The organism is Mesorhizobium sp. M9A.F.Ca.ET.002.03.1.2 (assembly GCF_003952365.1).
Lineage (GTDB): Bacteria > Pseudomonadota > Alphaproteobacteria > Rhizobiales > Rhizobiaceae > Mesorhizobium.
In genome coordinates this window covers 2994691-3225376 of sequence record NZ_CP034443.1, presented here as the reverse complement: position 1 = coordinate 3225376, position 230686 = coordinate 2994691, and the positions used below count along the sequence as shown (strand labels likewise).

Below are 230686 nucleotides of genomic sequence, written 5' to 3'. Positions count from 1 at the left end.
TCAAGGCGACCGTCCTGCAGCCGGCCTATGCGCAGGCGCAGACGGCCGTCGAGCAGGCCAACGACTTCATCAAGAACAACAAGTCTCCGGCCGAGGAAAAGCAGCTGATGGACTGCGTCCTGATCAATGGCGACAATGCCGCCAAGCTGGAAACCTTCGCGCTCACCAACTGAGCCGGCGTGACATCAATCGCAAGGGACGATCTCCGGTTCGTCCCTTGCATCATTTTCTTTGAGTGACTGCTGACCGCCATGCCGAACAAGCCGACATGCTGAACAAGTTGACGTGGCCGATCCCTGCCGTGCCGATCCTTGTCGCGATGGTCGGCATCGGCCTGACCGCCTGCAAGATTCTGCCGACGCCGTCAGCGGAAAATGGCGGCAATGCGCCGGCCTTCAATGCGGACAAGATGGTCGGGGATATCTGGGCTGCGAAGGTCGTGCCCTATCTCCAGCAGAAGGCCGGACCATTTCCCGAGGTTCACGCTCTGGCGAAAGCCGATCCTGCCGCCGCCGGCGCCAAATACGGCAATCCGAAGAAACAGGCGAATTCGCCGTGGACCTTCGCGGTTCGCCTGGAAGGCAAAGTGGTCGCCGCAAACACGCAATCGCGCGCGGCGACGATGGATGTCGATGCCGACGGCGACGGCAAGGCGGATGCGCGGGTGCAGATAGGACCCGCGATGCGTGGCACCGCGCTGCGCGACAGCCTCGATTTCATCCAGTTCAACGATTTCACCAATCAGATCGACTTCGCCCAGTTCGGCAAGGCGTTCAACACCTATGCCGACAAGACAGTGCTTTCCAAGCTGCCGCGCGAAACGCTGGAAGGCCGGAGCGTAAGGGTTGTCGGCGCCTATGCCGTGGGAAGCGGCCAGGATCTGCCGCTGGTGACGCCGGCGGAGGCGGAGATCGGGCCAAAGCCATGACTGCCGCCGCCGATCACGACGTCATCCTGAAGCTGGAAGACGTCTCCAAAGTCTATTCGGGCACCGTCGCGGTCAAGCGCGCGAATTTCGAGGTGCGCAAGGGCGCGGTCAACGTGCTGGTCGGCGAAAACGGCGCCGGCAAATCGACGCTGATGAAGATCATCGCCGGCGTCGAACAGCCGACGCTTGGCCGCATTCTCCTGGAGGGCGAGGAGGTTTCCTTCTCGTCGTCCGGCGACGCCGTGAACCGCGGCATCGGCATGGTGTTCCAGGAACTGAACCTGTTCGGCAATCTCACGGTCGCCGAAAACATCTTCGCCACGCGCGAGATCACCAACCGGTTCCGCAAAATCGACAGCCAAGAACAGGAGCGCCGCGCGGCGGAATTCCTGGAGCGGCTGGAGGCCGGCATCCGGCCCGACATGCTGGTCGAGGATCTGCGTATCGGCCAGCAGCAATTGGTAGAGATCGCCAAGGCGGTTTCGCTCGATGCGCGCATCCTGATCATGGACGAACCGACCTCGGCGCTGAGTGCGGCGGAAGTCGAGATCCTGTTCAAGGTGATCGCCGACCTCAAGGCGCGCGGCGTGGCGATCGTCTACATCTCGCACCGGCTCGAGGAGCTGATCCGCATCGGCGATTACATCACCGTGCTGCGTGACGGGCGGATCACCGGCCAGGAAGAGATGAGACACGTCGACACGCAGTGGATCGTGCGGCAGATGATCGGCTCGGACGCCAAGGACTTCGCCAAGGCCGACGGCCATGTTCCGGGGCAAGAGATCTTCCGCGCCGAGAACATCTGCCTGCCGCGCGTCACCGGCGGCCTTGCGGTCGATCATGTCTCGCTGTCGCTGCGCGCCGGCGAAATCCTCGGCATATACGGCCTGATGGGCGCCGGGCGCAGCGAGCTGTTCGACTGCATCATGGGGCGCCACGGCCAGGCGACAGGAACGATCTTCATCGCCGGCAGACAGGTGAAAGAGCGCGACACGACGCGACGCATACGGCGCGGGCTGGCGCTGATCCCCGAGGACCGCCAGCGCGAGGGGCTGGTGTCGATCCTCTCGGTCGCCAGCAACCTGACGCTGGCCAGCCTGTCGCGGTTTGTCCGCCTGTTCCACATTCGCGGCGCCAAGGAAAACCAGGCGGTGACGCAGATGGTGCGGGAACTGGCGATCAAGGTCGCCGACCCGGCGCAGGAAGTCTCGTCGCTGTCGGGCGGCAACCAGCAGAAGGTGGTGATCGGCAAGGCGCTGCTCACCGGCCCCAAGGTGCTGCTGATGGACGAGCCGAGCCGCGGCATCGATGTCGGCGCCAAGGCCGACGTCTTCCGCACCATGCGCAAGCTGTCCCGCGACGGACTGGGCATTCTTTTCGCCACCTCCGATCTCGACGAGGTGATGGCGCTGTCCGACCGGATCGCGGTGATGAGCAATGGAAAACTGACCGGCATGTTCGATCGCGCCGAGGCGACGGAGGCGGCGCTCGTCGCCGCATCGGCGCTTGGCCACGGACCGGTCCCGCACACGGAGAACACCGCCCATGACTGACATCCCGGCCAAGGCGGCTGGTGCCTCCGCCTCGAGCGGCTCCGTCCTGCTGACGCTGATGAAGGCGAGGACGTTCATCGCGCTGATCGCCGTCCTGATCTTCTTTTCGGTCGCGGCGCCCAATTTCCTGTCGGCCGCCAATTTGATCCTGATGTCGAAGCACGTGGCGCTGAACGCCTTCCTGGCCATGGGCATGACCTTCGTCATCATCACCGGCGGCATCGACCTCTCGGTCGGCTCGATCGTCGGCCTGTGCGGCATGGTGGCCGGCTATCTCGTGCTCAACGGCATCGACCTGCAGATCGGCTACACGATCTATTTCAACGTCCACGAGATCGCACTGATCACGCTGGCGGTCGGCATATTGATCGGCGCAGTCAACGGATTGCTGATCACCAGGCTGAATGTCGCGCCGTTCATCGCCACGCTCGGCGTGCTCTATGTCGCGCGCGGCCTGGCGCTCCTCTCGTCCGACGGCCGCACGTTTCCAAACCTCGTCGGCAAGCCCGATCTGGGCACGACGGGGTTCGGCTTTCTCGGCGCCGGCCGGCTGCTGGGCCTGCCGGTCTCGATATGGATTCTGGTCGTCGTAGCACTTGGGGCGGCCTATCTGGCCAAATACACCCCGCTCGGCCGCCACATCTTCGCCGTCGGCGGCAACGAACGGGCGGCGCGGATTTCAGGCGTCAGGGTCAACATGGTGAAGATGTTCGTCTACATGTTCTCCGGCTTCTGCGCGGCGATCGTCGGCCTGATCATCTCGTCCGAACTGATGGCCTCGCATCCGGCGACCGGCGAAAGCTTCGAGCTCAACGCCATCGCAGCGGCGGTGCTCGGCGGCACCTCGATGTCGGGTGGCCGCGGCACGATCGGCGGCACCATCGTCGGTGCCTTCGTCATCGGCATTCTCTCCGACGGGCTGGTCATGATGGGGGTGAGCTCGTTCTGGCAAATGGTGATCAAGGGCCTCGTCATCATCGTCGCCGTCGTCGTCGACCAGGCGCAACGCCGGCTGCAGAGCCGCGTGACGCTGATGCAGATGGCAAAGGCAGGCTGATGGCGGAACTGTGTGGAGCGCTGATCGGCTGCGGCTTCTTTGCCGTCAACCAGATGCACGCCTGGCGCGACATCGCCGGCGCCTCGATCGTCGCCATCTGCGACCGCGATCCGGAACGGCTCAAGGTCGTCGGCGACCAGTTCGGCATCGCGCGGCGCTATGCCGATGCGGCCGCGCTGTTTGCCGGCGAGAAGCTGGATTTCGTCGATATCGCCACCACCGCGCCGAGCCATCGCTCGCTTGTCGAGATGGCGGCGCGGCATCGCGTTCCGGCAATCTGCCAGAAGCCATTCGCGCCGACCCTTGCCGACGCCAAGGCCATGGTGAAGGCCTGCACCGACGCCGGCGTGCCGTTGATGGTGCATGAGAATTTTCGCTGGCAGTCGCCGATCCAGGCGGTGCGTGCCGTGCTCGACAGCGGCGACATCGGCAGACCCTTCTTCGGACGTATCTCGTTCCGCTCGGCCTATGACGTGTTTTCCGGCCAACCCTATCTGGCGACGGGGAAGCGCTTCATCATCGAAGACCTCGGCATCCATAGTCTCGACATTGCCCGCTTTCTGCTGGGCGACGTTTCGGCTATCACTACACGAACCGCTCGCATCAACCCTGACATCGTCGGCGAGGACGTCGCAACCATGCTGATAGACCACAAGAACGGCACAATTTCCGTGGTCGATTGCAGCTATGCGACCAAGCTTGCCACCGAGCCGTTTCCGGAAACGCTGGTCGAGATCGACGGCAGCGACGGCACGATCCGGCTCGAGCAGGGATATCGTCTTACCGTCACCAGCAAGAGCGGCACGAGGATCAGCGACGTCTCGCCACCGCTGCTGCCCTGGGCATCGCGGCCATGGCACAACATCCAGGAAAGCGTCGTGGCCATTCAAAAGCACTGGGTCGACTGCCTTGCCACGGGCCGGGAGCCGGCAACCTCGGGTGCGGACAATCTCAAGACCTTGGCGCTGGTCGAAGCCGCCTATGCGGGTGCTGCGAGCCGGGAGCCAGTGCAGCTCGAAGCCTTGCTGAGATGACCGCCGACACCTTCCTCCTCTACGGCACACCCGCGGTCGAGGTCGAGCCGGTCAGGCTGCGCGCCGGCGCGCTCGCCGCGGACTTCGTCAACGGCAATCTGCGCAACATCCGCCATGGCGGCATCGAAGTGCTGCGCGCCATCGCCTACATCGTCAGGGATCGCGACTGGGGCACCTACGAGCCGGCGATCACGGACCTGACTGTGGACCAGGATGCCGACACTTTCTCCGTCAGCTATTCGGCAAGTTGCGTCGGACCAGCGGGAAGCCGGCTCGACTTTCGCGCGACGATCAAGGGGTCCGCCGACGGCCAGTTGGCTTTCGACGTGAGCGCCCTGCCCGAAAGCGATTTCGAGACCAATCGCTGCGGTTTCTGTATCCTGCACCCGATTGCCGGCCTCGCCGGCAGCCCGGTCACGGTCGAGCACACCGACGGCCGCGTGATGGAAACGAAGCTTCCGCATCTGATCGACCCCTGGCAACCTTTCAAGGATTTGCGGGCGATCACCCATGAGGTCCGGCCTGGCGTCACCGCCGAATGCCGGATGGAAGGCGACGCGTTCGAAATGGAGGACCAGCGCAACTGGACGGACGCGTCCTACAAGACCTATGTCCGGCCGCTCGCGCTGCCATGGCCCTATGTGCTGCCTGCCGGCGAGACGCTGCGCCAGACGATCAGCTTGCGCATCTCCGGCGACATGAAGGCGCCGGCTGCCGCGGCAGCCGCCGAACCTGTCCGCGTCGAGCTCGGTGAAGCCGGACCGGCGCTGCCGGATATCGGCGTGATCGTCTACCCGGATGAGGTCGATGCCACGCTTGCAAACCTGCCGATGCTGTCCACGCTCGGCCCGCAGCAGCTGATGTTCCACTACGATCCGACGCGCGGCCACGGCCTCGACGCCTTGCAGTCCTATGCCCGGCTCTCCGCTTACCCGGCCGAGACGACCCTCGAATGCGTCGTTTCCGGCACGGGTGATCTCGATGCCGAGCTCTCCGGTGTCGCGGGCATGGTGCGTCAGGCCGGGTTGAAGCTCTCGGCCATCGCCGTTTCGCCCTCGGTCGACCGGCAGTCGACGCCGCCGGGCAGCGCATGGCCGCAATGCCCACCGCTCGAAGACGTTTATGCCGCCGCGCGGCGCGCCTTTCCAAACATCCGCCTCGGCGGCGGCATGTTCAGCTATTTCACCGAACTCAACCGCAAGCGCGTTCCCGCCGGCCTGCTGGATTTCGTCACCCACTGCACCTGCCCGATCGTGCATGCCGCCGACGATCTCAGCGTCATGCAATCGCTGGAAGCGCTGCCCTTCATCACCGCATCGGTACGGGTGATCTTCGGGGCAAAACCCTACCGGGTCGGGCCGTCGACCATCGCCATGCGGCAAAATCCCTATGGCGGTGCGACCAAGGCCAATCCGCACGGCCAGCGCATCGCCATGGCCGATCGGGATCCCCGCCATGCCGGCCTGTTTGCGGCAGCATGGACGATCGGCTATGCCGCGCGCGTCGCGCCGGCAGGGCTGGAGATGCTCACGCTTTCCAGCTTCACAGGACCGTTCGGCGTGCTGGCGACGTCGGGCGAACCGGTCGAAGAAGGTACGCCCCGGCCGATTTTCCATGCCGTGAAGGGGCTTTGCGAACTGGCCGGCCACCGGCATGTGGCGGCGAGCACAACCGACGAAGCGCGATTGGCCGCAGTGGCCGCCCGTTCTCCCTCGGGCAAGACCATCTTGTGGCTGGCGAACCTGACAGCGAGCGATGTGCCGGTTGATATTTCCGGGCTCGACCGACGCCAGCTTGTGATGACGCCTTACGCGATCACCCGGATCGGGTAATCAGTCGCCGGAATTCATCACATAGAGCGCGCGCGAGCGCTCGAGGTGCTTGATCATCGCCTTTTCGGCGCCCTCCGCATCCTTCTGCTCGATGCGCCCGATGATCTCTTCGTGCTCGGTGAGCGTGAACTTTTCCTTGCCGGTCCAGATCAGCATTTCGGTGTGATATTCCTTCAGCCAGCCAAGCATCGCCTCGCTGACCGCAACATAGATCGGGTTGCCGGATATGGCCGCGATCTGGGTATGGAACTTCATGTCGGCGGATATGAAGGCTTCGGAATTTCCGCGAAAGCTCCGCTGTTCGGCAACGGTCGCCCGCAGGCGCTGCACGTCCTCGGCGGTGGCCTTTTCGGCGGCTTCCCTGACCATGCCGCGCTCGAAGAAGATGCGCGCGTTCTTGAGGTGCTCCAGCGTGTCCTTCGACGACGACAGGATGATCTTGGCCGCGCCATCGACCTGTTTGATGATCGACTTGGCGGTCAGTTGCAGCACTTTCGCCCGCTCGCCATGCGAGATCGCGACGAGGCCCATATTGCTCAGTGCCTGCATCGCCTCGCGGATCGCCGGCCTGCCGACCTCGAAGCGCTCCATTAGCTCGCGCTCCGACGGCATGTCGTCGCCCGGCAGCAATTCACCGCTGGTGATCAAGCGCTTCAGTCTCAAAAATACTTCGTCGGAAAGCTTGCGCCGGACGATCGGCTCCGAACGGTTCATCGTCGCGAATCACTCCCTTGACCGATGCCTGTTTAGCATTGTCGCCACGATTCCCAGAATGCCTGCCCGAGCAGGATATCGCTTGCAATACTTATGTACTCATTATACCAGATTTCGAAGATCAGGGAACTTTTTTCGAACGATGATCACCCTCACCTATCGCGTCGAAACCTCCGGCAGCATCGAGGCGCTGGCGGCCAAGATCGCAAGCGACCAGTCGACCGGAACCTTTGTCGCACTGGCCGGCGAGACCGAAGAGCTCAAGGCCAGGGTGGCCGCGCGCGTCCTGGCGATACGGCATTTGCCGGACGCCATTCGGCCATCCCTTCCCGAGGCCGGCGACGGGCCCTTCAAGCGCGCGGATGTCGACATCGCGTTTCCGCTGGATGCCATAGGCACCGACCTTTCGGCGCTGATGACCATCGCCATCGGCGGCACCTTTTCGATCAGGGGCCTGTCCGGCATTCGCATCGTCGATATGAAGCTGCCGAAGGAATACAGGGGCGCGCATCCTGGTCCGCAATTCGGCGTCGCCGGCAGCCGCCGGCTGACCGGCGTCGAGGACCGTCCGATCATCGGCACGATCGTCAAGCCGGCGTTGGGGCTGAGGCCGCACGAGACGGCGGCAATGGTGGGTGAGCTGTTCGACGCCGGCGTCGATTTCATCAAGGACGACGAGAAGCTGATGAGCCCGGCCTATTCACCGCTGGCGGAACGAGTGAAAGCGATCATGCCGCTCGTCCTCGACCATGAGCAGAGGACCGGTAAAAAGGTCATGTATGCCTTCGGCATTTCGCATGCCGACCCCGACGAGATGATGCGCAACCACGACCTGGTGGCCAAGGCCGGCGGCAATTGCGCAGTGGTCAACATCAATTCCGTCGGCTTCGGCGGTATGGCCTTCCTCAGAAAGCGCTCCAGCCTGGTGTTGCACGCCCACCGCAATGGCTGGGACATCCTCACCCGTCACCCCGGCCTCGGCATGGACTTCAAGGTCTGGCAGCAGTTCTGGCGGCTGCTCGGCGTCGATCAATTCCAGATCAACGGCATCGCCTCGAAATATTGGGAGCCGGATTGGTCCTTCGTCGAGTCCTTCAAGGCGGTGACCACGCCGATCTTTTCGCCTGATGATTGCGCATTGCCGGTCGCCGGCTCCGGCCAATGGGGTGGACAGGCCCCCGAAACCTACCGGCGAACCGGCCAGACGGTCGATCTCCTCTATCTCTGCGGCGGCGGTATCGTCAGCCATCCGGACGGACCGGGCGCCGGCGTGCGCGCCGTGCAGCAGGCCTGGCAGGCGGCGGTCGAGGGCATTCCGCTCGAGGAATTCGCCAAGACCCATGTCGAGCTGGCGCGCTCGATCGAGAAGTTCGGCGACGGCAAGGCAGTCTGACGTGGTACAAAACCTGCTGCTCAGCTATTATGGCGACGACCTCACCGGCTCGACCGACGTCATGGAGGCGCTGGAGCTGGGTGGCGTGCCGACCGTGCTGTTCATGCGCCAGCCGGACGAGGTGCAGCTTGCGCGGTTCGCGCGTTGCCGTGCCGTTGGTCTCGCCGGCACCAGCCGCAGCGAGACGCCGCAATGGATGGACACGCATCTCAAGGATGCCTTCGCCTGGCTGAAGACCCTGAACGCCGAGATCTGCCATTACAAGGTCTGCTCGACCTTCGATTCCAGCCCGACGATCGGCAGCATCGGCCGGGCCATCGAGATCGGTCGCTCGGTTTTCGGCCAAGACAGCGTGCCGCTGGTGGTCGGCGCGCCGCAGCTCAAGCGCTACACCGCCTTCGGCCATCTGTTCGCGGCCTACCGCGAAAAATATTACCGTATCGATCGCCATCCCGTGATGAGCCGCCATCCGACCACGCCGATGGATGAATCCGACCTGCTGATCCATCTGTCGCGCCAGACGGATCTCACCTTAGGGCTGATCGACCTGGCGACGCTGCAGTCGGCATCGCGGCCGGAAGCGTTCGATCGCCTGATCGAAAATGACAACGACGTCGTGCTTGTCGATGTCGACAGCCTGGAAACCCAGGCGCTTGCCGGCAAGGAGATATGGCGCGTTCACAAGCCAGGCGGCACGTTCGTCGTCGGCTCGTCGGGGATCGAATATGCGCTGCTGGCCGAATGGGCCTCGAACCATACCGTCAGTGCCGAGCCCAGCTTTTCGCTGCCGGGCGCGGCCGACCGGATCGCGGTGGTGTCAGGGAGCTGTTCGCCGACAACGGAACGACAGATCAGGCATGCCCTGACTGACGGATTCGACGGAGTCGAGGTGGATCCTATCGAAATGATCTCGGCGGAGTCCGACAAGGCGATCGCGCGGGCCGCGGCGGCCGGTCGCGCCAGCCTTGAAGCCGGTCGCAGCGTCATTCTCTACACCGCGCTTGGTCCGACAGCGGATCGTGGCGCCGAAATCGACCGCCAGGAAGGTGCCCGCCACAAGCTTGGCCGTGGCCTCGGCGAACTTCTTCGCGAGTTGACGGTCGAGCAGAAATTGCAGCGCGTGGTCGTCGCCGGCGGCGATACATCCAGCCACGCGCTCGGCCAGATGGGCGTCGATGCGCTGACGGTGCGGATGCCGCTGCCTGCCTCACCAGGTTCGCCGCTCTGCGTCGCCCACTCGCGCGACAAGGCAATCGAAGGACTGGAGGTTGCGCTCAAGGGCGGGCAGGTCGGAACCGACCGCTATTTCTGCGCCATCCGCGATGGGCTCGGTGGTTGACAAGAGGCGCGCTGGATTTGCCTGATCTCACGACTTCTTGAACACGGCGCGGTTACCAATGCGCGGTACTTGTCCCACATAAACCGCCATATGCGTAGCGGCGGGGCAGCGCAAAACGCTCAATCCGGGGCTGGGCACGGCTCCGCGAGCGAACCAGCGAGATGCCGCGATGTCATTCAGACCGTTGCTTGGCGACGGACGAGTTCGGAGCCAGGAGGAGAAGTCAGAGCCCCTGCAAACCGCGTCGTGGGCCAGCTCCTCGATCGTTTTCGATAATCGGCGGTGGGCCTGCCGGGAAGCGGAGCTCCGCTGGACAGCCCCTCACCATCTGGTCGTGCTGACCGACGAAGGCGGAACCTCTCATACATCCATCCGGCACGAGGCAAGATCCCTCTACGACGGAATGGACCGACCCGGAGCTCTCACCTTCGTCCCCGCAGGCGCAGAGCGGCTAGGCTTCTATCGCGGTGTAAACCTCTCCTATTCGGCCTTGTGGATCGATCCCGATATCAAGCTTCCTGGATGCGAACGCCTGAAAGATTTGCCGATCCTGGTGAACAGGAAAGACGCGGTCATCGCCACGCTCCTGAGTTCGCTTCGCGACGAGATGGCGCTTGGTCACAAGCCGGACACTGCCTATGTCGAGCATCTGGTCGCCCTCGTCAGCCTTCGCGTGGCGACCCTGAGCCGGGAGCAACATCCGTCTGTACGGCACGGCTGTCTCAGCCGTCGGGCGCTTGGTCGGGTTCGGGCTTACATCGATGCGCATATGAGTTCCGACATTTCGCTAAGCGAGCTGGCAGGCGTTGCGGATATGGCCGTCGACAGTTTTGCGCGCCGATTCAAGGCGACGACCGGCCTTGCACCCTATGCCTATGTGATCGAGGAGCGCGTGCGGCGAGCGGAGGTGCTGCTGCGCGAAACCGGTTTGTCGATCGGTGCCATTGCCTTTCGGCTCGGCTTTTCAAGTCAGAGCCATTTCACCACGACATTCCGGCGTCGCAGGGGCATGACGCCTCGAGCCTATCAGGTGCATTTTTCTCCGGAATCCTGACATTGCCGCCGGTTTCTTGAAAGAAAGCCGCCGCGCGCATCCCCACCTCCCGTGTCGATGAGTGACAGCATCCGAGGGCTCGCCATCGGGTCAAGTTGCCGTTTTGCGTTCTTGTCATTGCGACCGGGAGACCAAGCATGGCCGAAACAGACAACAGGAACGGGCCGACGCGTCGAACGGTTCTGGAGGGCGGGGTGGCGACCGGCGTGCTTCTGGCTACCGGTATACCGGTTGGCGCCGAGCCGGCCGACACCGTCACGACGGCCGCATCGCCCACGCCGGCGCCGACGATGCCGATGTCCCTGCGGATCAACGCCAAGGATATTGCCGTCGAGCTCGACCCGCGGACGACACTGCTCGACGCCCTGCGCAACCATCTCGGCCTGACCGGCTCGAAGAAAGGCTGCGACCACGGCCAGTGCGGCGCTTGCACGGTGCTCGTCGACGGGCGCCGGATCAATTCCTGCCTGACGCTTGCCGCAATGCATGAAGGCGACGAGATCATCACGGTCGAGGGCCTTGCGGAGGGTGACCGGCTGCATCCGGTGCAGGCCGCCTTCGTCGCCCGCGACGGTTTCCAGTGCGGCTATTGCACGCCGGGCCAGATCTGCTCCGCGGTCGGCATGCTGGGCGAGGCCAGGGCCGGTTGGCCGAGCCACGCGAGCGCCGACGTGGCGGCGGTTTCCGTCGCTCTCACCGACGCCGAGATCCGCGAGCGGATGAGCGGCAACATCTGCCGTTGTGCCGCTTATCCGAACATTGTCGCTGCAATCCGCGACGCGGCAGAGGAGGCGTGAGCAATGCAATCCTTTACTTATGAACGTGCGGCAAGTGCTGAGCAGGCGGCCGCCGCGGTCGCAGCCCGGCCGGACGCCAAGTTCATCAGCGGCGGCACCAACCTTCTCGACCTGATGAAGCTCGAGATCGAGCGCCCGGCGCATCTCGTCGACATCAGTCGGCTGCCGCTCAATCGGATCGAGGAGACGGCGGAAGGCGGGCTTCAAGTCGGCGCCCAGGTCCGCAACAGCGACCTCGCCGCCGATCCGCGGGTAAGGTCACGCTACCCGATGCTCACGCAAGCGCTGCTGGCGGGAGCGTCCGGCCAGATACGCAACAAGGCCTCGACCAGCGGCAATCTCCTGCAGCGCACGCGCTGCCCCTACTCTACGACCGCAACATGCCTTGCAACAAGCGCGAGCCGGGTTCTGGCTGCGCGGCGCTTCAGGGCTTCAATCGCATGCACGCCATACTTGGCGCGAGCGAAGCCTGCATTGCGGTCCATCCCTCCGACATGGCGGTCGCCATGTCCGGGCTCGACGCCAGGATCGAGACCATATCGCCCGGCGGCGAGACCCGCACGATCCCGATCGGCGATTTCCATCGGTTGCCCGAGGCGATGCCCCATATGGAAACCGTGCTCGGCCACGGCGAGATGATCACATCGGTTACCCTGCCGCCCCCGCCACCCGGCCGGCAGGTTTACCGGAAGGTGCGCGACCGTGCTTCCTACGCCTTCGCGCTGGTGTCGGTGGCAGCAATCGTCGAGAAAAGCGGCGATCGTATCCGAAGCGCCCGGATCGCCATGGGCGGCGTGGCAGCGAAGCCCTGGCGCGCGACGGAGGCGGAGCGCACGCTCGCGGGAGCGGCGGCGTCCGACGGCGCCTTTACCGACGCGGCCGAAGCCGCGCTCGCCGCAGCCGTCGGGCATGGGGCCAATGATTTCAAGATCCCGCTGGCGAAACGGACGATGCGGCATACGCTCGCTGCTGCCATCGATAGTGCATGAGGTGATGCGATGACAGAGACGACGACCCCGAACAGCGGTTCCCAGATGCAGGCGCCGAGCAGGAGATCGATATGAAACTCACGCGACGCGCCGTTGCTGCCGCGGGTGGCGGCCTTTTTGTTTCTGCGGCCGCAGCTTGGGGCGCCACATCCGATCCGGGAGCTCGTCACGTGCTCGAGGCCGCCGTCGACGCCTTCTTTGCTGGCTGGGCCTCTGGCGACTGGACGGCATTCCTCGATTGTTGCGATGAGACGATGACCTTCCAATTCCCTGTCGGCGAGCAACGAGGCCGACACGGACCGCCAGAGGGCAAACGGGCACTCGCAGCCTGGACCGCCGCGCATCAAGCGCAGGGAAACAGGATCACGAAATCGACCGTCGATCTCAAGCTCTTCGCCGCCGACTGGGTCATCGTCTGCGATCGCGGGAGCGGGACAATCAGCGGCGCGCCCTACACTGGCCTGCATGCGATCTTCATGCGAGCCGGCCCGACAGGGAGGCTGGTCGAGTTTCGCGAGTATTTCGGCGAGATCGCCGCGTGAGCTCCGGCCGCCACGCGACGAACATGAAGGTGCGAGGACGAGGCGTCGTCGCGCCTCGATGTTTCGAACCCCAAATGAAAGCCTTTAGGTGACTTATGAACGAGACCATACCCGGACTGCCCGGCTCCGCCACCCATTCAAGGGTGAAACCTCATCCCGATACTGGCGTCATCGGGCGCCCGATCGACCGTATCGATGGCCCGCTCAAGGTGACAGGCAATGCCACCTACGCCTACGAAAATGCGCTGGAGGGTACAGCCTATGGCTATATTCTCGGCGCCGCCGTCGCCAAGGGGCGCATCGCCGAGATCGATACGACCGAAGCCGAACGGGCGCCGGCAGTGCTGTTCGTCATGACGCATCGGAACGCGCCGGCCCAGCCGGATTTCGGCCCGGCGGTCACGCCGACGGTCCCGGAGGTTTTCACGCGCCCCCGGCCCGCGCTCAGCAGCGAGCGGGTGCGGTATTACGACGAGCCCGTCGCGCTGGTCGTTGCGGAGACGTTCGAGGCGGCACGCGCCGCGGCGGGCCTCATCAGAGTGCGCTACGACGAAGAGCCGGGCCTCTATGATTTACCGGAGCGTGTGGCCGAGGCCTATGCACCGAAGCGGACCAATGCCGGCTTCGAGACCGACAGCGTGGTCGGCGACTTCGAGAGCGCCTTTGCGGCGGCTCCGGTCAAGATCGATGCCACGTACCGGACACCCTTCGAACATCACAATCCGATGGAGCCCCATGCGACGCTCGCCGCCTGGTCAGGCAACGAGCTGACGATCCATACATCGGCGCAGACACTCGCGAACTTCCGGGCGGGTGTCGCCAGCACGCTTCGCATCCCGCCCGAGCGTGTGCGCATCGTGAGCCCCTTCATCGGCGGAGGCTTCGGCTCCAAGCTGATTGCCCACGTCGATACAATCCTGGCCGCGCTTGCGGCGCAGGTCCTGCAGCGTCCCGTGAAGATCGCGCTGACGCGACAACAGATGTTCGCCAATGCCGGTCATCGCGCGGAGATGATCCAACAGGTACGCCTCGGCACGGACACCGACGGGCGACTCACCGGGATCGCGCACGACGTCTGGTCGGCAACGTCCAGCTTCGAGGAGTACTGCGAACAAACCGCAGTCTTTGCCCGCTCGCTCTATGCGGCGCCGAACCGTGTCACCCGTCATCGCCTGGTTCCGCTGGATATCAACCGCGGCGAATGGATGCGCTCGCCCGGTGAAGCCCCAGGCATGCTGGCCTTCGAATGCGCCATGGATGAGCTTGCCGAGCAGCTCGGCCTGAATCCGATCGAACTCAGGATCCGCAACGAACCGACACAGGATCCCGAGCGCGGCGTGCCGTTCTCCACCCGCAATCTCGTCGCCTGCATGGAGGAAGGCGCCCGCCGTTTCGGTTGGGAGCGGAGAGACCCGACACCGGGCCGAACTCGAGAGGGCCGGAAGCTCATCGGCTACGGCATGGCGGCGGCGATCCGTCCGAACTACATCGGCGCGGCGACGGCGCGGGTTGCGATCGACCGGGACGCCCGGGTGACGGCACGGCTCGACATGACCGATATCGGGACCGGCACTTATACGATCCTGACCCAGATCGCGGCGGAGAGCCTCGGCCTGCCGATCTCGTCCATCAAAGTGGAGCTCGGCGACAGCCGCTTCCCGCGTACCGCCGGCTCCGGCGGTTCCTGGGGCGCCGCGAGCGCAGGTTCGGCGCTGTACAACGCGTGCAATGCCCTCAAGGAACGGATCCTGAAGGCGGCGCAGTCGAGCGAAGCCTCGCCATTGCGCGGCGCGAACGCCTCCGAGGCAAGCTTTGCCGACAGCGAGGTCAGGATCGGCCAGCAGTCGTTAAGCCTGGACGATCTCATCCGAAGGATCGCTCCCGACGGGTTCGAGGCCGAAGGCTCCGTAGCCGCGGGCGCTGCCACGGAGTCTTACAAGGCCTACTCGCAGCATTCCTACGGAGCGCATTTCGCCGAGGTCGCGGTCGATTGCGATACCGGTGAGATCCGCATGCGCCGTATGCTGGCTGTGATGGGCGCGGGCCGTATCCTCAACGCCAAGACCGCGCGCTCGCAAATCATCGGCGGCATGACCTGGGGGATCGGCGCAGCGCTGATGGAGCAGACGGTGCTCGACCCGCGCTACGGCCACTTCGTCAATCACGACCTTGCCGAGTATCATGTCCCGGTCAACGGCGACGTCCCCGAGATGGAGGTCGTGTTCCTCGAGGAACACGACGATAAGGCCAATCCGCTTGGCGCGAAGGGTCTCGGCGAGCTCGGCGTCTGCGGTGCGGGTGCTGCTGTCGCCAACGCCATCTACAACGCCACCGGCGTGCGAGTGCGTGAATTTCCCATCACCTTGGACAAGGTCCTGCCTGCCTTGCCCGTGGTCGCCATTTGACGCTGCAAGTTGCCCGCTCCTTCCTTGCCCTCAAGGATGATCCGGTCGGAACGGATCGCTATTTCCGCGCCATCCGCTACGACCTCGCTGGTTGACAGCGTCGCCCTCCCCTTCCATACAAGCGCGTCAATGTTCTCAGGGCGGGGTGAAAGTCCCCACCGGCGGTAAAGGTCTCGACCCAAGCCCGCGAGCGCTCTCCGGCCCGACCGGAGAGGTCAGCAGATCCGGTGTGATTCCGGAGCCGACGGTCACAGTCCGGATGGAAGAGAACGAACGTAAGACGGTCCGCTTTCGCGGTTCGGATTCCGTATCGTGCGTCCTGATTCTGGTTCGAAACGGAAGGATGGACCCATGAATCAGCATTCCCACAAAGATTATGAAACGATCCGCGTTGCCGTCATTCGCGCACGCTGGCACGCCGACATCGTCGACCAGTGCGTTGAAGCGTTCGAGGCGGAACTGGCGGTTCTGGGGGAGAAACGTTTTGCCGTCGATGTCTTCGACGTGCCGGGCGCCTATGAGATTCCCCTCCATGCAAAGACGCTTGCCGAGACCGGTCGCTATGCAGCGATCCTCGGCGCAGCATTTGTCGTGAATGGCGGTATCTACCGGCATGAATTCGTGGCGGGTGCGGTCATTGACGGCATGATGAACGTGCAGCTGTCCACCGGCGTGCCGGTGCTTTCGGCGGTGCTCACCCCGCACAACTATCATGACGGCGCGGACCATCACCGCTTCTTCTTCGAGCATTTCAAGGTCAAGGGCAAAGAGGCAGCCAATGCCTGCCTGCAGATCCTGGCCGCGCGGGAGCGTGTCGCCGCTGAAATGTCCGTTCCCGGGTAGAAATCCCGGTAACACGCTGTACTATCTGCGGAAATACGGAAATCGGGAGGATGCCGGTGCAGACCAAGAAGATCATCAACGACGGCAACAGCGCCGTCGACGAGATGCTGGAAGGCATTCTCGCAGCGCATCCCCGCCACCTCAAAAGCGCTATGGGAAGTCCGCGCTCGATCATCGCCCGTAACGGGCCGCGCCAAGGCAAGGTCGGTTTCGTCATCGGCGGCGGCTCGGGCCACGAGCCGACCTTCCTCGGCTTTGTCGGCAAGGGCCTGGCCGACGCGGCGGCCATCGGCAACGTCTTCGCCTCGCCGCCGCCGGACCCGATCCTCGAATGCGCCAAGGCGGTCAGCGGCGGCACCGGCGTGCTGTTCATGTATGGCAACTATGCCGGCGACGTGATGAATTTCGATATGGCCGCAGAGATGGCGGCGATGGACGACATCGAGGTGCGCACCGTGCTGACCACCGACGACGTCGCTTCGGCGCCGCGTGACCAGCGGCACAAGCGGCGTGGCGTCGCCGGCAACTTCTTCATCTTCAAAGCCGCTGGTGCCGCCTGTGACCGGATGCTGTCATTCGACGAATGCGAGCGCATCGCCAGGAAGGCCAACGATCACACCTTCACCATGGGGGTGGCGCTGTCGCCCTGTTCGCTGCCGCAGACCCGCCGGCCGAATTTCGAGATCGGGCCGGATGAGATGGAGATCGGCATGGGCATTCATGGCGAGCCGGGCATCGCACGCGGAAAACTGAAAACGGCCGACGAGATCACCGACGAGATGCTGGACAAGATCCTCGACGAGATGGCGCCGGCGCGTGGCGACAAGGTCGCCGTGCTCGTCAATTCGCTCGGCTCGACGCCGCTGATGGAGCTTTACATCATGAACCGGCGGGTCAAGCAAAGGCTCGACGACATCGGCGTTGCCGTCCACGCGACATGGGTCGGCAACTACTGCACCTCGCTCGAAATGGCCGGCGCCTCGGTGACGCTGATGCATCTCGACGGCGAATTGCAGACGATGCTCGACCACCCTTGCGACTGCGCCATGTTCCGCGCCGGCTGAAAGCAGCATCCATGACATCCATCGACGCAGCCGATCTGAAAAGAATGTTCGACGCGATCGCGGCGGCGATCGAAGCCGACAAGGGCAGGCTCTGTCAGCTCGACGGCGTCATCGGCGACGCCGATCATGGCATCGCCATGGCGCTCGGCTTCGATGCGGTGCACGATGCGCTGGTGCCGCTGGACCTCGCGGCGATCGAGCCGACGGCTCTCCTCAACACCGCGGCGAAATCGTTCCTCAACGCCGTCGGTGCCTCGTCAGGCCCGCTTTACGCGACGGCCTTCATGCGCGGTGCGGTCGCCGTCAAGGGCAAGGCGAACTTGGCGGGTGCCGATGTCATCGCCCTGTTCCAGGCGATGGCGCAAGGCATTCAGGATCGCGGCAAGGCCGAGATCGGCGAAAAGACGATGGTCGACGCCTGGTTGCCAGCGGCGCAAGCCGCGGCCGCTGCGCATGCCGCCGGCAAGGGCCTGTCCGAAAGCCTCGGCGCAGCGCTGGCCGCGGCCGAGCGCGGTGCGGAAGCGACCAAGGACATGATCGCCGCCAAGGGCCGCTCGTCGCGCCTCGGCGAGCGGTCGCTCGGACATATGGATCCGGGCGCCGCGTCCGCAGTGACGGTCATAGGCGCCATGTGGAAAAGCCTGGCTTAAAGCGCGTCATGCGACGTGCTTTAAGCTTTTGTTTTTATGCATGTCGTCGTCCCAAAACCGTTGCGCACCCTCGGTTCATGCCTGAGGGCATGCTTTTGGGCGACACGCATCAGCCCAGCTTCGCGGCATCGAGCCTGTCGATGGCCTGGACGTTGCCGGCGGACGGCCCCTTCTCATCGAATTCCGATGCAAGCCAGGTGTCGACGATGGCCTTGGCCAGTTCAGGGCCGATGACGCGGGCGCCCATGGTGATGATCTGCGCGTTGTTGGATTTCGCCGCACGCTCCGCCGAATAGGTGTCATGGGTGAGTGCCGCGCGAATGCCGGGCACCTTGTTGGCCGAGATGGAAACGCCAATGCCGGTGCCGCAAAACAGGATGCCGCGATCGTTCTCGCCGTCGACGATGGTCTGGGCGAGTTTCTGCGACAGATCGGCATAGTAGCCGGCCTGGCTGAGATCGCTGACGGTCAGGCCGGGTTTGGTGGCCAGGTGAGCGGCGATGACGTCGAGCAGCGGCTTGCCGGCACTGTCGGCCCCAATGGCTATTTTCATGGTCGTATCCTTTCCTTGTTCGATTGATTCAGAGCCTGTTCCATCCCGATGGAATCGGGATGGGGCTCTATTTTTTGTTGAGCATGATCTCGACCGAAAACCGGATTCCACTTTTCGGGATCATGCTCTAGATCGCCGCCGAGGCGCGTTGGAGGATGTCGATATAGCCTTCCGCCTGCCAGGCCGAACGACCGATGAACAGCCCGTCGACATGAGGCTGGCCGATCAGTTCGGCGGCATTTTGCGGGTTGACGCTGCCGCCATAGAGCACCGGCGGCACGACCGGCAGGAGGTCGCCGGCGATTTTCTTGATCAGCGCCTGCTGCCGGTCGGCGTAGTCCGAGCTTGCCGGAATGCCCTTGTCGCCGATCGCCCAGACCGGTTCGTAAGCAAACAGGATCGTCGCCGACTTTGCTTCACCTTCGAGGACCTTTAGCGCGCCGTGCACCTGCAAGGCCAGCACCGCATCGGCCTGGCCGCTGTTGCGTTGCGCCAATGTCTCGCCGACGCAGATGAGCGGCACCAGCCCGTGCTTCACCGCCGCTGCGGTCTTGAGGCCGACCGCTTGGTCGGTCTCGCCAAAGTGCTCACGCCGTTCGCTATGGCCGAGTTCGACGAGGTCGAGCCCACAATCCGTCAGCATCACGGGCGAAATTTCCCCGGTCCAGGCTCCGGCATCGGACCAATGCATGTTCTGGGCACCGACCTTGACCCGCGTCGTTGCCAACGCTTTCTTGACCTCGCGGACCGCCGTGAAGGGCGGGATGACGAAGGGCTGGATGCGGTCGTCGAAACCGGGGACGAACCCTGCGAGCGCCTTGGCGAAGTCGATCGCCTCGGCAAGCGTCTTGTTCATTTTCCAACTTGTGCCGACCCAATAAACCACGCGTCCTCCTCAATCCCTCTCGACTATTGTTAGCGAAACACCGGCGCCAGCCAGCGCCTCGCGCATCTGCGGTTCCAGTTCGCGACCAGTGAAGACGGCATCGAACGCCTCGAGATCGGTCAGGAAATGCAAGGCCGTGCGGCCGAACTTGCCGTGATCGACCAGCAGATATTTGCGGGCGGCGGCGGCCATCATCAATCGCTTGGTATGAACCACTTCCTGATCCTGGTGGAAAGCGGAGACGCCGTGGATCGCAGACGACGACAGGAAGGCAACATCGGCGCGCAACGATTTCAGCGTGTCCTCGGCAAGCAGGCCGAAGAACCCGTGGAATTTCTTGCTGTACTGGCCACCGAGCGCGATCAGGGTGATGCCGCCAACACCAGCCAGATCCTGTATGACGGCCAGATTGTTCGAGATCACCGTCAGCGGGCGCAGGTCTGCGAGGTGCCGTGCAATGCCGCCCGCCGTCGAGCCGTCGTCGATGATCACCGTCTGGCCCGGTTCGATCATCGCCACGGCGGCAGCCGCCAGGCGCTGCTTTTCCTCGCCGGCCTGCTTCTGACGGTAGCGGAAATCGCTCTCGAAAAGACCGCTCGGCTGGATCGAGGCGCCGCCGCGCACCTTGCGCAGGAAGCCGCTTTGCTCGAGCTCGTCGAGGTCGCGATGGACGGTCATCTTCGATACACCGAAGCGCGAAGCGAGATCGTCGACACTCGCGGTGCCGGCGTCCATCAGAAAATCCATGATGCCCTGGCGGCGGCCGTCGCTTTTCATCCCGGCGCTTTCTTGCGCAACTCGCTGCGCGTTCAACCACGATAATTTATATAACGCCGAGAAAGCGCGTTTGCACCAAAATTTTTGTGATAATGTGATATTTTCGTGAGATATTCTTTCGTTCGTGATTGCGATCCTGTAACAAGAATTGCTTCGGACGCGCTGTCGACAGGTTGCGGTCCGGCGGAAATCCGGCCAGAAGCATCAACGGGCTGGACGACGCTCGACCAGCCAGCAAACACGGTTCGAAACCAGACACGGGAGACTATTGGGTGGCTCGCATCACACTGAGACAATTGCTCGACCATGCCGCCGAACACGGCTATGGCGTGCCGGCCTTCAACATGAACAACATGGAACAGGGCCTTGCCATCATGGAGGCCGCCGAGGAGACCAAATCGCCGGTCATCCTGCAGGCGAGCCGTGGGGCGCGGGCCTATGCCAACGACGTCGTGCTGGCCAAGCTGATCGACGCGCTGGTCGAAATCCATCCCGATATCCCGGTCTGCATGCATCTCGACCACGGCAACAACGAAGCCACCTGCGTAACCGCGATCCAGTACGGCTTCACCTCGGTGATGATGGACGGGTCGCTGAAGGAGGACGGCAAAACGCCGGCCGACTACGATTATAATTCCGGCATCACGCGCCGCGTCGTCGACATGGCGCATTGGGGCGGCGTATCGGTGGAAGGCGAGATCGGCGTTCTCGGATCGCTGGAGATGGGCGGCGGCGAACAGGAAGACGGCCACGGCGTCGAAGGCGCCGTCGGCCACGACCAGTTGCTGACCGATCCGGAACAGGCGGAACAGTTCGTCCGCGATACGCATGTCGACGCGCTGGCCGTCGCCATGGGCACCAGCCACGGCGCCTACAAGTTCTCGCGCAAGCCGGACGGCGCGGTGCTCGCCATGAACGTGATCGAGGAGATCCATCGCCGCCTGCCGAACATGCACCTGGTCATGCACGGCTCGTCCTCGGTGCCGGAGGAGCTGCAGGAGATCATCAACAAATATGGCGGCCAGATGAAGCCGACATGGGGCGTGCCGGTCGAGGAGATCCAGCGCGGCATCAAGCACGGCGTGCGCAAGATCAACATCGATACCGACAACCGCATGGCGCTGACCGGTGCGATCCGCAAGGTGCTGACCGAGAACCCAAGCGAATTCGACCCGCGTAAGTATCTGACGCCGGCCATGGCCGCGATGAGGAAGCTGTGCAAGGAGCGCTTCGAGCAGTTCGGCACCGCAGGCAACGCTCCCAAGATCAAGCCGCTGCCGGTCTCCGAAATGGCCAAGCGCTACAAGTCGGGCAGTCTCGACCCGAAATTCGGCTAAACGACCGGATCCTGGAGCGGTTCAGCCTTGGATAGAACCGCCGAACCGCTCCAACCCTTTGTTCCTGCGCAATTCCGGACGGAAAACCGTTGTACCCCTTTCCTGGAATGGCTCCAGGCGGATAGGCGTGGCCTACCGGTGGCGGCGCTTGCCTCTCCCAAATCCTGAAAAAGGGCCTGGCGCGAGAGCGGCCCGGTCAAGAATTTGAAGGTCGAAGCTTCAGAGGAAACATCGTCCGGCCTGGTGGAGGAGACCGGCCGAGGCCGCGGAACAGCCCATAGCCGGAACCTTATTAGGCCCGCTGCTCAGAGTGCCAGGGCAATCGGTCACGTCCCCGCGGCTCTGACACGATCGGCAAGCCTCGAGCGTCCCGCGCAGCGAAACCCAATCGTGTCAAACATGCTCGCGCCAGGGCCGCATTGCTGTCGATGACGACCAATCCGTTTATATGGTTCACGCTGCTGCCCACCACCGACAATTCGGTGCAGCCGAGAACGGCTATATCGGCGCCGGCCGATCGCGCGATTTCAAGCGCGCGCTCGGTCTCAGTCGCCGCATCCGCGATCGAACCAGCCTTGACGAGGCTGATCGCGCTATCGACGCGCTCCTGAGATTCCGTGCTCGCGGGCAAGCAGAGCTCATATCCCGCCGCCGACATCCTATCCTGATAGAAGCCGGAGACCAGCGTGCCCTGCGTGGCGAGAATCGCGACCTTGCCCCGGTCCAGGCTACGATGGGTTTCCGCTACCACCGCGTCGCCGATATGGATGATCTCCGCGTGCGAGCTCCCCGTCAGCTGGTCATACCAATGATGGGCGGTGTTGCACGGCATTGCGATACAGGCAACGCCGAGCGCATTGAGCGTCGAGACCGCGGCTTTCAAAGGCGCCAGCGGCCCGTCATGGCCGGCAAGGATCGCCTCGGTCCTGTCAGGCAGCTGTGGCAGGCTGAGGATGACGGCGGGCACATGCTCATTGTCCCGGAACGCCTGGGTCATTCGGGTCAGCTTGAAGTAGAAGTCAGCCGATGCCAGCGGCCCGAGGCCCCCGATGACGCCGAGCTGAGGGCTGATACTGTGGTCGATCATAGGCCGGGCTCGGCTTCAATCTGTTCCGAGACCGCTTCAACAGGCTGCGTTGTCTCCCTATGGCTGGGTGCGATCATCGCCGTACTCGCCGCCACGGTGCAGACGCTGGACAGCGTCATGAACGTGTCCACGGCCGCATCGACCGCGACGAACAGGGCGAACGCCGCCTCGAAGGGAATCTTCAGATAGCCGCACACGATCGACATCTGGGACAGGATGACCAGGCTGCTCATGCCGCCGGTCGTGAGCGCGAGAAGCGCAGAGGTGATGCCGACGAGCAGAAGGTCCGGGATTGACAGCGGACGACCGTAGAGCTGAGCGACGAAAAGAACACCCGACGTGTAGAGCAGTGCCGGGCCTGTCCGCAGCAATGCCGCTTGCAGTGGCACGAGCAGTTCGACGACCACCAGGCTGAACCTCAGACGCTCGCTCAAAAGGTTGATGACCCACGGAAGTGAGGCGACAGTAGAACGCGTGGTGATGGCCACCATGAGAAGGGGCTGGCAGGTCTTGATCGTGGCCCAGTAGCTTCGTCGTGACCGGATGGCGATAACGGCAAATGCGCCGGCGAGGAATGTGAGGCAGGAAAGACCCATCACCAGCAGGTAACTGCCCATCAGCGTGAGCGGCTTGGTTCCGGTCGACGCGGTCTGGTCCGCGATCAGGATGAAGGTCGCAAAGGGCAACCCCCAGATGAACCAGTTGGTCAGGACCGTGCAGGCCCGGTAAACCGCGTTCAGCGCCTGAGACAGGCTCATGGATGAAGGCTGGGGAATCTTGCCCATCGCGAGTCCGAAAAGCAGGCAGAACAGCAGGACCTGAATGGTTTGACCCGAGGCCAGTGCGTTGAAGACGTTGTTCGGCACAAGATCGAGCAGTATCGAATGCCCGCTATCGGCACCCTCATTGGGTGGCGGTTGGTACGGGAATGCTAGATCGGTGGATACGCTGCCCTGCGAATTGATGAACTCGCCAAGCTCAATGCGTGATTGAGGGTTCTCGATCTGGCCCGGCTGAAGGACCAGCGAGTAAGCGCCACTCACCAGCACACTTAGGAATGACACGACCAGCACTGCCATACCCACCCTGCCCAAATAACGGACCGAGTTCGGATCCTGAACCATCGCCGTGATCGAGAAGATGACTGACGAGACCAAGTAGGGCAGGACGACCATCTTGAGGAAATTCAGGTAGAGCTGTGCGACAGGGCTGATCGCATGGGCAAATGCTGGATAGTAAAGACCGCAAAAGATTCCCGCCCCGATCATCGCGATCGTCGTCATGGGCGAGCGCAATATGCGCCTTGCCGCCAGGCGCCAATCGAAAGCCAAGTGTCCAGCTGCCTCCGAGATGGCCATTGTCAGGCTTTGCTCCCCAACCTGTAGCGCGCGATGATCTCGTCAGTGTTGAGAACCTGCTGACCGCGCGCGAGATCGAGATAGAGGTCGACAAAAGCCGCGAGATGCGGATTGTCCGGTCGCACACCAACTGCGATCGTGTCTACCTTGTCCGTCAGCGTGATCGAGCGTGCGGCGACAGTCATCGACGGATCGTCGACCATCAGCTTCTTGATCTCGAAATCGTCGCGATAGGCCATGTCGATCGTCCCATTTCGGATCGCATCGACAACCATGTTCCAGCCTGCAAAACGATGGACTTGTGCATGTGGGAAGGTTTTGGCCGCATAGGTAGCGAATGAAGAGCCCTCGATCACGCCGAGATCGCCCGAGAAATCGCGGATGATCTGCTCGGGTGGCTTGCCTTGCGCGATGCGCGCTAGGTTGAGGCGGTTGGCTATGAGCCCTTGGTGCAGCATGGCGTAGGGCCGGGAATAGAGGATTGACCGACCACGGTGAAGAGTGCGGCTGAGCTTGCCGATGGCTATGTCCGCCTGACCGGAAGTCAGCTGTTTCACCATGTCGTCGAATGTTACGGCGGATCGGTCGAACACCGGCTCAACGCCAAGTTCCGCTGCTATGCCGCGGGCCAGTTCCATGTCTATACCGCTGTCCCCCGATCCATCGGCCGGGAAGAACGGATTGGAAGCAAAGGCCGGCATTGCAATGCGCAGCGTATTGTCGCTGACAACGGAAGCGCTCTCCACCTGCTGTTCTGGATTGTTGGCCGCCCGAGCTTGCGCCATCAGCAATCCGACGCTTCCGGCCGTGAGCAGCGTGCGACGTGTAACCGACATGCGAATTCTCAATTCGTGAGGGAAAGCCGGACAGACAAATCGGACCAATTCGCAGTATGCACGGCGAAGTTAAACAAAAGTGTCTTTTACTTGTGCTTTGGTAACGGATAACGAGTGCAGGTAGAGATATTCGCATCCTCTAATACATATTTGAGGAAGGACGAGTTACTTCCCGCTGGCGGGCCAGTCAGTTGGATCGTCAGAGCGTTTCGAGCCATAGCCTGGGTTCGACTTCGCAACTCCAGTCGCTGCGGTGCTGGCCCAGCGAGTTCGAGCCGAAGACGGCTGCCAGCGCAAGCAGCGCTTCGAGCGGAAGATCAAAGCCGCTGTCCGTCTCGGAGATATCCAAGCGCTATAGATCGGGCAGGAGTGCCTTCAGCTCTGCCCGATCTCTATCCCGCTTTCGGCAGGAGAGCGGCTCTGCCGGTCTCGATGAACGGCGCCCAGTAGTCGACCGACTCGCGGATCATGGCGACGACCTGATGATCGACCGGCTCGCGTTCGCGAAACGACAGTTCGAGGCAGATCTCGTTGTCGACGCCGCCGCCGCGGCGAACCGTCTCCAGGAATTTCTCCGGCGTGATGCGGCCGTCCTTGTTGTAGACGGCAATGAATGGCCAATGGCCGCCCTTGTTCATCGACGATTGCTTGATGTGGATGATCGGCGACAGCTTGGGAAAGGTTTCGGCCCAGGCATAGGGATCGATATCGGCCGGATTGCTCGAGGTCACGTCGCCATGATCGATGTCGACCATCATCTTCATCGGGATGGCCATGCCGGCCGCGTCGATCCCGTTCTGCAGGGCCTGGCAACTCTCGATCGTGTGGCCGAATTCGCGTCCGACCGACATCGGCTCCCAGAACAGGTAGGTCAAACCGGCGGCTTTGGCGTGCTCGGCGACGTCGCGCCAGCATTCCAGCGCGATGTCGAAAAGCCGCGCGCGACGTTCCGGATCGTCAAAATCCCTGTGGGTGAAGATCGCGAACTGGGTGCCCATGCCGCTGGCGCCGAGTTCGGCCGAAATGTCGGCAAAAGTTTTGAACCAGTCGACATAGTAGCGACGCACGTCGGCGTCCGGATGGCCAAAATGGTTGAGCCGGCCGTAGGGGCCGGTCATCCCGGATGTCACGCGCACGCCGGTGCGGTCGAGCGCGGTGCGGAACAGTCGAATGAATTTCGAGATCGTCGCCGCCGGCCAGCCGGGATTGACGAATTCATGCGTGAGCTGCACGTCCCTGATGCCGATGTCGTAGGCGATCGCGTCGATCAGATCGTCCGGTTCGGCGAAACGGTTGACCAGCGGATTGGTGTTGAGGGAAAGCGTAAAAGTCATCAACCTGCCTTTGCCAGTCGGCCCGAGCACCAGTCCTCGAAAGTGGCTCTTTCCGCGGCGGACAGATGCAAACCATGCTTGGTGCGCCGTTCGAGGATATCGGCTGATGTCAGCGCCCATTCGTGCTCGAACAGGTAATTGGCCTCGCGTTCAAAAAAATCCTTGCCGAAGCATCGCCCCAGATCGGCGAGCGACCTGGCCGCACCGACCAGAACGCGCGTCCTTGTGCCGTAGAGACGCCCATAGTGCTTGAGCAGAGGCGCCGGCATCCAGGGATATTCGTGGCCGAGGTCGCCAAGAAACTGTTCGAAGTCGGCGTTGGCGATATCGCCACCCGGCAGATGCCCTTTCGATGTCCATGGCTTGCCCATTTTCGGAAAGAAAGGGGCGATCTGGTCGAGCGCGTGCTCGGCGAGCTTACGAAAGGTGGTGATCTTGCCGCCGAAGACGGAGAGCAGCGGCGCCTGCCCGGCCGATGCGTCGAGTTCGAAAATGTAGTCGCGGGTCACCGCGCTCGGATTGTCGGCGTTGTCGTCATAGAGCGGCCTGACGCCGGAAAACGAGTAGACGACATCGCTGCGGGCCAGTTCGCGCTTGAAGTAGCGGTTGACCACCTTGATCAAATAGTCGATCTCGCTGATATCGGCCGTCACGTCTTCGGGCCGCCCGTCATAGGGAATGTCGGTGGTGCCGATCAGGGCCAGATCGTTCTGGTAAGGGTTGATGAAGATCACGCGCTTGTCGCTGTTCTGGATGAGATAGGCCTGCCGCCCTTCCCAGAATTTCGGCACGACGATGTGGCTGCCCTTGACCAGGCGGACGTTCCGCTTGGAATTCTGGCCCGCCACGCGGTTGATGATGTCGTTGACCCAGGGACCGCCGGCGTTGATCAGGGCGCGAGCCCGAACCGTGGTTCTAATGCCGGTTCGGCCGTCGCGCATCTCGACCGACCACAGGTCGCCTTCGCGGCGGGCGGCAGCGCAGGCGGTCCGGGTGAAGACCACGGCTCCCCGTTCCACGGCATCGAGCGCATTGAGGATGACGAGACGGGCGTCGTCGACCCAGCAGTCGGAATATTCGAAACCGCGCTTGAAGGTGTCCTTGATCGGCGCGCCTTCGGGCGCGGTGCTCAGGTTGAGCGTGCGGGTGGCCGGCAGCCGCTTGCGGCCGCCGAGATGATCGTAGAGGAACAGGCCGAGCCGGACCAGCCAGGCCGGCCGGTCTTCCGGGCTATGCGGCAGCACGAAGCGCATCGGCCAGATGATGTGCGGCGCCGATTCGAGCAGCACTTCGCGCTCGATCAGCGCCTCGCGCACCAGCCGGAACTCGTAATATTCGAGATAGCGCAGGCCGCCATGGACGAGCTTTCCCGATCGCGAGCTGGTGCCTTCGGCCAGATCGTCTTTTTCGCACAGAATGACGGAAAGGCCGCGGCCGGCTGCGTCGCGCGCGATGCCGGCGCCGTTGACGCCACCGCCGATGACGAAGAGATCGACGATTTCGGTGGCGCCACTCATCTCGCCGGGTCCTCAGCGCCTGGATTGTATTTCATGGCTGCCGCGACCTTCAGCATGGGTTGACCGGCGGGAGCCCGGCTATGAAGCGGCGCACCTCATCGGCCGCCTGCTCGGCCGCATAGGTCACCGTGCGCACCGACGCGCCGGCGATATGGGGCGTCAGCGTGACATTCGGAAGCTGCAGCAGCGGCCAATCGGCAGGCACCGGCTCGACCGCGAACGTCTCCAGCATCGCGCTGCCGATATGGCCAGAGACGAGCGCATCGTAAAGCGCGTCGTAGTCGACCAGCGGCCCGCGCGCGGTGTTGACGAGGGTCACTCCCGGCTTCATCCGCGCGATGGTGTCCTTGCCGATCATGCCCCGGGTTTCCTCGGTCACCCGGGGATGCAGCGTGATCACGTCGGAGCGGGACAGAAGCTCGTCCAGCGCGACCAGTTCGACGCCGCCATTGCGATCGTCGGCGCTCAGTTGCACGTAGGGATCGGTGACCAGGATGCGGCACCCGAAGGCGCGCAACAGGCGGACAACCTTGGTGCCGATGTTGCCATAGCCGATGACGCCTACGGTCATTTCATTGAGCTCGCGGCCGGTGCGGTCGGCCCGGTAGAGATCGCCGCGCCATTCCCCCTTGCGCAGGGCTTCGTGCCCGACCCGGATCAGCCGCGTCTCGGCAAGGATGGCGCCGATGGCGAACTCGGCCACGGCGCTCGCATTGCGGCCAGGCACGTTGACCACAGTGATGCCTTGGGTTCTGGCGGCGGCCATGTCGATGTTGATCGGGCCGCCGCGCGACACCGCAACCAGCTTGAGCGCTGGCAGGCGCTGCATCATGGTCTTTGAGAGCGGCGCAAGCTGGGTGACGAAGATCTCGGCGTCGCCGATGAAATCGACGACCTCCTCCGGATCGCCAAAATACTCCTTGACCTTGTCGAGGCCAAGCGCCGCATTGCCGAATTCCATCGGCTCATCGGGCCATGAGGTCTCAAGTGTGCGGATGTCGAGATCGTCGCCGCAGGCCATCTCGATTTTCTCGCGAAACACCTCGGGAAGCATGAAGCGGTCGCCAATGATTGCAATCTTCTTACGCATGCTCGACTTCTCAGTTTGCCTTGGATGCGGCCATCGAACGCCAGACGGGCCGTAGCGCCTCATGCGCCAATGTGTATGACGGAACCATCCGCTCATAGATCGCGGCAAGTTTTCGGTCGCTCGGCTCCGCCGCGCCAAGCAGCGGCGTGACCCATTCGCCGACGCACTCGTCCATCGACTTGTATTGGCCGACGCAGACCGCAGCGATCATGGCGGCACCCGCAGCACCAGCCTCCTCGCGTTCGCTGGTGCGAATGTCTGCACCAACGACAGCACCCAGGATCTTGCGCAGAGCCGGGCTTCTGGCCGCACCGCCGGTCAGGCGGATTTCCCGGGGCAGCGGACCCATCGCCGCGTAACAGTCACGCGCGGCGAAGGCCAGCCCCTCGAAAACGGCGCGGACCATATCGGCATAGCCGTGCCGCGACGAAATGCCAACGAAACCTGCCCTGGCATTGGCATCGACGAATGGGCCCCGCTCGCCGGCCTCCGATACATAGGGCTGATAGAGCAGCGAGGCCGGCTTGGATGATGATATCCACTGATCGACCAGCGCGATCATCTCGCCATTGGTCCGCGTAATGCCTTGCGAGGCGAGAATGCCGGAAGCCAGGCTAAGGACCCAGTCGATGTTGAGCGTCGCCGCCATGTTCGACTGCATCTGAGCAAAGACACCGGGCGCCGGCATCGTCATCGTGTAGCCGGTCGCGGCGTCATTGAGCAGCACCTCGTCCGGCGTCTGCGCGAGCCGCATATGCATGCCGGTGGACCCGATGATGGAGCAGCCGGACTTGCGCTCGCGATCGAGCAGGCCGGCGCCGAGCGCGGTGCAGGCCACGTCGACATAGGCCAGCACCACCGGCGTGCCGGAAAGCAGCCCAGTCGCTTCGGCAGCCGCTGACGACAGGCCGACGCTATGCCTGGTACCGTCGACGATCGGCGGCAGCAGATGCCTGAGATCGGCAACGCCGAGCACCTCAAGCACATCGTCGCAATAGCCACGCGTGCGGAAATCGCCGAAGGTGAAGGTGCCCTCGGACGGGTCGGTGGCGCGTTCGCCGGTCAGCCTGAAGTAGAGCCAGTCCTTGCAGTGGAATGCTGTCGCGGCGCCGGCAAGCATGTCAGGCGCGTAGCGTTTCATGAAGGCAAGCTGCGAGCCCTGCTGGCAGGCGGCCAACCCACTGCCGGTCTTTTCGAAGCGGAGCCGGTCATCGGGCCGCGCGCGGATCTCTTCGACGATCGCGGCAGCGCGCGCGTCGAGCCACAGCCAGCCTTTGGCGACCGGCTCGCCCTCCTTGTCGATCAGCCAGGTCCCGTCCCCCTGCCCGGTCACGGCGATCGCAATGGTCCGGCTGGCGAGGTCCGGCACCTTGTCGGCAAGTTGGCGCAGGGTGGTCGCGGTATCGGCCCAGGTGCGCGCCAGATCCTGCTCGGCGCCGCCGACCGGCAAGGTCTCATACTGGTTCGGCAACGCCGTGGCCGCGATCTGCCGGCCCGCCGTGTCGAAGGCGACGGACTTGATGACAGACGTGCCGGCGTCGATGCCGATCAGCACATCTCGCATCAGGCAAGCTCCATGCCGTGAGAAATGGCCATGCCGCTCGCCTGGTCGAAGACGTGCAGGTTCCGGGGATCAATGCTGATATTGATCGGCGCGCCAAGTTCCAGGCGGGTCCGGTCATGTTCGACCAGGACCAGCGAGCCGCCGGCGAAATCCGCGGCGATATGCGTCTGGTCGCCGAGCCACTGGTTGGCCGAAACCGTGGCCGGCACGCCATCCTTCGAGCGGCGAACCGCATAGGGCCTGATGCCGATGACGACCCGCTCCCGGTTGAGCAATTCGTCGCGAACCGGGCCGCTGAACGCATCCTTGTCGTAGTCGAGCGAAAGCCCGTCGGGCAGTCGCAGATTGACTTTGTCGGCAGCCGTGCCGACATAGGCCTCGAAAACATTCATCGGCGGCTCGCCGACGAAGGTGCCGGTGAACAAGTTGGCCGGCCGCTGCTTGATCATGTCTGATGTATCGAACTGCTGCAGCACGCCGCCTTCCATGACCGCGATCCGGTCGGCGAGCGCGTTGGCCTCGGTCTGGTCGTGGGTGACGAGGATCGCGGTCAGGCCTTGCTCCTTTATGAAGTGCTTGATGCGGCCGCGCAGCACCGCGCGAAGCTGCGGTTCGAGCTGGCCCATCGGTTCGTCCAGCAGATGCAGATCGGCTTTGCGGATCAGCGCACGGCCGAGGCTGGCGCGCTGCTGCTGGCCACCGGAGATAGAGCTCGGATAGCGCTCCAGTATGTCCTCGATCTCGAGCAGCTTGGCGATGCTGGCCACCTTCGCGTCGACCTCGCTCCTCGGGAGCCTGGCCGCCTTGAGGGCGAACGCCATGTTCTCGCGCACGGTCAGCGGCGGATAGAGCGAATAGCCCTCGAACGCCATCGCCACATTGCGCTTGACCGGCGGCAGCGTGTGCACCTTGCGGCCGGCAACCGAGATGGTGCCGCGCGAGACCTCTTCGAAGCCGGCGATCATGCGCAATGTCGAGGTCTTGCCGCAGCCGGAAGACCCAAGAAGGGCGACGATCTCACCCTTGCCGATTTCAATCGTCAGATTCTGGACAGCGTGCACGCCCCGGTCGATCGGGCCGTAGAACTTGTCGACGCCGGAAATGGTGAGTGCGCTCGGGCTCATGCCGCTTCTCCACTGCGCAAATTGACGACGTTCCTGGCGCCTATTCGGTCGCCGCTCGCATGATCGAACAAAAGGGCGCTTTTGCCGTCGACGGCGATGTAGGCCCTGCCCTCGGTTTGACCCGGTGTCCCGGCCGGCCGGGAGACCAGGATTTCGCGGCCGCGCACGGTGCGCACCAGCGTGACGATCTTTTCATTGAGCGGCGTCTCGGCCTCGACGGTCACCGGAATGGCGGCCGGCGTGCCTTCGTCGACGAAGGCCAGCGCTTCGGGCCGCAGACCGATCACGCAGTCGCGGCCGACCGCTGTCTCGTAGCTGCCCGCCAGATGGACCTGGACGTTCGACAGGCCGATATAGATGCCCTTGGCGTCGCGCGACGGCTTGACGTCGAGCAGGTTGATTGTCGGGTCGCCGAACAGGCGAGCGATCTCAATGTTTGCCGGCTCACGATAGATCTGTTCGGGCGTGCCGAGCTGCTTGATGACGCCTTGCGACATCACCGCGATGCGATCGCCAAGCGCCATTGCCTCCTTGTAGTCCTGGGTGACGTAGACGACGGTCGCGCCGCGGTCGGCCAGAAGCCTCGGCAATTCGAGCCGCATCTCGAAGCGCAGTTTGGCATCGACGTTGCGCAGCGGATCGTCGAGCAGCAGCACCGGCGGCGAGCCGACCAGCGCGCGGGCGAGCGCGGTGCGCTGTTTCTGGCCATTGGACAGCGCCCGCGGCTTATGGCTGAGCACATGGCCGATCTTGAGCAGCTTGGCGACGCTCTCGACGCCGGTCTTGATCGCACTTTGCGACGAGCGGCTGGCTTCCAGCGGCGTCGCAATGTTGTCGAAGGCGGTCATATGCGGAAACAGCGCGAAATTCTGGAACGCCATGCCGACGCCGCGGAACTCGGCGTCGAGGTCGGTCATGTCCTCGCCGCCGATGAGGATATTTCCCTCATCGGGGTCGATGACGCCGGCGACGAGACGCAGCAGCACCGTCTTGCCGGCGCCGGACGGTCCGAACAGGACCAGGGTTTCGCCATCGGCGACGGTCAGCGACAGATTGTCGAGGACAGTCTGGCTCTTGTAGCGCTTGACGACATTCTTGAGTTCGAGGCTGGCCATGAGAACTATCCCTTTACCGCGCCGAGCGACAGGCCTTCGACGAGATAGCGCTGCGCATAGAGGGCGAGCGCCAGCGTCGGTGTGATCGAGAGCACGATCGCCGCCGAGATCTGGCCGTACTGGATGCCGGAGGAGGTGATGAAGGCCAGCGCGCCGACCGTCACCGGCTGTTTGTCGGCTGAGGCCAGCACGAGGGCGAAGACGAAATTGTTCCAGGCGAAGATGAAGGCGAGCAGGCCGGCGGCCGCAATGCCCGGGCCGGCAAGCGGCAGCGCGATCTTGCGGAAGGTGGCGAACCAGGAATGGCCGGCGATGCGATAGGCGTATTCGATGTCGGCCGGGATGTCCTCGAAATAGCCGCGCACGATCCACAGGATCAGCGGCAGACAGATAAGCTGATAGACCCAGATCAGCCCGATATAGGTGTTGGCCAATCCAAGCTTCTGGAAATAGAGGGTGAGCGGCAAGAGCACCAGCAGCGCCGGCGCGAACCTGAACGACAAGAGCGTGAAGGCGATGTCCTCCGAGCCGCGGAACTTGTGCCGTGCAAAAGCGTAAGCCGCCGGGACGCCGAGCAGCAGCGCGACGGCGACCGAGGTCACGGACAGAAAGACCGAGTTCCACAGGTTGCGCATGAAGGCGATGTCGAGCGTGCCGGCTGCCGTGGTCAGCTTTCCGGTGATGAGCGCGGTGTAGTTGGCCAGCGTCGGCTTGAAGACAAGCTGCGGCGGAATCCGCAGGATGGTCTCGTTGGTCTGGAACGACATCATGAGGATCCAGACGATCGGGAACATGAAGAAGATCACGACCAGCGTCAGTGCAGCGCCGCGCAGGGTGCGTTCGAGAAGCGAGGTGTGTTCCATCCCGGCCTCCTATGCCAGGCCGCGGGCGCGTTCGCGCAGGCGCAGCCAGTTCTTGATGAAAATGTTGGAGAGGAAATAGGTGATCGCCCACAGGATGATCATCAGCGCCGCCGAGCGGCCGACATTGGTCGACTGGAAGAAGTTGAGGTAGGCCTCGACCTGGAAGACGGTCAGCGTATCGCCCGGACCGCCCTGGGTCATGGCATAGATGATGTCGAACTGCTGGATGGAATCGAGCAGGCGGAACAATGTCGCGGTCAGGATGTAGGGCGTCAGCATCGGTAAGGTGATGCGGAAGAACACGAAGCTCCTCGGCACGCCGTCAAGCGCTGCCGCCTCGAAAGGCTGCGTCGGCAGGCTGCGCAGGCCGGCAAGCAGCAGGATCATGATGAAGGGCGTGTAGACCCAGATGTCGACAAGGACCACGGTGAAAAGTGCGGTCGACGGAGACGAGGCCCAGCGGAAATCCTGCAGCCCGATCAGGCTGGCGAGATAGCTCAGCACGCCGAAGCCGGGATTGGTCATCAGCTTCCACATCAGCGCGGCCAGCGCCGGCGCTGTCATCAGCGGCATCAACAGCATGATCGAGATGAAGTTGTTCAGCGTCGAGCGCTTCTGCAGCAGCAGGGCGATGCCGAGGCCGAGAAGCAGTTCGAGCAGGACGGTGATGCCCGCATAGAGCAGCGATATCTCGAGCGTGTTCCAGAACCTCGTGTCGGTGAAAAAGGAGATGTAGTTGTCGCCCCAGTTGAACTGCCGCGCCCAGGGCTGACTCAGCCGGTAGCGCTGGAACGAATAGACGACCGATGTGAAGAACGGGATCAGGATGCCTATGCAGACGAGCAGGGCCGGCAGGCTGAGCACGTAAGGCAGCACTTTCTTGCTGATCCTGAAGCCGGAAGGCCTGTTTTTTTGCATTGTCGCCGCAGTCATCGCGCTGCTCCGTCATCTCTGTTGCTTCGCCCTGCCGGCCGCCCAGGGAGCAAGGCGGCCGGTCGGGCGAGTGGCGGCACCCGCCAGTGTTTGAGCATCGGATTTTCCCAAAACCGGTTCCCACTTTTGGGTCCGATGCTTCAGGCGCCGCTTCGCACACGTTGAAGGTCTGGCTGGCCGGCAAAGGCGGCCAGCCAGACCTTAGGGCTTAGCCGAGACCGGCTTCCTTGAGCTGCCCGTCTATGCTCGCGGCGAGCTTGTCGAGGCCTTCATCGACCGGCACCTCCTTGGCCACCATCTTCTGCAGCGTCGCCGCCCATTCGGTGGTGAGATCGAAGAACAGCGGCTGCGGGGTGAACTTGATGCTGGCGCCCGGCGCCGAGACGTCGAACATCTCGACATAACCCGGATAGCTCTTGTTGAGCTTCTCGCGGAACATCTCGTCCTTCCAGACCGACTGGCGGACCGGATTGACGAAGTCCATCTTGGTCGCGCCGAACAGCGCATGCTCAGGCCCGGATGCCCACTGCATGAAGTACCAGGTGGCGTCCTTGTCCTTCGAGAAGTTGGACATCGACAGCGACCAGATCCAGATGTTGGGTGTCGGCGCCTTGGCCGCCGGATTGGCCTTGAAGGCGGAAAAGGCGAGCTTGCCGGCCATCTTGTTGTCGCCGCCATTCATGAAGTAACCGAGGATGTCGGCGTCGAATATCATCGCCGAGGCGCCCGCGCCGAGATCGGTGCCGACCTGATACCAGGTGTAGGTCGACCAGTCCTTGGGGCCGCTCTCCTGGATCATCTGCACCCACTGCTTGTGGAAGGCCTTGGACTCGGCGGTGTTCATCGCGGCCGACAATTTGCCGTCGGCCGAGACGTTGAGGTCCTTCTGGTCAAAGTTGGCGTAAGCCGACAGGAAGCCGGGATGGATCGTCGCCCAGGAGCGAGAGCCGCGCACGCCGATGCCGTAGACCCCGCCACCGACATCCTTGGTGAGCTTGGCCGCCGCCGCAACCATCTCGTCCATATTGCCGGGAACGGTGACACCGGCCGTGTCGAACATGCCCTTGTTGTAGGTGATGTTGTTCTGTTCGAAACCCCACGGAATGCACCACTGCTTGGCGTCGTCGGAGCCAAGCACTCCGCCAGGCTGGCCGTTCCAGGCGCAGGACTTCCTGACACCGGGCAGGAAGTCGTCCCAGGCATAGTTCGGGTTGGTCTTGGCCGGATCCTGGATCCACTCGTTGAGGTCGGTGATCCAGCCGGCCGGGCCGTATGTCCAGGTCATGTAGGCGCCGGTCATGAAGGCATCATATTCGGGCGAGCTGGCCGACAGCGCAGCGGTGACCTTGTCGAAATAGACGTCTTCCGGAAACACGTCATAGACGACTTCCATACCCGTCAACTTCTTGAAGTTCTCGAGGTTGGCGATCATCGCATCCGCATAAGGGTGCTTGTTGAGCAGGAGCTTGATGGTCTTGCCCTTGTGCGCCTGCCAGTCGAAATCCGCCGCCAGCGCACGGGTCTGCCCCAGATTGAGCAGCGTGCCGGCCGTGCCGGCGGCCAGGCCCATCGCGCCAAGGCCCTTGATCAGCCCACGACGATCGACTTGTCCGCGCAGGAACGCATCGATCAGGTCTTTTTCTTTCTCATGCATTTGTCTTCTCCTCCACAGGGTAGTTTCAATCGAATGGTTGCCGGCTACCCGACCGGCGTCTGCTCCACGAGTGATCGCGCCGTCCGCTCGTCGGTGACCAAGCCCTTGAGATAGCGGCCCTCCAACACCGATTTGATGGCACGAACTTTCACCTTGCCGCCGGCAACGGCGACAATCCTGCGATTGCTGATGTCTTCGCGCGCCAGCGCGAGCGCCCGGTTGGAAAGGGTCGTCTCGACCGCCTTTCCAGCATTGTCGAAGAAATGGCCGAGCAGTTCGCCGACACCCCCCTTGCGGCGGATTTCCTCCATCTCGCCCTTCTCAATCATACCGGTCGCGACCAGCGACGCCTCGCGCTCGGCGGTGCCGATACCGGCAATGAGCAGGTCGGCGGCCTTGCCGAGATCGAAGACCTCGCTGATGCCCTTCTGCCCGAGCAGCACGGTTCGATCCTCGACCGTGTTGGCGAACATCGGCACTGGCATCACATAGGCTTCCGCGCCGGTCCGTTCGGCCAGGCGGTGAATGACGTCGTGCGGATTGGCCGAGAACTTGCGCGTCAGGCCGCCGAGCAGCGAAACGAAGCGGGTCTTCCCGGCCGATATGCGCGGCAGATATTCCACGCAGGCGGCCAGCGTGCGGCCATGACCGACGCCGATCAGCGTGTCCTCGCCGCGTTCGATCTCACGCTTGAGAAATTGCGCGCCGGCGATGCCGAGCGCCTTTAGCGGCAGGTCTTCCCCGTCGAAGTCGGGAACGACCTCGCAGTAATCGAGGCCGTAGCGGCTAGACAACTCGTCTTCGAGCGCCACGCACTCCGACACTTCGCCATCGATATAGACTTTGACCAGCCCTTCCTGATTGGCCTTGGTGATGAGGCGATGCGCCTTGAGGCTGGTCAGCCCCAGCCGCTTGGCGACCTCCGACTGGGTAAGCCCGCCGGCATAGTGAAGCCAGGCGGCACGTGTCACCATACTGGTTTCATCGTCGCGCAGGAGGCCGTTTCCGAAGCCAACCATTTCCGCCCTTTGATATTTTTATCAGTTCTTGCAAAATTTTTCACAAGGCGCCGCCGGAGTCAAGCGCCGCGCAGTTCAAATCACGCCAGGAGGTCAGCCAAGAACCATCGTGCAGGTCGGTGAGCGCTGATTTAAAACGTTTGCATTTTATGATGAGGCCATTACAAACGTTTCAAACACTTTGTTCAGGAGGAACGGTGCCGGCCCGCGTCACCACGCTCAAGGAACTTGCAGCGCAGCTCGACCTGTCGATCACCACGGTGTCGCGGGCGCTTGCCGGCCATGAACAGATCGCCTTGAAGACGCGCGAACGCGTCGCGCAAGCCGCGCGCCAGGCCGGCTACGTGCCCAACAGGGCGGCCCGCACGTTGGTCTCCGGCCGCAGCGGCTTTGTCGGCATGGTGCTGCCGATCCGCGGCCCCAATCTGGTCGATTCCTTCCTCGGCGAATTCGTCACCGGGCTTGGCGAAGGGCTGGTGTCGCATGGCACCGACCTGATCCTCGCCGCCGTGGCGCAAGGCCAGTCGGAACTTTCCGTGCTTCGCCATGTCGTCGAATCCGGACGCGCCGATGGCGTCGTCGTCACCCGCATCGCCGAGGTCGACGAACGGCTCGCCTATCTGCGCTTACGCAATTTCCCGTTCGTCGCCCATGGCCGGCTGCTCGACACCGACTTTGCCTACAGCTGGCTCGACACCGATGGCGCGCACGCCTTCGGCGAAGCCTTCGACATGCTCTACGATCTCGGGCACCGCCATTTCGGCCTGGTGACGATCGCCGAGCCGATGACGTTTCGGCATCTGCGGCAAGACGGGCTCGCCGCAGCGATCGCCCGCCGAGGTGACCCTTCGGTGCGGCTCGATGTGGCGACAGCGCCACGCTTCGATCGCGGCGCCCGCATCCAGGCCATCAACCGGCTGCTGCATGCTGCCGAGAGGCCGACGGCCATAGTCGCGCTGTTCGACGAGCTGGCACTCAGCGTCATGGAAGAGGCCGCCCGCGCCGGCCTGACCATCCCGCGCGACCTTTCTGTCATCGGCTTCGACAACATCGCCGCCTCGGCCTATGCGCCGCCGGGCCTCACCACATTCGATGCCTCGATCCGCCAGTGCGCGCGCGAGATCGGCGAGATGCTGTTGACCGTCATCGGCGACAGGCCCGCCGCGCCGCTGACGCGGCTGATCCGGCCGACATTGGTTTCGCGGGCAAGCCATGGCCCGGCGCCCGCATGACCGGCACCCACAGGAAAAACTGACGCCGGGGGTGGGGCACAACCAGGGAGGAAGACCACGATGAATGCGTTGAAGACATTGGCAGGCGTCGCACTCGCGCTGTCGATCGCAATCGGCGGCGCGCAGGCCCAGGTGCTGTTCTGGTCGACGCAGGCGCGACCTGTGGAGGAGACACAGAAAATGCGCAGCGAAGTGCTCAAGACGTTTGACGGCCAGGTCGACTACCAAGTCGCCGAGGATGGGCCTTGGCTCACCCGCCTCCAAGCCGAATTGCAGGCCGGCTCCGGCACCATCGGCGTGCTCGGCGGCCTGCACGGAGACTTCTCCACGGTGGGTGCCGACCTTGTCGATCTGTCCGGCGTCGACGTCGGCGGCGTCACGCTCAACGAGGCCTACAAGAAACTCGGCATGCTTGGCACGGGCGAACAGAAATATCTGCCGTGGATGCAGGCCACCTTCCTGATGGCGGCCAACAAGCAGGCGTTGCAATATCTGCCGGCTGGCGTCGATCTCAACAAAATCACCTATGACCAGCTGATCGAATGGGCGAAGAATATAGCCGAGAAGACCGGCTCGCCGAAATTCGGCTTTCCGGCCGGGCCGAAGGGGCTGAAGCACCGTTTCTTCGAAGGTTTTCTCTACCCATCCTACACCGGCTCGATGGTGACCAAGTTCCGCTCGGCGGAGGCCGAGACCGCGTGGAACACGTTCAAGGAATTGTGGCAGTACACCAACCCGAATTCGACCAACTATGCCTTCATGCAGGAACCACTGCTGACCGGCGAGGTGTGGGTGGCGTTCGACCACGTGGCGCGGCTTGCCGATGCGTTCAACCAGAAGCCCGACGAGTTCGTCGCCTTCCCGGCGCCGGCTGGACCCGCCGGCCGCGGCTACATGCCGGTGGTCGCCGGCGTCGCCATCCCTAAGACCTCGCCGGATATGGACAAGGCCAAGGCGCTGATCGCCTATATGCTGAAGCCGGAAACGCAGATCGCGACGCTCAAGGCCACCAACTTCTTCCCCGTGGTCGACGTCAAGCTGCCCGACGACATGCCGGCCTCGGTGAAAGCCTTCGGCCCGGCGATCACCACCATGACCGGTGCGCCGGATGCGCTGCCGGCGCTGCTGCCGATGGGGCTCGGCGATCTCGGCGGCAAGTTCAACCAGGTCTATGTCGACAGTTTTGAGCGCATCGTGCTCGGCGGCCAGGATGTGCATGGCGTGCTCGAGGAACAGGCGGCGGCGCTCAAGGCCCTCATCGACCAGGCCAAGGCGCCCTGCTGGGCACCCGACAAGCCATCAGAAGGCGCCTGCCCGGTCGACTAGAATCCTCCCGAGGGGGCGTCCGGAACCGGTTGTTCTCCGGGCGCCCACCGCACCACGCCAAAGGACATGCCATGCACGGCAAGGCCCTGCCCTATCTGCTGCTGATGCCGGCGACGCTGTTCCTCTGCGTCTTCTTCCTCTACCCGTTCGCGCTGGTCGCCTTCGAGGCTTTCACCCGCGACGGCGGCTTCACGCTGGATAATTTCCGCACCATGACCGGCAACTGGAGGTTCCCGGTCGCCTTCTGGAACACCATCCTGCTCGCCACCATCGTGGTGCCGATCCAACTGGTCATGGCGCTGTTGATGGCCACGGTCGTGTCCAGGCTCGAAGCCGGGCGGGGTGCGGCGCTCTACATCTTTGCCATCCCGCTCGGCATCTCCGATCTCGCCGCCGGGCTGATCTGGCTCGCCATTTTCGACCAGTCCGGCTTCCTCAATACGCTGCTGTCTAATCTCGGCCTCGTCGACAGGCCTGTCATGTTTCTCGGCTACCAGAGCAAATTGACCATCTTCGTCGCCGTGGTGCTGGCCGAGATCTGGCGCGCGACCGCGATCATGATGGTCATCCTGGTCGCCGGCATGGGGCTCATCCCACGAGAGTATCACGAGGCAGCCGAGGTCTTTGGCGCGAGCCCGTGGAAGCGTTTCGTCAAGATCACGCTGCCCTTGCTGCGCCCCAGCCTGCAGACGGCGATCATTCTGCGCGTCATTCTCGCCTTCGAGGTTTTCGCCGTGGTGGCGGCGCTCGGCGGCACCAATTTGCCGGTGCTGATGGGCGAGACCTATAATTGGCAATTCTCGTTGCAGGATCGCAACGTTGCCGCAGCTTTCGCCCTGCTCATCCTCGCCATCTCGGTCGGCCTCACGCTGTTCTTCATGCGGGTGCTGCGCGTGCCGAAGGAAGCGCGCATATGAGTGCCGTCGCAGAGATACCGATCGCCGCACCCGCGGCCCGCAAAGCTGGCAACTGGCTGCTGGTCGCCACCGTCATCCTGCTTTCCGCCTGGGTGCTGCTGCCGATCTATCTCCTGATCGTCAACGCCTTGTCGTCGCCGGAAGAGGTCACTGCCTTTCCCAAGCGCTTCTTCCCTTCCTTCGATTTCGGCAGCCTGTCTTTCTTCATCAATTTCGCCGGCGTCGGCAGGGCGCTGTGGAACTCGGTGCTCGTCGCCACCCTGACGATGATCCTCTCGATTGGCTTTGGCGCGCCCGCCGGCTACGCGCTGTCGCGCTTCGATTTTCCGGGCAAGGGCACGTTCCGCTTCCTGGTGCTGATGACCCGCGCCTTTCCGCTGCCGCTGCTGGCACTGCCCCTTGCGGTGATGTTCATCCGCACCGGCCTCGACGACACTGCGATCGGTCTGGCGCTGGTCCACACCACGCTGGCGCTGCCATTCGCGGTGCTGATCACCTTCTCGCTGTTCTCAGGCATCCCGGTCGAACTGGAGGAAGCGGCGTGGACGCTCGGCTGCACCCGCCTGCAGGCCTTTCGCAAGGTCATCCTGCCGCTGGCGCTGCCTGGCATTGCGGCTTCGGCGGTCTTTGCCTTCACCATTTCCTGGAACGAGGTGTTTGCCGCCGCCGTGCTCACCATAGAGAACCGGACGCTGACCGCCTTCCTGCTGCAGAGCCTCGGCGAGTCACCGCTCTATCTCAAATTCGCCGGTGGGGCGGCACTCGTCATCCCGGCGCTGATCTTCATCTTCGCCGTGCGCAAATACCTGTTCGCCATGTGGGGGATCGCCAACCGATGACGCGCGACAGGGAGAAAGCCGATGGCTGAGATCGCCATAAAACAAGTGGCCAAACGTTTCGGCGGCTTCACCGCGCTGCACCAGGTCGACCTCACCATCGCGGACCAGGAATTCATGGTGCTGCTCGGCGCCTCGGGCTGCGGCAAGACGACATTGCTCAGGATCGTCGCCGGGTTGGAAACGCCGAGCCAGGGTGAAGTCTGGATCGGCGGTCGTCGCGTCGATCATCTGCCGCCGCGCGACCGCGGCATCGCCATGGTGTTCCAGAACTACGCCGTCTTCCCGCATCTGACGGTGTTCGAGAACATCGCTTTCGGCTTGCGCATGAAGAAATTGCCGCAGCAAGAGGTCGAACGTCGCGTCAATCGCACCGCCGAGCTCATGCATATCGAGCAATTGCTGAAGCGCTATTCGGGCCAGCTTTCCGGCGGCCAACGCCAGCGTGTGGCGGTGGCCCGCGCGCTCGCGATGGAGCCCGACGTCATCCTGATGGACGAACCACTGTCCAATCTCGACGCGTTACTGCGGCTCGAAATGCGCGCCGAACTCAAGGGCGTGCTCGCCGCATCCAAGACCACCACCATCTATGTCACTCACGACCAGGTCGAGGCGATGAGCCTCGCCGACCGCATCGCCGTCATGCATCAGGGCCGCATCGTCCAGGCAGCCTCGCCGGTCGAGGTCTATCGCAACCCGGCCGCACGCTTCGTCGGTTCCTTCATCGGCAATCCGCCGATGAATTTCATTCCCGCGACGAAGATTGCAAACGGCAGCTGGACCGTCGCCGGGCTGACGCTGCCCGGACCGAAGTCGGACAAGCAGAAAATAGAATTCGCCATTCGCCCCGAAGACGTTGAAGCCGGTGAGAGCGGGCTCGATGCCACCGTGCGCGTCGTCGAGCCGCTCGGTCCGCACACGCTGGTCACCTGCGATGTCGAGGGTGGGCTGTTTCGCGCCATCCTCGAATCGAACGCCGCGATCGCCGTCGGCGACTATCTGCGACTTGCGCCCAAAGCCGATCGCATCCGCTGGTTCGATCCTGAAACCACCAACGCCTTTTGATCCCGCCCAACGCCCTATGATTGCGAAAGTACGAACGCTTCAATGACCTCTCTTGCCGTCAACGAAACCATCGCCCGTGCCGTCGAGGTGCTCAGGGAAAACGACCACGGCGACTACACCATCCCGACCAAGGGCCTCTATCCGTTCCAATGGAACTGGGATTCCTGCCTGACCGCGCTCGGTCTTGCCTACTACGACGAGGCGCGCGCCTGGACCGAGATCGAGACGCTGTTTGCCCATCAATGGCCGGACGGCATGGTGCCGCATATCGTCTTCCATGTCCTGAACGACAGCTATTTCCCCGGGCCGGAGGTCTGGAGGACCAACCGCCCCACTGCCACCTCCGGCATCACCCAGCCGGCGGTGGCGGGCTTTGCTGTGCGCCGCCTGTTCGAGCGAGCAAGGGACAGGAAACTAGCCGCCGAGCGCGCCCGCGCGCTGCTGCCGAAGATCGATGCCTGGCACCGCTGGTTCTATGAAAACCGTGACCCGAAGGGCGAAGGATTGGTCGCAATCATTCATCCATGGGAGTCCGGCCGCGACAACTCGATCGACTGGGACGACGCCTTCGAGCGCGTGCCGACCGAAGGCGTCGAGCTCTACACGCGCCGCGACACCCTGCATGCCGACCCGGCGCACCGGCCGACCAAGGGGCAATATGACCGGTACCTCTGGCTGCTGCAGCACTTTCGCGCACTGGACTGGGACAATGCAAAGCTCCACGATGCCTCCCCCTTCCGGATCGTCGATCCCGGCTTCAACGCCATCCTGATCCGCTCAGCGGCCGACCTTGCCGATCTTGCCGAGAGGCTCGGCGAGAAGGAAATCGCAGAAGCCAATCGCGCCCGCGCCAAAAAGGGGCTTTCGGCGATGGAACGGCTGTGGAGCGATGCGCACGGTCAGTATCTCTGCCTCGACCGTGTCATCGGAAAGCTCGTCGACAGCGCTTCGGTGGGCGGCATCCTGCCGGTCTTCTCGGCCATCCCGAAAACCCGTACTGCTGCAATCGCTGCCTCCATCGAGCGCATCGCCGGCAAGGCACGCTATATCGTCCCGTCGCACGATCCCAGCGATCCGCACTTCGACGCCAAACGCTACTGGCGCGGGCCGGTCTGGCTGGTGGTCAATTACATGATCGCCGACGGGCTTGCCGCCGCCGACCATGGGCAAGTCGCCCAGCGGATCACGCAATCCAGCCTTGACCTGATCGCCGAGAGCGGTTTTGCCGAATATTACGATCCGCTCAGCGGCGAACCGCTCGGCGGCGACCGTTTCACCTGGACTGCTGCGATGGTGATCGAGTTCCTGAAGGGCAGAGGCTGACGCCCTCTGGGCCGCCAAGGCCTGCTCCCGTCTACGGAACGCATAACTGGTCTGCCGACGCCAAACGCCGGGTTTTTGCTGGAAATGCTCTGCCTGCCGAATGGTGACATCGCTTGCGGATCAGGCGAATTCGGGCACATAAGGACAGGAGCCGAGAAGTATCGTTCTTCCCTTCGCGGGAGCTATAATAATTCTTCACAAACGGCTGTCTATCCTGGCGACAGGCGTTTGGTTCGAGTCACAAGAGGCGCGGCTTGGAATTCGATTTGAAAACCATCGAGGCGCTTGCGCCCGATCAGGCGTCGCTGAGCGCCGCCTCCAAGCTGACCAAGCGATCGAACTGGCCGCGGCTCGAAAAGAATGAGCAGCAGGCGCTCATCTGGGGTGAATGCCAGGGCTCCGGCTCCAATCCCTATCGGGTGGTGGTCGACACTGGCGATCACGGCTACAAATGCACCTGCCCGTCGCGAAAATTCCCGTGCAAGCACACGCTGGCCCTGATGTGGATTGCCGCCACTGCGCCAGCCAGTTTTGCCGCGGCTGAATCCACGCCGGAATGGGTGAATGACTGGCTTGGCCGGCGCAGGAGGACGACGCCACCGCCAGCGCAATCGACACCCGGCGCGGCAGCCAAGAGCATTGATGAGGCCACACGGACGGACGAAAGTGCCGCCGTCGAAGACCTTGCGGCTGTGGAGCGTCGCGAGGCAGCGCAGCGCAAGCGGGCAGAAGACACACGGCAAGCAGTGTCGGCGGCGCTCGACGAGCTCGATCAATGGATCGCCGACCAGTTGCGGCTTGGTCTTTCCGGGTTTGTCGCTGCCAGCAGCGACCGTTGCCGCCGGATTGCCGCGCGGCTGGTCGACATGAAGGCAACCGCGCTTGCCGGTCGCATCGACGAGATCCCATCGCGGCTGATGGCGCTGCGCAGCGAAGAAAGACCGGATGCGGCGATCCGCGAACTCGGCAAGCTTGTGCTGCTGGCCAAGGCGTGGCGGTCGGCGCCCGACGACCCCGAGTTGAAGCGCCTCATATCGACGTCTGAAACCCGCGAACAGGTTCTGGCCAATCCCGATGCAAGACAGGTCGAAAGCTTCTGGGAAGTTCTGGGCGAGAAGATCGAGAGCCGCCGCGACGGTCTCGTCAGTCATTCGACCTGGCTGCTCGATCTGAAGAGCACTACCCCGCAATTTGCCGTGCTGCTCGATTATTTTCCAGCTTCTGCCGGACGCCGGTCGAACGCTTTTGCTCCGGGCGATCGTTTCGATGCCCGGCTGGTCTTCTATCCATCACGCAAGCCGCTGCGCGCGCTGGTGGCGGAGCGCATGGGCGAAGTGATGTCCGGCGCGTGGCCTGATTTCACCTTTGACGCTGCCAAGGACCCACTCGCCACGCATGCTTCCCATCAGGACGCCGCGCCTTGGACTACCGATTGTCCTCTCATGCTGCCGGCCGGTGCAGTCCTGGTCGATGACCGGGGCACAGGCTGGTGGCAGGCTGCGGACGATCCGCAAGGTATCGCCTTGCCGATCGCCGGCGCTGTCAACCAAACATTGCTCGGCCTCGACCTTACGGCCACGGCAGCGCTCTGGGATGGCGCCCGGCTTGACCTTCTGGCCGCTCAAAGCGGGTTCGGGAGGCTTGACCTGTCGTGAACGAGGGCGAGCAAACAGGCCTGGCGACAATGCGCGATTGCTGGATCACCGGCGGAGCCACTTTCGATCTGGCTCCGACTGCCTGGAAGACAATCGCCGGCGGTGCAAGTCCCGACGAGCAGGAGCGCCGGCTCCTGGCAATCGCGGCACAAGCGCTCGACGTCGCCCTTCGGCCTGCGGCGCCGAAGACACTCAAGCGCCGGCCGCTGCTGCCCAAGCTTGCGCTCCCAATGCTGCCGGAGCGATTGCGACCGCTGCTGAGAGCCGCTCTGAAACACGCCATTGACGCGAGGCGCAAAACGCGCGTGGTAACGCTTGTCGCCAGCCGCGGCTTTGTGCTCCATCCCATGGACTGGATGCCCGCCGCGTCGGACCAGAACAGTCCGGACGTCTACGCTCCCTGGATCGACTGGCAAGCAAGCGTGGACGGGGAGAGACGTGCCCCGCAAGAGAGACTGACGGCGGAAAATTGGGATGAGTTCTATCCCGCCGCGCGACGCATCGTGCTGGCAGACATGCGCCACAGTGAACCGGCTTCGGCTCGAATGCTGATCGAGGCCAAGGCATCGGGCGAGCCCGCCGAGGTCAGGCTTGCGCTCGTCGAACTCATGCGCTTCGGCCTGGGCGCCGAGGATGCGCCGTTCCTTAAAAGCCTCTCCGCCGACAGGTCCGGCAAGGTGCGCGAACTGGCCGACCGGCTGCTGGCAAGGCTGGGGGAGTACGGCCGCTCAAACGATGGCGGACCGGATGATCCCGCAGCTGAACTCGCCGCCTTCATCAGCGAAGGCAAATCCGGCTTCATCCGCCGCCGCAACATCTATACGCCCGCGAAATTGAAATCGCCGGCGCAGGAACCCCGTCGCGCCGAACTGTTCGAGATCTGCAACCTGGGCGACCTTGCCGCGCGGTTCGACACCACCGAATCAGAATTCCTAGGAGCCTGGCAATTCGGCGCCGACAACAATGCCGACATCCTGATCGCACGAATGGTCGCCGCTTCAGGGAGCGACGCTGCGGTGACGCATATGGCGGACGCACTTGTCGCCGATGGCGGCAAACCAGCGCTGTTCGCACTGCACCTCACGCCGCGCCTGGACGGCCGCAGAAAACGAACTCTCGTCCGGCTGATCCTCAAGCAGGCAAATTACCTTGGCGCGATCAATCTGGCGGAAGGCCTTGATGCTGGCTGGGTGGCGTGGGACGACCTTTCGAATGGGTCAGCTCTTTCGGCATTGCGTTCCGCCGTTGCGGGAAACGACGAGGCCATGCGCCGGGGCGCCGACGATATCCTGGAAACGATCGGCTTCCTTGCCACCGCGACCACAGCAGTAAAATTGATCGACGAGGTCGTCGCGGCCGGCATGCCGCCCGCGGCCCCATCACTCGGCCTCCTGCGTCTCAATGCAGCGCTGGCCGAACATCAGCCCAGAACCGACACATGATCAATCCGGAGAATACATATGAATGCTGCCATCCGTCTCCCGGTCGAGCAGGCCTATGCCTCTGAATTGCAGGCGCTGGCACGCGGTGACGACAGGCAAAAGCCTGCCGGCTGGAGCCTCTCGCCACAGGCTGTGCTGACCTATCTGCTGGGCGGAAAGGCTGGCGACGGCACGCTGATAACGTCGAAATATGTCGGTCGCCGCCGACTGATGGAGACCGCGGTGGCAACGCTCGCCACCGACCGCGCGCTGTTGCTGCTCGGCGTTCCCGGAACGGCCAAGTCCTGGGTGTCGGAACATCTCGCCGCCGCCATCATGGGCGACTCGACGCTGATCGTGCAGTGCACGGCCGGCACCGACGAGAACCAGATCCGTTATGGCTGGAACTATGCGCAGCTTCTGGCAAAGGGCCCGAGCCAGGAAGCATTGGTGCCGACGCCGCTCTACCGCGCCATGCAGACCGGCAAGCTGTGCCGCCTCGAAGAACTGACGCGCATGGGCTCGGACGTGCAGGATACGCTGATCACCGTGCTGTCCGAAAAGATGATGCCGATCCCGGAATTGAACACATCGATCTATGCCCAGCGCGGCTTCAACATTATCGCCACGGCAAACAACCGGGACAAAGGTGTGAATGAACTTTCCTCGGCGCTCAAGCGTCGCTTCAACGTCGTGGTGCTGCCATTGCCGGAAGACATGGCGGAAGAGGTGGCGATCGTCTCCAAACGGGTCGATGAGATGGCGGGCGGGCTCGACTTGCCGGTGCCGAAAAATGTCGGCGAAGAGATCGCCCGCGTGCTGACCATCTTCCGCGAATTGCGGTCCGGTGCGACTGCCGACGGCAAGGTGACGCTGAAGACGCCTTCGGGCTCGCTGTCGACCGCAGAGGCGATCGCGACGATGGTTGGCGGCCTGAGCCAGGCGGCGTGGTTCGACAGCGGCAAGCTCGGCGCCGAAGGTCTCGCCGCCAGCCTTGTCGGCGCGATCGTGAAAGATCCGGTCCAAGACAAGGCGGTGCTGGAGGAATATCTGGAAACAGTGCTCAAGAAGCGGCCCGACTACGCAGGCTATTACGCGGCCTTGAACGCAGCGATCTGACGCCATGGGGCATAGCGACGTCGCCTATTTCGGCATACGCCATCACGGGCCGGGCTCCGCCGACAGCCTGGTGCAGGCGTTGCAGGATTTGCAACCGGTCGCCGTGCTGATCGAGGGGCCGATCGATGCGTCCGCGCTGCTGCCCTTGCTGGCCCGCTCGGAAATGCAGCCGCCGGTCGCACTGCTTTGCTATCCGGAGGATGATCCGGCTTCGACAAGTTTCTGGCCCTTCGCCGAATTCTCGCCAGAATATCAGGCGGCCCTCTGGGCTGTCGGCAACAAAGCGGCGTTGCGCTTCATCGATCTCCCGTCGTCAGCGCGGTTCATGGCTGCAGACGGCGTCAAAAAGGCTGGCGAAGCGGATGAAGCGAGTGAGAACACCATTGATGCGGCTCCGGATCTGCGTGACCCGATAGGTATACTGGCACAAGCCGCCGGTTATGAGGACGGCGAAAGCTGGTGGTCGGATATCATCGAGCAGAACCCTGAACCCGGCCCCATATTCGTCGCCATCGCCGACGCGATGACGACGCTGCGGGACGGCGAAGGTCCGATTGCGCAGTTCGAAGCCAAACGCGAAGCGCATATGCGGCTTGAGATCGCGGCGGCGCGCAAGGAGTTCGACGGGCCGATCGCTGTCGTCTGCGGTGCATGGCACGTGCCGGCACTGCAGGCAGCCCACACACAAAAAAACGATCAAGCCCTGATCAAGGGAATTGCCCGGCGCAAGAGCACGATGACATGGGCGCCGTGGACGGGACCGCGGCTGGCGCTGGGATACGGCTATGGCGCGGGCGTCGTCGCACCCGGTTGGTGCAAGCATCTCTGGCGCACCCGCGGCCGCAGTGATGCAGCAACCCTGTGGCTTGCGATGATCGCGGCGGTGCTGCGGGCAAAGGGCCACCTGGTCTCGACCGCATCATTGATCGAAGCCGAGCGGCTCGCCCGCACGCTCGCCGCAATTCGCGAGCGGCCGAAGCCCGGGTTCGAGGAATTGCGCGACGCGTCGGTCGCGGCCTTGTTCAATGGCGAAGCGTTGCTCTGGGCGCTGGTAGAGGCCGAGCTACTTCTGGGCGCGGACGTCGGCGAAATTCCCCCCGACACGCCGCTGGCGCCATTGATCGAGGATCTGCAGCGCAACCAGAAGGCGGCGCGGCTGAAGCCTGAGGCGCTGGAGCGGGAACTATCCGTCGATTTGCGAAGCGACAGCGGGCTGTTTCGCTCGACATTGCTGCATCGGCTGAACGTGCTCGGTGTGCACTGGGGCAAGTTGACGGACGCCGGTCGCAGCCGAGGCACCTTCCGCGAGCGATGGACCCTGGCCTGGGAACCGGAATATGCCGTCCGTCTGGTCGAGAACCTGATTTACGGGCCGACCATCGAAAAAGCCGCCAACGGCCGCCTGATCCAGATGATCGAAGCGGCGGCGACCCTCGATACGCTTGCGGCACTGGTCCAGGGCGCCGTCACGGCAGGTCTGTCGGAAGCGTCGACGGCCGGTCTCGCGGCATTGGAGGCGCGGGCGGCGCGCAGCAGCGAATGCCTGGAGATCCTGGCCTCGGTGCCGCCGCTCGCCGACATCATCCGCTACGGCGAGGCCCGCAAAACGGAGACGAACCGGCTGTCCGGCCTCATGGAGCGGCTGATCGTCGAAGGCGCGATCGCGCTTGCCTACGCTGCACGCGACCTGGATGAGCAGGCCGCCACGACGCTGGTTGGTGCGATGCGCAAGGCCGATGAGGCGATCAGGCTGGTCGAGCCCGGCGAGGACGTGCTGAGCGGATGGCGCAACGGATTGGCTGCTGTCCTAGAGGGGCCGAGGTCGACGGCGCTACCGGCGGGATGCGCCGCGCACCTGCTCTACGAGGCCGGCCATCTGTCCGCCGACGCCGCAGCCGGCCTGCTCGGGCGACGTCTGTCACCGGGAACGCCGGTCACCGAAGCGGCAGGGTTTTTCGAGGGCTTCTTCAGCACCGCCGGTCAACGGCTGATCTATGACGAAGGTCTGCGCGGCGCGGTCGATTCGTGGCTCAAATCCCTCGACGAAGACGCTTTCATCGCGCACTTACCGCTGCTGCGTCGTGTCTTCTCCAACCTTGACAGCATGGAGCGCCGGCGGTTGATCGAGGCCGTCCTCGGCCGTGCTGCGCGCTTGCCGGCTGGCCTGACGCCGACGCCGGATGGCGGCGAGGCATGGCGCCGACATCTGCACCTGCTTGGACCGTTGCTCACCGGAGGAGACGGCAATGGATGACGAGGGCGAAATGAACGAGCCCGGCCCGCTCACTGCCGATGGTGGTCGGGAGCGTCGCTGGCGGCTTGCGATCGGTGCCGATGACGAGACCTCTGCGGCACTTTCCAACGACGACAAACGGCTTTCGGCGGCTCTCGATGCACTCTACGGCGACGGCACCAACGCCGCCGCTGCCGATCCGCGCAAGCGGCGCGGCGGACTCGGCCGATCGGCGCCGCGCGTTGCACAATGGATGGGCGATATCAGGTCCTTCTTTCCCGCGCAGGTCGTGCAGATCGTCCAGAAAGACGCATTCGAACGGCTGGACCTGAAGCAGATGCTGATGGAACCGGAATTCCTGAGGGCGATCGAGGCCGACGTCAACCTCGTCGCCGACCTGATTTCGCTGCGCTCGGTCATGCCGGCCAAGACCAAGGACATCGCCCGCACGATCATCGCCGGCATCGTCGCCAAGCTGATGCAAAGACTGGAGCAGAAGACCGCCGAGGCGATACGCGGCGCCCTCGACCGATCGAGGCGTACCAATCGCCCGCGCCAACGCGATATCGACTGGCAGCGCACCATCTCGGCAAACCTTCGCCACTACCAGCCCGAGCACAAGACCATCGTGCCTGAGAAGCTGGTCGGCTTCATGCGCAAACAGCGCCGGCTGGTCGATCTCGACGAAGTGGTTCTCTGCGTCGACCAGTCCGGCTCGATGGCAAGCTCGGTGATCTATGCCTCGATCTTCGCCGCGGTCATGGCCTCGCTGCCGGTCGTGCGCACCAAGCTGGTCTGCTTCGACACGGCCATCGTCGACCTGACCGAGGAACTCAGCGATCCCGTCGAAGTGCTGTTCGGCGTGCAGCTTGGCGGCGGCACCGACATCAACCAGGCCGTCGCCTACTGCGCCGCCCGTATTGAGCGGCCAACCAAGTCGCATCTGGTGCTGATCACCGACCTCTACGAAGGCGGCAATGGCCAGGAGCTGCTGCGGCGACTGGCGGCGCTGGTTCGATCCGGCGTCAATGTAGTGGTGCTGCTGGCGCTGACCGATCAGGGACGGCCCGGCTACGATCCAGCGATGGCAGGTTCGGTCGCAGCGCTTGGCATTCCGGTCTTCGCCTGCACGCCGGATCTGTTCCCGGACATGATGGCGGCGGCGCTGCGGCGGGAGGATATCAGCGCCTGGGCGGCGGGGGCCGACATCAAGCTCATTCGTGGCGACGGAGAGGCGCCCAAGGCGGGCGAGTGAGCATTTGCCTCGGCCCCAGAAATACCGAATCCGCCGTAGATGAGCGCTTCCCATCATGTTTGACAAATGGCAGGCCACGCCTATGGTCGGCCTGTTACAGGAGCTGCACATGGCGAAGACAACCGGCTGCATTTTTGGCGGGTTTTCGGCACGCTTGCTTGGCAGCGAAAATCGGCTCCGACCGCAGCCCTCGCCCATCGCTCTTCCGGCCGCGTCGATGCGTCCGGGCCATTCGTGTCCTTGAATCGCATGTCCCAGAGGATTGCCGAGCTCCTTTCGCTGCTGGAAAAGCGGCTGGACCGGTCCGCGATCGTTTCGGCCGACGAGGCCGGACCACGCTATCAAGAAGACCCCGACGGCAAAGACGGCTCGCCGCCGGCGATCGTCCTGCGTCCGCGCACGACCGGCGAAGTGTCGCACATATTGCGCCTGTGCAACGAGACTGGGCAGAGGCTTGTCGTCCAGGGCGGCCGAACCGGGCTTGCCGGTGCGGCGCGCATCCAGCCGGGCGAGGCGGTGCTGTCGCTGGAGCGTATGACGGCGATCGAGGCGATCGATCGCGAGGCGGCAACGATCATTGCCGAAGCCGGCGCGCCGCTGCAAATGGTGCAGGAGGCGGCAGACACCGCCGGCTTGCTGTTCGGCGTCGACATCGGCGCGCGCGGCACGGCCACTGTCGGCGGCAATGTCGCCACCAATGCCGGCGGCATCCGCGTGCTGCGCTACGGCATGTACCGGGCGCAGGTGCTCGGCCTGGAAGCGGTGCTTGCCGACGGCAGCATCCTGACCTCGCTCAAGGGCTTGCCCAAGGACAATTCCGGCTATGACCTCAACCAGCTCTTCATCGGCAGCGAAGGTACGCTCGGCGTTGTCACGCGCGCCTGCCTGCGGCTGCACCCGAAGCCAGCCACCGAGGTCAACGCCTTCTGCGCGCTTGTTTCGCTCGACGCGGCCATCGCCCTGCTCGGGCTGCTCAAGCAGAAGCTCGGGCCTCTGCTCTCGGCCTACGAGGTGAATTTCGCGCCGCTCTACGGCGCCATGGTCGCCGGCATGGACGCGCCGGTGCCACTGCCCGTCGGCTCGCCCGTCTATGTGCTCGCCGAGATACAGGGCAACGAGCCCGACCGCGACAGCGACCGATTTGCCGCTGTGCTGATGCAGGCGGTCGAAGACGGCGTAATCGACGACGTGGTCGTCTCGCAGTCGCCACGCGAATTCCGCGCGCTGTGGGCGGTGCGGGAGGATGCCAACCGTTTCCTGTTTTCGATAAAAGGCCTGATCGGCGTCGACATCAGCATCCCGCTGGCGAGGATGGGGACTTTCCTGCGGGAAGCGGAGGCCGCCATCCAGGCCGTCGACCCCAGCGCCGACATCTACGTCTTCGGCCATCTCGGCGACGGCAATCTGCACTACCAGGTCCGCACCGTGGATCCGGCGGCCGCCTTTGACATCGTCTATAGGGGCGTGGCTGCGGCTGGCGGCGGCGTCTCTGCCGAACACGGCATCGGCCTCGACAAGAAGCAGTGGCTGCACCTGGCGCGCAGCGGTGCCGAGATCGCCGCCATGCGGCGCTTGAAAGCAGCCTTCGACCCGAACAATATCCTCAATGCCGGTCGCGTCTTTGACCTCGCGCCGGCAGATATCGAAGGCCGGTAGCGCCGGCCGGCAGGTTCTTCTATTTCATGCCCTTCAATCCTGCATACGCCACGGCGATGCGAGCGGCGAGCGCTGCGTTGTTGCGGACCAGCGCGATGTTGGCCTTCAGGCTGCGGCCCTGCGAAAGCTCGTTGATGCGGGCGAGCAGGAAGGGCGTCAGTTCCTTGCGCCCGATGCCGCGTTTTTCGGCTTCCGCCACGGCTGCCGCGATCGTGCCGTCGATGAAGGCCGGATCGAGCGCATCCACTTCCGGAATCGGATTGGCGACGAGAATGCCGGTGCCCGAGCCGATCTGCTCGTGCAGCAGCATGGCCTGCGCAATGTTTTCCGGCGTGTCGAGGCGGTGATCAGCTTTCAGTCCGCTGGAGCGGGTGTAGAAGGCCGGAAAGTCGTCGCTGTGATAGGCAATCACCGGCACGCGTTGTGTCTCCAGGTACTCCAGCGTTTTGGCGATATCGAGGATCGATTTCACGCCGGCGCAGACGACGGTCGTGCCGGTCTGGCCAAGTTCGGTCAGGTCGGCCGAGATATCGAACGTGGCCTCGGCACCGCGATGCACGCCGCCGACGCCGCCCGTCGCGAAAATGCCGATGCCGGCAAGGGCTGCGATCCGCATCGTCGCCGAGACCGTGGTTCCGGCGGAGCCGCCGCGCACCATGATGGCGGCGAGGTCGCGCCCGGACGCCTTGACCACGTCCTTCGCCGCTGCCAGCTTTTCCAGTTCGGTGTCGTCGAGGCCAACCTTGATCTTGCCCGCGACCACCGCGATCGTCGCCGGCACAGCGCCGTTCTCGCGCACCACGGTTTCGACTCCGCGGGCCGTTTCCAGATTGGCCGGATAGGGCATGCCGTGGGTGATGATGGTCGATTCCAGCGCCACCACCGCGCGGCCCTCCCGAAGAGCTGCCGCAACTTCGTCGTTCAGCTGGAGAAGGGAAGGTTTCATCGTCGTCTCGCTTTCAGGGTCGTCCCGCTGTCAGGCGGGAATACGGTACATGCCGGCGGTGAGGAAGCGCGGCGACAGATCGGGATGAACGCTGGATTCGCTCTCGGTGGTCAGCGTGGCGAGCAGCGCGCCGGTGCGCGCCGCGTGCGGCACGGGATCTCCCGAAAGCACCTTGTACATGGTGCCGGCGATCATCGCGTCACCGGCACCGGTGATGTCGACCGCGCGGGCAGGCACGGAACGCATCGCGGCTACGCCGCTCTCGGTCGCCACCGAAAATCCCTGCGCGCCCATGGTCACGATCACTTCGCTGGCGCCGGCCGCGCGCAAAGCAGCGGCAGCGTCTTTCGGCTTCAGCCGCTTGTCGGCATCGGTGATGCCAAGCATCGTGTTGGCCTCGTCGTGATTGGTGAACAAAAGGTCGATGCCCGAGAGGTCCTTCGGCAGCCGAGCCGATTTCGGCGACGACACCGTGTCGACGGCGAGCTTGAAACGCGCCCCCTGCTTGCGTGACATCAGCGCTGCGATCGTCGCTGCCGGCAGGTTGCAGTCGATGAACACCCACGTCGCCGAAGCCAGATGCGGCCAGAAGCGGTCGAGATAGGACGGCGAAAACAGATCGAAGATCTCCATGTCGGCGATGCCGAGCACGAGATCGTTGTTGAGGTCGAGGATGGCCGCATACTCCGCCGTCGGCCGTTCGGTGGTGGTGATGACCTGGCTGACGTCGGCGCCGAGGTCGCGCAGATGCCGCACCAGCGAGCGGCCGGTTTCGTCGTCGCCGACAATCGAGACGAAGCTTACGTCGACGCCGAGGCGGACAAGGTTCTCAGCGACGTTGCGGGCGACCCCGCCGAAGCTGCGATAACCGTCGACCGGGTTCGACGTCTCGAAGATCAGATCCTTCTTGGCGTGATACTTGCGGTCCAGAACGGCGCCGCCGATGCAGATCATGCGCTTGGAGGCCGGCAACACATAGCCACGGCCGAGAATGTAACCCTTGTTAACGAGCTGCACGATATGGGCCGCGACGGTCGAGCGGGCGATGCCGAGCGCGGTGGCTATGTCCTGCTGGCCAGCGAACGGGTTCGCCGCGATGAGATCCAGAACCGCTTGTTCCTGTGCGCCAAGGTCGTCCATCGTCCCCGTCCAATTCGTGGCTGAACATTTTCGATATGGACAACAACAGATGATCTTGTCAACATTCGTTTGTAACTATAACGTTTCGCTCAACCAGCGTTTCTCCCGTCTCTTCAGAGGAGGACAAGGCACAGAGGGGCGCCACTGTTGCTGCCCGAAGCGCTCACGGCGATCGCACTGCTATTCTTCGTCTATGCGGTCGGCATCGGCACCACGACCATGATCGGCATGGTCGCCGGCCATGTGCTGATCACTTTGCCCTTCGTCTTCATCAACGTCTCGGCCTCGCTGGAAAGCTTCGATCCGTCCTGGGATATGGCGGCGCGTTCGCTGGGCGCCGGCAGCCTGACCCGGTTCCGGCGCATCATGCAGCCGCTGATCAAGCCCGGCGTCATCGGCGGAGCGCTGTTCGCCTTCATCATATCCTTCGACACCTTCACCATCTCGTTCATGCTGAAGGGGATCGGGACGTCGACGCTGCCGATCCAGCTCTTCGACTATCTGCGCACCAATTTCACGCCCGAGGCGGCCGCCGTCTCGACCGAATCGATCCTGCTGATGCTGGTGGTGGTGATCGTCTCGGAGAAGAGCCTGGGGTTGCGCATCCACCGCTTCTGACGGGTTACGGCACCAGCACCAATGCACCCGTTGTCCGCCTGGATTCGAGGTCGCGGTGAGCATCGCCGGCATTGGACAGGCTGTAGCGCCTGGGCGGTTCGATCTTGACGACGCCTTGCCGTAGAGCTGCGAAGAAACGCTCGACATGCGGCGAAAGCTTTGCCGGCGTATCGGTATAATGCGCGTAATTGGGACGCGATATGGTGATCGACTTGGATGCAAAGCGGCCGATATCCCAGTTGCCGACCGGTCCGGAGGCCTGGCCGAAGCTGACGAGATGGCCACGAATGCCGAGCGACGCCAGGGACCCGCCGAACGTGTCGTTGCCGACCGCGTCATAGGCGACATCGGCCCCGGCGCCACTGGTCAGGCGCATGACGGCCTCGGCGAAATTCTCGCGCGAATAGACGATGACATGGTGCGCGCCGAGACGTTCGACGATACGCGCCTTGTCGTCGCTCGACACCGTTGCGATGACCATCGCCCCCAAATGGCGGGCCCATCGCACCAGAAGCTGACCGACGCCACCGGCTGCGGCGTGGATGAGAACGACGGAACCCGGCTGCACCGCATGAACGTCGTGCAGCAAGAAGCTCGCGCTGACGCCTTTGAGCAGACTGGCGGCGGCGGTCTCGTCGGGAATGTCATCCGACAGGCGAACCAGCAGGTCGGGCGCCATGTTGCGCCGCTCGCAATAGGCGCCGACCGGCGGACAGGCATAGGCGACGCGGTCGCCGGCTGAAAGGCCAGAAACCTCCGAACCAATGGCTTCAATGACGCCGGCGGCCTCCATGCCGGGCACGCCCGGCGGCCGCAGAAGGTCGAAATAGCCGGTGCGGCAGTAGACGTCGATGAAATTGACGCCGATCACCGTATGACGGATTTGCACCTCGTTGGAGGCGGGCGGCGGCAGAGCGATGTCCTTCAACTGCAGCACCTCCGGCCCGCCATAGCGCTCGACCAGAATCGCTCGGGTTTTCGCTGCCTGGCCGGAAAATATGGTCGAAGCGATCCGCGGCACGGCCGCCGACGGTGTCATAGCGACGACCGGCGATCTGGCCTGGAGAGGCACGGCCGCAGGCCTTTCACGCAGCAGGTTGCGGATGGCTTCGAAGCCGGCCTGATAGATGTCCTCGGTGACAAGCTTGACCAGTTCGTCGCGGCGATGCGCGGGTGGATGGAATTCGGAACGCCATTCCCAGAAGGTGGCGTTGCCGTCGGTCACCGGCTTCAGCCGGATCGATGCGACATAGTTCATCAGCGGCAGCGGTGCCTCGAGCAGGCAATAGCTCAGCCGAAAGTCCTTGTCCGACAGCGCCAGAAGCTGTTCGCGCAATTCGCCGCCGTCAGCCAGCCGGAAATGACGCACCGAACCGACCGCGTCCACCGGTTCGCCGCCATCGATTTCGCTGAACGCAATGGCCGGGTGCCAGCGACCATGGCCGTTGAAATCGCGCAGGATCGACCAGACGTCCTCGATTGGCGCGTCGATGATCGTACTCTGGCGGATCTGGACCATCGCGGAGATGTCAGCGCCCGAAGCGCTGCTTGAGCGCGCTGAACGCCGCCTGGAATACGCCGGTGCCGATCTGATGCGTCAGCGCTGCTTCGCGTTCCGGGGCGCAGTCAAAATCCGCCTGCCATTCGGCCAAGGTGAGATTGCCGTCGGTGATCGGCGTCAGCGACAGTGTGGCGATATAATTCTCCACCGCCATCGGACTTTCCAGGATCGTGTAGCTGCAGGACAGGTCGTAGTCGGACAGCGCCAGCAGTCTTTCGCGAATCCGCCCGCCATCCCTGAGCACGAAATTGCGGATGCAGCCGATCTGGTCAGCTTGCGCATTTTGCTCGATGCGGCTCTCGGTGACGAACGGCGTCCAACCCGGCAGCGCGTTGAAATCGCGGACCACTTTCCAGACTTCCGCCGCCGGCGCGGGGATGACCGAGGAAACATAGATCTTGGTCATGCCCGGCAGCCGGCATGGCACAAGCGGCCAAGATATCTCGATTCACCTGCGCGCCGCATGGACTGCACGATCAGGTCAGCGGTCGCGATCGTCATCGTCGTCCTTGCTGACCTTGCCCTTGCCTTTCTTGTCGCGGGTCAGGCTCGAAATGTCCTTGGCGTCACGCAATACATCCGTCATCCGCCCGAGCGAACCGCCCTCGATGCCGATCTCCTTCATGAGGTTGTCGATCATCGGTGCCTGCACCCGGTAGCGCAGCGCCGAATCGATCACTTCGTCTGTGACGTTGCGGTTGCCGCCGGGGCCGCCATTGATGCCGTCGACATGCAGGATCTTGATGCCTTCGATCTTCTCCATCGGCTTGACGCTTTCGCGGATGATGCCCTCCACATGGTCCAGCAATTTGCCGCGCAGGCGCCCCGAGCGGGCCTCATTGGAAAGCAGGTTGTCGGCCTCGTTGAGCTGGCGATGGCCGGCTGCGTCGACCTCGTAGCGCTGGGCCGCGGCAAGGGCGTGGATCTTTTCGGACTCGGCCGAGGCAACGGCGGCGATCTTCTGGGCTTCGGCAAGGCTCTTCGCCGCCTTCATCTCGGCATCGGCCGCCGCTGTAACGCGCAAGGCCTCGCGCTCGGCCTCGCGCGCCGCACCGATCAGGTCGGTCAGCTTGCGGCGCTCGGCGATCTCGCGCTCGCGGGCGGTGAAGGCCTGTTCCTCGGCCTGGATGGCCTTGGCGCGGACCGCTTCCGACGCTGCGATCGCCGAGGAGCGCTCCTGCGTCTTCTTGGCGATGTCTATGGCCTTCTGGATTTCGGCGATCTCGATCTTCTGGTCGCGGTCGACACCAAGCTGACGCAGGTCGCGGTCCTTGATCAGCCGGGCTTCCTCGATGCCGCGCTCGGTGGTGATGCGGGCGCGCTCGACTTCTTCGCTGGCCGATATCTCGGCCTCCTCGAAAGCCTGGCGCTTGGCGATCTGCAGCGCTTCGAGGTGACGCTCCCTTGCAATCCTCACTTCGTCGATGGCGCGTTCCTGCCCGATACGGGCTGTCTCGGTCGTCTGGTTCTCGACAATTTCGGCGCGGCGCTTTTCCGCCTCGGCCCTGGTGACCTCAAGCGCTTTTTCCGCCAAGGCGATCTGGCGCTCGAGCTCGGCGATTTCGAGCGCCTTCATGCGCTCGATCTCCAGTTGGCTCTGTGTGCCTTCGCGCTCGATTCGGGCCTTCTCCAGCGCAAGCCCGAGCGCGATCTGCTCGCGCTCGGTCAGTTCGCGCATTTTCATTTCCGTCTCGTCGAGGGCGCGGCGCCGGGCAATCTCGCGGCGCTGCGTGTCTTCCTCGCTCTTGATGCGCTCCTCGGTGATGTTGCGCTCCTGATTGAGGCGCGATTTTTCGACCGCTTCGCGCGAAGAAAGCTGCGCCTGTTCCGATTCCTGATCGCGCAGCGCGCGCTCGATGGCGAGTTCGGAACGCTGCGAGGCGCGACGGATCTCGACTTCGCGCTCCTGTTCGAGGCGGGCATATTCGGTGTCGCGGTCGATCTCCAGCACCTTGCGCTGGGTATCGAGGTTCTGGTTGCGGATATCGACCAGCGTGCGCTGCTCGATCTCGTTGCGCATCCTGCGCCGCGTCTCGATCGACTCTGTGAGCTGGGTCAGGCCTTCGGCATCGAAGGCGTTGGACGGGTCGAAATATTCAAGGCTGGTCTGGTCGAGGTCGACGATGGCGACGCTCTCCAGCTCGAGCCCGTTGGCGGCGAGTGATTCCGAGGCAAGCTGGCGGACCTTGGCGGCATAGTCGCCGCGCAGTTCGTGCATCTCCTCGAGCGTCATCTGGGCGGCGACCGTACGCATGGCACCGGCGAACTTGCCTTCCAAGAGTTCGCGGAGACTGTCGGGCTGCAGCGTGCGGCGGCCAAGCGTCTGGGCGGCGGCCGCGACGAGTTCGCGGCTCGCCCCGACACGGACGAAGAACTCGGCGATCAGATCGACGCGCATCCGGTTCTTGGTGATCAGCGCAAAACCGTCTTCGCGGCGCACCTCGATGCGCAAGACATTCATGTTGACCGGCGTGATCTCGTGCAGGACCGGAATGACGAAGGCGCCGCCATTCACCACCACCTTCTCGCCCATGAAGCCGGTGCGCACGAAGGCCGTCTCCTTGGTCGACCGGCGATAAAGCCATCTGAGAATATAGACGGCGATCACCACGACGATCGCGGCAATGATCAGCCACAAAAGGAAAGCGCCAAAGGTCTGCGCGGCCATTCTTTCTACCCTCCCAAACAGGATGCGGTCAGCCAAAGGCGACCGGCATCAATTCGATAAACCCGCCCACTCGAAGCCATCATGCCCGCCTCTGCAGTTTCGGCATGATGGCATGAAATGCGTTGATTACGGCGTCGACGAAAGACGTGTCGTTGATGTTCGATCGAACACGCTCGACATGGCGCAGCGCGGTCTGGCGAACGGTCTTCTCGATCGCCTCGAACAGCGCATTGTCGGCCTCCGGATCATGAAACGGCTGGCCTGGTGCGTCGAGCATCGAGACACCGGCCTCCGGTAGCAGAAACCGTACCGGGCCGTTCATGGCGTTGAGCCGCGCACCGATCCATTCACCGAAGGCGCGGTTTTCGTCGCGCGTGGTCCGCATCAGCGTGACGTTGGGATTGTGGATGACGAATCTGCGGCTTTTGAATTTCTCCGGCACGCTGTCGCGTGGGCCGAAATTGACCATGTCCAGTGCGCCGGTCGAGCCGACATAAGGCAAGCCGGTGCGGATCGCCGCGCCAAAGCGGTCTTCGGTCGCCGGGAACACGCCGCCGACAATCATGTCGGCCACTTCCGTCGTGGTCAGGTCGAGGAAGGCCGAGAGCTGCCGGGAATCGCCGAGGTTTTCCATGGCCCGCCCGCCAATGCCGGTGGCGTGGAAAACGAGACAGTCATAGTCCGCTTCAAGGCGCTTGCTCACCGCCTGCACAGCCGGCGTGGTGACGCCGAACATGGTGATGCCAACGGCCGGACGTGCCAGCTTGCGTTTGGCTTCCCACGCCTCGGCATTGGGAAGCTGTGCGACCATGCCCGCCATCGCATGCGCGGCGTTGGAAAGCACTTGCTCGGTGATCGAGTTCAATCCCTGAACATCGGCGACCGAGTGGAACATCATGATGTCGGCGCCGCCGACATATTTGGCGACGTCGCCGGCGGCAACCGTCGAGACCATCAGCTTGGGGATGCCGACCGGCAGCACGCGCATGCCTGCCGTCGCCAGCGTGGTGCCGCCGGAGCCGCCCGCCGAAATGACGCCGCCGATGCGCGGCTCGCGCTCGATCCAGCGCGCAAAGGCTTCGGCCATGGCGCTCACCGAGCCGCCGCGATCGTTGGTGAAGACGGCCGACGACCCTCGCGGGTGCAGGCCGGCGATCTGCATGGCGGGAACGTCGGCGCTCGACGGCTTTCCCGACGTCGACAGGTCGACGGTGCGCACCGGCACGCCCAGGGCCTTCAGGCGGTCGGCGACGAAGCGCAACTCCTTTGCCTTGGTGTCGAAGGTACCGGCGACCAGAACGGTCCTGCCGATGCGTTCGGCGAAGGGAATGGCGAAGATCTTCTTCAGATCGTCCTGCGGCGCCGCCTTCTCGATCGCCGCCTGCCGCATGGCTGTCACCGGCACATTCCAGCGGTTCGGCAATTCGGTCACCGGACGGTAGACGCCGTCCTGCGGAACAGTGTTCTGCGAAGCACCTCGGTCTATGCGATAGACCTCGGCCAGTTGTTCTTGCGCCTGTGCCGCTGCCGCGGGCGTGACTTTGGATTCGTCGGAATGGCGGCCGACGCCAAGCAACCGCTGCTGCAGTTCGCGGTCGGCGGCAAGCGCCGCGGCATCCATGACCCGGTTGATGCGCCCGTTGACCATGATGGCGACGCGATCGGACACGGCGGTGGCGACGCCGATATTCTGTTCGATGACGAGGATCGCCATCTCGCCTTCCTCGGCCAGCGTCACCAGCATGCGCTCGACCTGCTCGACGATGACTGGGGCGAGCCCCTCCGTCGGCTCGTCCATGACCAGCAGCTTCGGATCGCTCAACAGCGCACGCGAGATCGCCAGCATCTGCTGCTCGCCGCCCGACAGCTGCGAACCGCCATTGGCCCGGCGCTCGGCGAGACGCGGAAAAATCTGGTAGGCGCGCTCGACCGTCCAATTCGCATCACGGCGGTTGCCAGCCGCGAGGCGGAGATGCTCGTCGACCGTCAGGCTTGGCCAGACGCGCCGGCCCTGCGGCACATAGCCGACGCCGAGGCGATGGATCTCGTGCGGTTCGAGTGCAGAAATCTCGCGGCCGCCGACCCGGATCGACCCGGAGCGCGCGCGCTTCAAGCCCGTGATGGTGTTGCAGAGCGTCGTCTTGCCCATGCCATTGCGGCCGACGACCGACAGAACGCCGCTGTCCAGCGTCAGCGACACGCCCTGCAGTGCATGGCTTTCGCCGTAATAGACTTGCAGATCCTCTATTCTGAGGACCGCCTTGCGGGACGGAGATGTTGGGCCGGAAGGAGCTAGGCGCTCAGCCATGCTTGCCTCCGAGATAGATTTCCTGGACCTCCGGGTCGGCCTCGATCTCCTGCGGCGTGCCTTCCTTGAACAGGCGGCCATTGTGCATCATCGAAACATACTCCGAGACACGCAGCGCAACGTCGAGATCATGCTCGATGATAACATAGCCGATGTGCTTGGGCAGCCCGTTGAGGATCGCGACCAGGTCGCGACGTTCGGCCGGCGACAGCCCCGCCGCCGGTTCGTCGAACAGGATGAAACGGGGTGCGCCGGCCAGTGCAAGCGCGATCTCCAACTGCCGCTGCTGGCCATGGCTGAGCGTCGCCACCAGCGCGTCACGCCAGGTTTCCAGATGCACGGCGTTCAGGATCGATTCCGCCTGCACCCTGTTGACGTCGGTGGCTTTTGGACGGAGCAACGAGAATCGCCGGCGCGATACGCCCCGGCATGCCAGGAAGATGGAATCGATGACCGACAGGCCCTTGAACAATTGCGAGATCTGGTAGGTCCGCCTCAGGCCGCGCCGGATGCGTTCATGCGGCGGCAGGTCGGTGATGTCCTCGCCGAAAAAGCGGATACGGCCTGATGTCGGCAGAAAATCGCCGGTCACGGCATTGAACAGCGTGGTCTTGCCGGCCCCGTTGGAGCCGAGGACCGCGCGCCGTTCACCGGCCGCGATCCTCATATTGATGCCCGAGAGCGCCACCAGCGCACCGAAATGACGCGCAACGCCATCGAACTCCAGCGCGTAGGCACCGGAGCTCTGGAGACGGTCTGCTGCGAAGCTTTCAGTCACTGCGGGATACACTCGCAAGTCAGGCGTTACGGGCAGCTCGGGTTGTCGCGATTGACGGCGCCAAGCTTCATGAACTCGTCTTCCGGAATGCCGAGCGTCTGGTTGACCTGTGACACGACCTTGACCAGCTTGTTCAGGAGATTGCCGTCTGCCCCCTCGGTGACTTCGGTCAGGAAGATGTCGGCGATCGCATTGCGGTTCTTGTCGAGCGACACCTTGCCGGTCGGCGTGTCGAAGGACAGTTTCGAGAGTGCGTCGCGCAGCTTGGCGCCGCCGTCGGAGACGTCGCCGCCGACCTGTTCGAAGCCAAGCAGCGCCGCCTTCATGTTGACATAGTAGCCATGGGCGAAGAGCGAGGGCGATGGGAAGGCGCCGGGCTGTTTCTTGTATTGCTCGAGGAACTTCGTCCACGACGGGGAGTCGTTGGTATCGGCAGTCGGGCCGGCGGCCGGCGTGCCAATCAGAACGTCGCGCAATTTGCCCTTCGAGGTCAGCACGGTCTGGTCGACGGTGATGGAGCCGCCAATCAAGGGTGCCGTGCCGCCGGACTGCTGGTATTGCGTCAGGAAATTCACTGCATCGGCGCCGCCGAGCGCGACATAGATGGCGTCGACGTCGTCGGGAATGGCGGCGATGACGGAGGAATAGTCCTTGTTGCCGATCGGCACCCAGGATTTCGACGGCACCTTGCCACCAGCCTTGCAGAATTCGGCCATGAAGCCGAAGACCTGCGTGTAGGGGAAGGAGTAGTCCTCGGCGACTGTGGCGACCTTCTTGTAGCCCTTGTCGTTGAACGCATAGGTGCCGAGGCCGGCCATCCATTGCGCGCCGTCGGTCGAGAAGCGGAAGAAGTTTTCCGCCGGATTGCGCAGCGTCGTATCCTGCGCAGCCGACGTTCCGTTGATGAAGGTCACGGTCGGCTGGGTCTTGGCATAGTCCTTGACGGCCAGACCTTCATCGCCCGAAAGCGGACCGACCAGCACCTTGACGCCGTCCTGCTCGACCAGCTTGCGTGCCGCGCGCACCGCGCTGTCGGGCGACGCGTCGGACGAACCCTTGACGATCTCGATTGTCTTGCCGGCGACCTTGCCGCCGACTTCCTCTACCGCTGTCATCGCGCCGCGCTCGCCGTCTTCGCCGAGCACCGTGAACGGTCCCTCGAAGGTCGCGAGCAGGCCGATCTTGATCGTGTCGTCGGCAGCGAGCGCCAGCGACGGCGCGGTCAGCCCGGTCGCAAGTGCCAGCGCAAGCAGTGTGCGTCGATGTATCCTCATGTTTTCCTCCCTTTGATTGACGTTTTTGCAGTGGTTCATTCCATCCCGGCGGCTAGGGGCCGGAACGCAAGGACTCCTGGGCAAGATGCGGTTTGATCCTCCCCCACAACCCAAGAATTCCATCCGGCGAGACGAAGACGATCACCAGGAACACCAGGCCGATCAGCGTGTTGAAACGCTCGGCCCCGACGATATCGATGGCGAAGGTCTGCATCAGGACAACGACGAGCGCGCCGAGGAAAGGCCCGATCGGATGCCGCAAACCGCCGATCACGGCGATGATCAAGACGTCGATCGCCACGTCCACGCCGATGGTGCCGGGCGAAACGCGACCGTTGAACCAGACCAGGAGCACGCCAGCCAGGCCGGCGATAATGCCGGCGAGAAACCAGGCAAAGACCTTGTGCGCGGTGACGTCATAGCCAAGCGCGCGCATCCGCCGCGGGTTGTCGCGAATCGCCTGCAAGGTCAAGCCGAAGGTGGAGTGGGCGCCGTAGAGTATGGCCGCATAGGACAGGACCGCAAAACCGAGACAGAGGTAATAGAAGGCTTTCGGATCGCGCCAGTTGACGCCCCAGAACGAGGGAGCATGGATGCCGGCGTAGCCGGAATGGCCATTGAAGATCGCGTAGTTCTGCTGGGCGAAATAGTAGGTGGCGGTGGCGATCGCCAGCGTGATCATGATGGTGTAGATGCCTTCGGTACGCACCGAGATCCAGCCGATCAGCGCCGAAGCCACCGCGGCCGCCAGCACGGCGAAGGGTGCCGCGAGCCACCATGGCCAGCCAAAGCCGAGCACGTTCGAATTGTTGTTGCCGAGGATGGCGATGGCATAGGCGGCGATGCCGGCGACGGTGATCTGCGCCAGGCTGACCATGCCGCCATAGCCTGCCAGCATCATCAGCGACAAGGCGAGCATGCCGAAGATCAGCGAATAGCCGCCGATCTGCGTCAGGAAGAAATCCGATGCCACCAGCGGATAGAGGACCAGAGCCACGGCGAGGATGACGTGGCCCGGGCCAAGCTTTTCCAGCCATGTCTGTCGGGGCGCCGTCGCATCCGTGGCGAGGGTCAGGCTCATCGCGCTTTCCCCATGATGCCTTGCGGCCGGACCGCCAGCGCCACCACCATGATGACGAAGGTGAGCACGATGCCGTAGGTCGGGAAATAGACAAGGCCGATCTGCTCGGCGAGGCCGATCAGCAGCGCGCCGATGGCGGCGCCTGATATCGAACCCATGCCGCCGACGATGACAACGACCAGCGAGGCAAGCAGATAGCGGATGTCTTCGCCGGGCGCGACCGAGAGCGCCGAACCGCCGACGACGCCGGCAAAGCCGGCAAGCCCGGCGCCGACGGCAAAAACGATGGCAAAGACCGCATGCACATTGACGCCGGAGGCCGAGAGCATGGCGCGGTCATCGACGCCGGCGCGGATCATCATGCCGACGCGCGTCTTGTTCAGCATCAGCCAGAGGCCGACGCCAATGACGATCGCTGCCGCCAGCACGACAAGGCGGTAGAGTGGATAGGTGAGGAAAACCGATGCGCCGTTCGACCGCACCGCCGTGATCACCGGCAGCGTCAGTGCGCCATCCAGCCATTCCGGCACCGCGATCTGATAGGTGCCGCCTGCCCAGACCGCCAGCATCAGGTCGGCCGCGACGATCGAGATGCCGATGCTGACCAGGGTTTGGCGCAAATCGTCGCCTTCCAGGCGACGGAAGACGAAGATTTGCATGACGACGCCGACCGCCGCCAGAACGATGAAGCCGGCGGCGACGCCCAGCAGCCAATAACCGGTGCGGTTCGCCACTTCGTAGCCGATATAGGCGCCGAGCAAATAGAGCGAGCCATGCGCAAGATTGACGTTGCGCATCAGCCCGAAGATCAGCGTAAAGCCGCTGGCAACCAGGAAATAGAGGCCGGCCAGGGTGATCCCGTTGAGGATCGCACTGACGAACGCCTTCTTCGAGATCAGGACCGCGTTCAGCCAGTCCGGCCAGACGGCGAAGACCAGCCACGCGACGAGCGCGGCGACAAGCAGCCAGAAAACGCCCCATGCCTGCCGGCGCGTCATGCTGCCGCCCGAGAGGTCGGACGAAGATGGCCGGTCGAGGATGCTCATGCGGTCAGCCGGCGGCGTTGCTCATTCATGCGTGGGGCCTTGTGGAACTTGCCGTCCTTCATGATGGCGAGGATGCGGTTCTTGTCCTGCAGGATGCGCACATCCGAAATCGGGTCACCGTCGATCAGCAGGATGTCGGCGAGGTAGCCCTCCTTGATCAGCCCGAGCTGGTCGCCCATGCCCATGATCTGGCCGCCATATTTGGTTCCGGCCTGGATCGCCTCCATCGGCGAGAAGCCGAGCATCTCGACGAAAGTCTGGATATCCTTGGCGTTGGTGCCTTGCGGCGTCCAGGCAAAACCGTAGTCGCCGCCGATGCAGACGCGGATGCCGCGCCGGTGCATCTTCTTCATCGTGTCGATGCACATTTCGAGCTCGCGCTCATATTCAAGCGAGAGCGCGGAACCGGGCTTGATGCCCCATTGCTCGGCATGGCGCGCGGTGTTGATGAGCCAGGCGATGCCGGGTGCCACGAAATGCTTGTCCTTTGCCGCCTCGAGCATGTCTAGCGATTCTTCGTCGGCAAACGAGGCGTGGTAGATGTTCTGGATACCATGGCGGATGCACTGCTTGACCGAGCCGGACGAGCGGGCATGCGCCGACAGCACCTTGTTGCGGCAGCGCGCCTCGGAGGCGGCCATCGCAACCTCTTCCTCCGACATCGGCGTCTCTTCGGCACCCATGCCGGTGATGCTTTCACCGGACAGGTTGAGCTTGATCGAATCGACGCCGTACTTGATCAGCTGGCGCACCGTGCGGCGGATCTCTTCGGGCCCCGAGACGACGATACCGAGGTTGAGACCCTCATGCGGAATGTGCGAGGGCGCGGAATCGCCCAGGCCACCGACCGTGGTGATCTCCGGACCGGCCGCGAGGTAACGCGGCCCCGGGAAACGGCCCTGATTGATGAATTTCTTGGCAACGACGTCGAGGCGCGGCTTGGCGGCCGCGGCTCCCCTGCCCGCTGTGAAGCCGGCATCGAGCACCAGCTTGGCCATCTCCATGGTGACCAGCATGTGCTCTTCAAGCTCCATCATCTGGATCGGGTCGATGCCGGGTGCGTTGTTCCAGGACAAATGCAGATGCGCGTCGATCATGCCCGGCATCAGCGTCGCGCCCATGCCATCGATGGTCGTGACACCTGCGGGCGCGCCAGCATAGGACAACGACGCAGACGAAGAGCCAAAGCGCGACGAGCCCTTGGTGATCTGCTTGATGCGGTTGCCCTGAACCAGCACCTCGCCGGTGTAGGGATATTCCCCGGTCGAATCGAGCACACGCACATTGGTAAAGAGCGTGTTGCCCGAACCGTTTCCGTTCCAGCCGTCGTCTGCCATCAGAAACCTCCCAAACTGTCGAGCGTACTGTTTTTACGCCCGAATTCCGATCCTCACCTATCAACGCGTCTCAAAAAATCGGCGAGCTTCTGGCTGCTTTCGCGGGGGCACTCCACCGTCGCCCAATGCCCGCACCGATCGAGAGACGAGAATATGGCCCCCTTGATCCTGTCGGCAAGCGCCTGGCCGACGCTCATCGGGTTGACCGTGTCGGCGTCACCGGTGACCAGCAAGGTCGGCACTGAGATCCGTCCGCTATCGACGGCGGTCGCCTTGGCCAGGGCTTCGCAGGTGCGGGCGTAGGATTCCGGATCCTGTCTGGTGATGGATTCGCGCACGAAGGCGACGGCTGCGGGCGACGTTTCCCTAGTATGCGCCGACAGCGCATTGGCGACAATCTGGTCGGCGATGTCGGCGATACCGCCGGAGCGCGCAAGCCGTGCCCGGTTGGCAAGGCCTTGCCGCGTCGCTTCCGCCGGCTCGGCCAGTGCGCCGAACAGCGCCAGCGAACGCACCAGAGACGGCTGCGTTGCCGCAATCTGCTGGCAAACGATCGTGCCCATGGAATGGCCGACAAAATGGGCCCGTGTTGCGCCGACGCCCTCCATCGCCCGTATGACGGCGCTGCTCATGATCTCGATCGTCAGCGGTTCGAGCGGCCTTGCCGAGCGGCCGGAACCGGGCAGGTCGAGCCGGATGACACGGTAGGCCGACAGCGCCTCCATCTGCGGCTGAAACATGTTCGATGTTCCGCCGAGGCCGTGGATCATGACGATCGGGTGACCTTCACCGGTGACTTCGGCAACGATCTGGCCGACGGTGACAGTCGTCATTGGACCCGCTCCACGATCCGGTTCTCCAGCGTGCCGATACCGTCGATCTCGACCCGGACAAGGTCGCCGGCCTTGAGATATTTCGGCGGATCGAAGCCGATGCCGACGCCAACCGGCGTGCCGGTAGCGATGATGTCGCCCGGCTTCAGCGTGATGCCTTGCGACAGCGTCGAGATGATCGTTGGAATATCGAAAATCAGCAGCGATATTTTGGAATCCTGGCGCAAGTCCTCGTTGACGAAGCAACGGATGCCGGCATTCTCCAGATCGAATTCGTCCTTGGTCACGGCCCATGGCCCCATCGGACAAAACGTGTCCTGGGACTTGCCGATCAGCCACTGGCTGTATTTTCCCTGCAGGTCGCGGGCGGTGACGTCGTTGACGATCGTATAGCCCCAGACGTGATCGTAAGCGTTCTCTTTCGAAATGCCCCGCCCACCCTTGCCGATGATGACGGCCAACTCCGCCTCATAGTCGATTGCCGTCGACACGGACGGGTCGATCAGCACGCTGGCGTGATTGGCGATGACCGATTCGGGAACCTTCGAAAAAATGATCGGGTGCTTTGGCACGACGCCGGCGCCGGCGCTTGAATCGAAGCCGCTGCGGGCGAATTCGTGCGCATGCTCGTGATAGTTCTTGCCAACGCAAAAAATATTGCGGGCAGGCAGCGGTATTGGCGCCTCAAGCTCGACCTGCGCCAACGGCAGCGGCGAAAGCGTCCGCGGAATCCCAGCCCCGTTCCGCCGCAACAGCGCCAACACTCCCGACAGCGCCTGCTCGACGGGAATATCGAAAGGAGCAACGGACTGACTGTCGAGATCGACAATTCCCACGCGACGTTCGCCGGCGATCGAAAATGTCGCGACCCTCATCCCGTCTCTCCCTGAACCTTTTATGAGCCAATGTCAGCTCTTTTGTTACACGCTACCGCCGATTGGTTTAGGCTGCAAGAGGATTTTGTGAGATAATCCGATGAAAGTCTACAGTTTAACTGCCTGGATCTGTTCAGACGCTAGACCAACTGCGCAGAGACTGATATTATTGGTCCAACATTGGATCAGATAAAGAGCATTACCGAATGCCCAAGCTCGTCGCCAACGACATCGCCGTCATGCTCAAGAAGCGGATTTCCTCCGGGGAATGGCTTGAGGACGGCCGGATGCCGCCCGAGCGCGACCTGGCGGTCGAGTTCGGCGTGGCCCGCAATACGGTGCGTCGTGCCGTGGGTTTCCTGGAGGACGACGGCACGGTAGTGCGGCATGTCGGACGCGGCACCTTTTTGACCACAACCAATCCGGACTCCATCGCCGCGACAGTCGCGCGGATGGAGGGCACCAGCCCTGCCGACATGATGGAGGTCAGGCAGCTGCTGGAACCGGCCGCGGCGGCCTTCGCCGCGACCAATGCCAGCATGGCGGAACTGAATGCGGTCCGTGAAGCCCATCAGACCGCATGCGAGGCCGAGGACATGCCGAACTTCGAGCACTGGGACGCCGAATTCCATCACCGCGTTTTCGCATGCTGCCGCAATGATTTCCTGAAAGAGATTCACAATCTCATGCGCACGATCCGCAACCAGTCGCCCTGGTTCGAAATGAAGAAACGTTCGTTTTCGGAGGAACGCCGGCAAACCTATTGCAGCGAGCATCAGACCATATTGGACGCATTGCTGCATCGTGATCCCGAAAGCGCCAACCAAGCGATGCTTGCCCACCTCAAAACGGTCGAACGCAACCTTCTGGGCCGGTAATCTCTGAAAGCCGCCCTTCTTGGCGCAAGTCCAAATAGCTTTACCACGGCCGAAGTCGACGGGCTGAGCGACGAGGCGCCGACTCCGGCCAGACCAATGCGACGGGCACGGTTCGGTATTTAACAAATCAGAACCGGAATAGCCGACACGAAAGCCAATACCGACCGCTGGCACTGGTCGACGCTTGGCGCGACATCACATTATCTACTGCCGACGGCAAGAACTTTGAAATCTACTGCCGACGGCAAGAACTTTGAAAGCAAGTGGATGAGCGAACAAGGATTGATGTTGGAGCTGGAGCGGTTGGTTTCCGAGGACCGGAACCCGAAGACGATGGATATCGACCTGCTGCCGACCATCGATATCCTGCGCAAGATCAATGACGAGGACAGCGGCGTTCCGGCCGCCATCGAGAAGGTCATCCCGGAAATCGCCGCCGCCGTAGACCGGATTGTTGGCGCTTTCCAGAAAGGTGCGCGGCTTGTCTATATGGGCGCCGGCACGAGCGGCCGGCTGGGGGTTCTCGATGCTACGGAGTGTCCGCCGACCTTCGGCGTGCCTGAGGGAATGGTGATGGGCCTGATCGCGGGCGGTCCCGACGCGCTGGTGCAGGCAGTTGAGGGCGCCGAGGATGATCCCAAGCAGGGCATGAAGGCGCTGCAGGAAATCAAGCTGACAGCGGACGATGTGGTGGTCGGCATCGCGGTCAGCGGACGCACGCCCTATGTCATCGGCGGCTTGACCTATGCAAGGCAGGTGGGAGCAACCACCGTGGCGCTGTCCTGCAATCCCAGATCGGTCATCGCCGGCATGGCCGACATCGCCATCTCTCCGCTTGTCGGCCCCGAGGTTATCACCGGCTCGACCCGGCTGAAGTCGGGAACGGCGCAGAAGCTCGTCCTCAACATGCTGACGACCGCCAGCATGATCCGGATCGGCAAGAGCTATCAGAACCTGATGGTTGACCTTAACCCCAGCAACAGGAAGCTCGTCGCCAGGGCCGTCAGGATCGTGATGCAGACGACCGGTTGCTCGGCACAACAGGCACGACATGCACTGCACCAGACCGGCAATGACGTGAAGCTGGCGATACTGGTGACGATCACCGGCATGGGCGTCGAAGAGGCGCGCAAGGCGCTCGGCAATGCGGGAGGGTTCCTGCGAAAGGCGATCGGCGAAAGGACGGTGTGAAGCCGCATGGATAGCCGGTTGTGCAGCCTGGGAACGACCGGGCATACCGGCTTTACCGGCACCGGGCTGTGGATCGACTTCGATAAAGGCAAGGCATGGACCTTGCTTACCAGCCGGATTCATCCGACACGTCATTTCAACAGCGGGATCGTAGCGCTTCGCCAACCGGTCGGCGGTCTCGTCAACGAGCCTAGAGCGCATGATCCCGAACCGAAGGACCGCGCCAGCGAAAAGTGGAAACCTGCTTTTGCTTCGCTGACCTCCGGTTTGGAGAAGATCATGCTCAAACAAGAGAATCGATCATGGAACCAATCTGGGCCGTAGGTCTGATGACCGGCACCGTCCTCGACGGCAACATCGACGTTGCGCTGATCAAGACCGACGGCGAGCGGATCGAGGATTTCGGCACCTACACGCTGGCGCCTTATCCGCAGTCGATCCGAACCCTGCTTGAGGAGACGCTGCGCCAGGCAAGGATCTGGAATTTTACCGGGCCGGAGCCGGCGATCTTCCGCGAAGCCGAAGAGAGGCTGACGCGCGCCCAGTCGGCAGCCGTCAGGAACCTGGTCGAAGGTTACGGGCTTGCGATGGCCGATATCGGCGTCGTCGGCTTCCATGGCCAGACCGTGCTGCATCGCGCCCCGCAGGCCGGCCGGCTCGGCCAGACCCGCCAGCTCGGCGATGGTGCGTTGATGCACGCCATTCTGGGCACCAAGGTCGCCTATGATTTCCGCTCGGCCGACATGCGCGCCGGCGGGCAAGGCGCGCCGCTGTCCGCCGCCTATCATGCCGCGCTGCTGCGCGAGGCCGATGCCAGCGGCGACACGGCGGTCCTCAATCTCGGCGGAGTCGCCAATATCACCTGGTGGGACGGCAAGGACAATGTCGTCGCCTTCGACACCGGGCCGGCCAACGCGCCGCTGAACGATTTCATCAAGGCGAAGGGGCTAGGCGAAATGGATCGCGACGGCGCGCTCGCGCGGACCGGCACCGTCGACGAAGCCAAGTTGGCCAAGCTCTTGCAGCATCCCTATCTGGCCAAGCCCTATCCAAAATCGCTGGACCGGTTTGATTTCGGCGCGGCCATGGCGGACGGAATGAACGCTGAGGATGGCGCAGCACTGCTGACGGCATTCACCGTCGCCGCCGTCGGCAAGGCACTCGACCTGCTGCCGCGCCGGCCGAAGCGGCTGGTGGTCAGCGGTGGCGGCCGCCACAACCCTACGATCATGGCCATGCTTGCCAGCCGCGCTGGCGTCGAAGCCGTGCCGGCCGAGGCGCTCGGCTGGAAGGGTGACGCGGTGGAGGCGGAGTGCTTCGCCTTCCTTGCGGTTCGCGTGCTGAGAGGTCTGCCAATCAGCTTCCCGACCACCACCGGTGTGCCACAGCCGATGCGCGGCGGACGCCTTGCCGGCTAACTGATGCATATCGCCCAAAAGTGCGCAGCGGTCCCTTTAGACGCGAGGCGCTTTAAGCCAACAATTTCTTCTGCAGGAAGACGCGGCTGCGGCCGACGGGAAAGTCGGGGAGAATGCCGAAGGGCCGATATCCCTGGCGCTCATAAGCCTTGACTGCCCTGGGATTGAACGTGTCGATCAAGGCGCCGTGGCAGCCGCGTGCGACGGCTTCCTGTTCGGCCGCATCCAGCATCCTGCCGGCGTTGTGTTGGCCGCGCAGTCGTTCATCGACCCACAGCCATTGGACATAGAGCCAGCCCCAGGCGGTGTATCCCGAGATGCCGGCGACAACCGCACCGTGTTCATCGCGCACGAACACGGCGAGCGCCTTCCTCCCGGCCGCACCGACGTCGCTGTCGTTGAACGCGCTGAGCCGTTCTCCCAGAAAAGCGATCTCCTTGGGCGAAGGGTCGGCGGTCGTTTCAAGCGTCGTGTTCATCGCATGTCCGGACAGGCTCGCGGCTGGATATCGGTATACAGCGCCGCGCGCCCGTCTGGACGCTGTGGCACTTTCATTTGCATTTATCGAAGGACAAGGACGGGGCGCAAGCTCTCCCGCCGCGTGGCTCAAGACGGCGCTTGCGACAGTCCGCGGCTACACGGACCGCGGCGATTGCCACGCCGCCGCCGAAGCGGCAACCAGCATGAGCAAGGATGCGACCATCGCCGATGCCGCAAAACCAAAGCCGGAATAAAGCGGTCCGAAGGCCGTGGTGCCGATAAACACCGCAAGATAGGTCACCGCGCTGTTCAAGCCCATGATCGTGCCGCGCCGCGCCGGATCGAGCGCCGAGAGGCGCATCACCAGGACGTTCAACCCGAAATGATTGGCAAGCCCCCAGACAGCCACCATCGCCAGGGTCAGATGGAAACTATTGCTTGCCGCGGCAAGCGCGACATAGACGATCGCGACGAGGAGATAGGCGAACGGCATGACGCGTCGCGCGCCCAGGCGATCGATCAGGCCGTCCAGAAGCGCCGCCATGCCGAAGCCCGCGCCATAGGCGAGCGCCGCCAGCCCGTTGGCGCTGACCTGCTGTCCCAAGCCGTTGTGAAGGTGATCGCCAAGATAGCCATAGACGCCGTAGAAGGCGGTCATGAAGGCGCCGCAGGCGACTAGGAGCGGCACTATGCCGGGAACTGCCAAGGCGCCGAACGGCGTTGGCGCCGGGCCGCTTTTCCTGGCGTCGCTCAGCGACGTCAGCGTAAGACCGGTCAACGCGAGCACCGCAAGGACCGCGACAGCCGCGAAAACAGCGCGCCAATGCACCAGATCGGCAAGCACCGCCGACAACGAGACGCCGGCCACCATGCTGAGCGTCCACCCTGTCAGCACGACGCCGATCGTCCCGCTTTCGCGGCCAGGCGGCGCGATCGCAGCGGCGCTGGCGTAGATGGCCGGCATGGCGACGCCGGCGGCGATGCCGGCGAGGAGCTGGGCCGCAACCAGCGCCGTCACCGTCGGCGCGGCGGCGCTGGCGACAAGCGCGACCGCCAGCAGCAGCAACGCGCCTTGCAGCATGCGGCGGGCGCCAAGCCGATCGATATAGCGCGCCAGAAACAAGGCGCTTGCCGATGTGCCAAGCCCGAACGCGGCGGACGCGATCATGACGACCGGCACGCTTGTCGCAAACGATGCGGCCACCGACGGTGCTATCGGACCGAGAACCAGCGAGTTCGAGCCGATCACGGCGATGCATCCGGTCAGGAGATAGGCGAGCGCCGGGATAGGTGCCCTGGGCGCTGCCGTCAATGTTGCGACTTGATCACTGTTCGACATATGGCGATAATGGCCGTATTAAATTCTGCATCAACCAGGAATTTTGATATGGATGAAGAAACAGATGGCATTCCGGAGAACAAGCCTGCAGCTCGCGATGTCGACGCAATCGACCGAAAAATATTAGGCGTTCTGGTCGACGACGCCACGGTCAGCTATGCTGAGCTCGGTGATCGCGTCGGCCTGTCGCCGCCGGCGGCCCATGAACGGGTGAAGCGGCTTCGGCGCAGCGGCGCCATCCGCAACACCGCGGCATTCATCGATCCCAAGGCGGTGCGCAAGCCGCTGCTTGCCTTCGTGCACATCGACACCAAGGGCTGGGGAAAGACCCCCGAACTGATGGCGATTTCCGAGCACCCGGAAGTCGAAGAGATTCATTCGGTGGCCGGCGACACATGCATGCTGATCAAGGTCCGCACCGAGGACACAAGGGCGCTCGAAGGCCTGTTGTCGCGTCTCTACGAAACGCCCGGCGTCACCTCGACGCGAAGCTACGTGGTTCTGTCGACCTATCTCGAGCGGCCGGTACAGCCCGGGATTACGACCGAATGGCCGACGCCCCGGCACATGGCCAAGCCGCTCTATTAGCTGGAGCGCGCGAGTCGGGACGATGTCCGGCATCAACCTCAATGAAATGATGCCGGACAAGGCATAGGCGCCTTACTGAAGCTTCGCCTGCAGGGCGTTGACATCATCCGTCGTCATTTCGCCGTCGGTCGTCACCGTGCCGTCGACGATCTTCCAGAGACGGAACGGGCCGGTGATGTCGCCGTATTTGTCGAAGGCGACCGGGCCGATGACGCCTTCGTAGCGGATCGGCTTGCCATCCTTGATCAGGCCGAGCGCCTTGGCGAACTCGTCCTTGCCGGCATAGATTGGCGTGCCGGCCGGATCGACCGCCTTGTAGATCGCATCCTTGATCTTGGCCGGATCCTCGGAGCCGGCAATGGCGATTGCCAAGCCGACGATGGCGCCGGCATCATAGGAGCGATCGGCCGCCGGGTTCGACGGTTCGATGCCGGAAAATTCCTTGTAATGCTTGGTGAAATACTCGGTCGATGCGGTCGGGCTGGTGCCCGAGGAAGTGCCATAGGCGTCCTTCAGGTAATCGGCGCCGACGGATTCGATGAAGTCCGGACTGTTCATGCCGTCATTGAGCAGGAATTTCTGCACACCGCCCTGCGAAATCCAGGCGCGGGCGATGGTTGCGCCGTCGACAGGCGTGCTGACGAGATAAAGCCCATCCGGCTCGCCTGATATCGCCGCGGTCACTTCCGAGGCATAGCTCGACTGCTTTTCATTGTAGGGCGTGTCGGAGACGATGGTGCCGCCGAGCGCCTTATAGGCGCGCGAGAATTCGGCCACCATGTTGACGCCGAAGTCGTTGTTGACGTGGATGACCGACAGTTTCTTGAAGCCCTTGTCGATGGCGTACTTGGCGGCGGCGACGCCCTGTAGCGCATCCGAGGTGATGGTACGGAAGAAGATGCCGTTGGTCTTGCCGTCGCGCCCGAGCGCCGTCAGCGTCGGCGACGACGAAGCCGGCGACACCTGGACGATCTTGGCCGGCGCGGTGACCGAGGTCAGGATCGGGATCGACACCGAGGAGATGATGCCGCCGATGATCACCGGCACCTTCTTGACCTGCACAAGCTGGGTCGCGGCATCGACCGCAATGTTGCCCTGGCTCTGGCTGTCGCGGGTGTCGGTCGCGAGATCGCAACCGCGCACGCCGCCGGCGTCGTTGATATCGCGGAAGGCCATTTCGACCGACTTGGCACCGGCTTGGCCGTATTCGCCGGCCGGGCCAGTCAGTTCCATGACGAGGCCGACGGTGATCTTGCAATCGGCGGCTTGCGCTGTACCTGCTGCCGTCAGCAGAGCTAGCGCGGTGGTGATCAGAAGTATCGTCTTTGTCATTGTTGTTCCCCTTTCGTCACACGACTCTGGTTCGATTCATGTCTTGAGCCTGTTCAGCCTTCCGACATCTGCAGCCAGGTTTCATGCAGATGTCGCCATTCAACGCCGTTGGGCGCCGATGAACTGGTGGTGAAAACGGCACTAGAGCGACGGCGGCTGCGCTTGCCGGCGCGTTGCTGCGCCTCGACGTAGCAGACGACGATCGTGTCGCCGGCCTGCCAGACGGCCCGGATATCCTCGATGGCGATGGCGAAGTCGCCGTCACAGGTGGCGCGGCTTGCCCTGATATGGTCGAGCACCGCGTTGCGATCGAGGAGTTGGCCGTCCGGCGCGATCATCTCGAAGCCTTCGCCCATGACGCGTTCGAAGCGGCTGAAATCCGTCCTGTCGGCGCGCGTCCTGTCGAACCAGCCGACGAAGAAGCGATGCAGATCGACGATCTCGGCGCTGGCGCGGGAAAACAGAGAGAGCTCGCCGCTCATATCCGGCCTGCGTTCAGATTATAGTGCATGATCGAGCCATGGCGGCCGTGACGGTCGCGTTCCAGCGTGTAGACGTCGCCCACGGGCCCGCGACTTTGCGCGATCACTGCGGCGATCCGCGCCCGGTCATCGGCGTCGAGCGCGACGTCCATGATTTTGGCATTGGCAAGGGCGTGCGCCTGGTTGCGGGCGCCGACGATGACGGCCGCCACTTGCGGCTGCTCCAGCACCCAGGCACTGGCTATGGTGGCGATATCGACGCCATGGCGCTCGCCGACCGCCTTCAATACCCGCAGCAACTCCTGGAAAAGCTCCCAGCAGCCGAAATCGTCGATGATCAGCTTGTATTTGACCAGCGACCGGTTTTCGAGCGGCGTTTGCGGCTCGGTAGCATCAAGCCATCTTTCGCTCAGGAAGCCGCCCGCCACTGAACCGTAGCACAGGAAACTGACGCCGCTCTGGCTGGCGAGTGCCGCAAGGCTGGTGGCCGGCCGCTGGTCGAGCACGGAGTATTGCAGCTGCTGGCTGACCAGCGGCACGCCGGCGGCCAGGATCTCGGCCAAATGCTGTGTGTCGAAATTGGTGGTGCCGATGTTGCGCACCTTGCCTTCCCGGCGAAGGTCATCGAGCCAGCCCATCGCATCGACATAGCCGGGCAGCGCATAATCCCACCAGTGGAACTGCACGAGATCGAGCCGCTCGGTCTTCAGCCGCCGCAGCGACTGGTCGACGATGCCTCTGATATAGTCGCGGCTAATGCTGGAAAGCCTTTCGAGGTCGGGCACCAGCTTGGTGTGCACCTTCATCCTGGCGGCAACGTCGAGGCCGCGCTCGTTGGCCAGCCGCAGCCGCGCCGCGCCGATCAGCTCTTCGACCCCGGTATAGATATCGGCGCAATCATAGCTCCTGATGCCGGCGTCGAAGGTGGCGATCAGGTCGGTTACCGCCTGTTCGCGGTCGATCGCGCCGTGCCCGCCGGCAAGCTGCCAGCCGCCGCGAATGACGCGCGAGATCGTATAGCCGGGGCTGAGCTCGAAAGCCGTGGCGGTCATCTCTGGTCATTCTCCTTCGGCAGCGGCACCGCCGTGGTTTCGGCATGGCTGAACCGCCGTTTGCCGGTCCTGACGACCCTGAGCCGGCTGGCGCAATTGGGATCGGGACAAGCGATCTCGGCGTCCGACGTCATCCAGTCGTTCTTGTGGGTCGGGCGCTGTTTGGCTGCGAGCAGCGGCAAGACGGCCGATATCGAGTAGATCGAAAAACCCTGTCCCGCCGGCATGGACAGCATCTCGCCCTTGAGCTCGAAGTAATCGCCTGGTTTGGCGCCGCAATAGATCGGCTTGCCTTCCGGAATGATCGCCTCGACGCGAAGGTCGAAGAGTTCGAAACTGTCGTCTGGTCCGGCCATTCAGATCTCCACCCGGGTGAAGGTGATGTCGCAAGCACCGTTGCGGCGGATCGCGCCGCAGGCGTCGGCGAACCGGTCGCGTTCCTCGGGGCGCACCTGCGCGACGACGCTTCCGGCCAGCCAGCCGATCGGGAACAAGAGACGCGCGCCCGCTCCATAAAACAGGCCGATGTCGAAAATCGCCTTCGGATTGCCGCCCCACATGCGGGGCGGCACGTAGGACAGCACGATATCGCCCGGCTGCGGCGTCAGCGTTACATTCTCCGCCGGCAAGGGCTTGGCATAGGTTTGGCCCTCGAGATCCGCGGCGGGAATCGGGCAGGAGATTTCCGGCCCCGTCCACATCGCATGGATGCCGGCAACGACGCGCGGCCGCTCGAGATAGGCCAGCAGGAAGGCAGCGTTGTCGGGCGCCTTTTCGGGCAGCAGCAGCGCCGTCACGGAAAGCTTTGAGCGCAGCTCGGTGATCGTGATGGCAGGCGTCGTCATGCCCTCAATCTTTCTTGGCTGTGGATTGGAGCTTGTCACGCAGGAAGGCGAAGGGCCGGCTGATGTCGGCCACCAGCGCCTCGCGCGCTGCTTGCGCATCCTGCCTCGCAAGCGCCGCGACGATGCTGCGATGATAGTGGGCGGTATCGACCTCGCCAGCATCGGAAAATGCGTAGATGGCAACGCGGATGCAGGGCCCGGATTGCAGCCACAGGCTCTCGATCATCGGTATCAGCACGGCGGAACCGCAGCAACGGTAAATCTCGAAGTGGAAGCTCTGGTTGAGCGTCGCCTCGCGGTCGATATCCTTCTTGTGCTTCAGCGCCCGCATCTCGTCCCACTCGCCGAGCATGGCTTCGACCGTAGCGATCTGGCGCGGGTTCATGCGCGTGGCAGCCAGCGCGATCGCTTCGCCCTCGATCAGGGAGCGGGCGCGCAGGAGATCGTCGATACGCTCCAGCGTGATCGGCGGCACGCGCACGGAGCGATTGGGAAGCGCCTCCAGCGCCTTTTCCGTGATCAGCCGCCCGAGCGCCTCGCGCACCGGCATGGTGCTGGTGACCAGCGCGTCGGCGAGGCCACGAATGGTCAGAACCTGGCTCGGCTCGAAAAGGCCGCCGATCAAGGCGCGGCGCAGCTCCGAATAGACGCGATCCTGCACGGTCTCGCGGCCGACCGGCGTAAGCTGGGCCGCGATCGTTTCATTGTTCTTTTCGATAACGGCCTTTTGCATGGCATCCCGGTTTTGGCTGTCTCCAGCCTGTTTTCGGCTTGCGGAAGAAATTAAAGCCGATTAGCGTGATCAAAGCAAGTGTGATCACAAATCAATAACCAGAAGGCGGCGACGATCGCTTTCGGGCCAGAGGGTCCTATGAGTGACACAACCGCACGACAGCGGGCGGAAACCCACATGCCGGTTCTGACGGCCAGGAACGTCGTCAGGCGCTTCGGTGGCCTCGTCGCGGTCGACGATGTCTCGTTTGACGTCCAGCCGGGTGAAATACTCGGCCTTATCGGCCCGAACGGCGCCGGCAAGACGACGATGTTCGACCTGCTGGCCGGCAGCATCCTTCCGACCAGCGGCGAGATCCTTCTCAACGGCACACCGGTATCGGGAGAGCCAGCCCATCGCCGCATCGGCCGCGGCCTTGGCCGCACGTTCCAGATCCCCCGGCCACTGCCCAACCTGACGCTGATCGAAAACGTCATGCTGGCCGCGCAGGGACAAGCCGGAGAAAGACTGCTCGCCAACTTCCTGATACCACGGCGGGTCGCCGCCGAGGAGCTGGCTGCCGAGACGAGAGCCATCGAGCTGCTCGAACTTGTCAAGCTTGCCCACCTCGCGCACGAACCGGCGCGTGTGCTTTCCGGCGGCCAGCGCAAACTGCTCGAACTCGCCCGCGTCATGATGGCCGACCCTGCGATCATCCTGCTCGACGAACCGGCGGCCGGCGTCAACGCGACGCTGCTCGAAGTCATCATCGACCGCATCCGCGACATCAACAGAAGCGGCATCACCTTCCTGCTGATCGAGCACAATATCGACATGGTGACGCGGCTCTGCCACCGCGTGCTGGTCATGGCGAGCGGCCAGCTTCTGTGCGAAGGCACTCCGGACGAGGTGGCACGCGATCCGCGCGTCATCGAGGCCTATCTCGGAGGCGCGGCATGAGCCAGACGGTTCTCGATGTCCGCGATCTCGAAGCCGGCTACGAGCCAGGCGTGCCGATCGTGCGCGGCGCCTCGATCACCGTCGACAAGGACGAGATCGTTGTCGTTCTCGGCCCCAACGGCGCCGGCAAGTCGACCTTGATCAAGGCGATCGCCGGCCTTGTCCCGATCACCGGCGGCACGGTCCTGCTGGACGGCAAGGATATCACCGCCGCACCTGCCCACACCATGGTCCGCCTCGGCCTTGCCTTCGTGCCGCAGACCGAAAACATCTTCCCCTTGATGTCGGTCGAGGACAATCTGAAGGTTGCCTGCGGCATCCTGAAGCCGCGCGAGACCCCTGCCCGCATCGAGGAAATGTATGCGGCCTTTCCCGATCTCGCCCGTCAGCGCAGAACCGCCGCCGGAAATCTCTCGGGCGGACAGCGGCAGATGCTGGCCGTCGCCCGGGCGCTGATCGTCCATCCCAAGGTGCTGGTGCTCGACGAACCGTCGGCAGGCCTGTCGCCGAAATTCGTGGCGATGGTGTTCGAGATGCTGGCCGGTATACGCATATCCGGCGTCACCATTCTGCTGGTCGAACAGAACGCCAAGGCAGCGCTTGCCATCGGCGATCGCGCCTACGTGCTGGTCGAGGGCAAGGACCGGCATGAGGGCGTCGCCTCCGAGCTGTGGAACGATCCGGTCGTCGCCGAGCTCTATCTTGGCCAGCGCCGCCTCGATCCTGAAAGAGACCGGCACTCTCGCAAAGGGGGCGCGGCGTGAGCCTGCAATTTGTCGTCGACGGGCTGCTGGCGGGCTCGATGATCGGCCTCGGCGCCATCGGCGTGACGCTCACCTATTCGATCCTGCGCTTCTCGAACTTCGCGCATGGCGACTTCATGGCCTGGGGCGCCTATGCGACGCTCGCCGTCGTCGGCGCCATCGGCGCAATGTTCGGCAAAATCGCGCCGATCGCTCCCCTCTCCTTCGGCTGGCCGCTGATCGTGGCGGTCGTCGTCGGCATGACGATCACCGGCCTGTTGGCGCTCTCGCTCGACATGGTGCTGTTCGCGCGGCTCAGGGCCAAGGGCCAGGCGATCATCGTGGTGATGGCGAGCTTCGGCGCCTCGATGGCACTGAGGAGCCTGCTCGAATTCATCTTCGGCTCGCGCCCGACCTATTTCAGCCGGGCCATCCAGATCGCCATGCCGGTCGGCTTCGGCATTCGCATCACCCCCGATCAGATCGCCTTGCTGTTGGTCACCGCCGTTCTCGTGCTCGGCGTGCATCTGTTGATCACGCGCACCCAGACCGGCCGTTCGATGCAGGCACTGAGCCAGAACGCGGCATTGGCGCGCATTGTCGGCATCGACGTCGCCAAGGTCGTGCGCGTCACCTGGATCGTCGGCGGGGCGCTGGCCTGCGTCGCCGGCGTCATGATCGGCATTCTCATCCAGATCCGGCCATTCATGGGTTTCGACATGCTGCTGCCGATGTTCGCGGCCGCCATTCTCGGCGGCATCGGCAGCGTGCCGGGCGCCGTTCTCGGCGGATTGATCATCGGTATGGCCGAAGCCGGCGCGGTACAGTTGATCGGCGCCGAATGGCGCGCCGCCGTCTCCTTCATCATCCTGATGACGGTGCTGTTCGTGCGGCCTATCGGCCTTTTCGGAGTGAGAGAACGCTGATGGATCTGCTCGGCTATGGCGCTTTCTTCCTGACGACCGCGCTGATCTTTTCGCTCGTCACGCTCGGGCTCAACCTGCAATGGGGGCTCACCGGCCTTTTCAATGTCGGGCTCGCAGGCTTCATCGCCATCGGCGCCTACACCTCGGCGCTGCTGACCACGCCCGACGATGCCGCACGCCTCGGCGGCTTCGACCTGCCTATCCTTGCCGGGTGGCTCGGCGCCATGCTGGCGGGCGGCATCGCCGCCGCCATCACTGGCATCGCCACGCTGCGGCTGCGATCCGACTATCTGGCGATCACCACCTTCGGCGTCGCCGTCGTCGTGCAGCTGGTGGCGCTCAATGCCCAGAAGCTGACTGGCGGCCCGTTCGGCATCGGCTTCATTCCGCGTCCTTTCGGAGGCCTCGCCGAGACGCCTTTGCTGTTCAACCTGTCGAACCTTGCCGTCGTCTCGGTGGTGACGCTGATCGTCTATCTCGCGCTGGAGCATTTGTCGCGCAGCCCGTGGGGGCGCGTGTTGAAGGCGCTTCGGGAGGATGAGCGGGCCGCGATATCCCTGGGGAAAAGCGCACGCTTCTACCGCGTCCAGGCCTTTGCCGTTGGCGGTGGCATCATGGCACTGGCCGGCGCTCTGCAGGCGCATTTCACCGGCTTTATCGCGCCTGACAATTATCTGCCTATACTGACCTTCCAAGTCTGGGTGATGCTGATCGTCGGCGGCTCGGGCAGCAACAAGGGCGCCGTCGTCGGCAGCATCCTGGTCTGGGCGATATGGGCCGGATCGGGAAGCCTTACCAGTGTGCTGTTCTCGCCCGAACAGCAGGCCCGCGCCGCCTCGCTGCAGATCGTGGCGATCGGCGTGATGCTGTGCGTCATCCTTCTGGTCAGGCCGAACGGCCTGTTTGGCGACAGGCCGCGGCGTCCAAGGTTCGGCAAGCGTGCCAAAGTGGCTACGGGTGAGAGCGGAACAGCGTCATGATCCACGTTGCCGGGTCTCCCGGGCTTTCCCTCTGGCACGCCGTCAGTCGCAATCGCCGCGAACGGCCCGCCCTTGAAGGCGCGCTCGATGTCGATCTGGCAATTGTCGGCGGCGGATTTTCGGGCCTTTCGACCGCGTTGCACGCCGCACAAAAAGGCATCTCGGTCGTCGTCCTCGAAGCGGAAATCACCGCCTGGGGTGCAACCGGCAGGAATGCCGGCTTCGTCGTGCCGAATTTCGCGAAAAGGGATCCCGACGATATCATTGCCCAGCTCGGGCCAGAGCGCGGCGAACGCCTTGTCGATTTCGCGGCCGGCAGCGCCGATCTCGTCTTCGACCTGATCAAGCGGCACGGCATCGACTGCGACGCCGTCCAGAGCGGATGGATACAACCGGCCCATTCACAGGCCGCTTTGGAAAAGACCAGATCGCGCGCCGAGCAGTGGGCAAGGCGCGGGAAACCGGCTGTTGCGCTGGACAGACAGGCGATCAAGGACCTGACGGGTGTTCGCGGTTATCTGGGCGGCTGGATGGACCGTTCGGGCGGCGTCCTCAATCCGGTCGACTATGCACGCGGGCTCACCGATGCGGCGGAAAAGGCCGGAGCCCGCATCTTCGAGCATACGCGCGTTGTATCGATCGATCGCAACGGGAATGGCTGGGTTTTGAAGACGGAATCGGGCTCGGTGCGCGCCGGAAAGGTGCTGATTGCCACCAACGCCTATGGCGGGCCACTGGACCGCACGCTGCAGCGAACCTACTTCCCGCTGAAGATTTTCCAGATCGCGACGGCGCCGCTGCCGCGAGAAATACGCACCCGCCTGCTTCCCGGCGGGCAAGGCGTCGGCGACACCAGGCGCAATCTTTTCACCTTCCGCTTCGACAGCGAAAACAGGCTGATAACCGGCGGCATGCATAGTCTTGGTCCCGGCGCCGACGTCCGCGTGCCGCAGGCGATCTGGCGACGGCTTGCCAGGCATCTCGAGCTTCCCGAACTGCCGCCGCTCGCCTACAGCTGGTCGGGGATAGCTGCCGTCGAGCCCGATTTCCTGCCGCACCTCGTCGATCTCGGGCATGGCCTGATCGCGGGCTTTGCCTGCAACGGGCGTGGCATCGCTATGACCATAGCCATGGGCAAGGTGCTTGCGGATTGGGCTGGTGGAGCGAAGCCTCAGGATTTGCCGCTTCCGTTTGCGCCGCCGTCGCCGATCCCGTTCCACGGCCTGATGCGGCATGCGCCAAACATGCTGCTTCCCCTAAGCATCCTGCGCGATCGGCTGGATGAGGGGCGCTAATGCATGTCGCCTAAAAGTGCGCAGCGGTTTTGGGGCAACGACATGCATAAAACAAAGATTGCGCCTCAACCAAGCTCCAAGGTCGTTATCGCAAAGACTCCGGACTGCGTGAGCTGCGGCGCTTTTCCCTTGTACATTCGAGCGGTCTCGAAGCCCGGTTTAAGGCCTGCGGACGTCAGCCGAGCTGCAAAATCCCCGCTGGTCTCGGGAACGTCGATATGGATGTTTCCGGATTTGCACGTGTCGGCGAGCGCGGCGAAGAGACGGCTTGCCGCGTCGAGGCTGTCGGAGAAAAGCGGACCGATCTTGCAGCCTTCCCGGCATCGGCGCGCGACGCCGTATCCCTCGATCGCGCCATTCCTGACGATCGCCAGCGCCATGTACGGCGGGCGCAGCCAGTGCTCTAGAAATACCCGTCTCGGACCGGGGAAGAACCTACCATCGTAGTCCAGGACATCGGCCAAGAGTTCCGCCCTTATGGCGCGAATATCACTGCCGGCGTCTGCCGGAGCGTTGGGCGATCCGACGAACCGGATCGTCCGATAGGCCGGCGCAAAACCCATGCTGCGGTAGTTGGCCTGCTGTTCGACGACACCATCGAGGCCGATCGTGCGGTTGCCGAGCCGCGCCATGCCGGCGTCCCAGACCGCCTTGCCATGACCCCTTCCCCGCCTGTCTGGACGGCAGATGTAAAGGCCGATGAAACCGAAATCGTCGCTATAGGCCACGGCGGAAATGCCAGCCACCATCTCGCCATCGACAAAGGCGCCGATGAAGCCCCGGGGATCCGTCGCCTGGAACGCCACGGCATCGCCGAGGCCGGGGTTCCAGCCCTCCGCTGCTGCCCAGTCGACAAGGGTTTCCACTTCGTCAAGTGCGAGCGTTCTGATCGTTCGGGGCATTGCGATCACTCGGCGGCAACAGGTCCGGGGGCGAAGGATTTCAATGCGCCACGATAAGGCTTTGCCAGTGGGTTTGCATAGGCGCCACGCTTGGACGTCGACAGGCCAAGCGCGATCAACGCCTCGGCCTGCTTGACCGCCGCGCCGACGCCGTCGATGACAGGAACGCCGAATTCCCGCTGCAGCTCGGCTGCGAGATCGGCCATGCCGGCACAGCCCAGCACGATGGCTTCGGCGCGATCCTCCTCGACGGCGCGCGCGATCTCGCCGCGCAGCTTCAGGACCGCATCCGATGCCGGGTCTTCGAGGGCAAGGACCGGAATGTCCGCGGCGCGCACGCGTGCCCGCCCCGCCATGCCGTAGCGCTGCACCAGCCCTTCGACCGGAACCCGCGAGCGCTCGGTCGTGGTGACGACGGTGAAGCGCTGGGCGATGAACGCGGCCGTGCTGAGCGCAGCCTCGCAGATGCCGATGACCGGAATGTTGGCCATGGCGCGCGCGGCATCGAGGCCGGTGTCGTCGAAACAGGCGATGATCGCGGCCCGCGCGCCCGAGCGCTCGCCGGCAGCGATCTCGACCAGCAGGCCAGGCACGGCAAGCGCCTCGTCGTAATAGCCTTCGATCGAGACCGGCCCCATCGACGAGGTGACGGCGACGATTTCCGTTCCGGCGGCGGCCACAGGTCGCGCCGCCGCCGCGATGGTTTCGGTCATGCTGGCGGTGGTGTTCGGATTGACAACGAGGATTTGCACTGCGGCTCCGCTCATGCGCGCGCCCGGCGGCGCCCGACATAGACGATTGCACCGAGCGTCGCCAAAATCACCAGGAAGGAAAACACGGTGGTCACAGTGCCCAGCGCATAGAGCACCGGCGTCGTCACGTTCGTCGTCATGCCGTAGATTTCAAGCGGCAGCGTGTTGAAGGTGCCCGACGTCATCAGCGTGCGGGCGAACTCGTCATAGGAGAGCGTGAAGCCGAACAGGCCGACACCGATCAGGCTGGGCGCGATCATCGGCAGGACGACATGCGCGAAGGTCTGCCACGAGGTCGCGCCCAGATCCCGCGCGGCCTCCTCATAGGCCGGCGAGAACCGGTTGAAGACCGCGAACATGATCAGCACGCCGAAAGGCAAGGTCCACGTCAGATGCGCGCCGAAGGCGGACGTGTACCAGGCGGGACGAAAGCCGATCTGCTGAAAGACGACGCCGATGCCGAGCGAGATGATGATCGACGGCACGACCAGGCTGGCGACGGCCAGATAGAACAGCGCCGTTGCGCCGCGAAACTTTTGGCGGAAGGCAAGACCGGCGAGCAGCGACACGACAACGGTCACCACCATCACCATCAGGCCAAGAATGAAGGAGCGTTTGAAACTGCCGCCGAAATCGCCGACCGCCTGGCGCTCGAACAGATTGGCGAACCAGTGCAGCGATACGCCGTTCAGCGGAAAGGTCAGCCCGCCATTCTCACCCTGGAAGGAGAGGATCAGGATCGCCGAAAGCGGGCCGTAGAGGAACAGCACGAAAAGGGCGAAGAAGGCCGCCAGCACGTAGAATTCGAGGGTGCGCTTCTCGTGGCTCACGTCACAGCTCCTTGCGGATGTCGACGATGCGCAGAATGCCGGCGACCATCAGCAGCACCAGCACCAGAAGTACGACCGCGTTGGCGGCCGCCGCGGGATATTGCAGCAGCGACATCTGGTTCTTCATCATCAGCGCGACGGAGGCGCTCTGTCCGCCGGACATCACCTGCACCGTCGAAAAGTCAGCCATCACCAATGTGACGACGAAGATGGTTCCGATCGCCATGCCAGGCTTGGCAAGCGGGACGATGACGTTCCACAGGACCTGCCAGCCGGACGCGCCGGCATCACGCGCGGCTTCGATCAGCGACTTGTCGATGCGCATCAGCGTGTTGAAGATCGGCGTCACCATGAACAGCGTGTAGAGATGCACCATGGCAAGCACCACGGCGAATTCGGAATAGAGCAGCCATTCGATCGGCCTTGGGATCAGTCCCATCTGCACCAGCGTCGAATTGACCAGGCCGTTGCGGCCAAGCACCGGAATCCACGAGATCATGCGGATGATGTTGGAGGTCAGGAACGGCACGGTGCAGACCAGGAACAGCACCATCTGCATGGCCGTGGTCCTGATATGGAAGGCGAGGAAATAGGCGATCCAGAAACCGATGAACAGCGTCAGCGCCCAGACGATGGCAGCGTATTTCATCGTGTTCAGATAGGTTTTCCAGGTGACCCAGGAGCCAAGCGTGTCGGCGTAGTTGGTGGTCAGGAGATCCGGATACATCGCCGCGAAATCGTAATCCCAGAAGGAGACCACGGCGATCATCAGGATCGGCAGCAGGAGGAATGCGCAGAGGATCAGGGCCAGAGGTGTCGCCTGGAGGCAGGGAGCGAGGCCGGCCAAGGACGGGCTGCGTCTGGCCGGCTTTGCGGACTTAACATGCGTGGATTGTTCGAGCGCTACGGTCATCAACATCTCGGTCTAGGTCGGCGACGCGACTGAGGCTGCGTTCCCTTCTCCCTTGTGGAGAAGGTGGCCGAGCGAAGCTCGGTCGGATGAGGGGGTGTTCCAGCTTGGCACCAACAGCGCTCCGTCCAGCACCCCTCAACCGTCTTGGCGCTGCGCGCCAATCCACCTTCTCCCACAAGGGGAGAAGGGGAAGAGACTGCATCAAGCCGCGATGAACTCGTTCCAGCGCCTCACCATGTAGCGGTCCTCGTCCATGACCGAGTTCCAGCAGGCGACCTTGCCCATGCGGTCTTCGAACGAGCCGCCGTCGCGCACGGCGCCCGCCTTCTCCATGACCTTGCCTTCCGGCGACGAGATGTCGCCCTTGGCCGGCTTGCCTTCGATCCAAAAACCCCATTCGTCTTCCGACATGAAGTTTTTCGCTGTCTCCATCGCGGCGGAATAATAGCCCTGACGATTGAGGTAGCCGCCGACCCAGCCGGACGTGTACCAATTGATGTATTCATACGCGGCGTCCAGCTGCGCGCCCGACAGATGCGAGGCGAGGCCGAGACCGCCACCCCATGCGCGATAGCCTTCCTTGAGCGGCTGGTATTTGCAGGCAATACCCTTGGAGCGCACCGCCGCGACCGCAGGCGACCACATCGACTGGATGACCACTTCGCCCGATGCCATCAGGTTGACGCTCTCGTCGAACGATTTCCAGAACGCACGGAACTGGCCGTTCTGCTTGGCCTTGATGAGGAAGTCGATCGTCTTGTCGATCTCCTCCTTGGTCATGTTGCCCTTGTCGGCGTATTTGATGTTGCCCATGGCCTCCATGATCATCGCCGCATCCATGATGCCGATCGACGGGATGTTGAGGATGGCGGCCTTGCCCTTGAAGGCCGGATCCATGATGTCGGCCCAGGTGGTGATGTCGCGGCCGACAAGATCGGGGCGGATGCCGAGCGTATCGGCATTGTAAATGGTCGGAACCATCGTCATCCACTGGGTCGGTTCCTTGGCGAAGGTCTTGGCGTCCTGCGCCTCGACGAAGCCGACCGTATGCGGCGCGGTGCCCTGAGCGATGACGCTGTCCGGCGTCAGCTTGCCGGTGATGAAAAGCGGTACGATCTTGTCGTAATATTTCAGCTTCTTGACATCCATCGGCTGCATCACGCCAGACGGATAGACCTTCTTGGCGATCCAGTATTCGATGTCGGCGATGTCGTAGCTGTCCGGCTGGGTCACCGCGCGCTGGGCGGCGGCGTCGGAATCGGTCGCCGTCATCTCCAGCGTGATGCCGAGATCGGCCTTGCACTTGTCGGCAATGGCGTTGAGGTTCGACACGCCGGTACCGAACTGGCGCAATGTGATGTTGGACTGCGCCCAGATCGTCGGGAAGCCTGATATGACGCCGGAGCCGGCGGCAAGACCGACGGCGGCAGCACCTGTCTTGAGCAGCGAGCGGCGGGAAATTCCTGTCTTCTTGTCGGTGGTGTTGGTCATGTCAGTTCCCCTGTTTTGTTGGTTATGCGGGTTCAGGAATCGAGACGGCCAAGGACGATGGCGTCCTCGGGGTCCCAGGCGATCGGCACCGCGTCGCCGACGGCAACCGGCTTGGCGAAGAAGCTGGTGTCGTCGACGATCACCGTGAAATCCTCGATGCCGGCGCCGTTGACCGACAGCTTCACGGTCGAGCCACGGTATTCGACGTTGGAGGCGATGCCGGTGAAGCCCAGCCCCGCGGCCGGCGCTTCGCCGATCCGCACATGGTCGGTGCGAATGGCGATGTCGATCGGCTCGCCGACCGCCCTGCCTTGCCCGCTGGCCGCAAGCGAGACGCCGCCCGGAACATCGAAAACAACCATGCCGTCGCGGCTGCCGGTCACCCGGCCGGAGACGACATTGTGGTCGCCCATGAAACGGGCGACGAATGCGGTGGCTGGCCGCTCGAACACGTCACGCGGATGTGCCGCCTGCTCGATGCGGCCATCGTTCATCACCACGATCAGGTCGGCCAGCGCCATCGCCTCTTCCTGACTGTGGGTGACGTGGACGAAGGTGATGCCGAGCGACGTCTGCAGCTTCTTCAGCTCCGCCCGCATGCGGATCTTCAGGAACGGATCGAGTGCTGACAGCGGCTCATCCAGCAACAGCGCTTCGGGGTCGGTGATCAGCGCGCGGGCCAGAGCGACGCGCTGCTGCTGTCCGCCCGAAAGCTGCGCCGGGCGGCGACCGGCATAGGCTTCCATCTGCATCAGCTTCAGCATGTCGAGCGCCTTGGCGCGGCGCTCCTCCTTGCCGACACCCTTCATCTTGAGGCTGAACGCGACATTGTCCATCAGGTCGAGATGCGGAAACAGCGCGTAGGACTGGAACATCATGGCGGTGCCACGCCTGGCAGGCGGCAGGTCGGTGACGACTGTGTTGCCCAGACGCACGTCGCCGCTCGATATGCTCTCGTGCCCGGCGATCATGCGCAGCGTCGAGGTCTTGCCACAACCGGACGGCCCGAGCAGGCAGCAATAGGTTCCCGCGGGGATTTTCAAGCTGATGTCTTCGACGGCAGTCGTTGCGCCATAGACTTTCGAAACGGACACGATGTCGATTTCGGCGGCTTTGGACATCGGCTTCCTCTCTAAGTCAACTTAAGCAAAGCATCATGCATGCCAATTGCCCTACTTCAGCCTCAAGCGATTGAATCCTCTGGGAAATTTGAATTGCATCCGGCAGCCTGCCGAAACGGCACGCATGTGCGATGCACAAATTATAGGCAAATAGTCGGCGATCTTCGCAAAAATCGTATGCAATATTTTCTCACATCGTATTCATTTTGGCACTCGTGTAAGCGACCCGATTCAGGGTAGAAAGGCGCCAGGGATCATCATCATGAATATTGCCGACCAGACTTTCCCTGCTGTCGATAGCGCCAATGAGGATCGTGCCCAGGCGATCCGCGACCAATTGCGCGACGCGATCGTCGATCGCCGGCTGGCGCCCGGAACCAAGCTGTCCGAAGGCGAGGTCGGCACTTTGTTCGATGTCAGTCGCACCGTGGCGCGCGCGGCGCTGCAGATGCTTTCCTTCGAGGGATTGGTGCGGACCGAGCGCAACCGCGGCGCCTTCGTCGCCAATCCGTCGCCGGACGAAGCGCGCCAGGTCTTTGCTTCGCGCCGGCTCATCGAGCCCGGCATCGCGATCGCCGCGGCCGGGCGCATGACGCCGGCGCATGTCGTCGCCTTCAAAGCGCAGCTCGACGAAGAAGGCCGCTTCATTGCCGAACGCGGACCGAGCGCAAGACGGTCGGAAATCAAGGCTTCGGGCGACTTTCACCTGCTTCTGGCGTCGGTTGCCGGAAACGTCATCCTCCAGCGCTTCATGGAGGAACTGGTGGCGCGTTCGTCACTGGTGATCGCGCTTTACGGCCGCTCCGGTGTCTCGAGCTGCGGCCATAGCGAGCATATGAATATCCTGGAAGCGCTCGAGAGCGGCAACGCAGAACGGGCTAGCGCGCTGATGCTGCACCATATCGACCATATCGAGGCCGACCTCGATCTGCGCGTCAGGAGTGGCCCGGCACTCAGGCAGGCCCTCGAATTCTGAATGCCATTCCGACTGAGGGACGCGAAAAACTGCACCCCTCAAAGCCGCTCGGCCCGGATTTTCAGGATCTGGTACAGCATGTTGCGAATGCGCCGCAGCCTCATCGACCATTTCCGGCTCATCTGCTTTCCAGTTCTGTTTGCCAACAGCGCGCCAATTGCTTCACGCGCAAGAGGTGCCTTACTCAGAAGGCCTGTGCGGCCATCACCATTCCAACCAGCGAGGTGGCGACACCTGCGGTGCGGACCGGCAACGGCCAGCGGGCCAGCTTGAGAACGGACACCACGCCGATCGCGTGCAGCATCGATGTGCCGAGCATGAAACCTGCGGCGTAAGCAACGCCGCTGGCGCTCTCGGGAATCTCGAGGCCATGGGCGTTGCCATGGAAGAGACCGAACAGGGCCGTCACTGTCGCGGCGGCGGCCAGCGGCAAAGGCCTGGCAAGGCCGACCATGGCGCCGAAGACCACAAGCGACAGCGCGATGCCGGTTTCAAGGGAAGGCAGGCCGATGCCGGCCATGCCGAGCAAGGCCCCGGCGACCATGGCCGAGACAAAGAACAGCGGCACAAGAATGATACTGCGCCCGCCGGCGCGGGCACCAATCATGCCGACCGCGACCATGGCGAGCAGATGATCCATGCCGAAGAGCGGATGTTCGAGACCGGTGAAAAAGCCATGGACGTGAGGGCCGCCGCCATGGGCAAACGCCAGCGACGGTGTGAGCGTGGCGAGAGCTGAAAGGGCGCCAAGTCTTGCAAATGTTTTCATGGTTGTACCTGTTCGATGAGAGTGACGGGTTCGGCGTCTGGTTTCAGTGCCCGGGAACGGCGAATTGCGAAGCGGCGGAACGGTCCGCAAGGGCGCGCGCCGCGGCGAAGCCGAGCGGCTTTTGCTCAGTGCCATCGTGATAGATGAATGCGAGGCGGCGGCGATGCGACGTCAGGCGCGCCGGCAACGGGTGATAGGCGACGCCGGTACCGCCGACGAGCGGCATGACGGCGCCGACGTCGACCAGGTCATCGGTCTCGACGCGAAGCAGATGAAGCCGCACGCCGTCCGCCATCTCGCCGACAAAGGGTATGCCGGCCAGGCGCAGAAAGCTGGATGGGTCCGGCGCCCGCGCAAAGCCCTCGAGGAAGGCGGTTTCAACAAGATCGAGGTCGACCGATGCTGGATCAACCGGCGGCTCATGAGCCTGGTCCGGCCGGTGCGGCGTCTGCCATTGCAGCGGCTTGCCCGCGGGTCCGTTATGGCCGAGAGGATGATGGTCGTGATGACCGTCCGGCCCGTGATGATGATGGCCATGGCCATGACTGTGGTGGTGATCGTCGTGCATTGTCAAAAACTCACCGGTTTGTCGATGATGGATTTATGCTTGCCGAGATTGCCGTGGGCGACCATCGAGCCGAGCGCCTCGACGACGACGCGCACGCCGAACAGCGCCGTGATGTCCGACGTGTCGTAGGGCGGCGAGACCTCGACCACCTCCAGTCCGCAAATGCCGGGCGCCGTCACCAGCCCTAGAAGTTTGAGCGCCTCGCGCGGCAGGAAGCCGCCCGGCTCCGGCCAGCCCGTGCCGGGCACGAAACCGCAATCGAGGCTGTCGACGTCGAAGGAGATGTAGACGGCGTCGGTGTCTTTCCACGCGAGTTCGAGCGCGATTTCCGCCGCCTTCTCGAGACCCATCTCCTCGATGTCGGCAATGGTGAGCACATTGGTGCCGCGTTTCCTCGCCTCGGCGACGCCGTAGCGGGGAACCTGCCAGCCGCCGATGCCGAGCTGCACGAGATTGGTGGCCGAGACATTCGGCAGGTTGGTCGCCCAATACCAGGGCGTGGTGTGCATGCGCTCGTCGAGATCCTTTTCCTGGATGTCGATATGGCGGTCGAAATGGATGATGCCGATGCGCTTCGAGGTCACGTCGGCGATGCCACGCACGCAGGGAAAGCCGATAGAATGATCACCGCCCAGCATGATCGGCAGCGCGCCCGACGAGGCGACATGGCTGACGCCCTTGGTGATCTGGTCGAAACTCTTTTCGAGATTGGCGGGAATGGTGAAGACGTCGCCGGCGTCGCACAGCGTCATCTGCTCGCGCAGGTCGACGCCGAGCTCGTAGTTGTACGGCGTGTAGAGCGCCGAGATGCGACGGATGCCTTGCGGGCCGAAGCGGGTTCCCGGCCGGTAGGTGGTGCCGCTGTCGAATGGGATGCCGATGACGGCAGCATCATATTTGCCGACATCGCGGACATTCTCGACATAGGGCGCCTTGAGAAAGGTGTTGATGCCTGCGAAATGCGGCAGTTCGCCGCGCGCGAATGTCGGGATCGACTTGTCGACGATCGACTCCGATCCCGGCAGGCCCATGTCGAGCGCCCATTGCTGCTCCTTGCGCCAGCCGCTTTCCGGCAGCTTCCCCTCGGCCTCGATCGACTTCCAGCCCTGCGTGCCGCGGGCGTCGAAATCGGGGTGGTGGAAGCGTTCCCTGACCTCCCGGGCGACGAGCCCCGCCCTGCGGTGGCTGCGTTCTGGGATACTTCTGGACATTCAAGCTCTCCGTTGCGACGCCGTCGTCGCGATCGCGCTATCCGGCCGGGCCGTCCCGACCATCGCGGCCACCTTGGCCACATCCTGGGAAGAAGCCCGGTTCTTGCGGTCGAGCTTCAGATCGTAGGTGATCGTCGCGCCATAGGCGGACGGGAACTGGGGGTCGTGGCGCACCTTGTCGAAGACCAGCACGCGGGTGCCGAGCTTGAAGGCCTCGCCGATGTCGTGGGTGACCATCACCACCGTCATACCGTGCTCGGTCCAGAGCTCGACCAGCAGGTCGTGCATCTCGACGCGGATGCCGGGATCGAGCGCACCGAACGGCTCGTCGAGAAGCAGTATCTGCGGACGGCCGAGCAAGGTCTGCGCAATCGCCAGCCGCTGCTGCATGCCGCCTGAGAGCGAGGCGGGATAGAGGTCGCGCGCGTGGGCAAGGCCAACCCGCTCCAGCATGGCTTCGGCCTCTTGCCTGGCGTTTCTGCGCCTGGCGCCGAAGACGCGGCCAAAAGGCCCGCCTGAGCGAAAGTCTTCGACCAGCAGCAGGTTCTGAATGGCGGTCAGATGCGGAAACACCGAATAGCGCTGGAAGACGATGCCGCGCTGCGGCGTCGGTTCGGGCACGATCGGGCCGTCGCCGACAACGACCACGCCGCCGCTCTGCTGCTCCTGACCGAGCAGGATGCGCAGGAACGTCGATTTTCCGCAGCCGCTGGCGCCGACCAGCGACAGGAATTCGCCGGCCTCGGCGATGACGTTGACCCGCTCGAGCACACGGGCATCGCCGTAGCTCTTTTCCAGCCCGTGAACGACGATGCGGCTCATCTTGCCTCCACCGGATGCGCCCAGGGGGACATCGCTTGGGACAGCCGCACCAGCAGCCAGTCGGTGATGACGGCAAGCAGCGTGATCCAGGCGACATAGGGCAGGATGACGTCCATCGACAAATAACGGCGGACGAGGAAGATGCGGTAACCCAGCCCCTCGGTCGAGGCGATGGCTTCGGCAGCGATCAGGAAAAGCCAGGCAGGCCCGAGCGCCAGCCGCACGCAGGTGATGAGGCGCGGCATGACTTGCGGCAGCACCAGCCGCAAAATCATGGACCAGCTGTTGCCGCCAAGCGTCTGCGCCTTGGCCACCAGTTCGGGCGGCAGCTCCATCACCCGGTTGGCGATGTCGCGCACCATGACCGGCGCGACGCCGATGGCGATCAGCGTGATCTTGGCCGTTTCGCCAAGGCCAAGCGCGATGAACAGGATCGGCAGCAGCGCCAATGGTGGGATGACGCAGACGACGGTGACGAAGGGCAGCAGGAAGGCCCGCACCCGCGGAATAAAGCCGATGGCGATGCCAAGCGAAAGTGCTGCGAGCGTGGCCACGCCCACGCCCGCGAACAGCCTGAGGAGACTGGCATAGGTGTCGACCCACAGGATGAGGTCGCCGGAGCGCTTGTCCGGCACCGTGGCAAGGTCGAGAAAGGCCGACCACATCTGTACCGGCGAAGGCAGCAGCTTGTCGCTGGGATTGACCGCCAATCTTTGCGCCGAGGCGATCAGATAGGCGATCGCCACGAACAAGAACGGCAAGCCGCCGAGAAACAAAGCGCCGCCGCGCGAGACCTTCGCATTGATCATGCGAAGGCGCGCCCTCGGCCTTGGCGGGGACGGGCGCGTGCCCTCCCCGCCCGCCTCGGGGTCTGCATTCATGGCGCTCGTTCCCCTGGCCAGCATGTCGTGTCAGGGCGTTGCGGTTGCAGCCTCGGCCATGAAGGCTGGATCGAAACGCAGCTTGACGTTGTTGGCGTCGCCCAGCGTGGATCCGTCGGGAAAGCTCATGCCGACCACGTCGACGCTCGTCGCATTGGTGCCGAGGATGCCGTGGCTGAACAGGAAGTTGCGAACGAGGTCCATCGTCTTCGGCAGTTCGGCGCCGATGGTGAACTCGACCGCCTTGGCGGGGTCGAAGAACATTGCTGTCGAGGCGAGCTGCGCGTCGAAGCCGGCGAGGTCCGTTCCGGACGCCTTGGCCATCTCCTCCTTGGCTGCCTTGCCTTCCGGCGTGTCCGAAATCATCAGGTCCATCGCTTCGTACCACGCGCCGACAAGCGCCTTGCCCAATGCCGGATTGTCCTTCAGCGTCTCGGTGTTGACGACCATCATGTCGATGATCTCGCCGGGAATCTGCGAGGAATCGAACACCTTGTGGGCACCCGGCATGGCGACGATCTCGGAAACGAGCGGATTCCAGGTGACGACCGAGGTGACGTCGCCGGTGCCATAAGCGGCGACCATGTCGGCGTCGGACGTGTTGACGACGGTGATGTCCTTCTCGGCGAGCTTGACCGTGTCCAGCGCCCGCGCCAGCAGGTAATGCGAGACGGAGAGCTCGACGAGGTTGACCTTCTGGCCGGCGATGTCGGCGAGCGCGGCCTTGTCCTTGAGGATCACGGCATCATTGCCGTTGGAGAAGTCGCCGATGATCACGGCGGTGGTGTCGACGCCGCCGCCTGCGGGGATCGACAGCGCATCCATGTTGGTCATCGAACAGCCGTCGAAGCCGCCGGCCGTATACTGGTTGATGCTTTCGACATAGTCGTTGATGCGGGTGATCTCGACGTTGATGCCGTATTTGTCGGCCCATTTCTTCATGATGCCGCTGTCGGCAAGATAGCCCCACGGCATCCAGCCGACATAGATCGACCAGCATATCTTGAAGTCTTTCTTGGGCGCCGCTTCGGCGGCGGAAATCATGGGAAGGCTGAGTGATGCGGCTAGGATGATTGCGGCCAGCTTGCGAAGCATTGCGTACCCCTGTTCGCGATCCGAATTGCGTCCGGATTTCATGTTGGGGTTTACGGAGCGCGCATCCGGGAGAGGTTCGCGCCAGCAAACCCGTGCAGGGTTCTCCCGGGATTTTGGCCCGCCGTGTTCCGCCGGATGCCTCAGTGCATCCCTGGCGGTCGCATCTCTTGGACCAGCACCGCTTTGTCGCGGCCGGAACCCTAGACGCTCTGCACGCCATCAACGAAGCAAGGAGCATGCCAAAGCCGAATTATGCCAGATATCCGGCATTCCTTGGCCAGCGCGGCTTCCAGCACTCGCGAGAGTGACGCGAAAATCATCGCATCGCCAAAGGATTGGGCAGCCATCGGCGAAGCCACTACGAACTGCCGCATGATTGAAAACTAGGCAAGCTCGCGAAAACTGGGAGATCAGCTGCCGGGAAACTAGGTGACCGTACCGATGTGCGCTGATGCCACCGCGCACAGGTTAAGCCCGTGAGTCTGGAAAGGACTGCCAGGCAGTCCATGAGCGCGCCAATCGGAGGGAATGGCAATGATCAGATATTCTACCGCATTTGGAGCGGGCGGTCGAAAACGGAGTGCGGGATTCACCGGGCGCCCATTCCCCTCCGCAATTCGTCTGCTTCCTGATTTCCGGTTGCGCAAACATCGAGGTCCGCACCCCCCGGAAGGAGCCATTGCCGCTTCATCTGCGAAGCCACTACGAATCGTCGCATGATTACGCTACGTTAAGGTCAATCTGGGCGGCGGGACGGTCATGGCGGCACGACCGGCGCATGGTGATTGGTCGAGCGGGAGCCCCCATGACCCCCTAGACACTATCAAAGCCGATGCGGGACGCCCGCTCCCGGGCACGGGCCGGATCGCCAAGCTGGCAGCGCCGCGCAGCGCCAGGATATTGAGGCGAAGCCGTGTTCTCGCGGCGATCGATCGGATGTCGCGATCGACCATATGCTGGGTGGCGGCGCCGGCCGGCTACGGCAAGACGACCGCGGTCATCGATTATCTCGAAAGCACAGAGGCGCCGCATGTGTGGTTCCGTATCGACGAGGGCGACCAGGACATTGCGCGCTTCTTTCAGTATCTGGCGCAGTCGCTCGCCTCGGCCGGCGACATGCCGGTGTTCGGCGTCGAATATGCCGAGCAGCCGAAGGAATTCGCCAGGCGCTTCTTCAGGGCCTATTTCGCGCGGCTGAAGGCCGGCACCATCCTGGTCCTCGACGATCTGCACGACGCCGACACGCACGAATTCCGGACGGTGCTTTCGGTGATGTTCCGCGAGCTCCCTGACACGATCCGCTGTGTCTGCGTCTCGCGCACGCTGCCCCAGGAGGAACTGGGTGACCTCGTTCTCAAGGGCCAGATGGCCGTTATCGACAGGTCGGCGCTCGAATTCTCGACATCGGAAGCACGCGATTTCGTCAAGCTGCGTTCTAACAACGGCGCCGCTTCAGTCCATGTCGAAGCGGCACGCGGCTGGGCGATCGGGCTGGTTCTCCTCGCCGATCACGGCTCGGCGGTCGGACCTGACGACACGAACGGGACAGCGCCCGGCGGCCAGAATGCGCTGTCGGACGTCCTCGGCCGTCATTTCTTCCTTTCCCTGCCCGCCGCCGACCAGGACATGCTGCTGAAACTCAATCTGCTGCCCGAAATCAGCGCCGAACTGGCCGACGTGATGATCGGGTCGGGCGAAGCGAGAAAGCTGCTCGACAGGCTCTACAGGCGACAGCTGCTGGTCACGCGCTCGGAAAACAGCCGCGACGTCTTCTGCCTGCACGACCTTTTGCGAGACTTTCTTGACCGGCGCTTCGCGCAGCAAGTTACCAGGGAAGAGCAGCAATCGCTCAGGCGAAAGGCGGCGAAGATCCTGGTGGAGGCCGGCCGGCGGGATGAAGCCATACACCTCGCCTTGCAGGCCGAGGACTGGGGCCAAGCGAGCGGGCTGATCCTGAATCGTGCCGAGGCCGTGCTGGCGCAAGGCCACCGGGCGACTTTCATCGAATGGTGTGGCCGGTTGCCGGAAGCGGTCATGAGCGGCTGGCATTTCTATTGGCTGGGCGTGGCCCACATGCCGGACGACGCCGCGGCGGAGCACTGGCTGTCGAGAGCATGGCATGCCTTTGGCGAGGCCGACGATCTGCGCGGGCTTAGCCTTACTGTGTCGCGCGCGGTATTGGTGAAGACGGACAGTTGGCGAACCTACGAAGGTCTTTCGACCTGGACCCGCCGGGCGTTCGAAATCATCGAGCGTGGCCTGCCGGAAATGCCTTCCGAGGAAGCGATGCTGGTGCGCATTGGCATGGTGCGGGCGCTGAATTTCGGCGACGACTACTATGGCAACAGCCCGGCCGGACAAGCACTGGAAGCCGAACTCCTGGAGCGGCTGACCAGGAACCCCGAGCGCGATCCGAGCGGATTGCGGCTGCTTGCCAGCGAATCGCTGATCGAACATTCGGTATCGATCATGCGTGCCGATCTGTTCACCAAGGCCGTCGACAGCGTTGTCGAGGATTTGAGCGACAAGGAGGTGCTGCCTTGGGTCCTCGGCATGTGGCTGGTCGAGTTTGGCGCCAAGAGCGGCCGTTATTTTCCCTATAGGAGACGGGGTTTTCCCTTCCCTTCGGCCGAAGCGGCGTTGCGGGAGGCGATCGCCATCGGTGAGCGCGAGTCGCTCAAGGGCGTGGAGTTCGGTGGCCTGTATCATTTGCAAATGCAGATGAAGTTCCGCAACGATTTTGCCGAATTCCACCAAGTGGTCGAGCGGCTGGCCGAGATCGCCGACAGCCGTTTCAGCACACAGGTCGCCATTGTCGCCAATTGCTATGCCACGCTTCATGCCAGGCAAGGCGATTTCACGGCCGCCTACCAGGATTGCGGGCGCTTCATGGCAGCGAGCGAGGCCGCCAACGAGCCGATGGTCGAGCGCTGGGCGCACTACCTCACGAAGTTCCAGGTGCTGCTGGCGGACAGGAAGCCGCGCGAAGCCGCCGCGCTTCTCAGCGACCTGCTGCCGCGGCTGGATGGCGGTGCTCGCAAACGGACCGAGATATGCATTCTGGCAGCGGCCGCCCTGGAGAGCCTGTGGAAGCAGGATCTCCACTATGGCGATCGGCTGAAGGTCTTCCTGCAGGCGCTCCGCGACATCAGCTGGCCAATGGTGCTCCTCAACGTTCCGGAGTTGCTCGCCGAACTGCTTGGTGATGCGCTCGAGCGCGGCATCGAGCCCAAGCTTTGCCGGTCGCTGATCGGGGAACGCCGGCTGGACGTGCCGCAACGGCGGCCCGCGACCTGGCCGTGGCCGCTCAAGGTCCACGTTCTTGGAGGCTTTCGGCTCGAACTCGATGGAAACCCTCTCCATCTCGGCGCCAAGCCACCGACGAAGGCTCTCGACATCCTGCGGGTGCTGGCGATCTCGAAGGACAACACGTGCTCGCTGGAGACCCTTCAGGACTGGCTGTGGCCCGACCTTGACGGCGATCAGGCACGGGCGGCGTGCGAGCAGGCGCTGCATCGGCTGCGCAAGCTGCTGGGGCGGACCGACCTTATCGTGCAGCGCGAAGGCAAGCTTCGCCTCGCGTCGGACAAGGTCTGGGTCGACCTGGCAGACTGGGACGCGCTGCTCAAGGCCGTTGCGACAGCCAATGGCGAGGCGGCCGGACTGCACCCGGAGGCGGAAGCCCTCTTCCTCGCCTTTCCCGGTCCGTTGTTTCTGCATGAGCGAGCCAGCTTCTGGTCGCTCGCCGCCGCCGAGAGGGTGCGTCGCGATCTGATCGATCTCGGCTTGCGGATCGGCCGGCGGCTGGAGACGGCAAACAACGCCCGTGAGGCGCGTTCCGTCTATCTTCGGACGTTGGACCTCTATCCGGATGCCGGACCGATCTGCAAGGCGCTGATCAAGGGGCAGCTGTCGCGCCGTGACTTCGAAGGCGCGGTGGAGGATTATACGCGCTACGAACGAACGCTGCATGCCGCCGGAGAGGCAGCACCCGCTGCGGAAATACGTGCCCTGGTCGAACCCTATCTCGTACGGCACACACGCTGAAGCTCTTGAACGCTGATGCCATCGAAGCGACGAACAAAACGGCCAGCGAAATGACGAACTGTTCTATTCGCCCTGGTGCCTTCAGACCGGCGACGCCCCGGTTTCGAGGAGATCGGGATAGTGCCGGCGCGCCACGTCGGGATGGGAGCGCAGGCGACTTTTCAACACATTGGTCCCGACGTCGCGAAACAGCGGGTTGTCCGGATCGCTGGCCGGTCCGCGCGCTTCGGCCGCCAGTTCTTCAGGCAGGGCGAGCAACGGGATCGTCGCATCGAGCCGGGCGCTGAAGAAAAAGGGAACGGAAATCCGCTCGATGCCGGCCGGCGGCGTCACGACACGATGGACGGTCGCCCTGAGATAACCGTTCGATGCCAGTTCGAGCAGCTCGCCGATATTGACCACCAGCGTTCCGGGGATCGGATCGACATCCACCCAGCTTCCGTCATATTCGACCTGCAGCCCCTTGTTCTCGTCCTGAAGCAGAAGCGTCAGGAAGCCACCATCCTTGTGCGCGCCGACGCCCTGGCCGTCGCCGGTTGCCTCACGCCCGGGATAGCGCACGATCTTCATGCGATGGTTAGGCTCGCCGCCATAGATCGGATCGAAAGCGTCCTCGGCCTGGTCGAGCGACAACGCAAAAGCCTTCAGCAGGCGGATCGCCACCGCCGTCGCCGTGGTCTGCCATGCCAGCAGCGCCGGCTTGAGTTCCGACAGCGTCGAAGGCCATTGGTTCGGCCCTTGCAGCCGCGTCCAGGCAGGAATATCCGAACCCTGCGGAATGGGTTGGCGCTCGACGCCGATGTCGAGTTGTTCGCGCCAGTCGGCCTTGCCCTTGGTCAGTTCGCCACCGGTGCGCGTGTAGCCGCGGAATTGCGGGGACTTGACCATTTCGATGGCCAGCTTGTCGGCTTCCGGCAAGGCAAAGAACCGGCGCGAGGCGTCGAGCACCTCGTCGATCTCCACAGCCGAAATTCCATGACCGCTGAGATAAAAGAACCCGACATCGCGGGCAGCGGTACGCAGGTCGAACAGAAAGGTCCGGCGCTCCGACGCCCCCTGTTCGAGACGGCTGAGATCGAGTACGGGCACAATCCTGGCCATGGTCAAACCTCCTTCTGCCTCGGCTTGGATCAGTCCCTACGGTGGCACGCAGCTCGTTGCGATCAAAGCAACGCCCGATCCAATCTCGACGCGAATGGAGGAAAGTCAGCGCTGCGTTTGGCGACCGGCAGGCAAATAACGTCCGAACGGACGTTCCATGGCCCGTTGGCATCATGGAGCCGCCGTGTCGCGCTTCGCCCTGTCGGCCGAGGCTCAGAAATTCTCGACCCATGGCCTGAGTTCGAGCTCCGAGCTCCAGGCGCTGCGATGCTGCCGGTGGATTGCGAGATAGGTTTCGGCGATTGCGTCCGGAGACAGACGGCGATCCGGCTGGTCGGGTTCGCCGGCCTGTCCGGGCCCGTTCGGCGCGATCGAACCGTCGATGATGAAATGCGCGACATGGATGTTTTTCGGGGCAAGCTCGCGGGCCATGGATTGCGCCAGTCCGCGCAGGCCGAACTTTGGCATGGCAAAGCCGGCCGAGCCCGCAAACCCCTTGACGCTCGCGGTGGCGCCGGTGAACAGGATCGAGCCGGAGCCGCGGGAAAGCAGCCGGCGCGCGGCCTGCTGGCCGACCAGGAATCCGCCATAGGCGCCGACCAGCAAAGCCTGCCTCACCGCTTCTGGATCGAGATCGGCTATTGGCCCGCGGGTGCGGCCGCTGGCGTTGAACACCACAAGCGACAACGGACCGGCCTTGTCGGCAACGTCGAACAGGTTTTCGACCGAGGCGGCATCGGCAACATCGGTTTCGACCGCCAGCGCGCCGGTCTCGTCGACCAGCGCGCTCAGCTTGCCGACGTTGCGGGCAGCCAGAACCACGCGAAAGCCCTCCTTGGCGAGAAGATGTGCAAGCGAAGCGCTCAGCCCCGGCCCTGCTCCCGCGATAACTGCCACGTCCGATGTCATGGAGCTTCTCCCTTGGTTCTGGTGGTGCGGATTCCGGTGCGCCGGATCCGCGCTTCAGGTCCTACCATTCATGTTTTTGTGGCAAACCGTCGGTCAGATCGTAGAAATCAGATTTCGAGCCGACATAAATATGTTCGCTCAAACGAAGGCCGGTCGGCCGATCGAGGGTCCCGACCGTGACGTAGGTTTCAACGCCCGGCACGGTCTTCCAGAACAAATTGCCACCGCAGCGCGAGCAGAAGCCGCGTTGGGCATTTTCCGATGACTGGTACCAACGCAGGGTCTCAGCGGCTGAAAGCCTGAGGTCCTCCGATTTGCAGGCCGCCATGGCGGCGAAGTTGCCGCTGGTGCGCGCACATTGGGAGCAGTGACAGGCGATCGGCTGGGCGAGCTCGCCTGCGATCTCGTAGCGCACGCCGCCGCAGAGACAACGTCCCGCCGCCATCCGGTCCTCCGTGATCCGCCCGCATCGAGTGGTCCGGTTGGATTGTTATGGCATTGTGGGTTTCGGCGCCAGCACAGCCGCTGGTTTCAATGCCCTTACATCGCGCTGTAGAAGCGCCGTTCCGCAAAACTGCAGGACATGGATTGCTCCTCAGGCGGATGGAAGGCGGACAGGGCTGAAATGAGGGCCAGGATGGCGAGCACGGCCCCCGCCGCCCGGCAGATGGCGCGGTGACGCCGCATCGCGGCAGCGCGCACGACCGGGTGCGAAAGGACAATGGCCAGAAACCCATACCAGCCTGTATCGAAGATCGCGACGACGGCCGCCACCATGAGCACCTCGCTCGAGTTCTGGATCGGCAGCATCAGCCCCATGAAGGCGACCGCGAAGAAGGTGGCGGCCTCAGGCGAAAGAAAGCTGATGAGAAACCCACCGGCAAACAATCCGGCCTGCCGCTTGCGGGGCGCTTCGCCCGTGGCAGGCGGCGCTGTTCTGGCGATGCGCAGCGCCATCCAGCCAAGGACTATCGCCCCTGCGATCTTGACCGTCGGCATCGACAGGGACTCGGCAAGGTGAACGGCGCCGAACGCCACCAGGACCGCCAGCACCGCGGTTCCGGCGCCGATGCCCGCCAGCAGCGGGATCGTCCTGCTGAAGCCGTGCAGGGAGGCAAGGCTGCCGGTCGCGAGCCCGATCGGCCCGGGCGTGATCGTGATCACCGTGTAGGCCGCCAGGAACTGGAGCATGGCCGTCGATAAAAGAAGTGAGCTTGACATGGCATCCCCCCGATTGTTGCGTTCCAACCTATGCCGGCATGCGGGTGCGCAAATCGGTGCTGTCACCCATTTTTAGGCGGGCGGTTTCCCGGTTTTCGCGGGCGTGTTCTCGCTTTTGCGGGACTACCTAAGCGACAGTGGAAAGATGCGATGCGGCGAAGAGGCTCCAGGTCCAACAAGAGATTGCGGTCGCACCGTTCCTATCCCGGATAATCGCCGCCATCTGGGGAAATATGCGAGAACGCGAACCGCATTGAATGAATTGAAGGCAAGGAGCGCCATTTCGATCCTGGTCATGGAAACCTCGTGGCCTCTGGGGAAGCGCTCGATGTGCGGCGGCTCGGCGCCCAAGGCTTTGGCCTGCCGGGCCGTTCGCGGCCGAGGTCCCGTCGGTGCAGGCCCGCATCACCCGCCGCACCGAACGGCGGACCATCGCCGGCTCATCGGTCGAGAGCGTCCTGGATCGATGCCTGTTCCATCGGATCGACCATCGGAATGGCGGCGGGCTCTCTCACGAGAACCGTGGTGCCGTACCGCATGATCTTGAAATCGAGCGATGGCTGGCCGACGGCTTGAGGCAAGGAGATCATCATGTGTTGCCCCGGTCCGAGCGTGGAGACGAACCGCACTGGCTGTGCATCGGCGCCGGAAGCCAGGGTCGCAACGACCCGGTAGCCGTCCGGCTCGACCGTGTAATAGACGGCGCCTGTGACCTGGCCGAGACGGATGCTGTGGCCGTTCCCCGGCGCAAGTTCCAAGGCTGCGGCCACGCTCGTGCTGGCAAGCAAGACCGTTGCGAATGCGGTGGAATATCTGATCATGGCTATTTCCTCCGATTGGCGAGCTCATGGACTGCTTGGCAGTCCTTTCCCAACTCACGAGCTCATCCTGCGCGCGGCGGCATCCGCGCACATCGGTGCGGTCACCTAGTTTCCCGGTGGCTGATCTCCTAATTTTCGCGCGTCTGCCTAGTTTTCACGGGCTTGCAGCGCCTGTCGGTGGCAAGAGCCAGGGCTCGCCGCGAAGGCGGAGCAGAATCTCCATCCGGTTTGCCGCGTTGAATTTGCCGAGCACGGCTGAAACCTGGTGCTCGATTGTCCGCGGCGAGCGCGACAGGCGCCGTGCCGCCTCCTTGTTGCCAAGACCCTGAGCAATCATTGTGAGCACCTGTTGTTCTTGCCTCGTCAGGCCCAGCGGATGCTGCCTGGCCACGGTGTACGGCCCCCGGCGCTGCTTCGGCAGCTGGCTGGCGGCTCCGATGCGCTGCGCCAGCTTTCGCGCCAGCGCTGCCGCCGGGCGCGCTTCGACGGCCTCGAATGTCGTCACGGCGCGAGCCAGCGCTGCGCCGGCATCGGTTCCGCGGACCTGCATGAGGGCGAGCGCCGACTCATAGGGAAGACCCAGGCGGGACCATTCGGCCGAGGCCGCCATCGGGTCGCCGCGGAGTTCCAATGCTTGCGGCAAGGGAATGCGGGCGGCCGGCACCGGCAGCGATCCCGCCATTCCGCAGCGCTGCCACCAGACGGCCAGTTCGCCGACATCCCAGGGACGGAAATTGTCGAGATCCATTTCGGCGAGGGCCGTCAGCGGCTCGCGGCTGGCGCCGGGCTCCTCGGCAAGCCAGGCGGCCTCGGCCAGCGCCAAGCGAACCGGTATGACGCGTTGAGCCTCGCCGGTCGTCAGGCCCTCCCGGAGCGCCTGCTCCAGCAGAGCCACGCCGTCAGGCTCACCCAGCCGGACCCGCACCCTGCCGAGTTCCGTCAGGGCCGGCAGGTGCATCACCATCGGCAGGCGTTCCAGATTCATGACGCCCTGGGCAATCGTCTCGGCTTCGCGAAAGCGCCCCTGCTCGGTGCGAAGCTGTGCCTGCCGGCCGAGCAGGTATTGCGCCGCCGAATCGAGGTCGTGCCTGGCGCAGTGGGCAATCCCTTCCGCGAGCAGCCGCTCGGCCAAGGCGAAGTCCTTGGCTACCACCGCGCATTCGGCGAAGTTCGTATAGGCTCGCGACGCATGGTCGTGAAACCCGTGATCGAGCGCCAGGGCAAGGCTTTCCTCCAGCCGCTCACGCCCGCCCGGGCGGTCGGCGAACATCAGCGCTGTGCCGACATTGTTCAGGGCGTGGACGCGTGTCTCGACCTCACCCAACCGGTCCGCCAGGCTGATCGCGCGCTCGCCCCATTCGATCGCCTCGTTGAAGCGATAATGCAGCATGTGCAGCTGCGAGCGCGTGCTATAGGCCATCGCCAGTTCCGGCCCAGGCGGCAGGTTCTCCACTTCACGCACCGCCTGATCCGCGTAGTCTTCCGCTTCCTGACCCTCTCCGCGGCGCCAGTGGAGACGCGACAGCCAGCGCAGATTGGCCCCGACCTTGTCGATGCGCCCAAGCTCGCGCCAGATCGCGATGGCGCGATGCCGCGCCTCGATGATCTCATCGTAGACGAACAGCGACAGGCCCGCCTCGTAGGCCCAGTCTTCACAAAGCTGGGCAGCCAGCGCCGATGGAGCCTCCGAAACGTATCGGAGCGCGGTCGCCAGATGTGAAGCCGCCTCCCTATGCGCGCCCAGACGCGCCGCCTGCTCGGCGGCCTGCGGTGCGAGTTCCAGGACGCGTTCGCCGTTGTCGGCGCCGCCGGCATGGTGCACCCGTCGCGAAAGCAGGGCGCTTGCCTGCGCCGCCGGAAGTTCGGAGAGCGCCGCTTCGACTTTCGCGTGCAGCGACCGTTGGAGAGACGGAGCGAGCCGGTCGAGCGTCGCTTCCCTGGCAAGCTCATGGCGAAACGTCAGCGCGCCCTGAGCATCCCGCCGCAGCAATCCCCGTCCCACGCATTGGTCGACGAGAACCTCGGTCTCGTCTCCGAGAAGTGCCCGGATCAGCCACGGCTCGACGCTGCCCGGCATGATGCTCATGACCTCCAGCACCTCGCGCTCTCCCGGGGTCAGGCGCGACAGGCGCGACCAGACCGCGTCGCGTATGGAATCGGGCACCCGCGCCGGGTCGACCTCACTGCTGGACAGGAGTTCGGTGACGAAGAAGGGATTGCCCTCGGTAATGCGATAAAGCCCGTCGTCGGAGCGGCCGGCCTGCTCGGCCAGCACCGTCACCGCGTGGGAAGACAGCGGTTCCAGGGTCACGCGACTCACCGAGGCGGACGGAAGGTCGCCGAGCACGTGGGTCAGAGGATGATCGGCACTTATCTCGTCTCTGCGCATGCTGAGCACCAGCATCGTGCGAAGCAGGGAGACGCGGCGACCGAGGTACCTTACCAGGTCAAGGGTCGCATTGTCGGCCCAATGCATGTCCTCGAAGATGAGCACGGTCGTGCCCTTGGTGTGCTGAAGTGCGTTCAACAACGCTGGAAAAAGCCGCTCCGGTGCCGCCGTCTCCTCGAGCAACGCCGCCACGCTGGGGTCCAGCAGGTGCGCCATGTCCTGAAGGGGACCGAGCGGTCGGGGGGTGAAGAGCGCCTCGCACCAACCCCACAGCACCTGGTAATTCCTGTCGGCGTTCTCCGCGAATTCGCGCAGGAGGGAAGTCTTGCCAACGCCCGCTTCGCCGTCCACCAGCACGGTCCCGCCGTGTCCGGCCGCGGCTCTCTCGGCGCTGGCCAACAAAGTTCCAAGCGGCCCCTCTCGCTCAAGCAGCATAAAAGCTCACGCCTCCACGGCTTTTGAAGGTACAGCAGTAAGCCTTGAGTGCAACAACGACATTTCACGTGGATTGATCGGACAGACAGCCTTCGTCTGTTCAGCAGATCGAATTGCTTCGGCTTATCTTCCCGAAGATCCGATCGACGGCCGGCAATCAGGCTGCCGGAAGGATGACCACGTTTTCGGCGTCCCAGAAAATTTCCGTCTTTTCACCCGGTTTCGGCAGGCTTTTGCGGGTGCTCCGTTGGACCTGGACACGGACGCGAACGCTGTCGGCCAGGCAGATGGTGTAGAACGACCGTAGCCGGTATCGCTTGGGGCGTTTCAGTCATGGAGTTCCCTCGAAATCGCCGGGCCGACCGAAAAATCGCTGAATGTGGTCTCGAAACCCTCGCGTTGCGGCGAGCAGCACATCATGCCGACGTCGATCGTTTTCGAGGGCGGGAAATAGGCAAGCCGCACCGGCTTCCACTGGCCGTCGGACGCATCTAGATACTGGATGCGGATCGCCTCGGCGTGACGGGTCAGGCGGATCCTGACGCCGTCCGGACTTGCCGGAATGCTGACCAGCGACCAGTCGGAGGCGTCGTTGGTCACGACGACGGAAAAATACATCAGCCCGTCGGTGTACTCGATACCGGCCTTGACCCAGTGCGTCTCGCTCAGCCGGACCATCAAACCGGCCTGATCGTAAAGCACCTCGTAGTGTCCCTTGACGGTGACCTCGGCGCTGAAGTCGCCTTCGACCGGCCGGTAAAGGAAGTGGCCGTTGTCGCGCCGGAAGCCGTAGAACGTCTCGCGCCAGAAATCGGTCTCCTTACCTGTGCGCACATGCAGGGTGTTGCCGTCCCCGAAAGCGTGATGCGGTGGCGGGTTAAGCCAGGTCAGTTCTGCATTCTGAGATGTCATCGACTTGTTGGCCTGTCCGGTTCGTGTTGCGTTGTCTGGTGCCTATCTGCCATGTATCCGACAGACGACAACCTCTGGGAATGTATCCTCCGGATCCACCCCGTAGTGGCCACTCCGGTTAGCCAGGCGCACATCCGGATCGCTTGTCCGTGGCTTCAATCGTTTCATTTCGGCGTTTGGTAAAGCTCGGACGCAGCCTCTCTCAGCGCGCGCCGGCTCTCTGGCCTGAAATACATCATGTGGCCGCCTTCCAGCAGGTCGAGGCGAATGGGTTTTGCACCAGGAAGCGAGGGAATCTGGCCGACAAGATAGCGTGACACCAAATAGGGTGTCACCAGGTCGGTATAGCCGTTGACGATCAAAACGCCGAGGCCGGGGTTCAACGCGCGCGCCTGCTGAAGGTCATCCATCACGCCGGTATAGCCCTGACGCGTCGGGCTCGTCCCGTAATCCCAGGCGCCGCTGACTTCGCGGTTGAGAAGCCGGTAGCTCAGATCGGTGCGGAATTTCAATTCGTCACGCACATAGCTGACAAAGGCGGAAGTGAGCGCCGGCACGCTTCGGTCGAGCACCGGATCAGGGCCGCCATATCTCAGGCTTTCCGGGGCGATGTCCGCCGTTTCGATCGTGCCGTCATAGGCGCTAAGAACATTGCCCCTTGCCCGTGCAAATTCCCTGGCGAAGAGCGCGGTGGGAATGCGCGCGAAGTTTCGTTGGACGAGGTCGAGGGGCAGGCCGGTGATTTCGGCCACGCGGCGGCTCGCCAGGCGCCCACCCTGTTCGAGCCCGCTGGCAAGCGCGACGAGATAATCGCCAAGCGCGTAGCGTTCGACCTCGGCCAGTTGCTCCCGCAGCGCGGAACCGGTGACGCCTTCGCTGCGCAGGCGCACCGCCGCCAGAGACGGGAGCTCGAGCGCCCAGTGGAGCGGCTGGAACTCGTCGGGCCGCACGAGCGTGAATTCGAGCGCCGGCGAGATGAGCACGATGCCGCTCGGACTGATGCCGATATCTTCCTGAAGCGTCTTGGCGAGCAGTGCCGCCCGAAAACCGCCATAGCTTTCGCCGGCAAGAAATACCGGCGAGGCTGTTCTGCCCGCCTGTGCCAGATAGAGCCGGATGAACGCGCCCATCGAGGCGGCGTCCTGGTTGACGCTCCAGAAGCTGCGGGCTTCGGTGCCGGGCGCTTCACGGCTGTAACCTGTTCCAACCGGATCGACAAAGACCAGGTCGGTCATGTCGAGCCAGGTGTTCGGGTTGTTTAAAAGCCGCTGTGGCGACGGCAGAAAACCTCCATCGGCCGCCGTCGCCATGACGCGCGGACCGAGCCCGCCAAGATGCAGATAGGCGGAAGCCGCTCCGGGACCACCGTTGAATACGAAAGTGATCGGGCGCTGGGGGTCAGGTTCCCGGTTCGCTTCGGGACGCAGCGTGTAGGCGACGTGAAAAATTTCCGCGGTGACGTCGCCCTTGCCGGATGGCAACGACAGAGTGCCGGCCTTTGCCTGATAGTTGAGCGTACGCCCCGCAATCCCGATCGAATGGTCGGAGATCTGCGGAGGCGGAAGCAGCGACAGAACTCCCCCGAGGACGATGGCCGCTCGGCCACTTCCGCATGGCCGGCGGGAATGCCGCCAACCAGCAGCAACACAGCAAGGGCGATTTCCAGCAGCTTGGTACGCATGACGGCTCCGGAGCAGAACGACTGGAAGCTACCACGCCGATGGCTGAGCCGAAATCACAGGACCGTGCACGCCCTCACGTCGGCGCAATGATTGCCGTCGCGCGCCTCCGCCGCAACGGCCGGCTTCGTTTCGATGCCGGTGAGTTTCCCTGACATATCGTCGAGCGCAAGCGACATGACCGTTGAATCCAGTTCGTTCATGACGAACGCGAAACGGCCGCCCGGATGCAGCGCCACGTGGCGCAGGCTCGATGACGCCCGCACTGCGTGTGCCCTAAGGGTTGGAGCCGTTCTCTCAGGCATTTGCTGTTATATTAGGAGTTACTTGACAAGCGCCTGAGGCTCTGGTTTCCTGACTTCCTGACATATTTAACAAAGTTCGTTGTGCGTTTTACGGACGGTGTTCGCATGTCAACTTTGGTTGTTGCGGACCCGCGGGGGGTCTATCTCGCCGGTCTGGAGTGGGTTCTGCGGGGGGCCGGGCACAGCATTGTTGCAGACTGCCACCGCACAATTGACGTTCTCGCCCATGTGGAGCGTCATCGGCCTGATATTGCTATCATAGGCCTGGACATTGCGGATTGGCAGACGGCCAGTCTGTCTTTCCGGCTGAGAGCCTGTAACAGCGCTCTGGGCATAATCTTCATCCTGCAAACAAAGGGCGGATTCGACGTCGAGGATATACGGGAACTCGACGCCGACGGCTTGCTGCTGGACGGCGTCAGCCACCGCTGCCTCGTCGAATGTGTGACTGCCGTGGCGGCCGGCCGAAAGTGGGTCGACCACAAGATCCTCCAGCACCTTTTGATGCCGAGACCTCAGCATCATCCCGAGCCGAGGCTTACAGGACGTGAGGCCGAAGTCGCCAGCCTCGTCGCGCGCGGGTTGCGCAACAAGAGCATTGCCACGCAGCTGCACGTATCCGAGGGCACGGTGAAAATGCACTTGCACCACGTCTACGAAAAGCTCCACCTCGGCAGCAGGGCTGAATTGGCCTGGGCGCTTGGCGAAGCTGCCGACCACCTGGGAACGGGCCACAAAAGCGGGCTTTGATCATCACCTTCGGCCGGGCGTCGATGCCGCCTGCGTCAACATGATACCGGCAACAGGCCGGAAACCCACAGCATGACAATCGACCCGTCATACCAACGCGGTTTACCTGCAAGTGCCTGTCGCGGCTCGGCCCTATCGAAGGATGTATATCGTTCGATCGGCTAGGGGTATTCACCATAACACTATCGAACCGCGAATGGACGCCTCTTCGCCATCGGCGGCACAATGAACAATTGAATGCCGCAATTCGGTACGCGACCGGATGCACTCGAGTAGGTGCATTCCGGCGTCACCGGAAGTGCGGATCGTTAGAAACAAACTGAACGAAGGGGAAAACGATCATGGCAATCACCTTCATTCTCAACGACGAGGCCGTCAACGACCAGACGACCGGGCTGCAAACCGGCGACAATATCGACGACGCCTTTACGGACACCGATGTTGCGTACTCCTCGCTGCCGGCTTCGTTCCGGACCTATCTCGAGACGACTCTCGGGTTGAGCTCCGCGTTCCCGACCAGCGTCGGCGTCGCGACCAAGACGAATTCGGTCACTGTCAACGCCACCGCCGGCTCCCAGCTCGTCGGCACTACGTTCACCGACGGCAGCGGCGGCACCCTTGACGGCGATGATAGCGGGCTCAACACCGTCGACGGCAAGGATATCCTGCTCTTCGCCGATGGAAACGACACCGTGGTCGGCAAATATGACAGCGATGGCAACGGCAGTGCCGACGCGATCGCCTTCGTCATCTTCAAGCAGGACGTGATCAACGTCGGCGCGACCAGCGACCAGGTGACCTTCAACATCGTCACCTACGTTCCGGTCTTCCATGGCGACAGCACCAACCCGGATGACGCGGTCGATCTCGGCAACACCCTCAAGCTCGCGGCGAGCGAGGAGCTCAACTTCGCCTTCGCCGGGGCACCCTCCGGCAGCAACCTGTTCATGACCTTCGGCGATCCAAACTCCACCCAGATCGTGGTGATCGGGGAAGACCCATTGAATCAATCCGAGGGCGGAAACATTACAACCAAGGATGTGCTCAATATCAGCCAGGCCGGCAGCACCACCTCGTTCGGCGTCAACGGCAACCAGATCAACCCCGATGAGGGCGCGTTCATCACCTACGTCACGGGCGCGAACACGAACTTCCTGGTGCCAAATCTGGACCAGAACGAGGCCGACGTCGAAGCCAACATCGACTTCACGAACGTCGTCAATGCGACCGCGGCGTCCTTCACCGTGAACCAGACCAATCCGGGCGTCGGACCTGTCACCGTCAAGATCTCGGCCTTCAGCACCGCCGCGGAACCGGGGGCGGGTTTCGTCGACGGGCTCACCAACGACACGCACGTCGCCATCACGTCGTTCTCGATCACCGACTTCGTCGTCAAGACAGGCAATACGCAATTTACTCCGGCCGCCTCGATCGACGCCGACGGCAACTTGATAATCACCGGCCTGAGCACCGGCGACAAGGTGCAGTGGACGACGAGTGGAACCCACGACCGCGTGCTGATCGAAAACATCAGCAACGCGGATGGCGTTACCGGCAACGACAACAACACCTTCGACATCGGCGGCTTCGGCATCGTGACATCCAGCGGCGCCTCGACGTTCGTCGGCCAGCAGATCGTCATTGAGGACGACGGACCGACGGCGGCGATCGTCCAGGGCGCTCCGACGGTGGCGCATGACGAGACCGCGGGCAACCAGGCCGATGCTGACGACACCACTGCCGCAGGAGTCATCAGCCTTTTCGCGGGCGTCAGCAATGTCAGCACCGATCTGAGCCCGACCGGGTACGCACAGGACGCGAGCCCGGTGGTGAGCTCAACCGGCAGTTCTACGGGTACAGACGGGGGCACGATTGCGTTCTCGCTGGATGTGTCCGCCGCAGGGGTGGATTCCGGCCTCGACACGACCGGCGGCACCAGCATCTTCCTGTTCAAGGAAGGCGACCTGGTGGTCGGCCGCATAGGCTCAGCCGCGGGCGCGGCGGCGTTTGCCGTCGCGATCGACAGCACGAGCGGGGTCGTGAGCGTGGCGCAGTATGCTTCGATCCATCATCCGACCCCCGGTGCCAGCCACGATGAGGCGGTGAATATCACCGACAGCGCGTTGCTGGCGAAGGTCACGGTCACCGACGGCGACGGCGATACCGCGACCAGTTCGACCGGTATTGGCGATGCCGTGCAGTTCCAGGACGACGGGCCGACAGCGGCGATCGTGCAGGGCGCCGCGACGGTGGCGCATGACGAGACCGCAGGCGTCGACGCCGATGCCGACGACACCACGGCGGCAGCGGTTGTCGCGCTGTTCGCCGGGGTCGCCAATAAAAGTGCCGACCTGAGCCCCGCCGGTTACGCGCAGGACGCAAGCCCGGTCGTGAGCTCGACGGGAAGCTCGTTCGGCGCGGACCAGGAGGGCGGGACGACGGCGTTCTCGCTGGCTGTGTCCGCCGCAGGGGTGGATTCCGGCCTCGACACGACCGCCGGCACCAGCATCTTCCTGTTCAAGGAAGGCAACCTGGTGGTCGGCCGCATCGGCTCAGCCGCGGGAGCGGCGGCGTTCGCCGTCGCAATCGACAGCGCGACCGGGGTCGTGAGCGTGGCGCAGTACGCCTCGCTGAAGCACCCGGACGCCACCAATCCCGATGATTCGGTGTCGATCACCGACGGCGCGTTGCTGGCGGTGGCGACGGTCACCGACGGTGACGGCGACACAGCGACGGCCTCGACCGGCATCGGCGATGCCGTGCAGTTCCAGGACGACGGGCCGGCCATCGGACCCGTCGCCGATGGGCTGGTGGACTTCGCCGCGGGCAGCACCGTGACCAAGACGCTCAGCGGGGTGGTCGGGGCGGATGACCCGGCAACCTATAGCATCACGAGCTCGCCGGCGACCCTGACGATATTGGACGGCACGTCCTCGCAGGTAACGCTGCTCAGGGACCTTACGAACAGCAACACTGTCGCTACCTACTACAAGGATGTTGATGGCAGCGGCACACACACCGCCGGAGACATCGATTTCTTCAAGCTGACCCTGTCGGGCGGCAACTATACCTTCGATGTCCTCCAGAATCCTCCGCCCGCGGAGGTGAATTTCGGTTTCGCTGGGGCACCCTCCGGCAGCAACCTGTTCATGACCTTCGGCGATCCAAACTCCACCCAGATCGTGGTGATCGGGGAAGACCCATTGAATCAATCCGAGGGCGGAAACATTACAACCAAGGATGTGCTCAATATCAGCCAGGCCGGCAGCACCACCTCGTTCGGCGTCAACGGCAACCAGATCAACCCCGATGAGGGCGCGTTCATCACCTACGTCACGGGCGCGAACACGAACTTCCTGGTGCCAAATCTGGACCAGAACGAGGCCGACGTCGAAGCCAACATCGACTTCACGAACGTCGTCAATGCGACCGCGGCGTCCTTCACCGTGAACCAGACCAATCCGGGCGTCGGACCTGTCACCGTCAAGATCTCGGCCTTCAGCACCGCCGCGGAACCGGGGGCGGGTTTCGTCGACGGGCTTACCAACGACACGCACGTCGCCATCACGTCGTTCTCGATCACCGACTTCGTCGTCAAGACAGGCAATACGCAATTTACTCCGGCCGCCTCGATCGACGCCGACGGCAACTTGATAATCACCGGCCTGAGCACCGGTGACAAGGTGCAGTGGACGACGAGTGGAACCCACGACCGCGTGCTGATCGAAAACATCAGCAACGCGGACGGTATTGCCGGCAACGACAACAACACCTTCGACATCGGCGGCTTTGGCCTTGCCCAGACGCAGCCAGCGCCCGACGAGAAGCTCGACTTCACCGTGCAGATCGCCGATGCAGACGGCGACACGGCGAGCGACAGCTTCTCCATTGGCATCGACGGGACCGGCATCTTCGACGACGGCCTCGTAGACGGCGTCGTCATAGCCTGACGCGATACCGGCCGGGCGCCAGCCTTCGCGCCCGGCCGGGCCCAATCCAAAGCATCGCAACGGGGGCAATCCGTGACGCAGCCAAGACCGCAGTTTCAGGAGGTGATGCATCTGGCGCGGCGCCAGGCGCCCGCCCTGCTCATTTTCAGCCTGCTTGCCAACCTGCTGATGCTCGCCAGCGCAGTTTACATGCTGCAGATCTACGACAGGGTCCTGTCGAGCGGGTCGATCGACACGCTGATGTGGCTCACCCTGGCGGTGATCGGCGCGATCGCCGTCTACGGCCTGCTGGAGCAAGCCCGCCGGATGATCCTCGGCCATATCAGCCAATGGCTCGACGACCAGCTGAGTGTCCCGGTGATCGAGCGAGCCATGGAGGCTCGCCTCGCGGGCGGCAGCAGCCTCGAGGCCGGCCTGAAGGATGTGGCGGACCTGCGCGGCTTCGTTGCCGGTGACGGTGTGCTGACCTTTCTCGATGCACCGTGGACGCCCGTCTTCCTGGCGTTCATATGGCTTCTGCACCCAGTATTGGGCATGGTCGGTATTGCCGGAGCGATCGTTTTGTTCTGTGGCGCGCTCGCCAATGATTTCCTCACCCGCCGCAAGAGCCAGGAGGCGGCGGCAGGGCTGCGCCGTAACCAGGTCGCGGCCGGCCAATACATCGATGGCGCCGAGACGCTGCGCTCGCTCGGCATGTCGGAGCCAGCGCTGCAGCGCTGGGAAGAAAAGCAGCAGTCGTTCATGACCATCCAGGCGCAGATTCTCGGTCGCACGACCATGATCGGCAACCTGTCGCGCTCGCTCCGCATGGCCCTGCAGGTGGCCGTGCTGGGGCTTGGCGCCTACTTTGTCCTGCGTGGTGAACTGACGGCCGGATCGATGATCGCGGCATCGATCCTGCTGAGCCGCGCGCTCGCGCCGATAGAACGCTCGATCGGAGCCTGGCGCAGCCTGGTTGCCGCTCGCACTGCGCGTCGCAACCTCATGCGCCTGTTTGCGGACACCGGGTCCAGGCAAAGCGGTGGCGTAACCTTGCCGCGCCCGCAAGGGCGGCTGAAGTTCGAGGACGTGTACTATTATGCGCCGGGTACACAGCAGGCGCTGATGAACAAAGTATCCTTCAACGTCGTGGCCGGCGAGACCTGTGGCGTGATCGGTCCGTCGGGCTCCGGCAAAACCACGCTCTGCCGCCTCATGGTGGGGACGCTGCGCCCGTCGCTCGGCCATGTAAGGCTGGACGAAGCGGAGGTCGCCAATTGGCCTTGCGACCAGTTGGGGATGCACATCGGCTATCTGCCGCAGCAGGTCGAGCTGTTTCCCGGGACGATAGCCGAGAACATTGCGCGCCTGCGCGATGTAGACAGTGCCGCAGTCATCGCCGCGGCGCAGGCGGCGGGTATCCACGAGATGATATTGCGGATGCCGAACGGTTATCAAACCGAGGTGGGGTCGCACGGGGCACGAATCTCGCGTGGCCAACGTCAGCGCATCGCCCTCGCCCGGGCCCTGTTCGGCAATCCCTCGCTTGTCGTGCTCGACGAACCGAACACCGGCCTCGACGGCGACGGTGAAATGGCACTGTTCAATGTGCTTCGGCATTTGAAGGCACGAGGCTGCACCGTCGTTCTCGTCAGCCACCAGACGAACCTTTTGCGCACGGCGGACCATGTTGTTCTCATACACGATGGCGCCGTCAAGATGTTCGGCACGCGCGGCGAGGTGCTGGGCGCGCTGGCCGGTCAACGCATCGCGGTGCCGGCACAGGGCCCGGACAAGATCGCCGCCAATGCGCCGGCAACGCGAAAGGCAGCGGAGTGAGCCATGAGCGATCAATTTGGCGACCTGTCAAGGATGCTGAACATGCTGGTGGCCAACGTGCTGGACGTGCTGGACATGCTGGACATGCTGGTGCGCGCCGCGCTGGCGGCAGCCGCCACGGCCCTGTTCGTGCTTATCCTTGTCGGGCTTGTCCGGCGGCGGTCGCGCGCGTCTCGCGCGAGCTGCCGTGACCTGAAACGCCGGACGCGGCCAGCGCGCATGCTCGGCTACTTTTCCGCCATGTTCTTTGTCGGCGGTACCGTGGCCTGGGCAAATATGGCCCTCCTGGCAAGCGCCGTCGTGGCCCCCGGCATTGTCAGCCCCGAAAGTTACCGGAAGACCGTTCAGCATCTGGAAGGCGGTATCATCAGGACAATCCATGTCCGGGAAGGCCACAAGGTCACCGCCGGCCAGGTTCTGATAAGCATGAAGACGACCGACGCACAGGGCCGCTACGACGAGCTGCATGAGCGCTACATTCGCATGCTGGCGATCGAAGCACGCCTGGGTGCGGAGCTTGCCGGAGAAGATCAGATCATTTTTCCCAGAGAATTGACATCGGCTGACAACGAGGCCGCGCAGAAAGTGGCCGCCGAAGAGCAGGGACTGCTGCGCAGCCGCCTTGCAACCCGCGAGGGCCGCGAGCAGATCCTCCAAAAGCGCATCCGGCAGATAGAGGAGCAAATCCAAGGGTCCAGGGAAGTGATCGCAGCCCAAGCCGAACAACTGGGGCTGATCGACCGCGAGATCGCTTCGGCGCAGGAGATGTACAAACAGGGACTGGAGCGCCTGCCGCGGATCCTGGCGCTGCAGCGCGCCCAGGCCGACATCCGGGCAAACCAGGCATCGAACCGGTCGCAGGTTGCGCGCAACGAACAGCAGATTGGCGAGACCGAGCTGCAGCTTCTCAATCTGCGACAGCAGGATGGTGAGACGGCAAACGAGGATCTTGGCAAGGTGCGCGGCGAGCTGGCCGAACTGCGCAGCCAGATGCCCTCGCGTCAGGATGTGCTGGCCAGGACCGCGATACTCGCGCCGATTGCAGGAACGGTGATGAACGTGCGTGTCACCACCGAATCCGGTGTGATTTCCAGCGGCCAGCCCCTTCTCGATATCGTTCCGGACGAACCTAACCTGGTCATCGATTCACGGATCAAGCCGACTGACATCGACATGGTGCACCCTGATATGCCGGCACGCGTGGTGCTGTCCGCCTACCCCAGCCGGCATCTTCCGCAAATCAACGGCTTGCTCACATCCGTATCGGCCGACCGGCTCACCGACGAGAGGACCGGAGAACCCTATTTCCTCGCCAAGGTGAAAGTCGATGCCGCCGAGCTGGGAAAACTCCATGAGGTTCGATTGTCGCCGGGCATGCCCGCGGAAGTCATGATACTGACCGGCGAGCATACGCTGTTCGACTATGTGCTCGCGCCGGTTCGCGACTCGCTCAATCGCGGATTCAGGGAGAATTAGCGGGATGGGTGCCATGTGCGGCCGCAGCCCTTCGCTCCTGCTATTTCGGCCAACGCGCAACCAAAAGCGGTCAACGCACGATCTTGACGCACATCGGCGTGCCGACGTCGATAGACCGTCCGGTGTCGGTCAGCCGGCCCGTCGCGGCGTCGCGCGTGAAAATCGAGATGCGGTCGGCATTCTGGTTGGCCGAGAAGAGGTGGCCGCCGGAGGGCGTCAGTGCCAGGTTGCGCGGCGTGGCGCCGCCACACGGCGTGTAGTCGACGAGCGCGAGCGTACCTGTCTGCTGGTCGACCGAAAACACCGCGACACTGTCATGGCCGCGGTTGGAACCATAGAGGAAGCGGCCGTCGGGCGAGATCTGAATGTCGGCGCAATGATTGCCATCGCGCGCCGCGGCCGGCACGGCCGGCTTGGTGTCGATGACGGTGAGTTTCCCTGACGTATCGTCGAGCGCAAGCGAGACGACCGTCGAATCCAGTTCGTTCATGACGAACACGAAGCGCCCGCCCGGATGCAGCGCAACGTGGCGTGGGCCTGCTCCGGGCGCAAGCGCCGACGCGGCCAGCCTTGTCAGGCTGCCGTCAGGCCCGATGCGGTACGAGACAAGCCGATCGATGCCGAGATCGGCGACGATCGCCACGCCGCCGGCAATCGTCTCGGTGACGCTGTGGGCATGGGGTCGCTCCTGGCGGGCAGCATCGGGGCCAGTACCGGCATGGGCGACGCTCGACAGCGGTGCGGTCAGGCCGCCATCCTCACGCAGCCCATAGACGACGACCGAGCGATCGGGACCGCCTTCGCCCATGCCATAATTGGCCACCAGCAGCTTCGTTCCGTCGCGCGTGATCGTATTGTGCGCCGTGATGCTGCCGAGGCTCGGCTGCTTGTTGATGTAGGAAAGCGCGGCGGTTTGCCTGTCGAAACGATAGGCCGAGACGACGCCCTCGCGCCAGGTGAACACTTCGGAGTTGGCATAGATGTGGGAGCCGTCCGGCGTCACCGACAGGAAGGTCGGATTGTCGACGTCACCCGTCTCGGTCAGTTTCCTCGTCTCCAGCGTCTCTTCGTCGAAACTGTAGACGCCCAGCCCGACGCCGCGCGCGCCCTGAAAATAAGGCGCCTCACGGTTCAAGCTGCCGACGAAGACCAGACAAGCATTCTGCATCAAATCCTCCTTGTTCCGCTGCTCTGCCCGTCGCGGATCGCAGCAAAATTTCGCCTGTTCACGCTTGCAACACAACCCCATATGTGAAAATACTATTCACAAAAGAAGATTGACGGGAGGGTCGATCATGCAGTTCGCTGGTCCGCGGCGCGCCCGGACGGATGATCCGTGCTTCCAATGGATGTTGCCATGACAGGTTTCGCGCCGACCGTGGGCGTGGCTTCGACGCACCCCGCCGACATGCCGAAGGATCACGCCGATCTTCCCGTCTGGAACGCGGAGAACTGGTTCTACGAGGACTGGCCGGTCGGCCAGAAAATCCGCTCGCTGCGCAGGACCATGGCCGAGGGCGACAGCCACCTGTTCAACGCGCTGGTGCTCGATATCCATCCTTACGTGCAGGACCAGATGTTCGCCGAAACGGAAGGCATCTTCGGCAGGCGGCTGGTCGCCGGCGCCTTCGTGTTCTCGGCCGGGCTCGGCCTCGTCGCCACCAATTGCGTCAACGCCTTTTCCTATGGCTACGACAAATTACGCTTCATCAAGCCGGTGTTCATCGGCGACACGATCTATTCGATCCGCTCCAACCTCGACAAGAAACCCCGATACAAGGAGATGGGGCTGATCCGCGCCAGCTATGAAGTCTTCAAGGGTGAAGGAGAGCTTGTGCTTTATTGCGAGCACCTGCAGACGGTGAAATACCGCAATCCGGCCGATTTCGCCGGCAAGACGGAGAAATAGGCAATGGCCGCCACTGCCGAATTGCCGCTGAGCGGGCTGGTCGTCGTCGACATGAGCCAGTTCCTGTCCGGGCCCTACTGCTCGCTGCGACTGCTCGACCTCGGCGCCCGCGTCATCAAGATCGAGCGGCCGGACGGCGGTGACCTGTCGCGCCGGCTTTATCTCAGCGACACCGAGATCGGCGGCGATTCCACCATCTTCCATGCCATCAACCGCGCCAAGGAAAGTCTCGCCATCGATCTCAAGGACGAGGCCGACCTCGCAGCGCTGCGCGGCCTGCTGGCCAAGGCCGACGTGCTGATCCAGAATTTCCGGCCCGGCGTCATCGAGCGCCTGGGCCTCGACTACGAGGCGGTGCGCAAGATCAATCCGCGCCTGGTCTACGCCTCGATCAGCGGCTATGGCGAGGACGGCCCGTGGGTCAAGCGGCCCGGGCAGGATCTGCTGGCGCAAGCCCGTTCCGGCGTGATGTGGCTGAACGGCGACGAGGACCAAGGCCCCGTCCCCTTCGGCCTGGCGATCGCCGACATGCTGGCGGGCTCCGCCGCCGCGCAAGGGATCCTTGCCGCGCTGGTGCGGCGCGGCGTGACGGGCACCGGCAGCCATGTCGAAACCAGCCTGCTCGAAGCGCTGGTCGACTTCCAGTTCGAGGTGCTGACCACGCATCTCAACGACGGACGTCGCCTGCCGCGGCGATCGGCCTTTCGCAGCGCTCATGCCTATCTGTCGGCGCCTTACGGCGTCTATCCGGCCAAGGATGGCTATCTGGCGATCGCCATGACGCCGATCCCGAAGCTCGCCGACCTCCTGGAACTTGAACAGCTTGCGCCCTATCGCGACCAGCCGGGGACATGGTTCAGCGCCCGCGACGAGATCAAGGCGATCATCGCGCAAAAAATCGCGACGAAGACGGTCGACGAATGGCTTGCCATCCTCGAGCCGGCCGACATCTGGTGCGCCAAGGTGCTGAGCTGGCCGGAGATGATGGCCAGCGAGGGCTTCCAGGAGCTCGACATGCTGCAGACGGTGACGCGCGAGGATAATGTTTCGATCCTCACCACGCGCTCGCCGCTCCGGGTCGATGGCATCCGCGCCAAGGTGGAGCGGGCCGCGCCGCGCATCGGCGAGCACAGCGCAAAGATCCGCAAGGAATTCGGGCTGTGAGCGACGTGGTGCTTAAAGGCATGACCTGGAGCCATCCGCGCGGCTATGACCCAATGGTCGCCTGTTCGGCGCTGTGGGAGCAGCGGACCAGCGTCACTATTGAATGGGACAAGCGCTCGCTGCAGGATTTCGAATCCTTCCCGGTCGAGGAACTGGCCCGCGCCTACGACCTGATCGTCATCGACCATCCGCATGTCGGCCAGATCACCGCCGAGAACTGCCTGGCGCCGCTCGATGTCGCGGGCCGGGAAGCGGAACGCGCGGCACTGGCGGCGGGCAGCGTCGGCCGGTCCTATCCGAGCTACAATTGGCCAAGCTACAAGGGGCAAGGCCGGCAGTGGGCGTTTCCGATCGACACGGCGAGCCAGGTGCAGGCGTGGCGGCCGGACATGCTTTCCGCTGCACCGGCGAACTGGGCCGATGTGCTCGACCTGGCGCGGCGAGGCCGCGTGCTGTTGCCGCTCAGGCCGCCGCATTCGCTGATGGTGTTCTACACGCTTGCCGGCAATCTCGGCCGGCCCGCTGTCGAAGAGCCTGGCGCCCACATAGACCCTGACATGGGCAGTCGCGTTTTCGAAATGATGCGCGAGATCGCGGCTCTCGTCGATCCGGCCTGCCTTGGCATGGACCCGATCGATGTGCTGGAGGAGATGGCCGGGTCCAGCTCACGGATTGCCTGCGCGCCGCTGATCTATGGCTATGTCTCCTATGCCATTGCCGGATTCCGGACCAACCGCCTTGCCTTCGCGGATATTCCGGTCGCCGGCAATGCCGGTCCGATCGGCTCGGCGCTCGGCGGAACCGGCATTGCCGTGTCGGCCTTTTCGAAGGCCAAGCAGGCGGCCATCGACTTTGCCTATTGGATCGCCAGCGGCGAGGTGCAGCGCGGCCCCTATGCTTCGGCCGGCGGCCAACCCGGCCACGCCGCGGCCTGGGGCGATGCCGCCGTCAACGCAGCCGCCGGCAATTTCTACAAGGACACGCGCGCCACGCTCGAGGGCGCCTGGGTCAGGCCGCGCCATGACGGCTATATGGCCTTCCAGCAGGCCGCCTCCGATCGCATCAATCTCGGCCTGGCCGAAAAGCACGATGCCAGTCGCGTCGTCGCCGATCTCAATCGCCTGTTTCTGGAGAGTCTCCCGAAGCGGGTGTCCGGCGCTGCCGGCGGAGGAGCCTGAAAACAACTAAAATGGAGGAGAAAATGAACAGCCTGATCCGCGGCCTTATGGCTGCGACCGCCCTTGCATCGATCACGACTATTGCTTGCGCCCAAGACCAGGCGGTGCTTGGCCTCGTCATCGTGCTGCTGGTGTCGCTCTATGGCCGCGAGCGGCACGTCTCGGCGACAATCTGAGCCGGCTTACAAACGCCACAGCCGCTTCGCATTGGCGGACAGCAGCTTCGTCCGTTCGTCGGCACTGACGCCCTCAAGCAACGCGTGCGTGGCCGCCACCCAGGTCGCCAGCCCACCGCCCAGCGTGCAGACCGGCCAGTCGCTGCCCCACACGACACGGTCCCAGCCGAAACAGCCGATCGTGTGCTCGACATAGGGGCGCAGGGTGTCGACGGTCCAGGATCCGGCCTCCGCATAGGCGACCACGCCGGAAATCTTGGCCGTGACGTTCGGGCGCCGTGCGATCTCCGCCATATGCTCGCGCCAGGGATGCTCGTCGCCGCCCTTGATGTCGGGCACGCCGCAATGGTCGAGCACGAACCGCACATCCGGCGCGAGACCGGCGAGTGCGATCGCCTTGGGAATCTGATGCGGCAAGACGACGAGATCGAAGGTCAGGCCGGTGCCGGCAAGCCGCCTGATGTTTTCCCGGAACAGCGCGCCCTCAGAAAGCTCGTCCGGCATGACGTGGAGCACACGCCGAAAACCCCTCACGAAGGGATCGGCGCGCTGCGCCTCCAGATAGGCGGCAAAGCCCGGCTCTTCCGGACGGCAAGAGGCGATTGCCCCGCGCAGCAGACTGTCCTTCTGGCGTGACAGCGCCTTCACATGGCCGGTTTCGGCCTGGATGTCGGCCGGATCGACATCGACCTCCATGTGCAACGCGCCCTCTATGCCGACGCGGCGGGCCTGAACTGCATAGTCGTCGTGGGAAAAATCGCGATTGAGCGCCGGCACGCCGGAGAGCCAGGGATAGCGCAGCGCCGAAAGGTCAATCAGGTGCAGATGGGTATCGAAGATCATGACGGCGGGCTCCTCCTCCGGCGTTTACGAGATCATCTCACGGAGAAATTTATCATTCAAATAAGAATTTACTTCGACTGGCTGACCGCCGATCCCGCCAGTTGCGAGAGCTTTTCGGTCGCCGCCAGCAACAGTTCTATCGTCCTGGTGATATCGGGCGCCTTGGGTGCGTTGACCAGGGTTATATACGGGATCGACAGCGCGGCGATCGCCTTGCCATCTGAGCCAAGAACGGGTGTCGACAGGTTGAACACGCCGGCGGTCTGCAGCGACGCCATCATCTCATAGCCGCGATCACGAATTTGGTCGAGGCGGGCAAAGAATTCCGGTGATTGAGGCGGCTTGTCGGTGCTGCGCAGATGCTCGGAGATCATCATCTGCCGCTCTTCCGGCGAACGGAAAGCCAGCAGCACGTGTCCGGATCCGGTGTCGAACAGGCTGATATGCGAGCCGACGCGAATCGAGATGCCCCAGTAATCGGGAGCCTCCTGCTGCGCGATCACCACAGCGGAACCGCGGTCGAAGACGACAAGCTGGTTTGCCTGCTGCGAGGTTTCGGCAAGCTCACGCATCAGCGGCGTCGCGTAGGAAACCAGCCGCCGCACCGGCGCGTGCAGTTGCGCCAGGCCAAACAGCTTGAGCGTCAGCGAATAGCGGTCGCCGTCAGGCCGCGTGACGTAGCCGCGCCGCACCAGCCGGTCCAGCATGCGGTAGAATTCGTTGGGGCTGCGGTCGAGCTTCTTGGCGATTTCCGCCTGCGTCAGGCCGCCATCGACGCCGGCCAGAAGCTCGAGGATGTCGAGTCCCTTGTCCAGCGCCGGGGCACGATAACGATCATCGTCGTCGTCCTCCGCCATAGTCTCTCCCCAGTGAATTTCGGCTTTCATATACGCACAATGACCTGCATCCGGAAAGAACTTTCAGCTTGACGACTGCGTAAATGTTTTGTTTGTATATGAATGAAGCGCTGCAAGTCGGATCGATACGAGTTCGCCGACGCAGGCCTTTGGGAGGAATCGAATGACCAGATTGTTTTACGGCCTATCGGCCGGCGTGGCGCTGCTTACGCTTGGCGCGGGTACTGCCTTCGCTGCCGAACTGCCCGGCAAGTTCGACGGCGTCACCATCGACGCCAAGCTGATCGGCGGCCAGCAATATGAAGGGCTCTACGCGCGCATCGGCGAATGGGAAAAGCTGACCGGCGCCAAGGTCAACGTGATCTCGAAAAAGAACCACTTCGAGCTCGACAAGGAAATCAAGTCGGACATCGCCTCCGGCAGCATCAACTGGTGCGTCGGCTCGAACCATTCGTCCTTCGCGCCGCAATATCCTGATATCTACACCGATCTCAGCGCGCTGCTGCCCAAGGAAGAGATCGACGCCTTCGTGCCGTCGACGATCAAGGCCTCGACGCTCGACGGAAAGCTGGTGATGCTGCCGCGCGCGCAGTTCGACGTCTCGGCGCTCTATTACCAGAAGAGCCTCTACCAGGACGAAGCCAAGAAGGCCGCCTACAAGGCCAAGTACGGCACGGAGCTGGTGCCACCCGACACCTGGGACGAGGTCGCTCAGCAGGCGCAATTCTTCGCCAGCCCGCCGGATTTCTACGGCACCCAGTTCGCCGGCAAGGAAGAGGCGATCAACGGCCGCTTCTACGAAATGCTCATCGCCGATGGCGGCGAATATCTCGACAAGGACGGCAAGCCCGCCTTCAACTCCGAGGCCGGCGTGCACGCGCTCGACTGGTTCGTCAATCTCTACAAGGCCAAGGCTGTGCCGGCCGGCACCACCAACTATCTGTGGGACGATCTCGGCCAGGGCTTTGCCTCGGGCACGGTCGCCATCAACCTCGACTGGCCGGGCTGGGCAGGATTCTTCAACGATCCGAAGTCGTCGAAGGTCGCCGGCAATGTCGGGGTGAAGGTGGCGCCGAAGGGCTCGGCCGGCATTCGCACCGGCTGGTCGGGGCATCATGGGTTTTCAGTTACCGAAAACTGCGCCAGCAAGGAAGCGGCCGCGTCGCTGGCCTGGTTCCTGACCAACGAGGACAGCCAGAAGCTTGAAGCCGCAGGCGGGCCGCTGCCGACCCGCACGGCCATTTGGGACTGGGATATCCAGCAGGCGGCCGGCGATCCCTACAAGGCGGAAGTGCTTGCGGCTTTCCAGGAGGAGGCAAAGCACGCTTTCGCCGTGCCGCAGACACCCGAATGGATCGAAATCTCCAACGCCGTCTACCCCGAATTGCAGGCTGCCATCCTCGGCGACAAGACCTCCAAACAGGCGTTGGACGACGCTGCCGCCAAGGCCACCCAGATTCTTGAGGACGCCGGCAAGCTTTGACATCCTCCTAACGGGGGCGCCGCGCTTATCGAAGAGCGGCGTCCCCAAACCGTTTTCCAGACCGACCATGCGCAATATGCCTTGTCTTGATCACCGTTCGCCGGTCACGGCCTTCGGCATCCGGGCGCGCCAACCCAGAACCGGATCGATATGAAAGGCTGGAGACCCTCGCCGCCATTGCTGCTTCTGCTGCCGGCGGTCGTCGTGCTGGCGGCGGTGGTGGTCCTGCCGCTGCTGCTTTCGCTCTATTCCAGCTTCACGCCGTTCCGGCTGACCAAACCGGAGACACTTTGGGTCTTCATCGGCGCGCGCAACTACGTCAACACCCTGACCAACGGGGATTTCTGGATTGCCTTCGCCCGCACCGTGGTGCTGCTGACGGTGGCGCTCAACCTGGAAATGCTGATCGGGCTCGGGCTGGCGCTGCTGGTGGAGAAAGCGTCGCGCGGACAGCGGATCCTGCGCACCATCATGATGTTCCCGATGATGTTTTCGCCGATCCTGGTCGGCTTCCAGTTCAAGTTCATGTTCAACGACAATATCGGCCTGGTGAACAACGCCTTGCAGGCGCTCGGCCTGACCGACCGCGCCATCCCGTGGCTGATCGACGGCAATCTCGCCTTCATCGCCATCCTCACCGCCGAAATCTGGTCATCGACCTCGGTATTCGCGATCCTGATCCTTGCCGGACTGCTGGCGATGCCGCGCGAGCCGGTCGAGGCGGCGCGCGTCGACGGCTGCACGCCATGGCAGACATTCCGTTATGTCACCTGGCCGTTCATCATGCCGTTTGCCTTCATCGCCATGACCATCCGCTCGCTCGACGTGGCGCGCGCCTATGACATCGTCAAGATCATGACCGATGGCGGCCCCGCCGGCCGCACCGAGCTTGTCTGGACGCTCGTCGCCCGCACCGCCTACAGCGACGCCAGGATGGGCCTGGCCAACGCCATGGCCTATTTCTCGATCCTGCTGTCCATCCTGTTCACCGTTTATTTCTACCGCAAGCTCGCTGCGGCGCGCACGCAGATCGCTGCGGAGTGGTGAGGATGGACCAGAACAGCCTGCATCGTGCCCGCAACAAGGCGCTCGGCATCGCTCACGGCGTCGGATTGTTCCTCGCCATGCTGGTCATCTGCCTGCCCGGCATCTGGATCGTGCTGTCGTCGCTGCGGCCGACCATCGAGATCATGGCCAAGCCGCCGGTGTGGATCCCGCGGGAGCTCTCGCTCGACGCCTACGTCGCCATGTTCAGCGGCGTCGGCAAGGGCGGCATTCCGGTGCTCGACTATTTCCGCAATTCGCTGATCATTTCGGTGACTTCGACGGTGATCGCCATCGTCATCGGCATGGCCGGCGGCTATGCCTTCGCGCGCTATCGCTTCCGCGCCAAGTCGGCGATGTTCCTCGGCCTGATGCTGACGCGCACCGTGCCCGGCATCGCGCTGTCGCTGCCGCTGTTCTTCGTCTTTGCGCGGCTCGGCATCATCGACACGCATTTCGGGCTGATCCTGGTCTATGTCGCGCTCAACGTGCCCTTCACCATCTGGCTGATCGACGGCTTCTTCCGGCAGGTTCCGAAAGACCTCGCCGAGGCGGCGCAGATCGACGGCTGCACGCGCTGGCAGGCTTTCTGGCAGGTCGAGTTTCCGCTCGCCGGGCCTGGCATCGCCTCTGCCGGCATCTTTGCCTTCCTCACCTCGTGGAACGAATTCGCGCTGGCCTCGCAGCTGACGCGCTCGATCAACTCCAAGACGCTGCCGGTCGGCCTGCTCGACTACACCGCCGAATTCACCATCGACTGGCGCGGCATGTGCGCGCTGGCCGTGGTCATGATCATACCGGCGCTCACGCTTACCTTCATCGTCCAGAAACACCTCGTCGGCGGCCTCACCTCCGGCGCGGTGAAAGGCTGACATGGCAACCGTATCCCTCAAGAAACTCACCAAGAGCTATGGCCCTGTCGCGGTCGTGCACGGCATCGACCTCGAGGTCGCCGACCGCGAGTTCATCGCGCTGGTCGGGCCGTCCGGCTGCGGCAAGTCGACGACCTTGCGCATGATCGCCGGTCTCGAGGATATCAGCGCCGGGACCATCGAGATCGGCGGCCGCAAGGTCAACGACCTGCCGCCGCGCTCGCGCAACATCTCGATGGTGTTCCAGTCCTATGCGCTCTACCCGCACATGACCGTGCGCGAAAACCTCGGCTTCTCGCTGAAGATCGCGGGGGCGGCGAAAGCGGAGATGGACCGCCGCGTCGCCGAGGCGTCGGGCATTCTCGGCCTCGACCAGTTGCTCGACCGGAGGCCGTCACAGCTGTCGGGCGGACAGCGCCAGCGCGTCGCCATGGGCCGCGCCATCGTGCGCGATCCCGACGTCTTCCTGTTCGACGAGCCGCTTTCCAATCTCGACGCCAAGCTGAGAACCCAGATGCGCACCGAGATCAAGAAACTGCACGCGAAGGTCCAGTCGACGGTGATCTATGTCACCCATGACCAGGTCGAGGCGATGACGCTCGCCGACCGCATCGTCATCATGCGCGACGGCTTCATCGAGCAGGTCGGCACGCCCGACGAGGTCTTCCGCCGGCCGCGGACGCGCTTCGTTGCCGGCTTCATCGGCTCGCCGCCGATGAACCTGCACGAGGCAGCTGTCGACGACGGACAATTGCTGTTCGCCAGCGGCGAGAGATTGCCTTTGCCCAGCCAGTTCAAGGCCAATGTCGCGACCGGCGACAAGGTGGTGTTCGGCCTCAGGCCCGACGATATCTATCCGACGGGACACGGCATCAGCTCCGGCGAAGACGCCGACGTCCATCAGCTGGACTTGCCGGTGACGGTCACCGAACCGCTCGGCAATGAGACGCTGGTGTTCGCCGAATTCAACGGCAGCGACTGGGTATCGCGCATGCTCAACCCGAAACCGCTCAGGGCCGGCGACCGGGTAAGAATGAGCCTGGACTTGTCGCAGGCCCATCTGTTTTCTGCTGAAACGGGCAAGACGTTGCGACGTTAAGAAGATGGGGGCGAAGTTAAGAAGATGAGGCGAGGCTAGATCATGGCGAAAATCGAAAAAGTCGAACTGCGCATGGTCGACCTGGTGCCGAAGGTCAAGCGCACCGATGCGATCCAGAGTTTCGTGTCGCAGGAAACGCCAATCGTCACCATCACCGACGCCGACGGCGCGGTCGGCACCGGCTACAGCTACACGATCGGCACCGGCGGCTCCTCGGTGATGCGGCTGTTGGCCGACCATCTTGCACCGCGGCTGATCGGCCGCGACGCCGATAGGATCGAGGCGATCTGGCACGAGCTCGAATTCGCCACCCACGCCACGACGATCGGCGCGATCACGGCGATTGCGCTGGCGGCCATCGATACCGCGCTGTGGGACCTGCGGGCGAAGAAGCAGGGCCTGCCGCTATGGAAGCTGGCCGGCGGCGCCAAGGACCGCTGCCCGCTCTACACCACCGAGGGCGGCTGGCTGCATATCGAGACCGAGGCACTGGTTGAGGATGCGCTGGCCGCCAAGGCCAAGGGTTTTCGCGGCTCGAAGGTCAAGATCGGCAAGCCGCACGGCTCCGAGGATTTTGCCCGGCTGACGGCGGTACGCCAGGCGGTCGGCTCGTCCTACGAGATCATGACCGACTGCAACCAGGGCTTTTCGGTCGACGAGGCGATCCGCCGCGCGGAGCGCTTGCGCGACCTCGACCTCGCCTGGATCGAGGAACCGCTGCCGGCCGACGACATAGACGGCCATGTGCGGCTGTCCAACGCGACGTCGACGCCGATCGCCATCGGCGAGTCGCTCTATTCAATCCGGCATTTCCGCGAATATATGCAAAAAGGCGGCTGCTCGATCGTGCAGGTCGATGTCGGCCGCATCGGCGGCATCACGCCCTGGCTGAAGGTGGCACATGCGGCCGAGGCGTTCGACATCCCGGTCTGCCCGCATTTCCTGATGGAACTGCATGTCAGCCTGACCTGCGCCATTCAGAACGGCCGATATGTCGAGTATATTCCCCAGCTTGACGATCTGACCGGCAAGAAAATGCGCATCGAGGACGGGCACGCATTGGCGCCGGACGAGCCCGGCATCGGCATCGACTGGGACTGGGATGCCGTCAAGGCGAAGAGCATCGCGGAATTCACGACCGATATCACGAAATAGGGAGCCGGACATGCAGCGGATGGGAATGGTGCTCGGCCTCAAGCCGGAAAAGGTCGCCGAGTATGTGCGGCTTCACGCCGCCGTCTGGCCTGACGTGCTTGCCATGATTTCCGCCTGCAACATCAAGAACCATTCGATCTATCACAGGGAGCCAGAGCACCTTTTGTTCAGCACTTTCGAGTACCACGGCACCGACTATGCCGCCGACATGGCGAAGATGGCCGCGGACCCCAAGACGCAGGAATGGTGGGCGCTCTGCATGCCTTGCCAGGAGCCGCTGCCGACCCGCAAGGAGGGCGAGTGGTGGGCGACGATGGACGAAGTCTTCCATCATGACTGATGGCGTTTTCGATCCCGCCTCGCTCTCTCAAGGCTGGGCGAAGCCATCAAAGCCCAGGCCGATCGTGATTTTCGGCGCCGGGTCGATCGTCGGCGATGCGCATTTCCCGGCCTATGGGAAAGCCGGTTTCCCGGTCGCCGGGCTTTTCGATCCCGACCATGCCAAGGCGGAAAGACTGGCGCAGAAATGGGGCGTCACCGCTTACCGGTCGGTCGAGGAAGCCGCGGCAAACAGGGACGTCGTCTTCGATCTGGCGACGCCGCCGGCCCGTCATGCCGGCGTGCTCAGGGCGTTGCCCGACAATGCCGTGGCGCTGATCCAGAAGCCGATGGGCAGCGACCTTACCGAAGCGACCGAGATCCTCGCAATCTGCCGCGCCAAAAACCTGAAGGCGGCAGTGAATTTCCAGCTCCGTTTCGCACCGATGATGCTGGCGCTGAAGGACGCCATCGCCAGTGGCTGGCTTGGCAACGTGGTCGATTTCGACGCCTGGCTGGCGCTGGCGACACCGTGGCAGCTCTGGGAGTTCCTGCTGAAGGCGCCGCGTGTCGAGATCGCCATGCATTCGATCCATTATCTCGACCTGATCCGGCAGTTGCTCGGCGATCCCAGAGGGGTTCACGCCAAGACGCTCGGCCATCCCGGCCACAAGGTCGCGCAAACGCGCACCAGCGCGATCCTCGACTATGGCGATAGCGTGCGCTGCGCGCTGTCGATCAACCACGATCATAAATTCGGCCGAAAACATCAGGCCTGCGAGTTCCGCATCTGCGGCACCGAGGGCGCCGCTTATCTCAAACTGGGGCTCAATCTCGATTATCCGCGCGGCGAGCCTGACATCCTTGAAATCTACCCCAGGGGCGGCTCCGACTGGGTTGCGGTGCCGCTGGTCGGCGCATGGTTTCCGGACGCCTTCGTCGGCCGCATGGCCAATGTCCAGCGCTACGCGTCAGGCGAGGACGCCGAGCTTGTCAGTTCCGTCGAGGACGCCTGGAACACGATGGCGCTGGTCGAGGCCGCCTACCAATCCAGCGCGGCGCCGGCAACACCGATCGCGGCGAGGCCCTGACATGGAGCAGACGATCTATTTCGAGGATTACCGGATCGGCTCGACGCGGACGACCAGCGGGCGCACCATCACCGAGACCGACTTCGTCGTGCATGCCGGCCATACGGGCGATTTCTTCCCTCACCACATGGACGCCGAATTCATGAAGGCGACGCCGTTCGGCCAGCGCATCGCCCATGGCACTCTGGTGTTCTCGGTCGGCGTCGGGCTGACGGCAAGCATCGTCAATCCGGTCGCCTTCTCCTATGGCTATGATCGGCTGCGCTTCATCAAGCCGGTGTTCATCGGCGATACGATCAAGACCCGCACGACCATCTCGGCCAAGCAAGACGACCCGAAGCGGCCGGATTGCGGCCGCGTCATCGAGCGCTGCGAGGTGATCAACCAGCATGGCGATGTGGTGCTGGTGGCCGACCACATCTACATCGTCGAGCGCCGCGGCAAGCATTCGGCTGGCTAAAACCGATCTGGTTTGAACGACTCCGCGCAAGTCTTTAGCCGGCAAATTGATGGCGCCGCCCTGCAATGCGCCGGCCCTATTGCTTCGCCGGCGGCACGATCTTCATCACGAACGACGTCGGGGCCTCGCCCGGTTCGAACGGCCCAGGGACCTTGTTGCTCACCGGCGGCAGGCTCTTGAGGTAGGCCCCGATCGCCGCGGCGTCAGCGTCGGTGAGTTTCGCGAATGCGGCCCACGGCATGCTCGGAGCAAGCGTGCGTCCGTCGGGGCGCTTGCCTGTCCGGATCGCCGTGACGATATCAAGCTCGCTCCAGCGCCCGAGACCCGTCGCTTCGTCGGGCGTGAGGTTGGGGCCGTAGAAGACCCCGAGCCCCGGGACCTCGAAGCCGACGTCGGAGCCGCCGAGGTGACGCGTCATGTCCGGCTTGCCGAGGAAATGTCCCGGCGTGTGGCAATCGGTGCAGCTCGCGATGGTCGCCAGGTATTTCCCCCGTTCGACCAGCTCGCGGTCGGCCGCGCCGGCAGGCGGCGATCCGATCACCGCCAACGCCGTGAATGCCGCCGGCAACACCCGCCCGGCCGCCTGCGACGCCACGCGCGCTGCGGCAGATCCGAAGTCGTGAATGCTCATGCTTTCCTCCCCTTGGCTCTAAAGCAGACACTCGTGGGCTGTCCCACCAATGTCTGCTTAGATTCCCTTGTTTATCGCAGGTTCTGATCGCAAAACCGTGGGACACTTTTGCGGAACCTGCTTAGGGCTTGCGGCCGATCACGGCGCCGTTCGCGGCGGGTGCGTCGAACCAGACCGTCTCGATGCGCCGGAATCCGGCTCCCTCGAGCCACGCCGAATATTCGGCCGGCGTGTAGTTTCGCCCTTCCGTCTCGATCAGCATGTTGAGGCTCATCAGCGCGGCCGGCGCCGGCCCGGTCTTTTCGTCATTGACGAGAAGCTCGCTGATGACGACTGCGCCGCCGCTCGGCAAAGCCTCGAAGGACCGGCTGAGCAGGGCGCGGTTCTTCGCCTCGTCCCAATCGTGCAGGATCATCGACAGGAGATGCACGTCGTGATCTTTCGGAAGCTGCTCGAAGAAGCTGCCGCCGGCGGTCTCGATGCGGTCGGCCAAGCCGGCCTCGTTGACTTTTCCCGCGGCGATCGCGGCCACATGCGGCAGATCAAACACGGTCGCGCGCAACTCGCCATACTGTTTGCAAAGCTCGATGTCGTACGCGCCCGATCCGCCGCCGATGTCCAGGAGGCGGCGGAAATGGCTGAGGTCCACGGCTTCGCCGAGCTTGCGCGCGGTCATCGTGGAGAGCGAATGCATCGCCTCCCAGAAGAGTGCCAGCATCGTCGGATCCTCGCCGTCGAATATCGAGGATTGCACTGCCGGGTCCCACGTGGTTGGCCGGTTCGTGCGCAGCGCTTCGGCAAGTTTGCCCCAGCCCGCATAGAGCCGCTTGTCGGCCATCTGCACGAAGCCACCGAAGTAATACGGCTTGCCCTTCACGAGATAGGCTTCGCTTAACGGCGTATTGCGATAACGGCCATCCGTTTTCTCCAGAAGCCCGAGTGCAGCGCAGCCGGTCAACAGCATCTCGGACGGGCGTGGATGCAGACCGAGCGCTTCCGCCAGCCCGGCAGCCGTCGTGCCGGCGCCGCCCGCAAGGCGGCTGAAGAGGTCCAACTCGTGCGCCGCGGCCAGAGTCTTGAAGGCCCAGAAACCGGTCGAAAGCGCCATCAGCGGGACGGCGGAAGGAAGCTCCTGGGTGCGCATCATTTCACTCCTCTCATGACGGACGGACCGCGCGGGTTCCAAGCCCGCTGAATCTCAGCAGGCCAGGTTACGGGGTGATTTCGGGATTCGGACAATCGGTTACAGCTGAAACGGACCGGCGGTCGGCTTACCTCATCGATATCAAGTTCGTGATTAAACCTGCCTTGACTTCAAGCACCGGCGCGGGGGCCTCGGTAAGACCGATGTCCCTCAATTGCTCGGGGGGCAAATCCGCGATTGCCCGACGTCTTGAGACGGTCTGTTGCCAAGTCTTGAGGGCGTCGATTGTGGTCTTCAACCCAAATCCAAGAAGTAGTCGCACTTTCGACGAGTGATCGATGTGAGTTTTCGTGCGAGGCATTTCAGCCTCCTTCTTCCAGCCATCCGCTCCTGCCCTTGCCGCCGAGGCATTGGATTGTAAGGAGACTACAGGACTGATAGAAGTGCCAATTCATGCATTCTTGGCCAGTCCAATTCTGTTGGTATCGGGAACCCTGCCAGGCCCAGGCAGCGCAACAGGCAGGAGGACCGGTCAAAGTGCCAAACTCTTGTGTTTCTGTCAGACCAATTCTAACTACTGAACCATGACGGACTTTCACATAAGCCTGGTCGGGCGCAAGGACCTGACCGGCGAGATTTATCGTCAGATCCGGCGCGCCGTTCTGGATCGGCGGCTGCGGCCAGGCGACCCGCTGCCGCCCGGCCGCGAACTGGCGAGGGCTCTGGCGGTGTCGCGTGCCACCGTGACGGTTGCTTATGAGCGGCTCGCCGCGGAAGGGTTCGTGAGGTCCCGGCAGGGATCCGGGACATTCGTCAGCGAATTGGACGCACCGGCCAGGCGCGAAAAGCCAAGACACCGATCCACTGGCGCGCTCCAGCCGCGCCAGATCTGGCAATCGATAGTGCTTCCCCCGATCGTGTTCGACAAGCCGCCGCAGTTCGACTTTCGCTCTGGGCTTTGCGATGCTTCGCTGTTTCCGCACAGGTCATGGCGGCGGTCGGTGACCTGGGCGCTGCGTTCGGACGAAACGGCTGCCGGCACTTATGAGCACCCCGCCGGGCGCCACGATCTCAGGGTGGCAATCGCCCGGCATATAGGCATCTCTCGAGGGGTCAGGGCTTCAGCGGACGACATCATTATTACGAACGGTACGCAGCAGGCTCTCGATATCCTGGCACGCGTCCTGCTGGCATCGGGCGACGGAATTGCCGTCGAAGATCCGGGATACGGCCCTCCGAGGCAGTTGTTCAAGGCGTTGGGCCTTCGCGTGGTCGGCGTACCGGTGGATCGCCAGGGGCTGGTCGTTGATGCGCTGCCGCGCGGAATCCGAGCCGTGTATGTCACGCCCTCTCATCAATATCCGCTTTCCGTAACGATGACGCTGCCGCGCCGGCAGGCGCTTCTGGCATGGGCCGAGCAAAACAACGCCGCCATCATCGAAGACGACTACGACAGCGAGTTCCGGTTCGGTGGCCGTCCCCTCGAGCCGTTGCAGACGCTCGACGCAAAGGGCCGGGTCGTCTACGTCGGCTCCTTCTCAAAGACGATGCTGCCGACGCTTCGGCTGGGCTTCCTGGTGACGCCGCCATCGCTGCGAGCGGCCCTGCACAAAGCGAAATTCGTCAGCGACTGGCATTCATCGACCCTTACGCAAGCGGCACTCGCGCGTTTCCTGGATGAGGGCGCTTTTGCACGTCACGTCCGCCGGGTGAGCGCAGTCTACCGGGAACGGCACAAGATCCTCGCGGACGCCATCACCCGTGATTTTGCCGAGCATCTCGAGCTCATCCCGTCGACATCGGGGCTCCATCTCACCGCTCTGGCCCGGAGAATGTCGGCGGACCGGATCGCCGAGATCGCCCGCCGTGCTGCCGACCGCGGCGTCGCCATCCAGGTCCTGTCACGATTCGCCGTGAGCGCGATCCCACGAGCCGGGATTATGCTGGGGTATGGTGCCATCCCCACGGCCCACATCGAAGAAGGGCTGCATTTGGTCCGTGCCTGTTTCGACAGTGGACCGCAGTGCCTGTGAGGGATGGCGCGCCGAGCCCCCTGAAACAAAACCCGCCTCGGCGGCAGGTCGTTGGCGCAAATCAGCACTGTGAATAAATTCCTAGCATAACTGCCGTCACCTGTCAAGTTGAAACCACCCGTGGTTGCGAGGCAATCACTCCAGGTTTGCGCTGCCCTTTGCCCTGCAAGCGCCGGTTTGCAGGACTTGGGTTCCTCGCCCCCGTGGAGCGGGGGAGAGGTGGCCCGGCGAAGCCGGGACGGAGAGGGGGACGACATTCGCGAAGCCAGAACCCGTGAGGAACGGGGCGCGAGCATGATAAGGAAGTCCATCGGGAGCCTTGAACATTCCCAGCCGCCGCGAAGGCCCCCTCTCCGTCCCGGCTTCGCCGGGCCACCTCTCCCCACTTCGTGGGGCGAGGAACCCAAGTTCTGCGGAGGCAGGCGGATGAGGGGCGGCGCCGCCTTCGAGAATTGGTCACACCCGGTTGACCGGATAGACCGGCTTGCCGCCGCGCAGGACCGATGCGACATCGGCAAACACCTTGTTGCGAACCTCGGCGTAGGACTGGGTCGAGTAGTGCGCCGCGTGTGGACTGACCAGGACGCTGTCCAGCGCCAGCAGCGGATTGTCGGGCGAAGGCGGCTCCTGCTCGAACGTGTCGATGCCGGCGCCCGCCAGATGGCGACGCCGGATCAAATCCGCCAACGCGACCTCGTCGACAAGGCCGCCACGCGACACGTTGATAAGGATTGCCCCTTCCTTCATGCGCGACAGGGTTTTGGCCGACATGATGTTTCTGGTCTCCGGCGTCGCGGGAACGTGCAGTGAGACGATGTCTGCCCTGGCAAGCAGCTCGTCGAAACCGACCGGTTCCGCGCCGCCCGCCGCAATGCGCTCCGCCGGCATATGCGGGTCGTAGGCGATGATATGAAAGCCGAAGACCCGCGCCCGCTCGGCAGTCAGGCGTCCGATCTGGCCGAAGCCGATCAGCCCGAAGACCTGCCTGTCGGGCCGCGTAATGCCGGCGCCGTCAGCCATTGCAGCCCAGCGGCCGGCACGAACTGCGCTGTCGAACTGTTTCAGCCTGCGCGTCAGGGCCAGGATTAGCGCCATGGCATGCGTGCTGACCTCCACCAGATTGGCGTCCGGCACGTAGGTTATCTGAACACCGGCACGGCTGGCGGCCTCGACGTCGATCGAGTCGAGGCCTACGCCGAACCGCCCGATAACCTTGAGCTTCTTCAACTCGGCCAGAACGCGGGCCGTGATCGGCTCCCGCAAGATCATCAGCGCATCGGCGTCGCGGCACTGTTCGATCAGGGCGTCCTCCGTGAGGAGCGTCTTTTCGACGAACTCGGCGTTCAGGCCGTCGAGGTAGCGCAACTGCTCTGCCTCGACTGACAACACGCCGTCGGTCTTGATTATCTTCATGTCGAACTCTTGGCTATCAGGCGCTGCGCGCGGAGGCGGCCCCGGCGGCAAGGCCGGCGCCGAGGAACATCGTATCGCTGGCCAGCATGTAGAAGCTGATGCCGTGCTTCGACCATTTGCCGACATCGTCCGCCGAAGGGCGAAAGATGCCGACGGCCTTGCCGGCCGCGCGCGCCGCGGCCGCGATCCTGACGATCGCAGCATTGAGCTTGTCCTGGCCGGCCGGCCCCATGGCGTCGATCGACACGGACAGGTCGCCGGGGCCAATGAAGATCACGTCGACGCCGTCAACCCTCACAATGTCGTCGATGTTGGCGAGGCCCTCGGCCGTCTCGACCTGGATCGCAATCGTCAGGGTCTCGTTGGCGGATTTGAGGTAATCCGGAATCCTGTAGCCATAGCCGGCGGCGCGGCCCGGACCGACGCCGCGTGCGCCGGCAGGCGGGTAACGGCTGGCCATGACCACCATGCGCGCCTGCTCGGCCGTCGAGATGCGCGGCACCAGGACGCCTGACGCGCCAGCGTCGAGCGCGGCCGCGATCCACTCCGGCGTGTGGCCCGGCACGCGCACCATCGCAGGAACCCTGTGGACATCGGCGGCGCGGACCAGATCCTCGATCCGTTCGCGGCCAATCTGCGAATGCTCCCAGTCGATGCACAGGAAATCGACGCCGCTGGCGGCCGTCACCTCGACCGCCACCGGATGCGGGATGGCGCAGAAGGTGCCGATAAGGCGGTCGAGAGAGGTACATTTTCTTCGAAAGTCGTACATGAAATCTCCAAAGGTTTTTCGGTGTCGGCGAAAACTGTTCGCGCTACTTGGCGGCGGCCCTCGGCAAAGGATGCACGGCTTCCGTCGACATCGGGAAATGCCGGCTGCCGCCTGAAAAGGGCGGGAAGGTCTGGTAGTCGGCGCGCATCTCCAGCCGCGCCGGCGATTGCAGCGCGTGCGTCAGCGCCGCGGGACCGTCGAACATGACCCGGTTGCGCTGCATATGGTCGACCCGCGGCCAAGGCAGCGAGCCGCACCAATCCAGCCGCGACAGAACCTCGATGTGGCGAATGCCGGGGAAACCCCGCATCAATTGCGGATGATGCGTCACGTAGTGGTAGAGCCAGCCATTCATGTCTTCGGCCGGCCCGGGGTAGTGGACAAGGTAACTGCAGGGGAGCCCAGACGTCTTGACGCCGGCATCGTCGACGGGAAACGGACGCACGCACATTGCCTGCTGCGTCGGCCTCGACCCGGCGATGCTCGACAGTACGCCCGGTGCGGCAAGTGCCTGCAAATGGCCGGACGGTGCGAGCGCCGCCTCCATGTCCGTCAGCTCGTCGAAATAGAGCTGGAAGCCAAAGACCGGCGGTGGGCCGTCCTTGTTGAACATGTCCGTCGCCACTTCGGGCAGATAGATGTTTGCAAGCGCAAGGCCCGGCGTTGCCGCGAGCACGCGCCTCACAGCGTCAACGTCTTCACGGGCGATGGCCAGGTTTGCCTGGCGGTCGTCGTGGAAGAAAGCGAGATAGGCAAAGCGCATGTGAACACCTGCAGGATCGGGTTCGGCTAGATCAAGTTCGGAAGAAAGAGGGCGATTTGCGGAAACAGGACAATCAGCAGGATCAGCAGGAGGGTCAGGCCGATATAGGGCGCCGCCGACAGTGCAACCGTCTTGAGCGACGTGCCTTTCGGCGCAACGCCGAGCATGATGAACAGCAGCAGACCAAACGGCGGCGTGGTGAAGCCGACCTCGTAGGCGAGCAGCAGGATCAGCCCGAACCACACGGGATCGTAGCCGAATTGCTGGGCTATCGGCAGGAAGATCGGCAGCGTGATCAGCATCATCGAGACCTGATCCATGAACATGCCGAGCAGCAGGACGACGAGCACCATCAGGAGCAGCATGGAGTACGGTCCAAAATCGTAGCCCACGATGAACTGGATGAAGCCGCTCGACGCGCCGGAGAAGGCGAATATCTGCGAGAACGTTGTCGAAGCCGAGATGATGAGGAAGGTCATACCCGTGACCTTCATCGCGTCGTCCAGCGACTTCCAGACGACCGACCAGCTGAACCTCCGGTAGGCGAGCAGCAACGCGACGACGGCGGCACATCCGAGCCCCGCCGACTCCGTCGGTGTCGCTATGCCAAGGATGATCGTGCCCACCACCATGAACACGATGACGCTCATCGGAATGATGTTGACCGCAACTGCCCTCACCTTCTCGGCCGCACGAACGGCTGGCACCGGATAGTGCGGAGCAGCGTCCGGGTCGATCTTCGTCTGTGCGAAGATCAGGGTCGCATACATGACAACGAGAAGCAGTCCAGGCAGAGCACCGGCGATGAGCAGCGCGCCAACGTCGATCTGGGCCAGCGAGCCGAGCAGGACCGCCAGCGAGGATGGCGGGATGATGACGGCAAGGCTTCCGGCGCCAAGCACCGGCCCGTAGGCCATGTGCGGCTTGTAGCCCCGCTTCAGCATCTCGGGCACCATCAGCGAGCCCATCATGCCGGTATTGGCGAGGCTCGAACCTGACAGGGCGGAAAAGATCGTGCCGGCGGCGAGGACGACATAGGCGAGACGTCCCCGCAGATTGCCGATGCACAGGTCGAGCGCGTAGATGACTTTCTCGCCGAGGCCCGAGCGGAAGAACAGGCTGCCCATGACGAGAAACATCGGCAGAGGGGCCAGCGCATAGGTCGAGACAGCGTCGGAGAAGTTGGCGACCATCTGCGTCACGCCGATCGAACCGCCGAAGAACAGGTACAGCCCGATCACATTGGTGACGAAGAACGCGAAGGCGACCGGCAGCCCAAGGCCCATCAACACAAGGATGGCGCCGACAAGCACGGCGAATGGAAACAGCCAGGCCACCGGTCAGAGCCCTTCCATTTCCAAGGGATCGAGCGTGTACAGCGTGTCATGGCCGAGCAGGTATCTGAGCCATTCCAGCGCCGAGAGGTAGAAGGCGAGCGCGATGGGCAGAAAGACCAGCCATTTCGGCATGTCGAAGCTGCGCGTCTCGTAGTCGCCGCCCGACACGGCGCCTATCAGGGAAGCGAGTGCGACGCTGCCAAGGTAGAGGCAGACGCCAGTGCAGGCGAGATAGACCAGCTTTTCAAGGACCGCCCGAGCCCGCACCGGCAGCGCCTTGCGCAGGAACTCGACGAAGACATGGCCCTTGCTGTGGACCAGCCAGGGCATCGGCAGAAATGCCGCGTAGAGCAGACCGTATTCCGTCGCTGACACCGCCCAGGCAAGCGGTCTCAGGCCCAGGTTGCGGACGCACACATCAGCGACCACCGCTACAATGATGAGGCCAAGCACCACCTTCGCCGCCGCTGCCAGCGCAAGGCTCAGCTTCCCGATCGCTGCAAACAACTTCTCCATGACGGCCCCTCGTGCCACCTGGGAGAGGGCGCGCAAGGCGCCCTCCCGTCGGGCTATTGAAAGAACTTCTTCAGCTGTTCGATGTTGGTGGGATCGCGTTTGGTCATTCTCGCCCAGCTCGCCTGCGCGGCAGCCGCCAGGAATTTGTCGCGGCCGGCGCCGGTCAAGCTGATCACCTTCTGCCCGCCGTCGATCATCGCCTGTGCCTGCTTTTCAGACTCGGCAAGGTTGGCATCGTAGCTCGCGCGCTCGTATTCGACGGCCGTATCGGCAAGCAGCTTCTGTGCCTCGGGCGACAACGCGTCCCATTTCGCCTTGTTGATCGAGACCAGCACATCGGTTTTGAAGAATTGCGGATCGACGCGGTATTTGGTGAACTTGTCCCAGCCGAAGGACGCATAGCCGAACACCGTGTAGGCGTTGGCATTGACGACGCCGCGCTCGAGCGAGGTGTAGACGTCTCCCGGCGCTTGCACGATGACGGTTGCGCCCAAGGCTTCGAGGAAATCGCGATAGAGCGGCGACGAGCGGATCTTCAGGCTGCTCCAGTCGATGCTGCCCTCATCATCGAGCTTGGGTTCGTCGATGGTGAAGATGTTGAAGCCCGAGCCCGCGTCGACATGCGCCAGCAGGTGGACATTGGCCTTCTTCTCGAAAATTCCGCTAATGAAATCCCAGCCGCCGTTCTCGCGAACCTCCCAAGGCGTCTTCGTCGAGGCGGAGAAAACCTCGCCTTCCGGAACGAGTTCCAGGAACTGACCTGCCGGTGTGTCGATCAGGTCGATCAGGCCGCTCTTGAGCGCCGCGCCCTGCTGAATCGGCGGAATGACCTCCGGCCCGCCGCGCACATTGATCTGAACAACGCCCTTGCCTTTTTCGTTCACCTTCTGAACGAACTTCAGGAAACTCTGTGCGTAGCCGTTCTGCGTCGGCGTAAAATGCACGGCGTTGAGGACAACCTCCTCGGCCGTGGCGATACCCGCTACACCCGACATGAGTGCAGCCAGAACAAGGGATTTCCAAATGCGCATTGCCGTACTCCCTCTGATAGATCAGTTCGCCCATGATTTGGGCCTATGATCGGGCCGATCTGAATTGCGTCGCTGCGCCGCCATGTGAACGGCAGTTTTAGTTGGCATCATCTCCTACTGTCAGGAACCGCCCATGCGCGTAGAAGACCGGCGATCGGTCAGCGCGGTCCAGCGCGACCCCCGAGACGATGCCGATCACGATCATGTGCGATGCCCGCGCGATGATTTCGGCCACCCGGCACTCGAACGTCGCCCGCGCGCCGACAAGCAAGGGCGCGCCGGTTTCGCCGCGCACCCATGACCCGGACGAGAACCGCGCGACGCCCTTGGCTTTGGTCATGCCGCCGAAGGCACGCGCAACATTCTCCTGGTCGCCGGCAGGAAGATTGACGGAAAAGGGCAAGCCTTCGCGAATGGCCAAGCCGAAGGTGCTGCTTCGGTTGACGCAGGCCAGCAGCGAAGGCGGCTCGGCGCTGAATGAGCAGACCGCCGTCGCCGTGATTCCGCAAAAGCCGATCTCGCCGTGCTCCGACGCGAGGATGGCGACCGACCCCGCCACGGCCCGCATCGCCTGCTTGAAGGCACGCGGATCGATGGCGTCGTGCCCATGCACCCAAGTCGTCGGACTGGCAGCCGCCGGCATCAATTTACTCGAAGTCCGGCTTGGCGCATCAGCGGCAGCACGCGATCACAGAAGAAGGGCAATTCGTAGGTGTAGTTGACGAATGTGAGAGCGGCGCCGGAATAACCCTGATCCATGATCTTGGTGAGATCGTCGACGATCTTTTCCGGCGTGCCGATGAGCGGGAACGTCCCAGCACCGCCGGCGAACCTTTGCCGATATTCGGTGAAGGCCTTTGCGTCATGCGAGTTGGCGAATTCCTTCTTCTTGCGCATATGCTCGTCGACGGCGCCCTCGTCCGCGCATTCCAGCGCGTAGTGCCGGTAATAGTCCTCGGCTTCCTGCTGGGTCTCCCGGCAGACGACGTGGCATACGGTGTAGACGCCGACTTCGCGTCCGACCTCAGCGGCGCGGTTGGTGATGTCGACCACATGCGCGCGGCCATCGGCAATTTCGGAAAAAGTCGAAAACAAATAGTCGCAGTGGCGCGCCGCATAATTGCGCCCCGGTGCGCCGAAGGCGGCGTTCATGGTCACCGGGCGTGGCGCCTGCAGGCTTGGCGGACGGCTGACGACCGCCTTCAGATCATAGAACTCGCCGGCGAAATCGAACGGCTCCCTGGATTGGTAGGCACGCTCGATAATGTTGATCCATTCCTCGGCCTGATCGTAGGTCCGCTCGCCGACCGTCTGCCCGAACATGGCGAACTCGTCTGGGTTCCAGCCGCAGACGATGTTCAAACCGGCACGCCCGTTGGAGATGTGGTCGACCGTTGCCAGCGCCTTTGCAGCCTGCAGCGGATGAACCAGCGGCACATGCACCGTCATGAACAGACCGATGTTCTCCGTGGCGACGGCAAGACCCGCCGCCCAGGTGAAAGTCTCGAACGACCATTCGCGCACATGCGTCAAACCGCCAAAGCCGCGCCAGCGCGCGATCGGCAGCAGAAACTCCAGGCCGGCGCGATCGGCGATGCCGGCGGAATTGAGGTTGTCTTCCCAGCGGGCGCGCCAACGCTCGGGAACGGTGGTCATCGCCAGGCCGCCATCGGCGTTCATCGAGAAGACGCCGAGCTTGAACCTGTTCGGCCCCTTCAGCGGATGCTGCTTTCTGATCATGATTTTCCCTGCAGCGGGATGCTCTCACCCTCATCGTTGGAATGTTGAAACGGTGGGCTCAGCTTCATGAACCGCTCCTCGGCGTTCTGGATGAAGTGCGTCATGCGATCGTAGGCCGCGACAGCGTCGCGCTTGACGAACGCCTCGTAGATTGCGCGCATGCCGGCCACGATGACGGCCTGCGTCGGCTGGTGCGACAGCGTCCTTAACCGGACGACGAGCACGTGGTCGGCGAACCGGGCAATTGTCTGTGAAAGGCGATCGTTCTCGACGGCGCCGAGCCAGCAATTCCTGAATGCCGAATTGGCCTGGAAAAAGCGGTCGGCATCGCCGGCGGCGGCCGCTCTCTCCGCCTCCTGAAGCGCGGCCGCCAGCGTCTTGAGGCCGGTGGCGTCAAGCGTGCGTGCGGCGTGCGCGGCGGCCCGCGGCTCGAGCAGGCGGCGCACCTCGAAAATGTCGGCGACATCCGTCGCGGTCAGCGTGGGCAGTGTGAAGCCGCGTGTCGTGCCGACGAGATAGCCTTCATGCACCAGTTGCATCAACGCATCGCGGACAGGCATTCTGGAAATGCCGAGCTGGGCGGCAATATCGACATCGACGAGCTTCCGGCCAGGCGCCAGTTCGCCGCGCTGTATCGTCAGGCGGATCTGCTGATAGACCTGGGCACGCAGGTTGCCCTCGCCAACCCGTTTGAACTCGATCGGTTCCGTCATCCACGCCCTTCCCATGCGAAGATTTCGTATATGATTGCGGCTGTGTTCTTGCGGTTGTCCCGTTTGAAATGCAGCCCCATGTCGATGGAATTCGACCTGTCGACTATGTTCCCGGCACAAATGGAGCATAGGCTGGATCGTCTGGCAAGATATTTTAAGTCTATAATGTATACTGTTTGAATTCGCGAGCCGGACGGCGGCAAGCCACGACCGGAGAGGAGGATGGGGCAGAAGTCGACCGTTGATCCCACCGCGGCTAGCCGCCGCGAGCCTGTGTTTGCCCGACGAGTTAGGATCGCACCCTTGAATGATACGGCATCTTGCCGTATATGATACGGAAAGGAGTAAACCAATGCCTAAGCCCCTTGCCGAAACCGAGACCGCCCGGCTCGAAGCGCGCATCCCGGTTCAGGTCTATGACCAGATGCAGCGCGCCGCCCGCCTGCGCGGCATGACCCTGACCGGTTATCTCATCGCCACCGCAGGCGAAGACGCACGGCGCGTTGTCGAGGATGCCGAGATCATGCGCCTCGCGCGCGCGGATCAAATCCGCTTCGCCGAGGCGCTGATCGAGCCGCCCAGACCGAATGCGCGGCTGGCCCGCGCCGCAAAGCGGCACGCCGAACTGATCGAGCGTCGGTGAGTGCCCGCTTCATCATCGAGCCGCTGGAGAAGAAACACAGGCGAACGGACTTCTCCTGCGGCAACGACCGGATCGACAGCTATTTCCGCGAGGTTGTGTCGCAGGACGTGAAGCGCAAATACGCGACCTGCTTCGTTGCCAGGGAAATCGCGACCGACCGGGTAGCCGGCTTTTACACCCTGTCCTCCAGCAACGTGCCTCTGAACGAGGTTCCCGAGCCGCTGGCGAAGAAGCTGCCGCGCTACCCTTCCGTTTCGGCCGTCCTGATCGGCTGGCTTGGCCGGCATAGTGACCATGCCGGCCAGGGGCTCGGCGAAGCCTTGCTGTTCGACGCCATCAAGACCATAGAAACCTCGCCCATTGGGGCGCACGCCATCTTTGCCGACGCCATCGACGACAAGGCCGCATCGTTCTACGCGGCCTTTGGTTTCGTGCCCTTGGTCGAAAGGCCGCGCACGCTCTATCTGCCGGTGGCGACAGCGTTGAGCCTGTTGTCAACATGAACAGGTCATGCCAGATCACGCTCCGCCTGCCTCCCGCGGCCGTGCGCCTGTCTTTGCGCGCTGCAGTGCGAAGCGGGTTCTGGCGTAGAGAAAGGCTGTTCGCTCCGAAGCCTTGCGGGCGATTCCGGGACAATGTCCCGTCCAAATCACCCGCGTCCACTTATAACATCCGCGCAGCTTGAAGGGCTGCTGGGTTACCCGGCCGTTTTCCCGGCCGACCGCCCAAGCACGACCTTTCGATCTGGATCGTCACCGACGAACATGTTCCTGTTACGGAAGCCGAGGTGGCAGTGTTCGAGGCGTGGTTCGGCGACCTCTTCGACGAACTCCACCACGTCGATGGGCGCTTGATCCGCCGGCGACCCAGGAGGACCGGCTCGTCAAGGTGGGAAGCGCGCCCGTGAGGGCCGCTTCGGTTACTTGCTCGTGGCTCGCCTGGGCCGGCGGACGGCTCTCACCTTGCCGCTGTTTCCACCGCCGCAGAAGAACTGATCGCCGCCGTCGGACTCGAGCCCTGACACGCCTGTTCCAGGCGGCATCTCGAGCTTCTCCAGGACCTTTCCCGTTTCAGGATCTATTCGCCTGACGTCGCTCTCGTCACCTTCCCAGGTACCGTGCCAGAGCTCGCCATCGATCCAGGTGACGCCGGTGACGACGCGGTTGCTCTCAATGGTGCGAAGAACTGCCCCGGTCTGGGGATCGATTTGATGGATCTTGCGGCCGCGATGCTGCCCCACCCAGAGCGTCCCTTCGGCCCATGCGAGCCCGGAGTCGCCGCCGCCGCCAGGCGCCGGGATCGTGGCCAGCACTTGGCCGGTCTTCGGATCGATCTTCTGGATGCGATCTTCGGCGATCTGATAAAGGTGCTGACCGTCGAAGGCCGTTCCTGCGTGGGCGGCGACATCGATCGAGCGCACCACGTTCCCGCTCGCAGGATCTAAGGCATTCACTCTGTCTCCGGACGCGAACCACACGTGCTCGCCGTCGAACGTAACCCCATTCACCTGGTCAGCACCCGGAAAGGGGCCATATTCGCGGAGGACTTCGGCTGCAGATCGTTTCATGTTTCTATCCTAGTAACCCGGCAGCGGACCTGGGAGTAACAAGATTGTCGGGAATCCCGGCACCGGCGGGGTCATCCAACGACGCGCTCGCCCGCGACCATAAAACTGCACCTTGCCTGCTGCGGCAAGCTGCTCAAGCGCCCGCTGCACGGTGCGCGGGCTGGTGCCGAGCGCAATCGCGAGCGCCGAGCTCGACCACGACTCGCCGTCGGCAAGGAAGGCGAGCACCGCCGCATGCCGCTCGTCGACGGGCGGTGCCAGCACGACGACCTCGCGTGCGCGGCGCGGCTTAAGCGCAAAGCCTCGCTTCGTCGCGCTCACCCCAACCAGCGACCGCAGCTCCACGCGAAGCCGCCCGGCTTCGACCCGCAACCGGGCGCGATGCGATTCATCGGCGTGCTTGCCGCCGAAGGCGCGGGCGACGAGCGTGCTCCTCGGCACGTCCGCGGGCCAGGCTTCGCCCAGCGCGCGGGCAAGCGCGAACAAGACCGGGCGCGTCGCGAGCGAGACGACCGTGCCCGCGACCCGCACGACATTGCGGCACGCATCCACGACGAGCGCCCCTGAGGCCAGCAGTGCTTCTACCTCCTCGAGCAGAAGTGGGCGCTCCTCGCCGCGCGCGATCAGGCGCGCCGCGGGCGTGTTCATCACGAGGGATGCGCTTTCAACCTCGGCTGTCAGCGCGGGGATATGGGCGTCACGCGCGGCGTGCTCGGCCCGAGCGAGCGCAGCGCGCGCCGCTTTCGTCTGGAGACGGCGCATCGCTACGCTCGCGACCGCCAGTTCGTGGGCGGCCCTCGACGCGGGCGGGAGTGGTGTTGGGTCGAATCCGGCGAGCATGCGCTCGGCCTCGTCGAGGCGGCCGATCAGGAGCAGGCGCCGGACCTCGAGATTGCGCGCATGCGCGGCATTTATGCGGTCGCCGTGCTTCTCAAGCGTCGCCCGCGCAGCATCGAGTGTCTTCGCCGGCCAGGTTAGGTCACGCGAGACCAGTGCAATTTCGGCTTCGGCCACGATACACCTCGCACGGGCCACGGCCTCTTTCGGGCCGAATGCGCGCGCCGCACTCTTGAGGAGAGCCTTTGCTCGAACGAGATCGCCGAGCTGCGCCATCGCGATGCCCCGCAGCGCGAGCGCAGGCGCATCGTCACGCAGGGCGACCCGCTTCAAAGCGCCGAGGGGATCACCTGCCGCGAGTGCGCGCGCAGCAGCGGTGATCAGCGAGTCCATCGGAATCCCGTCACACTTGTCACTCTCACCATTCGATATCCGGTCCTAGTCTATCTCAGGGTTAACAGCCAGCGCACCGTATCGAAACGACACGTTTCGAAACGGTGCGAACGACACGGGACAAGAAGGGAGAAGAGCGATGACAGGCGATTTCCCCGGGAGGTCCGGCACGATGATTGCTGCTCGGCACGAAACTGCGGCTGCCTGTGCCGGAAGCGGCAACGCGGCCACGCTCGGCACCACCGACTGGTTGTCCCTGGCGGCCGCGCCGACCTTTGCAATCATGGCGCTGCTGACGCTTCTTAGCGGAGCGCCGGACGTGATCTGCTCGGCGGCGCAAGATATGTCACCGCTGAGCGGAATGGTCGTGATGTACTTGCTGATGAGCGCCTTCCATCTGGCGCCTTGGCTGAAGCTGATCGCCGGCCGGCGAGGTGTTTTCCGCCGGCCGTGATCCGGTGTTCAAATGCTGGCGATTAGCCATAGGTCACCACGCCTTCGTCATCCTGGGGCGAAGCGAACGCGGAGCGGAGCGCAGACCCCGGGATCCATGCCGTTACATCAGCCGAAGAATGCAGCGGTTCAGAACGATGCTTGCATCCGCAACGGTGCTCGTCACCCTTCAACTCAACCGGGACCGCGAGGCTAGCGTTCGGTCCCTAGCCGCTGGAGCACTGCCGCCAGGTAACGGCATGGATCCTGGGGTCTGCGCCGCGTCGCTTCGCTCCTTGCTCCGCCCCAGGATGACGAGGGAGTGGTGTTTCGGCCAATCCTAGAGGTTTGCGATTTGCCACTGACAGGAATTGTCGACGGTCGCTGCCGATCGGCCCCGGCCTGTCAAAATCACTGTGTCGAGGAACGTCTAGGCGAAAGAGGGATTTTAGAACGCAAACTACCGAGTTCCATCGGACGTGCCGGCCTCGCCTGCATGGCGCATCATGCGGCGGAAGCTCATCGAGATATGAGCTCGCCTTATGTGCCCGATGGACTCCCAGTCGCCGATCTCGGCGGCGGCAAGCACATCTTCCATTTCGCGGCGGAACGCAGTGTACTCCTCGACAAGGCCCAACTGCGGCATCATCTTCAGGACGACGCGCGCGACTTGAACATACAGGCGCTCGCTGATCTCGCGCAGCGGCTGGTTGCCGGTCATTGCCGTGAGCTCGTAGAAAAAATCCATGTTGAGGCGCAGGAAAGCGCGCTGATCGGGATTGCGCATATCGGAATCGCAGCGCGCGATGAGCGCCCTGATCCGGTCGAGGTCGTCCACCGTGCGCGGGATCGGCGAAAGCTTGCCGACGAGGAGCGCCAGTTCCAGGCGCAAGTGATAGACCTGCTGCAATTCCTCGATGTCGACGTCGGTGACGATCGTGCCGACACCATGAACGGATTGAACCAGACCCTCGGATTCGAGGCGCGCCAGGACACGCCGAACCGGCGTGCGGCTGATCTGGAATTCCTGGGCAAGTTCTTCCTCGGAGAGATGGCTGCCCGGCGCGTAGTCGAGCAGGCAGATGCGGTCGCGCAGTATCCGGTAGATACGCTCGAACCGCTCCCGCGCCGAGAGCGGGCGCGGCGGCGCGGCGGTCACAGCCATGGGCGTGGCATCTGTCTCAAGCGTCATCCAGCCTCCAGGACAGCATGCAGGAACTGCTGCGTCCGCTCATTCTTGGGGGCGCCGAACAGCTCGCTTGGCGGTCCCTGTTCGCAGATCTTACCCGCGTGGAAAAAGCAGACGCGATCGGAGAACTCCCTGGCAAACCCCATCTGGTGGGTGACCATCAGCATGGTGAGGTCATGTTCCCTACCGAGTTTTCGGATGACTTCAAGCACTTCGCCGACGAGTTCGGGGTCGAGTGCCGAGGTCACTTCGTCGAACAGCATGATCTTGGGCCGCATGGCGCAAGCGCGGGCGATGGCGACGCGCTGCTGCTGACCGCCGGAGAGCTGCGAGGGATAGTGGTCCTTCTTCTCCGACAGGCCGACCATGTCGAGCAGCTCGGCCGCACGCGCCTCGGCATCAGCCCGCTTCATGCCGAGCACGGTAATCGGCGCCTCGATGCAGTTCTGCATCGCCGTCATGTGCGGGAACAGGTTGAACGACTGGAACACCATGCCGATCTTGGCGCGAATCTTGCGGATGTGTGCGAGATCGGCGGGAACAAGCTTGCCGTTCCTCTCCATGTGGGTGAGCGGCTCGCCTTCGACCCAGATGACGCCGTCATTGATCGTCTCCAGCGTCATCAGCATGCGCAGCACTGTCGTCTTGCCGGAACCCGACGGGCCGATGATCGAGACCTTTTCGCCGCGTGCTATTTCCAGATTGAGCCCGTCGAGAACAGTCAGCGCGCCGTAGCGCTTCGAAACATTGTCGAAGCGGACCATCGGTTGTTCCGTCATCGCATGGTCCTCCGGTTGAGCACGCGTTCGAGCGTGCGGATGAGCGCGGCCGAAACCAGGCTCATGGCAAGGAAGAACAGGCCGACCAGCGTCATCGGTTCGGTGTAGCGGAAGGTATCGGAGCCGATGATCTTGGCGGTCTGCATCAGTTCCATCACGGCGATCGCGGAAAGCAATGGCGTCTCCTTGAACAAGGCGACCAGATAGTTGCCGAGCGCTGGAACGATCGGCGGAATCGCCTGCGGGATGATGATGTCGCGAAACGTCGTCCAGGACGACAAATTGAGCGCGATCGAGGCTTCCCACTGGCCGCGATGGATGTTGTCGAAACCGGCGCGATAGACCTCGGAACAATAGGCGGCATAGTGGATGCCGATGGCAAGCACCCCGGCGGTGAAGGCGTCGAGCACGAGGCCGAACTTCGGGAAGACGAAATAGAGGAAGAATATCTGGATCAGCAGCGGGGTCGAACGGATCAGTTCCACCAGCACCGAAATCGTCCAGCCGGTCCACGGCACGGCTATGCGCACGACAGCCAGCACCAAGCCAAGCGAGGCGGCAAGCGCAAAGCCGATCAGCGTCGCCTCGATGGAGACGATGGCGGCGCTGGCGAGCACCGGCAGGATTTCCAAGGCGAAGGCCCAATCCCAGATCATTCTGCCCTCCCCCGCGCCAGCCCGAGCGAAGCCCGCCTTTCGAGAAGCCGCATGCCGATGGTGAGAACCAGCGACATTGCCAGGTACATCAGCAGGACGAGGGTGAAAATCGGGATGGTCTTGAACGTGTTCTGGTTCATCTGCTGCGCCTTGAAGGCGAGGTCCGAAAGCGTGATCAGCGAGACCAGCGCTGTCGACTTCAAAAGCTCGATGAACAGATTGCCCCAGGGCGGGATCATGGCGACGAATGCCTGCGGCAGGATGATCCGGCGCAACATCTGGACGCGGCTCATGTTCAATGCGGTGCACGCCTCCCACTGTCCGCGGGCGACGGACTGGATCGCGCCGCGCACGACTTCCGATCCGTATGCGCCAACGTTCAGGCCGAGCGCCAGAACGGCAACCACAAACGCGTCGAGCGAGACACCGAATTGCGGCAGCACGAAAAACAGCCAGAACAATTGCACCAGCGCCGACGTGCCGCGGAAGATCTCGACATAGACCGTGGCCAGCCATCTGAGCGGCGCCGAGCCGTACATTCTTGCAAGTGCTGCCAGCACACCCATGACAATCGCCAGCAGGCTGCCGAGGATGGCGATCTCGATGGTCAGGACCGCGCCTTGCAGCAGCCCCGGCAGAAACAGGCTATAGGCTTCCTGCGTCGCCAAGGCGGCGATCACGCCAAGCGCGACGACCAGCATGGTGACAAGCGTACGGATTCCCATGCGATTCCCCTAGAAAAAAGGGCGGCGCTTTCGCGCCGCCAGCAGTTGGGAACCTACTCGCCCGCGCAAAGCTGCGCGGTGGTCTTGTTGGGGAGATAGTCCTTGCCGAACCCAAGCGGCTCGACCAGCGCGATGTGCTCCGGCGAGCCGAGGAACGTCTTCAGCTCGGCGTTGAACGCTTCCTGCAGATCGGTATCTTCCTTGCGGAAGCCGAAGCCGCCATGGCCTTTCACCGACTTGCCGGCAACCTCGCCGAAGGGCGTGGTCGATTCGACGCCGTCGGCCTTCTTGGCCATGTCGGCGATCGAAAGGGCGGTCAGCGCGGCAGCATCGGCGCGGCCAGCCTGAACGGCGGCGACAAGGCTGGACTGGTCGGGCAAAGCGACAATCTGCCCTTGGGCGACGCCCGCGTCCTTGGCATAGCCGCCCTCGACGGCGCCGGCCATCACGGCGAGCTTGAGATCCGGATTGTCCTTGATGCTGGAATAGTCCTTCACGCCCTTCGGATTGCCCTTTGCCACCAGCATGGCCTGACCGATGCCGTAGGACGGCTCGGAGAAATTGATCTCGGCACAGCGCTTCGGATTGATGAACATGCCGGCGGCGATGATGTCGAAGCGGCCGGCCTTGAGACCCGGAATAAGCGAACCGAATTCGGTCAGCACGCCGTCAACCTGCGCGATACCCATCTTGGCGAGCACCGCCTTGGCGACTTCCGGCGCCTCGCCGGTCAGCTTGCCGTCAGGCGTGGCGAAGCCGAACGGCGCCTCGTTGGCGAAGCCGACGCGGATGTAACCGTCCTTCTTGGCCTGTTCGAAGGTGGTTTGCGCATGAGCGGGCAACGAAGCCAACGACGTGGCGGCGAGCGCGAGGCTGGCGGCGGCCTTTACAACCATCCGGCGCGATATCGATGATTTGAGCATGCTTTTCTCCCATTGAACAACTGATGAATGGTTCCCAGGATGCGGCCTTCTTCGAGATCGGCACCCGCTTGCTAAGACGTATACAACTGCTCTAGACTCTGTGCAAGAGAAGATATAAATACTATGGAAATTCGGCGATACTTCGCAGTTGCACGACAAACTATTGTCCAGTTGTGCACAATATAGGCAACTTGCCCGCTGCGAAGGTCGAACAGCGCATCCGCAAGGCAGGATTTCGGTGGCGAGGGCGAACGGTTTCGGGTCATTCACGCAAGCGGAGTATGCGCGGCGCCTGGCCGGCGTCCGGCTCGACGACTTCGGCACCATCTCGGAATCCTTCATCGTCACGGATCGCGGCGGCGAACACCTCTGCGACGTGGCGCACGAACTCATCGTCATCGGCTGACCCATGACTGACGAGAAGCCGCGACGGATGGGAAGCCGGAACTGACGAAAGATCGTGCCGGCGACGAAGCCGGCGACCAGCACGAGGACGCCTGATGGACCGTAATCCGTTTTCCGAAGCCGAAATCGCCGGCCGCCTTGTCAGGGTTCGCGCGGCGCTGGCCGAGCGCGCGCTCGACGCGGCGGTCTTTGCTTCGCCGGAGAACGTCTTCTACCTCACCGGGCTCGATCACTGGGGATATTTTGCCCCTCACCTGCTGATCGTCCCGCTCGAAGGAAAACCTGTTCTGGTCACCCGTTCGATGGAAAAGGTGACGATCGAGAAACAGGTGACCGCAGCGGAGTTCCGCGGCCATTCCGACAGCGAAACGGCGGCCGACCTTGCCGCGCGGGTGTTTGCGGAACTCAGCCTGTCCGGCAAGCGGATAGGCCTCGAATACTGGACGGCCGGGCTCAGCCATGGGCTTGCCGGCGCACTCCAGACGCAGGCCGACGCCAGATGGAGCGATGTTTCCGGCCTGGTCGACAAGATGCGGCTGGTGAAGAGCGCCGAGGAACAGGCGCTGATGCGTCGGGCGGCACAAGTGACCGACGCCGCCGCCGGCGCCGCGATCGCGGCGATCGCCGACGGCGCCGCCGAGCAGGAGGTCGCCGCCCAATGTGTTGCGGCGATGATCCGCGCCGGCGGTCATGCTCCGGGCTTCGGCCCGTTCATCCGCCCGGCCGCGCGCCTGGGCGAAGAGCACACGACGTGGGGCGACGGCATCTACCGCAAGGGCGAGCCGGTCTTCGTCGAATTGTCAGGCTGCATCTCGCGTTACCACGCGCCGCTTGGCCGGCTCGTTCGCATCGGCTTTATCAGCGACGACGATGCCGCGATGGCGGAAGTGACCGCCAAGGCGTTCAACGCGGTCGTCGAGGCGCTGCGGCCCGGCGTCAAGGCGCGCGACGTCTACGCCGCCTGGCAGGCCGTCGCCGACGAGGCCGGTCTTTCTCACTATCGCCGCCATCACTGCGGCTACCTGGTCGGCGCCGGCCAGCCGCCATCTTGGACCGGCGGCAATTCGGTGACGGGCTTGAGGCACGATTCCGACCTCGAGATCGAGACCGGGATGAGCTTTCACATCCTGTCGTGGCTGATGGGCACCGGTCGCGGCGACGACTTCGTCTCCAACACCGTACTTCTGACCGATGCCGGCGCCGAGGTGCTCACCCGCACGCCGGCCGGCCCGATCGTTCGATAGGCCCGCAGCACGGCGCGCTACTCGGCCTTTTCGATTTTCCACGGCCTTGCCCCGTCGATGATCTCTTGAGCGCGTACAGCAAAGCGGCCGGCGAGAGGCGACTTGCTGGCGGCATCGGCCGACGCTGCGCTGCCTGCCCGCGCCCGGTCGGCGATGCCGACGAAGATCACCGCGAAACGGAACAGCGAAAAAACCAGGTGGAAGCGCTCCAGCGGCGCAGTGGGCACGGCATGCGCGAAATAATGGTCGAGGAATTCGCGCTGGCTGGGGATGCCGAGTGCGGCATGATCGAGGCCGAGGATGCCGCCATACTCGTCCGGGGCCGAATGCCAGGTCATCGAGCAAAAGCCGAGATCGGCGAGCGGATGGCCGACCGTCGACAGTTCCCAGTCGAGAATGCCGATCACCTCCGGCTTCCCGGGATGGAACAGCAGATTTCCGAGGCGGAAGTCGCCATGGGCGATCGACACGCGTCCATCATCCGGGGGCACATGCCGCGGCAGCCAGTCGGCGATCGCTTCGAGCGCCGGAATTCTGTCGCTCGGCGATTCCCTGAGCTGCCTGGTCCAGCGGCCGATCTGGCGCTCGAAATAGTTGCCGGGCCGCCCATAGTCGCCGAGGCCAACCTCGTCGGGACGGACGGCATGCAATTTGGCCATCGCTTCGGCCATGCCGAAATAGATGGCGCGTCGCTCCTGGGGCGAAAGACCGGGCAGCGAGCAGTCGTGGAAGACGCGACCATCCAGCCGCTCCATCAGGTAGAAGGGCGTGCCGAGCGGCTCGGCACCGTCGTGATAGAGCACCGGCCCGGGCACCGGGACATTGGTCGGCGCGAGCGCTTCAAGCACGCGGAACTCGCGGTCGACGGCATGCGCCCCGCGCAGGATCGGCCCGGCCGGCTTCTTGCGCAGCACCATGCGATGCGCGCCATAGTCGACGAAGTAGGTGGGGTTGGACTGTCCGCCGCCGATCCGCTCGAGCGTCATTGCGGCATCGCCGAAGCGGCTCGCGAGAAAGCCCTTCAATGCCGCAGGGTCGAAATCCGCATTCAACGGCTGCGCCATCTTTTCCTCCCGGATGCGCGCGCTTATGCCTCGCCTTCGACAGTCCAGCGCCAGAAGCCGCCCTCTTCCTCGTCGAGGAAACGGTTCAGCACCATCTTGTGGACCTCATCGGCACCGTCGACGAGCCGCGCCTGGCGCGCATAGCGATAAATCCATTCGAGCACCGTATCCTTGGAATAGCCACGCGCGCCATTGATCTGGATCGCCACATCGGCCGCGTCATGCAGCACATTGGCGACCTGGACCTTGGCCATCGACACTTCCTTGCGGGCAAAGCCGCCGCGGTCCAGTTCCCACGCAGCCTTCATCACCAGGATGCGGCCGATCTCGATGCGCATGGCGAGGTCGCCGAGCTTCAGCTGGACGCTTTCGCGGTCGGCGAGGCGCTGACCGAAACCGTAGCGCTCGGCCGCGTAGGCGCGCGCGATCTCGACGCAGCGCTTGGACAATCCGAGCCAGCGCATGCAGTGGGTAAGCCGCGCCGGACCGAGCCGCACCTGCGTCACCTTCATGCCCCTGCCCTCGCCGGCCAGCATGTCTTCGACAGGGATTTCGAGCCCATCGAATTCCAGCTCGCAATGCCCGCCATGCTCCTCCGGACCCATGATCTCGATGCGGCGCACGATGCGCCAGCCCGGCTGGTCCTTGTGGAACATCAGGGCCGACAGGCCATGGCGCGGATCGTCCGAGGTTCGCGCGATCAGAATGAAATGGCTGGCCTCCTCCGCGCCGGTGATGAACCATTTGCGGCCGGTCACGACATATTTGTCGCCGCGCCGCTTCGCACGCGTCATGATCATCGAAGGGTCCGAGCCGCCGCCGGGGTGCGGTTCGGTCATGGCAAAGGCCGAGCGCACCTTGCCCTCGACGATCGGCTTCAGCCATTTTTCCTTTTGCGCCGGCGTGCCGAGCGCCTCCAGAACCATCATGTTGCCATCGTCGGGCGCTGCCGAATTGAACACCACGGGTCCGAAGATCGACCGGTTCATCTCCTCGTAGCAGACCGCCATGTCGATCTTGCCGAGACCGGCGCCGCCGGTTTCGGACTTGAGTTGCAGGCACCACAGGCCCGCCATCCGCGCCTTGGCGCGGAGCCCCTCCAGCAGCGGCAAGGCGATATTTCCATGCGCGTCATAGGATGCCTTGTCGGCCTCGAGCGGCAGGATCTCACGCTCGACGAAGTCGGCAATGCGGACACGGTAATCTTCGGTGCGGGCGGGAATGTCGAAATTCATGGAAAACCTCACAGCGATGAAACGAGGTGGCCGCCATCGACCCATGCGCATTATGCCGATATCGGCATAACGGTCATTATGCCGTAATTCGGATTATGCCGCATGGCCGAGCTTTGCGGCGAGCAGTTCGTCGCTGGGGCGATACCGTCCAGGATGCGTTTCGGGGCCGGCGACCTGAGAGAGCGCCTTTTCCTTCAACCGGATGTCGGCGTGGATATAGATCCGGGTTGTGACGGGAAAGAGCGGATCGATCGTCATTGTCTGCTCTCCGGCGCGTAATGGAGGATGACAACACCTGACTTGAGCGCCCTCGTCTCCAGATGCTTCAGGGGTATCCGGTTCGGGCCGCCCTTGAAGAGCGGCGTGCCTCTCCCGAGAATGACGGGGTTGATCCCGAGGTGATACTCGTCGATCAGGCCGTGCTCCATCAGGGTCGCCGTGAGGTCGGCGCTGCCGAACACGAAGATGTCTCCGCCGTCCCTGGTCTTCAGCTTGGAGACTTCTTTCGCGACATTGGCGTTGAAGAGCTTCGTGTTGTTCCAGTCGGCGCTTTTCAGCGTGCGCGAGAAGACCACCTTCTCGATCTTGTTCATGAAGTCCGCGATCCAGCCTTGCTCGGACGGCCAATAGGCTGCCATGAGCTCGTAGGTCAGGCGGCCGAAGATCAGCGTGTCGGCCTTTTCCTGGGTCTCACGAATGTAGTTCTCGAGTTCTTCTTCGAAGACGAACCAGCTGATGTCCCTGTCTGGACCTTCGAAGAAGCCGTCGACGGTCACCATGTTCCATATGATCAGTTTTCTCATAGAACCTCCTCTTCCGTGTATCCCTTTGTGAATTCTCGGCCCTATCCCGCGAAGCGGAAGCGCATGTTGGTGGTCTGCCCCGCTTCCGAGACCTCGGTCTTCTCCAGCCCGACCGGCTCCATGCCCTTCTGACTGAAGAGGCGGATGCCGTCGCTGATGAGGACGGGCGCGACATGGATGAGGACCTCGTCCACAAGCCCTAATTCGAGCCGACGGGAAGTCGCAGCATTTCAGCGGGATGCGACGAAGCGTTCCAGTTTGCCCAGAGTTTGCAGTCCGAGTTCCACGGCACCGAAGCCCTTCGCCTCCTGGAACTCGGCAGCCGTGCTGAATACCATGCCCAGCGTTACCTTCGTTGCCCCGTCCTGATCCTCGAACGAGGCCCAGGCGTCGGCATGTTTCGGCCCGTTCTCGCCCCAAAGCAGCGAATAGCCGATCTTCTCCTCGGGCCGGACCTCGATATAGAGATGGTGGTTCGGGAAGACTGTGCCGTCAGGCGCGATCATGTCGAACACCCATTCGCCGCCCGTGCGCAGATCGATCCTTTTCGTGCGGCAGGAGAAGCCTTCCGGCCCCCACCATTGCGGCAGCGTATCAGGGTTCATCCAGGCGCCCCACACGATGGATCGCGGCGCCTGAATCACCCGCTGCAGCACCATGGTTCGTTCAGCCGCGCCCGCGAGGTTGTCCAGACCGGCGCCGAAGCCTTCCCGATAACCTGCCTCCATGTCCTCCGCCAGCGAGGAAAGCTGCACCGTCACGACCAGCCGGCTGCGCTCGTGCGTTCCCGATATATCCGCCGTCACCAGCGCGACCGATTGCGTCACGCCTTCGGATGAGATCACCTCGTAGTTCACGCTGCACAGCCCCGGCTGCAACGCCAGCCAGCCGCACTCGCAGCGGATGTCCGGATGGCCCTCTGCCTTGCAGAGCGAGACCTCGCGTCCACCCACCGTGGTGTCGGCCTCCAGGAACTCCACGGTGACCGAGGGCGATGGCGCGGCCCAGATCGCCCGCGCGGCCGGGGCCGTCCATGCCTCCCACAGCACCGACGCCGGCGCGGCCACGTCCCGCTGGAAGGTGAGCGTCGCAAAGCGGCCCTTCCTATCATCGGGCACCGCACGGGTCGCACTGTTTGTAGCGAGGTTCTGTGTCATTCTTCGCTTTCCTTCATCACATGCATCACAAATGCGTCCAACCGGTCGAGCCGAGCCTTCCAGATGGCCCGCTGCTCATCGAGCCATGTCCGCACCGGATCCAGAGCCTCGGGTACGATGGCGCAGGTGCGTATCCGCCCGTCCTTGGACGTGGTGATCAACCCTGCCTCCTCCAGCACGGAAAGGTGCCGCATCACCGTGGGCAGCCGTAGTCCCGTGGGCCCAGCCAGATCCGTTACCCGCGCAGGTGTTTCGGCGAGCCGGGTCAGGATCGACCGGCGGGTTGGGTCGGCCAAAGCGTGGAAGAGCAGCGAGAGATTGGGATCATGCTTAGCCATCTCGCTAACTATCGCGCAATTTGCCGGTGGCGCAAGCGAAAACTTCGTCAAGTCGCTAAGTTTTTTCCGCCCAAACGCGCCGGGTTCTTGGAGCAGGCGGCTTCCGTTGCCGAGTCCGCTGAGAAGTTCATCGCAGCGATGCGAGCGCACGCCGATGCCTGCAATCGAAGACAAATTCCTGAAGCCGCCAGTCCGCTTCCCACCAAACCTCGTCGTTTCCCGATGGCTCGATTATGCCGAACTGCCGCATGGCCCGGAACAGGTTTGCTCGCCACAAAGCTCGGCCATGCGGCATAATCCGACTTACGGCATAATGAACGAGATCGCCGAAAAGTATCGGGTCATCGTCAAGAAAATCGAGCGAGCGCTCGTTTCCTCTATTGGCCTCCATCCCCTTTTGCAGCCGCCGTCATCCGGCGAAGCGTGGTTCGGCAACGCCTTTCACTCCAAGGCCGGTTATCGCGAACAGGCTGCCGCGCAGAACGCCATCGCCGGGAAATCGCGGCAGCGGCGGTTTTGCCATCGAGGTCACGTAGAGGGTGTCGAGCTTCGGTCCGCCGAACATGACGCTGGTGATCTTCTTGACGGGCATGTCGATGATGCGATCGACGCTGCCGTCGGGAGCATAACGCACCAGCCGGCCGTCGTAGACGAGGGCATTCCAGAGAAAACCTTCGGCATCGACGGTCGACCCATCGGCAGCACCGCCTCGGCTGGTGTCGACACGGACGAAGGTGCGCCGGTTGGTGGCAGAACCCGTCGCGATGTCATAGTCGTAGGCCCAGATCTCGCCGGTCCAGGTGTCGGCGAAATAGAAGGTGCGATCGTCGGGGCTCCAGCAGGGGCCGTTGGAACAGATGATGCCGGAGTCGATCCTGGTGACGGAAAAATCCGGATCGAGCCGGTAGAGACCGCCGGACGGGCCCTCTTCCATCGTGTCCATGGAGCCGGCGAAGAAACGGCCGCGCCGGTCGACCTTGCCGTCATTGAGCCGGTTCATCGGCTTGTCCGGTTCCGGATCGTGGATCAGCGTCACCTCGCCGGTGGCGAAATCGAGCAAATGGAAGCCGCGCTGGAGCGAGACCACCGCGCCGCTGCCGTCCTTGCGCAGCGCCATCGAGCCGATCTTCATCGGCACATCCCAGCAACGGATCTCGCGACCGTCGGCGGTCGCCCGAAACACGCGCCCGTCGAAACTGTCGATCCAGTAGAGACGCTCCTGTTCGACGTCCCACAACGGTCCTTCGCCCAATGTGGTCTTCACGTCCACCACGACTTCGATCTTCATGCCGTCCTCCGCTCTGTTTGGCGCTTGTCCCTGCCGCCCGACCAACGGCTCAGAAAGCCACCTGGTCTCCACCCTTCAGTTGAAGAATCTCGCGCGCCTCGTCGGGCGTCGCCACCTCCATGCCGAGCCCCTCGATGATCTTGCGGGCAAGCATCACCTGTTCGGCATTCGATTTGGCGAGCTTTCCCTTGCCGGCCCACAGACTGTCCTCCAGGCCAACCCTGATGTTGCCGCCAAGGGCGGCCGACTGCGCGGCAATGCGAAGCTGGCTGGCGCCGGCACCGAGCACCGACCAGCGGAACTGGTCGCCGAACAGCCGGTCGGCGGTGCGTTTCATATGGGCGACATCTTCGGGATGCGTGCCGATGCCGCCAAGCAGCCCGAATACCGACTGCACGAAGAACGGCGGCTTCACCAGCCCGCGATCGGCGAAGTGCGAGAGATTGTAGAGATGCGCGATGTCGTAGCACTCGAACTCGAAGCGCGTGCCGTTGTCATAGCAGGTCGCCAGAATGTACTCGATATCCCTGAACGAATTGCGGAAGACGAGGTCGCGCGTTGCCTCCAGATGCGGCTTTTCCCAGTCGAACTTGAAGGTCTCGTATTTGTCGACGAGGTGATAGAGCCCGAAATTGATCGAGCCCATGTTGAGCGAGGCGACCTCGGGCTTGAACTGGGCGGCCGGGCGCACGCGCTCCTCGACCTTCATGTAGGGGCTGCCGCCGGTGGTGATGTTGATGGCGGCATTGGTGGCCTGCTTGATGCGCGGCAGGAAGCGGGCGAAGGCCTGAGGCGTCTGGTCGGGCTTGCCGGTCTCCGGATCGCGGGCATGCAGATGCAGGATCGCCGCGCCTGCCTCCGCCGCCGCGATCGCCTCGGAGGCGATCTGGTCCGGCGTGATCGGCAGATAGGGCGACATGGTCGGCGTGTGGATCGCCCCCGTCACCGCACAAGTGATGATCACCTTGCCCTTGGCCCCCATGACGCCGGGCTTGCGGTTCGTTTCCGTCATCGTCCGAACTCCTGATCCGATTTTCTCTTGTGCGCCGCCAGCGCCATCAGCCGGCGGTCGCGCCAGACCTGCCGTTCGCCGAGGCTTTCCCGCGGCAAGCGCTCGCGGCGGTCGGCTTCGACGGTTGCCATGACCTCGCCCGCCCAGTCGACGCGGCGCTGCATCTGCGGAAAGATGTTGGAATAGATCGCCTGATAGCGCTCGACATAGTCGCGCACGCCGCCCGGCGCATTGAGGTCGATCGTCTCGAACGGACCCATGAATGACCAACGCAGCGCCAGCCCGTCGCGAATGCCGATATCGACATCCTCGACGCTGGCATAGCCGTCGGCGACGAGCCGGAAAGCCTCCTCCAGCAGCGCGCCCTGCAGGCGGTTCATGATGAAGCCGTCAAGCTCGTGCTTCATCACCAGCGGTGCGTGACCCGCGGCGACGAGGAAGGCGCGTGTCCTTTCGACCGTCTCGGGAGAGGTCCATGGCGCCGGCACGACTTCCGCCGCTGGGATGAGATAGGGCGGATTGATCGGATGCACGACCAGGCAGCGGTGCCGCCCTTTGAGATGGTCGGTGAATTTCGACGGCAGCAGCGCCGAGGTGGAGCTGGCGATCACCGCTTGCGGACCAGCCAGTCCATCGATCAGGGAGAACACCTCGCGCTTCACGTCGAGATTTTCGGGCGTGTTCTCCTGGATATGGACCGCATCTGCCAACGCTTCTTCCAGCTCCGCAATGACGGCGATGCGATCAAGCACGGCATCGATTGCCTGTCCCCGCATGAGATCATTCGCGGCGAGGTCGCCCAGCACGCCGGCGATGTAATCGTGCGCACCGCCCGTCGCGGCCGGCGACTGGTCCCACATTCGCACATCGTGGCCGGCGCGGGCGAAGCTGATCGCCCAGGCCCGTCCGATGAAGCCGCTGCCGACAATTGCTACCTTCGCCATGGTCCGCTCCTCAAAGTGTTTCGACATTGCCGTCGACGCCGAGCGACTGGCCGGAAATGTTGATGCCCGCATCGGACAGCAGGAAGGCGACCATCGAGGCGACGTCATAGGGGCTGGTCATGCGGCGCAGCGAGATATTCTGGAGATAGCGCTCCGTCATCTCCTCGTGGCTGATGCCGATCTGCTTGGCACGTGCCGAGATGACGCCTTCGATGCGTGGCCCCTCGATGATGCCGGGCAGGATGGCGTTGACCCTGATCCCGTGCGGCCCGAGTTCCTTGGCGAGGCTTTGCGTGAGACCGATGACGCCGAACTTGGCCGCCGAATAGGGGGTGCGGAAAGCGTAGCCGTGGCGACCGGCGGCGGACGACATCGAGACGATCGAACCGCCGCCCGCCGCCTTGATCAGCGGCACGGCGCGCCGGGCACAGAGGAACTGGCCGGTCAGGCAGACGTCGATGCAGCGCCGCCAGTCCGCCGGATCGATTTCGTCGACGCCTCCGGTCGGCCCGGCGATGCCGGCATTGTTGACCAGCGCATCGATCCCGCCGAGCTTTTCCTGCACGGTCTCGAACAGCCGGTCGACGTCGTCCTCGCGCGAGACATCGGCCTTAACCGCGGCGGCGAGGGCGATCTTGTCGGGAGCGGCGGCCAGCGCCTCGTCGGAAACGTCGCACACGACGATGCGCGCGCCGAGCCGCGACAGCGTATCGGCAATGGCCAAGCCGATGCCGCCGGCACCCGCCGTCACCAGCACGCGCTGCCCCTTCAGCCCGGTCAGAAAATCGTCCGCCGATGACGGTGCCGCTTTACTCATCGCCCTGTCCTTTCTCATTGCAGCCGCCGTTCGCGCAGCGCCATGACAGCGCCGAGGACGACCAGTCCGTACAGAATTGCCCTTGTGGCATAGGGAAGCGTGGTGCCCGCCAGCAGCATCTGCAGCGCCGTCAGCAACAGCACGCCGCCGAGCATGCCGAGATAATGACCGCGCCCGCCGGTGATCAGCGCGCCGCCGACGACGACAACGGCGATCGACGGCAAAAGATAGTCGTCGCCCATGCCCAGGCTCGCCTGACCCGAGAAGCCGGTGAGCATGATGCCGACGATCGCCGCGCAGACGGCCGAAAGCATGTAGACCAGGATCAGCGTGCGCCCGACCGCGATGCCGGACAGCTGGGCCGCGCGCAGGCTGTTGCCGATGCCGTAGACGCGGCGGCCGAAAGCGGTGCGGCCGAGCAGCAGCACGGCAAAGACGACAAACGCGATCATGAACAGCACCACCGGCGTCATGGCGAATATCTTGCCGGTCATGAACCAGCGCAGCATCGGCGAGGAGAAGCCGGCTGGCGTGCCCTGCGAATAGAGAAGGGCAAACCCCTGCAGAATGCCGTTGATGGCCAGCGTCATCACGATCGGCGAGATGCCGAGGAAGACGATGCCAATGCCGTTCGCCAGCCCGATGAGGCAGGCGATGACCAGGACCGTCGGCAGCGCATAGGCAAGTGCCGCGTCCGATCCGTTGACCATGCCGGCAAGGAGGATGCCCGAAAGGCCGATCGTCCACGGCACCGACAGGTCGAGCCCACCGGTGAGGATGACGCTGCCTTGCCCCAGCGCGAGGATGGCGAGGAAGCTCGACAGCACGAACAGCGAATTCCAGTAGGTGACGTTGAAGACGGCGCGTCCGAGCCAGATCTGGGTGACGATCACGACAACGGCCAGGCAGACATAGGCCGGCGCCGCATAGCGCAGCGTCTCGGCGTTGCGGACATGGAAGGGCGGTCGCGGCACATGCTGGTCGCCGGCGCTGTCCCGCGCGATCCTCAGCCGCCGATCGATGCGATCGACCTGCGACGGCAGCATTCCGGCACGCCACGCGGCCAGCCGCGCCCGCGCGGCGCGGAACTGGCGCGCCAGGACGGAGCCGTGCGACAGCGAGCCGGCAAGCACCGCAAGGATCAGGATCGTGCCCTCGGCGATGGTCGAATAATAGGCCGAGACGTTAAGCACGAGCAGGATGTTGACGACCATCATAAGGATGTAGGCGCCGAACACCGTGCCGACCGGCCCGCCCTGCCCGCCGCCCAGCCTCGTGCCGCCGACGACGACCGCCGCAAACATCGACAACAGCAGCGGATTGCCGACGAGCGGATCGCCGCTGCCGGTCTGGGCGCTGATGAAGACGCCGGCAAGCCCGTAGCACCCACCGGCAATGACGTAGACGAGGAAGCGGACCAGAACGACGCGCACCCCGACGGAGGCAGCCGCATCCGGGTCGCTGCCGACCGCATAGAGAGCCGTCCCAAAGCGCGTCCCCTTCAGCCAGAACCAGGCGAGCAGGACGACGCCGATCACCACCAGCGGCATCGGCAGCCAGCCCTCGACCGCATCGCCGAGATAGAAGGCGCCAAGATCGGGCGAGACGAAGCCGCCCGGCTTGTCCATGACCAGCAGCGTGATGCCTTGCAGGATGAACATGGTCGACAGCGTGACGACGATGGGCTGCATGCGCAGGACAGCGATGAAAAAGCCGTTGAAGGCGCCGACCGACATGCCGACGCCGATGCCCGCCAGCGTCCACAGGGCAACGCTCGAACCGGTCGCCATCGGGTCCATGCCCGTCGCCAGAACGACGTTGACCAGCGAGATCACCGCGCCGGCGGACAGGTCGAAGCCGCCGGACAGGATGACCAGGGTCTGGCCGATCGCCGCCAGCGCCGAGGTGGCGCCGCCGCTCGAAAGGAACGAAATGTCGAAATAGGTGAGCCGGCCGGCGCTGACCAGGTCGACGACGAGCAGAAGCACTGCGAAGACGACCGCGGCGATGATCGCGCCGCTGTGCCGCGACAGGAGCCGCGACACGGTTCCGGCCGGCGCGGCGGCGGGGGAACTGATCGCGCTCATTCGGCCGCCTCTCGAACCGCATCGCCATGGCCCAACGCCGGCCTCATGATAGCGCTTTCGGAAATGTCGTCTCCAGCGAGCTCCGCCACCAGCCGGCCGTCGTAGAGGACGAGCACCCGGTCGCATTGGTGGCCGAGTTCGGGAATTTCGGTCGAATGCAGAAGGATCGAGCCGCCGGCCGCCACATAGTCGCGCATCATCACATAGAGCTCGTGCTTGGTGCCGACGTCGATGCCGCGGGTAGGGTCGAAGAGCAGCAGGATGCGGCTTTCGGCGACCAGCCATTTCGCGATGGCGATCTTCTGCTGGTTGCCGCCCGAAAACGCCCCTGCCCTCGTCCACATGGCGCGCCCGTCGACCTCGACTGTCGAGAAGGCGGATTGCACAGCGCGTGCTTCATCATCCTCCCGGATCAGGCCAAGCCGCGTGAAGCGCGAGACGACCGGCAGCGATGCGTTCTGCCGGCCAGGCAGCTTCAGGAACAGGCCCTCGGTCTTGCGGTCCTCCGGCACCAGCCCGATCGCCATGTTGGGCTTGAGCGCATCGGCCGGCGAGCCGAGCCACACCTTGCGGCCGTCGACCACGACATGACCGCGTTCAATCTCGGCCATGCCGAAGCAAGCGAAGAACAGGTCAAGCTGTCCCATGCCTTGAAGCCCGGCAATGCCGAGGATCTCGCCCTTGCGCAGGTCGAAACTGACGCCGTCGAGCCTTCTCCCGGCTTTAAGGTCGCGCACGCCGAGCACCGGCGGGCCGAAGACGGCCTCGCTTTCAGGTTTCGGCGGAAAGGTTTGGGCGATGCTGCGGCCGATGATCTTTTCGATCACCTCTCCATCCGAGACATCGGCGACCGGCGCGGTGACGATATGGCGGCCGTTTCTGAGGATGGTCAGCGTATCGCAGAAGGCCCGCACCTCGCGCATGCGATGGGTAATGAACACGACCGTCGTGCCGGCCGCCTTCAGCCGCGCGATGATGCCGCCCAGCCATTCGACATCGCCGCCCGACAAGGTCGAAGTCGGTTCGTCGAGCAGGAGGATGCGCGGCTTGCGGTAGACGGCGCGCGCGATCTCGATCTTCTGGCGGACGGCAAGATCGAGCGTCGCCACCTCGGCGTCGAGATCGACCGAAAATCCGAGGTCGGAGATGTGCCTGCGGACCGCCTTGCGCGCGGCCGACTGTCTGATCAGGCCGATCGGGCCGACAGGCGCGTAGGGCATCAGCATGTTGTCGAGAACGCTGAGATCGCGGACCAGGGTCATTTCCTGGAAGGCTGTCTGCACACCCCTGGCGTGTGCTGCGCGCGGCGAGCCGAGCGGCGCCGGTTCGCCAAGGATGGTGATTTGCCCCTCGTCGGGCCGCACCAGTCCCGAGAGCAGCTTGACCAGCGTGGACTTGCCGGCGCCGTTCTCGCCGAGCAGGGCATGCACGCTGCCCGATGCGATTTCGAAGGAGACGCCGTCGAGGGCGATCGTGGCGCCAAAGGCCTTGCGGACGCCCTCAATACCGACAGCCGTCGAATGTGCTGTTGCGTTCATAATTCCCGATCCCCAACCGCCCTTTCATGAAGGCGGCGCATGAAGCGATTGAAATGCCCCCACGCGCCGCTTCCGAGAGCTCACTCCTCGGGCTGGCCGACAAGCGCTGCGGCAAGACCGATTTCCGGCGTCTGGTCGGAGAAGATCGACGCGAACCAGCCGGGATTGGAGACCAGCGACGGCTTGAAGGCGTTGCAGCCGGCCTTCATCTCCGCCCAGGTACCCTCGTCGCAGAGCTTGATCGTCTCGTTGGTGACGACAGGCAGCGGCAGGATCGTCTTCTTAGGCACATCCTTGCCTTCAAGAGCCTCGACGGCAAGCTTGAGGGCGAGTGCGCCGGAATAAGGCGGCGACGCATAGGAAATGCGCGGCGCGCCGAGCGGCGCATAGGGAGACGCCGCCCCCTCGACCTCGGTGCCCTCCGGCAGCATCTGGATGCGGCCGCCATTGGCGCCCTCGCCGGCACAGGGCAGGAGTTCGCTGGTCTTCTTGCCGGCTTCCAGCTGCATGGAATTGGCGGTGAAGCAGCCGACCTGCATCCATAGCCCATCGATATCGTCCCAGCTGCGCGTCGCCAGGATCTTCGAAAGTTCGGTGCGAGCCACCGCCTGGCTCCACATGCCGACCGCTTCGCCGACAATCTTGATGTCGGGGTGCTTGGCCAAGACCTCCTTCGCCGCCTTGGTGCGCAGATCGTCGACCGAGGTACCGGGGACACCGGTCACCGCGATGATGTTGCCCTTGCCGTCAAGTTTCTTGACCAGCCATTCGGCCGTCACCCGTCCCGCCTCTTCCTGGTCGATATGGACGTTGTAAGCGCAAGGCTCGGTGATCTCCGCGTCGTAGGCAAAAACCTTGACGCCCTTGTCGCAGGCATTCTTGACCACCTGGTTGAGCGCGGTCGGCGAGATCGGAAAGATTACGATGGCTTCGGCGCCGGCCTGCACCATGGCGTTGATCTGCTGGATCTGGCGCTGCGCATTCGGCCCCGCCACCTGAACCTGAAGATCGACCTTGTCGGCCATGCTTTTGTGCGAGGCCATGGCCTTGACCATGTTTGCGGCCTCAGCCTGCCAGTCGTTGCCGATGAAGCTCATGCTTAGAAAGATCTTGTGCTTTTCCGCCGCCTCGGCGGCGGCCACCCCACAAGCGCAAACAGCCATCCCAGCCAGCAGCGCGAGCCGCCGGGCTTTCGATCCGATACCCATTCGAAACTCCTCCCAAATTCAGACGACCGAATGCCTCCCAGGGGCGGCCAAACGCAGCCCCTTGTCATTCGATGCGGCCGACCGTATCATGATTTGATCAAAGATCAATGATAGAATGGCTTAATATCAAAACAGAGTGCGCCGGTGCTTGACGTGGCAATCCGAACCTTGCATTCCGGGCACAGGCGCCGGATGCAGCGACAGCGTCGCCCTTGCGCAGGAAGGTTAATGCATATGGCTGGGGCAGCATTCAGGAGGCCGGGTGTCGAGATCACTCCACTGTCCAGGGATACCCTGCAGGAGAGGGTCTATCGCCATGTTACCGAACTGATCCTCGACGGCAGCATCGTGCCGGGCGAGATGGTGACCGTGCAGAGCCTTGCCGACGCTTTCGGCGTCAGCCCGATGCCGGTCAGGGAGGCGCTGCGACGCCTGACGGCCGCCAATGCGCTGATGGTGGTTTCGGGCCGCTCGATCGGCATCCCGGCGCTCAGCCGCGCGCGCCTCATCGATCTTAGGAATGTCAGGTTCGAGATCGAGGCGATCGCGGCGGCATGGGCCGCGGAACGTATGGACGACAAAAGCATGGTGCAGTTGCGCCAGCATCTGGATGCGCTCGAACGGGCCAATGCCGCCGGCGACGTCAAATCCTACCTGCGCGCCAACTACGCCTTTCATTTCTCGATCTACCGGGCGGCGGGCTCCGAGAACATTCTCAACATCATCGAGAACCTGTGGCTGCAGATCAGCCCCTATTTCAACATGCTGCACGATTCCGGGAACTACTCGACCGCCAACGAACACCATCAGGAGATGTTCGCGGCCTTGCGCGACCGGGATGCGGAGGCGGTCCGCGCCGCGGTCCGCGCCGACATCGATGCGGCCTTCAAAGTGCTGGTCGATCTGCTGAAATAGTGATCTGCTGCCGCTTCGCGCGGCGCAACGTTCAGTCCCGCATTCCCTCGGTTTCCGCCATCAGCCACTTTTCGAAAGTCTGCATCGATGCGCTCGGCGCGATGTCTTGCGGCCTCGCGAACCAGTAGCCGTAGTCGCTGCGGTAGCCGAGCCTGCCCGGGTTGGCGAGCCGCCCGGCCTCCAGATCGTCGAGCATCAAGCCGCGCGGGATCAACGCCATGCCCTGTCCGGCGAGCGCGGCGCGAATGACCATGGTGTAGTAGCCGAAGCGCGTGGTATGCCGCGCTTCCAGCCCGGCTTCGCCGCGGCTCTCGGCAAAGTGTCGCCAATGCAGCGGGGTCTGGGGATGCTCCAGCATCACGCCGTTGGCCATATCCGCGATCGTTTCGGGCTGGCCGGCCTTTTCCCAGTAGGATGGCGCGCTCACCAGGAGGACCTCGCGCCCGAAAAGATAACGCGTCTCCTCCCCCTGCTGGGGCTCCGAAAGGAACCGGAATATGCCGTCCGGAACCTCCGACTGGGTCGGCGACACGAACGTGGTGAACTGCACCTCGATCTCGGGATGCTTCTCGGTGAACCGCACGAAGCGCGGCAGCAGCCAGCGATCGCCGAAGATGGGCGGCACCTGAAGACGCAGCACGCGGGGCCCAGGTTTCAGGCGCGCGACGCGCAGCGTCGCGTCCTCCATCGCCTTCAACGCCGTCCGCGCCTGTTCGATGTAGATCGAGCCGACCTCGGTCGGTATCATGCCGCGCGGCGTGCGGATGAAGGCCGGACTGCCGATCAGTTCCTCCAATGCCAGCAATTGCTTGCTGACGGCGCTCTGCGACAGGGAGGTGCTGCCCGCAGCGGCGCTGGTCGATCCTCTCTCGGCCACTGCCAGCAGCACCCTTAGGGCGGTTATCGAAGGCAAGCGCTGCCGACCGGACGCCACGCAATTCTCCGCCTTGTTCGCAATGGCCATGTCACGCATTCGCCATGGCTGGGTTTTTCGCATGAATGCCAATAAACCCAGCGGGATATTTGAGCTAGTCGTTCTTGTCATAGCGAAGTGAAATAACTTCATTTGCCGAGCAAAGGGGCACATGGGAACCTTGCCGAAAGTATAAACAAACAAGGGAATACGAATGCCTGAACCCACTCAGCTCTGGGGTGGACGCTTCAAGTCCGGACCGTCGGAAGCCTTGGCCAATCTCTCACGCGCGCCGGCGTCCTACTTCCGTCTGTACCGGGAGGATATTGCCGGCTCCCGCGCCCATGCCTCCGAGTTGAAGCGTGCCGGCGTGCTGGATGAAGGCGAGTTCTCCGCCATTCGTGCTGCTCTCGACGCCATCGAGGCGGATGTCGGCAGCGGCCATGAGGAGCCTATCGCCGGCGACGAGGACGTTCATACCTTCCTGGAGCGTCTGCTGACGGCGCGCCTGGGCGCCCTTGGCGGGAAGCTGCGGGCGGGGCGTTCCCGTAACGACCAAACCGCAAACAACACACGCCTCTATCTTCGCCGGATGGCCCGCGAACTCTCGCGGGCCATTATTTCCGTCGAGGAAGCCCTGATGAGCCAAGCCTCGCGTCACACCGAAACCGTCATGCCAGGTTTTACCCACCTCCAGCCGGCACAACCGGTCGTGCTTGGCCACCATCTGATGGCGCATGCCCAGTCGCTGTTGCGCGACCTGCAGCGGCTTCAGGATTGGGATCGTCGTTTCGACCGCTCGCCGCTCGGCGCCGCCGCGCTCGCCGGTTCCGGCATTGCCTGCCGGCCGGACCAATCCGCCATCGAGCTCGGCTATTCCGCTGCCTGCGAAAACTCCATAGATGCCGTCTCGGCCCGCGACCACGTGGCCGAATTTCTGTTCATCTGCTCGCTCGTCGCGGTGGACCTGTCGCGGTTGGCGGAAGAGATCTGCATCTGGAGCTCCAAGCAATTCAGCTGGATTCGGCTGCACGATTCATACTCCACCGGCTCGTCCATCATGCCGCAGAAGAAGAACCCGGATGTCGCCGAGCTGACGCGGGGCATGTCCGGGACGTTGATCGGCAATGTTGCAGGGTTCCTCGCCACGATGAAGGCCATGCCGCTTGCCTACAATCGCGACCTGGCCGAAGACAAGCGCAGCCTGTTCGAGGCGATCGACATCCTCGAGCTGGTTCTTCCGGCCTTTTCCGGCATGGTTGCCACGCTTGAGTTCGACATCGAGAAACTGCGCGAGGAGGCTCCAAAGGGCTTCACGCTGGCAACCGAGGTCGCCGACTGGCTGGTCGGGCAGAACGTGCCCTTCGCGCAGGCGCATGAGATAACCGGCGCGGTTGTCCGCTACTGCGAGGAGCGCGGCCATGATCTCGACGGCCTGACGGAGGATGATCTGCCGAAGATCGACCCGCGCCTGAACGCGGGCATGCTTGCCGCCATCGCGCTCGACAAGGCTCTTGCCAGCAGGACCGGTTACGGCGCCACCGCGCCGTTGCGTGTGCGCGAACAGATCGCGCGTTTCGAGACGGCGATCGGGGCCCGCCGCGCCTTCGCCGAGGCGCCCGTGAACGCACACATCGCGGAGAGAAACGACGCTCAGGAGTTGCGAAGCCGATGACTGCCGCAACCATCAGCCCCACCCGCGCCGACGACAAATACGAGATCGCCCATCTGAAACTGGTGCAGAAGCGCCGCATCGGCCGAATGGTCGCCGCAGCCATCGTCCTCCTCCTGCTGGCCGGCCTGGTCCGTGCTTTCAGCGTCGGGCAGATCGAATGGAGCTACGTGCGCGACTTTCTGTTCGCGCCGGCCATTCTCGACGGCCTCGTGAACACGCTTCTGATGACCGTGGCGGCCATGAGCCTCGGCATTGTGCTCGGCGTCGTCATCGCCATGATGCGCATTTCCGGCAATCCCGTGCTGTCTTCGATTGCCGTCGGCTATGTCTGGGTGTTCCGCGGCGCACCGGCTCTGCTGCAACTGATGCTATGGTTCAATCTGGCGCTGATATTTCCGACCATGGGAATCCCTGGCCTCTTCGAGTTCAGGACAGTGGATATCATGACGCCTTTCGTTGCCGCCATGCTCGGCCTCGGCATCTCACAGGGAGCCTACACCTCGGAAGTCGTGCGAAGCGGACTTCTCTCGGTAGACAGCGGTCAATACGAGGCAGCGCGAACCATCGGCATGACGCAGATGAAGATGCTGCGCCGCATCGTCCTGCCACAGGCCATGCGCGTCATGGTTCCCCCGATCGGGAACGAGGTGATCGGCATGGTAAAGCTGACATCGTTGGCAAGCGTCATCCAATATTCCGAAATCCTGCACAACGCCCAGATAATCTACTTCGCCAACACCCGCGTTCTTGAACTGCTGCTGGTGGCAAGCTTCTGGTACCTCGCGGTGGTTTCCGTCCTGTCGGTCGGCCAGCACTACATCGAGCGCTATTTCGGACGCGGTTCGAAATCCATCCGCGCATCCATGTGAGGTCGCCATGAGTAAAGACATCCTCATAAGAGCCGTCGACGTTGTGAAGAACTACGGAGACTTCCGCGCCCTCGATAAGGTCAGCATGGACGTTGCCCGCGGCGAAGTGAGCTGCGTCATCGGCCCGTCCGGCTCCGGAAAGAGCACGCTCCTGCGCTGCATCAACTTGCTTGAGCGCATGGACGGAGGCGCCGTCTGGGTAGACAACGAACTGATGGGCTACCGGCGGGATGGCAACAATCTGCACGAGATCAGCGACGCGGAAATATCCCGTCAGCGTCGGCGCATCGGCATGGTCTTCCAGCGGTTCAACCTTTTCCCGCATAAAACCGCGATCGAGAATATTATCGAAGGCCCGGTGCATGTGCTGAACGAACCGATCGGCCAAGCCCGCGAGCGGGCGCTGGCCTTGCTTGAACGCGTCGGTCTCACGGAAAAGGCAAATCATTACCCGTCTGAACTTTCGGGCGGCCAGCAGCAGCGCGTCGCCATCGCCCGCGCCATGGGCATGCAGCCGGATGTCATCCTCTTCGACGAGCCCACATCGGCGCTCGATCCGGAACTCGTCGCGGAAGTCCTAGACGTCATGAAAGATCTGGCAGCGTCCGGAATGACCATGATTGTTGTCACTCACGAATTGGGTTTCGCACGCAATGTGGCCAACACCGTCACCTTCATGGAGACAGGCAAAGTGGTCGAAACAGGCTTGGCATCGGAGGTTCTCAGTGCCCCGAAAAGTGCCAGAACGGAAGAATTCATCAAGGCCGTTCACAGCTGAGAGAAAAACCGGTGGATCCGAAAGATCTTCCAGCATCAAACCAGGATCAGAAATGGGGAACCAATGAACAAGTATCTCGCAATGGTCGCTGTTGCATGCCTTGCCGCCACCTCGGTCAATGCCGAAGGACTGCCGGAACGAATCAAGTCAGCCGGCAAGGTGATCGTCGCCAACCAGCCAAACTACCCTCCGATGGAATACAAGGATCCGGCGACCAACGAACTGATGGGCGTCGACATCGATCTCGGCCTTGCTCTGGCAAAGCAGCTCGGCACCACCGTCGAGTGGTCCGACATCGGCTTCGAGCAGATGATCTCCTCGCTGACGACGGGCCGCGTCGACCTCATCCATAGCGGCATGAGCGATCTGCCGAAGCGCCGTGATGCGCTCGACTTCGTCGACTACATGAAGTCCGGCGCCCAGTTCTACACGACCTTTGCCCGCAAGGACGAGTTCAAGACCCTGACCGACTTCTGCGGCAAGACCGTCGGCATGAGCCGCCGCACCTCCTTCCCGGATGAAACGGCGAAGTGGAGCGCCGCGAACTGCGAAGCTGCCGGTCTGCCGGCCATCAAGGTCGTCGGCACGGAAGGTTCGGCCGATGCCCGCGCGCAGTTGAAGCAGGGCCGCGTCGACGCAGCGGTGCAAGGCTCCGAAACGCTTCCTTACCTTTCGAACCTCGAAAAGGACACCTATGCCGTCGTCGGCGAGCCCTTCACCGCCGTCTACCAGGGCATCGGCTTCGCCAAGAAGGACACCGAACTGCGCGACGCCTATGCAGCCGCGCTCAAGGCGTTGATGGACAGTGGAGAATACAAGGCGATCTTCGCCAAGAACGGCCTTGAAGGCACCCTGCTCGACGGCATCTACATCAACGGCGAAGCCGTCAAGTAACGCGACCTCATTCAGGCCCCGTCCCTTGCGGCCGGGGCCACCCATCCATGACCATCGGCGGCGCGGCCGACGCTGCGGACAAAGCCCGCGTTACCGGCCAATTCCTGATACCTCGGGGAAAGCACCCATGTCCCGCGTTCTCGAAGACGCCCCTGTCGACAGGCTGGCATCTTTCGTTTCGACCCTTCGCTTCGAATTGCTTCCGGCCGATGTCATCGAGAAGACGAAAATACACATTGCCGACACGCTTGGCGCCGCTGCGGCCGGCGCCCGTTCAAACGAATTCCGAATAGCGCGACAGGTGATCCGGTCGGGGGGCGAGGCCCGTATCTGGGGCACCGCCGAGCACGCCAGCGCGCGCGATGCCGCGCTGGTCAACGGCGTTGCCGCCCACGCCTTCGAACTGGACGATTCCGGCGGCTGCGACCACTCGGGCGCCGTCGTGATGCCTGCCGTACTCGCCGCCCTGGCGCAATCGCCGCGCGCAATATCCGGCAAGGAACTGATCGCGGCAGTCGTTGCCGGATACGACGTCGGGCGGCGCGTCCTCGAGGCGGCCGGCGGCTACGACAGCCACAACAATCTCGGCTGGCACTCGACAGGCACATGCGGCACGCTCGCCGCCGCCGCGGCCGTTGCCAATCTGCGCGGCCTTGATGCGCTCGCCACGCGACACGCCATCACACTTGCCACCAGTTTCTCGTCCGGCCTTTGGGCCTTCATTCACGACGGTTCGCAAGCCAAGAAGATCCATGCCGGCCGCGCGGCCGAAGGCGGCCTGCTCGCAGCCCTTTTGGCGTCGCAGGATTTTGCCGGTCCCTCGATGGTCTTCGACGATGTCTGGGGCGGCTTCTTTCGCACCTTCAACAAGGACGCCTGCCAGCCGCAGAAGCTCTGCGAGGATCTTGGCGATATCTGGAAGATCAAACGGGCCGTGCTGAAACCCTATGCGTCCTGCCGGGGCGCTCATTCCGCGGTTGACGCACTCGAGGATCTGCTTGGCGAAACAGGGCGCGATCCGGCGCAAATCGATGCGATCGAACTGCGCATGAGCGCCATGCTGATGGGGATGTGCGGCGCCAAGCAAAACGACGCAATGGCGCCGGCCCAGATGAGCCTTCCCTACGCGCTCGCCGCCCGCTGCGTATTCGGCACAGCCGGCCTGCAGGCCTATTGCGCCAAGCGCCGCGCCGACAGGCGCGTGCATGCCCTGATGCAAAAGATGCATCTCGGCATCGATGAGGCCATGTTACCGCTTGACGAGCCGGTCGTGACTCTCGTCTTCGAGGATGGTCTAAGCGTTTCGCGTATGGTCCCGCGCGCCACTGGATCAGCGGAAAGACCCATGCAACCGACCGTGATCGAGGCAAAATTCCACGAATTGGCGACCATGAGCCTGCCGGCCGAGCAGGTGGCAAAACTGTGGTCCGCCCTTGCCGATCTTGAAAGTCTCGAAGACTGCCGCACGCTGGATTCTATGCTTGAAGGCGATGCCGGCACCCGCCCGCTGTTCCAATGAGGTGCGCGTTTTGACCTACGATCTCAGCCCACGCCCGCTCAATCCGGCTCCGAAAACACCACCAATGACCTGGCCGAATGGTGCGAAGAGCGCATTGTTCATCGGTTTCGACGTCGACGCCGAGACGGCCTGGATCGGCAACAATCCATCGAATGTCGATCGCATGGTAACGACGTCGCATGGTGGTTACGACGCCCGGGTCGGGATCGGCAAGATTCTCGAACTGATGGACGAACTTTCCCTCAAAGGAACGTTCTTCACACCAGGCTGGACGGCGCTCGCCCACCCTGCCGCATGCGAGGGCATCGTGAAAGCGGGCCACGAAATCGGCCATCATGGCTATTTGCACAGGCTACCGGAGCGCGAGAGGCTGGAGGAGGCGTTTGAGGAAATCGACCGCGGTTTCGAGGCGCTGCAAAAAGCTCTCGGCGTAAGACCGGTCGGCTATCGGGCGCCTTCGGGCGAGAATTTTCCGGAACTTCTGGCCTATCTCGCAAAGTCCGGCATCCGCTATTCCAGTTCCTTCCGCGACGACATCCTGCCTTATCGGCATGCATCCCACGACGGCCTTGCGGGACTGGTTGAAATTCCGGTCAATTTCGCCTTCGATGACTGGAACTTCGGCATGTCAAGCCGCACCAGCCCGCGACCGTTGTTTGGCCGCGAAGCCGTTCTGCCGCTTTGGATCGACGAATTCGAAGCGACCCACGCCTGGGGCGGCGTGACCACGCTGGTGCTGCATCCGCAGGTCTCCGGGCGCCCAATGCGCTGGCACTGCCTACGCGACTTTCTGCGGCACGTGCAGAGTAAATCCGATGTTTGGATCGCGACCGGCCAGCAGATCGTCGACCACTTTGAAGCTTGCGAAGCGGCCTCCCCTTCCATTTGAAAAAATAAGCGAGTTCAGCCTTTACCTCAGGCTTGAGGGAAGGAGCGCCGCGTCGGCCCATGCCGGCTCACGGCCGCACGGCCGGCGTCTCGATCGGCAGGCCCTTGGCCTGTTCCATGAGGTAGAGTTCCAGCTCGACGAGTTCGGGCGCACCGAAGGCGAAGGGCTCGGCTCTCACCCCGATCATGCAGTTGCGCAGGCGCCGCTGCAGCGAGCCGACCGTCTGCCACTCCAGCCGGTAGAGCGGATAGCCGGTCGGATGCGCCTGCGGGATGACGCTGCCGCCGAGCCGCTTGCCCCAATTGTTGTCGTGGCAGGAGGCACAGGAGAGGTCGAGCTGGCCGATGCGGCTCTGGAACAGACGCCGGCCGTTGTCACGGAACGGCGCGAGCCGGGCGTCGGTCGCCGGTGTGATCGGCATGCCGCGCGACTGATGCGTCACATAGGCCGTCAGGGCGAGCAACGCATCGGACTCCGGCGCCAGCGGCTCAGCCTGCTGCCGCTCCGCGCGGCAAGAGTTGATGCGCCCGGCAAGGTCGATCGGCCGTCCCGTCATCTCGTCAAAGGCCGGGTAGCGCGTGGCAACGCCGCGCATCGTCCGGGAGGCATCGTCATGGCAGCCGGAGCAGGCGAGATCCGCCCTGCCTTGCGCCTGTTGCCAGAGCTGCTCGCCCTGCAGCACCCACAGCATGCCGGGATTGCTCATGTCGTCGGCCTGCAGCGCCTGCGTCTGCGGTGTCATGAAGTCGAAGCCCGAGCGCTTCTCGCCGTCTTCGATGCCGGCAGCGATGGCCATGCCGCAGACAAATGCCGCGATGATCCCTGCCAGGCCCCAGAGGGCGCGCATCAGCTCACCGTGATTTCGGCCGACGCGGTTTGCGTCTTTCCGGCGCCGTCCGTCCAGGCGAACTCGATCGTGCCACTCGTCGTGGCGACGAGCGTGAAGGCGAAGAAGGGATTGGCCGACACTGCCGGAAAAAGATCGGCCCAAAACACCTCCTCGCCGTCATAGGTGCAGGCGAAACGGCGGATGATGTCGCGAGGGATGTTGGAGCCGTTCGGGCCGACACGATAGCCGGTTTCCATCGGATGCCCGATCATCGCCTTGATCTCGACGACCTCGCCCCGCTTGACCGCTTTCGGCACATTGATCAGCGCACGCGTCGTCATGACAGGTCCTCTATGCAGGCGGCAAGCGTGACGATCGCGCTCGCCCTGCTCGACCAGAAGCTGCCGTCTGACATCTCCGCGACGGCGACCACCACCTGCGAGGTGGCGAGCCGGATCCGCGTCGAGACGGTGGCGCGGCCCGAACGCGGCCCGAGATGGAAAACCGCGACATTCGCCTCCGGGTTCTTCTCGTTGAAGACCGCGATGCGCCGGACATGATCGTCCGCGGTCATCGGGCTCTCGGCGGCGACCGTGATCCCGACCGCATTGCCGTTCTCGACCAGAGGCGGCAGGTCGAGCCGGACGCGGCCGTCGAGAATTTCGACTCCTCCGGTGAAGGTCCGGATCGCCTCCTCGAGGCTCGGACGGGCAAGAGCCCAGCGTGGCAGGCTGATCACCAGCAGGCCGGTCATGCCGGCCCGAAGAAACTGCCGCCGTCCAACCAAGCCTTCGTGAAGCGGGTCTTCGCGCATAATCACCCCTTCAGCGTCGTGAGATAGGCGACGATGTCCTCGATATCGGCGCCGGTCAGGATCGGCTTGCCGCGCCAGACGGCGGCGACGCGCCGGCCGTCCTCATCCGCGACCCGGTAGTAGGAAGGCATGATCGTATTCGATACGAGCCGCTTCATGTCGACCACGCGCAGCCGGATCTGGCCTTCCGAAAGCCTTGCCCCGACGCCGGTCAGGTCGGGCGCCAGCGTGCCATGCAGATGCGCATCGGGAAACGGTCCGCTATGGCAGAGCGTGCAGAGACTGCGCTGCCGGTCCGAGATCAGCGCGGCGCCGCGCTCCGGATCACCCTTGCCGGCGGCCAGAGGCTCCATGATCGCGTCGCCGGTCACGGCATAGGAACCCGCCTCCTCGCCAACGCCGGGCGAGACCGCAAGCAGCAATCCCGCAAGAGCGGGGCAGGCCATCCTCATACTCCGAACACCTCACTGGTGATCGTCCGGAACCAGTCCTGCGCATAGGCGGCTTCCAGTTCGCGGACGGAGGGCGGCGCTTCAAGCGGGCTGGTGCCGCCTGCACCCTCCACCTCGGCAAGCAGGCCGTCGCGCGGCTGGTAGACGCCTGCGATCGAGATGCCGTAGCCGGGCGCGACCAGACTGTAACAGGTGTTGATGAGCTTCGGCGGCGCTGGCTGCCGCCCCCTGACCAGCGCGGCGACCGCTGCGGCGCAGGCTTTTGCCTGGGCGTTGGCACTGAAGGCGGATTTCGGCATCGCTCCGCCGATCGCCGCGTCGCCGACGACGTGGATGGCCGGCTGCAGACGGGACTCGAAGGTGACCGGGTCGATCGGGCACCAGCCCGTCTGATCGGCGACGCCGGCCGCCTGCGCGATCCTGCCCGCGCGCTGCGGCGGGATCACGTTGGCGACATCGGCCTTGTGGCTGCCGAACTCGGTCACCAGCGTCGTTGTCGCCGGGTCGACTTCCGTCACCCTGCCGCCCGAGGACAGCGGCACCCATTCGATCAGGCCGGGATAGAGCTCTCGCCAGGCGGCTTCGAACAGCCGCTGCTTCGAAAAGGCGTCCTTGGCGTCGAGGATGATCAGCTTCGAGCGCGGCTTGCTGGTCTTGAGGTAATGCGCGATCAGGCTTGCCCGCTCGTATGGACCGGGCGGGCAGCGGAACGGATTGGCTGGCGCGGCGAGGATGACGACCCCACCGTCCGGCATCGCGGCGAGCTGGTCGCGCAGCAGCAGCGTCTGCGGCCCCGCCTTCCAGGCATGCGGCATGATCTCCGCCGCCGCTTGGTCGTAGCCCGGCAGCGCATCGAAGCGCAGGTCGACGCCGGGCGCCAGCACCAGCCGGGTGTAGCCGATCTCGGTACCATCCTCCAGCCGGACGCGCCGGCGCTCGGCATCGACGGCGGCAGCGCGCCTGCGGATGAGCCCGATGTCGCCGAACCGGCCATAGCCGAAGGTCTGCGCCTCGATGCCGCGCAGCCCTGCAAGCACGGCATTGCTGAACGGGCAGGCCAGATAGGCTGTCTCCGGCTCGATCAGCGTCACGGCAAGGCCACGATCCAGCTGCTTCAGTGCGCGGGCGCAGCTTGCCCCGGCAAAGCCGCCGCCGACCACGACCACGCGGGGCTGCGCCTGCGCGCGCACCTGCGGCGCGGCAAGGACGGCTGCGGCGACGCTGGCCGCCGCGCCGCCGATCAAGGTTCTACGGCTGGGCATGGCGTGCCGCCTCCGGCTTGGCGAGCCATTCGGCGATGGCGCGCGTCTCCTCCTCGGTAAATCCCCTGGCGATGCGGTCCATGACCGTCGCCTCGCGCTCGCCGGAACGGAAGGCTTGCATCTGGGCGACGATGTCGGCCGCCGCGTGGCCGTCGAGCGAGGGGATGGCTGAGCCGAGCGCCGCCGGCCCGTGACAGCCGGTGCACGCCGTGGCACCGGGCGCCGCGTCGGCCCATGCCGGCGCGCTGGCCACGAGCGCCGCAAGCAGGACAGGCGCCGCAAGCAGGACGGGCGCGAGCGATCGTCCGCCGCGCCCGTCCTTCGAGCGTCTCATGTCAGGCGAGGTCATGGTTCTTCAGCGGCAGCATGCGGATGCGCTTTCCGGTGGCGGCGAAGATCGCATTGAGTACGGCGGGTGCTGCAACCGCGATGGTCGGCTCGCCGACGCCGCCCCAGAAGCCGCCGGACGGCAATATGATCGTCTCCACCTCCGGCATGTCGGCCATGCGCACGACCTCGTAGCTGTCGAAATTCTCCTGCTCCATGCGGCCGCCATCGACGGTGCATTCGCCGTAGATGCAGGCGGAAAGGCCGTAGACGAAAGAGCCTTCGACCTGCCGCTCCACTTGCGCGGGGTTGACGACATGACCCGGATCGGTGGCCGCCACGATGCGGTGGATCCTGAGCTGCCCGTCGGTGACCGATACCTCCGCTGCCGCCGCCACATAACTGCCGAAGCCCATGATCTGCGCCAGGCCGCGGTGAACGTCGGCCGCGGGCGGGGTATCCCAGCCGATCCGTTCGGCAACCGCCTCCAGCACGGCGAGGTGCTTGGGATGGTTGGCCATCAGCTTGCGTCGGAAGGCGAGCGGGTCGACGCCGGCCGCATGGGCGAGTTCGTCCATGAAACACTCGACGTAGAGCGCGTTCTGGTTGAGGTTCACGCCACGCCAGAACCCTGGTGGGATCGGCGGGTTGCGCATGGCATGGTCGACAAGCAGATTGTCCACCGTATAGCCCAGCGTGCCTTCCGCGCCGCTGAGGACGAGGCCCTGGAAGACGACCGGGTCCATGCCGTTCTGCATGCCTTCCGGCCGTACCGCCGCAAGGATCGACTGGCCGGAAATGCGCATATGCAGAGCGGTCAGGTTGCCGTCCGCGTCGAGCGCGCCCGTCAGCCGGCATCGCGTGGTCGGGTGGTAGGCGCCGTGCAGCATGTCCTCCTCGCGCGACCAGATGAGCTTTACGGGCGCTCCCGGCACCTGCTTGGCAATGCTGACCGCCTGACGCACATAGTCCTGGAAGTTGCCGCGCCGGCCGAAGCCGCCGCCGAGATGGATCTTGTGCACCTCGCATTGCTGCACCGGCAGGCCGGCGGCCTCGGCCGCCGCCGCAAGGCTCGCTTCGCCATTCTGGGTCGGCACCCACACCTCGCAGCGCTCCGGCGTGTAGAGCGCCGTCGCGTTCATCGGCTCCATGGTCGCGTGGTTCTGATAGGGGAAGGCGTAGGTCGCCGTGATCGTCCGGCCGGCGGCTGACAGGGCAGAAGCGGCATCGCCCTGCTCGGCGCCGATGAAGGCGTCATTTGCACCGAGGCCCTCGTCGAGCATCGCCGCGATCGAGGCGCTGGTGACCTGCCTGTTGGGACCTTCGTCCCAGACGACCGGCAAGGCATCGAGAGCGGTCTTCGCCCGCCACCACGTATCGGCGACAACCGCAACGGCGGTCTCGTCGACCTGAACGACGGTGCGCACGCCGGGCATGTCGGCCACCGCCGCGGCGTCGAAGCTCTCCACCTTGCCGCCGAAATACGGGCAGGCCCGGATGGCCGCGTTGAGCATGTTCGGCAGCTTGAGGTCGACGCCATAAACCTGGCTGCCGTTGAGCTTGTCGGCGGTGTCGAGCCGCGGCAGCGGCTTGCCGGCTATGGTCCAGTCCTTCGGGTCCTTCAGCGTAACTTTGGCGGGCGGCGTCATCCGCGCGGCAGCAGCGGCCAACTGTCCATAAAAGGTGGCGCGATCCGATGCTGCATGGGTGACCATGCCCATCCTAGCGGTGCATTCGCCGGCCGGCACACCCCATTCGGCGGCCGCGGCGGCGATCAGCATCTCGCGCGCGACGGCGCCACCAATGCGCACATATTCGTGCGACTCGCGGATGCCGCGGCTGCCCCCCGTCGAGAAGTTGCCCCACACGCGATCGCGCGCGAGGTTCTGGGTCGGCGACGGATATTCGGTCGTGACCTTGGACCAATCGCAATTCAACTCCTCGGCGACGAGTTGCGCCAGGCCGGTCAGCGTCCCCTGCCCCATCTCGGAGCGGGCGATGCGGATGACCACCGTGTCGTCGGGCCTGATCACCACCCAGGCATTGATTTCGGGCGCCGTCTCGGCGCCCTCGGCAAGTGCCGCCTTGATGAACGGCAGGTTGAAGCCTAGCGACAGGCCGCCGGCCGTGGAGGCCACGCCGACGATGAAGCTGCGGCGGGAGATGGAAATTATGGCGTTCATGATTGTTCTCCTCAACCGGGCTGCGTGGCTTCGCCGTTATTGGCGGCCAGCTTGATCGCGGCGCGCACCCGGTTATATGTGCCGCAGCGGCAGATATTGGTGATCTCGGCGTTGATGTCCTCGTCCGTGGGGTTCGGGTTCTGCATGAGCAGACCCGCCGCAGCCATGATCATGCCGGCCTGGCAGTAGCCGCATTGCGGCACATCGAGCGCCAGCCACGCCTGCTGGACCGGATGCGAACTGTCCGGCGAAAGCCCCTCGATCGTGGTGATTTGCTGGTTCGGCTCGACCGCGCTCACCGGAAGCACGCAGGAGCGCGTGGCGACGCCGTCTATATGGACGGTACAGGCGCCGCAGGCAGCAACCCCGCAGCCGTACTTCGTCCCGGTAAGCCCGATCTGCTCGCGGATCACCCACAGCAGCGGCGTGTCCGGATCGACCTCGATATCACGTGGCGCGCCGTTGATGGTTAGTCTGGCCATTGTGCAAATCCTTTCGAACAAGGCTGGCGAGGACCGCCGTCCGGATGCCGCGCGGCATGGCCTGGCGGTAAAGACCGGAAGTCCCGGTTAGCGACGAGGCCAAGCTAGCCGGGAGCTGTCGCAGAACCTTGTCCCGATGGTCGGTAGTTCATCGCAAGCTGTCGCAGGCACAGCGCTCTGATACACTTCGTTACACTTCTCACGCTTTGTTGATCCCGCGCGAGATTGCCGCCATGGTGCGGAAGGTGATCATCCGTGTAGACGCAAACTAGATATCGTCGATACTGGCCGACTATCTGGCGGCGGCTTTGGAGCATTGCATGGAAGCGGCGCAGCACATCGCGGTCGTGGACGACCACAGGGACATCCGCGATCTCGTGGGGAAATATCTCACCCAGCAGGGTTATCGCGTCAGCGTTGCCGACAGCACGGCCGCGCTCAAGCGGCTGCTCGACCGCAGCCTGCCCGATCTCATCGTCCTCGACATCATGATGCCTGGCGAGGACGGCATTGCCGCCTGCCGGCACGTGCGCGGGACGGTCGACATTCCGATCATCTTCCTTACCGCCATGGCCGAGGAGATCGACCGGATCGTAGGCCTCGAGATCGGGGCCGATGATTACCTGACCAAGCCGTTCAATCCGCGGGAATTGCTGGCGCGGATCAAGGCCGTGCTCAGGCGCGTCCACAACCTGCCGCCGCAGCGCGGTCGTCTCAAGTCGAACGCGCTGCGGTTCGACCGCTGGACGCTGAATGTCGGCCGCCGCGAGCTGGTCGGGCTCGACGGCGTGGCGGTCGCGCTCAGCACGGCTGAATTCCGCCTTCTCACCGCCTTCATCGAGCATGTCGGGATCGTGCTCAGCCGGGATCAACTGCTCGACCTCACGGTCGGGCGCACCGCCGACGCTTTCGACCGGGCCGTCGACAACCAGGTGAGCCGGCTGCGCAAGAAGATCGAGGCGGACCCGAAAAGTCCGATGCTGATCAAGACGCACTGGGGCGGCGGCTACTGCTTCACCGCCGAGGTGGCCCCGGCATGATGCTGTTGTGGAGACGCAGCCTGGCGGCCCGCTTCCTCATGCTGGTGCTGCTTGCGCTCGCCCTGTCGCAGGCGATCACCTTCCTGATCTCATGGGACGAGCGCGGACAGGCCCTGCACGCGGCGGCCAAGGGCGAGTTCGTCAGCCGCACGTCCTCCCTTGCCCTTCTGCTGGACACGACGCCGCCCTCGCTTCGGCCCGACATCCTCAATGTCAGCGGCACGGCCTATACGCGCTTCTGGACCTCCGACGACGGACCGAGCAATCCCCTCGCCTGGCAACAGGAAGCCCTGACCCAGCTCGCCAAGCCGCTGCCCGGGATTGCCGGCAAGTATGCCGCCTATATGAACGGACAGGCTTCGAGCGCAGTCGATGCCGCCGACCCTTCCGTGCCGCCGCGCATGCTGGATTTGTCCGGCAACGGCAGGCCCTTCTCACGGCCGGCCAAGTTTCTTTACATGGACGGCGCTCCAAACGGCATGGGCCTTTCCGTCCGCCTCGACGATAGCACCTGGCTGAACGCCGCCTACGCCAAGGCGATGCCGAACGCCTTCTGGACGACGCAATCGGCGATATCCTTGGCGCTCACCGCACTTATCCTGTCTGCCATAGCGATTTTCGGGGCGCGGGCCATCGCGCGTCCGCTGCGACGCCTCGCCAATGCCGCTGAACTGTTCGGCCGCGGCGAGGCCGTGCCGCGGCTGCCGGAATCAGGGCCGGACGACATCCGTCAGACCGCCGAAGCATTCAACCGCATGCAGGAGCGCCTGCAGCGCTTCGTCGAGGACCGCACGCGCATGCTGGCGGCGATCAGCCACGACCTGCGCACGCCGCTGACCTCGCTGCGGCTGCGCGCGGAGTTCGTCCAGGATCACGATCTCCAGGAAAAGATGCTGAAGACCATAGAGGAAATCCAGACGATGACGGAAGCGGCGCTCGCCTTCGCGCGCGAGGACGCCGCGGTGGAAGAAACGCGGACCGTCGATCTTTCGGCGCTGATCGGCAGCCTCTGCGACGATCTCGCGGAGCTGGGCCAAAACGTCACCGTCAGCGACGGGCCCAAGGTGCTGTACCGCTGCCGCCCGGACTCGCTGCGCCGGGCGATACGCAACCTCGTCGAAAATGCCGTCCGCTACGGCGAGCAGGCCAAGGTAAGCCTGGTCAGGAGCGCCGACAGCTTGGACATCGTGATCGAGGACGCCGGATCCGGCATTCCGGCAGGCGATATGGAACAGGTGTTCGCCCCCTTCTTCCGCCTGGAGCAGTCGCGCAACCGGGAGACCGGCGGCGTCGGGCTCGGCCTGTCAATTGCCCGCGCCATCGCCCGCCACCACGGCGGCGACATCGTGCTCGAGAACCGGAGCAAGGGCCTTCGCGCGGTCATCAAGCTGCCGCTGATCGACATGGCCAAGCAGGTTGCCCCGGCGCCTGTGCCTGAGACGAACCCTCCGACCGGACTGCGATCCTTGCCGGTTTGACCGAAACCCGCGATCGGAGCTCACGCGCTGCCACGCCACCGTTCGATCATCGCCGTGGCAACGAAGGACAAGTCGCCACCCGCATCCTCCCAGCACCTTCCTTAGCCCGGCAGCCGCTCTCGCTGGTGAGCGGCTGGTCTTGCCCGGAGCTTCCGGCCACCAGCAAAGCCCTCCCCCCAACCTTCCGCAGAGATCATCCGATGAACCGTTCGCAAGCCACGACAGGCAGCCACATCATTTCCGCCGGAGTTGCGGCCGCACCCCTGGCGACGTCTGTCACGCGAGCGCGTGTGTTCCTGGCTAGGCTTTTGGCCGCCGCCTGCCTGCTGTTGCCCGCCGCCGCTTCCGCGCAGCAGGTAAACGGGGAACGGCTGTTCCGGCAGCGCTGCGGCACCTGCCACAGCCTGGAGCCCGGCCAGAACAGGGTCGGCCCGCATCTGTCGGGCGTCATCGGCCGCACGGCCGCCAGCGTGGAGGGTGGCCGCTATTCGGCGGCGTTGCGGGAGTCGGGCATAGTCTGGGAGAGCGGCACCCTTGATGCCTTTCTCACGGCACCGCGACAGGCAGTGCCGGGCACGTCGATGACAGTGGGCGTTCCCAATGCCGCCCAGCGCGCAGCGATTATCGTCTATCTGGAAGGTGCCATCACGCGGTAGCGTCCGGCCGGCACACTCAACGACCTGCGAGATTCATCGATGGCGGCACGATTTTCTTGCGCCGCATGTCCAACCACCCTCGTTGCATGGAGGGTGACTGGACATTTTTTGCATCGGGCAAGTTCAGTATATTAACGGCCCGCCCATGGTGCACGACCCTTATGGACCTTGCCGGGTTGTGGTTGCCCTTCTTGCGAGGCCACCACGGGCAGAGGCAAGGAAGCCGTATGACTGGTATCCAAGGTCATTTCGCTGCTGTCGACATCAGGAGCGAATCCGCGGGTCGGGTCGCGGTCCGGATTTTGATTGGCAGCGATAGAGACCCCTGTCGACAAGGCAAGAAGGGCGAAAGCCGTTACAAGTTTCTTCATCGTATTTTCCTTTCTTGGAATGAGCAGACCCGCCAACCGGCGCCTCGGGCGGTATTGACTCCCGCTTGCGAAACCGCTGTCGGCTTTCTGTCTCGCCACCTTGACGAGGCTTCATGCTCACGATTGAAACTTACGCCACGCCTGTCGCAGGGATTTGCCCGAGTACGATCGAAATGTACCCGAATGTATGCGCATCCACGCGAGCGCCTCGTAGCTCTTGGATTTCGGGTCGCTTCGGCAAATTTCGTTACAATTTTTACCCGGCCGGCTATCCGCATTTGGGCGGCCAAACATGCGTCGGCGTCGTCATCAAGTCCAGTAAACGGGGCGCCACCCCGAAGGAACGAAAGTATCGTTCCCAGTCGCTGCTTCCCGAAGATTGCGCTGAGTGCAGCTATGCATTCCGTCGTTCCCTGAGCGCTTGGGCCCCTCGGGCAGCAAATCAAGGCGCACGCGCGCACCCCCTTCCTCGAACGATCGACACAACGCCCTGGGGCGTTCCGGCCTCGTACGCCCAGCGTCGTTGGCGCCGGCATCCGAGGAAGGACCAGCCGATCCTCGATTATCTAGACGCGCTGCGAGAGGAAATCCGCATCGTCGCGGACCGCGCACCGAAAGGATTGCAGGTCCGCGAGGTCCATTTTGGCGGAGGCACGCCAACGATCATCGAGCCGGCGGAGTTCGCCTCGCTGATGGAACTCCTGCGCCAGCGCTTCGAGTTCACCGCAGCGGCTTCGATCGCCATCGAGATCGATCCCCGCACGCTCACGGCCGATATGGCCGAGGCCTTGGGCGCCGCCGGCGTCGGCAGGGCAAGTCTTGGCGTGCAGAGCTTCGATCCGGTGGTGCAGAAGGCCGTCAACCGCATCCAAAGCGAGGGGCAGGCAGCCGAAGCCGTCGACAATCTGCGGCACCATGGGGTCGCCCGCATCAATTTCGATCTGATCTACGGCCTCCCGCACCAGACCGCGCAGTCCTGTGTGGATACCGCGACAGCAGCGGTTGCAATGAAACCGGATCGGCTCGCTGTCTTCGGCTATGCCCGTCCCGACGTTCAAGAAGCATCAGCGGATGATCGACGAAGCCGCCTTGTCAGACAGCGCAGCGAGCAGGCATCGGCCATCGCCGAAACGCTGGTTGCAGCCGGTTACCGGCAAATCGGCCTCGACCACTTTGCGCTGCCGGACAACGCGTTTTAAGTTCTTGTTTTATGCATGTCGATCCGGACCGGCTTAGCTCGCGCGATGCCGGCATGGGGCACGCGTCCGATCGTACTCGCACAACCGAAGGGCGTGAAAAAGCCGCACTGGTGGCGGCTTGTCGCCGTTCGGTCGCATGTGACATTGTGGCGATGCATTCGCGCATCGAGTCTTTTGAGTTCCACCCGATGGAAGGAGGAGTCATCGTGAGCCGCCTCGACCGCTCGCTGATTGCTGGGCTGTCTCCATTCCAGGGCGTGGCTCCGGCGGATCTCGATCGCATCCTTCAGAGGGCCCGTTCGTTGCGGATAACGAAGGACGAGGCGGTTTTCGAGCAAGAGGGCGAAGCCCAGTCCTTCTTCCTCTTGATCGCAGGGCATGTCCGCGTGGTGAAGACGACACCGGACGGTCAGCAGGTCATAGTGCGCTACATCAGTCCGGGGGAATTGATGGGCATCGCCCAGGCATTGGGCCGATCCACCTATCCGGCGAGCGCGATCGCAGCGGTCGATTGCGTGGTGCTGGCCTGGCCGGGCAACCTCTGGTCGGAATTCGCAACCGCTTTCCCAAATTTTGGCGCCAACACCTACAAGACGGTGGGGACCAGGCTTAACGACACGCACAGCCGGGTCGTCGAGATGGCTACCGAGCAGGTGGAACAGCGCGTTGCCCATGCGTTGCTACGTCTCGTCAAGCAGACCGGAAAGACCACGGATGAAGGCATTCTCATCGACTTTCCGATCTCACGCCAGGACATCGCGGAGATGACCGGCACGACGCTTCATACGGTCAGCCGTCTGCTCACTTCCTGGGAAGACAAGGGGCTGGTCAAGAGCGGCCGCCAGAAAGTGACTATCGTCGAACCGCATCGCCTGTTCCTGCTTGCGCAGGGACGCGCGGAGAAGAGCTGAAGCGACCTGCTTGCTTATCCCTTCATAGCATCGACCAAATCGTGGATGAGCCGTGTTTCGTCCACCTGATGCTCTTTGGCCGCGTCCGCCGGCGTGTGAAAGGATGCGATGGGACAGCCTACACAAAGCAATCCATGATCAAGAACGACGCGAATGGTGTCCGGCCACTCGCGCATGATTGCGTCCATCGTCATGTCATCGTGAAACTTCGGTCTCATGGCTGCGATCCGCTCCTGGAACACCATCATCCGGCACCGGAGCGCCCCCGTCATTGCGGATCAGCAAACAGAAACCAGACTGTTCGGCGAAAAAGGAATCGCCAGCCTTCCGCCACGGCGTCGGTACTTGCGTAACGTCTTGCGGCGAGAGCGCGATGTCGGCCGGCGTCTGGCGATCAAGCATGCTTGGACGGGTCATAAGCGAACTCGACACCGCAATTGCCCATTAGCGAACCGGCTCCACCGATCCCAATGCTTTTGGAAACGGATTTGCTTGCGTCAGCGCAAAGAACGTTCCGGTTGAAGCGATAAGCTTGCGCCAACAGTTTGGTGGAACGCGTCTTCCCATAAATCCAGCGCGATCCTGACAGAGGAGAACTATGGTGACCGGCGTCTCCCTTTCCCGCTGGACCATGTCCTACTTCGCCGCAGCGCTTGTCGCGCTCCTCCTGGCAGAGGGGCTGATGGCGGCCGGGTACGGCTACCCGTCCGCGTCAGTCGAGTCTCCGCGGACCCTTATCGTCGTGCATATCGTGACGATCGGCTGGTTAAGCCTGCTGATGTGCGGGGCGCTGTTCCAGGTCGTGCCGGTTCTTATCCACCCTCCGCTGTTCAACAATGTCCTGACCATGCCGGCACTTCTGTGCTTGCTTGGTGGTCTTGTTGCGCTGCTTTCAGGATTTCTCTGGCTTGATGGGCAAATCGGGCCGCTTCAGCCATTTGCTCGATCCGCGCAGCGGCCATGGAGCCGGGTTCTATCGGAGCGTTTCGGTCATTGCACCCGACGCGACCAGCGCCGACGCGCTTTCAACCGCTTTCAGCCTGCTTGAACCGCAAAAGGTACGAAGGATCGTTGCCACCCGCCCAGGTTTGGACGTCCGGCTGCTGGCAAATAAGGGAGATGATCGGCTCATTCGTTTTCAGTCCTGAAACTGCGGAACACAAAGTTGATAGCGAAAACTCACGCTGCCGGCTGTCCTAACATCGTCGCGCGGCCGCGCATAAGTGTGGTGACTTTATCTATCATCACCTTGCAAAGTCCGACACCAGAACCGTCAAAAATTTACGCTTTTGATTTTAAAGGGAAAATCGCCACAAAAAGATATTTTTTTGAGGTTTCACCAACTATCGGGACCAATCGGCCGATTTTTTTGGACCTTGCGGCGTTCGACGCTGCGCCCAAGCCGTCTCGAAAAGTACCGTCACCGCCCCAGCTAAGGCATTAGCCAGAAGCCATCGCAATCGACAAGCAACCGGTGTTGCACACACCCTACTGCAGGCGGTATGTTGTGAGCGCTGGCTTCCACTCGATTCCTCCCGAATTTCCGGCTAGCCTGGGCGATAGATGGCTTAGTTCTGGTGGGTGAATCATAATCAGACCGCCCGTCAAGAGATTGATGGGCAGCATCTTTGGTCCCCCAAGACCGAGAGCAATGGCGTACGAAATGAGTTCTACAACAATATGCGCCGTGCGGCGCCCGGCGACCTTGTCCTTTCGTATGCCGATCAAGCAATTGGCTATATGGGCAGGATAGCGGAATTCGCCTTCACCGCTCCGGAACCAATGGCGTTCGGAGAGACCGGAGCTTATTGGAATCAAGAGGGATGACTTCTGCTGATCTTTTGGACACCGCTTTCCCCCTCGATCCATCCCAAAACAACAAGAGGGAGTCTCGGCCCGCTCCCGCCGAGGCGATATTCGCCAATCCATCTAGTTTCGGACTCTGGCAATCAGAAAGCCTATCTGACAGGTATTCCACAGAAGTAATACAAATTGAAAATTGCGGCCTCATGTTTCAAAACCAGGATGGTTTCGAAGCCTGCGGGTTTGTCACGGTCCTCAAGGCGAGAATTCGAAAAGACGTTCAACAATGACCCAGCACGCAGAAAACGCTCGAATTCTCATGTACAGCCACGACACGTTCGGGCTCGGCCACTTGCAGCGCTGCCGGACGATCGCGCATTCGCTGGTCGAGGATTTCCGCGGACTTCAGGTGCTTATCATTTCAGGTGCGACTATCGCTGGCGCCTTCGACTACCGCGCCCGTGTCGACTTCGTGAAGATCCCCAGCGTCATCAAGTTGCGCAACGGCGAATACACCTCGCTGGAAAAGGATATCGATCTGCATGAGACGCTAAGGATGCGCCAGTCGATCATCCGCCACACAGCCGAGACCTTCCGGCCGAATATCTTCATCGTCGACAAGGAACCGCTCGGCCTGCGCGGTGAGATCGAGGACACGCTGTCCTACCTCAAGACGCGGGGCACCACGCTCGTGCTTGGCCTGCGCGAGGTGATGGACGCGCCGCGTCTGCTCGAAGCGGAGTGGGCACACAGGGATGTGATGCGCAAGATAGGCCTGTTCTACGACAAGGTCTGGGCCTATGGTCCGCCGGATTTCTACGATCCGTTGACTGGCTTGGATGTGCCGCCGGCTATCAGGGCAAAGATGAGGTTCGTCGGTTTCCTGCAACGGAGCCTGCAGCGGAACGAGTTGCCCGGCCACCGGCCCGAGGGTGACTATATCCTCGTTACCACCGGTGGCGGCGGTGACGGCGCCGAACTGATCCACGACGTCATCGATGCCTATCAGCAGGATCCGCAATTGCAGCATAGGGCGCTGATCGTGCTTGGGCCTTACATGCCGGCGCGCAAGCGCAACAAGCTGCTCAAGAAGGGGTCCAAGATCCCCTGCATCAAGATGATCGAGTTCGACAACCGCATGGAAGACCTGATTGCCGGCGCCAAGGCGGTAGTGGCGATGGGCGGTTACAACACCTATTGCGAGATACTATCTTTCGACAAGCCGGCGCTGATCGTGCCGCGCGTCAAGCCCCGCGAGGAACAACTGATCCGCGCACGGCGCGCAGCCGAACTCGGCCTCATCGAGATGCTTTTGCCGGAAGAAGCCGAGGATTCCCAGCGGTTTGCCAATGCACTGAAGGTGCTGCCGGACCGGCCCCGCCCATCGCAAAGCAATCCGCATCTGACGCTGGAAGGGCTGCCTCATATTTCCGAAATCGTCGCGGACCTGCTCGACCGGCGGGCCGGCCGTCACCTTTCGGTCATTGAAGGCATGAACTGAGTTGCAACATCGCAAGATCGTCGTGGTTCTGAAGGGCTATCCGCGGCTGTCGGAAACCTTCATCGCGCAGGAACTGCTCGGTCTGGAGCGTGCGGGGTTTGAACTGATACTCGTCGCGCTCAGACGGCCGACCGACTCAAAACGCCACCCCGTGCATGACGAGATCAAAGCGCCCGTCCATTATCTGCCGGAATATCTGCATGAAGAGCCGCTGCGCGTGGTTCGCTCGCTGTTTGCTTATGTGCTGCGGCCGGGCTTCTGGCGCGCGCTCGGATCGCTGGCTACCGATATCTCCCGCGACTTTACGCGCAATCGCGCGCGCCGTTTCGGGCAAGCGCTCGTGCTGGCGGCCGAATTGCCGGAAGACGCGGGCTGGCTGCATGCACATTTCGCGCACACGCCGGCATCGGTGACGCGCTATGCCAGCCAGCTTCGTGGCCTGCCCTGGAGCTGCTCGGCCCATGCCAAGGACATCTGGACTTCGGCGGACTGGGATCTGGCTGGCAAGCTTTCCTCGGCGCGCTGGACGGTCACTTGCACGAAAACCGGCTTCGACCGTCTGAAAAAACTCGCTAACGGCAACTCATCTGTGCATCTGAGCTATCATGGGCTCGACCTTGATCGCTTCGGCAGTTTCGGCGAGGCGCGAAAACAGCATGACGGCTCGGCGCCGGACGAACCGGTTGTCGTTCTGAGTGTCGGGCGCGCCGTTGAAAAGAAAGGTTACGATACGTTACTGGAGGCCCTTGCCCTCTTGCCTGGTGATTTGGCGTGGCGTTTCGAGCATATCGGCGGCGGCGAGGAACTGGAACGGTTCAAGGCGCTGGCGCAAAAGCTAGGACTGGATGGTCGAGTCTCTTGGAAAGGCGCGCTTGCGCAGGAGGAGGTGCTGGAACACTACCGCCGCGCCGACATCTTCGCCCTGGCCTGCAGGATCACTGCAAATGGCGACCGGGACGGTCTGCCGAATGTTCTGGTGGAGGCGGCTAGCCAGCGGCTTGCCTGCGTGTCGACCGATATTTCCGGGGTGCCGGAGCTTTTATCGCTAGATGAAACCGGGCTGCTGGTTCCGACGGAAAGCCCAATTGCCCTCGCACAGGCGCTGGAGCGCCTGATCCGTGATCCCGTGCTGCGCGTCCGCCTCGGCGAGGCCGCCGAGCGGCGCGTGCGAAGCAATTTCGATCATATGGCAAGCATTGGACAGCTCAAGGAACTGTTCCAGCAGGGGTGGCAGGCTGCCGAATGAAGCGACTGCGCGCATTCTTCTATGTCCAGCACCTGCTCGGTATTGGCCATCTCGCGCGCGCCAGCCGCATTGCGGCGGCTCTGGTCGATGACGGGTTTGACGTAACCGTCGTGACCGGCGGAGCGCCGATCGCAGGGTTTCCGGGACCGGGTGTAAAATCTGTAACCCTGCCACCTGTCACCTCCGGTGATGAAGGATTTTCCGGACTTGTCGACCTGCAGGGCAATCCCATCGATGATGATTTCAAGCAATGGCGTTCAGAGATGCTGCTGCAGGCATTCCGGGATTGCAGGCCTGATATTGTCATTGTCGAAGCGTTTCCATTTGGACGCCGGCAGATGCGTTTCGAACTCTTGCCGCTGATCGAGGCCATCGACGCGACGTCGCCCAGACCGCTGCTGGCGACGTCCGTCCGTGATATCCTTCAGGAGCGCGTCAAGCCGGGCCGAAACGAGGAAACCGTCGATCTCATCAACAGGTATTTCGATCTTGTCATGGTCCACGGCGATCCGGCTTTCGCAACCATCGACAAGACATTTCCAATGGCTGGGGCGATCAAGGCCGAGGTCACTTACACAGGGCTCGTTGCCGCGCCGCCATTGCCCGCGGCCTCCGAGCGCTTTGACGTTCTGGTGTCGGTTGGCGGCGGGGCTGCCGGAAAGAGCCTTGTCAGCACCACCATCGCAGCGGCGCGGAATGCCAACAACGGTTGGAAATGGTGTTTAATCACCGGTCCAAACCTGCCGAAAGACGAGTTTGACGCGATCGCACGCGATGCCACGCCGGGCCTGTCCATCTTCCGGTTCCGCGAGGATTTCGCGAGCCTGCTAACCGGCGCCCGCCTGTCAGTCTCGCAGGCGGGTTACAACACGGTCTGCGATGTCATGCGGGCGGGTTGTCGCTCCCTGCTCGTTCCATTTGCAGCCGGTGGGGAAACCGAACAGACGGTTCGCGCCCTGATGCTCGAAGAACTCGGCCTTGCAACGGTGCTGATGGAAAAGGACCTAACGCCTGAAGGTTTGGCGCAAGCGATCGAACAGGCGCTTGTGGGACCGACGCCATCCGCACATCGTCTCGATCTGGAAGGCGCGCGTCACTCGGCGCAAATCCTGCGCGAGCGGTATCGAACATGGTCCCTAAAAGCGGGGTCCGGTTTCGGAAAGGTTCATGAATCAAACAGACGATAGACCCTGACGCGCGTCGCGTCTGGTGAGATTTGTGCGACGCGCTTCAATGCATGTCGTTGTCCCAAAACCGCTACGCACTTTTGGGCGAAATGCATCAAACAGTTCCAATCAGCATGAAGCGCGTATAATTTTTTGTCGGCAGTTCGCCGGAGAACCGCACCTCCCGTAGCGCCGCCATTGCTTCAAAGGCTGCAAGTGAAGCCACGCAGTTAATGTGCGTCGGCTCGCTGAAATAATCGTTCGATTGCAGCAGTACATTCGTGCCCCGCGGAAGCAGAGCAAGCCAGGCGCGCAGATCGGCTATGTGTTCGCAGCTCGTATTGACTATCAGGTCGGGCCGCCCGGCCGCATAGTCGAGTGCGTACATATCTGCCGTCAGCGCGCGGAACCGGTCGCCGGCTTCCCGGTTGAGGGTCCGGGCGACCGGCGCGACTTCGGGATCAATGTCGAAGCTATCGACCGCCGCGATGTCGAAGCGGGCGTCGTTGAAAAGCATTGCCGGCAATATGCCGTACCATCCACCCAGAACCCATATGCGCCCGAACCGGCCGCCGCAGCTTTCGAACAGCCTGTCGAGCGCCCACATCTTGCAGGCGACCTGCTTGTGGTTGAAGGCGTTGGCGATATCGGCCTTCGGATGCTTGGTGACGACGCGCGCCAGCCCTGCCACGAGAGGGCAGTTGACATAGGCAGCAATTCCCCGCGTGAGGTCCAAGGCTTGCTCGTGCCAGTCCATGCCGGCATTGCGTGGTTGCGTGACATCCATCATATTCGCCTTGTATGTTGGGATTTCGGGCGACACAACGCAATCTTGCCTCCTGCAAGGCTGTTTGATTCGCGGATGTGATTATGCTGCAAGCCGCTTCGCTATTGCACGGTGCCGGAGAGAGCCTGTTGCATCTGTCCGGACCATCGGCGTCCATCCGCAAGCACCAGCCGCGCAGCTGTGGCCTCGTGCTGCTCGGCTATCCGCCAAAACCCTACGGAAGCCGCGAACTGTTTGAGCGCAGGACAATCTCCGTCCACTGCAGCTGCGAGCTTGTCGTTGGCGATGAAGAAATTGCCGATACGCCATTCGCCAGCAGGTGCTTTTACATCCAGCATCCTTTCAACTGAAGGGTCCGCAGTCGCATATGGAACCCAGCCTAGCCCGCTATATCTGGACGCACACCAAGAAGCAGCAGCTCTGGATATTGATGATCGTCGTGCTTTCGATGATCCCGTATTTCATGTCCTTCGACCTGCCGAAGCTGATCGTCAACGGCCCGATCCAAGGTGGCGGCTTCGAGCAACCGGGCGCGACCCAGCCATTCATGAGGTTACACTATAACCTGCCGTTCATTGGAGAGATCCAGTTCTTCTCCGGTTTTGAGCTCGACCGCAAGGAGACGCTGTTTGCCCTGAGCCTTGTGTTCCTCTTGCTAGTCATCATCAACGGCCTGTTCAAACTCTACATCAACACCTACAAGGGCCGCCTCGGCGAACGCATGCTGCGGCGTATCCGCTTCGATCTGGTCGATCGTGTGCTGCGGTTTCCGCCGAATTACTTCAAGCGGGTGAAATCCGCCGAAGTGGCGACCATGGTGAAGGACGAGGTGGAGCCGCTGGGCGGCTTCATCGGCGATGCCTTCCTGCAGCCGGTGCTGCTCGGCGGTCAGGCGCTGACGGCCATGCTGTTCATTATGGTCCAGAACTTCTGGCTCGGAATGATAGCGGCCGTGATCGTGGCGATCCAGATCGTTCTCATCCCGCGAATGCGGCGGCGACTGATCGTGCTCGGGCGCCAACGGCAGTTGACGGCACGCGCGCTTTCGGGCCGGGTTGGCGAAATCGTCGACGGCATCGGCGCGGTTCACGTCCACGATACATCAAACTACGAGCGCGCCGACATAGCTGCCCGGCTCGGGCTCATCTTCAAGATCCGCTTCGATCTTTACCAATGGAAATTCATGGTGAAGTTCCTCAACAATTTTCTCGCGCAGGTCACGCCCTTTCTGTTCTACATGGTCGGCGGGTACCTGGTCATCCAGGGGCGGCTGGATGTCGGCCAGCTCGTGGCCGTGATCGGCGCCTACAAGGACCTGCCCGGACCGATGAAGGAACTGATCGACTGGGATCAGGATCGGCAGGATGTCCAGGTCAAATATCAGCAAGTCGTTGAACAGTTCACCGTCGAGGGTCTCATCGCGCCAAGAATCGGGGCGTTGACGATCGACGATCCCGATCCGATGACCAACCCCCTGTCGGCGATCAGTCTGTCCATAGCAGACGATGGCGGTGCAATGCTCCTCAACCGTATCTCCCTCCAGGTCAAGCCGGGTGAGACGGTGGCGCTGGTCAGTACCGCAACAGGCGGAGCGGAGGCGCTTGCAGAAGCCTTCGCTCGCCTGAACTGGCCGGACAGCGGAAGGGTCGCCTCGGGCGCCGACGACCTGCTTGAACTCCCCGAAGCAGTGACCGGCCGCCGCATGTCCTATGCCTCGTCGGATGTTTTCCTGTTCCAGGCAAGCCTCCGCGATAACCTGCTCTACGGGTTGAAACATGCGCCGCTGACATCGGTGACCTATGACGGTGCAGCAGCAGACCAGCACCGCTGGAACATCGCGGAGGCGCGCCGGTCGGGCAATCCGGATCTTGATATCCACAGCGACTGGATCAACTATGCTTCTGCCGGCGCCGCTGGCCCGCACGATCTCTTCGAAGCCGTGCGCCGGGTGCTCGACGCCGTTGTTCTGTCGCGCGACATTCTGGATCTTGGCTTGCGCTCTTCTGCCGACCTTACGCGTCACACGGAGCTTGCCAGGCGAATCGTCGAACTGCGTGCGGCGCTGCGAACCCGGCTGGAACACGAAGGACTGAGCGGGCTGGTGGTTCCTTTCGAACCGGGCGCCTACAACAAAGAAGCAACAATCGGCCAAAACCTGCTCTTCGGCGCTGCCGCCGGCCCCCAACTGGCCGACAAGGCCCTGGCGGCCAATCCCTATTTTGTTTCCGTGCTGAGGCAAGCCGGCCTTGACAGCACGCTCTACGAAATGGGCATGGAGATCGCCAAACAGGCGATCGAGCTGTTTGCCGACCTGCCGCCCGATCACCAGTTCTTCCAGCAGCTCGCCTTCATGAGCGCAGAGGAGATACCCACCTACGAAACCTTGCTGCAACGGCTCAAGAACCGTCCCCACGAGGCGGTTTCGGAGAGCGATCGCGCCATGATCGTCACCTTGAGCTTTGCCTATATCGAGCCCCGGCACCGCTTCGGCCTGCTGAGCGACGAGCTGATGAGCAAGATCGTCGCTGCACGCAACCGGTTCTATGAAAACCTGCCGCCCGAGCTGCAAAATGCGGTCGAACGGTATGATCCTGCCAAATACATTGCCGCGGCCACCGTCATGGATAATGTCCTGTTCGGGCGTGTGGGCACCAACCATCCCGACGCGCCGGACCGCATACGCTCCATCCTCTACGACATTCTTGACGAACTGGGGCTCTATGCCGAACTTCTGGATGTCGGCCTGGACTTCAACGTCGGCTCCGGCGGCAGGCGGCTGACCGGTGGACAGCGACAGAAGCTCGACGTTGCCCGGGCCCTGCTCAAGCGTCCCGATTTTCTCATTCTCAACCGGCCGCTGTCGGCGCTCGACCAGCGTATGCAGGATAAGGTGCTGCGAAACGTGCTCGAGGAAGCCAGACGCGACGGCCATTCGCCGGCAATTGTATGGGTCGTGACGAATCCGGCTATGGCGGCGATGTTCGATCGCGTTATCGTCTTCGACTCGGGTCAATTGGTGGAAGACGGAACACACGAGTCACTTTTGGCAGGGAACGGTATCTTCAAGGAACTGCTGTCGTAGAGCAACGGACATTCCATCTGAGCGTCCGTTGCACTAGTCTGACAAACGCGAATTTTGAGGTTTGCGACAATGCTGCTCAAGGATGAAGTTGGAATGCTGCAACGCGTTCCATTGTTCTCTGGCATCGAGCCGACAAAGCTCAAACTGCTTGCGTTCACATCCGATCGCGTGAGCTACAGCGCCGGCCAGATCCTTTTCCGGCAGGGCGACGAGGGAGACGCCGCCTATGTTATCCTTTCAGGCAGGGCGGATATTCTGGTCGATTCCGACAGCGGGCCGATAAAAGTCGCCGAGCTCATGCCAAATTCGATTGTTGGCGAGATCGCCATATTGTGCAACAGCTCCCGCACTGCCACGGTCAGAGCGGCAAGTCCGCTGGAAGCCTTGAGAATCCGCAAGGATCATTTCCTGAGGCTTATGAGAGAGTTCCCGGAAATGACCATCGAGATATTGCGGGTTCTTGCCGATCGGCTAAGCCATACGACCGCGGATCTGATCGACGCACGAAGCGCCAAATAACGAATGAGTGCGCTCGATCCTCGCCGTCGTGATGGCGCTGGTCTCGCTGAGAAGGTCACCCGGTGAAAACCTGTCTCGCCTAGCAGCAGTTGTTTGGCTACGATGGGCGACGGGGACTGCGAAGGGCTAGCATGGACGACGACGTTTTCCTGGTCAGGTTTTGGGGCGTGCGCGGCAGCATTTCGGTATCGGGACCAGAATTCTCTCGCTATGGCGGCAACACAATCTGCATTGAGATGCGATGCGGTAAGCATACGCTTCTGTTCGACGCGGGCTCTGGCCTACGGCCCGCCGGCGGGGCGCTTCGGGCGTCGGGCGTGACCGATTTCGACCTGCTTTTCACCCATTGCCATTATGATCACATCATCGGGCTGCCGTTTTTTGCGCCGATCTATGACCGGAGCGTCAAGGTTACGCTTTGGTCCGGGCATCTTGCAGGACGCATGACGACCCGGCAGATGGTCGATGAGTTCATGCGGCCGCCGTGGTTTCCGGTGAAACTGGATATCTGCAAGGCAAGGCTCGACTGCCGCGATTTCGTATCCGGAGACGTGCTTCGGCCGCGCGAAGGGGTGGTGATCCGAACCGGCAGTCTTATCCATCCGGGCGGCTGCATAGGCTACCGGGTCGAATGGGGTGGCCGCGTCGTGGCGGTGATCACAGACACTGAGCACGAGCCGGACAAACTCGACCAGGCGGTGCTCGGCCTGATCGAAGATGCCGACCTCGTCATTTACGATTGCACCTACACCGAGGAGGAAATGGAACGCCGCCGCGGTAACGGGCACTCGACATGGCAACAGGGCGTCAAGCTCTGTGAGGCGGCCGGTGCGCGGGGGCTTGCGCTGTTTCACCACGATCCGACACGCACCGACGAGGAACTGGACGAGATCGAGAAACTGGCCAAAGACAGGTTTGCCGGCGCTTTTACCGCGCGGGATGGCCAGACGCTCAGATTTCCAGTCTCATTGCAGAAAAAGCGCTGAGCTATTTCCTCTACCGGCGCTGCGCCCGATCAATGTCCTGACCGGAAGCCATGCGCAGGCTTCAGTCTGTGCGGTGACTGTGAACAGCCGTTCGAGGAAAAGCCAGGCCGATTCATCATGTACGAGATGGTGGGTGAGCAGGCCGACCGGTTCGCCGCCGTCGAATGCATGCCGCAATTGCGCGATGATAGACTGAATCAATAGGCGATGATCGCGGCAGCCGCGCGTGCCATGCCAATCCATGATGTCGACATTGCTGTTGATGACCGCCAGTGGAGCCGGCTTCGGCGGCCCATAGACCGACAATGCCGTAAATCCTATCGATCCAAGGTCGGATACCAAGCCGGCGTCGATCCTGTTCCAAGGTGGCACCAGCATCGGAACGGCACGTGCACCGTGCAGGCCGGTTACGTGCGACAGCCCGCGAGCCAAATCATCGAGCACCGCCTCGCGTGGCCGATGCGCGCCGAGTTCCTGCTTTTTCTGGTCCTCGGGCGCATGATTTCGGTGCGCCCAGCCATGGATGGCGACCGTGGCATGCGGCGCCTCGTCAAGCCGGACGACAAGCTTCTCATCAGTCAGGGCCGGAATGACGGCCAGAGTGACCGGAACCGTGAATTCACCGGTGAGGTCGAGCAGCCGATCAAGCGCAGGCGTCGGATCCACGGCGTCGTCGTCGCGCAGCCAGAACTCTGCCTTACGGTCCGCCCGTTGCAGGCACGCCAGTTCTTCCACCAAGGGCTGCCAGATCTGATCGGATGTCATGAAACCGGCACCTTCGGAAGAAGTTCGGCCAGACGCGCCGCTGCAACACCGAGGGAACGTTCTTCGAGGATGAAACGTCTGGCTTCCGCGGCCATGATGGTTCTTTCGTCGTTACGGGCCAGAAGCCTTTCAATGGCAGAAGCGAACGCCGCCACATCGCCCGGCGGAGTGAGAAACCCGGTCTGGCCATCCCGCACGACCTCCGGCACGCCGGCGATGTCCTGAGCCACCACCGGAAGGCCGGCGGCCTGTGCTTCAAGATAGGCAACGCCATAGGCCTCGCCGTAACCCGGCCAGACGTAAATTCCTCCACTGTAGAGGACATCCGGCACAGCGGTTGGCTCAATCGCGCCAAGCCATTCGATACGGTCGGCGGGCAAGCCGCCGAATTGTGCTCTGACCTCATCACGAGCAGGCCCGTCCCCGACGACCGACATGGTCCAGGGCAGGTGCCCGATCGGACCGAGTGCTTGTGCCAGCATGCGATAGCTTTCGACTTTGTCGCCTGGGCGCATCATGGCGACGGTAACGAGGCGCGTCGGACAACCCCGTGCCGGCGTGTCCCGGAATACCGATGTGTCGATGAAGGGCGAAAGCATACCGAGAGCGGCACCGGGAATCGCGTCTGTCAGTCCCTGGCGATCCCTTTGCGTGAAGCAGATGTTCAGCGCTGCCTGCTCGACGGCTCGCGCCACCAACGCTTGCGTATCGGCCCACAAGCCGGTGTTGCGCCGCCTCGAATAGGAGGCTTCCGCTGTCACATACGGGACAGCAAAGGCCGCCGCCAGCTCGGGCCCGATCAGGTCGGGCGCCTTGTAATAGGGATGATAGGAGAACCAGAGATCGGGGTTGCCGTCACGATCCCAAAGCTTGGTCAGCCGCGCGGCCTCCTCTCGGGCCTCGATCTTGAGCGCATCGAAACTCTTCGACTCCGGTTCGCGTAGATATAAGCGCAATTCGGATGCCAGTTCTACGCCATGCCCTACACGCTCCAGCGCCTTGACCAGCATCCGTGCCATCTGGCGGTCGCCGGAGGCAACGGGATGATTGGGTGACTTCAGCGGCGCGTAGAAAGCAATTCGCATCGCCGGACCCTATCATCGGAAAGCCTGCGCAAGTCAATTTCGAAGCATGATCGACTTCACCTTCAAGCACCGGAATGTGCTATCTGATGCTTATGGAAACAGCTGCCGCGTCCGACCCGTTTGTCGCTTCTTTGCCGGTCTTCGCCAGGTTCGAAAGTGTTGCCGATATCGATAACTATCGGTCTCTCCCCGATGGCTGGGCGCTGGCCACCGCAGACATCGTCGGCTCGACCAAGGCGATCGAGGCGGGGCGCTATAAAACCGTCAATATGGCCGGCGCCAGCGTCATTTCGGCGCTGCTCAATGCGCTCGGTCGGCAAGATCTTCCCTTTGTCTTCGGTGGCGACGGCGCGCTCGTGGCGTTTCCCGGCTCGGCGCTGGAGATCACCCGCAACGCGCTGGCGGCTGTCCAGAGATGGGTGGCGGACGAACTGGACCTGACCTTGCGTGCCGCAATCGTGCCGATAAAGGATATAAGAGCGCAAGGCCTCGACGTTCGCGTGGCGAGGTTCCAGGCCTCCGAAGCGGTCTTCTATGCCATGTTCGCCGGCGGTGGCGGCAGTTGGGCGGAAGCCGAGATGAAAGCGGGACGCTATCGCATCGATCCTGCGCCGGCCGGCGCGCGGCCGGATCTGACCGGCCTCTCCTGCCGCTGGAACCCGATCGAAGCCCGGCATGGCGAAATCGTCTCGATCATAGCCATACCACGGGCGTCGCGCGACTTGCGCCGTTTTCAGTGTCTGGCTTCCGACATCATCGCCCTTGCCGGCAGGCAGGAACGCGATGGCCACCCGGTGCCGGTGAACGGGCCGGGCTACAGTTTTCTGCCCGCCGGCCTCGATATCGAGGCGCGGGCCATGGCACCGGCAGGATGGCGGTGGCTGTCGAAGCTGTGGATAGTGTTCCTGATGACGCTTACGGCTGTTACGGATAGATATGGCTGGACGATCGGCAGTTTCGATCCGAAGATCTACAAACGCGACGTGGCCAGCAATTCGGATTTCCGGAAGTTCGACGACGGCTTGAAGATGACCATCGACGTTGACGCGGATGTGTTGCAACGGATCGAGAACCGGCTGAAACAGGCGGAAGAGGCGGGCATCTGCAACTATGGCCTGCACCGCCAGAAATCGGCCTTGATGACATGCCTCGTCGCATCGCCGCTGCAGCGCGATCACGTTCATTTCATCGATGGCGCCGCCGGCGGCTATGCGATTGCTGCCGCAACCCTGAAGGCGAAGGTGCCGGTCTGATGACGGCTTGCGGAAACCGATTTCCCGCAATATGCCTCGGGGTTCTTGGGGAACCAGGTGAGCCTCGCCATGGGAGCGGACGGCCTGCCCGAATTGACGGAAAGCAGATTTTTGGACGCCTCACGATCGACATATGACCGTCTTCTGAACCGGATTTCGACGCGTGCCGCGCAAGTCGGCGTGATCGGACTGGGCTATGTCGGGTTGCCGCTGGCGGTTGCGATCGCACGCGCCGGCTTCCCGGTTTCCGGCTTCGACGTCGAAGCCCAGAAGGTCGAGAGCCTGAACAACGGCCAATCCTACATTGAGGCGGTGACGTCGACAGCCCTTGCCGGCCAGGTGGCGAGCGGACTGTTCCGCGCCACTGCGGATTTTGCCGAACTGGCCGTCTGCGATGTCATCATCATCTGCGTTCCGACACCGCTGACGAAAAACCGTGAGCCGGACCTCTCCTTTGTCAGGAACACGGCAGGCACCATCGCGAAGCATCTGCGTCTCGGCCAACTGATCGTGCTGGAATCGACCACCTATCCCGGCACCACCGACGACGTGATCAAGCCCATACTGGAAGAAACCGGCTTGCAGTCGAAGGCAGACTTCTTCCTCGGCTTCTCGCCCGAACGCGAGGATCCCGGCAACCGTAGCTTTGAAGTCGCGACGATCCCCAAGGTCGTGGCAGGCGACGGCATTGAAGCGGCGACGCTCGTGCAGGCTTTCTACCAGGGCGTGATCAAGACCGTCGTTCCGGTTTCCACCACGGCGACCGCCGAGGCGGTCAAGCTGACGGAAAACATCTTCCGTTCGGTCAACATAGCCCTGGTCAACGAGTTGAAGGTCGTGCTCGGCGCGATGGGCATCGACATCTGGGAGGTGATCGAGGCGGCAAAGAGCAAGCCCTTCGGCTACATGCCTTTCTATCCTGGCCCCGGACTTGGCGGGCACTGCGTCCCGATCGATCCCTTCTACCTGACGTGGAAGGCGCGCGAATACGAACTGCCGACCCGTTTCATCGAGCTGGCGGCAGAGATCAACACGGCTATGCCGCGTCATGTGGTCGATGAACTGGCGAAGGCGCTGGACCGGCGCTGCGGCAAGGCGCTCAGCCGCTCGCGAATTCTCATCATCGGGCTCGCCTATAAGAAGAATGTGCCCGACATCCGCGAAAGCCCCTCATTGCGGCTCATTGAACTCATCGAGGAATGGGGCGGCGAGGCGGAATTCCACGATCCGCATGTTACCGAGATCCCGACCACACGGGAGCATATGGCGATCAAGGGGCGTCGCTCGGTCGAACTGACCGAAGCGGCCTTGAAGGATTTCGATGCTGTCGTCGTTGCAACCGACCACGACGCGATCGACTATCAGACGATCGCTGATCACGCCCTTCTGATCGTCGACACACGCAATGTTTTTGGCCGCCTCGGGCTGGACCGAGAGACGGTCTTGAAGGCGTGACGGCGTCTGAGCCGGGGAATTTTTGCCCGATGTCAGGATCATGATTGCACTCCGCCGGCAGCCTCGCCACATAATGCCACAGGACATAGATGCGGTTACGCCGGTTCCTTGCCGCAAGGATAGTCATCCGGGAAAATTCTTCGCCGGCTTCTGCCGCCGAAGCCGGTTCATTAACTTCGAGGGTCTTTTCTTTGGGTCGTTGGCGGACTGTGTTATGGCGGATCAAAGGATAATGGCTCCGTCTTCGACGGGTTTCGAGATAGTATGAGCACAACGCAAGCAGAAATTTCCACCATTCTCATGGATAAGGTTGCCGATTGGCTGACCCAATCGGCGCTGGCGGGCAACGACCTGGAAACATTGGTAAAAGGCTTTTGTGAACGGCTGGCTGCTGCCGGCCTGCCGCTGAAGCGGGTGCATTTGAGCTTTTCGATGCTTCATCCGCTTTATGACGCGCTTGGCTTCACCTGGTTCCGCGGCCAGGGCATGGAAGTGGAAGGCTTCCGCAAAAAGGCCGGCGTGCCGTCTGACAGATTCCTGACCAGCCCATACTACCACCTGCTCAGCAACAAGCTCGACCATCTGCGACGCCGGCTCGACTCATCGGTGCCATCGGAGTTTCCTGTTTTCGATGACCTCCGCCTTATAGGCGTCACCGATTACATGGCTTTCGTCCATCACTTCAGCGGCAACACCAGTCAGGGCATGATGGGGTCTTGGTCCACCGACAGTGCTGGAGGCTTCAGCGACAACATGATTTCGGCGCTGCTGCGCATCCAGAGCCATCTCGCCATCGCAACCAAGATGGCGGTGCTCACCAAGCTCGCCGACAACATGATGACGACTTATCTCGGCGGCGACGCTGGCAGGCGCGTGCTTGACGGTCAGATCAAGCGCGGCGAGGGCGATACAATCCGGGCCGCATTGGTCATGGGCGATATGCGTGGGTCGTCAAGGCTTGCCGAAACCGCCGGCCGCGAAATCTATATCGATACGCTGAACCAGTTTTTCGACGCCGTTGCTGCACCTTTCAATCGCAAAGGCGGGCAGATCATGAGTTTCATAGGGGATGGCTTCATTGCCGTCTACCCTTGCGAAAGGCACCGCTCGCAGTCCGAGATCGCCTGCCAGGCTGCTCTTGCGGCAGCGCAGAAGGCCACCGCGCGCATGACGGATCTCAATCTGCGAAGAAAGGAAAAGGGGTTGTCCGACATAAAATTTGGCATCGGCCTGCATGTCGGCAATGTGATGTTCGGAAATGTCGGGCTTACCGACCGGCTCACATTTTCTGTCTTCGGCTCGGCTGTAAACGAGGTCCAGCGCCTCCAGACCCTGACCAAGAAATATCCGCACAGCGTTCTCGCCAGCAAAGACTTCGCCAGCTATTGCGGCGCTAACAGCTGGCTGACGCTCGGCAACGAGGAACTGGCGGGCATCAAGCAGAAGCTGACGGTGCTTTCACCCGATCTGTCGGGTGCTCTCGCACTCGATGAGGACGGTGCGCTGGAGCCGATTTACGACCGAAGATCGGACGCCGAGCAGGTCATGCTGCTTCACCGCGATACCGCGCAGCTGTCGGCCGGCGACCCGCGGAAGCTCCAGTAACCGTAACAATCTAATCCGAACGCCTTCGGTAGGCAGTCCGGTCGCCGGTTCCGCCATTGTCGACCGTTTCGAATCCAAGTTGCTCTAGGCTGGCAATGCGTTAGTCTCGCTTTCTGGGCCTGCCGGCCGGCAGGCCGCCAGAGTGGGCTGGTGTGAGAATGAATTCGGGCGTTGATCTGCTGCGGATCGAGGATGTTGGCATCTCCTTTGCCATTATCGGGGGACCGTTGCACGCCGTCAGGCGCGCAAGTCTTCGCGTCCTGCCCGGCAAGGTCACCGCGCTTGTGGGCGAGTCCGGTTCCGGAAAATCGGTTCTCAGCCAGGCAGTGATGGGCATTTTGCCGAACACAGCCCATGTTCGCGGCCGTATCCTGTTTTCCGATCCTGAAAAGCCCGGCACGACGCAGGATATCCTGCAGATGCCGCGTGACGGACCAGAAATCCGGGCGTTGAGAGGCAGCCGCATCGGCGAGATCTTTCAGGAGCCGATGACATCGCTGTCGCCGCTGCACACGATCGGCAATCAGGTCAGCGAATCCCTGCAGATTCATACGCCCATGGCTCGGGTGGAGCGCAAGGCGCGGACCGAGGAAATGCTCGGCCTTGTCGGCTTTCCCAACCCCAAGCGCGCTTATGACATGTATCCCTTTGAACTCTCGGGAGGATTGCGTCAACGCGCCATGATCGCCATGGCGCTTATCTGCCGGCCCGCCCTGTTGATCGCCGACGAGCCGACGACGGCGTTGGACGTCACCATCCAGGCGCAAATCCTTCAATTGCTGCGCGGGCTCCAGACCAAGCTGAACATGGCGATGCTGCTGATCACGCACGACCTTGGCGTGGTCGCCAATGTCGCCGACGAGGTGGTGGTCATGTACCATGGCGAGATCATGGAAGCGGGACCTGTGGAGGCGATATTCCGCCGACCAGGTCACCCTTACCTGAAGGGCCTGATGGCAGCCGTTCCGCATTTCGACCTGAAGCCCGGCGAAAGGCTAAAGGCGCTCCGCGAGGTGCCGGTAAATGTCGGGAACCTGCTCGGCAAGCAGACGGCGCCGGCATCGAAGGGGCCGGACGACATCCTGCTGTCGGTCAGGGATCTGACAAAGACCTTCACCATCCGCAAGTCCGGATGGTTCGGCGGGGATCATCAAACCTCTGTTCGCGCCGTGGACGGCGTGAGCTTCGATATCAGGCGGGGTGAGTGCCTGGGCCTTGTCGGCGAAAGCGGCTGCGGTAAAACAACCGTCAGCAAGATCCTCATGCGAGCTGTCACCCCTAGCGGCGGCTCTGTGATCTTCAACGGCCGCGATGGTCCGATCGACGTCTTGGAAGCCGAGGGAGACGCCCTGCGCATGCTGCGCGCGAAAATCCAGATGGTCTTTCAGGATCCGGTTTCGTCGCTTTCACCTCGCATGACGGTGGAGAACATCTTGAGCGAGCCGCTGGAAATCCATCAACGTGGCAATGCCGCGTCCCGACTCGCCACGGTCAAGAGCCTGATGCAGGCAATCGGGCTCGATCCGCGCTTCATAAAGCGTTATCCGCACAGTTTCTCCGGCGGGCAGCGTCAGCGTATCGGCATCGCGCGCGCGTTGGCGCTGGGGCCTGAACTTCTGATCTGCGACGAGCCGGTTTCGGCACTCGATGTCTCTGTCCAGGCGCAGATCCTGAACCTTCTGAAGGACCTGCAGAAGGACCTGGGCCTGACCTACCTGTTCATATCCCACAACCTGGCGGTGGTGGACTACATGGCAGACCGCATCGCGGTGATGTGCGGCGGGCGTATCGTCGAGCTCGCGCCGCGCGAAATTCTGCTTAGGAAACCGGTCCACCCCTACACGCGCTCACTGGTCGCCGCAGTACCTTACCCCGATCTCGACAGGCCGATGGATTTCAAAACGCTGAAGCTCGGCGGCGCTTCCGACACCAGTGCATGGGGACCGCAATTCTGCGACGAGGGCGACAAGGATATGCTGTCGCCGCTCGATCTTGGCGGCGGCCACCTCGTGCTGGCCCGACGTTCGGCCGATGTCAGCGAGCTACGCCATTGATCAGCCGGCGCACCGTCCTTGGCCTCATGGCTTCAGCATTTCTGCCCGGCACGTTGCGCGCCGGCGATCTGGAGCCGGAATTTCTTCAGCCGCAGCTGAAGGCCAAGGCGCTGCCGGCACTCGCCGAACGCCTGCCCAAGAGCCCGCGCGCGTTGAATCTCGCTGCGATGGGCCGGCAGCCTGGCCAATACGGCGGCACGTTGCGTACGATCATCGGCAGCCAGAAAGATATCCGGATGATGACGATCTACGGGTATGCTCGCCTGGTCGGCTATGACGAAAAACTTAAAATGCAACCCGACATTCTCGAAAGTTTCGACGTAGCGAATGATCGCGTCTTCACTTTCAAGATAAGGGAAGGGCATAAATGGTCTGACGGTAGCCTGCTGACGCCGGAGGATTTTCGCTATTGCTGGGAAGATGTCTGGCTGAACGATGAGCTTTCGCAAGGCGGGCCCGCCTTGGCCCTGCTGGCGGACGGCAAGCCTCCACGCTTCGAGATCGTCGATCCGTTAACAGTCCGCTATAGTTGGGATGCGCCCAATCCCGACTTCCTGCCCAAGCTCGCTGCTGCATCGCCGCTATCGCTTGTTCTGCCTGCCGCCTATCTCAAGCAGTTCCACAAGAAATACCAGGATCCATTCCGGCTCGCTGGCCTAATGAAGGAGAACCGGGCCAAGAAATGGACGCTCCTGCATATCCGCATGTCACGGCAGTATCGCCCGGAGAACCCGGATCTGCCGACGCTCGATCCCTGGCGGAACCGGACCAAGCCGCCGGCCGAGCAGTTCGTCTTCGAGCGCAACCCGTTTTTTCATCGAATAGACGAGAACGGCCGGCAACTGCCCTATGTTGACCGGATTGTCATGAATGTCAGCTCGTCGGCGATCATTTCCGCCAAGACCGGTGCGGGCGAGAGCGACCTGCAATGCATGGGAATTGACTTCACCGACTACTCCTTCCTGAAGGATGCCGAGAAGCGCTACCCGGTGAAGATGCATCTGTGGAAACGCATACAGGGTTCGCGGCTGGCGCTGCTCCCCAATCTGAATTGTGCCGACCAGGTCTGGCGCGGCCTTTTGCGTGACGTGCGCGTGCGCCGCGCACTTTCGCTCGCCGTGGACAGGCGCGAGATCAATATGGCTGTGTTCTACGGATTGGCGCAGGAAAGTGCCGATACTGTCCTGCCGGAGAGCCCGCTCTACCGGCCGGAATTCGCGAAAGCCTGGGTCGCCTATGATCCCGACCAGGCCAATGCCCTGCTCGACGAGGTCGGGCTTCAGACGCGTGACGATGACGGCCTGCGGATACTTCCCGATGGACGCCCTGCGCAGATCGTAGTGGAAACGGCCGGCGAAAGCACGCTGGAAACCGACGCGCTCGAACTCATCACCGATCACTGGCGCAAGATTGGCATCGCCCTGTTCATCCGAACTTCGCAGCGCGACATCTTCCGCAGCCGCGCGCTTGGCGGCCAGATCATGATGTCGATGTGGTCGGGCATCGACAATGGCGTGCCGACGGCCGACATGAACCCGAGCCAGTTGGCCCCTACCATCGACGACCAGCTGCAATGGCCACTCTGGGGTGCTCACTACTTGTCTCATGGCAAGATGGGTGAGGCACCCGATCTTCCTGAAGTGGTCGAGTTGATGGCTTTACTCAAGCGCTGGAACGCATCGACCGAAGCCACGGAGCGCACCGAAATCTGGAATTCTATGCTGTCGATCTATACCGATCAGGTGTTTTCGATCGGCACGGTGAACGGAACACATCAGCCGGTTCTGGCGTCCTCGCGGCTGCGCAATCTGCCTGACAAGGCGCTCTACGGCTACGACCCGACCGCCTATTTCGGTGTCTACATGCCGGATACATTCTGGCTTGGAGAGTCCTGAGCGTGCTTCGATATATTGTGTGGCGCATCGCCGTGATGGTTCCAACGCTGCTGATCATATCGGCGCTGGTGTTCACGATCATCGAACTTCCCCCAGGCGACTATTTCGACAGCTTTGTTGCCGAGCTTCGGGCTCAGGGCGAAGGGGTGGATTCCGATCGCATCGAGATGATGCGCAAGGAATATGGTTTCGACAAGCCGCCGATCATTCGCTACTTCTACTGGGTCGGCGGGATGCTGCACGGCGATTTCGGCTATTCCTTCGAATATGAGCTGCCGGTTCGCGACGTCGTCGGGGATCGAATGTGGCTGACCGTGCTGGTTTCCTTCGTCACGATCATCTTCACCTGGCTCATCGCCTTTCCGATCGGCATGTACTCCGCGACGCATCAATACAGCTGGGGCGACTACGGCCTGACTTTCTTCGGCCTTCTCGGCCTTGCCATTCCGAACTTCATGCTGGCGCTGATCCTGATGTATTTCGCCAACATCTGGTTCGGCACGTCCATCGGCCATCTCATGGACCAGCAATATCTCGGCGAGCCGATGAGCTGGGCCAAGGCGAAGTCGATCCTCGCCCATCTCTGGATCCCGGTCTTGATCATCGGCACCGGGGGCACGGCAAGCATGATCCGGCGGCTGCGCGCCAATCTGCTCGATGAGCTACACAAGCAATATGTCGTGACCGCGCGCGCAAAAGGCCTTCATCCCTTCAAGGCGCTGGTCAAATATCCGCTGCGCATGGCGCTCAATTTCTTCATTTCCGACATCGGCTCTATCCTGCCGGCCATCATCTCCGGCGCCGAAATCACGGCGATCGTGCTGTCTTTGGAAACGACCGGGCCGATGCTGATCAAGGCGCTGCAAAGCCAGGACATGTATCTGGCAGGGTCGTTCCTCATGTTCCTCGCCTTCCTGACGGTCATCGGTGTCCTGATTTCCGACCTGGCGCTGGCGCTGCTTGATCCACGAATTCGTTTGCAGGGCGGCAGCACCAAATGAACACGCATTCGCCGCTGCCCGCTCCGGGTGCTCCACTGCAACACTACGTTTCCACAGCGCCCATTGACCTTCAGTCGGTCGAGGCGATGACGCCGGAGCAGTCGAAGGTCTTTCAGGCGTCGCAGTTGCGGCTGATGTGGTGGAAATTCCGGATGCACCGGCTTGCCGTTGTATCCGGCATATTCCTGGCGGCGCTTTATTTCGGGATACTGATCTGCGAGTTCCTGGCGCCCTACAATCTGCACACGCGCAACATGGACTACATCTATTCGCCGCCGCAGCGGGTTCACCTGTTCCACAACGGCCAGTTCGTCGGGCCGTTCGTCTATGGCCGACAGATGACGCTGGATATGGACACGCTCAAGCGGAACTACATCGAGAAACAGGATGATGTCCAGCGGATCCGTTTCTTCTGCAAGGGCGACAGTTATCAATTCTGGGGCCTGATCGAAGGTGACAGGCATTTTGTCTGCCCTGCCGAAAACGGCCAGCTCTTTCTAGCCGGCACTGACAGGCTGGGGCGCGATGTGCTCTCGCGCATCATCTATGGCGCACGCATTTCACTGACAATCGGCCTCGTCGGCATCAGTTTCAGCTTCTTGCTTGGCATTGTCATCGGCGGACTGGCCGGCTATCACGGCGGTATCTTCGACTTGATGGTTCAACGGATAATCGAAGTTCTGCAATCGATCCCCAGCATTCCGCTATGGCTGGCCCTGGCGGCGATCATGCCGATAACCTGGAGTCCGATCCTGATCTATTTCGGCATCACCGTCATCCTCGGGCTGCTCGACTGGACCGGACTGGCGCGGGCCGTGCGTTCAAAGCTTCTAGCCTTGCGCGAGGAGGACTACGTTCTGGCCGCGCAATTGATGGGCGCCAAAAGCAGCCGCATTATCGGGCGGCATCTCATTCCCGGCTTCATGTCGCATCTGATCGCGACGGCGACGATCTCCATACCCGGCATGATCCTGGGCGAGACGGCGCTGAGCTTCCTCGGGCTCGGCCTGAGAGCGCCGATAACCAGCTGGGGCATCCTGCTCACCGAGGCGCGCAGCGTCAGCGTCATCGCGTTCTATCCATGGCTGCTTTTGCCGATGCTCCCCGTCATTCTCGTCATCTTGGCGTTCAACTTCCTCGGCGACGGGCTGCGGGACGCCGCGGACCCCTACAAGTGAGATCGCTGTTCCGCCGCGCGGCCTGCCGACGATTCCACCCGGGTATGACGCTTGTCGGCGGCCGGTTGGGTTATTGCAGGGTTCGTCGTTCGCCTCTATATGCGGCAGGCCTCGATCGGGGCTGCTGGTTCAGGACATACAATCGCATATGAGTCGCCTCGATAATTTCATCAGCAGGATGACCGCACAGCGCGACATTCTCAATCAAATCTGCCCCGAGGTGGCGAAGATGGAGGGGCTTGTGCTCGAGCTCGGCCTCGGCAATGGCCGGACGTTCCACCATCTGCGCGAACTTCTGCCCGGGCGCCGGATCGTGGTGTTCGACCGCGAAGTTGGCGCACACGCCAGCTCAATTCCCGAAGCTGAAAACCTCGTGCTCGGCGAAATACGCGAGACGGCCCGCAGGTTCATTGGCATCGACGCCGCTCTTGTTCATGCCGACATCGGCACCGGCTATGACGATCGAGATGCAGTGACCGCTACCTGGCTTCCCGATCTGATCGCGCGCCTGCTTCGCGTCGGCGGCTTCGCGGTCAGCGGCACGCCGCTCGATCACCCGCTGCTGCAACGCCTCCCGCCGCCGACTTCGGAGCCCGCCGATCGTTATTTCCTCTGCAGGCGCGTGTAAGGGGCGGAGACGGCCCAAATCTTCAGGGGCCAAATTTCAGGGGCCAAATCTTCAGGGCCAAGTCTTCAGGGGATCGTATAGACTGCTATCTCGCGCTCAATGCCGCGCAGCGAAACCTCGTGGGGCACGGGCGTCAGCGCGTTCCTGTGCAACAGATCGGCGGTGAGATTGTCGTCGACCACCGCACGAGTGGCAAAGATCGCCTGTGCGTTGGCAAGGTTCTGGACTCGCGAAGCAATGTTGACCGTCTGGCCGAAATAGTCCTGCCGCTCGTTCATAGACACGGCGATGCAAGGGCCGGCATGGACTCCGATCTTGAGCAGCAGATCCTCGCGCCCGCTCTTGTCGTTGAGATCACGCATGGCATCGCGCATCCTGAGGGCCGCAGCAATCGCACGATCAGGCGTCGCGAAGGTCGCCATCACCGCATCACCGATCGTCTTCACCACCGCGCCTGCCTCGGCCGCGACGATCTCGTGCAGAACCTGGAAATGGACGCGCACGAGATCGAAGGCTGAAAGGTCGCCCACCCGCTCGTAAAGCTCGGTCGATCCGCGCAGGTCGGTGAACAGGAAGGTCAGGCTGGTGATCTTCAGGCGCTGGTTGATGTCGAGCGTATCCGTGCGATAGAGATCGCGGAACGTCTGGTTGGTGAGCAGGCGCTTGGCCGTCAGGAAGGGCCGGCGTTTGCCCAGGAAATCATGCAATAGCTGGCCGGCGATGAAGACCGTCGGCAGCACGCGGGCGTCGGTCCTGTTCTCCAGCGAAATGCGCAACGGGCCGGGTTGCATCTCCAGCGTCTGGTTCTGGACATGGTCGCGGTCGAAGAGCAAAGAGAGGCTTCGGCGCTCTTTTGTTGGTTCGCCCTTCCCGTCGATGAACTGCACTGAATGGGTGACCGGCTCGAAGACGATGATGAATTCGGACGGAAGCTGTATGGGCAGAACCGCCTTTTCACCAGGGGCAAGCTCGATATCCTCCAGCGAGAACGCTTCCATCTTTTTCGCGAAATCCTCTTCCGGCAGATCGACGCCGGACCCCCAGTAGATCTGGCGGAAATATTCCATCAACGGCAGTTCGTGTGGATTGTGGGCGGCAATCCTGCGCACGCGGGGACTGACGGTGAATGTCACCTCGACCATCTCGTCGAGGGTCGGCGAATAGCCCTCGGAGCACAGCGCGCAGGTGTATTCGTCCTTCTGCAGGGTTTTCAGCGTGGCGTTGGTGTCGAGCACGCCGCCGCAGCCGGGGCACAGAACATTCCAGGAAATGTCGAAGATGCCCACCCGCGCTGCATGGAGAAAGGCGCTTATGGCGCGTTCCTCGTCGAGGCCATGCTTGCTGGCGAAGGCTGGCGCATTGATGCGGCAAAGTTCGCGGTCCTCGCCCTCCGCGATGGTTCGCTCAATCGCGTCGACTGCCAGTGGATCGACATCGCTCGATTGCCGCAGAAGCGAGAACAGATCCTGAGCTTCGTTCATCGTGCAGGCTCCAGAATGCGCCCCGAGACGTGTTGACCGGACCGCTCTTTGGTCCGAGTGCTCCATTTTACTTCGAAACGGACCGTACGGCCATTCGAATAGATAAGCCCGTGACAGTTCAATTTCCATTCGGCAGATTTTCACCGGCCGCAAGCGGCACTATGATGGGTCCATGGGGTATTCATCTTTGGGACTTTCTCCCATGCCGACATCCAACAACCCGCCATTTCCCGCGGCCCTGCGCCTTTTCTCTGTGGTGGTCATCATCGTGCTGATCGTAGGCGCCGGCCTGTTTTTCGTGCCTATGCTGGTCAAGCCGCGCTGGCCTTGGGCCGTCACGCCGTTCAATGCCCGCTTCCTCGGCGGCTTCTACACCGCCGAAATGGTCGTGATGGCGGCGCTGCTGTTCTGGAATCGCTGGTCGCCCGGCAGGCTCGTGCTCGTCATGGCCTTCATCTTCACCGTCATCGTGTCGGTGGCTTCGTTCATCAATCTCGGCTATTTCAACTTCGAGCGCAAAGCGCCCTGGCTCTGGTTTTTGGTCTATCTTGCTTCGGTCGCGGTATCCGGGCTGTTCCTGTGGCGGGCCAGGGCCCGTCCTTCTGCAAAAGGCGTGATCTTGAGCCCCGCATGGCGCGGCTACATGCCGGTGGAGTCGGCGATCCTCGGGCTCTATGGAGTCGGCCTGTTGCTGTTTCCCCTGACATTCAGCGGCTTCTGGCCATGGCCGATCGATGCCTTCCACGCTCAGGTCTACAGCGCCATCTTCCTCGCCGGTGCGGGCGGCATATATCTCGTCTGGAGAAGCGCGCCGCGCGAGGAACTGCTGGTGCTCGGCTTGGCGCAGTTTCTGGTTGGCCTGCTTGCCATCCTTGGCCTCGTCATCACCGACGCTGCGGTGCACCGGCTCGACTGGACGGCGACCGGGACATTGTGCTGGCTCGCCCTTTTCGGCTGGATCGGCATCAGCGGCGTTTTCAAACTCTACGCCGCCTCCCGGTATTTTAGCTCGCAACCGGCATAGGTTGCGGAGACGGCTGGATTTTTAGGTGACGTCCGGTGCATCGTGCCGGGCCGATTGCTTTGCCGGGAGCGCCATGACCAGCACGACCTCGCCATCCTCCGAGAAAATCCAGCCGCAGCTCAGGTCCGTCCGGCCAAGCGATGCGGAGGCGCTTTGCGCTATCTTCAACATGCCGGGCTTCCGCTGGGGCACGCTCAGGATGCCCTTTGAGATGGTGGAGCAGGTGGAGCGGCGCATCGCCAAGTCCGGCCAGGAAACCACCTGGATCGTTGCGGAGTTGGACGGTAAGGTCGTCGGCCATGGCCGCCTGGTCGTGCAGGGTTCGCCGCGCCGTTCGCATATCGGCGAGATCAATATCGGCCTTGACGATGCCTTCGTCGGCAAGGGCATCGGCTCTGCCATACTTGGCGCGCTGCTTGACGTGGCCGACAATTGGCGCGCCCTGAAGCGGGTCGAATTGACCGTCTATGCCGACAACGAACCGGCCATCCGTCTCTACACAAGCCACGGCTTCGAGGTCGAAGGCCGGCATGTGAAGGCCGGTTTTACCGACGGGCAGTACCACGACCTCCTAAGCATGGCGCGGCTGCGGTTCTGAGATCCGCTGTTTGGCCTTAACTGTTTGGCCAGTCTAACAATTCGTGCGGGCGAACAGGTGATTGCTCATGGAGGACTCCGTAGGACACGGTCAATTGACAATCTATGTGTGGGCCGGCTGCATCCAGCTGGTCTCCCTTGGCGTTTACACCGCAAGCGGCTAGACGGGACCAATGACCGCCGTCTTTGATCCAGCTCCTACGCCTCCGGTGGAAATTCTGGCTTTGCTGTCGCCGCTCTGCCCGGAAGTCGCGCGTGACATCGAGCAGAACTGGAATGCACCGGTTTCCGATTATGCCCGCCATCTGTGGCGGCCGGTGGCAAGGCCTGCATCGGGCCCGGCGATCGCCGCCCGCTCGATCCTGCGCGAAGTCCTGCATCAGCGCCTCGGTGTGATTATGCAGCCTGAGGAGATCGGCAAGGCGCTCGAAGAGTTCGAGCACAGACCGGTGATTCAGTCCGGCCTGCACTGCCTGCTTCTGATGGACCGGATCACCTTCGATGCCCTGCTGCTTGCCTGGCTCGGCGCGGTTGAAAACGGGCTGTCGGCCTTCTTCGGCTTCATGGGAACGACGATGACCATGGAGACAATTGGCCGGGAGGGGCCGGGCTGGCTCGATGTCGGCGACGACAAGGTCAACCTGTTTGGCATGGGGCGCCACAAACTGTGCCGCAAAAGCGCCTGCGTGGCCGGTCCCGTCTCCCTCAACAAGCGCGCGCTCGAAGCGGTGGGCGATGAAACGGATGCCAGCCGCTGGCTGGGCACGCTGCTTGCCAGTCAGGACAAGGTGTTTGGAACCGCCGCCGATGCCCTGACAGCCCTCAACGAGGATCTGGTCGCCGATTGGGATCGTTCTGGCATGGCCCTGCCGGTTTTCATCGATGATCGGCTCGCCGCGGCTGCCGTGGCCCGGCATCTAGAATATGATGGCAGCCTTCTTTGCAGGCTGCTCATTGAGCCCGCAAGGCGCCAGCGTCTCGAATGTGCCTTGCAAGAGGCCGCATCGAGCCCATTTGGCAGATTCCTGCCCAATGCCACGGCCTATTTCTGGGGCATCCGCGAGGAGCGCGTGCGCAAGCTTGTCCTTGAGAACGGGCACCTTGTCGAGCCTGACAGGCCGCATGGTCTTTCCATCCCGTTCGAGCGGCCGCATCTCAGGCAGGCGCTGCTGGACGGCGTGCTGCTGCCGAACTTGTTCCTGATGTTCCTCGTCCTTGCCATATTGCCGCGCGTGCGGGCTGTGGGCGGCCTGAGGCAGATTGGTTATGTAGCGCTTTTCCACTCGATCCTGCTGGCGGCGCTAGATGAAAACGCGCCGGAAGAGCGCGATCTGGCTGCGGAGCTGCAGGTTCGGGAAAATGCCTGGGGCATGCGGGTCATCGATGAAAAGATCTCGGTCCGCGAGCAGCTTGCCAGCCTGCCGGAAGGGGCGCTCTTCCCGGACCTGCTCCGGCAATACCGTTTGCGGACATTTGCCGAGACGACCGACGACCTGAAACTGGTTCGCGAAAACGCCCGATGGCGCAAGATCGGCCAGGCAGAGATCAAGGCGACCTGAGCCTCACTTCAGGCTTATTTCAGGTTGATTTTCTAGTGCGCAACCGCAAGCGACGGCGATCTATCGGTGAGCCTCTGGCGTCTGATCCGGCCGCTTCCTTGAGCTATCGGGTCAGCGGCAGTCAAACGGAACACAAACGGTCACGGACGGTCCATCGCGATCGGCTGCAATTCAAGGCCTGACCTGATTTGGCCTCACCCGTCATTGCACGATAGCAGCCTTGCGGAGCCCGTTCACCACGAGTTCGAAATCGGCAGGGTTCCTGTAAGGCAAGACTTTGCGACGATATTCCAGGGAATAGTCGGGATTGACGCGAAGCAACTCCTGCCATGCAGCGCGGGCTTCGGCGAAACGGCCCAGATGGCCGTAGCTGGCGGCCAGAAGCTCGCGCGAGACGTCGGTGACAGCGTTGCGAGCCAGCCGTTGCATCAAGAGGTCAACGGCCTCTTCATACCTTCCTAGTTGAAACGAGGCCAAAGCCTGGAAGTGCAGAAGCACATCCGGAAAGTATGGGTTCAATGTCCTCGCCCGGGCGAAACTCTCGAGGGCCTCCTCGGATCTGCCCGAATAGTACAGCGCCTCGCCGAGGATGACGTGCCCTTCGGCGAAGTTCGGATTGAGGACTATCGCGCGCTCGGCCTCGCCGATGGCCCCATCGTGCCGTCGTGTGTACAGCTTGACGATAGCCAGCGCCCAGTGCGCCCAGGGATCGCTGCCATCCAGCGTTACCGCTAGCGCTGCGGTCTCTTCCGCTTGCGCCATCGATTCCGGCGGCGACGCACTCCACCGGTTCAGGTAATCGAGTCCGTGCGTGAGGGCGAGGAAAGCGTGGGCAGAGGCAAACTTCGGGTCCAGTTCGATGCCACGTTGCAAGAGGTCGCGAGCTGCGACGTTCGTCTCCTTCGTCAGCCGGTGCCACAGCTCCCGGCCCCGCAGGAAATAGTCATACGCCTCCGTGTTGCGCGGATGCTCGGGCGCCAGCCGCTGACGGTCACCCTCGGTCAGATTGAGCGCCAGCGCGCCGACGATCTGCTGCGTCACGTCGTCCTGCACGGCGAATATGTCGGTCGCGATCGAACCGCTCCGCCCAAAGATGGCCGCCCGAGGTAGCATCGATGAGCTGCGCGGTGATGCGCACCCTGTTCCCCGACTTGCGTACGCTACCCTCAAGTACATGCCGCACGCCGAGCTTCGTGCCCACCTCCTGCACATGGACGTTCTGGCCCTTGAAGGTGAACGACGAATTGCGTGCGATGACGAAGAGCTGCGACAGTTTGGACAGCGCTGTGATGATGTCTTCAGAGATGCCGTCGGCGAAGTAGTCCTGTTCGGCGTCACCGCTCATGTTGGCGAATGGCAGGACGGCGATCGACAGCTTCGGCGGCGCTGCCGTCGCCGACCGGCTCGTCGCGGTTTCCGAGGTCGCGGCCGCTTTGGTCCCGGCGCTGCCGACTTGCAGCGAATAGACCCGGATCGGCTCGGCGATATTCTTGAGCTGCGTGCTGCCGAGATCGCTGACCGAGAGGTCGAGCCTCGCCTTGACCTGGCGATAGGCATCCTCGGACAGGCAGATGGCGCCGGGCGCCGCGACGCCCTCCAAACGCGAGGCGATGTTGACGCCGTCGCCCATCAGGTCGCCGTCGCTTTCTTCGACCACATCCCCCAGATGGATGCCGATCCTGAACTCGATGCGGCGGTCCTGCGACACGCCGGCATTGCGCTCAACCATACCATTCTGAATCTCAACGGCGCAGCGCACGGCATCCACCACACTGCGGAACTCAACCAGTGCCCCATCCCCGGTGCGCTTGATCACCCGCCCGTGGTGCACTGCGATGATCGGATCGATCAGGTCGCTGCGCAGTGCCCGCAACCTCGCCAAAGTACGATCTTCGTCCGCGCCCGCGAGCCGGCTGTATCCGACCACATCTGCAGCCAGGATTGCGGCTAGCTTACGATTGTCGCTCAAGGGTCCGTCTCCTCACCTCCACGATAGCAGGAAGTCGGAGGCAAGAGGGAACTTTTGCAAACGACGGCCACGCAGCCGTCCGAATCGGCTGCCCTCGTCCACGGGATCCACACCGATCGCTCGATGCCTATTTGCGCTGCCGCTTGCTGGTCGACGGCTATCGGTTCATCCTTATGAATACCCTGGCCGTGAAGTGCATAGCGAGATCACGCCGTCACGGCCCCTATTGAGGTCTTGTTCCATGGACTGCTCAGGCTGCGGTTTCGAGGTTGAGGGCGGTTACGCTTTCTGTCCGAGGTGTGGCAGGCGCCAGCCCCTGCCATGCGCCAGTTGCGGCTACCCCTGCGCACCTGATTTCGAGTTCTGTCCGAAATGTGGGGCAAGCGTCGGTGCGCCCGCAAAAGCCGTCGAACGGCCTGCTCCGACACCAAGCCGGACCATTGTGCCGCCTTCTCGAACTCAGTCGCCGCTTCCGAACATCGAAAGCGAAGACGAGCTGCATCCCGTCTCTGATGCCGATCGCCGGACGGTAACGGTCCTGTTCGCCGACCTTTGCGGCTTCACGACACTCAGCGAGCAGCTCGACCCCGAGGTCATGCAAGCGCTGCAGAACGAACTGTTCAAGGAATTGGCCGCGGCCGTGCGAAACTTTGGTGGTTTCGTCGACAAATTCATCGGCGATGCGCTGCTCGCTTTGTTCGGTGCGCCGGTTGCGCATGAGGACGATCCGGAACGCGCACTTCACGCCGCTCTCGACATGATCGCCCGGACGGCGCGGCTCGGCGAAAGTACCTCCCACTCCGGCTCGCCTCTGTCACTCCACATCGGCATAAACACTGGTCCGGTCGTTACTGGCGGATTGGGCATCGGCACCGCCAAATCCTATTCGGTGACCGGCGACACCGTGAATACGGCGCAACGCCTGCAATCGCTGGCCGCACCGGGTGAGGTGCTGGTAGGCGAGCTCACTCACCGGCTGACCCGGCATGCCTTCTCTTACGAGTCGCTGGGTGATGTCGTGCTTCGCGGCAAGGCTGGCAGTGTGCTCGTCCATCGACTGGATGCACCGCTTGCGACGCCGCGTGCAGCGCGTGGGCTCGAGGCGCTCGGCCTCAGTGCGCCGACGATAGGTCGTGGTGCGGAGCTCAACAGAATGCTGGCGAGTCTTGACCAGGCGTGCAGCGGCTCGGCTCAACTTGTCCGCCTCGTCGGAGAAGCCGGTATCGGGAAATCGCGGCTTGTGAAGGAGTTCGTCGCCCGCGTCGGCGACGAGGATCGTTTTCGCAACGTCGCCGTGCGGCAGGCCACGTGCTCACCGCTGGGCGAACAATCATTTGGCGCCTTGGGCGCTGTGGTGCGCAGCGCTGCCGGGATGATGCAAAACGACAATGGGGACGAAATGCGGGGGAAGCTCGCAGGCTTGCTTACCGATCTCGGCCTGCAGGGCGAGGAGGCGAAGCGGCTGATGCCTTTGCTCTACCATGTGCTTGGCCTTGGCGACCCCGATGCCACCTTGCAGCATGTCGAGCCCGAGCAACTGCGGCGGCAAATTCTCTACGCAGTCCGCACAATCATCGAACGACGGCTTGCGTTGTCGCCGCTGTTGATTGTCGTCGAGGACCTGCACTGGGCCGACGCTGTGTCGCTCGAGGCGCTACGTTTCGTGATGGACAGGTTGGAACGCACGCGGTTGATGTTGCTGGTCACGCATCGTCCGGCCCCGGACAACGACCAGCTCGACTCAAGTCGGGTCAGTCACACAGCGCTCAGGCTTTCGCCGCTCAACCGTGATGACGGACGCAGCCTGCTGGCGGCGCTTTTCGGCGAGAGCTGGGTAAACTCCGCAGGAGGGCTTCTCGACCAGATCCTCGAGCGCGCGGGCGGCAACCCCCTTTTTGTAGAGGAGATCGTTCGCGGCCTTATCGATCGCGGTGTGCTGATGCGCGAGGGCCAGCGATGGCGGACTGTGGCAGGCGAAGTCGCAACCGGCATTCCCGCCACTATCCAGGCAATGTTGCTTGCCCGCGTCGACCGGCTGCCCCAAGAGGTGCGCCGGTTGGCCCAGGAAGCCGCGGTAATCGGCCCGCGCTTCGATGCCACACTTCTGAAAGCCGTGACAGCCGACCCCGGCCGGCTAGAAGCCGGCTGCGAACTGCTTTGCGATGCGGAATTCATCGAGGAAGTTGCCGGATCAGGCTCGGTCTCGTCGCAAAGCTACCGCTTTACGCAAACGTTGCTGCAGGATGTGATCTACCAGAATCTGCTCCTGCAACGCCGGACCGACATCCACGGGCGGGTCGGTGCTGCCTTGGAGCAACTGTGCGGCGACAAGCCGGAACGGCTCGAGGATTTGACCGTGCTCGGTCATCATTTCGCACAGAGCGCCGAGCGAGAGAAGGGCGCGCGTTACCTGCAGGCGGCGGGCGATCGCGCTCGCATGATATACGCCAACGACGACGCCCTTCGTTTCTACGAGCGAGCACTGACTGCGTTGGGCACGATCGGGCAAACACCGCTCACACTGGAAATTGCCGAGCGCATTGCCGATTTGAGCGGCCCGGCAGGCCGCCGCGAGATCGCGCACCACCACTACGAGACGGTGTTGCAAGCATACCGCGAGTCGGCCAATCGTGTCGCTTCGGCGCGAGTTTTGCGGAAGATCGGTCGACTGCTCTGGGACGTCGGCAAGCGGGACAATGCAGAATCCCGCTATGCTGAAGCGGCAGCCCTCCTCGATGGAGCGAACGCCCCGATCGAGCAGGCGCATCTCTGGCAAGAACGTGGCCGACAGGCATTTCGTAGCGGAGGTCACGCCCTCGCGGCAAAATGGGCAGACGCGGCACTGGATTGCGTAGGCACTCTGACAACGGAGCATGTCTCCGAGGCGGGGTGTGACGCCACTCTTGTGACCGCCGAGGCACTTAATACCAAGGCTGTTGCGCTGGCTCGCCTTGGGCGAAACCGTGAAGCCATACGTCAAGTTGAACGTAGCATTGAATTGGCCGAAGCCGCCGGTTTACTGGGCGCGGCCTGCCGCGGCTACACCAATCTCGGCGTGCTTTACACGACCATCGATCCGGCACAGGCGATGGAGGTCTGCCGGCGCGGTCTTGAAGTGGCGCGCCATATTGGTGATTTGGGCTTCCAGGCGCGCCTCCTCGCCAATCTGGCGGTCGCTTGTTGTACTTTCACGGATCGCTGTCCAACGGAGGGCGTACCTGCTGCCGAGAAGGCCATCGAGATCGACCGGGCGCTCGACCAGCGCGAGCACCTGCCGGTGCCGTTGATCGTGCTTGGGCAGATCCACCAGTGCAACGGCCGTCCGGAACTGGCGGTTGGCTTGTTCCACGAAGCACTGGACGTAGCCCGCGAGACGGGCGAGCCCCAACTGCTGTTTCCATGCTATGATGGTCTTGCAACGCTTAATCTCGACCTCGACAATCTGGCCGAGGCCGAACGCTACTTTTCCCTGGCGCAGGATATATGCGCCCAGCACGGGCTCGACCCGGAAGCGCTTGTGGTGCTGCCTTTTCTCGACTAGCCGGGGTTGGAGGTTGTAAATGTCCGCGCCTAGTGACTTGGTACCGCTTCAACCGGGCGACCGTGCGCCGAACTTAGTACTCGACGCCATTACCCAGGAAGGCAAGATCGCGCTTGACGACTTTCGCGGACAAAAACCGGTGCTGGTCGGCCTGTTTCGAGGTCTGCATTGTGCGTTTTGCCGGCGCTATATCGCCGCCCAGGCGCGGCTTGATCCGGAGCTGCGCGACAAGGGTGTGGAGAGCCTGACGGTGGTCAACACGCCGATCGAACGGGCGCGTCTCTATTTCCGCTACCACCCGATGCCGAATCTGCTTGCGGCCTCCGACCCTGAACGCGCTTCACATCGTGCTTTTGGACTGCCCAATCTCGAATTCACCCAAAACGAGACGAACTGGCCGTACAAGGTCTCGATGGCAGCGGCAAAGGATATGCGGGTCGACATACCAGGCGAATTGCCCGGCCCTATGGATCCTATTGCGGCCAGCGAAATGCTCAACAAGAAGGACAATTACGAAGTGACCGAAGCCGACGAGCAGATGATGGCAACGGGACACGGACAACTGGTCGGTCAGTTCCTGCTGGACCGGCAGGGGATCGTCCGCTGGAGCTTCACGGAGGTTCCAGAGGGTGGGCGATACATGTTTGGGGCGCCAAACCCGCAGGAGCTGATGTCAGCCGTGTCCCAAGTCGCCCAATAGACTTGCGAACGAGGTATCGGGCGGGACAATAGACAAAAAGCGGAACCAATTTGTCACAAATCGAGACATGGGCCTCAACGAGCCAGAATTTACGGTTCTGGCTATGCTTTCTGTCGCCTCTGGACTAGCAATGTCCTTTGTGAATGGCTCCGGTATCGTGGGGTCGATGCGACAGCACCCCTTCCAACCGTCAGAATGCGGAGCGGAGGCCGTCCGCGTGGAGTATCGCAGGGGCGACGCTCCCTGGCCTGCTCGATCAGCCGCACGCGCGTGTCGATCTCCGCGTGACGTCGGGCCATCGCGGCAGTTTGGTCGCGTGAGCCATCGTCAACAACAATAATCTCGAGCGCACGATAGGATTGAGCGCGTACGCTGCCGAGCGTCTCGTCGATTGTATCTTGCGCATTGTGAGCGGGAATAATGACACTGACGGGTTCACCGTTCATTCGAGCACGGCCTCGACTTTGGCAACAAAGTCAGCGAGCGAGCGATCCCCGCGAATCTCGATGCGCGGAAGGTCGATGGGATCGCAATCGAGGTCCGCCGGCCCGTGCCTGCCGCCGAAGCCGATCCGATAGCCGCACTCCTTGGCCAGTCGGCCAAGCCGTCGGTCGGTGACAGAGAAGGGTGCCGCGAACGCCGTGGTTGGCCGACCGGTCCACCGTTCGATGAACATACGAGAGCGCAGGAGCTCGGCGGCCAAGTCAGAGCTCGACAGACCATCGATTGCGCGATGCGTCGCCAGATGGCTTCCGAAGAACGCACCCTCGGCGGCGATGCGTCGCACCGTCCCAGCGTTCATAAGCTGCGTCGGCGGACCGCTGTCGGCGTCCCACTGTGCACTTTCACCCACCAAGTCCGTCACCAGGAACACTTCCGCGGTCAGGTCGTTCGCGCGCAAGATCGGCCAGGCATGGTCGGCAAAGTTCTGGAAGCCGTCATCGAAGGTGATGAGCACCGGGCGGCCAACGAAAGGGTGACGGTTGGCGATGGACCCTTCCAGCTGCTCGGACCCAATCGCGTGAAAGCCATTGGCGCGCAGCCATGCCATCTGGCTGGCGAATGCGGCGGGTGTGAGCCGAAAACGGGCGAGCGCGGCCGGACCATCATCGGCGACGCTGTGATACATGAGGACAGGGATACGCTGCCGCCGCTCGCTACGTGCGACGTCGCGGCGCAAGGCCCGCGCCCCGCCCCAGACGATATTTCGCGAGACCCCGATTCCGACGGGCGCGCGGATTGGCAAATGATCTATCATTGGTTCCGTCGCCACGTCGTCCGGTGACAGGCGGCGGAAGCGGTCTATGCGATAGAGCTCGGTCTCGATCGACTGCTCCAAAACGAGGCCTTCGGTCGCTGCCAGCGTCTCCGAGATCGCTTGTGCACCGAATGTGTTCCAGTCGAAGCCCGTCCTTTCAACATTGTCACGCAGCACGAATGCGTGTGCGCTGATGAAACTGGCGCGAGGCGCCAACGCCTCAGCGAATTTTTTGGCAATGCGCCGCAACTCGGCGAGATCATCCAGATAGTAGAGCACTTCAGAACAGACGATCAGATCCATCTCACCCGGCAGCGTGTCGGCAGAGAAATCCAGTACGCCGAATTCAATATTCGGCTGATCGCCGCATCGCGCGCGGGCCCGTTCGACGGCTATGGCGGAGATGTCGGTTGCGGTCAAATGGCCCACTCGCGGCGCCAGCTGCCGTGTGAAATGGCCCTCCGCGCAGGCCAGCTCAAGCGCCCGTCCGATGGGACCGGCAGGCAGAATTTCGAGCTGCCGCTGATATTTTTCCTGCTCATAGGGCGAACCGTAGTTCCAGGGATCCTCGGTCGCGAAATAGCCATTCCAGAACGACGTGCGATCCTTGTCGTGCCTGGCCCGTCCGCGGCGCGGCGCTGCGGGAGGCTCCGCAGGTTCGGCGCTCGACCGAACCAGCTCCCGCGCTTCCTCGGCCAATTGGGCGAGTTTGCCGAAGTGACTGTCCGGATCGGACCGGCGTTCAAGCCGCTCAGGGGGCACGACATTCAGGATCAATTCGATCCAATAATCCCTTGTCACTGTCCCAAGTACGCCGAATTGCACGACAGCCTCGATCTGGCCATCCATCATCAGGTAGGCATAGATTTGGTCGATTCCTTGCGGAAGTTCGACCGTGGTCGGATTTCGAGCGTCGACGCGAATTCCAAGTGTCCGCGCCAGTCTGCGCGGCGCGGCGAGATCGTCGAAGTCGAGAAGCATTTGCTCAAGGTGATACTGGGCGCGGCGACCCGCTACGGGATCGTCCCAGACCTTACCGAGTTCGATGATCAACTCGGTGAGGGAGCCGCCGAACCTGTCCCACCTGGCAGCCAATTGCGCTGGCACCGATAGGCTTCCTACCATAAGGCCATCGACGGCCACCTTGGCGATCTCACGCGCCCATTTGCGTCCTGCCGGGAGCGCGCGCAGGGACTGCGGGTCGATCGAGCGCGAGCCGCTGCCGCAATCCGACGCGGCGGTCCACAACGCGAACCACGCGAGTGCCTCGGAGGCGGTGCCGCCGTTCGCCATCGCTCCATTGGCGTGTGCCGACGCCGGGTGTTTGACCCTGGGATCAGAAGAAAAGCCGCGGGCGATCACGATTTCCGCATCTACCAGCATCTGCGCCGAATTGCGGCTGAGCGAGTTGGGGCTGGCCCGATAGAAAGCGAGCGGCTCGTCGACCATCACCCAACGTTTGCCTAGACGTGCGAGGCGCTGCCACAAATCCCAGTCCTCGCAGGTGCGCAGCGACATATCGAAACCGCCCAACTCGACAATTGTCTCCCGGTCGACGAGCAGCGTGTGAGTGCGGATGGCGCACCGGCGCGCGAATGTTTCGAAGGGCTGGATCGCAACCTCGGTCGGGATGCTCGACGGGGTGAGTTCGCCATCGGGCATCACGCGCCGGGAACCGCAATAGGCGGCGACCGCATCGGGCGTGGCTTCAAGTGCGGCCAGCATTTTCGCAAGGAAGCTGGCATCCACCCAATCGTCCGCATCCAGGAACATGAGCCAGTGGCCGCGCGCTGTCGAAATCCCGCTATTGCGCGCGCCGGCGGCGTTATACGTGCAAGAGCTCAACGTCCGAAACCGGGCATCGTGCTCCACATAACCGGCGACAATCGCGGCGGTGGCGTCCGTGGAGGCGTCGTCGACGACGATCGCCTCCCAGTCCATTATTTCCTGATCGAGAAGGCAATCGAGCGCGCGCGCCAGCGTTACCTCCGCGTTGTGCGCAGGAACCACGATAGAAACCAAGGGATTATGCGCCACGCCGTCTTACCCGCGCCTGGTTCGAAGGTAGAACAAGAGTCCCGAAACATAGCCGGCGATTTCCTGCCAAAGGAACCGGTCCTCAGGGACGCTGCGCCCGAACAGTCCCCTGCGAACTCTTCCGAGCCGCCGCGACGCCGCCATTTGGCTGCAGAGCGAGCTTGCCCCTGTCGTGCTACCGATGTTGGAAGCCTGGTGCAGCATTCGCATCCGTGCCGCCGAGCTTAGGCGCCAGCTGTCGCAGATGCACGTCAAAGCCAAGTATGCCGCATACTCATGTCGATACCCGGAATCGGCACCATGACCACAAACTGCGGTCCCTGGCACCGTATGAGGTGCAATAGCTATGGCAAACTGACGTCTTTTGCAATCGGGGGCGCAATAAATGCAAGCCCACTGGAGCTGGTGTGAATGACTGCAGCTATTGGGACTATTGCTCTTCCTATCGACCGGAACGCCTCGATTCCGAGGTGCATTCTCGAACAGCCATTCTCCGTGCGAAAGAAGACCTTCTTCTACCGTTGGGCCCGCATCGGAAGCTGATCGTCGCAGTATAACAGCCGGGTGCGAGACAGTATGTGCCTCCGCCAGACCAGCTACTTTAGCTACCTCTAATGAATATGCAATACTTAATTGCGCTCCAGTAGCTAATAGCCTGACATCGTATTACTCATTTCGATAGTAGATTGCACCCAATGGTCGATTAGATTAGCCGGTTATGGCTTTATCACAAAGAGATTCGAGAGCGACACCAATCGGAACTTGTGCATTTTCTTCCAGTTCAAGAGATGTAAAAGGGACGCACGAATTGGCTTAAGTCAAGAAGATTCCCGCTTGCGAGCCGGGTATTTTGCTGACATGCTTGCGTGTTTTTCAGTTTTGCACTGTGACAAGTGTTCAAACGAAGGGGCATAGGGATGGCTAAGGAATCTTCGAATACCGCTTCTTCAGCAAATAAAGCGGACGGAAATCTGATAGGTAATGCAGACGAAAACGGGCTGGCCTTCATGGCGGTCCAGGCTCGCGAGAGCGGGGTCTCCGGCGACGCTGTAGGTGTCGACAAGATACGTGATCTGCTGTTCGGCAACCAGATGCAGGACTATGACCGCCGTTTTTCCAAGCTTGAAGAACGGTTCTTGCAGCGCTTCAAGGATGTCGAATCCGAGGCCAAGCGCAATCTTGAAATGTACGAGTCAAATGCAAAGAAGCAGGTCGAATCGCTCGCGGCGCAATTGCGGAATGAAAAAGATGCACGAGCCGAGGCCGACAAGGAGATTGACCGGAATCTTCGCGAGCAAAATCAGGCGCTTGAAAAGCAGGTGCGCGCGTTGTCGGATCAATTGAGCGAGCTTGAGCGCGAAGTTGCGGACCGGATAAATCGAAGCGATCAATTGCTGCGTGAGGAAATCAAGCAAAAGAATGAAAGCATTCAGATGCTAATGGAGAAAATGTTTTCCGATCTCAGCAACGTCAAGACCGACCGAAATCTTTTGGCTGGCCTGTTTGTCGAGGTTGCAAAATGTCTAAATCAGGATCCCGTCGGCAGCAAGAGCAACTCGGAACGTAGTTGGAAAGTGAGTTGATCGGAACTTGACGTCGACCGTCGACCCAATCAGCCTTCCTCAAAGAGCAGCTTCGAACGATACAGAGATTGATCGCGAAGCTCTGGCTAGTCTTTTGGTCGAAATTGCCCGAAACGTCGATCCGGACTATCGCGCGCGTTTCGGCGGAGTTCCATCCGCCGATCCTCGCATGGCAACGCTGCGCCAGTTGCTGGTCGGCCGCGAAATTTCGGAGCTTTCACGAGTTACGCACCTGCTCGACGAACCTGAGCAGCTTGCGGCTGCAGTTGGGGGTGTTCTCCCCAGTGCAGCCGCACGTGCGCCTCATGCGCAACTCGGAGAGGCCCTTGCGCCAGCTGTCGAGAGGGCCGTGCAACGGTCCATCCAGAAGAGCCCGCGTACGCTTACGGATATATTATATCCGGTGTTTCTGCCGGCAATTCGCAAGTCGATCGGGGAAAAGATCGATCAGACCTTTCAGTCGCTGAATGAAACTTTAAGACATATATTTACCTGGCATGGGCTAAAGTGGAGATTTGAAGCTTGGAGAACGGGTGCAAGCTTCTCAGAAATCGTTCTTAAGCATTCTCTCGTCTATCGTGTAGAACATGTCTTTCTCATTAACCGCAATTCCGGGCTTTTGATAGCGCATGTGGCTGCCGATAATGCAACGAGTGAAGATCCTCAACTAATTTCATCGATGCTTAGTGCAATTCAAGATTTTGTGAAAGACTCATTTAACGAGAAAGAACAGAGCGGCCTGGACACTATCCGTTTCGGAGAGCTTCGTCTCTGGTCGGAAGTTGGACCGTTTGCGACCTTGGTTGCGGTGATCCGGGGAAATCCGCCAGAGGAATTACATGAAATAGTTCGCGATGTGTTGCTTCGCATCCATGATGAATGCTCACAGGCTTTAGAGCAATTTGACGGCGACAGTTCGCAGTTGGCCGGCGTAGAGACGCTGTTGCAGACCTGCGTTGAACTGAAGCAGGAGGACTCTAACCAGGGATTTCCGTGGCTGGTGGTGGCTGCGGTCCTGCTGGTTTTGATTCCGGCAGGCGGTTGGTTCTTTCTTTCCTGGCAATCCGGGCAACGCTGGCAGGCCTATGTATCGCGGCTGAGTACCCAGCCGGGCATCATCGTTGCCGAACAAAAAATGCGCGATGGCCAATTCTATATTGCCGGCCTGAGAGACCCGCTTGCCGCCGACCCGCTGTCGCTGTTGTCCGGAACGCAGGTCGATCCCGCCCGCGTTCATTCGCAGTGGCAGTTCTATCAGAGCCTTGAGCCGGAGTTCGTATTGAAGCGGCTAACGGCGTCGCTGGCTCCGCCGGATTCAGTACGACTTTCGATCGTCAATGATCGCATCGTTGCCGAGGGTGAGGCTCCCGACACCTGGATAGATCGGGCACGCGCAGCGGCCCGACAGCTTTCGGCAGGCGGACCGGAATTCGACATCTCCAAGGTTCGTGATGTGAGCCCCGAAGCACGCGCGGCGGAGCACTGGCAGGCCTATGTGTCGCGACTTGAGGTCCAACCGGGAATCATCGTTGCCGAACAAAAGGTGCGCGATAGCCAATTCTACATTTCCGGCCTGAGAGACCCGCTTGCCGCCGACCCGCAGGCTTTGCTGTCCGGACGCAGGTCGATCCTGCCCGCGTTCATTCGCAGTGGCAATTCTATCAGAGCCTTGATCCGGAGTTCGTGCTGAAGCGGCTAACCGCGTCACTGACCCCGCCGAAATCGGTTCGGCTCTCGATCGTCGAGGATCGCATCGTTGCCGAGGGTGAGGCTTCCGACACCTGGATAGATCGGGCGCGCGCGGCGGCCCGACAGCTTTCGGCAGGCGGACCGGGATTCGACATCGCCAAGGTTCGTGACGTGAGCCCCGAAGCACGCGCGCGGAGCACTGGCAGCATTATGTGTCGCGACTTGAGGCCCAACCGGGGATCATCGTCGCCCAACAAACGGCGAGGGCGGACATTTCTACATTTCCGGCCTGAGAGACCCGCAGGCCGCCGACCCGCAGGCTCTGCTGTCCGGAACAGGGTTGATCCGGCTCGCGTTCATTCGCAGTGGCAATTCTATCAGAGCCTTGATCCGAAGTTCGTGGTGAAGCGGCTGATGGCGTCGCTGGCTCCGCCGGATTCAGTACGATTTTCGATCATGAAGGATCGCATCGTTGTCGTGGGTGAGGCTCCTGCCGCCTGGATAGATCGGGCGCGGGTCGCCTCCCAACAGCTGGCCGCGGACGGACTCTCTCTAGAAATTTCCGAGCTGCGCGAGTTGACCCCTCCGGAACTCACTCATTTGAGGGAGGCTATTCAAGCGGTCGACATTTTCTTCGATTCTGGCAAG

At 63.0% G+C, this 230686-nt stretch carries 212 protein-coding genes, 6 pseudogenes and 2 riboswitches (2 of these 220 running past the window's edge); of the genes and pseudogenes, 103 read left to right on the top strand and 115 right to left on the bottom strand.

The window, feature by feature from the left end; genetic code table 11:
* The 6 genes from EJ066_RS15540 to EJ066_RS15515 form a co-directional block, all read left to right on the top strand.
* Positions 1-173, top strand: partial view of a D-ribose ABC transporter substrate-binding protein gene (locus EJ066_RS15540; protein ID WP_126039260.1) — the 3' portion only. Its footprint begins 769 nt before the window's first position; only the last 173 of its 942 coding nucleotides appear in the window; its start codon lies off the left edge, out of view; its stop codon occupies positions 171-173.
* Between the two features lie 95 nt (positions 174-268).
* On the top strand, positions 269-928 hold the full coding sequence (locus tag EJ066_RS15535; protein ID WP_126039257.1) for a DUF2291 family protein: 660 nt from the start codon (positions 269-271) through the stop codon (positions 926-928).
* Complete coding sequence (locus tag EJ066_RS15530; protein ID WP_126039254.1) at positions 925-2481, top strand: sugar ABC transporter ATP-binding protein; 1557 nt, start codon at positions 925-927, stop codon at positions 2479-2481. The genes EJ066_RS15535 and EJ066_RS15530 overlap by 4 nt, the downstream gene beginning before the upstream one ends.
* On the top strand, positions 2474-3538 hold the full coding sequence (locus EJ066_RS15525) for an ABC transporter permease (RefSeq protein WP_126039251.1): 1065 nt from the start codon (positions 2474-2476) through the stop codon (positions 3536-3538). Before EJ066_RS15530 ends, EJ066_RS15525 begins: the two co-directional genes overlap by 8 nt.
* Positions 3538-4572: a Gfo/Idh/MocA family oxidoreductase gene (locus EJ066_RS15520; RefSeq protein ID WP_126039248.1), complete on the top strand. Its 1035-nt coding sequence runs from the start codon at positions 3538-3540 to the stop codon at positions 4570-4572. The genes EJ066_RS15525 and EJ066_RS15520 overlap by 1 nt, the downstream gene beginning before the upstream one ends.
* Positions 4569-6404 (top strand): hypothetical protein, encoded by a 1836-nt coding sequence (locus tag EJ066_RS15515; RefSeq protein WP_126039245.1) that lies wholly within the window; start codon positions 4569-4571, stop codon positions 6402-6404. The genes EJ066_RS15520 and EJ066_RS15515 overlap by 4 nt, the downstream gene beginning before the upstream one ends.
* On the opposite strand, the gene EJ066_RS15510 is transcribed toward EJ066_RS15515, so the two are convergent.
* Positions 6405-7118: a transcriptional regulator NanR gene (locus tag EJ066_RS15510; protein WP_126039242.1), complete on the bottom strand. Its 714-nt coding sequence runs from the start codon at positions 7116-7118 to the stop codon at positions 6405-6407.
* 142 nt (positions 7119-7260) lie between these two features.
* On the opposite strand from EJ066_RS15510, the gene oiaX reads away from it, so the two are divergent.
* The 10 genes and pseudogenes from oiaX to dhaL all read left to right on the top strand — a co-directional run bounded on the left by oiaX (position 7261) and on the right by dhaL (position 18194).
* Entirely contained in the window at positions 7261-8511 is a 1251-nt protein-coding gene (oiaX, locus tag EJ066_RS15505) for a 3-oxo-isoapionate-4-phosphate decarboxylase OiaX (RefSeq protein WP_126039239.1), read from the top strand.
* Between the two features lie 61 nt (positions 8512-8572).
* Positions 8573-9850, top strand: a complete 1278-nt coding sequence (locus EJ066_RS15500) for a four-carbon acid sugar kinase family protein (protein ID WP_245455209.1) — start codon at positions 8573-8575, stop codon at positions 9848-9850.
* Positions 9851-10019: 169 nt separating this feature from the next.
* Entirely contained in the window at positions 10020-10904 is an 885-nt protein-coding gene (locus tag EJ066_RS15495) for an AraC family transcriptional regulator (RefSeq protein WP_126039233.1), read from the top strand.
* A 137-nt stretch (positions 10905-11041) separates the two neighbouring features.
* Entirely contained in the window at positions 11042-11701 is a 660-nt protein-coding gene (locus EJ066_RS15490; protein ID WP_126039230.1) for a 2Fe-2S iron-sulfur cluster-binding protein, read from the top strand.
* A gap of 3 nt (positions 11702-11704) precedes the next feature.
* Positions 11705-12690: pseudogene (locus tag EJ066_RS32600) on the top strand (xanthine dehydrogenase family protein subunit M).
* Between the two features lie 71 nt (positions 12691-12761).
* Positions 12762-13232 carry a nuclear transport factor 2 family protein gene (locus EJ066_RS15475; RefSeq protein WP_126039219.1) on the top strand — a complete coding sequence of 157 codons (471 nt, stop codon included), beginning with the start codon at positions 12762-12764 and terminating at the stop codon, positions 13230-13232.
* Between the two features lie 95 nt (positions 13233-13327).
* Positions 13328-15637, top strand: coding sequence for a xanthine dehydrogenase family protein molybdopterin-binding subunit (locus tag EJ066_RS15470; RefSeq protein WP_126039216.1), 2310 nt, complete (start codon positions 13328-13330; stop codon positions 15635-15637).
* Positions 15638-15764: 127 nt separating this feature from the next.
* Positions 15765-15912, top strand: a riboswitch (FMN riboswitch).
* Between the two features lie 76 nt (positions 15913-15988).
* On the top strand, positions 15989-16480 hold the full coding sequence (locus EJ066_RS15465; RefSeq protein WP_126039212.1) for a 6,7-dimethyl-8-ribityllumazine synthase: 492 nt from the start codon (positions 15989-15991) through the stop codon (positions 16478-16480).
* 56 nt (positions 16481-16536) lie between these two features.
* On the top strand, positions 16537-17544 hold the full coding sequence (locus EJ066_RS15460; protein WP_126043900.1) for a dihydroxyacetone kinase subunit DhaK: 1008 nt from the start codon (positions 16537-16539) through the stop codon (positions 17542-17544).
* An 11-nt stretch (positions 17545-17555) separates the two neighbouring features.
* Entirely contained in the window at positions 17556-18194 is a 639-nt protein-coding gene (gene dhaL, locus EJ066_RS15455) for a dihydroxyacetone kinase subunit DhaL (protein WP_126039209.1), read from the top strand.
* Between the two features lie 109 nt (positions 18195-18303).
* Here dhaL and EJ066_RS15450 read toward each other — a convergent pair whose 3' ends face one another.
* From EJ066_RS15450 to EJ066_RS15440, 3 genes are all read right to left on the bottom strand, one after another.
* Positions 18304-18747 carry an RpiB/LacA/LacB family sugar-phosphate isomerase gene (locus EJ066_RS15450; RefSeq protein WP_126039206.1) on the bottom strand — a complete coding sequence of 148 codons (444 nt, stop codon included), beginning with the start codon at positions 18745-18747 and terminating at the stop codon, positions 18304-18306.
* A gap of 127 nt (positions 18748-18874) precedes the next feature.
* A complete protein-coding gene (locus EJ066_RS15445; RefSeq protein ID WP_245455181.1) occupies positions 18875-19603 on the bottom strand; it encodes a triose-phosphate isomerase in 729 nt (242 codons plus the stop codon).
* Between the two features lie 39 nt (positions 19604-19642).
* Positions 19643-20410, bottom strand: coding sequence for a DeoR/GlpR family DNA-binding transcription regulator (locus tag EJ066_RS15440; RefSeq protein WP_126039200.1), 768 nt, complete (start codon positions 20408-20410; stop codon positions 19643-19645).
* Between the two features lie 272 nt (positions 20411-20682).
* On the opposite strand from EJ066_RS15440, the gene fba reads away from it, so the two are divergent.
* Entirely contained in the window at positions 20683-21747 is a 1065-nt protein-coding gene (gene fba, locus EJ066_RS15435; RefSeq protein ID WP_126039197.1) for a class II fructose-bisphosphate aldolase, read from the top strand.
* Between the two features lie 292 nt (positions 21748-22039).
* Here the strand turns inward: fba and EJ066_RS15430 are convergent, their stop codons facing one another.
* The 14 genes from EJ066_RS15430 to EJ066_RS15370 form a co-directional block, all read right to left on the bottom strand.
* The gene (locus EJ066_RS15430; RefSeq protein ID WP_126039194.1) at positions 22040-22834 is read right to left on the bottom strand and encodes an amino acid racemase; all 795 of its coding nucleotides are present in this window, start codon (positions 22832-22834) and stop codon (positions 22040-22042) included.
* Positions 22831-24192, bottom strand: a complete 1362-nt coding sequence (locus EJ066_RS15425; RefSeq protein ID WP_126039191.1) for a cation:dicarboxylase symporter family transporter — start codon at positions 24190-24192, stop codon at positions 22831-22833. The genes EJ066_RS15430 and EJ066_RS15425 overlap by 4 nt, the downstream gene beginning before the upstream one ends.
* A gap of 2 nt (positions 24193-24194) precedes the next feature.
* Positions 24195-25028, bottom strand: a complete 834-nt coding sequence (locus EJ066_RS15420; protein WP_189644498.1) for a transporter substrate-binding domain-containing protein — start codon at positions 25026-25028, stop codon at positions 24195-24197.
* 199 nt (positions 25029-25227) lie between these two features.
* Positions 25228-25377: a hypothetical protein gene (locus EJ066_RS31420; protein WP_189644497.1), complete on the bottom strand. Its 150-nt coding sequence runs from the start codon at positions 25375-25377 to the stop codon at positions 25228-25230.
* Positions 25378-25420: 43 nt separating this feature from the next.
* Positions 25421-26362, bottom strand: a complete 942-nt coding sequence (locus EJ066_RS15415; protein ID WP_126039187.1) for a TIM barrel protein — start codon at positions 26360-26362, stop codon at positions 25421-25423.
* Positions 26362-27879 (bottom strand): glycerol-3-phosphate dehydrogenase, encoded by a 1518-nt coding sequence (locus EJ066_RS15410; protein WP_126039184.1) that lies wholly within the window; start codon positions 27877-27879, stop codon positions 26362-26364. Before EJ066_RS15410 ends, EJ066_RS15415 begins: the two co-directional genes overlap by 1 nt.
* A 49-nt stretch (positions 27880-27928) precedes the next feature.
* Entirely contained in the window at positions 27929-28969 is a 1041-nt protein-coding gene (locus tag EJ066_RS15405) for a 2-hydroxyacid dehydrogenase (protein ID WP_126039181.1), read from the bottom strand.
* 10 nt (positions 28970-28979) lie between these two features.
* A complete protein-coding gene (locus EJ066_RS15400) occupies positions 28980-30533 on the bottom strand; it encodes an FGGY-family carbohydrate kinase (protein ID WP_126039178.1) in 1554 nt (517 codons plus the stop codon).
* The gene (locus tag EJ066_RS15395) at positions 30533-31657 is read right to left on the bottom strand and encodes an ABC transporter ATP-binding protein (RefSeq protein WP_126039175.1); all 1125 of its coding nucleotides are present in this window, start codon (positions 31655-31657) and stop codon (positions 30533-30535) included. Before EJ066_RS15395 ends, EJ066_RS15400 begins: the two co-directional genes overlap by 1 nt.
* Entirely contained in the window at positions 31654-32772 is a 1119-nt protein-coding gene (locus EJ066_RS15390) for an ABC transporter ATP-binding protein (RefSeq protein ID WP_126039172.1), read from the bottom strand. The genes EJ066_RS15395 and EJ066_RS15390 overlap by 4 nt, the downstream gene beginning before the upstream one ends.
* A gap of 5 nt (positions 32773-32777) precedes the next feature.
* Complete coding sequence (locus tag EJ066_RS15385; RefSeq protein WP_126039169.1) at positions 32778-33635, bottom strand: carbohydrate ABC transporter permease; 858 nt, start codon at positions 33633-33635, stop codon at positions 32778-32780.
* A gap of 9 nt (positions 33636-33644) precedes the next feature.
* Positions 33645-34568, bottom strand: a complete 924-nt coding sequence (locus tag EJ066_RS15380) for a sugar ABC transporter permease (RefSeq protein WP_126039165.1) — start codon at positions 34566-34568, stop codon at positions 33645-33647.
* A 208-nt stretch (positions 34569-34776) separates the two neighbouring features.
* Entirely contained in the window at positions 34777-36222 is a 1446-nt protein-coding gene (locus tag EJ066_RS15375) for an extracellular solute-binding protein (protein ID WP_126039161.1), read from the bottom strand.
* Positions 36223-36266: 44 nt separating this feature from the next.
* Positions 36267-37241: a sugar-binding transcriptional regulator gene (locus tag EJ066_RS15370; RefSeq protein ID WP_126039159.1), complete on the bottom strand. Its 975-nt coding sequence runs from the start codon at positions 37239-37241 to the stop codon at positions 36267-36269.
* Between the two features lie 197 nt (positions 37242-37438).
* Between EJ066_RS15370 and EJ066_RS15365 the strand changes: the two genes are divergently transcribed.
* From EJ066_RS15365 to EJ066_RS15305, 12 genes are all read left to right on the top strand, one after another.
* The gene (locus tag EJ066_RS15365) at positions 37439-38473 is read left to right on the top strand and encodes a substrate-binding domain-containing protein (RefSeq protein WP_126039156.1); all 1035 of its coding nucleotides are present in this window, start codon (positions 37439-37441) and stop codon (positions 38471-38473) included.
* Positions 38474-38533: 60 nt separating this feature from the next.
* Complete coding sequence (locus EJ066_RS15360; protein ID WP_126039153.1) at positions 38534-39799, top strand: ABC transporter substrate-binding protein; 1266 nt, start codon at positions 38534-38536, stop codon at positions 39797-39799.
* 71 nt (positions 39800-39870) lie between these two features.
* Complete coding sequence (locus EJ066_RS15355) at positions 39871-40716, top strand: sugar ABC transporter permease (protein WP_126039150.1); 846 nt, start codon at positions 39871-39873, stop codon at positions 40714-40716.
* Entirely contained in the window at positions 40713-41555 is an 843-nt protein-coding gene (locus EJ066_RS15350; protein WP_126039147.1) for a carbohydrate ABC transporter permease, read from the top strand. Before EJ066_RS15355 ends, EJ066_RS15350 begins: the two co-directional genes overlap by 4 nt.
* Before the next feature lie 21 nt (positions 41556-41576).
* On the top strand, positions 41577-42617 hold the full coding sequence (locus EJ066_RS15345) for an ABC transporter ATP-binding protein (RefSeq protein ID WP_126039144.1): 1041 nt from the start codon (positions 41577-41579) through the stop codon (positions 42615-42617).
* Positions 42618-42659: 42 nt separating this feature from the next.
* Complete coding sequence (locus EJ066_RS15340; RefSeq protein ID WP_126039141.1) at positions 42660-43940, top strand: trehalase family glycosidase; 1281 nt, start codon at positions 42660-42662, stop codon at positions 43938-43940.
* A gap of 254 nt (positions 43941-44194) precedes the next feature.
* Complete coding sequence (locus EJ066_RS15335; protein ID WP_126039138.1) at positions 44195-45595, top strand: SWIM zinc finger family protein; 1401 nt, start codon at positions 44195-44197, stop codon at positions 45593-45595.
* The gene (locus tag EJ066_RS15330) at positions 45592-47037 is read left to right on the top strand and encodes a DUF5691 domain-containing protein (protein WP_126039135.1); all 1446 of its coding nucleotides are present in this window, start codon (positions 45592-45594) and stop codon (positions 47035-47037) included. Before EJ066_RS15335 ends, EJ066_RS15330 begins: the two co-directional genes overlap by 4 nt.
* 18 nt (positions 47038-47055) lie before the next feature.
* Positions 47056-48135, top strand: coding sequence for an AAA family ATPase (locus EJ066_RS15325; protein ID WP_126039132.1), 1080 nt, complete (start codon positions 47056-47058; stop codon positions 48133-48135).
* A gap of 4 nt (positions 48136-48139) precedes the next feature.
* Positions 48140-50389, top strand: coding sequence for a DUF5682 family protein (locus EJ066_RS15320; RefSeq protein WP_126039129.1), 2250 nt, complete (start codon positions 48140-48142; stop codon positions 50387-50389).
* Entirely contained in the window at positions 50382-51623 is a 1242-nt protein-coding gene (locus EJ066_RS15315) for a VWA domain-containing protein (RefSeq protein ID WP_126039127.1), read from the top strand. The genes EJ066_RS15320 and EJ066_RS15315 overlap by 8 nt, the downstream gene beginning before the upstream one ends.
* Before the next feature lie 249 nt (positions 51624-51872).
* Entirely contained in the window at positions 51873-53279 is a 1407-nt protein-coding gene (locus EJ066_RS15305) for an FAD-binding oxidoreductase (RefSeq protein ID WP_126039122.1), read from the top strand.
* 19 nt (positions 53280-53298) lie between these two features.
* Here EJ066_RS15305 and EJ066_RS15300 read toward each other — a convergent pair whose 3' ends face one another.
* On the bottom strand, positions 53299-54225 hold the full coding sequence (locus tag EJ066_RS15300) for a pseudouridine-5'-phosphate glycosidase (RefSeq protein WP_126039119.1): 927 nt from the start codon (positions 54223-54225) through the stop codon (positions 53299-53301).
* A gap of 30 nt (positions 54226-54255) precedes the next feature.
* Entirely contained in the window at positions 54256-55365 is a 1110-nt protein-coding gene (locus tag EJ066_RS15295) for a carbohydrate kinase (RefSeq protein ID WP_126039117.1), read from the bottom strand.
* A gap of 147 nt (positions 55366-55512) precedes the next feature.
* Here EJ066_RS15295 and EJ066_RS15290 point away from each other — a divergent pair, with 147 nt between their 5' ends.
* Positions 55513-55983 carry an ABC transporter permease subunit gene (locus EJ066_RS15290; protein WP_245455180.1) on the top strand — a complete coding sequence of 157 codons (471 nt, stop codon included), beginning with the start codon at positions 55513-55515 and terminating at the stop codon, positions 55981-55983.
* A 4-nt stretch (positions 55984-55987) separates the two neighbouring features.
* Here the strand turns inward: EJ066_RS15290 and EJ066_RS15285 are convergent, their stop codons facing one another.
* The 11 genes from EJ066_RS15285 to EJ066_RS15235 all read right to left on the bottom strand — a co-directional run bounded on the left by EJ066_RS15285 (position 55988) and on the right by EJ066_RS15235 (position 69744).
* Positions 55988-57502 (bottom strand): SRPBCC family protein, encoded by a 1515-nt coding sequence (locus tag EJ066_RS15285; RefSeq protein ID WP_126039114.1) that lies wholly within the window; start codon positions 57500-57502, stop codon positions 55988-55990.
* A 10-nt stretch (positions 57503-57512) separates the two neighbouring features.
* On the bottom strand, positions 57513-57950 hold the full coding sequence (locus EJ066_RS15280; protein WP_126039111.1) for an SRPBCC family protein: 438 nt from the start codon (positions 57948-57950) through the stop codon (positions 57513-57515).
* Between the two features lie 75 nt (positions 57951-58025).
* Positions 58026-60212, bottom strand: coding sequence for a flotillin family protein (locus EJ066_RS15275; protein ID WP_126039109.1), 2187 nt, complete (start codon positions 60210-60212; stop codon positions 58026-58028).
* A 79-nt stretch (positions 60213-60291) separates the two neighbouring features.
* The gene (locus tag EJ066_RS15270) at positions 60292-62520 is read right to left on the bottom strand and encodes an ABC transporter permease (protein WP_245455179.1); all 2229 of its coding nucleotides are present in this window, start codon (positions 62518-62520) and stop codon (positions 60292-60294) included.
* Positions 62513-63298: an ABC transporter ATP-binding protein gene (locus tag EJ066_RS15265; RefSeq protein ID WP_126039107.1), complete on the bottom strand. Its 786-nt coding sequence runs from the start codon at positions 63296-63298 to the stop codon at positions 62513-62515. The genes EJ066_RS15270 and EJ066_RS15265 overlap by 8 nt, the downstream gene beginning before the upstream one ends.
* Before the next feature lie 26 nt (positions 63299-63324).
* A complete protein-coding gene (locus EJ066_RS15260; RefSeq protein WP_126039103.1) occupies positions 63325-64572 on the bottom strand; it encodes an ABC transporter substrate-binding protein in 1248 nt (415 codons plus the stop codon).
* A 52-nt stretch (positions 64573-64624) separates the two neighbouring features.
* Positions 64625-65653: a branched-chain amino acid ABC transporter permease gene (locus EJ066_RS15255; RefSeq protein WP_126039100.1), complete on the bottom strand. Its 1029-nt coding sequence runs from the start codon at positions 65651-65653 to the stop codon at positions 64625-64627.
* The gene (locus EJ066_RS15250; RefSeq protein ID WP_189644531.1) at positions 65650-66651 is read right to left on the bottom strand and encodes a branched-chain amino acid ABC transporter permease; all 1002 of its coding nucleotides are present in this window, start codon (positions 66649-66651) and stop codon (positions 65650-65652) included. The genes EJ066_RS15255 and EJ066_RS15250 overlap by 4 nt, the downstream gene beginning before the upstream one ends.
* Before the next feature lie 44 nt (positions 66652-66695).
* Positions 66696-68036, bottom strand: coding sequence for an amidohydrolase family protein (locus EJ066_RS15245; protein ID WP_126039093.1), 1341 nt, complete (start codon positions 68034-68036; stop codon positions 66696-66698).
* 53 nt (positions 68037-68089) lie between these two features.
* Positions 68090-68869: an alpha/beta fold hydrolase gene (locus EJ066_RS15240; protein WP_126039090.1), complete on the bottom strand. Its 780-nt coding sequence runs from the start codon at positions 68867-68869 to the stop codon at positions 68090-68092.
* Entirely contained in the window at positions 68866-69744 is an 879-nt protein-coding gene (locus EJ066_RS15235) for a fumarylacetoacetate hydrolase family protein (RefSeq protein WP_126039087.1), read from the bottom strand. Before EJ066_RS15235 ends, EJ066_RS15240 begins: the two co-directional genes overlap by 4 nt.
* A 239-nt stretch (positions 69745-69983) precedes the next feature.
* Here EJ066_RS15235 and EJ066_RS15230 point away from each other — a divergent pair, with 239 nt between their 5' ends.
* From EJ066_RS15230 to EJ066_RS15215, 4 genes and pseudogenes are all read left to right on the top strand, one after another.
* Positions 69984-70622 carry an FCD domain-containing protein gene (locus EJ066_RS15230; protein ID WP_245455178.1) on the top strand — a complete coding sequence of 213 codons (639 nt, stop codon included), beginning with the start codon at positions 69984-69986 and terminating at the stop codon, positions 70620-70622.
* Positions 70623-70889: 267 nt separating this feature from the next.
* A complete protein-coding gene (gene murQ, locus EJ066_RS15225; protein WP_126039081.1) occupies positions 70890-71813 on the top strand; it encodes an N-acetylmuramic acid 6-phosphate etherase in 924 nt (307 codons plus the stop codon).
* 18 nt (positions 71814-71831) lie between these two features.
* Positions 71832-71999 (top strand): annotated as a pseudogene (locus EJ066_RS15220) (esterase); the annotation flags it as partial.
* Positions 72000-72115: 116 nt separating this feature from the next.
* Complete coding sequence (locus EJ066_RS15215) at positions 72116-73231, top strand: anhydro-N-acetylmuramic acid kinase (RefSeq protein ID WP_126039078.1); 1116 nt, start codon at positions 72116-72118, stop codon at positions 73229-73231.
* A 52-nt stretch (positions 73232-73283) separates the two neighbouring features.
* On the opposite strand, the gene EJ066_RS15210 is transcribed toward EJ066_RS15215, so the two are convergent.
* Positions 73284-73709: a GNAT family N-acetyltransferase gene (locus EJ066_RS15210; RefSeq protein ID WP_126039075.1), complete on the bottom strand. Its 426-nt coding sequence runs from the start codon at positions 73707-73709 to the stop codon at positions 73284-73286.
* Between the two features lie 156 nt (positions 73710-73865).
* Positions 73866-75050, bottom strand: coding sequence for an MFS transporter (locus EJ066_RS15205; protein WP_126039072.1), 1185 nt, complete (start codon positions 75048-75050; stop codon positions 73866-73868).
* Between the two features lie 48 nt (positions 75051-75098).
* Between EJ066_RS15205 and EJ066_RS15200 the strand changes: the two genes are divergently transcribed.
* Complete coding sequence (locus EJ066_RS15200; protein WP_126039070.1) at positions 75099-75638, top strand: Lrp/AsnC family transcriptional regulator; 540 nt, start codon at positions 75099-75101, stop codon at positions 75636-75638.
* Between the two features lie 72 nt (positions 75639-75710).
* Here the strand turns inward: EJ066_RS15200 and EJ066_RS15195 are convergent, their stop codons facing one another.
* Genes EJ066_RS15195 through EJ066_RS15170 form a run of 6 tightly spaced genes read right to left on the bottom strand, consistent with a single transcriptional unit; the run spans position 75711 to position 80082 of the window.
* Positions 75711-76970, bottom strand: a complete 1260-nt coding sequence (locus tag EJ066_RS15195; protein ID WP_126039067.1) for an ABC transporter substrate-binding protein — start codon at positions 76968-76970, stop codon at positions 75711-75713.
* Between the two features lie 53 nt (positions 76971-77023).
* Positions 77024-77452, bottom strand: a complete 429-nt coding sequence (locus EJ066_RS15190) for a DUF4440 domain-containing protein (RefSeq protein WP_126039065.1) — start codon at positions 77450-77452, stop codon at positions 77024-77026.
* Positions 77449-78504, bottom strand: coding sequence for an aldo/keto reductase (locus EJ066_RS15185; protein ID WP_126039062.1), 1056 nt, complete (start codon positions 78502-78504; stop codon positions 77449-77451). Before EJ066_RS15185 ends, EJ066_RS15190 begins: the two co-directional genes overlap by 4 nt.
* Entirely contained in the window at positions 78501-78860 is a 360-nt protein-coding gene (locus EJ066_RS15180) for a TIGR04076 family protein (RefSeq protein WP_126039057.1), read from the bottom strand. The genes EJ066_RS15185 and EJ066_RS15180 overlap by 4 nt, the downstream gene beginning before the upstream one ends.
* Complete coding sequence (locus EJ066_RS15175; RefSeq protein ID WP_126039054.1) at positions 78861-79349, bottom strand: DUF3830 family protein; 489 nt, start codon at positions 79347-79349, stop codon at positions 78861-78863. It lies immediately after the preceding gene.
* Positions 79350-79353: 4 nt separating this feature from the next.
* The gene (locus tag EJ066_RS15170) at positions 79354-80082 is read right to left on the bottom strand and encodes a GntR family transcriptional regulator (RefSeq protein WP_126039051.1); all 729 of its coding nucleotides are present in this window, start codon (positions 80080-80082) and stop codon (positions 79354-79356) included.
* Positions 80083-80220: 138 nt separating this feature from the next.
* On the opposite strand from EJ066_RS15170, the gene EJ066_RS15165 reads away from it, so the two are divergent.
* The 5 genes from EJ066_RS15165 to EJ066_RS15145 are packed head-to-tail and all read left to right on the top strand — an operon-like array spanning position 80221 to position 84965.
* A complete protein-coding gene (locus tag EJ066_RS15165) occupies positions 80221-81021 on the top strand; it encodes an ABC transporter ATP-binding protein (RefSeq protein WP_126039048.1) in 801 nt (266 codons plus the stop codon).
* Positions 81018-81785, top strand: a complete 768-nt coding sequence (locus EJ066_RS15160; protein ID WP_126039045.1) for an ABC transporter ATP-binding protein — start codon at positions 81018-81020, stop codon at positions 81783-81785. Before EJ066_RS15165 ends, EJ066_RS15160 begins: the two co-directional genes overlap by 4 nt.
* Positions 81782-82690 (top strand): branched-chain amino acid ABC transporter permease, encoded by a 909-nt coding sequence (locus EJ066_RS15155; protein ID WP_126039041.1) that lies wholly within the window; start codon positions 81782-81784, stop codon positions 82688-82690. Before EJ066_RS15160 ends, EJ066_RS15155 begins: the two co-directional genes overlap by 4 nt.
* Complete coding sequence (locus EJ066_RS15150) at positions 82687-83670, top strand: branched-chain amino acid ABC transporter permease (RefSeq protein WP_189644530.1); 984 nt, start codon at positions 82687-82689, stop codon at positions 83668-83670. Before EJ066_RS15155 ends, EJ066_RS15150 begins: the two co-directional genes overlap by 4 nt.
* Complete coding sequence (locus tag EJ066_RS15145) at positions 83667-84965, top strand: FAD-dependent oxidoreductase (protein WP_126039035.1); 1299 nt, start codon at positions 83667-83669, stop codon at positions 84963-84965. The genes EJ066_RS15150 and EJ066_RS15145 overlap by 4 nt, the downstream gene beginning before the upstream one ends.
* Before the next feature lie 65 nt (positions 84966-85030).
* Here the strand turns inward: EJ066_RS15145 and EJ066_RS15140 are convergent, their stop codons facing one another.
* From EJ066_RS15140 to EJ066_RS15115, 6 genes are all read right to left on the bottom strand, one after another.
* Complete coding sequence (locus EJ066_RS15140) at positions 85031-85867, bottom strand: GNAT family N-acetyltransferase (protein ID WP_126039033.1); 837 nt, start codon at positions 85865-85867, stop codon at positions 85031-85033.
* A gap of 5 nt (positions 85868-85872) precedes the next feature.
* Positions 85873-86619 (bottom strand): aspartate/glutamate racemase family protein, encoded by a 747-nt coding sequence (locus tag EJ066_RS15135; protein WP_245455177.1) that lies wholly within the window; start codon positions 86617-86619, stop codon positions 85873-85875.
* Positions 86620-86630: 11 nt separating this feature from the next.
* Positions 86631-87449 carry an ABC transporter permease gene (locus EJ066_RS15130; RefSeq protein WP_126039026.1) on the bottom strand — a complete coding sequence of 273 codons (819 nt, stop codon included), beginning with the start codon at positions 87447-87449 and terminating at the stop codon, positions 86631-86633.
* Position 87450: 1 nt separating this feature from the next.
* Positions 87451-88362 (bottom strand): ABC transporter permease, encoded by a 912-nt coding sequence (locus EJ066_RS15125; RefSeq protein ID WP_126039023.1) that lies wholly within the window; start codon positions 88360-88362, stop codon positions 87451-87453.
* A gap of 201 nt (positions 88363-88563) precedes the next feature.
* The gene (locus tag EJ066_RS15120; RefSeq protein ID WP_126039020.1) at positions 88564-89853 is read right to left on the bottom strand and encodes a PotD/PotF family extracellular solute-binding protein; all 1290 of its coding nucleotides are present in this window, start codon (positions 89851-89853) and stop codon (positions 88564-88566) included.
* A 32-nt stretch (positions 89854-89885) separates the two neighbouring features.
* On the bottom strand, positions 89886-90974 hold the full coding sequence (locus EJ066_RS15115) for an ABC transporter ATP-binding protein (RefSeq protein ID WP_126039017.1): 1089 nt from the start codon (positions 90972-90974) through the stop codon (positions 89886-89888).
* A 262-nt stretch (positions 90975-91236) separates the two neighbouring features.
* Between EJ066_RS15115 and EJ066_RS15110 the strand changes: the two genes are divergently transcribed.
* Complete coding sequence (locus tag EJ066_RS15110) at positions 91237-91950, top strand: GntR family transcriptional regulator (RefSeq protein ID WP_126039014.1); 714 nt, start codon at positions 91237-91239, stop codon at positions 91948-91950.
* A 184-nt stretch (positions 91951-92134) separates the two neighbouring features.
* Here EJ066_RS15110 and EJ066_RS15105 read toward each other — a convergent pair whose 3' ends face one another.
* From EJ066_RS15105 to EJ066_RS15080, 6 genes are all read right to left on the bottom strand, one after another.
* Complete coding sequence (locus EJ066_RS15105; RefSeq protein ID WP_189644496.1) at positions 92135-92719, bottom strand: HupE/UreJ family protein; 585 nt, start codon at positions 92717-92719, stop codon at positions 92135-92137.
* 43 nt (positions 92720-92762) lie between these two features.
* Positions 92763-93287: a hypothetical protein gene (locus EJ066_RS15100; RefSeq protein ID WP_126039007.1), complete on the bottom strand. Its 525-nt coding sequence runs from the start codon at positions 93285-93287 to the stop codon at positions 92763-92765.
* Positions 93288-93289: 2 nt separating this feature from the next.
* The gene (locus EJ066_RS15095) at positions 93290-94498 is read right to left on the bottom strand and encodes an agmatinase family protein (RefSeq protein ID WP_126039004.1); all 1209 of its coding nucleotides are present in this window, start codon (positions 94496-94498) and stop codon (positions 93290-93292) included.
* Entirely contained in the window at positions 94499-95320 is an 822-nt protein-coding gene (locus tag EJ066_RS15090) for an ATP-binding cassette domain-containing protein (RefSeq protein WP_126039001.1), read from the bottom strand.
* The gene (locus EJ066_RS15085; protein ID WP_245455176.1) at positions 95317-96129 is read right to left on the bottom strand and encodes an ABC transporter permease; all 813 of its coding nucleotides are present in this window, start codon (positions 96127-96129) and stop codon (positions 95317-95319) included. The genes EJ066_RS15090 and EJ066_RS15085 overlap by 4 nt, the downstream gene beginning before the upstream one ends.
* A 102-nt stretch (positions 96130-96231) precedes the next feature.
* Positions 96232-97296, bottom strand: a complete 1065-nt coding sequence (locus tag EJ066_RS15080; RefSeq protein WP_126038995.1) for a putative urea ABC transporter substrate-binding protein — start codon at positions 97294-97296, stop codon at positions 96232-96234.
* A gap of 100 nt (positions 97297-97396) precedes the next feature.
* A riboswitch (guanidine-I (ykkC/yxkD leader) is annotated at positions 97397-97511 on the bottom strand.
* A 721-nt stretch (positions 97512-98232) separates the two neighbouring features.
* Between EJ066_RS15080 and EJ066_RS15075 the strand changes: the two genes are divergently transcribed.
* On the top strand, positions 98233-101343 hold the full coding sequence (locus tag EJ066_RS15075) for a hypothetical protein (protein ID WP_126038992.1): 3111 nt from the start codon (positions 98233-98235) through the stop codon (positions 101341-101343).
* Positions 101344-101424: 81 nt separating this feature from the next.
* On the opposite strand, the gene EJ066_RS15070 is transcribed toward EJ066_RS15075, so the two are convergent.
* From EJ066_RS15070 to EJ066_RS15025, 9 genes are all read right to left on the bottom strand, one after another.
* Positions 101425-102444: an isopenicillin N synthase family oxygenase gene (locus EJ066_RS15070; protein WP_126038989.1), complete on the bottom strand. Its 1020-nt coding sequence runs from the start codon at positions 102442-102444 to the stop codon at positions 101425-101427.
* A gap of 213 nt (positions 102445-102657) precedes the next feature.
* Positions 102658-103353, bottom strand: a complete 696-nt coding sequence (locus tag EJ066_RS15065; protein ID WP_126038986.1) for an SDR family NAD(P)-dependent oxidoreductase — start codon at positions 103351-103353, stop codon at positions 102658-102660.
* Between the two features lie 61 nt (positions 103354-103414).
* Entirely contained in the window at positions 103415-103798 is a 384-nt protein-coding gene (locus EJ066_RS15060; RefSeq protein WP_126038983.1) for a GFA family protein, read from the bottom strand.
* Between the two features lie 95 nt (positions 103799-103893).
* Positions 103894-104574, bottom strand: a complete 681-nt coding sequence (locus EJ066_RS15055) for a LysE family transporter (RefSeq protein ID WP_245455175.1) — start codon at positions 104572-104574, stop codon at positions 103894-103896.
* Positions 104575-105014: 440 nt separating this feature from the next.
* Complete coding sequence (locus EJ066_RS15050) at positions 105015-105395, bottom strand: hypothetical protein (RefSeq protein ID WP_126038979.1); 381 nt, start codon at positions 105393-105395, stop codon at positions 105015-105017.
* Positions 105396-105549: 154 nt separating this feature from the next.
* Complete coding sequence (locus tag EJ066_RS15045) at positions 105550-108183, bottom strand: LuxR family transcriptional regulator (protein ID WP_245455174.1); 2634 nt, start codon at positions 108181-108183, stop codon at positions 105550-105552.
* Positions 108184-108546: 363 nt separating this feature from the next.
* Positions 108547-109131 carry a DUF1349 domain-containing protein gene (locus tag EJ066_RS15035; protein WP_126038976.1) on the bottom strand — a complete coding sequence of 195 codons (585 nt, stop codon included), beginning with the start codon at positions 109129-109131 and terminating at the stop codon, positions 108547-108549.
* A 164-nt stretch (positions 109132-109295) separates the two neighbouring features.
* The gene (locus EJ066_RS15030) at positions 109296-110612 is read right to left on the bottom strand and encodes an alpha/beta hydrolase (RefSeq protein WP_245455173.1); all 1317 of its coding nucleotides are present in this window, start codon (positions 110610-110612) and stop codon (positions 109296-109298) included.
* Between the two features lie 254 nt (positions 110613-110866).
* Complete coding sequence (locus tag EJ066_RS15025; protein ID WP_245455172.1) at positions 110867-111076, bottom strand: beta-propeller fold lactonase family protein; 210 nt, start codon at positions 111074-111076, stop codon at positions 110867-110869.
* A gap of 144 nt (positions 111077-111220) precedes the next feature.
* Between EJ066_RS15025 and EJ066_RS15020 the strand changes: the two genes are divergently transcribed.
* From EJ066_RS15020 to EJ066_RS15005, 4 genes are all read left to right on the top strand, one after another.
* Positions 111221-111865 (top strand): response regulator transcription factor, encoded by a 645-nt coding sequence (locus tag EJ066_RS15020; protein ID WP_126038970.1) that lies wholly within the window; start codon positions 111221-111223, stop codon positions 111863-111865.
* 341 nt (positions 111866-112206) lie between these two features.
* The gene (locus tag EJ066_RS15015) at positions 112207-115815 is read left to right on the top strand and encodes a DUF5801 repeats-in-toxin domain-containing protein (protein ID WP_126038967.1); all 3609 of its coding nucleotides are present in this window, start codon (positions 112207-112209) and stop codon (positions 115813-115815) included.
* A 105-nt stretch (positions 115816-115920) separates the two neighbouring features.
* The gene (locus tag EJ066_RS15010; RefSeq protein WP_126038964.1) at positions 115921-117633 is read left to right on the top strand and encodes a type I secretion system permease/ATPase; all 1713 of its coding nucleotides are present in this window, start codon (positions 115921-115923) and stop codon (positions 117631-117633) included.
* Positions 117634-117717: 84 nt separating this feature from the next.
* Entirely contained in the window at positions 117718-119109 is a 1392-nt protein-coding gene (locus EJ066_RS15005) for an HlyD family type I secretion periplasmic adaptor subunit (protein ID WP_245455171.1), read from the top strand.
* Between the two features lie 70 nt (positions 119110-119179).
* Here the strand turns inward: EJ066_RS15005 and EJ066_RS15000 are convergent, their stop codons facing one another.
* Positions 119180-120277: a lactonase family protein gene (locus EJ066_RS15000; RefSeq protein WP_126038958.1), complete on the bottom strand. Its 1098-nt coding sequence runs from the start codon at positions 120275-120277 to the stop codon at positions 119180-119182.
* A gap of 189 nt (positions 120278-120466) precedes the next feature.
* Here EJ066_RS15000 and EJ066_RS14995 point away from each other — a divergent pair, with 189 nt between their 5' ends.
* Genes EJ066_RS14995 through EJ066_RS31415 form a run of 4 tightly spaced genes read left to right on the top strand, consistent with a single transcriptional unit; the run spans position 120467 to position 123536 of the window.
* On the top strand, positions 120467-121018 hold the full coding sequence (locus EJ066_RS14995) for a MaoC family dehydratase (protein ID WP_126038955.1): 552 nt from the start codon (positions 120467-120469) through the stop codon (positions 121016-121018).
* 3 nt (positions 121019-121021) lie between these two features.
* Entirely contained in the window at positions 121022-122182 is a 1161-nt protein-coding gene (locus EJ066_RS14990) for a CaiB/BaiF CoA-transferase family protein (RefSeq protein WP_126038952.1), read from the top strand.
* Between the two features lie 20 nt (positions 122183-122202).
* Complete coding sequence (locus EJ066_RS14985) at positions 122203-123360, top strand: extracellular solute-binding protein (protein ID WP_189644529.1); 1158 nt, start codon at positions 122203-122205, stop codon at positions 123358-123360.
* 23 nt (positions 123361-123383) lie between these two features.
* Positions 123384-123536 carry a hypothetical protein gene (locus tag EJ066_RS31415; RefSeq protein WP_189644590.1) on the top strand — a complete coding sequence of 51 codons (153 nt, stop codon included), beginning with the start codon at positions 123384-123386 and terminating at the stop codon, positions 123534-123536.
* A 6-nt stretch (positions 123537-123542) separates the two neighbouring features.
* Here the strand turns inward: EJ066_RS31415 and EJ066_RS14980 are convergent, their stop codons facing one another.
* Positions 123543-124379 carry an amidohydrolase gene (locus EJ066_RS14980; protein ID WP_126038946.1) on the bottom strand — a complete coding sequence of 279 codons (837 nt, stop codon included), beginning with the start codon at positions 124377-124379 and terminating at the stop codon, positions 123543-123545.
* 68 nt (positions 124380-124447) lie between these two features.
* Positions 124448-125236: an IclR family transcriptional regulator gene (locus EJ066_RS14975; RefSeq protein ID WP_126038942.1), complete on the bottom strand. Its 789-nt coding sequence runs from the start codon at positions 125234-125236 to the stop codon at positions 124448-124450.
* Positions 125237-125399: 163 nt separating this feature from the next.
* On the opposite strand from EJ066_RS14975, the gene EJ066_RS14970 reads away from it, so the two are divergent.
* The 8 genes from EJ066_RS14970 to EJ066_RS14935 all read left to right on the top strand — a co-directional run bounded on the left by EJ066_RS14970 (position 125400) and on the right by EJ066_RS14935 (position 132758).
* Positions 125400-126719: a sugar ABC transporter substrate-binding protein gene (locus EJ066_RS14970; protein WP_126038937.1), complete on the top strand. Its 1320-nt coding sequence runs from the start codon at positions 125400-125402 to the stop codon at positions 126717-126719.
* Between the two features lie 150 nt (positions 126720-126869).
* Positions 126870-127766: a sugar ABC transporter permease gene (locus tag EJ066_RS14965; protein WP_126038932.1), complete on the top strand. Its 897-nt coding sequence runs from the start codon at positions 126870-126872 to the stop codon at positions 127764-127766.
* A 2-nt stretch (positions 127767-127768) separates the two neighbouring features.
* Positions 127769-128635 carry a carbohydrate ABC transporter permease gene (locus EJ066_RS14960; protein ID WP_126038929.1) on the top strand — a complete coding sequence of 289 codons (867 nt, stop codon included), beginning with the start codon at positions 127769-127771 and terminating at the stop codon, positions 128633-128635.
* Between the two features lies 1 nt (position 128636).
* Positions 128637-129734 carry a sn-glycerol-3-phosphate ABC transporter ATP-binding protein UgpC gene (gene ugpC / locus EJ066_RS14955; protein WP_126038925.1) on the top strand — a complete coding sequence of 366 codons (1098 nt, stop codon included), beginning with the start codon at positions 128637-128639 and terminating at the stop codon, positions 129732-129734.
* A 42-nt stretch (positions 129735-129776) separates the two neighbouring features.
* A complete protein-coding gene (locus EJ066_RS14950) occupies positions 129777-130889 on the top strand; it encodes a mandelate racemase/muconate lactonizing enzyme family protein (protein WP_126038922.1) in 1113 nt (370 codons plus the stop codon).
* 10 nt (positions 130890-130899) lie between these two features.
* Positions 130900-131229, top strand: coding sequence for an L-rhamnose mutarotase (locus EJ066_RS14945; protein ID WP_126038919.1), 330 nt, complete (start codon positions 130900-130902; stop codon positions 131227-131229).
* Positions 131222-132298, top strand: coding sequence for a Gfo/Idh/MocA family oxidoreductase (locus EJ066_RS14940; protein WP_126038916.1), 1077 nt, complete (start codon positions 131222-131224; stop codon positions 132296-132298). The genes EJ066_RS14945 and EJ066_RS14940 overlap by 8 nt, the downstream gene beginning before the upstream one ends.
* 1 nt (position 132299) lies before the next feature.
* Positions 132300-132758 carry a MaoC/PaaZ C-terminal domain-containing protein gene (locus tag EJ066_RS14935; RefSeq protein ID WP_126038913.1) on the top strand — a complete coding sequence of 153 codons (459 nt, stop codon included), beginning with the start codon at positions 132300-132302 and terminating at the stop codon, positions 132756-132758.
* Positions 132759-132834: 76 nt separating this feature from the next.
* On the opposite strand, the gene EJ066_RS14930 is transcribed toward EJ066_RS14935, so the two are convergent.
* The 3 genes from EJ066_RS14930 to EJ066_RS32595 form a co-directional block, all read right to left on the bottom strand.
* Positions 132835-133389 (bottom strand): c-type cytochrome, encoded by a 555-nt coding sequence (locus EJ066_RS14930; RefSeq protein ID WP_126038910.1) that lies wholly within the window; start codon positions 133387-133389, stop codon positions 132835-132837.
* A gap of 121 nt (positions 133390-133510) precedes the next feature.
* On the bottom strand, positions 133511-134536 hold the full coding sequence (locus EJ066_RS14925) for a methyltransferase (protein WP_126038908.1): 1026 nt from the start codon (positions 134534-134536) through the stop codon (positions 133511-133513).
* Between the two features lie 124 nt (positions 134537-134660).
* Positions 134661-134894, bottom strand: a complete 234-nt coding sequence (locus EJ066_RS32595; protein ID WP_126038905.1) for a DUF1127 domain-containing protein — start codon at positions 134892-134894, stop codon at positions 134661-134663.
* A 223-nt stretch (positions 134895-135117) separates the two neighbouring features.
* On the opposite strand from EJ066_RS32595, the pseudogene EJ066_RS32590 reads away from it, so the two are divergent.
* Positions 135118-135288 (top strand): annotated as a pseudogene (locus tag EJ066_RS32590) (GntR family transcriptional regulator); the annotation flags it as partial.
* Between the two features lie 246 nt (positions 135289-135534).
* Entirely contained in the window at positions 135535-136566 is a 1032-nt protein-coding gene (locus EJ066_RS14915; RefSeq protein WP_245455170.1) for a PLP-dependent aminotransferase family protein, read from the top strand.
* A gap of 456 nt (positions 136567-137022) precedes the next feature.
* On the opposite strand, the gene EJ066_RS14910 is transcribed toward EJ066_RS14915, so the two are convergent.
* From EJ066_RS14910 to EJ066_RS31410, 9 genes are all read right to left on the bottom strand, one after another.
* Positions 137023-137979, bottom strand: coding sequence for a C-terminal binding protein (locus EJ066_RS14910; RefSeq protein WP_189644495.1), 957 nt, complete (start codon positions 137977-137979; stop codon positions 137023-137025).
* Between the two features lie 16 nt (positions 137980-137995).
* A complete protein-coding gene (locus EJ066_RS14905; RefSeq protein ID WP_126038895.1) occupies positions 137996-138751 on the bottom strand; it encodes an aldolase/citrate lyase family protein in 756 nt (251 codons plus the stop codon).
* A gap of 43 nt (positions 138752-138794) precedes the next feature.
* Positions 138795-139514 carry a hypothetical protein gene (locus EJ066_RS14900; protein WP_245455169.1) on the bottom strand — a complete coding sequence of 240 codons (720 nt, stop codon included), beginning with the start codon at positions 139512-139514 and terminating at the stop codon, positions 138795-138797.
* A 26-nt stretch (positions 139515-139540) separates the two neighbouring features.
* Positions 139541-140851 (bottom strand): TRAP transporter large permease subunit, encoded by a 1311-nt coding sequence (locus EJ066_RS14895; RefSeq protein ID WP_245455168.1) that lies wholly within the window; start codon positions 140849-140851, stop codon positions 139541-139543.
* A gap of 3 nt (positions 140852-140854) precedes the next feature.
* Positions 140855-141367: a TRAP transporter small permease gene (locus EJ066_RS14890; protein WP_126038891.1), complete on the bottom strand. Its 513-nt coding sequence runs from the start codon at positions 141365-141367 to the stop codon at positions 140855-140857.
* 53 nt (positions 141368-141420) lie between these two features.
* Positions 141421-142398, bottom strand: coding sequence for a TRAP transporter substrate-binding protein DctP (gene dctP / locus EJ066_RS14885; RefSeq protein WP_126038888.1), 978 nt, complete (start codon positions 142396-142398; stop codon positions 141421-141423).
* Between the two features lie 97 nt (positions 142399-142495).
* Positions 142496-143041 (bottom strand): flavin reductase family protein, encoded by a 546-nt coding sequence (locus EJ066_RS14880; protein WP_126038885.1) that lies wholly within the window; start codon positions 143039-143041, stop codon positions 142496-142498.
* Positions 143041-144135, bottom strand: a complete 1095-nt coding sequence (locus tag EJ066_RS14875) for an LLM class flavin-dependent oxidoreductase (RefSeq protein WP_126043895.1) — start codon at positions 144133-144135, stop codon at positions 143041-143043. Before EJ066_RS14875 ends, EJ066_RS14880 begins: the two co-directional genes overlap by 1 nt.
* Entirely contained in the window at positions 144135-144851 is a 717-nt protein-coding gene (locus EJ066_RS31410; RefSeq protein ID WP_189644494.1) for a GntR family transcriptional regulator, read from the bottom strand. The genes EJ066_RS14875 and EJ066_RS31410 overlap by 1 nt, the downstream gene beginning before the upstream one ends.
* Before the next feature lie 352 nt (positions 144852-145203).
* Here EJ066_RS31410 and EJ066_RS14865 point away from each other — a divergent pair, with 352 nt between their 5' ends.
* On the top strand, positions 145204-145494 hold the full coding sequence (locus EJ066_RS14865) for a DUF1778 domain-containing protein (protein ID WP_126038880.1): 291 nt from the start codon (positions 145204-145206) through the stop codon (positions 145492-145494).
* Positions 145491-145997 (top strand): GNAT family N-acetyltransferase, encoded by a 507-nt coding sequence (locus EJ066_RS14860; RefSeq protein ID WP_126038877.1) that lies wholly within the window; start codon positions 145491-145493, stop codon positions 145995-145997. The genes EJ066_RS14865 and EJ066_RS14860 overlap by 4 nt, the downstream gene beginning before the upstream one ends.
* A gap of 416 nt (positions 145998-146413) precedes the next feature.
* On the opposite strand, the gene EJ066_RS14855 is transcribed toward EJ066_RS14860, so the two are convergent.
* Positions 146414-147061 (bottom strand): PQQ-binding-like beta-propeller repeat protein, encoded by a 648-nt coding sequence (locus EJ066_RS14855; protein WP_126038874.1) that lies wholly within the window; start codon positions 147059-147061, stop codon positions 146414-146416.
* Positions 147062-147070: 9 nt separating this feature from the next.
* On the bottom strand, positions 147071-148291 hold the full coding sequence (locus EJ066_RS14850) for a helix-turn-helix domain-containing protein (RefSeq protein ID WP_126038870.1): 1221 nt from the start codon (positions 148289-148291) through the stop codon (positions 147071-147073).
* Between the two features lie 139 nt (positions 148292-148430).
* Between EJ066_RS14850 and EJ066_RS14845 the strand changes: the two genes are divergently transcribed.
* Positions 148431-148745 carry a hypothetical protein gene (locus EJ066_RS14845; protein ID WP_126038866.1) on the top strand — a complete coding sequence of 105 codons (315 nt, stop codon included), beginning with the start codon at positions 148431-148433 and terminating at the stop codon, positions 148743-148745.
* 438 nt (positions 148746-149183) lie between these two features.
* Here the strand turns inward: EJ066_RS14845 and EJ066_RS14840 are convergent, their stop codons facing one another.
* From EJ066_RS14840 to ehuB, 5 genes are read right to left on the bottom strand one after another with little or no spacing between them, the layout of a single operon-like run.
* Complete coding sequence (locus EJ066_RS14840) at positions 149184-149915, bottom strand: GntR family transcriptional regulator (protein ID WP_126038862.1); 732 nt, start codon at positions 149913-149915, stop codon at positions 149184-149186.
* Positions 149912-150691 carry an ectoine/hydroxyectoine ABC transporter ATP-binding protein EhuA gene (gene ehuA / locus EJ066_RS14835; protein WP_126038859.1) on the bottom strand — a complete coding sequence of 260 codons (780 nt, stop codon included), beginning with the start codon at positions 150689-150691 and terminating at the stop codon, positions 149912-149914. Before ehuA ends, EJ066_RS14840 begins: the two co-directional genes overlap by 4 nt.
* A complete protein-coding gene (gene ehuD, locus EJ066_RS14830) occupies positions 150688-151347 on the bottom strand; it encodes an ectoine/hydroxyectoine ABC transporter permease subunit EhuD (protein WP_126038857.1) in 660 nt (219 codons plus the stop codon). Before ehuD ends, ehuA begins: the two co-directional genes overlap by 4 nt.
* Positions 151344-152072, bottom strand: a complete 729-nt coding sequence (gene ehuC, locus EJ066_RS14825) for an ectoine/hydroxyectoine ABC transporter permease subunit EhuC (protein ID WP_126038854.1) — start codon at positions 152070-152072, stop codon at positions 151344-151346. Before ehuC ends, ehuD begins: the two co-directional genes overlap by 4 nt.
* Before the next feature lie 53 nt (positions 152073-152125).
* Positions 152126-152995, bottom strand: a complete 870-nt coding sequence (ehuB, locus tag EJ066_RS14820; protein ID WP_126038851.1) for an ectoine/hydroxyectoine ABC transporter substrate-binding protein EhuB — start codon at positions 152993-152995, stop codon at positions 152126-152128.
* A 238-nt stretch (positions 152996-153233) separates the two neighbouring features.
* Between ehuB and EJ066_RS31405 the strand changes: the two genes are divergently transcribed.
* Positions 153234-153401: a hypothetical protein gene (locus EJ066_RS31405; RefSeq protein WP_189644493.1), complete on the top strand. Its 168-nt coding sequence runs from the start codon at positions 153234-153236 to the stop codon at positions 153399-153401.
* A gap of 94 nt (positions 153402-153495) precedes the next feature.
* Entirely contained in the window at positions 153496-154644 is a 1149-nt protein-coding gene (locus EJ066_RS14815; RefSeq protein ID WP_126038848.1) for a Xaa-Pro peptidase family protein, read from the top strand.
* A 17-nt stretch (positions 154645-154661) separates the two neighbouring features.
* Here the strand turns inward: EJ066_RS14815 and EJ066_RS14810 are convergent, their stop codons facing one another.
* The 15 genes from EJ066_RS14810 to EJ066_RS14750 form a co-directional block, all read right to left on the bottom strand.
* A complete protein-coding gene (locus EJ066_RS14810) occupies positions 154662-155708 on the bottom strand; it encodes a phosphotransferase family protein (protein ID WP_189644492.1) in 1047 nt (348 codons plus the stop codon).
* A 23-nt stretch (positions 155709-155731) separates the two neighbouring features.
* Positions 155732-156943 carry an acyl-CoA dehydrogenase family protein gene (locus tag EJ066_RS14805; protein ID WP_126038846.1) on the bottom strand — a complete coding sequence of 404 codons (1212 nt, stop codon included), beginning with the start codon at positions 156941-156943 and terminating at the stop codon, positions 155732-155734.
* Positions 156944-157036: 93 nt separating this feature from the next.
* Positions 157037-157201: a hypothetical protein gene (locus EJ066_RS31400; RefSeq protein ID WP_189644589.1), complete on the bottom strand. Its 165-nt coding sequence runs from the start codon at positions 157199-157201 to the stop codon at positions 157037-157039.
* A complete protein-coding gene (locus EJ066_RS14800; protein WP_126038842.1) occupies positions 157198-157746 on the bottom strand; it encodes a dihydrofolate reductase family protein in 549 nt (182 codons plus the stop codon). The genes EJ066_RS31400 and EJ066_RS14800 overlap by 4 nt, the downstream gene beginning before the upstream one ends.
* Positions 157747-157787: 41 nt before the next feature.
* Positions 157788-157940 (bottom strand): hypothetical protein, encoded by a 153-nt coding sequence (locus EJ066_RS31395; protein ID WP_189644491.1) that lies wholly within the window; start codon positions 157938-157940, stop codon positions 157788-157790.
* Positions 157941-157976: 36 nt separating this feature from the next.
* Positions 157977-158903, bottom strand: coding sequence for an SRPBCC family protein (locus EJ066_RS14795; protein WP_126038839.1), 927 nt, complete (start codon positions 158901-158903; stop codon positions 157977-157979).
* Entirely contained in the window at positions 158900-159241 is a 342-nt protein-coding gene (locus EJ066_RS14790) for a metalloregulator ArsR/SmtB family transcription factor (protein WP_126038837.1), read from the bottom strand. Before EJ066_RS14790 ends, EJ066_RS14795 begins: the two co-directional genes overlap by 4 nt.
* A 127-nt stretch (positions 159242-159368) precedes the next feature.
* Entirely contained in the window at positions 159369-159632 is a 264-nt protein-coding gene (locus tag EJ066_RS14785) for a hypothetical protein (RefSeq protein ID WP_126038834.1), read from the bottom strand.
* Between the two features lie 18 nt (positions 159633-159650).
* On the bottom strand, positions 159651-160529 hold the full coding sequence (locus tag EJ066_RS14780; RefSeq protein WP_126038832.1) for an SMP-30/gluconolactonase/LRE family protein: 879 nt from the start codon (positions 160527-160529) through the stop codon (positions 159651-159653).
* A gap of 49 nt (positions 160530-160578) precedes the next feature.
* The gene (locus EJ066_RS14775; RefSeq protein ID WP_126038828.1) at positions 160579-161541 is read right to left on the bottom strand and encodes a 3-keto-5-aminohexanoate cleavage protein; all 963 of its coding nucleotides are present in this window, start codon (positions 161539-161541) and stop codon (positions 160579-160581) included.
* Positions 161538-162485, bottom strand: a complete 948-nt coding sequence (locus tag EJ066_RS14770) for a 3-hydroxyacyl-CoA dehydrogenase (RefSeq protein WP_126038825.1) — start codon at positions 162483-162485, stop codon at positions 161538-161540. The genes EJ066_RS14775 and EJ066_RS14770 overlap by 4 nt, the downstream gene beginning before the upstream one ends.
* Positions 162486-162495: 10 nt before the next feature.
* Positions 162496-163302, bottom strand: a complete 807-nt coding sequence (locus tag EJ066_RS14765; RefSeq protein ID WP_126038823.1) for an SDR family oxidoreductase — start codon at positions 163300-163302, stop codon at positions 162496-162498.
* Positions 163303-163316: 14 nt separating this feature from the next.
* Positions 163317-165389: an ABC transporter permease gene (locus EJ066_RS14760; protein WP_126038820.1), complete on the bottom strand. Its 2073-nt coding sequence runs from the start codon at positions 165387-165389 to the stop codon at positions 163317-163319.
* Positions 165386-166927 (bottom strand): sugar ABC transporter ATP-binding protein, encoded by a 1542-nt coding sequence (locus EJ066_RS14755; protein ID WP_126038817.1) that lies wholly within the window; start codon positions 166925-166927, stop codon positions 165386-165388. Before EJ066_RS14755 ends, EJ066_RS14760 begins: the two co-directional genes overlap by 4 nt.
* 80 nt (positions 166928-167007) lie before the next feature.
* The gene (locus EJ066_RS14750; protein WP_126038814.1) at positions 167008-168135 is read right to left on the bottom strand and encodes a sugar ABC transporter substrate-binding protein; all 1128 of its coding nucleotides are present in this window, start codon (positions 168133-168135) and stop codon (positions 167008-167010) included.
* A gap of 234 nt (positions 168136-168369) precedes the next feature.
* On the opposite strand from EJ066_RS14750, the gene EJ066_RS14745 reads away from it, so the two are divergent.
* Positions 168370-169050: a GntR family transcriptional regulator gene (locus EJ066_RS14745; protein ID WP_126038811.1), complete on the top strand. Its 681-nt coding sequence runs from the start codon at positions 168370-168372 to the stop codon at positions 169048-169050.
* A gap of 31 nt (positions 169051-169081) precedes the next feature.
* On the opposite strand, the gene EJ066_RS14740 is transcribed toward EJ066_RS14745, so the two are convergent.
* Positions 169082-169927 (bottom strand): LysR substrate-binding domain-containing protein, encoded by an 846-nt coding sequence (locus EJ066_RS14740; RefSeq protein ID WP_245455207.1) that lies wholly within the window; start codon positions 169925-169927, stop codon positions 169082-169084.
* On the opposite strand from EJ066_RS14740, the gene EJ066_RS32035 reads away from it, so the two are divergent.
* The 7 genes from EJ066_RS32035 to EJ066_RS14710 all read left to right on the top strand — a co-directional run bounded on the left by EJ066_RS32035 (position 169815) and on the right by EJ066_RS14710 (position 176587).
* Entirely contained in the window at positions 169815-170105 is a 291-nt protein-coding gene (locus EJ066_RS32035; RefSeq protein ID WP_245455263.1) for a hypothetical protein, read from the top strand. The two genes, EJ066_RS14740 and EJ066_RS32035, sit on opposite strands and share 113 nt — an antisense overlap.
* Before the next feature lie 72 nt (positions 170106-170177).
* Positions 170178-171638, top strand: a complete 1461-nt coding sequence (gene argH, locus EJ066_RS14735; protein ID WP_126038808.1) for an argininosuccinate lyase — start codon at positions 170178-170180, stop codon at positions 171636-171638.
* A complete protein-coding gene (locus tag EJ066_RS14730) occupies positions 171635-172507 on the top strand; it encodes an amino acid ABC transporter permease (RefSeq protein WP_126038805.1) in 873 nt (290 codons plus the stop codon). The genes argH and EJ066_RS14730 overlap by 4 nt, the downstream gene beginning before the upstream one ends.
* 7 nt (positions 172508-172514) lie before the next feature.
* The gene (locus EJ066_RS14725) at positions 172515-173285 is read left to right on the top strand and encodes an amino acid ABC transporter ATP-binding protein (protein WP_126038802.1); all 771 of its coding nucleotides are present in this window, start codon (positions 172515-172517) and stop codon (positions 173283-173285) included.
* A gap of 63 nt (positions 173286-173348) precedes the next feature.
* Positions 173349-174179: an ABC transporter substrate-binding protein gene (locus EJ066_RS14720; RefSeq protein ID WP_126038799.1), complete on the top strand. Its 831-nt coding sequence runs from the start codon at positions 173349-173351 to the stop codon at positions 174177-174179.
* Positions 174180-174306: 127 nt separating this feature from the next.
* Entirely contained in the window at positions 174307-175698 is a 1392-nt protein-coding gene (locus EJ066_RS14715) for an MmgE/PrpD family protein (protein ID WP_126038796.1), read from the top strand.
* A 10-nt stretch (positions 175699-175708) separates the two neighbouring features.
* Positions 175709-176587 carry a polysaccharide deacetylase gene (locus tag EJ066_RS14710; protein ID WP_126043892.1) on the top strand — a complete coding sequence of 293 codons (879 nt, stop codon included), beginning with the start codon at positions 175709-175711 and terminating at the stop codon, positions 176585-176587.
* 67 nt (positions 176588-176654) lie between these two features.
* Here the strand turns inward: EJ066_RS14710 and soxA are convergent, their stop codons facing one another.
* Genes soxA through EJ066_RS14670 form a run of 8 tightly spaced genes read right to left on the bottom strand, consistent with a single transcriptional unit; the run spans position 176655 to position 182936 of the window.
* Entirely contained in the window at positions 176655-177434 is a 780-nt protein-coding gene (soxA, locus tag EJ066_RS14705) for a sulfur oxidation c-type cytochrome SoxA (protein ID WP_126038793.1), read from the bottom strand.
* Entirely contained in the window at positions 177434-177757 is a 324-nt protein-coding gene (gene soxZ / locus EJ066_RS14700; protein WP_126038790.1) for a thiosulfate oxidation carrier complex protein SoxZ, read from the bottom strand. Before soxZ ends, soxA begins: the two co-directional genes overlap by 1 nt.
* Positions 177754-178230, bottom strand: coding sequence for a SoxY-related AACIE arm protein (locus EJ066_RS14695; protein ID WP_126038788.1), 477 nt, complete (start codon positions 178228-178230; stop codon positions 177754-177756). Before EJ066_RS14695 ends, soxZ begins: the two co-directional genes overlap by 4 nt.
* Before the next feature lie 2 nt (positions 178231-178232).
* Positions 178233-178676, bottom strand: a complete 444-nt coding sequence (gene soxX / locus EJ066_RS14690; RefSeq protein WP_189644490.1) for a sulfur oxidation c-type cytochrome SoxX — start codon at positions 178674-178676, stop codon at positions 178233-178235.
* A gap of 2 nt (positions 178677-178678) precedes the next feature.
* Positions 178679-179944, bottom strand: a complete 1266-nt coding sequence (locus tag EJ066_RS14685) for an NAD(P)/FAD-dependent oxidoreductase (protein ID WP_189644489.1) — start codon at positions 179942-179944, stop codon at positions 178679-178681.
* The gene (locus tag EJ066_RS14680; protein ID WP_126038782.1) at positions 179931-180278 is read right to left on the bottom strand and encodes a c-type cytochrome; all 348 of its coding nucleotides are present in this window, start codon (positions 180276-180278) and stop codon (positions 179931-179933) included. Before EJ066_RS14680 ends, EJ066_RS14685 begins: the two co-directional genes overlap by 14 nt.
* Position 180279: 1 nt before the next feature.
* The gene (locus tag EJ066_RS14675; protein WP_126038779.1) at positions 180280-182454 is read right to left on the bottom strand and encodes a molybdopterin cofactor-binding domain-containing protein; all 2175 of its coding nucleotides are present in this window, start codon (positions 182452-182454) and stop codon (positions 180280-180282) included.
* An 11-nt stretch (positions 182455-182465) separates the two neighbouring features.
* The gene (locus EJ066_RS14670; RefSeq protein ID WP_126038776.1) at positions 182466-182936 is read right to left on the bottom strand and encodes a (2Fe-2S)-binding protein; all 471 of its coding nucleotides are present in this window, start codon (positions 182934-182936) and stop codon (positions 182466-182468) included.
* A 320-nt stretch (positions 182937-183256) separates the two neighbouring features.
* Between EJ066_RS14670 and EJ066_RS14665 the strand changes: the two genes are divergently transcribed.
* The 3 genes from EJ066_RS14665 (at position 183257) to EJ066_RS14655 (ending at position 186110) form a co-directional block, all read left to right on the top strand.
* The gene (locus tag EJ066_RS14665) at positions 183257-183976 is read left to right on the top strand and encodes a response regulator (RefSeq protein ID WP_126038773.1); all 720 of its coding nucleotides are present in this window, start codon (positions 183257-183259) and stop codon (positions 183974-183976) included.
* Positions 183973-185454, top strand: coding sequence for an ATP-binding protein (locus EJ066_RS14660; protein WP_126038769.1), 1482 nt, complete (start codon positions 183973-183975; stop codon positions 185452-185454). The genes EJ066_RS14665 and EJ066_RS14660 overlap by 4 nt, the downstream gene beginning before the upstream one ends.
* Positions 185455-185654: 200 nt before the next feature.
* Positions 185655-186110: a c-type cytochrome gene (locus EJ066_RS14655; RefSeq protein ID WP_126038766.1), complete on the top strand. Its 456-nt coding sequence runs from the start codon at positions 185655-185657 to the stop codon at positions 186108-186110.
* A gap of 131 nt (positions 186111-186241) precedes the next feature.
* Here the strand turns inward: EJ066_RS14655 and EJ066_RS14650 are convergent, their stop codons facing one another.
* Positions 186242-186481, bottom strand: coding sequence for a hypothetical protein (locus EJ066_RS14650; RefSeq protein ID WP_126038763.1), 240 nt, complete (start codon positions 186479-186481; stop codon positions 186242-186244).
* A gap of 554 nt (positions 186482-187035) precedes the next feature.
* Between EJ066_RS14650 and EJ066_RS14645 the strand changes: the two are divergent.
* Together EJ066_RS14645 and EJ066_RS14640 are read left to right on the top strand one after the other, a co-directional pair.
* Positions 187036-187671: pseudogene (locus EJ066_RS14645) on the top strand (radical SAM protein); the annotation flags it as partial.
* A 215-nt stretch (positions 187672-187886) separates the two neighbouring features.
* On the top strand, positions 187887-188591 hold the full coding sequence (locus tag EJ066_RS14640; protein ID WP_126043890.1) for a Crp/Fnr family transcriptional regulator: 705 nt from the start codon (positions 187887-187889) through the stop codon (positions 188589-188591).
* Positions 188592-188605: 14 nt separating this feature from the next.
* On the opposite strand, the gene EJ066_RS14635 is transcribed toward EJ066_RS14640, so the two are convergent.
* Positions 188606-188839, bottom strand: a complete 234-nt coding sequence (locus EJ066_RS14635; RefSeq protein ID WP_245455167.1) for a DUF1858 domain-containing protein — start codon at positions 188837-188839, stop codon at positions 188606-188608.
* Between the two features lie 663 nt (positions 188840-189502).
* Here EJ066_RS14635 and EJ066_RS14630 point away from each other — a divergent pair.
* From EJ066_RS14630 to EJ066_RS14610, 4 genes are all read left to right on the top strand, one after another.
* A complete protein-coding gene (locus tag EJ066_RS14630; protein ID WP_126043888.1) occupies positions 189503-189739 on the top strand; it encodes an FAD:protein FMN transferase in 237 nt (78 codons plus the stop codon).
* Between the two features lie 941 nt (positions 189740-190680).
* Positions 190681-191895 carry a glycosyltransferase family protein gene (locus EJ066_RS14620; protein ID WP_126038760.1) on the top strand — a complete coding sequence of 405 codons (1215 nt, stop codon included), beginning with the start codon at positions 190681-190683 and terminating at the stop codon, positions 191893-191895.
* 1 nt (position 191896) lies between these two features.
* Positions 191897-193141, top strand: a complete 1245-nt coding sequence (locus EJ066_RS14615; protein ID WP_126038757.1) for a glycosyltransferase — start codon at positions 191897-191899, stop codon at positions 193139-193141.
* Complete coding sequence (locus EJ066_RS14610; protein WP_126038752.1) at positions 193138-194328, top strand: glycosyltransferase family protein; 1191 nt, start codon at positions 193138-193140, stop codon at positions 194326-194328. Before EJ066_RS14615 ends, EJ066_RS14610 begins: the two co-directional genes overlap by 4 nt.
* Before the next feature lie 94 nt (positions 194329-194422).
* Here EJ066_RS14610 and EJ066_RS14605 read toward each other — a convergent pair whose 3' ends face one another.
* On the bottom strand, positions 194423-195094 hold the full coding sequence (locus EJ066_RS14605; protein ID WP_126043887.1) for a class I SAM-dependent methyltransferase: 672 nt from the start codon (positions 195092-195094) through the stop codon (positions 194423-194425).
* Positions 195095-195177: 83 nt separating this feature from the next.
* Between EJ066_RS14605 and EJ066_RS14600 the strand changes: the two genes are divergently transcribed.
* From EJ066_RS14600 to EJ066_RS14585, 4 genes are all read left to right on the top strand, one after another.
* Positions 195178-195444, top strand: a complete 267-nt coding sequence (locus tag EJ066_RS14600; protein ID WP_126038747.1) for a hypothetical protein — start codon at positions 195178-195180, stop codon at positions 195442-195444.
* A 17-nt stretch (positions 195445-195461) separates the two neighbouring features.
* The gene (locus EJ066_RS14595) at positions 195462-198176 is read left to right on the top strand and encodes an ABC transporter ATP-binding protein (protein ID WP_126038744.1); all 2715 of its coding nucleotides are present in this window, start codon (positions 195462-195464) and stop codon (positions 198174-198176) included.
* Between the two features lie 69 nt (positions 198177-198245).
* Complete coding sequence (locus tag EJ066_RS14590) at positions 198246-198695, top strand: cyclic nucleotide-binding domain-containing protein (protein ID WP_126038741.1); 450 nt, start codon at positions 198246-198248, stop codon at positions 198693-198695.
* Positions 198696-198826: 131 nt separating this feature from the next.
* The gene (locus EJ066_RS14585; protein WP_126038738.1) at positions 198827-199681 is read left to right on the top strand and encodes an MBL fold metallo-hydrolase; all 855 of its coding nucleotides are present in this window, start codon (positions 198827-198829) and stop codon (positions 199679-199681) included.
* Here the strand turns inward: EJ066_RS14585 and EJ066_RS14580 are convergent.
* Together EJ066_RS14580 and EJ066_RS14575 are read right to left on the bottom strand one after the other, a co-directional pair.
* Positions 199661-200446, bottom strand: a complete 786-nt coding sequence (locus EJ066_RS14580; protein WP_126038735.1) for a polysaccharide deacetylase family protein — start codon at positions 200444-200446, stop codon at positions 199661-199663. The genes EJ066_RS14585 and EJ066_RS14580 overlap by 21 nt on opposite strands.
* Complete coding sequence (locus EJ066_RS14575) at positions 200443-201531, bottom strand: glycosyltransferase family 4 protein (protein WP_126038733.1); 1089 nt, start codon at positions 201529-201531, stop codon at positions 200443-200445. Before EJ066_RS14575 ends, EJ066_RS14580 begins: the two co-directional genes overlap by 4 nt.
* 92 nt (positions 201532-201623) lie before the next feature.
* Between EJ066_RS14575 and EJ066_RS14570 the strand changes: the two genes are divergently transcribed.
* From EJ066_RS14570 to EJ066_RS14535, 8 genes are all read left to right on the top strand, one after another.
* Positions 201624-202784, top strand: coding sequence for a DUF3095 domain-containing protein (locus EJ066_RS14570; protein ID WP_126043886.1), 1161 nt, complete (start codon positions 201624-201626; stop codon positions 202782-202784).
* Positions 202785-202895: 111 nt separating this feature from the next.
* Positions 202896-204239 (top strand): nucleotide sugar dehydrogenase, encoded by a 1344-nt coding sequence (locus tag EJ066_RS14565; protein WP_126043885.1) that lies wholly within the window; start codon positions 202896-202898, stop codon positions 204237-204239.
* Between the two features lie 264 nt (positions 204240-204503).
* Positions 204504-205844, top strand: coding sequence for an adenylate/guanylate cyclase domain-containing protein (locus tag EJ066_RS14560; RefSeq protein WP_126038730.1), 1341 nt, complete (start codon positions 204504-204506; stop codon positions 205842-205844).
* A 158-nt stretch (positions 205845-206002) separates the two neighbouring features.
* Positions 206003-207898 carry an ABC transporter ATP-binding protein gene (locus EJ066_RS14555; protein WP_126038727.1) on the top strand — a complete coding sequence of 632 codons (1896 nt, stop codon included), beginning with the start codon at positions 206003-206005 and terminating at the stop codon, positions 207896-207898.
* Positions 207895-209793, top strand: a complete 1899-nt coding sequence (locus tag EJ066_RS14550) for an ABC transporter substrate-binding protein (RefSeq protein ID WP_126038724.1) — start codon at positions 207895-207897, stop codon at positions 209791-209793. The genes EJ066_RS14555 and EJ066_RS14550 overlap by 4 nt, the downstream gene beginning before the upstream one ends.
* A 2-nt stretch (positions 209794-209795) precedes the next feature.
* Complete coding sequence (locus tag EJ066_RS14545; protein WP_126038721.1) at positions 209796-210794, top strand: ABC transporter permease; 999 nt, start codon at positions 209796-209798, stop codon at positions 210792-210794.
* Positions 210791-211972, top strand: a complete 1182-nt coding sequence (locus EJ066_RS14540; protein WP_126038718.1) for an ABC transporter permease — start codon at positions 210791-210793, stop codon at positions 211970-211972. The genes EJ066_RS14545 and EJ066_RS14540 overlap by 4 nt, the downstream gene beginning before the upstream one ends.
* Before the next feature lie 148 nt (positions 211973-212120).
* Positions 212121-212600 carry a class I SAM-dependent methyltransferase gene (locus EJ066_RS14535; protein ID WP_126038715.1) on the top strand — a complete coding sequence of 160 codons (480 nt, stop codon included), beginning with the start codon at positions 212121-212123 and terminating at the stop codon, positions 212598-212600.
* A 65-nt stretch (positions 212601-212665) separates the two neighbouring features.
* Here EJ066_RS14535 and EJ066_RS14530 read toward each other — a convergent pair whose 3' ends face one another.
* Positions 212666-214081 carry an adenylate/guanylate cyclase domain-containing protein gene (locus EJ066_RS14530; RefSeq protein ID WP_126038713.1) on the bottom strand — a complete coding sequence of 472 codons (1416 nt, stop codon included), beginning with the start codon at positions 214079-214081 and terminating at the stop codon, positions 212666-212668.
* Between the two features lie 202 nt (positions 214082-214283).
* Between EJ066_RS14530 and EJ066_RS14525 the strand changes: the two genes are divergently transcribed.
* The 3 genes from EJ066_RS14525 to EJ066_RS14515 all read left to right on the top strand — a co-directional run bounded on the left by EJ066_RS14525 (position 214284) and on the right by EJ066_RS14515 (position 217261).
* Complete coding sequence (locus tag EJ066_RS14525; RefSeq protein ID WP_126038710.1) at positions 214284-215105, top strand: hypothetical protein; 822 nt, start codon at positions 214284-214286, stop codon at positions 215103-215105.
* 73 nt (positions 215106-215178) lie between these two features.
* Entirely contained in the window at positions 215179-215703 is a 525-nt protein-coding gene (locus tag EJ066_RS14520; RefSeq protein ID WP_126038707.1) for a GNAT family N-acetyltransferase, read from the top strand.
* Between the two features lie 172 nt (positions 215704-215875).
* Positions 215876-217261 (top strand): hypothetical protein, encoded by a 1386-nt coding sequence (locus EJ066_RS14515; protein WP_126038704.1) that lies wholly within the window; start codon positions 215876-215878, stop codon positions 217259-217261.
* A 201-nt stretch (positions 217262-217462) separates the two neighbouring features.
* Here the strand turns inward: EJ066_RS14515 and EJ066_RS14510 are convergent.
* Positions 217463-219230, bottom strand: a pseudogene (locus EJ066_RS14510) (adenylate/guanylate cyclase domain-containing protein).
* 241 nt (positions 219231-219471) lie between these two features.
* Here EJ066_RS14510 and EJ066_RS14505 point away from each other — a divergent pair.
* Entirely contained in the window at positions 219472-222771 is a 3300-nt protein-coding gene (locus EJ066_RS14505) for an adenylate/guanylate cyclase domain-containing protein (protein WP_189644487.1), read from the top strand.
* Positions 222772-222790: 19 nt separating this feature from the next.
* A complete protein-coding gene (locus EJ066_RS14500; RefSeq protein WP_126038697.1) occupies positions 222791-223471 on the top strand; it encodes a redoxin domain-containing protein in 681 nt (226 codons plus the stop codon).
* Between the two features lie 101 nt (positions 223472-223572).
* On the opposite strand, the gene EJ066_RS14495 is transcribed toward EJ066_RS14500, so the two are convergent.
* Both EJ066_RS14495 and EJ066_RS14490 read right to left on the bottom strand, forming a co-directional pair.
* Positions 223573-223917: a glycosyltransferase family 2 protein gene (locus EJ066_RS14495; RefSeq protein ID WP_126038695.1), complete on the bottom strand. Its 345-nt coding sequence runs from the start codon at positions 223915-223917 to the stop codon at positions 223573-223575.
* Positions 223914-226766 carry a trifunctional glycosyltransferase/class I SAM-dependent methyltransferase/polysaccharide deacetylase gene (locus EJ066_RS14490; protein ID WP_126038692.1) on the bottom strand — a complete coding sequence of 951 codons (2853 nt, stop codon included), beginning with the start codon at positions 226764-226766 and terminating at the stop codon, positions 223914-223916. The genes EJ066_RS14495 and EJ066_RS14490 overlap by 4 nt, the downstream gene beginning before the upstream one ends.
* 160 nt (positions 226767-226926) lie before the next feature.
* Between EJ066_RS14490 and EJ066_RS32025 the strand changes: the two are divergent.
* The 4 genes and pseudogenes from EJ066_RS32025 to EJ066_RS32015 form a co-directional block, all read left to right on the top strand.
* A pseudogene (locus EJ066_RS32025) lies at positions 226927-227072 on the top strand (IS110 family transposase); the annotation flags it as partial.
* A 611-nt stretch (positions 227073-227683) separates the two neighbouring features.
* Positions 227684-228349, top strand: coding sequence for a hypothetical protein (locus EJ066_RS14480; RefSeq protein WP_126038689.1), 666 nt, complete (start codon positions 227684-227686; stop codon positions 228347-228349).
* A gap of 7 nt (positions 228350-228356) precedes the next feature.
* Entirely contained in the window at positions 228357-230039 is a 1683-nt protein-coding gene (locus EJ066_RS32020; protein ID WP_245455166.1) for a hypothetical protein, read from the top strand.
* Positions 230040-230452: 413 nt separating this feature from the next.
* Positions 230453-230686 carry the 5' end (the start) of an OmpA family protein gene (locus EJ066_RS32015; RefSeq protein ID WP_245455165.1) on the top strand. 324 nt of this gene lie beyond the right edge of the window, so 234 of the gene's 558 nt are visible here — the first part of the coding sequence; it begins with the start codon at positions 230453-230455; its stop codon lies beyond the right edge, outside the window.

Coding starts and splice junctions, on each gene's coding strand:
- EJ066_RS15535 (WP_126039257.1), top strand. CDS start 269: ATGCTGAACAAGTTGACGTGGCCGATCCCTGCCGTGCCGATCCTTGTC.
- EJ066_RS15530 (WP_126039254.1), top strand. CDS start 925: ATGACTGCCGCCGCCGATCACGACGTCATCCTGAAGCTGGAAGACGTC.
- EJ066_RS15525 (WP_126039251.1), top strand. CDS start 2,474: ATGACTGACATCCCGGCCAAGGCGGCTGGTGCCTCCGCCTCGAGCGGC.
- EJ066_RS15520 (WP_126039248.1), top strand. CDS start 3,538: ATGGCGGAACTGTGTGGAGCGCTGATCGGCTGCGGCTTCTTTGCCGTC.
- EJ066_RS15515 (WP_126039245.1), top strand. CDS start 4,569: ATGACCGCCGACACCTTCCTCCTCTACGGCACACCCGCGGTCGAGGTC.
- EJ066_RS15510 (WP_126039242.1), bottom strand. CDS start 7,118: ATGAACCGTTCGGAGCCGATCGTCCGGCGCAAGCTTTCCGACGAAGTA.
- oiaX (WP_126039239.1), top strand. CDS start 7,261: ATGATCACCCTCACCTATCGCGTCGAAACCTCCGGCAGCATCGAGGCG.
- EJ066_RS15500 (WP_245455209.1), top strand. CDS start 8,573: ATGGAGGCGCTGGAGCTGGGTGGCGTGCCGACCGTGCTGTTCATGCGC.
- EJ066_RS15495 (WP_126039233.1), top strand. CDS start 10,020: ATGTCATTCAGACCGTTGCTTGGCGACGGACGAGTTCGGAGCCAGGAG.
- EJ066_RS15490 (WP_126039230.1), top strand. CDS start 11,042: ATGGCCGAAACAGACAACAGGAACGGGCCGACGCGTCGAACGGTTCTG.
- EJ066_RS15475 (WP_126039219.1), top strand. CDS start 12,762: ATGAAACTCACGCGACGCGCCGTTGCTGCCGCGGGTGGCGGCCTTTTT.
- EJ066_RS15470 (WP_126039216.1), top strand. CDS start 13,328: ATGAACGAGACCATACCCGGACTGCCCGGCTCCGCCACCCATTCAAGG.
- EJ066_RS15465 (WP_126039212.1), top strand. CDS start 15,989: ATGAATCAGCATTCCCACAAAGATTATGAAACGATCCGCGTTGCCGTC.
- dhaL (WP_126039209.1), top strand. CDS start 17,556: ATGACATCCATCGACGCAGCCGATCTGAAAAGAATGTTCGACGCGATC.
- EJ066_RS15450 (WP_126039206.1), bottom strand. CDS start 18,747: ATGAAAATAGCCATTGGGGCCGACAGTGCCGGCAAGCCGCTGCTCGAC.
- EJ066_RS15445 (WP_245455181.1), bottom strand. CDS start 19,603: ATGAACAAGACGCTTGCCGAGGCGATCGACTTCGCCAAGGCGCTCGCA.
- EJ066_RS15440 (WP_126039200.1), bottom strand. CDS start 20,410: ATGAAAAGCGACGGCCGCCGCCAGGGCATCATGGATTTTCTGATGGAC.
- EJ066_RS15430 (WP_126039194.1), bottom strand. CDS start 22,834: ATGATCGACCACAGTATCAGCCCTCAGCTCGGCGTCATCGGGGGCCTC.
- EJ066_RS15425 (WP_126039191.1), bottom strand. CDS start 24,192: ATGGCCATCTCGGAGGCAGCTGGACACTTGGCTTTCGATTGGCGCCTG.
- EJ066_RS15420 (WP_189644498.1), bottom strand. CDS start 25,028: ATGTCGGTTACACGTCGCACGCTGCTCACGGCCGGAAGCGTCGGATTG.
- EJ066_RS15415 (WP_126039187.1), bottom strand. CDS start 26,362: ATGACTTTTACGCTTTCCCTCAACACCAATCCGCTGGTCAACCGTTTC.
- EJ066_RS15410 (WP_126039184.1), bottom strand. CDS start 27,879: ATGAGTGGCGCCACCGAAATCGTCGATCTCTTCGTCATCGGCGGTGGC.
- EJ066_RS15405 (WP_126039181.1), bottom strand. CDS start 28,969: ATGCGTAAGAAGATTGCAATCATTGGCGACCGCTTCATGCTTCCCGAG.
- EJ066_RS15400 (WP_126039178.1), bottom strand. CDS start 30,533: ATGCGAGATGTGCTGATCGGCATCGACGCCGGCACGTCTGTCATCAAG.
- EJ066_RS15395 (WP_126039175.1), bottom strand. CDS start 31,657: ATGAGCCCGAGCGCACTCACCATTTCCGGCGTCGACAAGTTCTACGGC.
- EJ066_RS15390 (WP_126039172.1), bottom strand. CDS start 32,772: ATGGCCAGCCTCGAACTCAAGAATGTCGTCAAGCGCTACAAGAGCCAG.
- EJ066_RS15385 (WP_126039169.1), bottom strand. CDS start 33,635: ATGGAACACACCTCGCTTCTCGAACGCACCCTGCGCGGCGCTGCACTG.
- EJ066_RS15380 (WP_126039165.1), bottom strand. CDS start 34,568: ATGACTGCGGCGACAATGCAAAAAAACAGGCCTTCCGGCTTCAGGATC.
- EJ066_RS15375 (WP_126039161.1), bottom strand. CDS start 36,222: ATGCATGAGAAAGAAAAAGACCTGATCGATGCGTTCCTGCGCGGACAA.
- EJ066_RS15370 (WP_126039159.1), bottom strand. CDS start 37,241: ATGGTTGGCTTCGGAAACGGCCTCCTGCGCGACGATGAAACCAGTATG.
- EJ066_RS15360 (WP_126039153.1), top strand. CDS start 38,534: ATGAATGCGTTGAAGACATTGGCAGGCGTCGCACTCGCGCTGTCGATC.
- EJ066_RS15355 (WP_126039150.1), top strand. CDS start 39,871: ATGCACGGCAAGGCCCTGCCCTATCTGCTGCTGATGCCGGCGACGCTG.
- EJ066_RS15350 (WP_126039147.1), top strand. CDS start 40,713: ATGAGTGCCGTCGCAGAGATACCGATCGCCGCACCCGCGGCCCGCAAA.
- EJ066_RS15345 (WP_126039144.1), top strand. CDS start 41,577: ATGGCTGAGATCGCCATAAAACAAGTGGCCAAACGTTTCGGCGGCTTC.
- EJ066_RS15340 (WP_126039141.1), top strand. CDS start 42,660: ATGACCTCTCTTGCCGTCAACGAAACCATCGCCCGTGCCGTCGAGGTG.
- EJ066_RS15325 (WP_126039132.1), top strand. CDS start 47,056: ATGAATGCTGCCATCCGTCTCCCGGTCGAGCAGGCCTATGCCTCTGAA.
- EJ066_RS15320 (WP_126039129.1), top strand. CDS start 48,140: ATGGGGCATAGCGACGTCGCCTATTTCGGCATACGCCATCACGGGCCG.
- EJ066_RS15315 (WP_126039127.1), top strand. CDS start 50,382: ATGGATGACGAGGGCGAAATGAACGAGCCCGGCCCGCTCACTGCCGAT.
- EJ066_RS15305 (WP_126039122.1), top strand. CDS start 51,873: ATGTCCCAGAGGATTGCCGAGCTCCTTTCGCTGCTGGAAAAGCGGCTG.
- EJ066_RS15300 (WP_126039119.1), bottom strand. CDS start 54,225: ATGAAACCTTCCCTTCTCCAGCTGAACGACGAAGTTGCGGCAGCTCTT.
- EJ066_RS15295 (WP_126039117.1), bottom strand. CDS start 55,365: ATGGACGACCTTGGCGCACAGGAACAAGCGGTTCTGGATCTCATCGCG.
- EJ066_RS15285 (WP_126039114.1), bottom strand. CDS start 57,502: ATGGTCCAGATCCGCCAGAGTACGATCATCGACGCGCCAATCGAGGAC.
- EJ066_RS15280 (WP_126039111.1), bottom strand. CDS start 57,950: ATGACCAAGATCTATGTTTCCTCGGTCATCCCCGCGCCGGCGGCGGAA.
- EJ066_RS15275 (WP_126039109.1), bottom strand. CDS start 60,212: ATGGCCGCGCAGACCTTTGGCGCTTTCCTTTTGTGGCTGATCATTGCC.
- EJ066_RS15270 (WP_245455179.1), bottom strand. CDS start 62,520: ATGGCTGAGCGCCTAGCTCCTTCCGGCCCAACATCTCCGTCCCGCAAG.
- EJ066_RS15260 (WP_126039103.1), bottom strand. CDS start 64,572: ATGAGGATACATCGACGCACACTGCTTGCGCTGGCACTTGCGACCGGG.
- EJ066_RS15255 (WP_126039100.1), bottom strand. CDS start 65,653: ATGAGCCTGACCCTCGCCACGGATGCGACGGCGCCCCGACAGACATGG.
- EJ066_RS15250 (WP_189644531.1), bottom strand. CDS start 66,651: ATGACGCGCCGGCAGGCATGGGGCGTTTTCTGGCTGCTTGTCGCCGCG.
- EJ066_RS15245 (WP_126039093.1), bottom strand. CDS start 68,036: ATGGCAGACGACGGCTGGAACGGAAACGGTTCGGGCAACACGCTCTTT.
- EJ066_RS15240 (WP_126039090.1), bottom strand. CDS start 68,869: ATGACGACTGTCACCGTCGGCCAGATCGTTGCCGAAGTCACCGGTGAA.
- EJ066_RS15235 (WP_126039087.1), bottom strand. CDS start 69,744: ATGAGGGTCGCGACATTTTCGATCGCCGGCGAACGTCGCGTGGGAATT.
- EJ066_RS15230 (WP_245455178.1), top strand. CDS start 69,984: ATGCTCAAGAAGCGGATTTCCTCCGGGGAATGGCTTGAGGACGGCCGG.
- murQ (WP_126039081.1), top strand. CDS start 70,890: ATGAGCGAACAAGGATTGATGTTGGAGCTGGAGCGGTTGGTTTCCGAG.
- EJ066_RS15215 (WP_126039078.1), top strand. CDS start 72,116: ATGGAACCAATCTGGGCCGTAGGTCTGATGACCGGCACCGTCCTCGAC.
- EJ066_RS15210 (WP_126039075.1), bottom strand. CDS start 73,709: ATGAACACGACGCTTGAAACGACCGCCGACCCTTCGCCCAAGGAGATC.
- EJ066_RS15205 (WP_126039072.1), bottom strand. CDS start 75,050: ATGTCGAACAGTGATCAAGTCGCAACATTGACGGCAGCGCCCAGGGCA.
- EJ066_RS15200 (WP_126039070.1), top strand. CDS start 75,099: ATGGATGAAGAAACAGATGGCATTCCGGAGAACAAGCCTGCAGCTCGC.
- EJ066_RS15195 (WP_126039067.1), bottom strand. CDS start 76,970: ATGACAAAGACGATACTTCTGATCACCACCGCGCTAGCTCTGCTGACG.
- EJ066_RS15190 (WP_126039065.1), bottom strand. CDS start 77,452: ATGAGCGGCGAGCTCTCTCTGTTTTCCCGCGCCAGCGCCGAGATCGTC.
- EJ066_RS15185 (WP_126039062.1), bottom strand. CDS start 78,504: ATGACCGCCACGGCTTTCGAGCTCAGCCCCGGCTATACGATCTCGCGC.
- EJ066_RS15180 (WP_126039057.1), bottom strand. CDS start 78,860: ATGGCCGGACCAGACGACAGTTTCGAACTCTTCGACCTTCGCGTCGAG.
- EJ066_RS15175 (WP_126039054.1), bottom strand. CDS start 79,349: ATGACGACGCCTGCCATCACGATCACCGAGCTGCGCTCAAAGCTTTCC.
- EJ066_RS15170 (WP_126039051.1), bottom strand. CDS start 80,082: ATGCAAAAGGCCGTTATCGAAAAGAACAATGAAACGATCGCGGCCCAG.
- EJ066_RS15165 (WP_126039048.1), top strand. CDS start 80,221: ATGAGTGACACAACCGCACGACAGCGGGCGGAAACCCACATGCCGGTT.
- EJ066_RS15160 (WP_126039045.1), top strand. CDS start 81,018: ATGAGCCAGACGGTTCTCGATGTCCGCGATCTCGAAGCCGGCTACGAG.
- EJ066_RS15145 (WP_126039035.1), top strand. CDS start 83,667: ATGATCCACGTTGCCGGGTCTCCCGGGCTTTCCCTCTGGCACGCCGTC.
- EJ066_RS15140 (WP_126039033.1), bottom strand. CDS start 85,867: ATGCCCCGAACGATCAGAACGCTCGCACTTGACGAAGTGGAAACCCTT.
- EJ066_RS15125 (WP_126039023.1), bottom strand. CDS start 88,362: ATGACCGTAGCGCTCGAACAATCCACGCATGTTAAGTCCGCAAAGCCG.
- EJ066_RS15120 (WP_126039020.1), bottom strand. CDS start 89,853: ATGACCAACACCACCGACAAGAAGACAGGAATTTCCCGCCGCTCGCTG.
- EJ066_RS15115 (WP_126039017.1), bottom strand. CDS start 90,974: ATGTCCAAAGCCGCCGAAATCGACATCGTGTCCGTTTCGAAAGTCTAT.
- EJ066_RS15110 (WP_126039014.1), top strand. CDS start 91,237: ATGAATATTGCCGACCAGACTTTCCCTGCTGTCGATAGCGCCAATGAG.
- EJ066_RS15105 (WP_189644496.1), bottom strand. CDS start 92,719: ATGAAAACATTTGCAAGACTTGGCGCCCTTTCAGCTCTCGCCACGCTC.
- EJ066_RS15100 (WP_126039007.1), bottom strand. CDS start 93,287: ATGCACGACGATCACCACCACAGTCATGGCCATGGCCATCATCATCAC.
- EJ066_RS15095 (WP_126039004.1), bottom strand. CDS start 94,498: ATGTCCAGAAGTATCCCAGAACGCAGCCACCGCAGGGCGGGGCTCGTC.
- EJ066_RS15090 (WP_126039001.1), bottom strand. CDS start 95,320: ATGAGCCGCATCGTCGTTCACGGGCTGGAAAAGAGCTACGGCGATGCC.
- EJ066_RS15085 (WP_245455176.1), bottom strand. CDS start 96,129: ATGATCAATGCGAAGGTCTCGCGCGGCGGCGCTTTGTTTCTCGGCGGC.
- EJ066_RS15080 (WP_126038995.1), bottom strand. CDS start 97,296: ATGCTTCGCAAGCTGGCCGCAATCATCCTAGCCGCATCACTCAGCCTT.
- EJ066_RS15075 (WP_126038992.1), top strand. CDS start 98,233: ATGTCGCGATCGACCATATGCTGGGTGGCGGCGCCGGCCGGCTACGGC.
- EJ066_RS15070 (WP_126038989.1), bottom strand. CDS start 102,444: ATGGCCAGGATTGTGCCCGTACTCGATCTCAGCCGTCTCGAACAGGGG.
- EJ066_RS15065 (WP_126038986.1), bottom strand. CDS start 103,353: ATGACATCGGACGTGGCAGTTATCGCGGGAGCAGGGCCGGGGCTGAGC.
- EJ066_RS15060 (WP_126038983.1), bottom strand. CDS start 103,798: ATGGCGGCGGGACGTTGTCTCTGCGGCGGCGTGCGCTACGAGATCGCA.
- EJ066_RS15055 (WP_245455175.1), bottom strand. CDS start 104,574: ATGTCAAGCTCACTTCTTTTATCGACGGCCATGCTCCAGTTCCTGGCG.
- EJ066_RS15050 (WP_126038979.1), bottom strand. CDS start 105,395: ATGATCAGATATTCCACCGCATTCGCAACGGTCTTGCTTGCCAGCACG.
- EJ066_RS15035 (WP_126038976.1), bottom strand. CDS start 109,131: ATGACATCTCAGAATGCAGAACTGACCTGGCTTAACCCGCCACCGCAT.
- EJ066_RS15020 (WP_126038970.1), top strand. CDS start 111,221: ATGTCAACTTTGGTTGTTGCGGACCCGCGGGGGGTCTATCTCGCCGGT.
- EJ066_RS15015 (WP_126038967.1), top strand. CDS start 112,207: ATGGCAATCACCTTCATTCTCAACGACGAGGCCGTCAACGACCAGACG.
- EJ066_RS15010 (WP_126038964.1), top strand. CDS start 115,921: ATGCATCTGGCGCGGCGCCAGGCGCCCGCCCTGCTCATTTTCAGCCTG.
- EJ066_RS15005 (WP_245455171.1), top strand. CDS start 117,718: ATGCTGGTGCGCGCCGCGCTGGCGGCAGCCGCCACGGCCCTGTTCGTG.
- EJ066_RS15000 (WP_126038958.1), bottom strand. CDS start 120,277: ATGCAGAATGCTTGTCTGGTCTTCGTCGGCAGCTTGAACCGTGAGGCG.
- EJ066_RS14995 (WP_126038955.1), top strand. CDS start 120,467: ATGACAGGTTTCGCGCCGACCGTGGGCGTGGCTTCGACGCACCCCGCC.
- EJ066_RS14990 (WP_126038952.1), top strand. CDS start 121,022: ATGGCCGCCACTGCCGAATTGCCGCTGAGCGGGCTGGTCGTCGTCGAC.
- EJ066_RS14985 (WP_189644529.1), top strand. CDS start 122,203: ATGACCTGGAGCCATCCGCGCGGCTATGACCCAATGGTCGCCTGTTCG.
- EJ066_RS31415 (WP_189644590.1), top strand. CDS start 123,384: ATGAACAGCCTGATCCGCGGCCTTATGGCTGCGACCGCCCTTGCATCG.
- EJ066_RS14980 (WP_126038946.1), bottom strand. CDS start 124,379: ATGATCTTCGATACCCATCTGCACCTGATTGACCTTTCGGCGCTGCGC.
- EJ066_RS14975 (WP_126038942.1), bottom strand. CDS start 125,236: ATGGCGGAGGACGACGACGATGATCGTTATCGTGCCCCGGCGCTGGAC.
- EJ066_RS14970 (WP_126038937.1), top strand. CDS start 125,400: ATGACCAGATTGTTTTACGGCCTATCGGCCGGCGTGGCGCTGCTTACG.
- EJ066_RS14965 (WP_126038932.1), top strand. CDS start 126,870: ATGAAAGGCTGGAGACCCTCGCCGCCATTGCTGCTTCTGCTGCCGGCG.
- EJ066_RS14960 (WP_126038929.1), top strand. CDS start 127,769: ATGGACCAGAACAGCCTGCATCGTGCCCGCAACAAGGCGCTCGGCATC.
- ugpC (WP_126038925.1), top strand. CDS start 128,637: ATGGCAACCGTATCCCTCAAGAAACTCACCAAGAGCTATGGCCCTGTC.
- EJ066_RS14950 (WP_126038922.1), top strand. CDS start 129,777: ATGGCGAAAATCGAAAAAGTCGAACTGCGCATGGTCGACCTGGTGCCG.
- EJ066_RS14945 (WP_126038919.1), top strand. CDS start 130,900: ATGCAGCGGATGGGAATGGTGCTCGGCCTCAAGCCGGAAAAGGTCGCC.
- EJ066_RS14940 (WP_126038916.1), top strand. CDS start 131,222: ATGACTGATGGCGTTTTCGATCCCGCCTCGCTCTCTCAAGGCTGGGCG.
- EJ066_RS14935 (WP_126038913.1), top strand. CDS start 132,300: ATGGAGCAGACGATCTATTTCGAGGATTACCGGATCGGCTCGACGCGG.
- EJ066_RS14930 (WP_126038910.1), bottom strand. CDS start 133,389: ATGAGCATTCACGACTTCGGATCTGCCGCAGCGCGCGTGGCGTCGCAG.
- EJ066_RS14925 (WP_126038908.1), bottom strand. CDS start 134,536: ATGATGCGCACCCAGGAGCTTCCTTCCGCCGTCCCGCTGATGGCGCTT.
- EJ066_RS32595 (WP_126038905.1), bottom strand. CDS start 134,894: ATGCCTCGCACGAAAACTCACATCGATCACTCGTCGAAAGTGCGACTA.
- EJ066_RS14910 (WP_189644495.1), bottom strand. CDS start 137,979: ATGAAGATAATCAAGACCGACGGCGTGTTGTCAGTCGAGGCAGAGCAG.
- EJ066_RS14905 (WP_126038895.1), bottom strand. CDS start 138,751: ATGTACGACTTTCGAAGAAAATGTACCTCTCTCGACCGCCTTATCGGC.
- EJ066_RS14900 (WP_245455169.1), bottom strand. CDS start 139,514: ATGCGCTTTGCCTATCTCGCTTTCTTCCACGACGACCGCCAGGCAAAC.
- EJ066_RS14890 (WP_126038891.1), bottom strand. CDS start 141,367: ATGGAGAAGTTGTTTGCAGCGATCGGGAAGCTGAGCCTTGCGCTGGCA.
- dctP (WP_126038888.1), bottom strand. CDS start 142,398: ATGCGCATTTGGAAATCCCTTGTTCTGGCTGCACTCATGTCGGGTGTA.
- EJ066_RS14880 (WP_126038885.1), bottom strand. CDS start 143,041: ATGCCGGCGGCTGCCAGTCCGACGACTTGGGTGCATGGGCACGACGCC.
- EJ066_RS31410 (WP_189644494.1), bottom strand. CDS start 144,851: ATGACGGAACCGATCGAGTTCAAACGGGTTGGCGAGGGCAACCTGCGT.
- EJ066_RS14865 (WP_126038880.1), top strand. CDS start 145,204: ATGCCTAAGCCCCTTGCCGAAACCGAGACCGCCCGGCTCGAAGCGCGC.
- EJ066_RS14855 (WP_126038874.1), bottom strand. CDS start 147,061: ATGAAACGATCTGCAGCCGAAGTCCTCCGCGAATATGGCCCCTTTCCG.
- EJ066_RS14850 (WP_126038870.1), bottom strand. CDS start 148,291: ATGGACTCGCTGATCACCGCTGCTGCGCGCGCACTCGCGGCAGGTGAT.
- EJ066_RS14845 (WP_126038866.1), top strand. CDS start 148,431: ATGACAGGCGATTTCCCCGGGAGGTCCGGCACGATGATTGCTGCTCGG.
- EJ066_RS14840 (WP_126038862.1), bottom strand. CDS start 149,915: ATGACGCTTGAGACAGATGCCACGCCCATGGCTGTGACCGCCGCGCCG.
- ehuA (WP_126038859.1), bottom strand. CDS start 150,691: ATGACGGAACAACCGATGGTCCGCTTCGACAATGTTTCGAAGCGCTAC.
- ehuD (WP_126038857.1), bottom strand. CDS start 151,347: ATGATCTGGGATTGGGCCTTCGCCTTGGAAATCCTGCCGGTGCTCGCC.
- ehuC (WP_126038854.1), bottom strand. CDS start 152,072: ATGGGAATCCGTACGCTTGTCACCATGCTGGTCGTCGCGCTTGGCGTG.
- ehuB (WP_126038851.1), bottom strand. CDS start 152,995: ATGCTCAAATCATCGATATCGCGCCGGATGGTTGTAAAGGCCGCCGCC.
- EJ066_RS14815 (WP_126038848.1), top strand. CDS start 153,496: ATGGACCGTAATCCGTTTTCCGAAGCCGAAATCGCCGGCCGCCTTGTC.
- EJ066_RS14810 (WP_189644492.1), bottom strand. CDS start 155,708: ATGGCGCAGCCGTTGAATGCGGATTTCGACCCTGCGGCATTGAAGGGC.
- EJ066_RS14805 (WP_126038846.1), bottom strand. CDS start 156,943: ATGAATTTCGACATTCCCGCCCGCACCGAAGATTACCGTGTCCGCATT.
- EJ066_RS31400 (WP_189644589.1), bottom strand. CDS start 157,201: ATGACGATCGATCCGCTCTTTCCCGTCACAACCCGGATCTATATCCAC.
- EJ066_RS14800 (WP_126038842.1), bottom strand. CDS start 157,746: ATGAGAAAACTGATCATATGGAACATGGTGACCGTCGACGGCTTCTTC.
- EJ066_RS14795 (WP_126038839.1), bottom strand. CDS start 158,903: ATGACACAGAACCTCGCTACAAACAGTGCGACCCGTGCGGTGCCCGAT.
- EJ066_RS14790 (WP_126038837.1), bottom strand. CDS start 159,241: ATGGCTAAGCATGATCCCAATCTCTCGCTGCTCTTCCACGCTTTGGCC.
- EJ066_RS14785 (WP_126038834.1), bottom strand. CDS start 159,632: ATGGAGGCCAATAGAGGAAACGAGCGCTCGCTCGATTTTCTTGACGAT.
- EJ066_RS14780 (WP_126038832.1), bottom strand. CDS start 160,529: ATGAAGATCGAAGTCGTGGTGGACGTGAAGACCACATTGGGCGAAGGA.
- EJ066_RS14775 (WP_126038828.1), bottom strand. CDS start 161,541: ATGACGGAAACGAACCGCAAGCCCGGCGTCATGGGGGCCAAGGGCAAG.
- EJ066_RS14770 (WP_126038825.1), bottom strand. CDS start 162,485: ATGGCGAAGGTAGCAATTGTCGGCAGCGGCTTCATCGGACGGGCCTGG.
- EJ066_RS14765 (WP_126038823.1), bottom strand. CDS start 163,302: ATGAGTAAAGCGGCACCGTCATCGGCGGACGATTTTCTGACCGGGCTG.
- EJ066_RS14760 (WP_126038820.1), bottom strand. CDS start 165,389: ATGAGCGCGATCAGTTCCCCCGCCGCCGCGCCGGCCGGAACCGTGTCG.
- EJ066_RS14755 (WP_126038817.1), bottom strand. CDS start 166,927: ATGAACGCAACAGCACATTCGACGGCTGTCGGTATTGAGGGCGTCCGC.
- EJ066_RS14750 (WP_126038814.1), bottom strand. CDS start 168,135: ATGGGTATCGGATCGAAAGCCCGGCGGCTCGCGCTGCTGGCTGGGATG.
- EJ066_RS14745 (WP_126038811.1), top strand. CDS start 168,370: ATGGCTGGGGCAGCATTCAGGAGGCCGGGTGTCGAGATCACTCCACTG.
- EJ066_RS32035 (WP_245455263.1), top strand. CDS start 169,815: ATGAAGGCCGGACTGCCGATCAGTTCCTCCAATGCCAGCAATTGCTTG.
- argH (WP_126038808.1), top strand. CDS start 170,178: ATGCCTGAACCCACTCAGCTCTGGGGTGGACGCTTCAAGTCCGGACCG.
- EJ066_RS14730 (WP_126038805.1), top strand. CDS start 171,635: ATGACTGCCGCAACCATCAGCCCCACCCGCGCCGACGACAAATACGAG.
- EJ066_RS14725 (WP_126038802.1), top strand. CDS start 172,515: ATGAGTAAAGACATCCTCATAAGAGCCGTCGACGTTGTGAAGAACTAC.
- EJ066_RS14720 (WP_126038799.1), top strand. CDS start 173,349: ATGAACAAGTATCTCGCAATGGTCGCTGTTGCATGCCTTGCCGCCACC.
- EJ066_RS14715 (WP_126038796.1), top strand. CDS start 174,307: ATGTCCCGCGTTCTCGAAGACGCCCCTGTCGACAGGCTGGCATCTTTC.
- soxA (WP_126038793.1), bottom strand. CDS start 177,434: ATGCGCGCCCTCTGGGGCCTGGCAGGGATCATCGCGGCATTTGTCTGC.
- soxZ (WP_126038790.1), bottom strand. CDS start 177,757: ATGACGACGCGTGCGCTGATCAATGTGCCGAAAGCGGTCAAGCGGGGC.
- EJ066_RS14695 (WP_126038788.1), bottom strand. CDS start 178,230: ATGCGCGAAGACCCGCTTCACGAAGGCTTGGTTGGACGGCGGCAGTTT.
- soxX (WP_189644490.1), bottom strand. CDS start 178,676: ATGGCCTGCCCCGCTCTTGCGGGATTGCTGCTTGCGGTCTCGCCCGGC.
- EJ066_RS14685 (WP_189644489.1), bottom strand. CDS start 179,944: ATGCCCAGCCGTAGAACCTTGATCGGCGGCGCGGCGGCCAGCGTCGCC.
- EJ066_RS14680 (WP_126038782.1), bottom strand. CDS start 180,278: ATGAGACGCTCGAAGGACGGGCGCGGCGGACGATCGCTCGCGCCCGTC.
- EJ066_RS14675 (WP_126038779.1), bottom strand. CDS start 182,454: ATGAACGCCATAATTTCCATCTCCCGCCGCAGCTTCATCGTCGGCGTG.
- EJ066_RS14670 (WP_126038776.1), bottom strand. CDS start 182,936: ATGGCCAGACTAACCATCAACGGCGCGCCACGTGATATCGAGGTCGAT.
- EJ066_RS14665 (WP_126038773.1), top strand. CDS start 183,257: ATGGAAGCGGCGCAGCACATCGCGGTCGTGGACGACCACAGGGACATC.
- EJ066_RS14660 (WP_126038769.1), top strand. CDS start 183,973: ATGATGCTGTTGTGGAGACGCAGCCTGGCGGCCCGCTTCCTCATGCTG.
- EJ066_RS14655 (WP_126038766.1), top strand. CDS start 185,655: ATGAACCGTTCGCAAGCCACGACAGGCAGCCACATCATTTCCGCCGGA.
- EJ066_RS14650 (WP_126038763.1), bottom strand. CDS start 186,481: ATGAAGAAACTTGTAACGGCTTTCGCCCTTCTTGCCTTGTCGACAGGG.
- EJ066_RS14635 (WP_245455167.1), bottom strand. CDS start 188,839: ATGATGGTGTTCCAGGAGCGGATCGCAGCCATGAGACCGAAGTTTCAC.
- EJ066_RS14630 (WP_126043888.1), top strand. CDS start 189,503: ATGGGCAAATCGGGCCGCTTCAGCCATTTGCTCGATCCGCGCAGCGGC.
- EJ066_RS14620 (WP_126038760.1), top strand. CDS start 190,681: ATGACCCAGCACGCAGAAAACGCTCGAATTCTCATGTACAGCCACGAC.
- EJ066_RS14610 (WP_126038752.1), top strand. CDS start 193,138: ATGAAGCGACTGCGCGCATTCTTCTATGTCCAGCACCTGCTCGGTATT.
- EJ066_RS14605 (WP_126043887.1), bottom strand. CDS start 195,094: ATGGATGTCACGCAACCACGCAATGCCGGCATGGACTGGCACGAGCAA.
- EJ066_RS14600 (WP_126038747.1), top strand. CDS start 195,178: ATGCTGCAAGCCGCTTCGCTATTGCACGGTGCCGGAGAGAGCCTGTTG.
- EJ066_RS14595 (WP_126038744.1), top strand. CDS start 195,462: ATGGAACCCAGCCTAGCCCGCTATATCTGGACGCACACCAAGAAGCAG.
- EJ066_RS14590 (WP_126038741.1), top strand. CDS start 198,246: ATGCTGCTCAAGGATGAAGTTGGAATGCTGCAACGCGTTCCATTGTTC.
- EJ066_RS14585 (WP_126038738.1), top strand. CDS start 198,827: ATGGACGACGACGTTTTCCTGGTCAGGTTTTGGGGCGTGCGCGGCAGC.
- EJ066_RS14580 (WP_126038735.1), bottom strand. CDS start 200,446: ATGACATCCGATCAGATCTGGCAGCCCTTGGTGGAAGAACTGGCGTGC.
- EJ066_RS14575 (WP_126038733.1), bottom strand. CDS start 201,531: ATGCGAATTGCTTTCTACGCGCCGCTGAAGTCACCCAATCATCCCGTT.
- EJ066_RS14570 (WP_126043886.1), top strand. CDS start 201,624: ATGGAAACAGCTGCCGCGTCCGACCCGTTTGTCGCTTCTTTGCCGGTC.
- EJ066_RS14560 (WP_126038730.1), top strand. CDS start 204,504: ATGAGCACAACGCAAGCAGAAATTTCCACCATTCTCATGGATAAGGTT.
- EJ066_RS14555 (WP_126038727.1), top strand. CDS start 206,003: ATGAATTCGGGCGTTGATCTGCTGCGGATCGAGGATGTTGGCATCTCC.
- EJ066_RS14540 (WP_126038718.1), top strand. CDS start 210,791: ATGAACACGCATTCGCCGCTGCCCGCTCCGGGTGCTCCACTGCAACAC.
- EJ066_RS14535 (WP_126038715.1), top strand. CDS start 212,121: ATGAGTCGCCTCGATAATTTCATCAGCAGGATGACCGCACAGCGCGAC.
- EJ066_RS14530 (WP_126038713.1), bottom strand. CDS start 214,081: ATGAACGAAGCTCAGGATCTGTTCTCGCTTCTGCGGCAATCGAGCGAT.
- EJ066_RS14525 (WP_126038710.1), top strand. CDS start 214,284: ATGCCGACATCCAACAACCCGCCATTTCCCGCGGCCCTGCGCCTTTTC.
- EJ066_RS14520 (WP_126038707.1), top strand. CDS start 215,179: ATGACCAGCACGACCTCGCCATCCTCCGAGAAAATCCAGCCGCAGCTC.
- EJ066_RS14515 (WP_126038704.1), top strand. CDS start 215,876: ATGACCGCCGTCTTTGATCCAGCTCCTACGCCTCCGGTGGAAATTCTG.
- EJ066_RS14505 (WP_189644487.1), top strand. CDS start 219,472: ATGGACTGCTCAGGCTGCGGTTTCGAGGTTGAGGGCGGTTACGCTTTC.
- EJ066_RS14500 (WP_126038697.1), top strand. CDS start 222,791: ATGTCCGCGCCTAGTGACTTGGTACCGCTTCAACCGGGCGACCGTGCG.
- EJ066_RS14495 (WP_126038695.1), bottom strand. CDS start 223,917: ATGAACGGTGAACCCGTCAGTGTCATTATTCCCGCTCACAATGCGCAA.
- EJ066_RS14480 (WP_126038689.1), top strand. CDS start 227,684: ATGGCTAAGGAATCTTCGAATACCGCTTCTTCAGCAAATAAAGCGGAC.